The sequence below is a fragment of the Sphingomonas aquatilis genome (assembly GCF_014196115.1).
GTDB classification, from domain to species: domain Bacteria; phylum Pseudomonadota; class Alphaproteobacteria; order Sphingomonadales; family Sphingomonadaceae; genus Sphingomonas; species Sphingomonas aquatilis.
The window spans coordinates 1-196,763 of the sequence record NZ_JACIDB010000005.1; the positions used below are offsets into that span (position 1 = coordinate 1).

The following is a 196,763-nucleotide window of genomic DNA, read 5'->3' on the forward strand; positions in this document are numbered from 1 at the left end:
CCAGAAGCTGGTCCAAAACGTCCTTGTCGATTGCCATATCGATGGTCCCTTCCATTCCATCCTATGGCCTCCCGCACAAAATTCCTGACAGTCCCGACGGGCGGCCGTGGCGACCCGCTCGCCCGGGTCGCGCGGCATCGCCGCACCGCGTGCAGCCGGCGCGACGGGGGCGGTCGCTTCCTTCAGATCGACCAGCGCATAAGACCAATTGCCCTTGCGCGTCCTGAGCGCGACGATCGCCGCATAGCGCAACAGGCCCAGCGAACTGCACCCCTTCATCCAATAGGCGGCATCGACCAGCCGGACCTCGCGATCCTTCGGCTTGCCCTTCAGCGACAGGATCATCGCCGCGACGCGCTCGTCGGCGAACAGCGTGGTCAGCGCCTCGCGTTCCTCAGGCGCCAGCTCCCAGAACTTCTTGCCGAGCGGGATGCGCGGCTCCACCGCATCCAGCCGTTCCTTCGCCAGATGCCGCCAGCGCCGGCCCAGCGCCTCACGTTCGACGCTGCGGACGGTATCGGATTCGACGCCGGGGTCGCCGCTGGTCGGATCGTGGATCGCCGCGGCATAGCCATCGACCATCGCTTCCATCATCCGCATCGTGACGACGCCCGGCAGGTCGGAGCCGCGGGCGGCCGTGGCCAGCGACAGTCCGAGCCGGATGAGGTCGTGCGCGGGGTTGCCGATGACCGCCTGGTCGAGATCGCGGATCTGGATGGCGACGGACCCGTCGCCGCTGGCGATCGGCCCCAGATTGCCGAGGTGGCAGTCGCCGCAAATCCACACCGCGGGCCCCACCGGCACACGTCGCGCCGCGTCGGACGCCGCCAGCCATTCGTAGAATTTCGCCGTATTGCCCCGCACATAGGCATGGGCCGATCGCGCCATCTTCAACGTCCGTCGGGATTCGAGAACGGCAAGACGATCAGAGGGATGCGGCATGGACGGACAGGACCTCGACAGGAAAGACCCCATCACAACGCCGGGCGCGCCCGAAAGTGACGAAAGATTGCTGGCCCGATATGGTACTTTTAGTAGGTTCTGAGGCGAATGCCGCGCTGATGGCGACGTTCCGGCGCATCCGATCTGGTTTCGCTAGATACACAAAGGACGCCGGTCCTGTGGCGGCCGCGGCGTCCCTGTCGTTCCATGCTCCCGTCGCCGGGGAGGCGCGGCTTATTTGAACGCCGTCACCTTGCCCGACTGGCCGACCGTGTACAGCGTGCCGTTCGCCACCACCGGCGGCAGCGCGAAGCTGTCCTTCGTATCGATCGTGTTCACGATGCTGCCGTCGGTCGGCGAGGTAAAGACGATCTGGCCCAGCGAATTGGTCAGGATCAGGCGGTTGCCGGCCAGGACTGGACCGAACCAGATGACCTGCGGGCCCTTCTGTTTCTTGGTGTTCTTGAACCGCTGCAATTGCGCGATCCAGCGCGCCTTGCCGTTCGAGCGGGCGAGGCAGACGAGGCGGCCGTTGTCGGTGACGACGAACAGCCAGTCGCCCGCGATCCACGGCGTCGAGATGCCGGCGAAATTCTGTTCCCACAACCGCTGGCCGGTCGCGAGATCGAGGCTGACCATACGGCCGCCCTGGCCGACCGCGAAGATGCGACCGTTGTCGATCACCGGATCGGCGTCGATGTCCGACAGGCTCGACACCGACGTCGTGATCGAGGTGCGCGACAGCGCATCGCCCCACAGGACACGGCCGTTTTCGTAGCGATAGGCGTTGAGCTCACCGCTCGAGAAGCCGGCGACGATCGTGCCCTGGCTGGCGGCCGGTGCCGCGACGCCGAACACGCCCTGCGTCTCCAGCGTGCCGGACTGCGCCCACTGCACCTTGCCGTCGTTCTGGTCGATCGCGAAAATCTGATTGTCCTGGCTCAGCACATAGACAGAACCATTGGCCAGCGTCGGCGCGCCGCGCAGCGGGCCGCCGGGTTTGGCACGCCAGATTTCCTTGCCGTCCGCAGCGTTGAACGCGACCACGTCGCCCAGGCCGTCGGTGGCGAAGACGCGCCCACCCTCGACGCTGGCACCGCCGCCGAAGCGCGCGGGGCGATTGGCATCGCCGCTCGCGACGCTGGCGCTCCACAGCTTTGCACCGGTATCGGCGGCAAAGGCATGCAGCTGCGCCTGCACGTCGACGATATACAGTTTGTTATCGACGATCACCGGCGCGGCGGCGAGCCGTTCGCGCACCGAGCCGCCGTCGATCCGGCTTTCCCAAACGCGCGACGGCGTTTCGGCGAGCGCGAGCTGGCCCATCGACTTGGCGGCATTGCCGCCCGGCTGCGACCAGCTGGCGTTGGCAGCGGGGGCGGGCAGCGTCACCTGGATGTCGGCGATCGACGGATCGGCCTCGATGCCGTTTTCCGACGTCAGGATCGGAACGCGCTGGCCGACGGTCGGCGTCTTCTTGGGTGCGCCCTTGAACACGCCGCAGGCGGACAAGGCCATCAGGGCCGCAATGCCAACCGAGGCACGAATGGTGGTCTTCATCTACGCGAGGCCTTCTCTATCGTGCGGCGGGTTATTGCGCGGTCGCGGCGCTGGCGGGGGTAACGACGCGAACCTTGGCGGCGGATGTATCCACCCCCATCGATCCGGCCATCTGAACCGCGCGTTGACGGATCGTCTCGGGCACGCTCTCGGTGCTGCCGAGCTGGCTGAACATCTGGCCGGCAAGGTCGCGGCGCCCACTGTCAAGATAGGCCATCGCGACCAGTTCGCCCGCGCTGCCGAAATAGGCGTTGGCGGGGACGGCGATCGGACGCAGCCGCTCGATCACCACCTGCGGCTTCAGCGTGTCATATTCGGCGACGGTCTGGCGGATCAGCGCCAGGTCGCGGAACGGCTGCGCGACGCTGGTGTCGGCGGCGATCGCGGCGAACTTGGCGGCGGCGGCCTTGTCCTGCTTCTTCGACAGCAGGATGTCCGCCTCGGTCATCTGGGCCAGCGCGCGATAGCCGGGGCGGCCGCTCTGCGCGATGGGAGCCAGCGCCTTGGCGGCGGCATCGGGCTGGCCGTTGCCGAGCTGGTCGTAGGCGGCCTGCAATTGTTCGCCCTGCACGCCCGCCGCTTCGGTCTGGCGGTGTTGCCAGTACAGGAATCCGCCGAATGCCGCGAGCGCGGCGACGATTCCCACGATGGTCCAGCGGCCATAGCGTTCCCAGAAGGTCAGCAGTTGATCGCGGCGCAGTTCGTCGTCGACTTCGCGAAGGAACGCATCGTTGTTTTGCGGCGTAAGGGCCAAGGAGGGCTCCGGACGATAAAGGGCGGACGATAAAAGACTGGCGCGCACTCTTAGCGACGCCCGCCGGGAAACAAAAGGTCATGCAGGCTGTCGGCCTGCGCGTCGATCATCCCTTGGCGGGATAGATCTGCTCAGGGCCGGGGAAGCTGCGCGCCCGTACCTCGTCGGCATAGGCTTCGGCTGCGGCGGAAATGCGGCCGGCCATGTCGTCGTAGCGCTTCACGAAGCGTGCAGTGCGTTCGAACAGGCCCAGCATGTCCTCGGCGACCAGCACCTGCCCGTCGCACTGCGCCGATGCACCGATGCCGATCGTCGGGCAGGCGATCTCTTGCGTGATGCGAATCGCGATCGGCTCCATCACGCCCTCGATCACCACGGCGAAGGCGCCCGCTTCGGCGACGGCGGCGGCATCGCCGACGATCTTCTCCGCCTCCGCCTCGGTCCGCCCGCGCGCGCCATAACCGCCCAGCACGTTCACCGCCTGTGGCGTCAGCCCGACATGGCCCATGACGGGAATGCCGCGTTCGGACAGGAAGCGGACGGTGGACGCCATCGCCGCGCCGCCTTCCAGCTTCACGGCCGCCGCGCCGGTCTGCTTCAGCAGCCACGCGGCGCTTTCGAACGCCTTTTCGGGTGAGGCTTCGTAGCTGCCGAAGGGCATGTCGATGACCACCACCGCATGCGCACTGCCGCGCACCACCGCCGCGCCGTGCGCCGCCATCATCTCGAGCGTGACGGGCACGGTGGACGGCAGGCCGTAGATCACCTGGCCCAGGCTGTCGCCGACCAGCAGCATGTCGCAATGCGCGTCGAGCAACTGCGCGGTGCGCACCGTATAGGCGGTCAGCATCACCAGCGGCTCAGCCCCCTTGCGCTGGCGGATCGCGGGGACGGTCAGGCGCTTGCGCAGCGCCGGCGTCGGATTCGCACGGCTGGTCGCGGTGTCGATCGTATAGGTCGTGGACATGGCAGCAGGCCTTACGCGCCTTGTCTCAACCGATCCATCCCCGCCGACGCGCATGGCCCGACAGCCAGACGCCCAGCAGCGCCACCGCGGCGATGAAGACGGGGAAGGGGACGACCTGCGCCGCGCCGCGCACCGCGATGATGTCGGTCGCGACGAACAACCAGCCGAACTGCGCGATCACGGCGATTAGCGAAACGAGGAACAGTGGCCGGGCCAGCGCCGACCGCAGCACCAGCGCGAGTGCGGCAGCAAGGCCGCTGCCGGTCGCGAGGGCATAGACGCCGTTGTACCAGATCGGGAAGCTCGCATAGAGCCGTCGGTAATAAGCGTCCGCCGGCCCCATCGCCTCCGCGCCCAGGCGGATCTGCTGGACGCAGGCGAACACGCCCACCGCGCCCCAGATGACCAGAACCATCGCAACGATGGTGAACCACATAGGTGTCGCCGGTCTGCCGCGCGTCATCGCATCCCCCTCTTTTGGAAACAGGATGCCGCGGCACGCCCCGCGACGCAACGTCAGCCCAGCGCGGCAGCCCAGGCATCGGGTTTGAAGCCGACCAGCAGCACGCCGTCGCCCTCCAGCACCGGGCGTTTGATCATGGAAGGCTGCGCGATCATCAGCGCGATCGCCTTGTCCGCATCCAGGTCGGCGCGGTCGGCGTCGGGCAGCTTACGGAACGTCGTGCCCGCGCGATTGAGCAGGACCTCCCAGCCGAGCGTGTCGACCCAGCGCCGCAGTCGCCCCTCATCGACTCCATCGCTTTTGTAATTGTGGAATCGATACGACACGCCCGCCTGATCCAGCCAGACGCGCGCCTTCTTCACCGTGTCGCAATTGGGGATGCCGTAGAGGATGAGGGGCACCGTCGTCTCCATCATGGTCGGCCCGGCCTTTGCCAGCGTCGGGGGCGAAGCGGAAGCGGTCAGCGGGACGACAGCCGTACCTCCATCGATGGCACGTCGCCGCCCTCGACGAGGCACGGGCGCATGGCCGGGCCCGTCTCGACGAACCCCAGCTTGTCCAGAACCCGGCCGGAGGCGGGGTTCGACAGGAAATATCCCGATGTGATCGTCCGCAGCGCCAGCGTGTCGAACCCGAACGCCAGCACCGCCCGCGCGGCCTCGGTCGCCAGACCTGACCCCCAGTGCGGCCGGCCGAGCCAATAGCCCAATTCGGCGACATCCGGCGCCGGGGACGGCGTCAGGCCGATGGCGCCGATCAGCGTGTCATTGTGCCTGCGCGTGATCGCCCACACCCATTCGTGCGGGACGATCCGGTCCAGGAAAAAGGCGGCATCCTCAGGCCCATAAGGATGCGGCACGCGCGCCAGTCGTCGCGCGACGTCCCGATCGCCAATCGCCGCGACGATCGCATCCGCGTCGCAGTGCTGCGGGTGGCGCAGGACCAGGCGTTCAGTGACGAGCCGGGGGCGATGGGGAAGGGGGCGTGCGTCCATCGTCCGGGCGTACGATCCTTTGAACGGTGCGGCCAGCTTGGCCGTCAGGCGACGCGTCCGCTCGCCAGATAGCGATTGAGCCACGCGCCGATCGCGGCATTGTCGCTGGGGCCGTCCAGCGAGCGTGTCGCCTGATCGCGCAAGGTCGCATCGATGTCGGGCGCGGTGTGGGCGGCGATCAGCGCGCGGGCGTAGGCCGCGTCGAACTCGGGGTGGAACTGCAGCGTCAGCGCATAGCCGTCGGCATAGGATAGCGCGGCGCACGGCGTAAACGGCGTGCGGGCGAGCACCTCGGCACCCTCCGGTGGTGTCACGACCTGATCCTGATGCGAGGCCATCGCGGTCACGCTGGCTCCTAGGCCCGCGATCGGGGTTAGGATGTCGTAGCGGGTCAGGCCCAGGCCCCAGCCTTGCGGCGCCTTCACCACCCGGCCGCCAAAGGCATGCGCGATCGCTTGATGCCCGAAACAGATACCGATCAGCCGCGCCGTGCCGCGCGCGGTGCGCAGGAAGTGGGTAAGCGATTCGAACCAGCCATGGCCGTCGTTCACCCCCGCCGCCGATCCGGTGACGACATAGGCGTCGCACGCGTCCGGCGAGCCGGGTAACTCGCCGCCGCGAACGTCGTAGCGGGTGTAGCAGTGGCTCGGCCCCAGGAGTGCGGCCATCATCCCGGCGTAGGTGCCGTGCTTTTCAGCAAGATCGCCCGGCGGTGCGCCGGTTTCGAGGATGCCGATATGCATGACAGGCGCTCCCGCAACAGGGCGCATCGCTCGCTGGGAAAAGGAAGGGCGGGGGAGAGTCCGGATACGCCGGTTGGACTCGATCCCCCGCACCCCGACCACACCGGTGCCGGTTTTACCGGCAGGCTCCGCTCCGTATATCTCATTGACGGCGCGGTTGAGGCGCAGCACCCGTACGCCGGATCGCGGCCAAAAAAAAGGCCGGTCAGAGACCGGCCGGAAAGTTTTTAGGAGAGGATGCCTGAAAGGCACGGTCTTTGTGCATCGCAGCACGGATTGTCGCAAGTGCAAAACGTGCAATCGCGCTTTTGTATCGCGCAATCGTTATCGGTATCACATAGGCGATGGTGGCTGATCCCGCCTCGGCCGACCATTGCAAACCAGGGTTTATCATGCGCTTTTTCCATGCTCTTCTCGCAGTCGCAGCGTTTGCGTCGGCTGGCTCCGCTGCACCGCCGCGCGAACCGGCGATCGTGCGCGTCCGGCTGGACACGGCCTATGGCCCGGTCGTGCTGGCGCTCGACGCCCGACACGCACCCCGCACGGTCGCCAATTTCATGGGCTATGTCGACGACGGGCGATTCGACGGCATGACCTTCTATCGGTCGGCACGGAACCGGCAGGCGCCGACCTATGGCTTCGTCCAGGGCGGGATCCGGACCGACGCACGCCGCATTCTGCCGCCGTTTCCGCTCGAGACGACGGCGATGACGGGGATCAAGCACACCGACGGCACGATCTCGATGGCGCGGCGCGCCGATGCCGGGTCGGCGGGGGGCAATTTCTTCATCACGATCGGTGCGATGCCCAGCATGGACGCCAAGGGCAGCTATCAGGGCTATGCCGCCTTCGGCCATGTCGTGTCGGGGATGCCCGTGCTGAAGCGGATCCTGGCGCAGCCCACCGGCGGCGGCATGGGCGGGCAGTTGCTGTTGCGCCCGGTCAAGCTGGTCCGCGCGGTGCGCCTGACCGGCACGCCGCATCCGACCGGTATCGTCAAGCCATGGCTGGTGAAAACGCAGGCTGATCCCGCCCGCCGCAAATAGCCGCGCACGCAACCATCCGTCGTCCCGAGCGCTTGGTCCGCCTTGTCTTGCAGGAGGTTGACGATGAAGACGGCATGGCTTGCGGCGCTGGCCGCGGTGACGATGGTGGCGCCAGTCACGATGGGCGCGGCGATCGCGCAGCGCGGCGACTATCGCTGGAACGGCGATCGTGACGGCCGGTGGGAGCCCGCCGATCATTATCGCGAAGGCCGCTACCGCGAGCGGCGCCTGGGCCGCAACGACCGCATCTATCGCGGGCGTGACGGTCGCGCCTATTGCCGGCGTAGCGACGGCACGACCGGTCTGGTGGTCGGCGCCGTCGGTGGCGGCGTGCTCGGCAATCTGGTCGGCGGCGGCACGCTCGGCACGCTGCTCGGCGCCGGTGGCGGCGCGGTGCTCGGCCGCTCGATCGACCGCGGCAATGTGAAGTGTCGCTGAGGTAACGATCCGGGGCGGGCGCGATGCCCGCCCCGAACGCGGTCAGGCGAGGTGCGGCGCGGCGCCCGATTTGGGCGAATCATGCTCGCTGATCGAGTTGAGCTGCACGTAATTGTGAATGCCCATCCGCTCGATCATGTCGAACTGCCGCTCCAGCGTATCGACATGCTCTTCTTCGCTGGCAAGAATACGCGTGAAGAGATCGCGGCTGACGTAATCCTTGACCTGCTCGCAATAGGCGATCGCGCCTTTGAGCTGCTCGACCGCTTCCATTTCCATGGCGAGGTCGGACTTCAGAACCTCTTCCACGGTCTCGCCGATACGTAGCCGACCCAGCAGCTGGAAGTTCGGCAGGCCATCGAGGAACAGGATGCGCTCCGACAACCAGTCGGCATGCTTCATCTCATCGATCGACTCCATCCGCTCATACTGGGCGAGCTTATAGACGCCCCAATGGTCGAGCATCCGATAGTGGAGCCAATATTGGTTGATCGCGGTCAGCTCGTTCTTGAGCGCCTCGTTCAGAAATTCGATGACCTTTGGGTCGCCCTTCACTGCCATATCCTTCGCCTTCCGCTAATGTCGTGGGCGGGGGTGTAGGCGCCGTATGGCGGCTACGGCAAGGCAAAAAATGGCGGAAATCTGCGGTTTTCTGCCGCTGCGAACGTCAGGCAGCAGCGCGTTCGGTGTCGATAATGGCTCTCGCTACCATCACGCATTGCCCGCATTTCGCCTGGCAGCCGAGCGATCGATAGGCCTGGCACGCGGTACGGCACCCATTGCGGGCCGCGTCGCGGACCTGGGATTCCCGTATGGCATTGCAAACACAGACGACCATGGACGCTCCTTCGCTTCGCCCCTTGGATAGGGCTAATGCGAAACGGTCGCAAGTCCGTCTGCGAGTGATTCGCAGTCGCTGGGCCTCCATTCGTCGCAATTGCAGGACGGGAGGGTGCGCTGCGTGGCGAGGATGATCGGCGGGGCCCGCCTGATCGTCATTGGGAGCGGAGCGAAGCAATCCAGGGCGTCCTGATCCGGCTCTGGATTGCTTCGCTGCGCTCCCAATGACGGTGTGAAGAGGAGCTACGCCAAAGCGGCGTCGACGCCCATAAGCTTGGGGAAGAACCCTTCATGTGCGCGGCGCAGATCGTCGATCGCCACCACGTCGTCGCGATCCGGTCGTTCGAAGATCAGGCGCTTGCCGCCGGTTCGGCCCAGCGGCTCCGCCTCGACGCCGGCGGCGTGCGCCGCGCCCAGGAAGTCGAGCAGCGCATGATCATGGACGGTGACGACATAGACGCCCTGGTCTTCGGCGAAGAAGGACGCCGCGCAGCCGAACGGCTGCTTACGGTCGATCATCGCGCCGATGTTGCCGGCCAGCGCCATTTCGGCGAGCGTCACGGCAATGCCGCCGTCGGACACGTCGTGAACGGCGCTGAGCTGGCCATTGGCGATGCCGTCGCGGATCAGGTCGCCGGTCTTGCGCTCGGCGGCGAGATCGACGGGCGGGGGCGGGCCCTCTTCGCGGCCATGGCATTCGCGCAGCCACACCGACTGGCCGAGATGTCCGCCGCGGGTGCCGATGACGAGGATGACGTCGCCGATGCCCTTGAAGGCGATCGTCGCGTTCTTCGTCCAGTCCTTCAGCAGGCCGACGCCGCCAATCGCTGGGGTCGGCAGGATGGCCGAGCCGCCGCCGGTCGCCTTCGATTCGTTGTAGAGCGAGACGTTGCCCGACACGATCGGGAAATCGAGCGCACGGCAGGCATCGCCCATGCCCTCGAGGCAGCCGACGATCTGACCCATGATCTCGGGCCGCTGCGGGTTGGCGAAGTTCAGGCAGTTGGTGATCGCGAGCGGTGTCGCGCCCACCGCGGTCAGGTTGCGCCACGCTTCGGCCACCGCCTGCTTGCCGCCCTCGACCGGGTCGGCGAAGCAATAGCGCGGCGTGCAATCGGTGGTGATCGCCAACGCCTTGTCGGTGCCATGCACGCGGACGACCGCCGAATCGCCGCCCGGCGCCTGCACCGTATCGGCGCCGACCATGTGGTCGTACTGCTCCCAGATCCAGCGGCGGCTGGCGATGTCGGGCGAGGCCATCAGCGTCAGCAGGTCGCGCGCGATATCGTCGCTTTCGGGGGCATCGGCGAGCGGCGCCGGCTTGGGCGTCGGTACGTGCGGGCGATCGTACAGCGGCGCTTCGTCGGCGAGCGGACCCAGCGGGATATCGCAGACCGTCTCGCCCTTGAACTTCAGCACCATGCGCTCGGTATCGGTGACGTGACCGATGACCGCGAAGTCCAGCTCCCACTTGCGGAAGATTGCCTCCGCCTCGGCCTCGCGGCCGGGCTTCAGCACCATCAGCATGCGCTCCTGCGATTCGGAGAGCATCATCTCGTACGGGGTCATCCCCGTCTCGCGCTGCGGCACGTCGTCCATGACGAGTTCGATGCCGACGCCGCCCTTCGACGCCATTTCGACCGACGACGAGGTGAGGCCGGCGGCGCCCATGTCCTGGATCGCGACGATCACGTCGGTCGCCATCAGCTCCAGGCACGCCTCGATCAGCAGCTTTTCGGTGAAGGGATCGCCGACCTGCACGGTCGGGCGCTTGGCGTCGGCATCCTCGCCGAAGTCCGCGCTCGCCATGGTCGCGCCATGGATACCGTCGCGGCCGGTCTTCGACCCGACATAGACGATCGGGTTGCCGACACCGCTGGCGGCCGAATAGAAGATCTTGTCCTGATCGGCGATGCCGATGGTCATCGCGTTGACCAGGATGTTGCCGTCATAGGCGGGGTGGAAGTTCACCTCGCCACCGACCGTGGGCACGCCGACGCAATTGCCGTAGCCGCCGATGCCATGGACGACGCCGCTGATCAGGTGGCGCATCTTGGGGTGGTCGGGCCGGCCGAAGCGCAGCGCGTTCATGTTGGCGACGGGGCGCGCGCCCATCGTGAACACGTCGCGCAGAATGCCGCCGACGCCCGTCGCCGCGCCCTGATACGGCTCGATGTATGACGGGTGGTTGTGCGATTCCATCTTGAAGATCGCGGCCTGACCGTCGCCGATATCGATCACGCCGGCATTCTCGCCCGGACCACAGATCACCTGCGGGCCTTCGGTCGGCAGCTTTTTCAGGTGGATGCGGCTCGATTTGTAGCTGCAATGCTCAGACCACATGACCGAAAAGATGCCGAGCTCGACCAGATTGGGCTCGCGGCCCAGCGCGTGCAGGACCCGCGCATATTCTTCCTCGGACAAGCCATGGTCGGCGACGATCTGGGGCGTGATCTCGGTCATGGCCCGCGCCCTTAGCGGGATGGTGCGCTTTCGTCACCTCCCGCGGTGGGGAAGCCTCCAAATCCTACGTCACCCCGGACTTGTTCCGGGGTCCACAGGGCCGCAGGGGTGATGAAAGAGGCTCAAGGCACCCCCCTCGCCGCAGAGTGGACCCCGGAACAAGTCCGGGGTGACGGGGAAGGGGTGCATACGTATGCCTTCCCCTCGACGGTTGACCTTGTTGCGGCCGCCCGCGCACAGCCTGTCGCATAACACCGGGAGAGACCTGAACGATGCGCGCCACGATGCTGCTGGCCCTGACCGCCCTTGCGACCGCGACGGTGCCGTCTCTCGCCTCCGCGCAGGCGGCGCCTGCCGTAACCGCGCGCGCAGACGGCGCCGACGTCGCCACCGCCGGCGCAACGATCCGCGTCGTCGCTCTGACCGATTCGATCCTGCGCATCCGCGTCGGCCGGGGCGGCGCGATGCCCGAGGATGCGAGCTGGGCCGTCGATGCGAAGACGCGCGCGCAGCATGTCGCCGTCACACCCGCCACGGACGGCTTCGCCACCAAGGCGCTGCGCGTCCGTTTCCGTGCCGACGGCCGCCTGCGCATCGAGGATCTCGCCGGCAACCTCATCTCCGAAGACGCCGCACCCGTCGCCTTCGACGGCAAGGGCTTTGCGCTCGCCAAGACGATGCCGCAGGCCGAGCATTATTTCGGCATGGGCGACAAGACCGGCGGGCTCGATCGCCGCGGCAAGAGCTTCGTCGACTGGAATACGGATGCGTTCGGTTTCGGGAGCGGCGACGATCCCATCTATAAATCGATCCCGTTCTTTATCGGCGTCGGCGGAGCGGGGGGCAGCTATGGCCTGTTCCTTGACAACACGACGCGTGCCTGGTTCGATTTCGGCCATCGCGACGACACGCGGCTGGCCTTTGGCGCGCCGGATGGCCCCATCGACTATTATCTGATCGCCGGCCCGACCACGGCAGAGGTGGTGCGCCGCTACACCGACCTGACCGGCAAGGCGCCGCTCGTGCCGCAATGGGCGCTGGGCTATCAGCAGTCCCGCTACAGCTACATGACGGCGGACGAGCTGCGCGGCGTCGCTGCCCGGCTGCGGCAGGAGCGCGTACCCACCGACGTGCTGTGGCTTGATATCGACTGGCAGGATCGCAACCGACCCTTCACCGTCGATACCAAAGCGTTCCCGGACATGACGGGGCTGCTGTCCGACCTAAAGCGCGACGGGTTCAAAGTGGTGACGATCACCGACTTGCACGTCGCGCAGGCGCCCGACCAAGGCTACCGTCCCTATGACGAGGGCATCAAGCGCGACGCCTTCGTCCACCGTGCCGACGGCTCGGTCTATGTCGGGCCGGTGTGGCCGGGTCCGTCGGTGTTCCCGGATTTCACCGAAACGAAGGTGCGCGACTGGTACGGCACGCTCTTCGCCGATCAGGTGAAGATGGGCGTCGCGGGCGCGTGGAACGACATGAACGAACCGGCGATCTTCAACACGCCGACCAAGACGATGCCGGCGGACGTCATGCATCGCATCGACAGCGACGGCTTCATGCCCCGCACCGCGACGCATGCCGAGATCCACAACGTCTACGGCATGCAGAACACGCGCGCGACCTATGACGGCCTGCGCAGGCTGCTGCCCGACGAGCGCGCCTTCGTAATGACGCGGGCGAGCTATGCCGGGGGGCAGCGCTATGCGGTGACATGGACGGGCGACAATCTCGCGACCTGGGACCACCTCAAGCTGTCGATCCAGCAGATCATCAACCTAGGCCTGTCGGGCTTTTCCTATGGCGCCGCCGACGTCGGCGGCTTCGCGGGCGGCCCTAGCCCCGAGCTGCTGACCCGCTGGTTCCAGATCGGTGCCTTCTACCCTGTCTTCCGCGACCATGCCGCCAAGGGCACGCCGCGTGCTGAGCCGTGGGTCGACGGACCCGATCACCTCGCGATCCGGCGCCGCTTCGTCGAGGAGCGCTATCGGCTGATGCCCTATCTGTACGCGCTTGCCGAACAGAATGCGCGCGCGGGCGATCCCATCCTGCGCCCGGTGTTCTACGATTACCCGTCCGCCATGCGCATGTCGTGCGACCAGTCGTGGACGTTCACCGTGGGCCGTTCGTTGCTCGTCGCGCCCGCGCCGCATCCCGACCAGCCGCTGGCCTATGACGTCTGCCTGCCCGCGGGCGGCTGGTACGATTATTGGACGGGACAGCGGGCTGGCACGCCCGAAGCCGCGGACAATGGCCCGATCCAGTCGGCCACACAGGCGACGGGGCAGGCGACCGAACACGGCGACAAGGTGCGCGTCACGCCGCGGATCGAGTCGCTACCCGTCTTCGTGCGCGCCGGCACCATCCTGCCGCGCCAGCCCCTCGTGCAGAGCACGGCGGAAACGCCATCGGGTCCGCTGCAACTCGACGTCTATCCCGGCGAGGATTGCCGCGGTGACCTGTACGCCGACGACGGCCATTCGATGGCCTTCACCCGCGGCGTCTTCCTGCGGCAGGGTATGACCTGCACCATGACGCCCAATGGCCTGACGCTCGGCTTCGGCGCGCGGCAGGGCCGCTATACGCCGTGGTGGAAGCAGCTGCGCGTCGTCGTTCATGGCTGGCAGGGCGACGGCGCGGTTTCGCTTGCGCGCAAGGCCGTGGCAGCGCAGTCGGACGCGACGGCGGGTACGCTCAGCTTCGTCCTGCCCGATCAGCGTCGGGCGGCCGAGGTGACGATCGCCCGCCGCTGACGATCACGAGAGACTATCCATGGCCACCATCCCCTTCGACGTTCCCCACAGCCTCGGCCGCGACGAGGCGCGCGCGCGCATCCAGGCGGGCCTGCCCAAGCTCGCGCAGCATATCCCGGGCGGCGGCACCGTGTCCGATCACTGGACCGGCACCGACGCGCTGACGCTGACGATCATTGCGATGGGCCAGAGCGTGGAGGCGAAGATGGATATCGAGGACGCGCGCATCGCCGGCACGGTGAAGGTGCCGATGATGCTCAGCATGATGTCCGGCCCGATCGCGGAGTTCGTGAAGACCAGCGCGGAAAAGATGCTGGCGAAGCCTGCGGCGTAACGTCGCGGGCCATCGCCCCCAGAACCACGTCACCCCGGATCAAGTCCGGGGTGACGGAATGGGGATCGAAGCGGCCTACAGCCGCGCGGCGTGCCAGGCGAGATGATCGGCCATGAAGGTCGAGATAAAATAATAACTGTGGTCGTACCCCGGCTGCATCCGCAGCGTCAGGTCGATCCCCGCCTTCGCGCAGGCCTCCGCCAGCAGCTCCGGCTTCAGCTGCTCGGCAAGAAACTGGTCCGCATCGCCCTGATCGACCAGCAGCGCGGGCACCCGCGCACCATCCTCGATCAACGCGACCGCGTCATGCGCGCGCCAGCGCGACCGGTCCGCGCCCAGATAGCCACCCAGCGCTTTCTCGCCCCACGGCACCTGCGACGGCGCGACGATCGGCGCGAAGGCCGATACCGCCTTGAAGCGATCGGCAAAGGTCAGCCCGATCGTCAGCGCGCCATGGCCGCCCATCGAATGGCCCATGATCGACTGGCGCGCCATGTCGGCGGGGAAATGCGCGCCGATCAGCGCCGGCAGTTCTTCGGTGACATAGGACCACATGCGGAAATGCGGGGCCCAAGGCGCTTCGGTCGCATCGACGTAAAAGCCTGCGCCCTTGCCGAAATCATAGGCCTCGTCGTCCGCGACATCGTCGCCGCGTGGGCTGGTGTCGGGGGCGACGAAGATCAGGCCCAGTTCAGCACAGGCGCGGCGATACTCGCCCTTGTCGGTGACGTTCGCATGGGTGCAGGTCAGGCCTGACAGATACCAGACGACGGGCAGGGTCGCGCCATCGTCATGCGGGGGCACGTACACCGAAAAGGTCATCGGCGTGCCCGTCGCGGTGGACGCATGGGTATAGACGCCCTGCGTGCCGCCGAACGCCTTGGCGGTCGACACCGTCTGTAAAGTCATCGGAAGATCACCGTCCTGTTGCCGTTGAGGAAGACGCGCCGCTCGCCCACCCAGGCGACCGCGCGGGCGAGCACCTGCGCCTCGATATCGCGGCCGATGCGGATCAGTTCATCGACGCTGGCGCGATGGTCGACGCGCTCGACCGCCTGTTCGATGATCGGCCCTTCGTCGAGATCGGCCGTCACGAAATGCGCGGTCGCGCCGATCAGCTTGACGCCGCGGGCATGCGCGCGGTGATAGGGCTGCGCGCCCTTGAAGCCGGGCAGGAAACTGTGATGGATGTTGATGCAGCGTCCCGCCAGTCCCTCGACGAGGCGGGGGCCGAGCACCTGCATATAGCGGGCGAGGATCAGATAATCCGCCCGCGCCTCCGCCATCAGCGCCAGGATCGCGGCCTCCTGCGCGTCGCGGTTCGTGTCGTCGACGGGCAGATGGTGCCACGGCAGGCCATGCCATTCGACCAACGGGCGCAAACTGTCGTGGTTCGAGACGACGCCTGCGATATCCACCGGCAGCGTCTTCGTCCGCCAGCGATGCAGCAGGTCGTTCAGGCAGTGCGAGCCCTTCGACACCGCGATCAGCACGCGCGGCCGCGCATCGGCGGCATCCAGGCTCCAGTCGAAGCCGAACGTCTCCGCCACAGGCGCAATCGCCGCCCGCAGCGCCTCGGCCTTCGCCGGGTAGCGGTCGCCGCCGCGGACGAAGGCGACGCGCATGAAGAACCGGCCCGTTTCCAGATCGGCATATTGCTGACTGTCGAGGATGAAGCCGTCGATCCCGGCGAGCGCCCCCGACACCGCCGCGACGATGCCGACGCGGTCCTGACACACCAAGGTGAGGATCTGGACCGCGCGGCGCTCCGTCATGCCGCGACGCGGTGCAGCGCGCACACCTTGTTGCCGGCGGGATCGCGCAGATAGGCGAGGTAGAGCTTGCCGAACGGCGCCTCGCGTACGCCCGGCGCATCCTCGATCGCGGTGCCGCCATTGGCGACGCCCGCGGCGTGCCATGCATCGGCCTGTTCGGGGCTGCTCGCGGCAAAACCGATCGTGCCGCCATTGGCGTGGCAGGCGGGCTGGCCGTCGATCGGCTTGGTCAGCAGGAACATGCCGCCCGGGTGCATGTAGAGCACGCGACCCTTGGGATCGACCCGGCCGGGCGCGATACCGAGCGCGCCGAGCGTCGCGTCGTAGAAGGCCTTCGAGGCGTCGATATCGTTGGCGCCGAGCATGACGTGGCTGAACATGATGGTATTCCTCTCTCTTTTTGATTGGTGGGGGTTGGTGCCGCGGCCTTCATCCTCCCCGTCATCCCGGACTTGTTCCGGGATCCACTCCGCGGCGAGGGGGGCGGCCTGCGCCTCCTGCCTACCCCCCGCGGATGAGTGGACCCCGGAACAAGTCCGGGGTGACGGGCGGTGGGGCTTAGTAAATCACCACGCTGCGGATGCTTTCGCCGGCGTGCATCAGGTCGAATCCCTTGTTGATCTCGTCGAGCGTCAGGCGGTGGGTGATCATCGGATCGATCTGGATCATCCCGTCCATGTACCAGTCGACGATCTTCGGCGTGTCCGTCCGCCCACGCGCGCCGCCGAAGGCGGTGCCGCGCCAGTTGCGGCCCGTGACCAGCTGGAACGGGCGCGTGCTGATTTCCTTGCCCGCTTCGGCGACGCCGATGACGATGCTGGTGCCCCAGCCGCGGTGGCAGCATTCCAGCGCGGTCCGCATCACCTCGGTATTGCCGGTCGCGTCGAAGCTATAGTCGGCGCCGCCATCGGTCAGCTCCGCCACCTTGGCGACGATCGCCTCGCGGTTCATGCCTTTGGTGTTGAGGAAGTGGGTCATGCCGAACCGGCGGCCCCACTCTTCGCGATCCGGGTTGATGTCGACGCCGACGATCATCTTGGCGCCGGCCAGCTTCGCGCCTTGGATGACGTTGAGGCCAATACCGCCCAGGCCGAAGACGACGACATTGTCGCCGACCTGCACCTTGGCGGTGTTGACCACCGCGCCCACGCCCGTCGTCACGCCGCAGCCGACGTAGCAGCTGGTGTCGAACGGCGCGTCCTTGCGGATCTTGGCGACCGCGATCTCGGGCAGCACGGTGAAGTTCGAGAAGGTGGAACAGCCCATGTAATGGAAGATCGGCTGCCCCTTGTAGCTGAAGCGCGTCGTGCCGTCGGGCATCAGCCCCTTGCCCTGCGTCGCGCGGATAGCGGTACACAGATTGGTCTTCTGGCTGAGGCACGACTTACACTGGCGGCATTCGGGCGTGTAGAGCGGGATGACATGGTCGCCGACCTCGACGCTGGTCACGCCCGCGCCCAGTTCGCGGACGATGCCGGCGCCTTCATGGCCCAGCACGCTGGGGAACAGCCCCTCGCTGTCGAGGCCGTCGAGCGTATAGGCATCGGTGTGGCAGATGCCGGTCGCCATGATCTCGACCAGGACTTCGCCCGCCTTCGGGCCTTCGAGGTCGAGCTCGACGATCTCGAGGGGTTTCTTCGCTTCGAAGGCGACGGCGGCGCGGGTCTTCATGGGGCTATTGCTCCGGAGGGAATGATCGCGGCGGGGTTATCGCGGGACGGGCGGCGGGAGCAAGCGAAAGGGCAGGGCTCAGGCCATCGGGTCCGCCGGCACCGCGACGATGCCCGCGGCGGCCAGCGCGGCCAGGGTCTCGGCGTCGACGCCGGCCAGCCGCTCCAGAACCGCGGCGGTGTGCTCGCCCAGCACCGGTGGCGGCGTATCGTAGGTCACTGGCGTGTCGGATAATTTGATCGGGCTGCCGATCGTTTCGAAGTCGGGGTTGCGCGGGTGCGGGATGGTGACGCGCATGGCGCGCGCCGCGACCTGCGGTTCGTCGAGGGCCTGCGCGATGCTGTTGATCGCGCCGACCGGCACACCGCGGGGATGGATGCGCGCGATCCACGCATCGGCCGTATCGGTCAAGAAATGAGCGGCCAGCCGTTCGATGACCGCTTCCCGATTCGCGACTCGATCGGGGTTGCGGGCGAAGCGCGGATCGCGGGGCAGATCGGGCAGGCCGATCGCCTCGCACAGCGCGACGAATTGCGAATCATTGCCGCAGGCGATCACGAAATCGCGATCGGCGGCGCGGAAGACCTGATAGGGCACGATATTGGCGTGAGCGTTGCCGTATCGGCCGGGCGCCTTGCCGGTGGTCAGGTAATTCTGGCTCTGGTTGCACAGCATCGCGACCTGCACGTCCAGCAGCGCCATATCGATATGCTGGCCGAGGCCTGTCGTCGCTCGGTGCAGCAGTGCGGCCTGGATCGCGATGACCGAATAGAGGCCGGTCATCAGGTCCGATACCGCGACGCCGACCTTCTGCGGGCCGCCGCCGGGCAGATCGTCGCGCTCGCCGGTGATGCTCATCAGCCCGCCGAGCGCCTGAATGATGAAGTCATAGCCCGGCTCGGCGGCACGCGGCCCGGTCTGGCCGAAGCCGGTAACCGAACAATAGATCAGGCCGGGGTGCAGCGCGCGCAGGCTGGCATGGTCGAGGCCGTATTTCGCCAGCGACCCCGCCTTGTAATTCTCGATCAGCACGTCGCACTGGGGCACCATCGCGCGGATCAGCGCCTGTCCTTCTGCGGAGGCGATGTCGATCGCGACCGATTGTTTGCCGCGGTTGGCCGACTGGAAATACGAGGCTTCGCGCGTCGGCGCGCCATCGGCGTCCGCCATCCACGGCGGCCCCCATTCGCGCGTATCGTCACCGCGCCGGGGGTGTTCGATCTTGATGACCTCCGCGCCGAGATCCGCCAGCGTCTGCGCGCACCACGGCCCCGCCAGCACGCGGCTCATGTCGAGCACCCTCAATCCCCTCAGCGCACCCATGTGGCGGTCCTCTCGCGTCCGTCCGTCGGATCGATGCCGGCGGTGTATCGGGGAAGCGCTAGCGACCGCGCGCCGTGCTGCAAAGGGTTACAGCGCACCCACGGGGAGCAGATGCCCCAGCAACGCCGTCGCGGCCATCGCCAGCGCGCCGAGCGCGGTGACGCGCACCACCGCGCGAACCTGCGGGGCGCCCCCGGCCTTGGCACCGATCGCCCCCAGAATGGCGAGCAGCACGATCGCCACCACTGGCACGACCATGACGGCCAGGTGGCGCGGTGCCAGCGCGGCGATCACTACCGGCAGGATCGCGCCAGAGGTAAAGGCGGCGGCGGAGAAAACCGCGGCCTGCACGGGGCGCGATCCGCCGTCGTCGGCAAGGCCCAGTTCGTCACGGCGATGCGCGCCCAGCGCGTCATGCGCCATCATCTGTTCGGCGACCGTCTGTGCCAGCGCGGGCGCGACGCCGCGGCCGACGTAGATGGCGGCGAGTTCCCGTGTTTCGGCCTCGGGATTGCGGTGCAGCTCGGCAGCCTCGCGCGTCAGGTCGGCATGTTCGGTATCGGCTTGCGAGCTGACCGAGACATATTCGCCCGCCGCCATCGACAACGCGCCGCCGACCAGCGCCGCCGCGCCGGCGAGCAGGATGGTCGCTGCGCTGGCGCCCGGCGCGGCGGCGACGCCGACGACCAGGCTCGATACCGAGATGATGCCGTCATTGGCACCCAGCACCGCCGCGCGCAGCCAGCCGGTGCGGTGGACCAGGTGATGTTCGCCGGGGGCGTGCGGCATGTCGGTCATCGGGCAGGCACCTGTGTTGAACGACGATGGCGATACGGACCGCGCCGTCGCAGCGTCGAGCCAATCTGTTGAGACATCAGCCGATAGCAGAGGCGGGGGCGCACAAATCTAAATTAAATTTCAGGCAACGGCGCGGCGACTTCCTCGTTTCGGCTTGATGTGGATCAGGCTCGCCCTGTCGCACGCCGGGTCTCTCGCATCGCCCGGCTGCGCTCCTGTTTCACCCAATGGCGGATGCTGGAGCGCGTGTGCATGGAAGACTATAAGGACGTCCTGGCCGGGAAGTGCCCGTTCGGTGGTGATCGGATTGGCGGAGCGCAGACCAGCAAGCCGACGCTGCAGGACTGGTATCCCAATCGCCTTCGCGTCGAGCAGTTGCACCGCAACGGCCCGCGCGCCAATCCGCTGGGCGAGGATTTCGATTATAAGGCGGCGTTCGAGGCGATCGACCTTCAGGCGCTGAAGGCGGAGATCAAGGCGTTCCTGACCAGCTCAGTTGCTTGGTGGCCCTCCGACTATGGCAATTACGGGCCGCAGATGATCCGCATGGCCTGGCACTCGGCCGGCACCTATCGCATCGCCGACGGGCGCGGCGGCGCGGGCGAGGCGATGCAGCGCTTCGCTCCGATCGACAGCTGGTGGGACAATGGCAACACCGACAAGTCGCGCCGGCTGATCTGGCCGATCAAGCAGAAGTACGGGGCCGCGCTGTCCTGGGCGGACCTGATGGTGCTGACCGGCAATTGCGCGCTCGAGATCATGGGCTTCCCCACTTATGGCTTCGCCGGCGGCCGGCATGACGCGTGGGAGGCGGATGACGCGACCTATTGGGGGCCGGAACATGTCGACATGACGACGGTGAAGTCGTTCGACGAGATGGTGAATCGCGACAAGCGCTGGCGCGGGCAGAACGGCGATGCCGATTATGATCTGGAGCAGCCGCTGGCCGCGTCGCACCAGTCGCTGATCTACGTCAATCCCGAAGGCCCCTATGCCAGCGGCGATCCGATGGCGTCTGCGCACGACATTCGCGTCACCTTCACCCGCATGGCGATGAACGACGAAGAGACGGTGGCGCTGATCGCGGGCGGCCATGCGTTCGGCAAGAGCCACGGCATGGTGAAGGCCGACCGGATCGGCGCGCCGCCCGAAATGGCGCCGATCGAGCAGATGGGCCTCGGCTGGCACAATCCCGAAGGCACCGGCGCGGGCGCGTTCACGATGACCAACGGCATCGAGGGCAGCTGGACGCCCGATCCGACCCAATGGGACAACAGCTACCTCGAAAACCTGTTCAAGTTCGAATGGGAACAGACACGCAGCCCCGCGGGCGCGCTGCAATGGACGCCGGTCGACAAGACCGCGCCGCACACCCCCGACGCGCATATCGCGGGTAAGACGCATCCGCTGATGATGATGACCAGCGATATCGCGCTGAAGGTCGACCCCGTCTATCGTCCGATCTGCGAGCGGTTCCTGACCGACTTCGCCTATTTCACCGAGCAATTCTCCAAGGCCTGGTACAAACTTACCCATCGCGACATGGGGCCGAAGGAGCGTTATCTGGGCGAGGAACGGACGATCGAGGACGATCTGCTGTGGCAGGATCCGATCCCGCCGGTCGACCATCCGCTGATCGAGGCCGGGGATATCGCGGCGCTGAAGCAGACGATCCTGGCGACGGGACATTCGGTGTCGGACTTGGCCTTTACCGCCTTTTCCGCAGCCTCGACCTTCCGGCACAGCGATAAGCGCGGCGGCGCCAATGGCGCGCGCATTGCGCTTGCGCCGCAAAAGGATTGGGCGATCAACGCGCGCACCCGTCCGGTGATCGACAGCCTGAAGCGCGTCGCGGCTGATTTCGCCGACCGTGCCTCGGGCGGCAAAGCGGTCTCGCTCGCCGACCTGATCGTGCTCGCCGGATGCGTCGCTGTCGAGCAGGCGGCGGCGGCGGCCGGCGCGGCGACCGAGGTTCCGTTCACCCCGGGCCGGATGGACACGACGGACGCGCTGACCGACGCGGACAGCTTCGAATGGCTGCGCCCGGTGGTTGATGGCTTCCGAAACTATGTCGATCCGAACTTCGACGCTGTGAACGTCGCCGACCTGTCGCCCGAACAGCTGTTCCTCGACCGTGCCGACCTGCTCGCGCTGTCCGCGCCCGAATGGGCGGTGCTGACCGGCGGCCTGCGCGCGCTGGGCGCCAATTGGGACGGATCGTCCGACGGCATCTTCACCGATCGCGTCGGCGCGCTGACCAACGACTTCTTCACCGTGCTGACCAGCATGGATTACGAATGGAAGAAGGCGGATGAGCAGGGATCGCGCTTCACCTTGGTCGCTCGCGACGGCGGCGACGCCCGGTTCGAGGCGACGCGCTGCGACCTCATCTTCGGCGCCAATTCGCAGTTGCGCGCGATCGCCGAAGTCTATGCTGCGGCCGATGGCCAGGCGCGGTTCGTGCGCGATTTCGTGAAGGTGTGGGACAAGGTGATGATGCTCGATCGCTACGACGTTCATCAATAAACGCTACCACTATCGGGGGAAGCTTAGCTTCCCCCGATAGTCGCCTCAAAACAGGGGAAAATCCGCCCCATAACGGGTGCTTTACGCTGACGTCATCTTAACGCTTTATGGCCCACATGCGCCGGGACCGATGACTCACCGAGCCCCTGTAATCCGATGCTGACAAACCTTTTTCGCGAGCGCCTGCGTTCGCGGGCCGTGCGCGGCCTGACCGGCGGGGATGAGGCGAGCGCCTCTGCGCTCGATCGCCATGTCGAAGCGGCGCAGCAGGGCTTCGCTGCCCCGATCGCGGCGCTGTCGCTGATCTACGACGACATCCAGGCGATCCACGCGGCTCGCGGCGTCGACGTCGGCTGCCTGCCGCGACGGGATGGATTCTGCACCCTGACGCTGGATGTCTCGGACGTGCTGGAATGCTGCGACGCGACTGTCGATCCGCGCTTCGCAAACTTGCCTTCGGTGACCGGCGAACCGTTCATCCGCTATTATATCGGTACGCCGCTGCGCCTGATCGACGGGATCGAGATCGGCGCGCTCTGCGTCGCCGATATCAAGCCGCGTCTGCCCGCATCGGTGGATCAGAAGGCCTATCTCGTCGGCCTGGCCCGACAGGTGTCGCTGGTGATGGAAGGGCGCCGCGGCGCCCGGGGGGTGAGGGCCGCATGACCGACATCGCCCTGTGTTTCGCGCAGCATGATGTGCATCTCGTCCTGCTGGCGGCGCTGGTCTGCCTCGTCGGTTCGGCGGCCAGCGTTCAACTGTTCCACTGTATCCGGTCGGCGGATGGCTACAGCCGGCTGGGCTGGGTGATGCTGACCGCGGTGGCCACCGGCACGATGGTCTGGGCGACCCATTTCGTCGCGATGATGGCCTATCGCACGTCGGCGCCGGTCGTCCTCGATCCGATACAGACGCTCGGTTCGCTTCTGGTTGCCATCAGTATAGCGGCGCCCGGCCTGGCGCTGGCCGCCTCGGCCCGTCGGGGCGCGGGGGTATTGGGTGGCGGCGTCATCGGCGCAGCTATCGCGCTGATGCACTATCTCGGCATGTCGGCCTATCACGTCGACGGCATCGTCACCTGGACCTGGCCGGTCGTCGCCGTATCGATACTGCTGTCGGTCGGGCTCAGCGCCGCCGCTTTCGCACGCGCGCGGCAGGCGGGGCGTGCGGGTGCGTTGCGGACGATGGGCCTGCTCGCGCTGGGTGTCGTGACGCTCCATTTCAGCGGCATGGCGGCGATGCATATCACCGTCATCCGCCTGGGCGACGGCTTGTCGCCCTCGACCATGAACGCGCTGGCCGTGGCGACGGCCGTCGCATCGCTGATTATCGTCGGCTGCGCCGCGATCAGCGCGCTGATCGACGGGCATACGAAGGGCGAATCCTACCGCCGGCTGCGTCGCATGGCGATGTACGACGGGCTGACCGATCTGCCCAATCGCATGAGCTTCAACGAAGAATTGGAGCGCCGTTTCAACCGCAAGGGTGGGCATCTGTGCATGGCCGTCGTCATGATGGACCTGTCGCGGTTCAAGGTGGTCAACGACACCTATGGCCATCTGGCGGGCGACCAGCTGTTGATGGCGCTGGCGGCGCGGATGACGGCGACGCTGGGTCCCAACGAATGCATTAGCCGTCTAGGCGGCGACGAATTCGCGGCGGTCATTTCCTACGATCTGGCCGAGGAGTTGACCGACTTCCTCGATAGGCTGCGCGCGGTCTTCGACGCGCCCTTCGTCTTCGATCGCTTCACCGCGTCGATCGGGACCAATATCGGCGTCGCACTCGCGGTTCATGACGGCTGGGATGCGGACGCGCTGCTGGCGAAGGCGGACCTCGCCATGTACCGCGCCAAGTCGATCCATTCGAGCGAACCGTGTTTCTACGACGCGCAGATGGACGATGCGGTGCGCGCCCGGCGCGAGCTGGTCGTCGATCTGCGGCGTGCGCTCGACCGGGGGGCGTTCGAACTGCATTTCCAGGTGCAGGCGTCGACCGAGACGGGCGAGATCAAGGGGTATGAGGCGCTGGTGCGCTGGAACCATCCCGTCCGCGGCATGGTGCCGCCCGCGGAATTCATCCCGCTGGCGGAGGAAAGCGGCGAGGTGGTGCCGCTGAGCATCTGGATCCTGCGCCAGGCGTGTTTCGAGGCGGCGCTGTGGCCCAATCGCTATCCGGTGTCCGTCAACCTGTCCCCCAAGCATCTGTCCGATCCGCGTCTGGTGATGACGGTACGGTCGGCGCTGGAGGACAGCGGCCTCGCGCCGAACCGGCTGGTGCTGGAACTGACCGAAAGCGCGATCATCCACGATCGCCGCTTCGCACTTGAACAGCTGCACGCATTGAAGGCGATGGGCGTATCGATCGTCCTCGACGATTTCGGCGTCGGCTATTCTTCGATCGACGTCCTGCGATCCTTTCCGTTCGACTGCATCAAGCTGGATGCGTCCTTCGTCGCCGAACTGGAATATGACGATCAGGCGATTTCGATCCTGCGATCGGTGACGGCGCTCGGCGGCCTGCTGCGCATGCCGGTGCTGGCAGAGGGGATCGAGCGCCCGGCGCAGCTCGCCATCGTGGCGCGCGAAGGCTGCGCCAGCGTGCAGGGCTTCCTGGTCGGCCGGCCCTCGCGCACTTTGTCGGACCCGCACGAGGTACGACGGACGATGGCGATCGGGGCCGGTCCGGTGGTCGTCGATTTCCGGCAGCAAGCCGCAACGCCCACCGCGGCTTAACGGGACGGTTGACAGGTCCGGTGCGGTTCAACATTGGGACGTTACAACATCACTGGAATATGTTTTGCTTCTTCGATCCCGCGTTGCCGCCTGCCTGTCGCCGCTGATTGCCTGCCTCCCGATCACCCCCGCCGCTGCGCAGGATACCGATGACGTCGCCGTCGGCAGCGGCGATATCGTCGTGCTCGGCACGCGTCGCGCGCGCAGTGACGGGACGCTGTCATCGGATATCGCCACCCGCACGCTCTCGCAGTCGAGCCGATCGATCGAGCGCGACCTGCTGACTGCCGCCGGGACCTATCGCCTGTCGGACGCGCTCGAACTGGTCAGCGGCGTCAGCAATCAGAACAACCGTGGCGGCGTCATGGACAATTTCGCCATCCGCGGCTTCCTGGGCACACCGGATGGCGGCGGGGAATATTATGTCGATGGCTTCCTCGCCAATCGCGGCATGGGGCCGCCCCGCGATCCTGCCACCACCGAACGGATCGAACTGCTGAAGGGGCCGGCGGGCGCGCTGTTCGGCGACATCGATCCGGCGGGCCGCGTCAATATCGTCAGCAAGACGCCGGATTTCGTCCCGGCCGCCTATGCGGTGTTCACGCTGGGATCGTTCGGAACGCGCCGGGTGGAGCTGGATGCGACCGGGCCCGTGGCGCGGACGCTGGCCGCGCGGATCGTCGTCGCGGCGGAAACGTCGGACGGCTGGCGCAACTTCGTCGGGCTGGATCGGCAGGTGGTGATGCCGTCGCTCACCTGGCGGCCCAGCGATCGGCTGCGCGTCACCTATATCGGCGAGATCACGCGCTTCGATACGCTGTTCGATCGCGGCATTCCGGCGCTGAACGGCGATGCGAACGCCGTGCCGCGCGATGCCTATTATGGCGAGCCGAACGACGGCAAGACCCGCTTCCGCAACCAGCGTCACCAGCTGACGGCGCTCGCCGACCTCGGCAACGACTGGACGGTGAACGGGGGCGTCGCGTGGCGGACGGGGACGCTGAAGGGCTTCTCCTCCGATCAGTCGCGGCTGGTCGGCGGCCGGACGCTGTGGCGGCAGCGGCGATCGCGCGATTTCAAGGTGGACGATCTGTCCGCGCGGATCGAACTCGCCGGACATGTCGGTGCGCATCGGCCCAGCATCGGGCTGAAGGGCTATACGCTGGATTATGCCGAACGCTGGATGCGGCGCAATCCGGGCGATCCGGCGCGCGGCGGCAATCCCTATGCGATCGACGTCTTCGCCCCCGTCTATGGCCAGACGCCGCCGACGCTGCTGCCCTTCACGAACAATCGCGAAAAGCGCTGGTCGGGCACGGTCTATGTGCAGGACATGTGGGATGTGACCGACCGGCTGACGCTGTCGGGCGGGGCCAGGTTCGATGCCTATCGCCAGCGCATCCGCAACAACAACACGGGGCAGGTGGGGCGTACGGTAGGCTCGCCGATGCATTACCGGCTCGGCGCGCGCTACCAGGCCACCGATGCGATCGCGGTCCATGCCAGCTGGGGCGAAAGCTTCGTGCTCAACTCGGGCACGGGTCGCGACGGCAACGGCTTCGCGCCCGAAAGCGGCGTCGGATATGAGGTCGGCGTTGCCGGACGCTGGGCGGGTGTGGACGTCGCCGCAACGTGGTTCGATATCCGAAAGCGCGGCATCCTCGCCAACGACCCCGTCGACCCCGCTTTCAACGCGCCGGTCGGCAGCCTGCGCAGCCGCGGGATCGAATGGGACGCATCGGTACGGATCGCGCCCCATTGGCAGATCGTCGGCAATTACGCCTGGACGCACGCACGGGTGGACGACGGCGCCTTTCCGACCGATCGTGCGCTGAACGTACCCTATCACAGCGGCACGGTCTTTGCGCTGGGGCGGTTCACCGACGCTGACGGACGTGGGTTCTCGGTGAGCGCCGGCGCCAGCTACATGGGCGACCGCGCCGGGTCGATCGAGCGCGACTATGTGGTGCTGCCGGCCTATCTGAAGGCGAAGGCTGCCGTCGAATATGCCGTATCGCGGCGGCTGACGCTGCGGGCGGAGGCGGACAATCTGTTCGACGCCCGCTACGCGCAGAGCTCGTACAGCCGGGTGTGGATCTATCCGGGGCAGCCGCGCAACGTCCGGCTTTCGCTACGGGTCAGCGACTGACGTTGGGTCAGAATGCCGGGTCTTCACCGGGCGGGGTGGAGACGTGGATGCCGCACTCCACCTTGTCCCAGCCACGCCAGCGGCCGGCGCGCGGGTCTTCGCCGGGGCGGACCTTGCTGGTGCAGGGCGCGCATCCGATCGACAGATAGCCCTGCGCCTCCAGCGGGTGACGCGGGAGGTCGTGCTCGGCGAAATAGGCGTCGAGCTGATCCTTCGACCAGTCGGCGAGCGGATTGATCTTCAGGCGCCCGTCGTCCTCCTCGAAGCGGGGGAGTGCGGTACGGGTGCCGGCCTGGAAGCCCTTGCGGCCCGAAATCCACGCGTCGAACGGGCCGAGCGCGCGGCGGAGCGGTTCGACCTTGCGGATCTCACAGCAGCCGTCCGGGTCGTATGACCAGCGCATGCCGGTCGCGTCGCGTAAGGCGAGCAACCGCGGATCGGGGCGGAAGACGCGCAGGTCGGTGAGGCCCAGTCGCTCAGACAATTCGTCGCGATAGGCGAGGGTCTCGCCGAACATCTTCTGCGTGTTGGTGAAGATGACCGGCACGTCCTTGTCGATCTGCGCCACCATGTGGAGCAGGACCGCCGATTCGGCGCCATAGGACGACACGGAGGCGATACGGCCCGCCAGTTCGCCGGTCAGCAGCTCGCGCAGCATCTCGGGCGCGGGCATACCGGCGAAGCGGATCTGCATCGCGGCGGCGTCCGCGGTGGTAAAGGCGGGCGCGACATCGATCGTGTCGAGCTGACGTGCTGCCTCAGCCATGGCGCAGCTTCCACACCGGGGCGACGGCGTCCGCCGCAGCCTGATAGCGATAGTCGTAGCGGTCGAGCGCACGGGTCAGTGCCTCGCCATCGATCGGGGCTTCGGGCGCGAAGCTGTCGAAGCCGCAGCGGCGCATCAGGGGCAGCTGATCGACCAGCACATCGCCCGCCGCGCGCAGCTCGCCGGTGTAGCCTGCCTCGCGTAAGACGCGGGCGGCGCTGTAGCCGCGGCCGTCGCGGAAGGTGGGGAAGCTGACCTCGACGAGCGCGAGCTGCCCCAGTTGCGGGATCAGCGCGCGCGCGTCCTCACCCGCCTCCAGCCGGACCGCAGTGGCATTGGTCTGGCCGAGGAAGGCGTCGAGCGTGACGGCGGGTTCGTCGTGCGGCTCGTCGTCGCGGAAGCGCAGCAGCGTGTCGGCATCAGCCATAGATCGCCTCCTTGAACGGTTCGAAGCCGACGCGGCGATAGGTGTCGAGGAAGCGTTCGCCCTCGTCGCGCAACGCCACATAGCGGTCGGTCACGCGCTCGATCGCGTCGACCACGCCGTCCTCCGAGAAGCCGGGACCGGTGATCTTGGCGAGGCTGACGTCCTCCGCCCCCGAGCCGCCGAGCGAGAGCTGGTAGTTTTCGGTGCCTTTCTTGTCGACGCCGAGGATGCCGATGTGGCCGGCGTGATGGTGGCCGCAGGCGTTGATGCAGCCGCTGATCTTGAGCTTCAGTTCGCCCAGGTCCCGCTGGCGTTCGCGGTCGGCGAAGCGGTTCGCGATCTTTTGCGCGAGTGGGATCGAGCGCGCATTGGCGAGGCTGCAGTAATCGAGGCCGGGGCAGGCGATGATGTCGGTGATGAGGTCGAGGTTCGGCTCGGCGAGGCCGGCGTCGCGCAGCGCTGTCCAAAGGTCACAAAGGTCACGCCCGTGCACATGCGGCAACACGATGTTCTGCGCATGCGTGACGCGTAACTCATTAAAAGAAAAGCGTTCTGCCAGATCGGCCAGCAGGTCGATCTGATCGGCTGTCGCATCGCCAGGAATACCGCCGGCGGGCTTCAGGCTGACGTTGACGATGTGGTAGCCGGGTTGCTTGTGCGCAACCACGTTCTGGTCGAGCCAGACGGCGAAATCGGGATCGCTGCGATCGACCGCAGCGGCAGGGCCGGTGTCGAACGCGGGGGGCGCGAACATCGCGGTGATGCGGTCGAGTTCGGCGCGCGGCGGGTCGATGCCGAGCTGTTTGACGAGGGCGAATTCCTCCTCGACCTGACGGCGATATTCGTCCGCGCCGATCTCGTGGAGCAGGATCTTGATTCGCGCCTTGTAGATGTTGTCGCGGCGGCCGTAGCGATTGTAGACCCGCAGGCACGCCTCCAGATAGCTCATCAGGTCGTCGGCGGTGACGAAGTCGCGGATCAGGTGGCTGACCATCGGCGTACGGCCCATGCCGCCACCGACGTAGATCGCGGCGCCCAATTCCCCGTTCTGTTCGAGCAGCTGGATGCCGATGTCGTGCAGGCGCATCGCCGCGCGATCCTCGGCCGCGGCGATGACCGCAATCTTGAACTTGCGCGGCAGATAGCTGAATTCGGGGTGGAAGGTGCTCCACTGGCGGATCAGCTCGGCCCAGGGGCGCGGGTCGGTCACCTCGTCCGCCGCGGCGCCGGCATATTGGTCGGCGCTGATGTTGCGGATGCAATTGCCGCTGGTCTGGATGGCGTGCATCTGCACCGTCGCGAGCTTCGCCAGAATGTCCGGCGTATCGGCGAGCTTGATCCAGTTGAACTGCAGGTTCTGGCGCGTGGTGAAATGGCCGTAGCCGCGGTCGTAATCGCGGGCGATCGACCCCAGCATGCGCATCTGGCGCGCGTCGAGCGTGCCATAGGGAATGGCGACGCGCAGCATGTAGGCGTGCAGCTGGAGATACAGGCCGTTCATCAGCCGCAGCGGCTTGAACTGGTCCTCGGTCAGCTGGCCCGACAGGCGGCGCTCGACCTGATCGCGGAATTCGTCGACGCGGGCATCGACGATCGCCTGGTCGTATTGGTCGTATTTATACATGGATGGCTTTCCGGCCTTCGGAGTTTTGGTTCGCGCGAAGACGCGAAGACGCGAAGAGGGTTTGGTTCACGCGGAGACGCGGAGACGCGGAGAAGACGGGGCGCTGCGGCTCGCTTACCTTCGTCATCCCGGCGAAGGCCGGGATCCATGGTTGCGGCGTGGTCAGCGGTTGCGCGATGCCCTCGGCGACATCGTGTCCATGGATCCCGGCGTTCGCCGGGATGACGAGGGGGAAGGTTGGGATGACGAAGGGTGGGGTGGGGCCGGGCATCAGATCACCCAGCTCCCGGCCGCGGGGTCTGCTGGCTTGAGCGTCAGGTCCGGCCGCACGGTCGGTCCAAGCGCACGGATACGATCCTTGATATGCGCGGGGCGGGGGCCTTCGGGCGTGGCGATCGCGTCGATCAGATAGGGGACGTTGACGCGGCGCGCGCCCTCCTCGGCCCGCAGGATGCCTTCGCCCTCGTGGCCGACGTCGACGGCATCCTCGACGTGGCGCGACCAGCCGGTGCCGGTCCACCACACGACGTCGCCGGTGGGGAGGTCGTTTCCGGTCAGGAGCCTCATGCCGACATATCCTCCGCAACGCGCGCCCAGCGAGCGAGCTTGTCCTCGGCGTCGGACAGTTCGACGACCTCGCCGACGACGATGATCGCCGGGCTTTGCACGCGCTCGCGCTCAACCATCGGGCCGAGGTCGGCGAGCAGGGTGCGGATCGCGCGGCTGCCGACGAGCGTGCCGCGCTCGAGCACCGCGACGGGCATGTCGGGCGCGACGCCGTCCGCCATCAGTTTGTCGGCGATGTCGTTCGCCGTCGCGACGCCCATGTAGATGACCAGCGTCCGGCCCTGACCGGCGAGGCCGGACCAGTCCTGATCCGCCAGCCCCTTGCACTGGCCTGCGACGAAGCTGACCGCGCTGCTGTGATCGCGGTGGGTGAGCGGCAGCATCGCCTCCGCCGCGCAGCCGAGCGCCGCCGAGACGCCGGGAATGACCTCGACGGGCAGGCCGGCGGCGCGCACCGCTTCGACTTCCTCGCCGCCGCGTCCGAAGATGAAGGGGTCGCCGCCCTTCAGCCGCACGACGATCGCACCGGTCTTCACGTGGGCGACGATCAGCGCATTGATCGCCTCTTGCGGCAGCGTGTGCCGGGCGCGGCGCTTGGCGACGGAAATACGCTGTGCCGCCGGCGGTGCGAGATCGAGTACGCGCGAGTCGATCAGCCCGTCGTGGACGAGGATGTCGGCGGTCCGCAACGCCTCTACCGCGCGCACGGTCAGCAGCCCGGGATCGCCCGGCCCGGCGCCAACGAGGATGACGCGCCCACGGGCGCCCGGATCGAGAATCGTAGCCATGATCGCCGACATGGCCTCTGGGCCCTCGTGCGGCAACGCAGCGATGCTTGTGGCGACGGTAGGGAAGCTTGTGGCTGATTTACATTAATGTCATTTCGGGTGCGTGGTTCATGTCGCGTTAGGGTTTGTCACCTAGCCCTTATGTATGACAAGCATTGCTCCCGTCGGGTGTCAGGGCTGCCGCTCTCCAGCCCATGTCTTCGACATAGCGATGGCGTTCCAGCCCATCGTCGATACGGTCACCGGCCTGCCCTTCGCCTATGAGGCGCTCGTGCGCGGGGGAGGTGGCGAGGGTGCGGCCGAGGTGCTGTCGCGCGTGACACCCGACAATCGCTATGCTTTCGATCAGCAATGCCGGGTCGCGGCGATCGAGGGGGCGGTGGCGGCTGGTATTCTCGACACGGGTGCGAAACTGTCGATCAATTTCCTGCCCAATGCGGTCTATTCGCCGCTCGCCTGTATCCAGTTGACGCTGAAAACCGCGCGGGCGACGGGGCTGCCGACCGATCGGCTGATCTTCGAATTTACCGAGAATGAGGAGATGGCGGACACTGCGCATGTCCAGACGATCGTCGAATCATACCGCGCGATGGGGTTCGGCACGGCGATCGACGATTTCGGCGCGGGGCATGCCGGGTTGGGGCTGCTCGCCAAATTCCAGACCGACTATATCAAGCTCGACATGGAGCTGATCCGCGACATCGACGCCAGCCTGCCGCGTCGGATGATCGTCGAGGGGGTGGTGCGGATCGCCGCGTCGCTCGACATCACGCTCATCGCCGAGGGGATCGAGACGGTCGCCGAATATGAGACGCTGCGCAGCCTCGGCGTGCGCTACATCCAGGGCTATCTGCTGGCGCGGCCGGGGTTTCGGACGCTGCCGGTGGCCGTGCTGCCGGACGCGCGCGCGGCGGCGGTGGCGGGTTTGTAGACCTGCGCTTCTATCTTGACCCGTCATTGCGAGCGTAGCGAAGCAATCCAGGGCGTCATGATCCGGCTCTGGATTGCTTCGCTACGCTCGCAATGACGGAAGGAGGGTCGCGATTTACGCGTCCCTGAGGCCGATTCCGATATTCGCCCGCGCGCTTTCGGCTTCGTTGCTGACGACCGGATAGGCGCAGTAATCGGCGGCGTAATAGGCGCTGGGGCGATGGTTGCCGCTCCAGCCGATGCCACCGAACGGGGCCGCGGAAGACGCGCCGTTGGTCGGACGGTTCCAGTTGACGATGCCGGCGCGAATGCCCGCCCAGAACCGGTCGTAGAGCGACGGCGTGTGGCTGACGAGGCTCGCCGACAGGCCATAGCGCGTGTCGTTCGCGATGCCGATCGCCTCATCGAAATCGCCGGCGCGATAGACCTGCAGGATCGGGCCGAACAGCTCGATATCGGGCCGTTCGGTCGCGTGGGTCATGTCGATGATTGCGGGGCTGAGGAACGGCTTGTCGTCGATCGGCCGTTCCATGTGCCGGATCGGCCGACCGCCGCGCATCGACAGCGCGAGGAAGCTTTCGGTCAGCATGTCGGCGGTATGGTTGTCGATCACCGGCCCCATGAACGGCTGCGGATCGTCATGCGGCGCGCCGACGATCAGCCGCCCGGCAAGCGCGTTCACCTGCTCGATCAGCGGATCGTACAGCCGATCCTCGACAATCAGGCGACGCGCGGCGGTGCAGCGCTGGCCGGCGGAGGTGAAGGCGGACTGGATCACCAGCACGGCGGCCGAATGCAGGTCGGGCGTGTCCCAGACGATGATCGGGTTGTTGCCGCCCATCTCCAGCGCCAGGATCTTTTCGGGCTTGCTGGCGAAGGCACGGTTGAGCGCGAGGCCGGTGCGCGCCGATCCGGTGAACAGCAGGCCGTCGATATCGGCATGCTCGGCGAGCGCCTTTCCCTCCGCCGGGCCGCCGAGCAGCAAGCGGACGCACGCCTCGGGCACGCCAGCGGCCCGGTAGCAGTCGATCAGGAAGGCGCCGGTCGCGGGCGTCTTTTCGGAGGGCTTGAACACCACTGCATTGCCGGCGAGCAGTGCGGGGACGATGTGGCCGTTGGGCAGGTGCGCCGGGAAGTTATAGGGTCCGAGCACCGCCAGCACGCCGTGCGGCTTGTGGCGCAGCGCCATGCGGCTGCCCATGGGTGCGTCGAGCCGGCGCTGCGCCGTGCGTTCGGCATAAGCGGTGACGGAGATGTCGACCTTGGCGATGACCGTGTCGATCTCGGTCCGCGCTTCCCACAGCGGCTTGCCGGTTTCGCGGGCGAGCAGGTCTGCGAACTGTTCGTGGCGTTGGCGCACGACGTTGCCGAAGCGGCGCATCGTCTCGATCCGCACGGTCAGCGGCAGCGCGGCCCAGGCGGCCCAGCCGCCGCGCGCGGCCTCCACCTCGGCATCGGCATTGCCGATCGGGCCGCGCCAGAGCTCTGCCCCGGTCGCGGGTTCGTGGGAGATGATCTCGTCAACCATGCGTGTGCGCTTCGGCCCTCCTGCGGGCGGGGTTAGGCGAATGGCGGCGGGGCGGCAAGGTGGCGCTCAGGCGAGCGCGTCGCCCATGGCGCGGATCGCGGCGACCTTGGCGTGGACGCGGGACCAGTCGTCGGCTTCCGCGATGGGCGTCCAGATCGCCTCGACCTCGTCGATCAGCAGGCTGCACGGGCCGCCCTGCCAATAGGCGTGGTCGCGGGACTTGCGCGGTGCGTAGGGGGCGAGGGCGGCGCGCAGATCATTCCATTCGCTGCCGTAGCTGTCCGGCAGAGCGCCGCCGAACACGTCGAAGAACAGGCGATCGATGGCCACCTCGCTCGCGCGCATCGTGCGTTCGAGGGTGCGGACGAGCGCGCGGTCCTCGTCGTCGCCGCGCGGGGTGACGCCGATCCGCCAGAGCAGCGCGTCGGCGATCTCGCGCTGATAGTGCGTCGGGAACGTCTCGAGCGCGGCGATCAGCGGGTCGCTTTCGGCGATCAGGCGCAGCGAGGCCGCGAGCTGCATCACGTCCCAATGGATCGCCTCGGGCTGGCGGCCGAAGGCATAGAGGCCGGCGTGATCGAAATAGGCGGCGGTGAAGGCGGGGTCCCACGTCGGGGCGAAGCGCCATGGGCCATAATCGAAGCTTTCGCCCGTCACGTTGATGTTGTCGCTGTTGAGCACACCATGGACGAAGCCTGCCGCCATATAGCGTGCGGCGAGACGCGCGGTGCGCTCGACGACATACGTCAGCAGGCGGATGGGATCGTCGGATTCCTTTCCGTACAGGTTGTGCAGCACATAGCGGACGAGCGCGCGCATGCCCGCTTCGTCGCGTTCGTAGGCGAGGCGCTGGAAGCTGCCGATGCGGATATGGCTGTGGCTGAGGCGCACCAGCACCGCGGAGCGCGTGGGGGAGGGTTCATCGCCGCGAACCAGCTCTTCGCCCGTCTCGATCAGCGACAGCGTGCGGCTGGTGGGGACGTTGAGCGCCTCCAGCATTTCGGTCGCGAGGATTTCGCGCACGCCGCCTTTCAGCGTCAGCCGGCCGTCGCCGAAACGGCTATAGGGTGTCTGCCCCGAGCCCTTGGTGCCGAGATCCATCAGCCGGCCGGCATCGTCATACATTTGCGCGAAGGTGAAACCGCGGCCATCGCCGATGTCGGGGTTGTACTGGCGGAATTGATGGCCGTGATAGCGCAGCGCAAGCGGTTGCGGCAGCGTGCCGGGCAGTGGTTGGAAGCGGCCAAATGCCTGAATCCATTCGCTATCGTCCAGCGTCGCCAGCCCGACCTGCGCAGCGGCGCGATCGTTGCGGAAGCGCAGCCGGGTCTCCGGGAAATCGGCGGCCTCCACCGGGGTCGCTATCGTGTCGCCGAGATCGAGCAAGGCGGTGGCGGGGCGGTATGCTTGCGGGGTGGTGGGCATGTGTGGATATGGAGGGCGCTGCCCCCCGGCCGCAACCCCGAGGATTTCCGCATGGCTGCGTACGAAGACGGTTACTGGATGTCGGCCGACGGGCTGAAGCTGCACTATCGCCTGTATCCGTGCGATGAGAGCCTGCTGCCCGTGCTGTGCTTCCCCGGCCTGACCCGCAACGCGCGCGATTACGACGCGCTCGCCGCAAGGCTTGCCGGACGGCGGCAGGTGATCGCGGTCGAGTTCCGGGGACGCGGGCGTAGCGACTATGCCAAGGACCCGATGACCTATGTGCCGGCGACCTATGTCGCGGACGTCCAGGCGCTGCTGGCCGAGCGGGGGATCGGGCGGTTCGTCGCCATCGGCACGTCACTGGGCGGGATCGTGACGATGCTTCTCGCGCAGGCCGGTGCGCCGATCGCCGCAGCGCTGCTCAACGACGTCGGACCGGAGATCGAGGCGGCGGGGTTGAGCCGGATCCGCGGCTATGTGGGCAAGGGCAGCAGCTGCCCGACGTGGATGCATGCGGCACGCACGCTTGCCGAGGGCAATGGCGACGTCTATCCCGATTGGGAGATCGAGGATTGGCTGGCAATGGCCAAGCGGCTGTACCGCCTGACCAGCAGCGGCCGCATCGTGCTGGATTACGATCTGAAGATCGCCGAACCTTTCCGTACGCCGGGTAACGAGGCGGGGGCGGATATGTGGGCGGCGCTGTCGGCGCTGCGGGACACGCCGACGCTGATCGTTCGAGGTGGCCGATCCGACGTGCTGTCGCAGCCGGTCGCGGAGCGGATGCTGGCGGCGCTCGACCAGGCGGAACTGGTGACGCTGCCCGGTGTCGGTCATGCCCCGACGCTCGCCGAAGAGCCGCTGCGCGATGCCATCGACCGGCTGCTGGATCAGGCGCGCGCGTGAGCGAAGCGGGAATGCCGGCGGCGGTTCCGCCGGCCAAGGAACTGGCCAATCAACCGGCCAATGAACCAGACGGCGCGCCGCGTATCGCGACGCTGGATATCCTGCGCGGGATCGCGATCCTCGCCATCCTGTTCATGAACATCAGCGAGATGGGCGCGTCGATGACCGCCAATTGGTCGGACCTGCACCATCTCGGCTGGAGCGCGAGCGACCAGATCGTCTGGTGGCTGCGCACGATCCTGATCGAGGGCACGCCGCGCGCGATGCTGCAGATGCTGTTCGGCGCGGGCATGCTGATCCTGACCGACCGCATCGATGCGCGGTCGAGCGATCCGCTCAGCGTTCCGCTGCGCTATGGCTGGCGCAATCTGGTGCTGTGGGCGTTCGGCATGGCGCACATGCTGTTGCTGCTGTGGCCCGGCGATATCCTGCACAGCTATGCGGTGGCGGCGATGGTCGCGTGCCTGTTCCGCGGGCTGCCGCCGCGGGCGCTGCTGGTGCTGGGCCTGTCCTATGCCACGTTCACGATGGCGCTGGGGCTGAGCACCGTCTCGCACCGGCTCGCCGATCCCACCGCCACGTCCGCAAGCGCGACCCGCACCGCAGCGGCGGATGACGCCGCGGTCGCGCGCGAAGATGCGTTCGGCCACGGCACGATGGCGCAATGGACCGCCGGGCAGCGCGCGGTGTCGATGGATCGGCTGCGCAACGAGGAAGTGGTGATCGTCTGGGAAGCCGCAGCGACGATGCTGATCGGCGCGGCGCTGTTCCGCTGGGGCGTGTTGCAGGGGGCCTGGTCGCGGCGGCGGTATGGGTGGCTGCTCGCGGTGGGATACGGCATCGGTGTGCCGCTGCGCCTGTACGGCGGGTGGGAAGCGACCCGGCTGGAGGGCGGGTTCGACGTCGCCTGGTTGTGGGAGGATTTCGCCCGGCTCGCGATGACGATGGGGCATCTCGCCGCGGTGATGCTGGCGGTACAGGAGGCGCCGGGGCGGCGGCTGTTGCAGCCGTTCGTCGCGGCGGGACGGACCGCGCTGACGCTCTATGTCGCGCAGACTCTGATCGTGTCGTGGTTGATCTTCTCGCCGATCGGGCTCGGGCTGTACGGTCGGCTCGACTGGACGGCGATGATGGCGGTGGCGCTGGCTGTGAACGCGCTGCTGCTGTGGGGCGCGAACGTCTATGTCCGTCACTTCCGCATCGCGCCGGTGGAATGGGCGTGGCGGTCGATCGTCGAACGGCGGATGCTGCCGATGCGCTGATCGCGATTCGCCGGGGCAAAGCGGTTTCGTCGGCGATGCGAACGGGGTACAGCCCGGCGCGATGCACCAGCCGGTCCATATCCTCCACCTGCATTCCAGCTTCAGCCTAGGCGGCAAGGAAGCGCGCGCGGTGCGCCTGATGAACGCCTTCGGCGACGCGGCGCGGCACACGATCGTCAGTGGCATGCCCGATCAACTCGGCGCGCGCGCCCAGATCGCCAAGGGCATCCGCTACGAGATCGCGCAGGACCCGCCGTCGCTGACCGGGCGGCCATCGGTCGCGCGCTATGAGGCGCTGGCGCGCTACATGCGGCGCTTCGATCTGGTGCTGACCTATAATTGGGGCGCAATCGACGGGGTGATGGCGCGCCGCGTCTTCCCCAAGGGCACGCCGCCGCTGGTCCACCACGAAGATGGGTTCAACGCCGACGAGGCTGGCGGGCTGAAGATCGAACGCAACGTCTATCGCCGCATGGCGCTGGGCGCGGCGCATGCCTTGGTCGTTCCGTCCGAAGTGCTGGAAGGCATTGCGCGCACGACGTGGAAGCAACCGGCCGGCCGCGTCCACCGCATCGCCAACGGCATCGATACGGCGCGCTACACGCAAAAGCCGGAGCTGCGGGCGATCCCCGGCTTCCTGCGCGATCCCCGCGACGTGGTGATCGGCAGCCTGGCGGGGCTGCGCGAGGTCAAGAACCTGCCGCTTCTGGTACGCGCCTGCGGCGGTCTGAGCGGTCGGTTCAAGCTGGTGATCGTCGGCGAAGGGCCCGAGCGAGACGCGATCCTTGCCGCCGCCAAGGCGATGGGGATCGCCGAGCGGCTGGTGCTGCCCGGCTTCCTCGACCGGCCGTATCGCTTCGTCGGGCAGTTCGACATCATGGCGCTGTCGTCGAAAAGCGAGCAACTGCCGATCAGCGTCGTCGAGGGGATGGCGGCGGGGCTGCCGATCGTCAGCACGCCGGTGGGCGACGTGCCGCGCATGGTCGCGGCGGAGAATGCGCCCTTCGTCACCGGCGGCGACGAGGTACTGCTGCGCGATGCGTTGCAGGCCCTTGTGTCGGATGCCGCATTGCGCCAGCGGGTCGGCGCGGCCAATCAGGCCAAGGCGCGTGCCGATTACGATGCGGCCACGATGATCGCGCGCTACCGGACGCTGTACGCGGACGCATTGGGGCGTCCGGGCGCGCTGGGGTAGCGCGTACCAAAAATTTCGAAGCGGCGCCCTAATTCCTCCCCCGCCAGGGCGCATCGGGATGAACGGCCCCCGGCCGTTCAAGATCATGCCGGGGGCATGATCGACCCGATGCGGTGGCGCCGCCGAAGGCGGTGACGGAGGGGGCGGAATTAGGGCGTCGAATAGCGATCCGTCTTCGGCGATCAAATTTCCGTCAGGTCCACCGCGTTGCGCGTCACGAAGGCGAGCGTTGCCGGATCGGCCTCGCCATGGGCGAGCAGGGCGAGATCGCTCGCGCCTTGAAGCAGGCCGTCTTCGACCTCCGGTTCCTGGGCTTCGGCCGCCTCGACCGTGCCGGCGAGAATGTCGCGCGCCTGATCCTTGCCATAGGCGCTGGCAAAGGCGGCGAGCGCGGTAGCGAAGCATTCGCGATCGGTGACCGGGGCGGCCGGGCGATGCTGGAGCGAGGCGCAGGCGGCACCCAGCACATAGCCGCGTGACCAGGCCGATCCGGTGGCGCCGCCATGCGGCACCGCGCCCGCCGCATAGCCCAAAGCGGCGAACTGGCCCGACAGCAAGGCGTCGAGCGGACCGCTGGGCAGCGGCATGGGGGCTGGCTTGCGGGAACGGGGCGTGCGCTTGGGCGCGATCAGAGTGTCGAGAACCCCCATGGGTCGATGATTCCTCGGCAGAAGAAGATGTGTCGTGTCGCACCTCTCTGCCGCAATCGGGTTAACCGCCGCCTAAGCCTGCCGCAGGTCCGGTGGTGCATGCGGTTAGTACACGTTGCATTTTCTTCGCTTCGCCGCGTTCATCTTGTATAGCCGGCGGGATTTGTTCCCAGCGAGGTTGGATTTTCCGTGTTCAAGGGCCTGAAGCCGATCGTGTACAATGGCCGTGAGGTCTGGCCGCTGGTTGAGGGCGGCAAGGGTGTCGCCGCGACCAACCATGCCTCCGCGGGTGCCTGGGCGGCGGCGGGCGGGATCGGCACCGTCTCGGCGGTCAACGCCGACAGCTACGATCCCGAAGGCAAGATCATCCCGCAGGTCTATCGTGCGCTGACGCGGCGTGCCCGGCATGAAGAGCTGATTGAATATGCCATCGAAGGCGCCGTCCAGCAGGTGAAGCGTGCGTTCGAGATCGCGGGCGGCAAGGGCGCGATCAATATCAACGTCTTGTGGGAAATGGGCGGCGCGCAGCGCGTGCTGCACGGCGTGCTGGAGCGGACGCGCGGCATGGTCGCGGGCGTCACCTGCGGCGCGGGCATGCCCTACAAGCTCAGCGAGATCGCGGCGTCGTACGAAGTGTCGTACCTGCCGATCGTCTCGTCGGGCCGTGCCTTCCGCGCGCTGTGGAAGCGCGCCTATTCGAAGGCGGCGAACTGGCTGGCGGCGGTGGTGTACGAGGACCCGTGGCTTGCTGGCGGGCACAACGGCCTTTCCAACGCCGAAGACCCGCTGAAGCCGCAGGACCCGTATCCGCGCGTCGCCGAGCTGCGCAGCGTGATGCGCGAGGGCGGTATCCCCGACAGCACGCCGATCGTGATGGCCGGCGGCGTCTGGTATCTGCGCGACTGGAACGACTGGATCGATAATCCCGAACTTGGCACCATCGCCTTCCAGTACGGCACGCGCCCGCTGTTGACGCAGGAAAGCCCGATTCCCGAAGAGTGGAAGGCCCGCCTGACGCAGATCGAGGAAGGCGATGTCCTGCTGCATCGCTTCTCGCCGACGGGCTTCTATTCGTCGGCGGTACGCAACCCGTTCCTGCGGAACCTGGAGGCGCGATCCGAACGCCAGATCGCTTTCTCGACCCAGGAAGCCGGCGACCACGTCTTCCAGCTCGACGTGGGCGTGAAGGGCAAGAATTTCTGGGTGACGCGCAACGATCTGCTGCGCGCGCGCCAGTGGTTCGGCGAGGGCTATACCGATGCGCTGAAGACGCCGGACAACACGCTGGTCTTTGTGACGCCCACCGAAAAGGGCATCATCCGCAAGGATCAGGCGGACTGCATGGGCTGCCTGTCGCAATGCGCCTTCTCGAGCTGGGCGGATACCGAGACGAATTCGACCGGTCGCCTCGCCGACCCGCGCAGCTTCTGCATCCAGAAGACGCTGCAGGACATCGCGCACGGTGGTGACGTCGACCAGAACCTGATGTTCGCCGGTCACGCCGCTTATAACTTCAAGCGCGATCCCTTCTATTCGAACGGCTTCGTGCCGTCCGTGAAGCAACTGGTCGACCGCATCCTGACCGGCGACTGATCGTGCTGCTGATCGCCGGGACGATCCGCCTGCCCGCCGACCGGCTGGGGGCGGCGCGTCCGGCGATGCGCGCGATGGTGGAGGCGAGCCGGGCCGAGGATGGATGCCTTGGCTATAGCTACGCCGAGGATGTGCTCGAGCCGGGGCTGATCCACGTCGCGGAGCGCTGGCGGGATCGCGCCGCGCTGGAGCGCCATTTCTCGACGCCGCACCTGGCTGCGTGGCGTGCGTGCTGGCCGGAATTCGGCATCGGCGAGCGTGCGTTGACGCTGTTCGAGACGGACGACGGCACGCCCACATGACGCCAAGGGTGGCCGCGGCGCTGGCTGATGTGGCGCAACTGATGCGGCCGGCGCGCCATCCCTGGTGGATCATCGGCAGCGGGGCGGTCGTGTTGCATGGAGCGGAGGCCGGCGACGTTCACGACATCGATGTCCTGATTGATCGCGCGGATGCTGCCGCAGTGCTGGCGGCGGCCGAGGTTACGCCGCTGACGATGCCACCGGACCCGCTCTTCCGATCGGATATCTTTGCCATGTGGCAGGGCGCGGACGTGCCGGTGGAGATCATGGCATGCTTCGCCATCGCCGGTCCGCAGGGATGGTGGCCGGTGCAGCCTGAAACGCGGGAGGCTATCGCTGTGCGCGATACGACCCTCTTCGTGCCGGCACGATCGGAGCTGATCGCGCTGCTGCGCCATATGGGGCGGCCTAAGGACCTGCGGCGGGCTGCGGCGTTGGAGGAGCGGGAGCCGGGTTGAGGCTCGACCCCCGCTCCATAAGGTTAGTTGGCGACGGTGCCGACCACTGCGCCGGCCGTGCCACCGACCGCGGCCCCCTTTTCGACGCTGCCGCCCGTTGCCGCGGCGACACCCGCACCACCCGCCGCGCCGATACCTGCACCCTTGAGCGTCGAGCAGGCCGACAGGCCGGCAGCGGTGCCGAGGAGAAGGAGCGTGGCGGCGATCGGCTTGAGCGTCATGGGTTAGGCATCCTGTCAAATGGGGTGCCGCGTTCAATGTTGCCGCGCAGCAAAGGTTGCGCGACCCCATGAAATATCACGATTTGTTACATTCGCGCCGGAGGCGTCACACCCAGCCGTCGAGCACCTGATCGGGCGGGCGGTGGCCGTCCGCCCACATGCGGATGTTCTGAATGACCCGCTCGCCCGACGCCTGCCGCCCTTCGAGGGTCGCCGAGCCCATGTGCGGCGTCATTACCACATTGGGCAGCGCGAGCAGGCGCGGGTCGATCCGCGGTTCGTGCTCCCAGACGTCGAGGCCCGCTCCGGCAAGTCGACCCGCCTCTAGCGCATCGACGAGCGCGACTTCGTCGACGATGCCGCCGCGCGAAGTGTTGATCAGATAGACGTGCGGCCGCATCAGTCCGATACGCCGCGCATCGATCAGGTCGCGGCTGTCGGTGTTGAGCGGTGTGTGGATCGTCACGATGTCGGCCAGCCCGAGCAGGTCGTTTAGATCGGCGTGGAAGGTCGCGCCCAGGTCCGCCTCGACCACCGCGGGCAGGCGGCGGCGGTTGTGATAATGGATCGACAGGCCAAAGGCGCGGGCACGGCGCGCGACCGCTTGGCCGATGCGGCCCATGCCCACGATGCCCAGCGCCTTGCCACCGATGCGCCGGCCCAGCATGCCGCCGGGGCTCCAGCCATGCCATTCGCCCGACCGGACGAGCTTCTCGCCCTCCGCCAGCCGGCGGGGGACGGACACGATCAAGGCCATCGCCATGTCCGCCGTGTCTTCGGTCAGCACGCCCGGCGTATTGGTGACGATGATGCCGCGGGCGCGCGCCGCTTTCAGGGCGATATGGTTCACGCCGGCGCCGTAATTGGCGATCAAGCGCAGCCGCTCGCCCGCGCCTTCGATCAATGCCGCGTCGATCTCGTCGGTGACGGTGGGGACCAGCACGTCGCAGTCGGCCATCGCCGCAGCGAGTTGATCGCGCGTCATCGGCGTATCGCCGCGGTTGTTCGTCGTGTCGAACAGATCCTCCAGCCGCGTCATGATCGAGTCGGTCAACTCGCGCGTGACGATCACGCGGGGCGCGCGCGGCGCCGGCGGACGGGGGCTGGTATCTGGCATCGCGCGTCCGGCTTGGCGAAGGTGCGGGCGAACGTCAACGCATCGTTGCCACCGCGCGCGGTGGCGCTAGAGAGAGGATATACGAGAAAAAGGGACAGTGACGATGCGCCATCGGATCTGGGCGGCAGCGGTGCTGGCGGCGGTCGCTATCGAGGGCGGCGCGCTGGCGGCCGACGCCAAGAAGACATTGCCATATTACGCCTCGATCAACGCAGGCCGGGCGCGGATGCGGACCGGGCCGGACAAGACCTATCCGGCGAGTTGGCTGTATCAGCGCGCCGATCTGCCCGTGCGGGTGGTCGCCGTGTTCAAACAGTGGCGCAAGGTGGAAGACCCGGACGGCACGCAGGGCTGGATGCTGGCGGCGCTGCTCAGCGAACGCCGCACCGGCATCGTGCGTGGCCAGCAACCCGCTGATATGCGGGCGCAGCCGTCCGCCGGCGCCGGCCTGTCGTGGCGCGCGGCCCCGGGCGTTGTCGGGCGGCTGAGCGAATGCGGCAATGGCTGGTGCCGTTTCGACGTGAAGGGGCAGGCGGGCTATGTCGAGGTGTCGCACCTGTGGGGCGTCGAACCCACGGAACGGCTTCCGTAAAAGGTGGTAACCAGCCGTTAGTGCAATTCGGGTAAGCGCGCAGAGGTATAGGAGCCGCCGCGCGTGATCCCGACCGAGCCTTTACCGCTTCATCACAGCTGGCCCCTTTGGATGGCCGATCGCTTCGATCTGGGGCGTGTGATCGAACGGGACAGCGCGCCATCCGACCCGGTTCGTGCTCCGCTCGACACGTCCGCGAACGCATGGAGCTGCGAACTGGCCGGGCAGCTGCTCGACTGGGGCACGGACGTGCGCCGCCTGTTCGGTTATCCGGCCGATCATCGTCCGCAGCGCGACGAGGTCGTGACGCTGTACGAAGAATCGTCGCGGGCGGCGATGGAGCGGCTGCGCGCCCATGCGATCCGCCATCGGCGCGGCTTCACGCTCGATATCGCGATTCAACCGGTCGATGGCGGGCGCCGTTGGGTGCGGCTGGTCACGATGCCGGTCTGCGAGGGCAAGGCCGTCACTCGCCTGAAGGGTTGGAAGGCTGACGTATCGCACCTCTACGGCGACGCGGCGCCGACGCCGGTGCCCGCACCGACGCTCAGTCGCGGATAGGCTTGGGGCGCTGGCGACTGGCGAGCCACAGTCCGGCGGCGATCTGCGCGGCAGCGTAGATGCGACGGCGGGCGGGGTGGCCGACGAACGGTCGAACCACGCGCTCCGCGCCCAGCGCCGCGTCCTTCCATAGATCGACATGGCGGTCCGGTTGGGCAAGGCCGATCAGGCCGTCACCGACCATGAAGATCGCCGCCATCTCCGCCGCGCGAGCGGGCCAGGGGCTGCCCATCAGCGCGCGCCGTGCGTCGGTCGCCATGCCCTCATCTCCTCTACCGCGACGCTGCGCCGCCGGACTTTTGCGTCGGGATCGACGATGTAGTGCGTGCCGACCGGAATAGTAAGCGTGCCGCGGCCGTCGGTCATCGGCAGGCGCGTGGTGGTGGTGCCGATTTGTACGTCGACCGGCATGGGGAAGGCGCCGCCGCCGGGCACGGTCCACGCGAAGGTCACGCGATCGCCGGCCCGCGTTTCGACGAGGTCGGGTAGGGCGGCCTGGCGCAGATAGACGTCGAAGAACCAGCGATAGTCCTTGCCCGTCACCTGCCGGACGAGCGCCTCATATTCCGCGGTCGAGCCGAAGCGGGGGCGGAAATTGCCGGGGCGCGGATCGGGGCGACCGTACACCGCAAGGCGCGTGACCGTCCAGAACGCATCGTCGCCGATCAGGCCGCGCAGGGTGTGGAGCATCCACGATCCCTTGTAATAAATGTCCTGGCCCGCGCCGCCCTTGTCGGGCTCGTACACCTCTTCTTCGGTCAGGACCTTGCCCTTCACGATCGGCTGGGCGTTCACGATCTTGTCGCGTTCGGCCTGCATCATCGCGTCGTAACGCGCGCGGCCTTCGCGCCACTGACCATAGGCAGGCTGCATGTAGGTGCCATAGCCCTCGTGCAGCCAGTAATCGTCCCAATTGGCGGCGGTAAGCTGGTTGGCGAACCATTCGTGGGAGAATTCGTGCTGGAACAGCCAGTCGAAGCCCTCCAGCGTCTTGGCGTAATCATTGCCGTAGGCGTTGATCGTCTGGTGCTCCATCCCCTTGTGCGGGGTTTCGACGACGCCGACCTTTTCGTCGCCGAAAGGATAGGGGCCGACCATGGTTTCGAAGAAATCGAGCGTCGGCGCGAACTCGGCAAAGAGGCGCTCGGCCTGCGCCTTCTCGCCGGGCAGATACCAGTAGGACACGGGGATCGTGTTGCCGAAACGGCTTTTGTAGGTGCCGCTGATCTCTTCATACGGCCCGACGTTGAGCGCGATGGCGTAGGTGTTGGGGTTGCGCGTTCGCCAGTTCCAACGGGTGCGCCCGTCGGGCAAGGTGTCGACCCCGATCAGGCGACCGTTGGAGGGCGCCTTCAGCCCCTTGGGTACGATGATGTGGATGTCGACCAGCGTGGGCTCGCCGGTTGGAAAGTCGAGGCACGGCCAGAACAGGTCGCAGCCATAGCCTTCGGATGTGGTCGCGAACCAAGTGCGACCGTCGGGCGTCTTCGACCAGACCATCCCGTCGTCCCAAGGCGCGCGCACCGCGACGTGCGGCTGGCCGCCGTAGACGATGCGCGCGGTGACGCTGTCACCCGCTTTCAGCGCGCGCGGCAGGCGGATGGCGAGGCGTCCTTCGGGATAGGACCAGCTTGTCGGCGCGAGGGGCGTGCCGTCGATGGCGATCGCGGTGACGGGCAGGTTGCGGTCGAGATCGATCGGCAGCGTGGCGACGGGCGCGGTGGCGGTGAAGCGCAGCGTCGCGATGCCGTTCAGCGTTTCGGTGTCGGGCAGCACTTCGAACGTCAGGTCGGCATGGTCGAAGCGGAGCGCGAGCTGTTCGGCCGGGCGGACGCCGCCCGAGGTTTGGGTAAGGGGCGTGATCGCGGGCTCGCCCTTCTTGGGGAGCGGTGTGGCGGCGGCGGCGAGCAGGGCGAGGAGGAGCATGGGTCTTTCTTACGCGCCCGATCCGCCGTGCGGGAGAGGGGCAAAGTGCGTGCTTTTCACAGGCTGCCGGCCACACACTCAACGTCACCCCGGACTTGTTCCGGGGTCCACTCTGCGGCGCGGGGGCGGCTGGAGGCTCAAAGCATCCCCCCGCGGCCCGGTGGACCCCGGAACAAGTCCGGGGTGACGGGGGGGAGTGCGGCTGCCTGCCGCCCTCTAAAACGTTATTTCTTCGCCTGGTCTTTCTTCCACGCCTGATAAGCATCCACCGCGTCGTCCTGCTTCAGCACGCGGGACATCGGGTCGACGACGATGTGCGCGCCGGCCGGGACCGTGATCGTCGCAAGGCCCCCCGTCATCGGCACCTTTCGCACGACGTCGTCCACAGCGACCTCGACGGGGAGTGGGAAGGGCTTGCCGGTCGGGGCGACCCATTTCAGCGTCAGCTGCGTCGCGTTACGGTTGACCACCAGCTTCGGCAGCGCGGCCTGATAGAGGTAGGTGTCGAAGAACCACTGCCAGTCCTGCCCGGTCACCTGGTTGACGATCGCGATGAATTCGGGCGTCGTCCGGAACTGCGGCGTGAAATTGCCGGGCGCCGGATCGGGGCGGCCGTAGACCTCGCGGCGCAGGATTTCGCCGAAGGCTGCGTCGCCGACGGCGTTGCGCAGCGTGTGGAGGACCCACGATCCCTTATTGTAGATGTCGCTGCCGCGACCGGGCGCCTTTTCATACACCTCTTCGGCGGCCTGCGGCTTGCCGGTGACGAGCGGCGATTCGTTGAGGATCGCCGGGCGGCTCGCCAGCATCATCGCGGTGTAGCGCCCATCGCCCTCGCGCCAGCGGCCGTAGAGCGGCTGCATGTAGGCGGTGAAGCCTTCGTGCAGCCAGAAGTCGTCCCAGTTGCTCGCGGTGAGCTGGTTGGCGAACCATTCGTGACCGAATTCATGCTGGAACAGCCAGTCGAACCCCTCGGGCGCCTTGGCGTAATTGTTGCCATAAGCGTTGATGGTCTGGTGCTCCATGCCCTTGTGCGGCGTCTCGACTACGCCGACCTTCTCGTCCGCCCAAGGGTAGGGGCCGACGGTCGATTCGTAGAAGTCCAGCGTCGGGGAGAATTCGGCGAAGAGTTTCTCGGCTTTTTCCTTTTCGCCGGACAGATACCAATAGAACATCGGGATCTCGTTGCCGAAGCGGCTCTTGTAGGTGCCGGCGATCTGTTCGTACGGCCCGACGTTCAGCGCGATGCCGTAGAGGTTCGGGTGCTTGGCCTCCCAGTTCCACGTCGAGCGGCCGTCGTCGAGGCGATCGACGCCGAGCAGCTTGCCGTTCGATGGCGCCGACAGCCCCTTGGGCACGGTGATGTGCAGCGTCACCTTCTGCGGTTCGTAGGTCGGGTAATCGATGCACGGCCAGATGAGGTCGCAGCCCTCCATCTGCACCGCGGTCGCGATCCACGGCTGTCCGTCGGGCGTCTTCGCCCAGACGAAGCCGCCATCCCAGGGTGCGCGCACCGCGGTGTGCGGGCGGCCGCCATAGACGATCTTGACGGTGAGCTTGGCGTCCTTCGCCGCCTTTTTGGCGAGCGTGATCGTCATCCGGCCTTCGGGGTTGCTGAACCCCGCGTCGACGCCGTCGACCTGCACGGCCGTGACGGTGAAGTTCTTGTCGAGATCGACGACCAGCTTGTTGATCCGGTCGCGCGCGGTGAAGGTGAGTGTCGCGGTGCCGTTGATCACTTCGCGGACCGGATCGACCTCGATCGCGAGATCGGCGGTGTCGAGCGTCACCTTCTTCTGCGCCGGATCGAGCGGGCCACCAGACAAAGCGGTCTGCGCGGTGATCGGCGGCATGCCCTTTTCCGCAGCGTGGCCCCCCGTCGACAGGAGCAGCAGGGCAGCGAAGGGCAGGCGTGGCGACATCGGTTTCTCCCTGGGGACAGGCGAGCGCCGGTTTCCACGCTGGGCCGGGCGATGACAAGTCCGAAGCGAGGGGGCCGAAGCGATTGCCACAAAAGCGATTGGCCCGAAGCCGATCGACCCCGCAGGCTTGCATACCGACCCGTAACGATTGATGCCTATCGCAAGCCACCCCATATAGGCGACAAGGCCGCCCCGGTATCGGGCGGCGTCGGAGTATCCATGACCCTATTTCCCGTACTTCCCCTGCGCGATATCGTCGTTTTCCCGCACATGATCGTGCCGCTGTTCGTCGGCCGCGACAAATCGGTCGCGGCGCTGGAAGCGGCGATGAACGCCGACAAGGAAATCTTCCTCGTCGCGCAGCTCGACCCCGCGCAGGACGATCCGGCGCGCGAGGACCTGTATGAGGTCGGCGTCACCGCGACCGTGCTGCAGCTGCTGAAGCTGCCCGACGGTACCGTGCGCGTGCTGGTCGAGGGCAAGGCGCGCGGGCGGCTGGTCGAGCTGTCCGAGGCGGACGGCTATCTGCAGTCGACGATCGAGATTCTGGAAGAGCGTGTGGCCGAGGGCATCGAGGTCGAGGCGCTGATGCGCTCGGCGGTCGAGCAGTTCGAAACCTACGCCAAGCTCAACAAGAAACTGCCGGCGGAAACCGCGCAGCAGTTGGGCGAGCTGGTCGAGGCGGCGAAGCTGTCCGACGCGCTGATGGCCAACGTCCAGGTCAAGGTCGCCGACAAGCAGGCGCTGCTGGTCGAGCTCGATCCGGTCAAGCGGCTCGAGATGGCGTATGCGCTGATGGAAGGCGAGCTCGGCGTCCTGCACGTCGAGAAGAAGATCAAGAGCCGCGTCAAGCGCCAGATGGAGAAGACGCAGCGCGAATATTACCTCAACGAGCAGTTGAAGGCGATTCAGCGCGAGCTGGGGAACAGCGACGACGAGGGCGACGGCGACGAGATCGCCGAGCTGACCCAGAAGATCGCGACGCTGAAGCTCAGCAAAGAAGCGCGCGCTAAGGCGACGAGCGAGCTCAAGAAGCTGAAGACCATGGCGCCGATGAGTGCCGAGGCGACCGTCGTGCGCAATTACCTCGACGTGCTGCTCGGCCTGCCGTGGGGCAAGAAGAGCAAGATCAAGAAGGACATCGCCGCAGCGCAGGCGGTGCTGGACGAGGATCACTATGCACTGGAAAAGGTGAAGGACCGGATCGTCGAATATCTCGGCGTGCAGGCGCGCACAAACAAGCTGAAGGGGCCGATCCTGTGCCTCGTCGGCCCGCCGGGCGTCGGCAAGACCTCGCTGGGCAAGAGCATCGCCAAGGCGACGGGGCGCGAGTTCATCCGCCAATCGCTGGGCGGCGTGCGCGACGAGGCCGAGATCCGCGGCCATCGCCGCACGTACATCGGCTCGCTGCCGGGCAAGATCGTGACCAACCTGAAGAAGGCCGGCACGTCGAACCCGCTGTTCCTGCTCGACGAGATCGACAAGCTGGGCCAGGACTTCCGTGGCGATCCGGCGTCGGCACTGCTCGAGGTGCTCGACCCCGAACAGAACGGCAAGTTCAACGATCATTATCTCGAGATCGACATCGACCTCAGTGACGTGATGTTCGTGTGTACCGCGAACACGCTCAACCTGCCGCAGCCGCTGCTCGACCGCATGGAGATCATCCGGCTTGAGGGCTATGCCGAGGACGAGAAGGTCGAGATCGCCGAACGCCATCTGGTCGAAAAGCAGATCGAGGCGCATGGCCTGAAGGCGGGCGAGTTCACGCTGACGCAAGCGGGTCTGCGGGCGCTCATCCAGCGCTACACCCGTGAGGCGGGCGTACGCACGCTGGAACGCGAGATCGCCAAGCTGGCGCGCAAGGCGCTGCGCCAGATCCTGGAGGGCAAGGCGAGCAGCGTCACGATCACGCCGGACAACCTCCACGAATTCGCCGGGGTGCAGAAGTATCGCCACGGCCTCAGCGAAACCGAGCATCAGATCGGCGCGGTGACGGGCCTTGCCTGGACCGAGGTCGGCGGCGAGTTGCTGACGATCGAGAGCGTGACGGTGCCGGGCAAGGGCGCGGTGAAGACCACCGGCAAGCTGGGCGACGTGATGAAGGAATCGGTGCAGGCCGCCTTCAGCTTCGTCCAGGCGCGAAGCCCGAGCTATGGCATCAAGCCCTCGCTGTTCCATCGCAAGGACATCCACATCCACTTGCCTGAAGGCGCGGTGCCGAAGGATGGCCCGTCGGCGGGTATCGGCCTCGTCACGTCGATCGTGTCGACGCTGACCGGCGTGCCGGTGAAGAAAGACGTCGCGATGACCGGCGAGGTGACGTTGCGCGGTCGCGTGCTGCCGATCGGGGGGCTGAAGGAGAAACTGCTCGCGGCGCTGCGCGGCGGCATCACCACGGTGCTGATCCCGCAGGAGAATGAGAAGGATCTCGCCGACATCCCGCAGAACGTGAAGGATGGCCTGACCATCGTTCCGGTGAGCCATGTCGACGAGGTGCTGACGCTCGCGCTGACCGAGCCGCTGGAGGCGATCGATTGGACCGACGCCGACGAACTTGCGGCGCTGCCCCCGACAGGGGTTGCGCCCGCGGGCGGCGAGCTGCATCACTGAGCACTTGGCGACCCTTAGGGTCCGTGTATTAACGCTATCGAACGGCCGCGTCGGAGAGGGCGCGGCCATAATCATTTGACATGCCCGGCCGCGACAGCGTTATTCGTTGTTCCGGCGGGGCAATGATTCTGACGCTCATGCCAAAGGGGGCAGTAACTCGATGAACAAGCAGGAATTGATCGCGACTGTCGCGGACATGTCGGGCCTCGCCAAGGGCGATGCGGTCAAGGCGGTCGAAGCGGTGTTCGACGCGATCTCCGCAAGCCTCAAGAAGGGCGACGAAGTGCGCCTGGTCGGGTTCGGCACCTTTTCGGTGTCGAAGCGCAAGGCGTCGACGGGCCGCAACCCGCGCACCGGCGAGCCGATGACGATCAAGGCATCCAGCCAGCCCAAGTTCAAGGCCGGCAAGGGCCTGAAGGATTCGGTCAACTGATCCGAGCGGGCGGGGCGATATTCGGGCGCAAATTTTCTCGCGCGCGGATTTTGCACTGGACAGGGGGCCACGCCGCCCCCTAAAGGCCCGCCTCCGAACTGTTTCGGGCGCGTAGCTCAGCGGTAGAGCACACCCTTCACACGGGTGGGGTCACAGGTTCAATCCCTGTCGCGCCCACCATATCAGCCCGCCAGGTCGCATCGACCGGCGGGCTTTTTGGTGCGTTGCGTCCGTCGGACGGCGAGCCGATCACGCGCCGGCCATATTGCCCGTTCGTGTCATATCCCCGTCATTTTGTCGTTGCGGCCCGGGAACAATGCGTGCCCCGTGAGCTTTAACGCCTTCACATTTCAGGGAGAGTGGTGATGGTGGACTATACGACCGATCGGACCGGACAGCGCGTCGTGGTGGAGCGTCGCGGCGGTGCAGGCCGCGTGCTGGCGATCGTCGCGGTCGTCGCGCTCGTGATCGTCGGCCTGCTGTTCGCGACCGGCTTCTGGAGCGCCAAGGTGACGAAGGACGGCTCGCTGCCGTCGGTCGACGTCAGCGCCAAGGGCGGTTCGCTGCCGAAGGTCGACCTCGATTCGAAGGAAGTCGTCGTCGGCACCACCGAAAAGACGGTTGAGGTGCCCAAGGTGAAGACCGAGAAGGAAACGATCTCGGTTCCCGCCGTCGGCGTGAAGGACAACGGCGAGAAGTAAGCGCAGGCTTCTCGCGTGATGCGACGGGCGTCCTCCGTGGGGAGGGCGCCCGTTTCGTTTGTGGGGCGTTTGTGGTGTTTGGGGTGTCGTGGATCGGCGAGCCTGTCGTGTCCGCCCCCTCCGTCAGCGCTGCGCGCTGCCACCTCCCCCTGGCGGGGGAGGACTGACATGCGTCAAAATTCCTCCCTCGCTTCAGCGGGGGAGGGGGACCGCGGCCGCAGGGCGTGGTGGAGGGGGCGTTTCCGCAGGAGAGCGGCTTACCGAGATACTCAGCGGCTCCCCGCGTATGAGTGATCAACTGTAGGCATATCTGTAGCTTAGCCCGCGCCCCGTTCCCGCGGCAGTGTCACGAAACCGTCGCATCATCGTAACGGAACCGTCTCGAAATCCTCACGATGGCGTCATTCAACGCGCCTAACCGCCGCTCCAGGGATCGGCGAACGGGGGAACCTTGGTCGATCGCGGGCACGCAGCCCGACTTCGCGACAACGCATATCGACCGGGAGCATTTCGATCATGGCGACCACCACGCGCTACGGCAAATTCCTCATGACGTCCGCCGCCTGCCTCGCGCTTGCCGGCTGCGGCGGCGCGGACAACGTCGCCTCGCCCGGCGCGGGCAGCGTGACCATCGTGCAGCCGGCCCCGACGCCGACACCGACCGCCCCCACGCCGACGCCCAGCGCGATCACCGCGGCGCAGTTCGCCGCCGTCACCACGGTGAACGGCATTTCGATCAGCGCCGACGAACAGCTGGCGATCGTGAATGCGGGCAGCAACAACAATATCAACGGCACCGGCGCGCAGATGAACGGCGTCTACCCCGTCTCGTCGACGTCGCTGACCACCGCGACCGACCCGTCGTCGATCAACAGCTTCTTCACCAGCACCAATTACGTCGGCGCCCTGAACGGCCCGAGCGACACCAGCTTCCAGGGCTGGACCTGCAACTCGACCGCGGCGGAATTCGGCGGATCGGGCGCGCGCTGCACCGCGGTCCCGGCGATCGGCACGCTGGCAAGCGGCACCGCCTGCCCGACGGGCACGATCACTGCGACCGGCGGCAGCGGTACCGCGACTGCAGCGACGGTCGGCGGCTTCAAGGTGTGCGACATCCCGCAGGCGATCACCACCAGCCTGACGCTGCCGCGTATCCCCGGCATCGCCTATCGCCTGACCGGCCAGACCGAAGTCGGCACCGATCTGGGCTCGACCGGCGGCACCGGCGCGACGCTGACGATCGAGGCGGGCGTGACCGTCTTCTCCAACGCCAATGAGGCGACCAACGACCTGCTGCTGGTCAACCGCGGTTCGAAGCTGGTGGCGATCGGCACGCGCGACGCGCCGATCATCTTCACCTCGCAGCAGAACGTGACCTCGGCGACCGGCGAATCGGAAACCAGCCAGGGCCATTGGGGCGGCATCATCCTGCTCGGCCGCGCACCGACCGGCGTGTGCGCCAGCGGCACCGGCCCGAACAATGCGGCGGGCAGCTCGACCACCTGCCAGCAGGCGATCGAGGGCGTCACCGGCCGCTTCTACGGCGGGCCGACCACGGCCGACTCGTCGGGCCAGATGTCCTACGTCCAGATCCGCTATTCGGGCATCGCGATCAGCGACGGCAACGAACTGCAGGGCCTGACACTGGGCGGCACCGGCTCGGGCACGATCATCGATCATATCCAGAGCCACAATTCGGCGGATGACGGCATCGAGATCTTCGGCGGCAACACCAGCATCAAGTACATCGCGGTCACCGGCGCCGACGACGACGGCTTCGACATCGACAACGGCTATCGCGGCTTCATGCAGTTCATGATTGCGGCGCAGCGCGTCGGCGGCGCGACGGTCGACAGCTTCTCGACCGAGATCGACTCGAACAACGCCGAGGATCTGCTGCCGCGCACCTTCTCGACCTACGCCAACTTCACCTTCATCCAGACCGCGCTGGCGCCGGCTGCGATCCGTCAGCGTGGCGGTTCGGACATGCGCTACGTCAACGGCATCGTGAAGACGGTGAGCAACGTCGCCTGCATCAACCTGGTGGCCGGCGAACAGACCAGCGGCGGCCGCACGACGATCCGGCCGAAGGACGACACGCTGCAGGACTTCGGCCCGCCGACGTTCAACTCGATCTACTTCGCCTGCCAGGGCCGCTGATGCGGCGGGGACGCACCCGTCCCCAGCCAGCATCGGTTCCGGGGTGGCGGCAACGCCGCCCCGGACACCTGTATCTACAGCCTCCTGTCCGGGATTGACGGTCATGTCGCAGCGGCACGCTTTCGCCACCCTTCTTCTTCTTTCCACCACGTTGGTGGCGCCGGCCGCGCTGGCGCAGACCAATGGCGCCGGCGCCCCGGCGCAGACCTCGACGCCCGCGACCGCCAGCCCGAGCGGCGCGGCCGACCCGCAGAGCGCGGCGCCGACCTCGACCGATCAGCAGGAGGCGCCCGTCGAGGTGTCCACGCCCGGCATGAACGGCGATGGCGCGGATATCGTCGTCGTCGGCCGCAACATCCCCAACGTGGTCCGCGCGACACCGCAGATCGTCTCGGTCCTGTCGACCGCCGACATCGCCCGCACGGGCGAAGGCGACATCGCCGGCGCGCTGACCCGCGTCACCGGCCTGTCGGTCGTCGGCGGCGGTTTCGTCTACGTGCGCGGCCTGGGCGATCGTTATTCGTCGTCGCTGCTCAACGGATCGCCGCTGCCCAGCCCCGAGCCGTTGCGCCGGTCCGTGCCGCTCGACATCTTCCCGACGACGATCGTCGGATCGGCGCTGGTCCAGAAGACCTATTCGGTGAACTATCCGGGCGAATTCGGCGGCGGCGTCATCAATCTGACGACCAAGGCGATTCCGGACAAGAACTTCGTCCAGGTCGGCGGATCAATCGCGGCCGACGATTCGACGACCAGCGAGCTCGGCTACACCTATTACGGCGGTGGCGCGGACTGGATCGGCTATGATGACGGCACGCGGAAAGTGCCCGCGTTCATCCGCAACGCCCCGAACGGCAGCGGCATCATCCCGGCCGCGCAGGTCGCGCAACTGTCCAACGCCTCGACGACGCTGCTCCAGCGCAACAATCAGCTGCCGGCGAACTGGTCGGGCGAGATCAGCGGCGGGTCGGTCTACGACATCGGGTCGTCGCGCCTCGGCGTGATCGCGTCGCTCAGCGCCAGCAACACCTTCCGCACGCGATCGGCGGTGCAGCAGGACAGCGTGTCGGCCGACGGCACGCTGCGCAACGACTTCCGTACCCTGCTGACCGACAATCGCATCGTCGCCAACGCGCTGATCGGCCTGGGCCTCGAGTTCGGCGAGAACACGCTGCGCTGGACCAACGTCTACATCCACGACACGCTGAAGCAGGCGCGCGGGTCCGCGGCGGAGCTCTACAACAACGCCAGCGGCCTGCGCTTCCAACAGAACACCAACTGGTTCGAACGCCAGCTGATCGAGACGCAGCTGGTCGGGGAGTTCAAGATCACCGACGCGTTGAAGGTCGACGCGCGCGGCGCCTACGCCAATTCGAAGCGCAACGCGCCCTATGAGCGGCAGTTCGACTATCTGTGCTCGGCGACGACGACCAACGGCTATCCGATCACCAGCGACGGCATCCAGCAGGCCGGCGGGTTCCAGTGCAACGGCGCCTATCAGGTGACGCAGCGCTTCACGCCCTTCGCCTCGATCATCTTCAGCGAGCTGAACGAGGATCTGTGGACCGGTCAGGCGGACGCGTCGTACAAGATCGATGCCGATCGGCCGATCACGCTGTCGGCGGGCTATTTCTATCAGGACACCAAGCGTCGGTCGTCACGACTCGTCTTCAACTATCAGACGTCGCGGGGCGGCGGCACCGCGCCGGGCTATCCCTATAATCTGCTGCGGCCGGATTATCTGCTCAGCCCCGACGTGCTCAACAATGCCTGCCCGCTGACCGCAAACACCGATCCCTGCACGATCCAGCTGCAATTCAACACGCAGGCGGGCGCCTATCGCTACGATGCGAAGCTCAACGTGCACGCGGGCTATGTCCAGGCCGAGGCGGAGGCGTTCGACGGCCTGCGCGCGGTGATCGGCGTGCGCTACGAAAAGGGCGACGAGCGGGTCACGCCGTTCGGTGTCACGACGGGCGGTACGCGGCTGCGCAACGATTACTTCCTGCCGGCATCGACGCTGACGTGGAATTTCGCGCCCGACATGCAGTTGCGTGCGAGCGCCGCCAAGACGATCTCACGTCCGCAGTTCCGCGAACTCGCACCGCAGCAGTTCCGCGACCCCGATTCGGACCGGCTGTTCTTCGGCAACCCGCTGTTGCGCGACAGCGAGCTGTACAACCTCGAAGCGCGCTACGAATGGTTCTTCAAGCGCGACCAGCGCTTCACGCTGGCGGGTTTCTACAAGCGGATCGATCGCCCGATCGAACAGGTCGGCTTCTACACCGGCGCCGACGACCGGTTGCAGACGGGCTTCACCTATCTGCCCAAGGCCGTGCTGTATGGCGGCGAAATCGAGCTGCAGAAGTATTTTCCGCTTGGTGACCTGTTCGCCGGCAGCGATTTCTTCGCAACGCGGCGCGCCTTGCTGATCGCCAACTACACCTACACCAAGTCGAAGATCACTGCGGACGGCACCTGCGTGCCCAATCCGGCGGTCGACTTCCGCTCGACGGGGACGGGCCTGGCGGGCTGCGGCTCGAAGCTGGGGCCGGCGGGGCTGCTGTTCCGCGACGGCGCGCCGCTGACCGGCCAGTCGGACCATCTGGTCAACGTGCAGGTCGGGATCGAGGACAAGGAATCGCTGTCGCAGATCACCTTGCTGTTCAACTATGCGAGCGATCGCGTGACGAACCGCGGGCCGTCGAACCTGGGCGGCAACACCTTCCAGCCCGATATCGTCGAGCATCCCGGCATCCGCCTGGATCTGGTCGCGCGACAGGGCGTCAAGCTGCTTGGCGGCGAGTTCGAGATCAAGGCCGAGGCACGCAACCTGACGCGTACGCGCTATAACGAAAGCCAGACCTTCGCGAGCGGCAAGGAAGTGTACATCAACCGGTACAATCTCGGCCGGGTGTTCAGCCTGGGGGTGAGCGCGACGTTCTGATTTGGCGGTGGGACGAGACGCTTCTATCTGCACCCGTCACCCCGGACTCGTTCCGGGGTCCACTCTGCGGCGAGGGGGAAGGCTAGAGGCTCTTACCGTCCCCTTGCGGCCCGGTGGACCCCGGACCAAGTCCGGGGTGACGGGAGGGGGCGGGGAAAGCGCTACCCCCAAACCCGCTCCCGATACCATTTCGTGATGACGTATTTCGTGCCGGCGCGTACCTTCATCCCCTGATGCAGTGTTGCAGGGTTGAGCGTCCCGTCGGGGCGGCGGTTGTTCCAGGCGACGAGCTTGCCGGTTTCGGGCTGGACGATCTTGTCGACTGCTTTGAACCGGGTCGCGCCGCCGGCTTCGGGCGCGTTGAGATAGACCATCAGCGTCCACGTCCGGTTGCCCGCGACCGAGCAATAGCGGTCATAGTCCGCGCCATCGGGTTCGAAATAGTCGGTATGTCCCTTGAATTCCTGCCCCACCGCATAGCGTTGCCCCTGCAACGGTTCGCCATGCGCGGGGTGAAGACCGGTGAAGGCGGTAAAGCGCGCCTCGACCGCCTGCACCAGCGGATCGCCCGCGAACAGGTCGCCCGTCTCGCTGGTGCGGAACGCGGCGTCGCCATTGGGATCGGCGATCGTCGACGGGCGGCGGACCGCGTCGATCTGGTCGATCAACGCCGCACAGGTATCGGCGTCGAGGAAGTCGCGAACCAGGAACAGGTCGAGCTTCGGGCTGGGCACTTTCTGCACGCCGGGCTGCGACAGGATGCGGCGGGCGATCGCCTGGCCTTCCAGCCCATTGCCGAGCAGGGTCATATCGGTCATGGCGGGGGTCATATCACCGGCCACGACATGCCGGAAAGGGGGCGCCGAAAAGAGGGTAAGGCGCATAGCACCCCTTTGACGCACAAGCGTAACATGGCATGCGTAGGCCGAGGCACGCGGGACGGGACGACATCATGCGCTTGAGATTCGACGCGCGCACGCGGCGCATCCTGCGCCGGCTGCCCGTCGTGAACGTCTACTCGCTCGCCGAGCTGGTGCTGATCGGCGGTCTCGCCATCCAGTCGGCGCGGCTGTTCTGGACGATCGTGACGCCGATCGCGCCGCTGGGCGACTGGCGACCGGCGGAGGTCGCGGTGCCGGGGCGGCCGTATGACGTGCTGGCGGGCTTCGATCCGTTCTTTCGTCTGGGCACGCGCGCGCCGGCCCAGGCCGCCGTCACCTCGCTGCAGCTCAACCTGTTCGGTATTCGCGTCGACGAGGCGTCGGGCCGCGGTTCGGCGATCGTCGCGGGGCCGGACAATGTGCAGAAGAGCGTCGCGGTCGGCGAAGAAATTCTGCCCGGCGTCCGGCTGAAGTCGGTGTCGTTCGATCATATCACGATCGATCGCGGTGGCACGGCGGAGGACCTGTATCTGGTCCAGTCGGATGCGCCGGGCGCGGGCGCGCCTGCGGCGATCCCTGCTACGCCAGCCAATGCCCAGATCGCCCCGCCCGTGACGGACGCCGCGCCGGCGATCAAGGCGAGCCAAATCCGCAACGAGATCGGCTTTATCCCGCGCATCGATGGCGGTCGCATCTCCGGCCTGGTCGTTCGGCCGCAAGGGTCGGGCATGCTGTTCCGCTCCGCGGGCCTGCGCGAGGGCGATGTCGTCACCGCGATCGGCGGGCGGCCGGTGAGCGGCCCGCAGGACCTCGATCGCATCGCCGCCGATTTCGCCGGCGGCGGATCGCTTCCCATCACCGTCGAACGCGGCCAGCAGACGCTCGCGCTCGCCCTTACGATCGCTCCGCAATGACCATGAAGACGTTCTACTCCGCGCTGTTGCTGTCGACCGCGGCGCTCGGTCTGCCGATCCAGGCGATGGCGCAGACGACGCTGAACGTGCGCGACGCCGATATCCGCGCGTTCATCGCCGATGCCGCACGGGTGACCGGGCGCACGTTCATCATTGATTCGCGCGTCAACGGCAAGGTGACCGTCGTCACCGACCGGCCGCTGTCGAAATCCGAATATTTTGAGACGTTCCTGTCGACGCTGCGGGCGAACGGGCTGGTCGCGGTGCCCACCGGCAATGGCGCGTTCCGTATCCAGCCGATCGACAATGCCGCGTCCCAGCCAAGCCGCATCGGCCTGGGCGGCGCGGCGCGCAACAGCTTCGTGACCGAGATCGTGCGGCTGCGATCGGTCGATGCGCAGCAGGCGATCGATACCGTACGCCCGCTGGTGAGTGCGCAAGGCTCGGTCAGCGCCAACCGCGGGTCGAACAGCCTCGTCATTGTCGACTTCGCCGACAACATCCGGCGTATCCGCGAAGTGCTGCGCCGGGTGGACAGCGACAATGCCTCGACCCGCGTCGTTGCGCTGAAGAACGCGAGCGCCAAGGAGATTGCGGCGGCGTTGCAGGGCCTCAGCGGCGGGGCGCAAGGCGGGCAGGGCGTGCCGGGCGGCGTCGGCACCAGCGTGACCGCGGTCGACAGCAGCAATTCGGTCATCATTCGCGGCGATCCCTCCAGCGTCGCGCGGCTGGTGTCGGTGGCGCAGGATCTCGACCAGAAGGCGAAGAACGGCACCGAAATCCGCGTCGTGTTCCTGGAGAATGCCGATGCGGCGCAGCTGCTGCCGGTGCTCCAGCAACTGGTGGGGCAGGCCCCCGATGCGGTGCAGGAAACGCCGCTGTCGCGCACGCAGACGGGGTTCGGCACCAACACCGGCAGCGCGGCGGCGGTGCAGCGTCCTCCGGCCGCCAGTGCCCCGGTGCAGCAGAGCAGCGGCGGCGGCGCCACCGGCCAGCCGGCGATCACCACGCAGGGCGGCCGCACTGCCGCGGTCGTCACGCGCTTTCAGGGCGCGAACGCGATCGTCATCGCCGCGCCCGCGGACATCCAGCGCCAGCTGTCGGACGTGGTGCGCCAGCTCGATACGCGGCGCGAGCAGGTGCTGATCGAGGGGATCGTCGCCGAAGTCTCCGACGCGACGGTCAACCGCCTCGGCGCGCAGTTCATCCTCGCCAATCCGTCGGGCGGGGCGTTCGCCGCCTCGACCTTCTCGAACAGTGCACCCAACATCCTGCAGATCGCCGGCGCGATCGGCGCGCGCGAGCTGGGGCGCAACACGACGACGACGATCGCCAATGGCGTGACGACCACGGTGACGACGAACAATGCGTCGGATCAGCTGACGCAGAGCGCGATCAGCTCGATCATCGGATCGTCGGGCGGCTTCGGCGGGTTCGGCGGCAAGGTCGGCGACTTCATCTTCGGCGCGATCATCAACGCCGTGAAGAGCGACACGACGTCGAACCTGTTGCAGGTCCCCCACCTCGTCACGCTCGACAATCAGGAAGCGCACAGCCTGGTCGGACAGGAAATTCCGATCACCACCGGGCAGGCGCTGTCGAATAATTTCGACAACACCTTCCGCACCACGCAGCGCGAGAATGTCGGCATCGAGCTGACCGCGCGGCCGCAGGTCAATTCCAGCGGCACGGTGAAGCTGAACCTGCGGCTCGAGGTCAGCTCGATCGCCGGGCCCGTCTCGAACGACAATAGCGACCTGATCCTCAACAAGCGCGAGATCGAGACGGTGCTGACCGTCGACGAGGGGCAGATCGCGGTGATGGGCGGGCTGCTGAGCGACGAGGAACGGCGGACGATCGAGAAGATTCCGCTGCTCGGCGATATCCCCGTGCTGGGCAATCTGTTCAAGTCGAAGGCGAAATCGCGCAACAAGACGAACCTGATGATCTTCATCCGGCCGACGATCCTGCGATCGGCGGCGGATGCGCGGAGGGTCGCCGAGCAGCGCTACGGCTACCTGCGCTTGCAGCAGGGGTTGCAGTCGCCGGGCGAGGAGCCGTCGATCGACCAGCTGGTGCGCGACTATATGGGCGCCGCGCCGCCGATCCCGTCCGCGCCGGTGCCGGGGAATATCGAGGACCCGCGCGTCGCGGTGCCGGTGCAGCACAATACGACCAGGGTCATCCGGCCGAGGGACCGGTGAGGCTTGCCGTGCCCTCGTCATCCCGGCGCACGCCGGGATCCATGGTTACGGTAGTGGCTGTTGGAGCGCGCGCCATGAGCGTCGCGCGTCCATGGATCCCGGCTTGCGCCGGGATGACGAAGGAGGGGGCTGGGGGCTTTCCACACCCGTCATTCCCGCGGAGGCGGGAATCCAGACTGGCTACCCTTTCGGCTCCTTCGCCAGACCTGCGCGTCTGGATTCCCGCCTTCGCGGGAATGACGGTTAGGGGGATCGTATGACGATGATCATCCGCCCCGGCTCCGAAATCGACGAGCCCGCCGCGCTGGCCGACCCCGATGTCGCGCCCATGGTCGAGCCGACGCCGCCGTTGCCGCTCGATCCGCTGCCGATGCTCGCCATCCCCTATGCCTTCGCGAGGCGGTTCGGCGTCGTTGTCCAGCATACCGAGGCGGACGCGCACCTGACCGTGGCCCTGCGCACCGGCGCGGACCCGCGTGCGCTGCTGGAGGTCCGTCGCTACCTCGCCCGGCCATTCGATGTCGTTATAGTCGAGGCGCCCGCGTTCGATCGTTTGCTGTCCGACAGCTACGCCATGGACGGGCAGGCGAATGCGCTTGCCGCAGTCGGCATGGGCGATGAACTCGACAGCCTCGCCGAAGGGCTGCCGACGGCGGAGGACTTGCTCGACACCGCCGACGACGCGCCGGCGATCCGCCTGATCAACGGCATTATCGCCGATGCCGCGCGCAACGGCGTCAGCGATATCCACATCGAGCCGTACGAGACGGGGCTGATCGTCCGCATGCGCATCGACGGCGTATTGCGCGAGACGCTGCGCATGCCGCCGCATGTCGCCCCCGTCGTCGTCAGCCGCGTCAAGGTGATGGCGCGCCTCGATATCGCCGAGCGCCGCGTGCCGCAGGACGGGCGCATGGGGCTGACCTTGGGCGGCAAGCTGCTCGACGTCCGCGTCTCGACATTGCCGAGCCGCGCGGGCGAGCGGGTGGTGTTGCGTATCCTCGACAAGGACAATGCGGGCATCGACCTCGATGCGCTGGGCATGGACGAGCGGATGTACGCGCTGCTGCGCGGCGCCTTAGCCGAGCCCAACGGAATCATCCTCGTCACCGGGCCGACCGGCTCCGGCAAGACGACCTCGCTGTACGGCGCGCTGCGGCTGCTCAACGACGGCAGCCGCAACATCCTGACTGTCGAAGACCCGGTCGAATATGCCGTCGAGGGCGTCGGGCAGACGCAGGTCAATCCGAAGGTCGGGCTGACCTTCGCGGCCGGGCTGCGCGCGATCCTGCGTCAGGATCCGGACGTGGTGATGGTCGGCGAAATCCGCGATCGCGAAACCGCGGAGATTGCGGTGCAAGCCTCGCTGACCGGGCACCTCGTGCTGTCGACGGTCCATACTAATGACGCGATCGGCGCGATCACCCGCATGCGCGACATGAAGGTGGAGCCGTTCCTGCTGGCCTCGACCCTGCGCGCAGTCATCGCGCAGCGGCTGGTGCGGCGGCTGTGTCCCGCCTGCCGCCGACCCGTGACCGGCAGCGGCGTCGCGGGCCTGCTCGGCATCGAGCCGGAGGCGACGGTGTACGAGGCGGTGGGCTGCGCGGAGTGCAACCACAGCGGCTTCAAGGGGCGGATCGGCGTGTTCGAGGCGGTGCGCGTCGACGATACGATCCGCCGCTTCATCAACGACGGCGCGGATGAGACCGCGATCGCCGCGCATGCCTTTGCACGCAGCCCGACGCTGGCGCAGGCGGCCGAGGCGCTGGTGCGCCGCGGGCTGACGACGCCCGAGGAGGCGATCCGCGTGAGCCGGCGCGATGCGACGGATGTGGTGGATGAGGTGGAGGCGTGACGACCCTCACCCGTCTGCGGCTGCGCCGATCCCTCCCTCTCCCGCTGGGAGAGGGAAGAGCCGCCGAAGGCGGCGAAGGGTGAGGGCGGCGCGCCATGGCTGACTTCGACTATCTCGCCATCGACACGCGCGGGCAGGAGCAGCGCGGGCATGTCGCGGCGGCGGATGCGGACGCGGCGCGGGCGCAGCTCGATCGGCGCAAGCTGTTCGTCGTGCGGCTCGATCCGGGCGCGCCGCCGGTCGCGCAGAGCCGGCCGCTATTCGGCATCCGGCTGGGCGCCAAGAAGATGAGCAACAAGCAGCTGACGCTCTTCACGCGCCAGCTCGCGACCCTGAACCGCGTCTCCCCGCTCGAGGAATCGCTGCGCACCATCACGCGCCAGACCGAGCAGGAGAGCGTGCGCGGGATCGTATCGCAGGTCCATGCCGGCGTGGTCGAGGGGCGACGGCTGGCCGATTCGATGGCGCGCGCGCCCAAGAGCTTTCCTCCGCTGTACCGCGCGATGGTGGCAGCGGGCGAAAGTTCGGGCAGCCTGCCGACGATCCTCGATCGGCTCGCGGCGCTGCTCGAACGGCAGGCGGAAATTCGCGGCAAGCTGATCACCGCGCTCGCCTATCCGACGATCCTGGCGGTGGTGGCGCTGGGCGTCGTCACCGCGCTGATGATGTTCGTGGTGCCGCAGGTCGTCGAACAATTCGATACCGTGGGGCAGGAGTTGCCGTTGCTGACGCGCGTCGTCATCGCCCTGTCCGACATACTGGTCGGCTATTGGTGGGTGCTGGCGCTGGTGCTCGGCCTGATCGGGGTCGGCGGCGCTTATGCGTTACGGGATCCCGCGATCCGGCTGTCGTTCGATACGGGGCTGCTGCGCCTGCCGCTGCTCGGCCGCCTGCTTCGCGACCTGCACGCCGCGCGCATGGCGCGGACGCTGTCGACGATGGTCGCGAGCCGACTGCCGTTGCTGGAGGGGCTGACGCTGACGGCGAGCACGATCCACAACCGTCGCCTGCGCGTCGCGTCGGATGAGATCGTCGAGGCGATCCGTTCGGGCGGCAGCCTGTCGGCGGCGATGCGGCGCGCGAACGTCTTCCCGCCGCTGCTCACCTATCTCGCGGCCAGCGGCGAGGCGGCGGGGCGGCTCGACGAGATGCTCGAACGCGCCGCCGACTATCTCGAGCGTGAGTTCGACCGCTTCACCGCGACCGCGCTGTCGCTGCTCGAACCTGCGATCATCGTGCTGATGGGCGGCATCGTCGCGACGATCGTGCTATCCATCCTGCTCCCCATCCTCCAGCTCAACACGCTGGCAGGCCAGTAAGGATCATCATGCGTAAACAGCCTCATAAGCGTCACCGTCGGGAGGAGGGCTTCACCCTCGTCGAACTGATGGTCGTGATCGTCATCATCGGCCTGCTCGCCGCGATCGTCACGTTCAACGTCCTGCCTGCGGGCGACAAGGGCAAGATCACCAAGGCGAAGGCCGACATCAGCACGATCGAAGGCGCGCTGGAAATGTATCGCCTGCAGATGAACGGCTATCCGACGACGTCGCAGGGCCTGCAGGCGCTCGTCACCGCGCCGAGCGGCGTGAATGCCGCCGAATATCAGAAGGGCGGCTATATCAAGAAGCTGCCCAACGATCCTTGGGGCCGGCCGTATCTCTACGCCTCGCCCGGCCAGCATGGCGAGGCCGATGTCTGGAGCTTAGGTGCGGACGGCAAGGAAGGCGGCGAGGGCGCCAACGCCGACATCACCAGCTGGCAATAACGTGCCGCGCCGCCGCCCCTCGGCCACGGGATTGCGCCGTGTTCGGCGTGGCGCCCAACAGGGCTTCACGCTGATCGAGCTGATGGTGGTCGTGACCATCATCGGGCTGGCGGCGGCCGTGGCGGTGTGGAACATGCCCGATCCGCGCGGCCGGGTGGCGGACGAGGCGGCGCGCTTCGCAGTGCGGGCGCGGGCGGCGCATGACGCGGCAATCGTCGAGGCGCGGCCCGTCAGCCTGTGGGTCACGGCGGGCGGCTATGGCTTCGACCGGCGGATCGCGGGGCAATGGGTCGCGGTGGCGGACACGCCGCTGCGGGTCGAGCGCTGGAGCGCGGGCACGGACGCCGCGATCGGCGACGCCAACGGGCGGCTGCGGATCGTCTATGATCCCACCGGCCTTGCAGACCGGCCCGCACAGGTGACGCTGACCCGCAGCGGCGCGCGTGCGGTGATCGATATGGACGCGGACGGCAGCGTGCGGGTGGCGAGCTGATGCTCGGCCGTGTCGATCACGGAGAGGGGGGCTTCACCCTCATCGAGATCATGGTCGCGCTGGCGGTGTTCAGTCTGGCCGTGCTCGCACTGCTGCGGCTGGAGACGGCGACGATCCGCGGCGCGCGCGTGCTGGACGACAGTATGGTGGCGGGGATCGTCGCGCGCAACGTCGCCAACGAAGCGGTCAGCGAGGCGCGACCGCCGGTGGTGGGGCGGACGAGCGGCAGCGAGGTGAACGCCGGCCGCACTTGGACCTGGGTGCGCCAGGTGGTGCCGACGGGCAATGCCAGCATCGTGCGGATCGACGTCGCGGTGAGCAATCGCGCGGGGCAGGTGGTCGGGCGGACGACGGCGATCCGGCCGCCGGATGCAGGGTGATGGCCACGCGGTCGCCCCTTTCCTGTCGTCACCCCGGACTTGGTCCGGGGTCCACTCCGCGGCGAGGGGGATGGCTGGAGGCACTTGCCGTCCCCGTGCGGCCCGGTGGACCCCGGACCAAGTCCGGGGTGACGGTGGTGGTGGGGCGATGTCACCGTCATCAGCAGGCGGGCTTTACTCTTGTCGAAGTCCTTGTGGCCCTGCTCATCTTCGGCCTGATTGCGGCGGCAGGCGTCGCGATCCTGACGTTCAGTGTCCGCGCGCAGACCGCCACCGGCGCGCGGTTCGACGATATCGCGGCGCTCAACCGCACCGCCGCGCTCATCGCGGGCGATCTGGGGCAGGCGATCGACCGGCCCGCGCGCGACGAGGCGGGCACGCCGCGCCCGGCCTTCACCGGCGAAAGCGACGGCCGGCTGGCGTTCGTGCGTGCAGGCTGGACCAATGTCGACGATGCGCCGCGCGCCAGCGCGCAGAAGGTCGCCTATCGCGTCGTCGATGGCACCCTGGAGCGCGTCGCCTATCCGATGATCGATGGCGCCGCGCCGTTGCCCGCGGTTGCGCTGCTCGGCAAGGTCGTCGGGGTCGGCGCGCGCTATCGCTACAAGGGCGCGTGGAGCGATCGTTGGGACGGCACGCAGGGCGCGCCGTTGCCGCAGGCAGCGGAGCTGACGATCCGGCGCACCGACGGCAGCGCGCTGCGGCTGATGCTGCTGGTCGGGTCGGGCTATGCCCCGGCCCAAGCGGGTGCGCAGCCCGGGCCCCAGCCAAGCCCGACGGGAACGCCCGGTGCCATCTGAGCGCGAGCGCGGCGCCGCGCTGCTCACCGTCCTGCTGCTCGTCGCGATCATCGCGGTGCTGGCGGGGGCTGCGCTGGAACGGTTGCGACTAACGACCCGGCTCGCCGGCAATGCGCTGGCGGGCGAGCAGGCGCGCGGCTTTGCGCGCGCGGCGGAGGCGCTGGCGACGTCGCGGATCACGACGATGCTGGGCGATGCGCCCGATCGCGTGACTCTGGCGGGCGGTTGGAGCGGGCGGCCGTTCGGCCTGCCATTGCCCGGCGGCGGGCTTGCCGTCGCGCGGGTTCGCGATGGCGGCAATTGCTTCAACCTCAACGGTCTGGTCAGCCGGCTTGCGCCCAACCTGTACACCTCATCGCAGAATTTCGCCCAGCGGCTGCAGTTCGTCCGGCTGATGCAGGCGATCGGCGTACCCAGCCAGGCCGCCGACCATATCGCCGCCGCCACGGCCGACTGGATCGACAGCGATGGCGACCAGCAGGGCAATGGCGCCGAGGACCCCGTCTATCTCGCTCGCAGTGTGCCCTATCGCACCGCGGGCACGCTGATGGCCGATCCCAGCGAGCTGCGCGCGGTGGATGGCGTGACGCCCGACATCTACGCGAAGCTGCGGCCCTGGATCTGTACCTTGCCCAAGGCGGAGCCGGCGACGATCAACATCAACACGCTGACGCCCGAACAGGCCCCGCTGGTCGCGATGCTGTTTCCCGGCACGCTCTCCGTCGAGGCTGCTCGCGGCATGATCCTGCGCCGGCCGCCCGACGGCTTCCGCGACGCCAGCACGTTCCTGAACCTCGCCGGCAACGGTGCCGCGCCGGAGGGCGGGGGCGGGCTGGGGGTCAAAACGACGTGGTTCGCGCTGGCGATCGACGTCAGCACCGGGTCCGCCCGATTGCAGGAAAGGGCGCTGATCGATGCAAGCCGTCTTCCCGCGCGGCTCGTGGCACGGCAATGGGGCGACGAATCATGACGACGCTGCTCTTCCTGCCCGCGGGCGACGCCCCCTATCGCTGGCTGCGCCTGGCCGAAGACGGTGGAATCGCCGAAGGCGAGGGGCTGCCTGCTGTCCCTGAGGAGCGCATCGTCGCGGTCGCACCCGCGCAGGACGTGACGCTGCACTGGGCGGACCTGCCCGCCCGCTCGCCCGCGCAAAGCATCGCTGCCGCGCGCCTGCTGGTCGCCGAGGCGAGTGCGACCCCGATCCACGAACTGCACGTGGCGGTCGGCGACGTGGAAGAAGGGAATGGCGAGCGGCCGATCGCCGTGGTGGGCAGCGCGGTGATGGCGGCCTGGCTGGCGGACCTTGCGGCCCTCGGAATCGACCCGGTCGCGATGGTGCCGGCGCCGCTGCTGTTGCCGCGCCCGGAGGAAGGCTATCTTCGCGCCACGGTCGGCGGGGCGGCGCTGGTGCGTGGCCGCACCTCCGGTTTTGCCGACGAAGCGCGGCTGACCGACCTCGTCGTGGGGGATGCCCCGATCGAGACGCTGCCGCGCAGCGCGCTCGATCCGGTGATCGCCACCGCCGCGGCGACGCCGCCGCTCGACCTGCGGCAGGGGCCGTTCGCGCGCCGGCGCCGCATCGGGATCGACTGGCCGCTGGTGCGGCGCCTCGCGGTGATGGGAGCCGGCATCCTCGCGCTGACGCTGGCGATCGATCTGGTGCGAATCGGCAAATACAGTTTCGGCGCGGATGCGATCGACGCGCGGACGGAAGCGCTAGCGCGAACCGGTCTGCCGCGCGGCGAGACGGTGACCGACGTCGACCGCCAGCTCGCCGAGCGGCTGTCGGCGGTGCGCGGTCCCGGCCTGGGCTTCAGCCGGACGGTGGCCGCAGTCTATGCCGCGGTCCGCGCTACGCCGGGCACGGAGCTGACCAGCCTCGATTTCCAGTCGAACGGCGCCTTGCGCATCGGCGTGGGTGCGGCGCGCGAATCGCTGCCCACTGACCTCAAGCGCGCGCTGGAGGCGGCGGGCTTCACCGTCACCGCCGGCACGTTCCAGTCGGCCAACGGAAGGGTGACGGGCGAGATGACGGTGACGCGGCCATGAGCGGCATCCGCAGCTGGTTCGCCGGCCGATCCCTACGCGAACGCCGGCTGATCCTGGTCATGCTCGCGCTCCTGGTCGTCACCATCCTGTGGGGCGGCATCATCCTGCCCGTCCGTGACGGCCTGTCGAGCGCGCGCGAGCGGTACGCCGATGCGGTCGTCCGGCTGGGCAGCACGCAGAATGCGGTCGACCTGATCCGCAGCGCCGGGCGACGCACGCCGATCGAGGGCAGCCTCGCCGACACGGTGCGGCGGCGTGCCGAGGCGGCGGGCTTCGCGCTCGCCACCGTCGACGAATCGGGTGCGGGCCGGGTGCATGCCACGATCACCGCGGCACGGCCGGCGGCGCTGGCCCGCTGGTTCGCCGGGCTGGAGGCGAGTGGCATCCTGATCGAATCGGCGGCGTGGCGCGACAATGCGGACGGCAGCGTCGGCGTCGATTTCGTCGCACGGGCGCGCGCGTCATGAGGCGGCTGAGACTCACCACCGGGCCGGCGGCGCTGTTCGGTGCGATGATGCTGGTAGCGTTGCTCGTCGTCCTCCCGATGCGGCTGGTGCTGGGCGCGGCCGGCGTCGGGGAGCAGGGTTTCAGCGCACGCAGCGTCACCGGCAGCGTGTGGGACGGTCGGCTGGTCGATGCACGGTTCGGCGATCTCGCGCTGGGCACGCTGGATGCCAGCCTGTCGCCGTTCGCGCTGCTGATCGGGCGCGCGCGCGTATCGGTCGAGGATCAGGCGGGGACGGTGCATGGCGCCTTCGTGCTCGGCCGCCATCTGCGCGGGATCGAGGGGATGACCGCAACCTTCCCGACCGGCAACGCCTTCGCGCCGCTGCCCGTCACCGCGCTGACGCTGGAAGACGTCAGCATCCGCTTTGCCGACGATGTGTGCGAACAGGCCGAGGGTCGGGTGCGAGCACGGCTGGTGGGCGAGGCGGCGGGAATCGCTTTGCCGACTGAGCTGACGGGCGTCGCGCGCTGCGACGGCAACGCCTTGCTGTTGCCGCTCGCCAGCCAGGCCGGGACCGAGGCGATCGAATTGCGACTAACCGGCGATGGCCGCTACTCCGCCGCGCTGCGCCTTGCGCCCGGCGACGACGGCGCAGCACAGCGGCTGGCGGCGACGGGCTTCGTCGCCGGGCCCGGCGGTTACCGACTTTCGGTCGAAGGACGCTTCTGACGGCCTTGACCGCCGCTACAGTGCCCGCTAGGGGCACCCGTCTTCGCGGCGACCGTAGTTCAATTGGTTAGAGCGCCGGCTTGTGATGCCGGAAGTTGCGGGTTCAAGTCCCGTCGGTCGCCCCATTTTCCCGCTCCTTTTCAGGGCCGCAGGGACTAGCCAAAACCGCTGGGAAACAATATTGCGGACATTCGCAATATTCGATCCATGGAGCAGGCGATGACCTCGGTGTGGGACCTTCCCGACTTTGACCATCATGAGGGCGTCCACGCCTTCACCGATCGCGAATCGGGCCTGCGCGCGATTATCGCGGTCCATTCGACCCACCTCGGCCCGGCAGCGGGTGGCGCGCGCTTCTGGCATTACGCTTCGGGCGACCTTGCCGTCACCGATGCGCTGCGCCTGTCGCGCGGCATGAGCTTCAAGAACGCCATGGCGGGCCTCGCGCTCGGCGGCGGCAAGGGCGTGATCCTGGCCGACAAGCCCGGTGCGATCATCCCCGAGGCGCAGCTCAAGGCGTTCGGCCACGCGGTCGAATCGCTCGGTGGCCGCTACGTCACCGCCGAGGACGTCGGCATGTCCGAAGCGCGCATGAAGGTAATCGCGGGCGAGACGAAGTACGTCAGCGGCCTGCCGGTCGAAAGCGGCGCGGCGGGCGGCGACCCCGGCCCGTACACCGCGCACGGCGTCTATCTGGGCGTCAAGGCGGCGGCGAAGCGCGGCCTCGGCACCGACGACATGAAGGGCGTGCATGTCGCGATCCAGGGCGTTGGCTCGGTCGGTGGCGGCCTTGCCAAGCTGCTGGCGAAGGACGGCGCGCGCCTGACGCTTGCCGACGTCGATGCGGCCCGTGCGGCGGCGCTGGCGGCGGAACTGGGCGGCGAGACGGTCGCAGCCGGTGCGATCCTCGGCGTTGAGGCGGATATCTTCAGCCCGAACGCGCTGGGCGCGATCCTGACCGAAGCGACCATCCCGACGCTGACCGCCAAGGTCGTCGCAGGCGGCGCGAACAATCAGCTCGCCACGCGCGAGGATTACGATCGCCTGCACGATCGCGGCATCCTGTATGCCCCTGATTACGTCATCAACGCCGGCGGCATCATCAACGTCGGCCTCGAATATCTGGGGCAGGGCGACGAAGCCGAAGTGATGGCGCGCATCGCCAAGATCCCGGCACGCCTGAACGAGGTGTGGGACGAAAGCGAACGCACCGGACGCCCCGCTGCCGAGGTCGCCGACACGATCGCGCAGCGCCTGATCGGCCGCGGCTGATAGGCCTCGGTTAATCGGCTTGGACGTTTTTGCCGACACCGGCGATGCGCTGCCGCCGGTGTTGGTCCAAAGACCGACGGCGCCGCTACAACCGACGGGATGACGGCGGCTGCAAAGCTGCTATGACACTGGGCGACTGTGCCGACCCTTCATGCCCTTGCCAATCCCGCCCGCTTCCTGAAGCTCGCCCGCGTGCTGACGCCGGCGCTGCTGTGGGCGGGCGTCGCGCTGATCGCGGTCGGCTGCTGGGCCGGCCTGACGCAAAGCCCGCGGGACTATCTGCAGGGGGACAGCGTCCGCATCCTCTACATCCATGTGCCTGCCGCCTGGCTCGGCATGGGCGGCTGGAGCGGCCTTGCGATCAGCAGCATCGCCTTTCTCGTCTGGCGGCATCCGCTGGCCGACGTGGCGGCGCGCGCGATCGCCTTGCCGGGGGCGATGTTCGCCGCCGTCTGCCTCGTCACCGGATCGATATGGGGGCGGCCGACCTGGGGGACGTGGTGGCAGTGGGACGGGCGGCTGACGTCGATGTTACTGCTGTTCTTCGTCTATTGCGGCTATATGGCGCTCGCCCGCGCCGATGCGGAACGCGGCGGCGATGGGCGTATTCCCGCTCTGTACGGCATTGCCGGCACCGTGTTGCTGCCGATCATCCGCTATTCGGTGATCTGGTGGAACACGCTGCACCAGGGGCCGTCGATCGGCCTCACCGGTTCGAGCATCGCGGGCAGCATCCTGTGGCCGCTGGGCTTTACGATGGCAGGCTTCACCGCGCTGTTCGCCGCGATCGTCCTGATGCGCATGCGGACGACGCTTGCGCGGACCAAGGCCGAAGCACGGATGCGGCGGATGGCGCGGGCATGAACCACTGGCCGTTCATCGTCGCGGCGTATGCCGTCACGCTCGGCGCGGCGGGTGCGCTGACGCTCGTCAGCTATATCGCGATGAAGCGCGCCGAGAAATGAAGGCGAAGCATCAACGGCTGACGCTCGTGCTGCTGGGCCTCGCCGCGGTGATCGCGGCGGCGCTGCTCGCCATGTCCGCGCTGAAGGATCAGGCGTCGTTCTTCTACGCGCCGTCCGACGTCGCCAAACAGGGCCTGCCGCTCGGTCGCGCGGTGCGCCTCGGTGGCATGGTGCAGGCCGGGTCGATCAAGCGGGCGCCCGACGGGGTGACCATCCACTTCGTCGTCGGCGACGGCATCGCGACCACCCCCGTCACCTTCGCCGGCATCGCGCCCGACCTGTTCCGCGAGCGCTCCGGCGTCGTCGCCGAGGGGCATTTCAACCCCGACGGCAGCTTCACCGCGACCAACCTGCTCGCCAAGCACGACGAAAAGTACATGCCGCCCGAACTCGCCGCAAAGGGCGGCAAGGCGATGCACGAGACGCGGACGCTGGAACCATGATCGCCGAGGTCGGCCTTGCCGCCTTATGGCTCGCGGCGGCGCTGGCGGCGTTGCAGCTGGCCCTGGGCGCGATCGGCCTGTCGCGTGGCGGTGCCGAGACGATCGCCGCGGTCCGGCTCGTCGCGATCGTGCAGGGCGCGCTGGCGCTGCTGGCGATGGCGGTGCTGATCGCGCTGTTCCTCGCGTCCGACATGTCGGTCAAGCTGGTGGTCGAGAACAGCCATTCGGCCAAGCCGTGGATCTACAAATTCGCCGGCGCCTGGGGCAATCATGAAGGGTCGATGCTGCTCTGGGTGACGATCCTGGGCCTTGCCGGCGGCGCGGTTGCGGTGCTGGAGCGGCGGCTGCCCGAACGCACATTGATCGCGACGCTTGCTGCGCAGGCGGGGATCGCGCTCGGCTTCTACGCCTTCCTGCTGTTCGCCTCCAATCCGTTCGCGCGGCTGCCGATGCCCGCGCGCGACGGCATGGGGCTGAACCCGCTGTTGCAGGACCCCGGTCTCGCCTTCCATCCGCCGACGTTGTACGTCGGCTATGTCGGCATTTCGGTCGCTTTCTCCTTCGCGGTGGGCGCGCTGATCACGCGGGACGTCGGTCCGGCGTTCGCGCGGGCGATGCGGCCCTGGGTGCTGGGGGCGTGGGTGTTCCTGACGCTCGGCATTACCGCGGGATCCTATTGGGCCTATTACGAACTCGGCTGGGGTGGCTGGTGGTTCTGGGACCCGGTCGAGAATGCCTCGCTGATGCCGTGGCTGGCCGCGACCGCCTTGCTCCATTCGGTGACGGTGCTGGCGACGCGCGATGGCTTGCGGGCGTGGACGGTGATGCTCGCCGTCGTCGCCTTTTCGATGTCGATGATCGGCACCTTCCTGGTCCGCTCCGGCATCCTGACCAGCGTCCACGCCTTTGCCGTCGATCCGGAGCGCGGCGCCTTCATCCTGGCGCTGCTCGCCATCTATATCGGCGGGGCGCTGGCACTGTTCGCGGCGCGGATCGGCACGGTGCGCGCGGGCACGACGTTCGAACTGGTCAGCCGCGAAGGGGGATTGGTTCTCAACAATCTGTTGCTGTCGGTCATCCTCGGCATCGTATTGATCGGCACGCTCTACCCGCTCGTCGCCGCCGGCTTCGAAGTCCAGCTGTCTGTGGGGCCGCCCTTCTTCAACAAGGCGGCGGGCCCGGTCGCGTTGGCGCTCGTCGTCGTCATGGCGGCCGGGCCACTGCTGCGCTGGCGGCGGGACAGCGCGAACGCGCTGCTCGAGCGGATGATGTGGCCGGTCGCGGCGGCGGGTTTCACCGGCGCCGGGCTGGTCGTGCTGGCACCGCCGGGCGTGCTGCCGCTGTTCGGCCTGTCGCTCGCCGCGGGATTGGCGGTGGCGAGCGTGCTGCCGCTGCTCGGCCGCAATCCGTGGCGCACGCCGCTGTTCACCTGGGGCATGGTCGTCGCGCATCTCGGCATCGCGGTGAGCCTTGCCGGCATGGCGTGCGATGCCGCCTATACGTCGGAGACGTTGGTCGCGGCGCGGGTCGGCCAGCCCGTCCATGTCGGTCCCTTCACCGTGCGGCTTCAGGGCGTCCGCCCCGTGATCGGCCAGAATTGGTCGGCGCTCGAGGCGCGGCTGAGCGCGATCCGCGACGAGGACACGGTGATCCTGCGCCCGCAATCGCGCTTCTTTTCCGACCCGGTCACCACCACCAGCGAAAGCGCGATCCTGACGCTGTGGGACGGCCAGCTCTATACCGTGCTCGGCCAGCCCGACACGCAGGGGCGCTGGCAGCTCAGGCTATGGTGGAAGCCGTTCGTGACGCTGATCTGGCTGGGCGGCGCACTGGTCGCCCTGGGCGGTGCCTTGTCGCTGATCGGTCGCTGGCGGCGCGAGCGGCGTAGCGCGCTGCGCGAGGGCGTGGCGTGAAGCGCTGGCTGCTCTGGGCGCCGCTCGCCGCGTTCGTCGCGATCGCGGTCGTGGTGGCGTTCGGCCTGTTCCGCCCCGCAGACCGCACCGTCCGCTCGGCGATGATCGGCAAGCCGCTGCCCGACGTCACCTTGCCCGCCATCGTTCCCGGCAAGCCCGGCAGCGGCGCGCTGACGGGCAAGCCGCGCCTGATCAACATTTTCGCGAGCTGGTGCATCCCCTGTATCGCCGAGGCGCCGCAGCTGATGCGTCTAAAGACCCTGGGCGTGCCGATCGAAGGCATCGCGATCCGCGACACCACGCCCGCGCTCACAGCTTTCCTGCGGCAGAACGGCGACCCCTATGCCAGTATCGGCGATGACCGGCAGAGCGCGGTGCAGCTGGCGCTCGGCTCGTCCGGCGTGCCGGAAAGCTTCGTGGTCGACGGGCAGGGGCGTATCGTCCTGCAACATGTGGGCGATATCCGTGCGAGCGACGTGGCGGGGATTACCGCCGCGGTGAAGGCGGCACGATGAGGGGCTGGGCAATCCTGCTCGCGGCTACGCTCGCCACGCCCGCGCTTGCCGATCCGACGACTCCGCCAGCGGCGCTCGCCGACACCCAACTGCGCGATCCGGCGCAGGAGGCGAAGGCGCGCGCGTTGATGGAGACGCTGCGCTGTGTCGTCTGTCAGGGCCAGTCGATCGCCGACAGCGACGCCAGCATGGCGGGCGACATGCGCGCGCTGGTGCGTAGCCGTATCGCCGCGGGGGAGACGCCGCAGGCGATCCGCGCGTGGCTGATCGAACGCTATGGCGATTACATCAGTTACGACCCGCCGCTGGGTGCAGCGACGGGCCCGTTATGGGCGGCGCCGTTGGTCTTGCTCGCCATCGGCATCGGGATCGCGCGGTCGAGCTTCCGGCGGCGGAGGCGCGACTGATGGGCTGGATCGCGCTTCTGCTGATCGCTGGGGCGAGCTTCGCGGCGCTCGTCGCGCTGCGCGTCGACCGACGGCTATGGTCGATGGTCGGCGCCGCGTTGATGCTCGGCGCGGCAGGCTATGCGTGGCAGGGCAGTCCGATGCGGCCCGGCGCCGCGCCGCGGAGCAATGCGGCGCTGCAAGCCGATGATCCCGAACTCGTCACGCTGCGCGATGCGATGTTCGGCCGCTTCACCGCCGATGGCACCTATCTGATCGCGGCCGACGCGCTCGCTCGGTCCGGCGACCGACGGTCTGCGGTGATCGCGCTTTTGGGCGGGATCAACCGCTATCGCAGCAGCGCGATGCTGTGGACCGCGCTGGGTACGACCATGGCCGCGCATGACCGCGACGTGGTGTCGCCGCCCGCCCTCTTTGCGTTCCAGCAGGCGATGCGCCTCGCACCCGATCATCCGGGGCCGCGATTCTTCCTGGGGCTCGCCTATATCCGCGCGGGCGAGTTTCAGCTGGCACGGCGCTATTGGGCGCAGGCGCTCGCGCTGACGCCGGAGCGAGCATCCTATCGCAAGGATATTGCCGTCCGGCTCGCCTTGCTCGACCGCCTGCTCGCCCGGCAGGCGCCCGCGCGCTAGCGTCGTTTCAGCCGCCCGCGGAACAGCCCGCGGTGGGTGGTCGCTTCGAACATCTCGCCCGGTCCTTCGGGGTCCAGAATCTCATTGTCGGCCAGCCATTCCTGCACGCCGTCCAGGTCTGGCACCTCATAGGGCCGCAGCGATCGGCCGGGGCCCCGCAGCCGCTCGATCGTTGCGATCAGTGAGCCCGTCTCGGCGATCGTCGCTGCCACCGTGGCGGGGGATGCGCCTAGATGCTCGGCCATCAGGTCGGCACGGGCATCCGCGATGGTTGCCTCCAGTCCGCGGCCGGGATGCCGGGCCGCATCCACGACGACGTCGCATTCGGTATCGAGCCGCAGCGAGCGATTGTTGATGTTCGCCGATCCGATCCGCAACTGCGTGTCGTCGATGATCGTGATCTTGGCATGGCAATAGATCGCCGTGCCGCCTTGCGTGAAGGGATGGTACAGCCGCAGCCGCCCGTGCCGGTCGCGCCGCCGCAGCGTTTCGACCAGCCGGGCGCGCGCCGTGTCCATCGCGATCGGCTCCAGCCAGCCTTGCGCGGTCAGCGGATTGACGATGACGATCTCCAGGCCGTCCTCCTCATCCAGCCGCGCCGCGATCGCCTCCGCAATGCGGCGCGAGGCGAAATACTGGCTTTCGCAATAGATGTGTCGGCGTGCGGCCCGGATCTGGTCGAGGAACAGCGCTTCCACCTCGGTCACCGGCGCCTCTCCCGGCATCTCGGGCTGGCTGCGCGCGATGCCGACGTCGACGTTCTCGAACGTCGGCGCGAGCGAGCCCGGCCAGCAGGACACCTCGCCTTCGACCGGCGCCAGCCGATGCGTCGTCGCAAGTCGCCAGCGGTTGCGGCACAATTCGGCGAGCGCCGCCGCGGCCGGGCCGGTGATCGCGGTCGTCGCATCGTGCCACGGCTTGTAGAGCCCGCCGCCCGGCAGGCGCCGTCCGGGATCGTCGTCGCGATGCGCACGCGTGTCCCAGCGTTCCGCGGTCATGTCGATCCCGCCGCAAAAGGCAAGGCAGTCGTCGATCGAGACGATCTTCTGGTGATGCGACGATCCGGTCGGGTGATGGGCGTCGAGCTTCACGTGGATGCGCGGATGCCGTGCCCACTTCCACACGGTAAACAGCGTCTTGCCGCGAAAGATCGACTTCAGCGCGCCGATGTCCCAGCGCAGCAGATACAGCTCCAGCTCCGGATTGCGCTCGACGAGCCAATAGAGGATATCGCCGACCGTCTCCGGCCCGTCGACCTCCACGCCGTCGCCCACCAGCGGGATGCGCGCGTCGAAATCCCAGCCGACCAGCATGATGCGCTTCTTCGCCGCGGCGAAGGCTTCGCGGGCGACGCCGAAATAACGGTCGGCATCGACGATCACCGACAGGCGGTTCGCCCGCTCGATCCGCCAGACATTGCGATCCGGTTCGAGCATTTGGCCATATCCCCCTGTTTTATATGTCACGCACCCCATGCGGCATACGGGCATCGCGGATCAACTGTTCCGCCCTCGCATCGAAACGGGGGGAGGGGGCAAGTGTTCCGAAAACAGCTGCGGTCGATCTGGGAACGTTACGCCCCCGATCCGTGTTTGACAGGGTCATGATCGATGATGCTGTTCGCGCCTTGCCCCGATCTGACGCGCTCGGGCGCTTTCCCCTCACCGGCCGCTTCCTGATGGGGCGGGGGCGCGAGCGCCTTTCGATCGAGGAGCAGCGCATCCTGGAAGATGCCGTCCAGACGGTGAAGGACTTCCCCGCGCGCCAGCATCTGGTGCGCCGGGGCGAGCGGCTCAAACAAAGCATGTTGCTCGTCGACGGCTATATCACCCGCTACATGGACGATCGCGAAGGGTATCGGCAGCTGGTGTCGGTTCACGTGCCCGGTGACTTCGTCGATCTGCACGGTTTCCCGACCGGGCGGCTCGATCACGATATTGGCACGCTGGGGCCGGTAAAGGTGGCGCTCTACGATCACCAGACGCTCACGGCGATCACCGACCGGCATCCGCATCTTACGCGGGTGCTATGGTTCTCGACGCTGCTCGACGCGGCGATGCACCGGGAATGGATTTTCCGGCTCGGGCGACTGGGGGCCGACGGGCGGCTGGCGCATTTCTTCTGCGAACTGAATGCCCGTCTGACCATGGTGGGGCTGGCGCAGGCCGGGCGGTTCGAGCTGCCGCTGACCCAGCCCGATCTGGCGGAGGCGTGCGGCCTGACCGGCGTCCACGTCAATCGCGTGTTGCGTGATCTGCGTGAGCGCAACCTGCTGGTTTTCCGCAACGGTCACGTCGAAATTCTCGATCTGAGCGGTCTTGCCGCCGTCGCCGAATTCGAAAGCGATTATCTGTATTCCGACATGGGGAATTGGGCGACCGCCGTACCGCAGGTCTGACGGCGGATCAGCGCGGCAGCTCGATCGTCGCGCACAGGCCGCCGCCTGCGCGGTTCGTAAGCCGTATCTCGCCGCCGGCTTCTCGCACGATCGTCTGGGCGAGCGCGAGGCCCAGCCCGATGCCGCCGGTATCGCGGTTGCGCGAGCTTTCCAGACGGGTGAAGGGCGCGAAGACGTCGCCCAGCCGCGTTTCGGGGATGCCCGGCCCGCGGTCGCCCACCTCGATCGCGACGCGCTGCGGCTCGGCGATCAGCCGTACCTCGGCACCGCCACCATATTTCACGGCGTTCTCGATGAGGTTGCGGATCGCGCGGCGGATCAGCGAGGGGCGCAGCCGCATGCGCAGCCGCTCGGCCTCGTCGAACGATACGTCCTGACCCAGATCGCGAAAATCCTCGACCACGGCATCGACCAATGCGGCAAGATCGACCTCGGTGACGGGTTCGCTGGGCCGGCCCATGCGTGCCAGCGACAGGATATCGTCGAGCGTCCGGTTCATTTCGGCGATCGTCTCGCTCATCCGGGCGCGATCGGTGTCGTCCTCGACCGATTCGACCCGGACGCGCAGCGCGGCGAGGGGGGTGCGAAGGTCATGGCCGATCGCGCCCAGCATCCGGTCCTTTTCGTCGAGCATCGCGGTGACGCGCGTCTGCAACTGGTTGAACGACTGGACCAGGCCGGTGATGTCGGCCGGCCCGCGCACGGGCACCGGCACCACGCCTTCGCCACTGCGCCCGAATCGCTCGGCCGCAGCGGTCAGTTCGCGCAACGGCCGCGAGATCCGTCGCGCGATCCACAGCACCGGCAACAGCACGACCGCGTACAGGATCAACGTCTGCGCGAACAAACGCCAGAACAGCCGGATGCCGCCATTGTCACCCCAGGCGACCGTCAGCGCCAGCCACCCGTGGCCCGGCTGCTCGATCGCGACCAGCAGCGCGGCTTCCGGCCGCTCGACGTGGCGGCGATAGCGGCCCGGCCGCATCGGATTGCGCGCCTGCCATGCGTCGTCGATCGCGGCCCAGGGACGCACGCCGGTATCGATCCGCCCAACTTCCATCCCTTGTTCGCGCAGCTGGTCGCGCAACTCGTCGGCAAAGGCGGGCAGGCGCGGCAGGTCGGCCGGGATCGCGTCGCCATCGGCACGCCGTACGCGGCCGCGGTCGCGCAGGATCGGCCGCAGCCCCTGCGCCTCGCGTTCGACCGCATCGGCGATGCGGATCGCGACGGGCCGTGCCGCCTGCGCGAGCCGGAACTGCGCGCGGTCCCGCAGCGCCAGTCCGAAATTCACCGCCTGCGCCACGAACAGCGCCAGCGCGATCAGCACGGCCATCTGCCCGGCAAGACTGCGCGGCCACAGCCGCCGTCTGGCGCGCGGCGCCGCCGCCGCAGCGGGCTGCGTCACAGCCGCGTCACTTCCGCGGCCAGCGTATAGCCACCGCCCCAGACGGTCTTGATGATATCGGGAGTCTTGGCGTCCGCTTCGATCTTGCGGCGCAGGCGGCTGACCTGGTTGTCGATGGCGCGATCGAACGCCGCGGCCTCGCGGCCCTGCGTCAGGTCGAGCAGCTGGTCGCGCGTCAGCACCTGCCGCGGCCGCGTCACCAGCGCCAACAGCAGATTATATTCCCCGGTCGACAGCGGCACGCTGACGCCCTCGCGATCGACCAGCGAACGCTCGCCCGTCTTCAGCACCCAGCCGGCGAAGGCATAGGAGCCGCTTTCGGGTGCATGCTGCCGCGCGCCGCCCGCGGTCAGCCGGCGCAGCACCACCTTCACCCGCGTTGCGAGCTCACGGGGCGAGAAGGGCTTGGTGACATAATCGTCCGCGCCCATTTCCAGCCCGACGATCCGGTCGGTCTCCTCGGCCTTGGCGGTCAGCAGGATGACGGGCGTGTCGCTGGTCGCGGCGATATGCCGGCACAGCGACAGGCCATCCTCGCCCGGCATCATCACGTCGAGGATGACCAGATCGATCGCATAGGCCGCCAGCCGCATCCGCGCACTTTCCGCATCGGCGGCCTGGGTCACGCGAAAGCCCTGTTTGGTAAGATATTGCGCCAGCGGCTCGCGGATCGAACGCTCGTCATCGACGAGCAGCAGGTGCTGCATGTCTCCCATAAGCTCCGGCTCTGCCACGCGAATCGTCTCCTGCAAAGCCGGACGGTCCGATCGGGACCGCCCGGCGCTTGCCGTCAGAATACGCTTATTGCGCGTCCGGCGTGCCGGCGGGCTGGCTCGCGTCGGGCGCAGCGCCGCCACGGCGACCGTGATGCATCGCGGAGCGCGCCGCCGCCATTTCGGTCGCGTCGAGCTTGCCGTCGTGGTTCGTGTCCATCCGGTCGAAGCGCGCACCCGCGCGGGCCGTGGCGTCGGCGCGGGTCAGGGTGCGACCACCATTGTTGCCACCGCGGTTCATCGCCGAAGCGTCGCCGGTGCCGCCACCGCGCTTGGCCCACATCGCAGCGCGCGCCGCGGCGCGTTCGTCGGGCGTGACGGTGCCATCATGATTGGTATCCATCGCGTCGAAACGCGCCTGCGCCTGCGCGATCACTTCCGCGCGCGTGACGGTGCCGTCGCCATTGGCGTCGGCGCGCATCATGCCGCCATGCGGACGCGCGACGGCATTGGGGGCAGGAGCGGGGGCCTGTGGCGCGGTCTGCGCCGTCGCAGCCGTTGCCAGCAGGCCGCCCACCGCCATCATCGAAATCAGAGCTGTACGCATCGTCCTGGTCTCCAGGGGGCGGGGCCAACCCCCGCCCGACGATGCGCCTTGTCGATCAGCTCTGTCGCGCGGTCATGTCGGCCGCGCGGATTTGTGTCGCAAACTGTCGCAGCGGCTCAGTGCTGCGCGGCCGCCTTGGCCTGCGCCTTTTGCGCGCGTGCCTGCTTGGCATAATGGTGGTGCATGGCGGCACAGCCCGCCGCGGCACCGAGCATGGCGTGACCCTTGCCGACGAAATGACCGGCTGCCGCGCCGGCGGCGGCACCGCGCAGACACCCCTTGGCCAGAGCGGGCTGGGCAGAGGCCATCATCAGCGGAATGGCGATAAAGGCAAGCTTACGCATCGTGCATTCTCCACATCGAAGAGCTGCAATATAGGGGAGCCGCCGAGTCCTGTCCCGTGAACAATAGTTCACCTTTCCGTCAGATAACCGGCGCTTAAGACAAGGGGCGTCACCTGTGTCGAACGCTGGGATGCGGCAGGTTTAGTATCAATAGTGGAAACCTACCGGGTGCAGGGCAGGATTGCTTCATCGGCGCAGAGGGCGATCAGGCAAAGACCGCCACGCTCTGCATCTGATCCGCGATCGCCGTGCCGTCGGCGGACCAGATCCCCATCCGCTGGCTGGAACTGCCGTCGCGCGCATGCCCTGCCACCGCCTGCAGCAGCCACCAGCCATCCTGTGTCACTGGCGCATCGGACAGCAGATTCAGCTGCCACGTCATCGAGCTGACCGGCGCCGGCCCGCCGAGCAGCTTCATCGCGGCGGGCGGCAGGCAGTCGGCGACCGCCATCAGCTCGACCATCGGATGCAGCCCCTCGCGGTCCTTCAGCCGGACCCAGCGCAGCCACTCCGCAGGGCCGGCGCCGGGCGCATCGACCAGCTCGAAATTGCCGGTGAAGGGCACGGCGGGATGGCCGCGCAGGATCCGGTCGTCGGGTCCGGGCGGCGATACCGCCGGGCCGGCCGGGGCGCGCTGATCGAGCCGCGACGGCACCGGCCCCATGAAGACGAAGGTCGCGCGCAAGCCCAGGCCCGCCTCGCTCGTCACGTCTGCCTGGACGAAGGCGGCGTTGCGTCCGCGCCGCAGACGCTCGGCACGGATCGTGATCGCGCCGCTCAGCGGGCCGATGAACGCGACCAGCGCCGAGCGCAGCGGGGGCAGATCGCTGTCCGATGCCATGGCGGCATGCAAGGCGAGCGCCGACGACAGGCCGCCATACGCCGTGCGGCCCTGCAACCAGTTATCCGGCACGACGCCCGTCCAGCCGCCCGCGTCCGGCTGCAAACCGGCGATAATGTCGCGTAAAGGGACGAGGGCGGGGTCGGTGGTCGGGCTCATCGGCGTAGGCTAGGGCAAGGTCCGCGCCGACGCCATACGCAATGTTCGAAATCGCCCGGCATCATCACCCGGCCGCCCGCACCCGCGTCATCACGATGGCACCCGCCGCCAGCGCCAGCACGCCCGCGATGACGAAGGATGCGCCGGGAAACCCGTGGGCGAGGCCCCAGGCGAGCACCTGCGTCAGCAGCAGCGGCGCGACGATCGCCGACACGCTGCCCATCGCGCCCAGTCCGCCCTGCAACTGCCCCTGCCGCGATGCGTCGACCATGCGTGACACCATGGCCTGCATCGCCGGCATGGCGAATCCATCGAAGGCGCTGACGGCGAACAGCACATAGACCTGCCACCCCTGGGTCACGCCGCCGAACGCCAGGAACGACAGGCCGGCCGCGGTCAGCCCGATCAGCAGCGCGCGCCGCTCCCCCAGCCGCGCGATGGCCGGCCCGGTCAGTCCACCCTGCACGATCGTCGCCACCACGCCGACAAAGGCGAGGCTCCAGCCGATCGCCTTGGCATCCCAGCCGAGCTGCGCGGTGGCCCAAAAGCTCCAGGTCGCCGGATAGACCATGTGCGCCAATTGCCACAGAAACATCGCGATCAGCAGCGGCGCGGCATTGCCAGCGTGGAACAGCGGCCGGAACGCCCCGATGACATGCGCGTCGCGCAGGCGGAACGGCCGCCGGTTCTCGGGCGCCAGCGTCTCCGGCATCGCCACCAGCATCACGACCGCATTGACCAGCGCCAGCAGCGCCGCTGCGACGAACGGCGCCCTGGGCCCCCATAGCGAGAACAGTCCGCCCAGCGCCGGGCCGATGATGAAGCCCAGGCCGAACGCCGCGCCGATCAGTGCAAAGGTGCCGCCGCGCTTGTCGGGCGGCGTCACGTCGGCGATCACCGATCCGGCAGGGCCATAGACCGCGCCCGCAATCCCGGCGATCGCGCGTCCGGCAAACAGCCAGCCGACGCTCGGCGCGACCGCCATCACCGCATAATCCAAGCCGAAACTCACCATCGAGGCGATCAGCACCGGCCGCCGCCCGAACCGATCGGACAGATTGCCGAGCACCGGCCCCGCAAAGAATTGTGCGCCAGCATAGACGACGAGCATCCACCCGGCGATCCGCGTCGCCTGTTCGATGTCCGTCTCGCCCAGGCTGCGCAGCAGCGCGGGGAAGACGGGCGCGACGATGCCGAAGCCGATCGTGTCGATCAGGACCGCTGCCAGCGCGATCGGCTCCGCCTTATGCTCGAACCGCATGCCCCACTCCCCACACGTGTCGGCGCTCTTGTGCCGCAAGCCGCGCGCCAAGCCAATGCGGGGCTTTGCACGCCCGATCATTCATGGCATGGCTATCCGCAGCATACCCGATCTTCAGATTCGGGATCAGGAGAGACATGATGGCGACTGCCCTCACCGCCGACGCCCCCACCGATCCGCTCGACGCCTTCCGCACGGAGGCCCGCGATTGGCTGGCTGCGCATTTCCCCAAGGCCCTGGCGCATAAGGATGGCGGCATGTCTGCCGTCGAAGGCCCGCACGATCCCACGCCCGACGAAGCCGCCTGGACGAAGGCGATGGGCGAGAAGGGGTGGGGCGTCCCCACCTGGCCCGCGCAATATGGCGGCGGTGGCCTCAGCCGGGCCGAGGCGCGCGTGCTGCAAGAGGAAATGGCGCGGATCGGCGCGTGGAATCCGATCGGCGGCATGGGCGTGATGATGTTCGGCCCGACGCTGCTCGAATATGGCACAGAGGCGCAGAAGCAGGAGCATATCCCCGCCATCGCGCGCGGCGAGGTGCGCTGGTGCCAGGGCTATTCCGAACCCGGCGCCGGCTCCGATCTCGCGTCCTTGCAGACCTTCGCCGAGGACAAGGGCGACCATTATCTCGTCAACGGGCAGAAGACCTGGACGTCCGGCGGCCAATGGGCCGACAAATGCTTCGCGCTCGTCCGCACCGACAAGACGAAGAAGCATGAAGGCATCAGCTTCCTGCTGATCGACATGGATGCCCCCGGCGTCGAAGTGAAGCCGATCCGCCTGATTTCCGGCTCGTCGCCCTTCTGCGAAACCTTCTTCACCGACGTGAAGGTGCCGAAGGAAAACCTCGTCGGGCATGAAGGCGAAGGCTGGACGATCGGCAAGCGCCTGCTCCAGCACGAACGCTCCAGCCTGTCGGGTGGCGGCGGCTCGGCCGGGCGGCTGCTCGCCGGCAAGCCGCTCAGCGAGATCGCCAAGGCCTATCGCGGCACCGACGAACAGGGCCGCATCGCCGATCCCGACCTGCGCACCCGCATCATCCGCCACGAAATGGACGTGCGCGCCTTCGTCCTGACGCTGCGCCGCGCTGCGGCCGAGGCGAAGTCGAACCAGGGACCGTCCGCCGCGACCTCGATCATGAAGAACGTCGGCGCGCGCATCACGCAGGACCGCGCCGAACTCGCGATCGAAATCATGGGGATGAATGGCCTCGGCTGGGAAGGCGAGGGGTTCACCGACGACGAACTGGCGCAGACCCGCACGTGGCTGTGGGGCAAGGCGGTGTCGATCTACGGCGGCAGCTCCGAAATCCAGAACAACATCGTCGCCAAGCGCATCCTCGGGATGCTGGACCACCAGTAACCGGCACCAATAACCGCCACCAACACCCGCGCACCCAAACTCAGGAGCTCACGGCATGGCCGTCCTCACCGAAGAACAGACGATGCTGCGCGACATGGCGCACGAATGGGGTGACAACGAATCCCCGGTCACCGCCTTCCGCCGCCTGCGCAATGCCGCGCCCGCGGAAGGGTTCGACGTCAACGCCTGGGGCGACATGGGCCAGATGGGCTGGGGCGGGATCGTCGTGCCCGAAGCGCATGGCGGCTCGGAACTCGGCTATCTGTCGCTCGGCATGGTGATCGAACAGCTCGGCCGCACGCTCGTCGCGCATCCGCTTGGCTCCACAGGCCCGGCGGCAACGGCGATCGTGCTCGGCGACAGCGACGCCGCCAAATCCGAATGGCTGCCGCGCATCGCGAGTGGCGAGGCGGTGGCGACGCTCGCCATCGACGAAGGCCCGCTCCACGGCGGCCCCATCGATACCCGCGTCGAGGACGGCCGCCTCACCGGCACCAAGGCGTTCGTTGCGGAGGGGGACAGCGCCGCGGCCTTCGTCGTCGCCGCCGCCGATGGTCTGTATCTCGTGGCGGGCGACGAGGGCGTCACCCGCTCCACCCGCCGCATGGCCGATGCACGCAGCCATGCCGAAGTCCGTTTCGACAAGGCTCCGGCGACCCGGCTCGGCGGCACGGACCTTACGGCCAACATCGTCGACCACGCCACCGCGCTGGTCACCGCCGAAATGCTCGGCCTCGCCGAACAGGCGTTCGCCACCACCAACGATTATCTCAAGACGCGCGTCCAGTTCGGCCAGCAGCTCAGCACCTTCCAGGCGCTGCAGCACCGCATGGCCAAGATGCTGACCGAGCTCGAACTCATGCGATCGGTGGTGGAGGGGGCGCTGGAGGCGATCGATGCGCGCCGCAGCGACCTTTCGCAGAGCGTCAGCCTCGCCAAGGCGGTGGCGGGCGATACATTGCGCCTCGTCAGCCGCGAAATGATCCAGCTGCATGGCGGCATCGGCATGACCGACGAACATGACGCCGGCTTCTACATGAAGCGCGCGGCGGTGCTGGAGGCGATGTGGGGCAATGCCGCCTTCCATCGCGAACGCTTCGCACAGCTCGCCGGCTATTGACGGATACGGGGCGGCCGATGCGCCGCCCCGCCCAATATTTGCGCCCCGGTCTTCCGCGCGTCCGTGCTTGCGTCGCGTAGGTCGCTGCGGGGCTAACGCTCACGCGTCGTGAAGGGCGCGGTCGTCGAACAGGCCAAAGAACAAGGTCGAGGCATACATCGCCACCGCGCGTTCGCGTGGCATCGTTCCCGCCCATTTCCGCATATCGAATGCCGCGTTCTGCAGGGCCATCAGCGCCTGCGCCGCCACCAGCGCATCGACCGGGCGGATCGATCCTTCGGCGATGCCATCCATCATCGTGCCCGCGAAGCGCCGCGCGATCCGGTTGGATCGGTCGACCATCGCGGTCCGCACGATCGCCGGCAGGCCCGACAGCGCCGTCGTCCGCAGCAGCGGTGCGCGCTCGGCGAACTGCACGTCCAGCAGCGTCGCGATCGTGCTCGACAGCCGCTGCCAGTGGCTGCCGCCGGTCTCATCCGCCAGTCGCTGCGCATCGCTGATCGTGTCGAAGCTGCGCCGATAGCAGGCGATGACCAGATCGTCCTTGGCGTCGAGGTGATGGTAGAAGCTGCCCTTGGTGACGTTCAGCTCCGCCGCGATCCGCTGCACCGATGCGCCCCGATAGCCCAGTTCGTTGATCAGCCGCGTCGCCGCCAGCAGGAAGGCCGCGCGCCCCGGCTCGGTCTCTTCATGGCTCAGATCGATCGGCTGGGGCGCCCAACGCGCGTGCGGCGCGGCGATGCCATGTTCGAACACGTCCATCAGCCGCGCTTCGATCCGATCGTATTGATCCGGTTCGTAGCGCAACACCCAGATCGGCAGCCAGAAGGTGTTTTCCAGCAGCACGTGCGCCCGCGCACCGAACAGGTCCGTCTCCGCGCGGCTGGCGGCAGGGCCCCATAGGGAGCGCGTGCGCCGGAACACCTCGCGCCAGCGATTCAGCAATCGGGTACGGTTTGGCTCCTCGCTGGCGCGCAGGTCGGACAGGACCGCCATCGCGCGATCCTCGCCGCGCTGCACGCGCGCCAGCCTGTCCATGATGAGGCCAAGGTAGCGGCGCACGCGTGCCTGCGGCGTCGGTTGGGCGAGTGCATCGTCCAGCATGGCGAGCAGCTGGTCGAGCGTATGTTCGAACGCCGCCGCCGCCAGGTCTTCCTTGCGCTTGAAATAATAGGTGACGCTGGTCGTGTTCAGCCCTACGCGGCGCGCCACGTCGGCGAAGGTCATGCCCTTCGCGCTCTGTTCGTTGATCGCCTCCGCTGCGGCGGACAGGATCGCATCGCGCTTCGCCCGGAAGCGCTTGGTGCCCTGTTCCTCCGCCCCGACGGTTTCGTCGGCATCCGCCCCCGTTTGTTCCATCCGGCCAGTCTATCAATGCCGCTTTCGAAGAAACAGTGTTTTCTTGGGGTGTCCGGCGTCAGGCGTGAAAAAGCCATCGGAAGCGGGCGGATGGGACTTTACCGAATGTACGGTACGGCCTAGACCTCTGCCAAACATACGTTGGAGAGACGCCCCATGGACTTCACCCTGAGCGAGCGGGAAACCTATTTCCGCGACCGCGTCCGCCAGTTCATCGATTCGGAAATCCGCCCCCGCCAGGCCGAACATGACGCGCAGGAGCATGAGGGCGAGCGCTGGAAGGTGATCCCGGTCATCGAAGAGTGCAAGGCGAAGGCGAAGGCCGCCGGCCTGTGGAATTTCTTCATGCCGCCCAACTCGGGCCAGACCCATGTCGACGACACGTTCGCGTTCGAAGGCACGCAGCTCACCAACCTCGAATACGCCCTGTGCGCCGAGGAAATGGGCAGGATCGGCTGGGCGTCGGAAGTGTTCAACTGCTCTGCGCCCGACACCGGCAACATGGAGGTCTTCCACCGCTACGGCACGCGCGAGCAGAAGGAGCAATGGCTGCGGCCGCTGATGAACGGCGACATCCGCTCCGCCTTCCTGATGACCGAGCCCGCCGTTGCCTCGTCCGACGCAACCAACATCGAAACGTCGATGGTCCGTGACGGCGATCATTACGTCATCAACGGCCGCAAATGGTGGTCGTCGGGCGTCGGCGATCCGCGCTGCAAGGTCGCGATCGTGATGGGCAAGACCGACACCTCGGCCAAGCGCCACCAGCAGCAGAGCATGATCCTGATGCCGATGGACGCGCCCGGCGTCACCATCGAACGCATGCTGACCGTCTATGGCTATGACCATGCGCCGCACGGCCATGGCGAGGTGGTGATGAAGGACGTGCGCGTGCCGGTCGAGAACGTGCTGCTCGGCGAAGGCCGCGGCTTCGAGATCGCGCAGGGGCGGCTTGGGCCGGGCCGCATCCACCATTGCATGCGCACCATCGGCGTCGCCGAAACGGGGATCGAGGCGATGGCCAAGCGCCTGCTCAGCCGCGTCGCGTTCGGCAAGCGCATCGCCGATCATTCCGTGTGGGAACAGCGGATCGCCAAGGCGCGCATCGACATCGAAATGACGCGCCTTCTGTGCCTCAAGGCCGCGGACATGATGGACAAGGCCGGCAACAAGGCCGCGCAGCTCGAGATCGCGATGATCAAGGTTGCCGCGCCGACGATGGCGCTGCAGATCCTCGACGACGCGATCCAGGCGCATGGCGGCGGCGGCGTCAGCCAGGACTTCCACCTCGCGCATGCCTGGGCGGCCCTGCGCACGCTCCGCTTCGCCGACGGGCCGGACGAGGTTCACAACCGCGCCATCGCCCGCGCCGAATTCGGCAAATATGGCGACTATGCCGCGGAGCGCCCCGCGCGCGCCTGATCGACACGACCCTCACCCTTCCGGCGCTGCGCGCCTCCCTCCCTCTCCCAGCGGGAGAGGGAAGAGACGGCGAAGCCGGCGATAGGGTGAGGGCCGGTGCGAACGGCCTCTTGTTATAGGACCATTCCCATGAAAGCCGCCGTCCTCTTCGAACCCAAGACCCCGCTCCGTATCGAGGACGTCGCCGTCGCCGATCCGGCCCCGCACGAAGTCCTGATCCGCACCGTCGCAGTGGGCGTCTGCCGATCCGACCTGCATTTCGTCGACGGCATCTACCCGCACGCACTCCCCACCATCCCGGGGCACGAGGCCGCCGGCGTGGTGGAGGCGGTGGGCAGCGAAGTGCGTACCGTGAAGGTCGGCGATCATGTCGTCACCTGCCTCAGCGCCTTCTGCGGCCATTGCGAATTCTGCGTCACGGGGCGCATGTTCCTGTGCGTCGACGCGGGCGTCCGCCGGCCCAAAGGCGCCGCGCCGCGCCTCACCCTCGACGGCCAGCCGGTCGCCCAGATGCTCAACCTGTCGGCTTATGCCGAGATGATGCTCGTCCACGAACATGCCTGCGTCGCGATCGACCCGGAAATGCCGATGGACCGGGCCGCGCTGATCGGCTGCGCGGTGACGACGGGGGCCGGGGCGGTGTTCAACACGACCGATGTCACGCCGGGCGAAACGGTGTGCGTCGTCGGCTGCGGCGGCATCGGCCTCGCCGCGGTGAACGCCGCCAAGATCGCGGGCGCGGGCAAGATCATCGCGCTCGATCCCGTGCCGGAAAAGCGCGCGCTCGCCGAAAAGCTCGGTGCGACGCACAGTATCGACGCGTTGTCGGACACGGCGGCGGACGAGGTGGTCGAGATCACGCGTGGCGGCGTCCATCATGCGATCGAGGCGGTCGGCCGTCCGCAGAGCGCCGCCACCGCAGTAAAGGTCCTGCGCCGCGGCGGCACCGCGACGATCCTCGGCATGCTGCCGCCGTCGGAGAAGGTTGGCCTGTCCGCGATCGACCTTCTCTCGGGCAAGAAATTGCAGGGTGGCCTGATGGGCAGCAACCGCTTCCCCGTCGATATCCCGCGCCTGGTGGATTTCTACATGCGCGGGAGCCTGGACCTCGACACGATCATCGCCGAACGCATGCCGCTGGATCGGATCAACGACGCGTTCGACGAACTCCGCAAGGGTGACGCCACCCGCAGCGTGATTACCTTCGCATGAGGAGTGCCCACAGTACCTCGTCACCCCGGACTTGGTCCGGGGGCCACCGGGCCGCACGGGCACGGCACGAGGCTCGAACCGCCCCCTTCGCCGCGGAGTGGACCCCGGAACGAGTCCGGGGTGACGGAGGAGGCGGGGCAGTCCATCGCGCATTCCAAAAGGCAGTCGCATGACCACACCCCCCGGCACCATCGCCGTCGCTGACAAGGACCGGCTCGACGAGGCGAACCTCACCCGCTGGATGGAGGCGAACGTCGCCGGCTTCACCGGCCCGCTCACCTACGCCAAATTCGCGGGCGGCCAGTCCAACCCGACCTATCGCATCGACAGCCCGTCGGGCGCCTATGTCCTGCGCCGCAAGCCGTTCGGGCCGTTGCTCCCCTCCGCCCATGCGGTGGATCGCGAATATCGGCTGATCGCCGGCCTGTACCCTACCGGCTTTCCGGTCGCGAAGCCCTATGGCCTGTGTACCGACGACAGCGTCATCGGCGCGATGTTCTACGTCATGGGCCTCGCCGACGGGCGCAACCTGTGGGACGGCACGTTGCCGGACTATACGCCCGACCAGCGCACCGGCATTTACAATGCGATGGTCGACACGCTCGCCGACCTCCACAACACCGATCACGTCGCCGCGGGCCTTGGCGATTACGGCAAGCCCGGCAATTACTTCGCCCGCCAGGTCGAACGCTGGACCAAGCAATATCGCGCCAGCGAAACCGAACACATGCCAGAGGTGGAGAAGCTCATCGACTTCCTGCCACGCACAGTGCCGGACCAGACGCGCACGTCGATCGTCCACGGCGACTATCGCATCGACAACATGATCTTCCACGCGACTGAGCCCCGCGTCATCGCGGTGCTCGACTGGGAGCTGTCGACGCTCGGCGATCCGCTCGCCGACTTCAGCTATTTCCTCATGAGCTGGGTCACGGAGCCGGAAGGCCGATCGGGCGTGAAGGGACAGACTGGCCCCGCCACCGGCATCCCGACGATCGAGCAGATGGTGGACCGCTATTGCGCGCGCACAGGCCGCGACGGCGTGCCCGATCTCAACTGGTATTTCGCCTACAACCTGTTCCGCCTGACCGGCATCGTTCAGGGCATCAAGAAGCGGATCGTCGATGGCACCGCGTCGAGCGCGCAGGCCGAACGGTCGGCAGCGCAGGTCCACCGCCTCGCCGCGGCGAGCTGGCACTTCGCACAAGCGGCTGGCGCTTAATCAACGGCTTGGGCGGTATAGCTCGCATGCAGTGCGAGGCGAAAAAGATGGTTTCGTGTGACTTTTAGTGACTTTTGAAAGGGCCTCCATGTCGCTGTTCGACCTTACCGGCAAAGTCGCCATCGTCACCGGCTCCAGCCGCGGCATCGGCAAGGCGAGCGCGATCGAGCTCGCCCGCGCCGGTGGCCGCGTCGTCATCTCCAGCCGCAAGCAGGATGCCTGCGACGCGGTCGCTGGCGAGATCAACGCCGCGTTCGGGGAGGGCCGGGCGCTGGCCATCGCCGCCAGCATCTCCGACAAGGCCGCTTTGCAGGCGCTGGTGGACCAGACGCGCGCGACCTGGGGCCAGATCGACGTGCTGGTCTGCAACGCCGCGTCGAACCCCTATTACGGCCCGCTCGCCGGCATCGCCGACGACCAGTTCCGCAAGATCCTCGACAATAACATCCTGTCGAACCACTGGCTGATCCAGATGGTCGCACCCGAGATGCGCGAACGGCGCGAGGGATCGATCGTCATCGTCTCGTCGATCGGCGGCTTGAAGGGCTCGGACGTCATCGGCGCCTATAACGTGTCTAAGGCCGCGGACTTCCAGCTCGCCCGCAATTATGCGGTCGAATACGGCCCCGACAATGTCCGCGTGAACTGCATCGCGCCCGGCCTGATCAAGACCGACTTCGCCCGCGCCTTGTGGGATACGCCGGAGGCGGAGACACGATCCAGCCGGCACACGCCGTTGCGACGGCTGGGCGATCCCATCGATATCGCCGGTGCGGTCGTCTATCTCGCGTCCGACGCCAGCCGCTACATGACCGGCCAGGCGATGGTCGTCGATGGCGGGGTGACGATCTGATGGCCCGCTTCACCGACAAATCGATCATCGTGACCGGCGCCGGCAGCGGCATCGGCCGTGCCGCCGCCATGGCCTTCGCCGCAGAGGGTGGCCGCGTGCTGGTCGCCGACCTCACCGACGGGGCCGACGCCACGGCAGACGCGATCCGTCAGGCCGGCGGCACGGCCGAAGCGCTGCGCATCGATGCCGGCAGCGAAGCCGATGTCGTCCGCGCGATCGACCTCGCCTGCGAACGCTTCGGCGGCCTCGACATCATGTTCGCCAACGCCGGCATTTCGGGCGGCATGGCCAACATCTTCGACACCGACGTCGCGCTGATCACCGACGTGTTGCGCGTGAACCTGATCGGCCCGTTCCTCGCGATCAAGCACGCCGCGCCGCGGATTGCCGAGCGGGGAGGCGGCGCGATCGTGCTGACCGCCAGCGTCGCCGGTATCCGCTCCGGCGCGGGCTCGCCCGCCTATTCGGCGTCGAAGGCGGGCGTCATCAACCTCGCCGCGGTCGCCGCGCAGCAGCTGTCGGGCAGCAACGTCCGCGTCAACGCCATCTGCCCCGGCCTTACCGAAACCGGCATGACCAAGCCGACGTTCGATTATGCGCGAGAGGCGGGCAAGATGGACCGCGTCGGCCGCCTCAACCCCCTGCGGCGCGGCGCCCAGCCGGAAGAGCTCGCCAAGGTCGCCCTGTTTCTCGCCTCCGACGACGCCAGCTACGTCAACGGGCAGGCGCTGGCGGTCGACGGGGGGCTGTCGTCGAGCCACCCGGTCACGCGCCAGGAATATGGCAAGACCGCCGTCTGACTTGATGCCGTCACGCGGCGCGCGCAGGATGCGGCCATGCTGCTGATCCTCGCCGCCGCTCTCGCCGCCCCGCAGGCTGCTCCCCTGCCGATCATTTCGGTGCCCTCCGTCCCGCGCGCGCCGGAGTCGGGGCAATGGCTGCTCCACTGGACGATGAGCCCGGTGCTGTGCCGCGACGGGGGCAGCCAGCCGCCGGTGATGGCCGCCGAACCGCGCCGCGCGGTCCTCTATTGGACCGGCAACGGTCGCGCCTCCGTGACCTTCGACTTCCGGATCGATGCCAGCGGTCGGCCGCTGACCATTGTGCGCCGCGGCAGTGCCTATCTGCAGGACGGCGAGGATATCGCCCCGGCGCTCGCCGCGACCCGCTTCGCCCCAGGTGCTGCGCGAAAGGGGTGCGTCGTCACCTTCACACCCGATATCAGCTCGGTCGCTGGCGCCCCGCTGCACGATGTCATCGCGACCTTCATGACGCCGCGGACCACGCCGCCGCGCAGCATCTGGGATCGCATCCATGCCGGCGGCGATTGCGGCGATCCTGCCCCGCAGGCGCTGCTGCGTGCCTTTCCGGATTTCAAGGCGTTGCCCGATCAGCCGGGCTATGTCAGCTGGACGCTGATCGGCTTCGATGTGTCGGGCGATGGCAAGCCCAAGGCGATCCGCACGCTCGACAGTAGCGGCACGGCGCCGCTCGACCGGGCGGGGCGCGAGGCGGTGGCGCGCTCGCGCTTCGAGAAGGGCGCCCACAAGGCCTGCACCTTTGGCTATTTTAAAGCGCCGACCCTGCTGCCCGCACCGCCTGCGCCCGAAGAAGATGCCTGGCGCCCTGCCGCGACAACCTGCCCGCGCGAGCATGTCTGGGACCGGCAGCCGCAGCTCGTCTATCCGACGAACTACAATGCGCGCAGCATCGAAGGCTGGGCGATGGTGACGTTCGACGTCGCGCCCTGGGGCGCGATCGGCAACGTCCATGCGCAGGCTGCCGAACCGACCGCCGATTTCGGCGCGGCCGCCGAAAACATGCTGCGCAGCGCGACGTTCAAGCCCGGCCCGGGCTATGTCGGCTGCATCGAACGCGTACGCTACGTCATCCGCAAGCCAGGCGAAAAGCCGGCATACGTGCCGCCGCCCGTCGTCACGCTGACGCCGATCAGCCGCGCGGAGCCCGCTTCCGGATCAGACCTTCCTGCGCGACGCTCGCCACCAGCCGACCGTCCTGCGTGAAGATGCTGCCGCGGTTCATACCGCGCGCATGGCCCGCCCAGGGACTGTCGGTGACGTAGAGCAGCCAGTCGTCCGCGCGGAACGGCTCGTGGATCCACAGGGCATGGTCCAGGCTCGCGGTCTGCATTTCGGGCATCAGCCAGTTGACGCCGTGCGGCATCATGCTCGTCGCCATCAACGCCATGTCGGAGGCATAGGCGAGGGCCGCGCGATGCAGTGCCGGATCGTCGCCGATCGGCGCGGCGGTGCGGAACCAGGCGGCATTGTTCGGCGCGCGCTTCTCCGGCAGGAACCAGCTGCGCGGGTACAGCGGCCGCATCTCGATCGCATTCTGCCGCCGCGTGAAGAAATCCCGGAACTTCTCCGGCACCTTATCCGCGACGGCGAGGCGCAGCTCGCGCTCCGACTTCAACGTTTCGGGTGCCGGCACCTCGGGCATCGTGTCCTGGTGACGCAGGCCGTCCTCGGGCGCCTGGAACGAGGCGGTCATCGTCAGGATCGGCTGGCCCTGCTGCATCGCCACGACACGGCGCGTCGCGAAGCTCTTGCCGTCGAAGTCGCGCGTCACCTGATACACGATCGGGAAATTCTCGTCGCCCGGCCGCATGAAATAGGCGTGTAGAGAATGCGCATCCTTGCCCTCGACCGACCGCTGCGCCGCCTGCAACGCCTGCGCGATCACCTGTCCGCCGAACACCCGACCGCGGCCACCCGGTTGGCGGGGGCCGCGATACAGATCGGTATCGAGCGTCTCGACGTCGAGCAGGGTGACGAGCATCGCCGCCAGTTCTTCGGGCGTGCGCTCGCGATGCTCGATTACGACCTCGTCGCTCATCAATAGCCCGCCGCGCGCGCCAGCCGGTCGGCGTGGAAGCCGGTGTCGCCGAACATTTCGGCAAGCACCCGGGCGCGCTTCATGAAGAAGCCGATGTCATATTCGTCGGTCATGCCGATGCCGCCATGCATCTGAACGCCTTCCTGAACGCTGAGCAACGTCGCCATGCCGGTCATCGCCTTGGCGACCGACACCGCCTCGTCCGCCTCATCCGATCCGGCGTCAAGCAGTTGCTGCGCCTTCAGCACCGCGGCGCGTGCGACCTCCAGTTCGCTGTACAGGTGCGCGGCGCGATGCTGCAGCGCCTGGAAGCTGCCGATCACCGTGCCGAACTGCTTGCGTTCCTTCAGATAACCGACGGTCATGTCCATCGCTCCACCGGCGACGCCGAGCATTTCGGCCGACGCACCCGCCCGGCCGGCGCGCAGCAACCGGTCGAGCCCGCCGCGTCCGCCATCGACCTCGCCGATCACCGCGTCGGCATCGACCGTCACGCCGTCGAAGGTCATCCGCGCGGCGAGGCTCGAATCGGCCAGCCGCTCCGGCGACGCCTCGAGACCCGCAGCATCGCGCGGCACTGCGAACAGCGTCACGCCGTCCGAATCTTCGGCCGACCCGGCGGTGCGCGCCGCGACGATCAGCAGGTCGGCGACATGGCCATGCGTGACGAACTGCTTGGCACCGTTCAGGCGGAAGCCGTTGCCGGCGCGTTCGGCGGTCATCGCGATCCGGTCGCGATGCTTAGGGCCTTCGTCGATCGCCAGCGCGGCGATCGTGTCGCCCGAGACGATGCCGGGAAACCAGCGGTCCGCCTGCGCGCTGCCCTTCAGCGCCTCGACCGCCGCGACTGCGGTGGCGAGGAACGGGGAGGGGGACAGGTTGCGGCCGATCTCTTCCAGCACCACGCCCGCCTCGACATGGCCCAGGCCCAGACCGCCCTGCGCCTCGGGCACCAGCACGCCGTTCAGGCCCATCTCGGCAAATTGCTTCCACAGGTCGCGCGAAAAGCCGGTGGGGTCGTTCGCGTCGCGAAGCGCGCGCAAGTGGCTGACGGGCGCATGTTCGGCGACGAAGTCCTTCGCCGTGTCGCGCAGCATCGTCTGTTCGTCGTTGAGGTAGAGGGGCATTTCGATCTCTCCAAAGCCCTCTCCCTGTGGGAGAGGGTCGGGTGAGGGTGGGGGAGCGGTTACGCTTGCTTCCGACCCTCACCCTTCCGCCGTGCTGCGCACGGCTCCCTCCCTCTCCCGATGGGAGAGGGACATGTTGCTTAAGCCCCTGGCAGTTCCAGGATACGCTTGGCGATGATGTTGAGCTGGATTTCGCTGGTCCCGCCCTCGATCGAATTGGCCTTGGTTCGCAGCCAGGCGCGGGGCGCCGCGCCGGTGTTGGATCGCTCGCTCTCCCATTCCAGCGCATCGGAGCCCCCCGCCGCCATCATCAGTTCGTGGCGGTCCTTGTTCAGCTCGGTGCCGACGTACTTCATCATGCTCGGCTGGGCGGGGTGGGCGCGCCCCGCTTTGAGTTCGTCGATGAAGCGCTCGCTCATCGCCGCGAACGCCTTGGCCCGCACCTCGAACAGCGCGATCTGCGTGCGCAGCACCGGGTCGGCGAGGCGGCCGTCATGATCCAGTCCGATCGTCGCGATCGCGCCCGCCACCAGCGGGCTTTCGCCCTGACCGCCCAGGCCCATGCCGGAGATCATCTCCCGCTCGTGGCCGAGCAGATATTTGGCGACGTCCCAGCCCTTATTCTCCTCGTGGATGCGGTTCGCCTTGGGTACCTTCACATTGTCCATGAAGGTTTCGCAGAAGGGCGAATAGCCGCTGATGAGCAGGATCGGCTTGGTCGAGACGCCCGGGCTCTCCATGTCGAACAGCACGAAGCTGATGCCACCCTGCTTGGATGCCTTGCTGGTGCGGACGAGACAGAAAATCCAGTCGGCCTTGTCGGCGTAGCTGGTCCACACCTTTTGCCCGTTGACGATATAATGATCACCCGCGTCCTCGGCGCTGGTCGCGAGGCCGGCGAGGTCGGACCCGGCATTGGGTTCCGAATAGCCCTGGCACCAGCGGATTTCGCCGCGGGCGATTTTGGGCAGATGTTCGCGCTTCTGTTCTTCGCTGCCGTATTTCAGCAGCGCCGGCCCGAGCATCGAAATGCCGAAGCTGTTGAGCGGATTGCGCGCCCGGATCGCGCGCATCTCTTCACGCAGCACCTTGGTTTCCGCGGGCGACAGCCCGCCACCGCCATATTCCTTCGGCCAATCGGGGACGGTCCAGCCCCGTTCGCCCATCACCTTCAGCCATTGGGCCTGCGCCGGGTTGGCGGCGGGATCATAGTGGCGTCCACCCCAGCAGACGTCCTGATCCCCACGGATCGGCTCGCGCATGTCTGGCGGGCAGTTCGCCTCCAGCCACGCGCGGGTGTCGGCTCTGAATTGATCGAGATCGGTCATCATTGGCTCCAGGCAAGCGCATGCGCCGCGCGGGCGGCGGCAAGCGCGGTGCGGTCTTGATACACATCGGCGATCACCTGCACGCCGATCGGCAGGCCGCCGCCATCGCGGCCGATCGGCACGCTGGTCGCGGGCAGCATCGGCAGCGTGGCGAGGCCGGGGAAGGCGAACTGGTGCAGGAACGGCGTATCCTCGCCGTCGATGTCCAGCCGTCGGTGGGGCAGGGGGGTATCGTCGTGTGGAAAGGCGGTCATGCCGACGGTCGGCGCGACCACCACATCGTAAGTTTCGAACAAGCGGCGCCACTGGCGCTGCATGCGCGCCTGTTCGTCATGCAGGTGCAACCATGTCGCCAGCGTCGGCGGCTCATGCCCGGGCGGTTGCGGCCCGCGCACCGACATCGCGATGTTGAGCATCTGTTCGTAGGCGGCGTTCTGCCGCTCGAGGTCGGGCAGCAGGTCGCTCGCCGTATCGACCGTCGCACCTTGCGCGCGGAAGCGCTCGGCAAGATCGTCGATCGCATCCCGGATCGCGCGCTGCACCTTCGCCTTGGGCGCATCGACCAGCAGCAGGATGCGCCACTCCTCGCCATGGCGCTTGGCGGGTGCAAGCGGGTGGTCGGCAACGATTTCCAGCGCCGCCTCCAGATCGTCCGCGTCGCGCGCCAGCGGCCCGATCACCGACAGGACCGACTTGGCGAAGTCGGTGCCGGGAAAGAAATGTCCGTCGGTCGGCAGCACGCCATAGGTCGGCTTGTGCCCCCAGACGCCGTTGAACGCCGCGGGCACGCGGATCGAGCCGCCGATGTCGGAGCCGAATTCCAGCGGCACCATGCCGCTCGCCAGCGCGACGGCTGAGCCGCCCGACGACCCACCCGCCACGCGCGCCGGATCGAACGCATTGCGGGTGCGGCCATAGATCGGGTTGTTCGATTGGATATCGGCTAGCCGCGGCGGCACGTTGGTTTTGCCGAGCACGATCGCGCCCGCGGCCTTCAGCCGCCGCACCGCGACCGCATCCTCCGCAGCGACGAAATCGCGGAACTGCTCGACGCCGAACGTCGTCGGAAGGCCCGCGACGTTGAAGCTTTCCTTGATCGTCATCGGCACGCCGAGCAGCGGTGCGTCGAACCCCTCCGCGATCCGTGCATCGAGCGCGCGGGCCGCATCGCGGGCACGGTCATAGTCTTTCACCACCACCGCGTTGAGGTCGGGATTCGCCGCCTCGATCCGCGCGATCGCGGCTTCGGTTTCGGCGAGTGCGGTGGTGTCACCGGCACGGACGGCCGCGGCGGTGGCGAGGGCGGAGGGCGGGGTCATACGCCCGTCGCTTCGGCAAAAGGCTCGTACCCCCACACTCCGTCATTCCCGCGAAGGCGGGAATCCATAACCGCTACCGTATCGATAGAGCCGTGACGTCTGCGCGTCTGGATCCCCGCCTGCGGGGGGATGACGAAGAGGGGGAGGGCCCTCACTTCAACCGCCCACCGCTGGCCGCGGCGTCCTTCAGGCTCTTTGCCGCGGTGAAGCCATGCTTCTCCAGCCCCGCCACGATCTTCCCCAGTCCCTCGCTCTGCGCCCAGAACATCGGGCCGCCGCGATAGACCGGCCAGCCATAGCCGTAGATCCACACGACATCGACGTCGCTCGCCCGTTGCGCCTTGCCTTCTTCCAGGATCAACGCGCCTTCGTTGACCATCGTGTACAGCGTCCGCTCGACGATCTCCTCGTCGGTCACCTCATGCTGCGGCGTGCCGGTCTTGTCGCGCCATTCCTGGATGATCTCGGCGACGCGGGGGCTGGGGGTGGGGTTCCGCTTCTCGTCGTAATCGTAGAAGCCCGCCTGCTTCTTCTGCCCCCACCGCCCTTCGGCGGCGAGCGCGTCGCGGACGTTCTCGATGCGGTTCGGGTCGCGATGCCAGCCGATATCGACGCCGGCGAGGTCGGCCATCTGGAACGGCCCCATCGGCATGCCGAAGGCGACATGGACGCGGTCGATCTGTTCCGGCGTCGCGCCTTCCAGCAGCAGCTTGTTCGCCTCCACCTGCCGCGGCATCAGCATGCGGTTGCCGATGAAACCATAGGTGACGCCCGCGACGACCGCGACCTTCTTGATCTTCTTGGCGAGGTCCATGACCGTCGCCAGCACGTCCGGCGCCGTCTTGGCGCCGCGCACCACTTCCAGCAGCTTCATGACGTTGGCCGGCGAGAAGAAGTGCATGCCGACGACGTCCTGCGGCCGCTTGGTGACGGCGGCGATTTCATCGATGTCCAGGTAGGAGGTGTTGCTGGCGAGGATCGCGCCGGGCTTGGCCAGCCCGTCGAGCCGCGTGAAGATATCCTTCTTCACGTCCATATTCTCATACACCGCCTCGATGATGAGGTCGCAATCGCCCAGCGCGTCGAAGTCGAGCGTGGGGTTGAGGGCGCCCATCGCCGCTTCGACCTGTTCGGGCTTCATCCGGCCCTTGGCGGCGGTCGCCTCGTAATTCTTGCGGATCACGCCGGTGCCGCGATCCAGCGCCTCCTGCGCCATCTCGACGATCGTCACCGGGATGCCCGCCGACAGGAAGTTCATCGCGATGCCGCCACCCATCGTGCCGGCGCCGATCACGCCGACGCGTTTGATCGGTCGCTTGACGGTGTCGGCGGGGACGTCGTCGATCTTGGCCGCCTGACGTTCGGCGAAGAAGATGTGGCGCTGCGCGGCGGACTGGTTGCCCGTCATCAGCTTCATGAATTCCTGCCGTTCGAAGGCGATGCCGTCCGCGAACGACGTCTCGGTCGCCTTCACGACGCAGGCGATGTTGGCGGCGGGAGCGTCGAAGCCGCGGAAGCGGCGTCCGTTGGCCTTTTCGAACGCAGCAACCGCATCCGGGTCGGGCTGCACCGTCCGCTCGGATGCGCGGGGAATCGGGCGCTTCGCCTTCACCTCATTCGCAAAGGCGATCGCATCCGCCTCCAGGCTATCCTCTCCGACGATCTTGTCGATCAGGCCGGCCTCCTGCGCTTTCTTGGCGCTGATCGGATCACCCTTGGCGGTCATCTCGAGCGCCAGCGCGACCCCGGCGATGCGCGGCAGCCGCTGCGTGCCGCCCGCACCGGGCAGCAGGCCGAGCTTCACTTCGGGCGTGCCGAGCTTCGCCGAGGGCACCGCGACGCGGTAATGGCAGCCCAACGCCACCTCGCACCCGCCACCTAGCGCCGTGCCGTGGATCGCTGCGACGATCGGCTTGGTCGATGCCTCGATCATGTCGACGACAGTGGGTAGGCCTGGCTCGACCATCGGTTTGCCGAACTCGGTGATGTCGGCGCCGGCGAAGAAGGTACGGCCATCGCAGCGGATCACCATCGCCGCGATCGAGGCATCGGCGACGCCTTCCTTGATCGCGGCCTCCAGCCCCTGCCGCACGGCTGCGCCCAGCGCATTGACCGGCGGGTTGTCGGAAATGATGACGAGTACGTCGTCGTGGCGTTCGGTGCGGATCGGCGAAGTCATCGGGTCAGTCCTTCCTAAGGCGTCCCCCGGTCGGCGCCGGGGTCGTGAAATGATCAATTGAGCGCGGCGTAGATCATCGTCTTCAGCTCGCGCCGGATCGGGTAGAGGCCCGACGGGCTCAGCTGCGTCATGAACACCATGTGCAGCCGCTCGACGGGGTCGATGAAGAAGGCGGTCGAGAACATCCCGCCCCAATAATATTCGCCCTTCGATCCGGGAATCATCGTGCGGGCAACATCCTGCGTCACGGCAAAGCCCAGGCCGAAGCCCGTGCCGGCATTCTGCGTCTCGCTGAACAGCGACCGTGACAGGCTGCTCAGGTCCTTGCCGCCGGGCAGGTGGTTCATCGTCATCAGCTCGAGCGTCTTGCGCCCGACGATCCGCGCACCGTCCAGCGTCCCGCCATTCTCGCACATCCGGCAGAAGCGATGATAATCGAGCGCGGTCGACACGAGGCCACCGCCGCCGGACAGCAACTTCGGCTGTCGGCTCCACGCGCTCGCCTCGCCGCGATCGTAGATCACGCGGCCCTTGCCCTCGACCAATGTGTAGCAATCGGTCAGCCGGTCGGTCTTGTCCTCGGGCACCGCAAAGAACGTGTCGTGCATGCCCAGTGGGCTGAAGATGCGCGTGGCGAAGAACCGGTCGAGCGGCATCCCCGACACGCGCTGCACCACTGCGCCGAGCACATCGGTTGCGACGGAATAATTCCACGCCGTTCCCGGCGAGAATTCCAGCGGCAGTTTGCCCAGCGCCGCGACGAAGCCGTCGAGGTCGTGGTTGCCGTGCCAGCTCTCCAGCTTCGATTCGCGATGCGCGGCGTCGATGTTCGACCGGTTCTGGAAACCATAGGTCAGCCCGGCGGTATGGCGCAGCAGGTCGAGCATGCGCATCGGTTCGGTCGTCGCTTTGGTCACGAACGGAACGCCGCCACCGCCGCCGTCATAAACGCCGACGCCTTTGAACTCCGGCAAGACGTGGTGAACGGGCGTATCGACCGCGACCTTACCCTCCTCGACCAGCATCATGAAGGCGAGGCTGGTGATCGGCTTCGTCATCGACGCGATGCGGAAGAGCGAACGTTCGTCGATAGTTGGCCCGCCTTCACGCGCCGCCCCCTGATGCGAGAAATGGGCGATCTCGCCATCGCGCGCGATCAGCAGCTGTGCATGCGGCAGGCGTCCGGTGTCGAGGTAGCGCGCCTTCAGAAACGCGTCGATCGCCGCCAGCCGATCGGGGTCGAAGCCCAGCGCGCGTGCATCGGTGTCGGCCATGCGGTGACATACCCCAGTTTCGAACTTATCTGCTCTATTGCCTTGAGCGGCGGCGGAATCAACAGTAACCTTTCATCGAAACACCGTAACCGCAAGCGCGGGCGGGACGATATGGAGAGGATGCCGACATGGCCAGCGCGCCCGCTAGCGAGCCGATCGTACCCCTGCCGCCGACATGGCCTGCGATGCCGCTGGCCCAGGTGGATGCGCTGCTGACCGCGCCCGGCGCGAAGTTCGAGATGGACGAGGTCGTGATCCGCGGCGTGCCGACTCGGGTGTGGAAGAACGCGCCGCCGTCGATGCGATTCCTGATCGAGGCGAGTCGCGGCCACGGCGACCGGTTGTTCGTCATCTACGAGGACGAGCGCGTGTCATACGAGGCGCATTACCGCGCCGTCGCCGCGCTTGCGGCGCATCTGGTTTCCCTGGGCGTGGGGAAGGGGGATCGCGTCGCGCTCGCGATGCGCAACCTGCCGGAATGGCCGGTCGCCTTCTTTGCAGCCGTATCGATCGGCGCGATCATGGTGCCGCTCAACGCCTGGTGGACGGGCGCCGAGCTGGATTACGGGCTGCGCGATTCGGGCTCGCGCGTGCTGATCGTCGATGACGAACGTCACGCGCGGTTGCACGACGTCTATGGCAGCCTGCCGCAGTTGGAGCGGGTGATCGTCGCGCGCGCTTCGACGCCGCTGGCGGAGGGCGTGGAGCGGCTCGAAGATATCATCGGTACGCCGCACGACTGGCCGAACCTGGCGGCCATGGCGCTTCCGCCCGCCGAGATCGCCCCCGACGACGAGGCGACGATCTTCTACACCAGCGGCACAACCGGCGCCCCCAAGGGTGCGCTGGGCACGCATCGCAATTTTATGACCAACATCCTGTCGAGCGGGTTCACCGCGGCGCGCAGCTATCTGCGCCGGGGCGAAACGCCGCCTGATCCCACGCCGCGCGTCAGCCTCACCGTCATCCCGATGTTTCACGTCACCGCCTGTTCGGCGGGGATGATGGGGACGATCGCGACGGGATCGACGACGATCTACATGCGCCGCTGGGACACGGCGCGCGCGCTGGAGATCATCGAGCGCGAGCGCGTCAATATGACCGGCGGCGTGCCGACGATCGCCTGGCAACTGCTCGAGCACCCGGATCGTGCGAAATACGATCTCTCGTCGCTGGAAACGATCGCCTATGGCGGCGCACCCTCGGCGCCCGAGCTGGTGCGGCGCATCTACCAGGAATTCGGCGCGCTGCCAGGCAATGGCTGGGGCATGACGGAAACGACCGCGACCGTCACGCAGCATGGCGCCGAGGATTATCTCAACCGCCCGGCGAGCGCGGGCGCGCCCGTCGCCGCGGCGGATATCGAAATCCGCTCCGACGACGGCGTCTCCGTGTTGCCCCGCGGGGAGATCGGCGAGCTTTGGGCGCGCGGGCCGATGATCGTGAAGGGCTATTGGAACAAGCCGGAGGCGACCGCCGCGACCTTCGTCGACGGCTGGGTGCGCACCGGCGACCTCGCGCGGATCGACGACGACGGCTTCCTGTTCATCGCCGATCGCGCCAAGGACATCGTGATCCGCGGTGGCGAGAACATCTATTCGATCGAGGTGGAAAACGTGCTCTACGCCCACCCTTCGGTCACCGACGCTGCGCTGGTCGGCATTCCGCACCGGACGCTGGGCGAGGAGCCGGCGGCGATCGTCCACCTGTGCCCCGGTTGCACCGCGACCGAGGCGGAATTGCAGGGGTTCGTGCGCGAGCGGCTGGCGGCGTTCAAGGTGCCCGTCGCGATCCGCTTCCTGCCCGAGCCGCTGCCGCGCAACGCCAATGGCAAGATCCTGAAACGCGAGCTGAAAGCGCTGTTCGAGGATCATTCCGCCGCCGCCGCTTAGGCGGGTGCAAACAGAAGGGTGGCGGCGCGCGAAAATGCGCTAGAGCAGGGGGATGGCCGACGATCCCGATCCTGCTCCCCCGTCACCCTCCATCACGCCAGAGGAGCAGATCGCGCTCGGCGCGCCGCTGATGCCCGGCACCCGCAGCGAGATCGGCCGCATCGCGCAGCGCCGCGATCGCCTGCTCGCCGCCTTCACGCTCATCGCCGGTATCGGCCTTGCGCTCGGCACACCCTTCGCGCTGAAATCGGGCGCGGAATTCTTCCTGCCGCTAACGACGGCGCTGGTGATCGCCATCGCGCTGGTGCCGGTGCTCGAATGGCTCGAACGGCGCGGCATCCCCTCCGCGATCGCTGCGCTGTTCTGCATCCTGGTGTTCCTGATCATCGCCAATATCGCGATCGCGGCGATCGTCGTGCCGGCAACGGACTTCTTCCAGCTGCTGCCCACCCGGATCACGCGAATCCAGCACAATCTGTCGCCGTTGCTCGACCTGTATTCGACGCTCGAAAAATCCGTGAACAAGATGTTCCGGCAGATCGCGTCGACGCCGGTGCGTCAGCCGCAGACCGCCGCGGTCGCACCGCCCAGCTCGATCCTGGAACTCGCCGCGACGTCGGCCCCGACGGTCATCGTCCAGTTCTTCTTCGGTATCCTGATCGTCTTCTTCTTCCTGTCGGGCTGGACGGGCCTGCGCAAGAAGACGATCACCGGGCGCACCAGCTTCGACGGGGCGATGGCGACCGCCCGGGTGATCCAGGACGTCGTGGATGACGTGTCTGCCTATCTGGGCACGATCACGCTCATCAACCTCACTCTGGGCGGCATCGTCGCGGGCGCGCTGTATTTCCTCGGCATGCCGTCGCCGCTGATGTGGGGCGGTATCGTCGCGCTGCTCAACTATATCCCCTATTTCGGGCCGATCCTTGCGGCATTCCTGCTCGCGATCGGGGGGCTGATGACCTTCACCGACATTTGGCTGGCGCTGATCCCGCCGGGCGTGATGATCGGCTGTCACCTCGTCGAGGCGAACGCGATCACGCCGCTGATCGTCGGCCATCGGTTGACGATCAGTCCGCTGATGATCCTTGTGTCGATCAGCTTTTGGGGCTGGGTGTGGGGCACGACGGGCGCCGTGCTGGCGGTCCCGCTGCTGATCATCATCCAGACCGTGCTGGGCGCGGCGGGCAAGCCGGATATCGCCGGATTTTTGTTCGAACACGGCACATTGGTGCATCAGGAACGCGCCCGACGACGCCGGAGCGAGGGGGAGGGCGAAGAAGGTCGTTGACACCCCCCGCGCCCTCGCTTAGTGGGCGCGCCTCAACGCTTTCAGCGGGTGTAGCTCAGTTGGTTAGAGCGCCGGCCTGTCACGCCGGAGGTCGCGGGTTCGAGCCCCGTCACTCGCGCCATTCCTTCCCGGAATGGTATGATTTGCCGAGACAAGCATAGCGCATTGCGCCGCGTGCCGAACACGCGGGTGTAGCTCAGTTGGTTAGAGCGCCGGCCTGTCACGCCGGAGGTCGCGGGTTCGAGCCCCGTCACTCGCGCCACCGGTCAGGGCCGGTGGCATCCGCCCCAAGGGCGTCGATCCTTTCCCCATATGTCATGGCTCGCGTCAGTCGATTGAGCGGCGTCCATCCGCTATCCGAGCACGTGCGTACCGTGCCTGTCGACACGCGCAGGGCGCGCAGACTGCGTTACCGCCAGCGCCCGGTCTCCATCCACAGCAGCAGCGGCTTGAGCGGCAGGATCCAGACGATCCCGGCGACGAGATAGAAGAGCGCCTGCAGCCACCACGGCCATGTGCCGACGACAGCCGACAGGCTGACGATCCCGACGCACCAGATCGCGATCAGGCTCAGGATGATGAGCATGCCGGCGGGTTTGCGCCACGTGGGGGTCATAAGGCGATCCAGTCTGATTCGGTAGCGATGGCGTGGAGCGGCATATCCCACGGATCGGCCGGTAGCGCAGCGACTCGCTGCACCGACCATGCAATCCCCACCCGCCATGCATCAGGATGGGCGGCAAAGGCGCGATCGTAATGGCCGGCCCCTTGCCCCAGGCGGTTTCCAGCGTCGTCGAAGCCCACGAGTGGCGTCAGGATGATGTCGGGCGACACCTCGGGCGCATCGGCCACGGGTTGCAGCAGACCGAAGGCGCCGCGTTCCAGAGGTTGCGATGGGTCCCACGACAAAAAGCGAAGCGGCGCGGCCCGCGTCGTGACGTGCGGCAGCGCGAGCATGCATCCCGCGGCACGCGCCGCATCGGCCAGCGGCGCCGGATCGGCCTCGCTGCCCAGCGGCCTATAGCTTGCGACGATCAATCCCGGCCGCAAACGTTCAACGAACGCTGCTGACAATCCGATCGGTGCCTGCGGCACGAAGCCGTCACGAACAGCGCGCAGGTGGGCGCGGAGGGCGAGCTTGTCGGTCATCGCTCCACGCGGTCACGAGAGGAGAGGGGCGGGTGGCGGGACCGCCATGGCCGTGTGCCAAAATATCCACTGACGCCCTGTAACGTCAGGTGGGGACCATGTGCGTCGGACCAGGATCCGGGCAGGGACAGCCCCCATGGATGATGAATAGCCTCAGGGATAAAGTAAGGCTCGTACCGGGCAGAACCCGCCGCCGACCAATTTAGGATGGGCGGAGCGCACTGGCAATGGGGCAGGGGCCTTATCCTGCCGCCGGATCGTGCTCCAGTGCGTCGGCCAGCGCCTCCAGCCGATCGGCGATGCGCTGCAATGCCGGTTCGCTCACCGCCGCGCCCTCGGGCGGGCGCTGGCGGACATCCTCCAGGGCATCGGCGAGCATCAGGGCGACGAACAGCATCGCCCGCTCGCCCGGTACGCCGCCCGCGGCGCGCAGGGCCGCCGGCCAGCGCTCGTCGAGCATCTTGCCCAGCTCTACCAGATGCGCTTCCTCACCATCGCGGCAGGCGACGCTGTGCGGACGACCGCCGATCGGCAGCGAGACATTCGCCATCAGGCCGGCGTCCCACGGGCGATCACGTCGTCCAGCGCGCTCACCGCTTCGGCCATGCGCGCCTTCAGCGCCGCATGGCGGCGCGCCAGCGCGTCGCCTGCCGCGGCACGGGCCGCGATCGCGGTTTCGATTCGGGCGATCGCCGCGTCGATGCGATCGACGGCGCTCGGCGTATCGGGGGGCGTGTCGGGAAGCGGTTCGGCCATACCTCCTGACCTAGGCGCGCACCGGGGCAGCGGCAAGTCGTCAAACCGCTTCGCGCAAACACGATCCGCGCATCGCCCGCGGTTGACAGACGGGCGTTCCCCCTCGCAAAGGCGGGGCCGCTTTAACACGTTTAACGCGGCCCCGAATCCGATGCGCCGCGACCCATTGCGAGGAGTGAAGCAGATGACGGTGAAGGTTGCGATCAACGGCTTCGGCCGCATCGGCCGACTGGTGGCGCGCGCGATCATCGAACGCGGCGCCGGCGACCTCGAACTGGTCGCGATCAACGACCTCGCCGACGCCAAGTCGAACGCCTGGCTGTTCAGCCGTGACAGCGTTCACGGGAAATACCCCGGCACCGTCACCGCCGAAGGCAACGACCTCGTCATCGACGGCAAGCGTATCCGCGTCACCGCCGAGCGCGATCCCGCCAACCTCCCGCACAAGGAACTGGGCGTCGATCTGGTGCTCGAATGCACCGGTTTCTTCACCGACAACGTCTCGTGCCAGAAGCATATCGATGCGGGCGCGAAGAAGGTGCTGATCTCGGCCCCGGGCAAGGGCGTCGACCTCACCGTCGTCTACGGCGTCAACCACGACAAGCTGACCGCCGAGCACACGATCGTGTCGAACGCGTCCTGCACCACCAACTGCCTGGCGCCGGTCGCCAAGGTCTTGAACGACACGGTCGGCATCGAGCGCGGCCTGATGACCACCGTCCACGCCTACACCAACGACCAGAAGATCCTCGACCAGATCCACCCGGACCTGCGTCGTGCGCGCGCCGCGGCGATGAGCATGATCCCGACCACCACCGGCGCGGCCCGTGCGGTGGGCGAGGTGCTGCCCGAACTAAAGGGCAAGCTGGACGGTTCGGCGATCCGAGTGCCGGTGCCCGACGTCAGCCTGATCGACCTGACCTTCACGCCGAAGCGCGACACGACGAAGGACGAGGTCAACGCGATCCTGAAGGCCGCGTCGGAAGACGGCCCGCTGAAGGGCGTGCTCGTCTATTCGGATGAACCGCTCGTATCGATCGATCTGATGCATTCGCCGCAGTCGTCGACCGTCGACAGCCTGGAAACGGCGGTGCTCGACGGCAAGCTCGTCCGCGTCGTCAGCTGGTACGACAACGAATGGGGCTTCTCGAACCGCATGGTCGACACCGCGACCGCCATGGCGAAGTTCCTCTAAGGCGTCGCCAATGACCCATTCCGTCATTGCGAGCGGAGCGAAGCAATCCGGAGCGCCACGCGCTACGCTCTGGATCGCCGCGTCGCCGCGCTCCTCGCGATGACGGGGCGGGTATGACGACTGCCGGCACGCTCGTCGGGATCGCCCGGCACGCCTTTTCGAAGGCGCCGATGGAACTGATCGAAGCGGTCGACGTGACGGTCGAAGGGGGCCTGCACGGCGACTTCCGTGGCGCGGTGAAGCCTGGCGGGCGTGGCAAGCGGCAGGTGACGCTGATGGAGCGCGGCGACTGGGATGCCGCCATGGCGGACCTCGGTCATACGATCCCGTGGCAGGAACGGCGCGTCAACCTGCTGGTCGACGGCTTCGATATCCCGCAGGTGCCCGGCACGCGTCTGCGCATCGGCGCGGTCGAGCTGGAGATTACGGTCGAATGCGATCCGTGCAGTCGCATGGAGACGATCGCGACCGGACTGAAGGCGGCGCTGACCCCAGACTGGCGGGGCGGGGCCTGTACGCGCGTGAAGGTGCCCGGCCGGATCGCGATCGGCGATCCCGTGTCGGTCGTCTCTTTCTCTTAAGATCTGAAGGACGATATCATGGCTAAGGCCTTCAAGACGCTCGACGATATGGGCGAAGTTCGTGGCAAGCGCGTGCTGGTACGCGAGGATCTGAACGTCCCCATGGCGGACGGCGCGGTGACCGACGACACGCGACTGCGCGCCACGTTGCCGACCGTCACCGAACTCGCCGATCGTGGTGCGATCGTGCTGATCCTGGCCCATTTCGGCCGGCCGAAGGGCACGCCAAACCCTGAGATGTCGCTCAGCCGCATCGTCCGCCCGTATTCCGCCGTGCTGGGACGCGAGGTCCGCTATATCGACTGGGAGGGCGACGAGGCCGCCGTCGCAACGCTGCAGCCCGGCGATATCGCGGTTCTGGAGAACACCCGCTTCTTCGGTGGGGAAGAGAAGAACGATCCGCAAGTCGTTGCACGCTTTGCCAAATTGGGCGACCTCTACGTCAACGATGCCTTTTCCGCGGCACACCGCGCCCATGCCTCGACCGAGGGGCTGGCCAAGGTTCTGCCCGCCTTCGCCGGTCGTGCGATGGAGGCCGAACTCGACGCGCTCGAAAAGGCACTGGGTAACCCCGACCACCCCGTCGCCGCCGTGGTTGGTGGCGCCAAGGTGTCGACCAAGCTCGACGTGCTCAAGCACCTCGTCACTCGCGTCGATCACCTGATCATCGGCGGTGGCATGGCCAATACCTTCCTCGCGGCGCGCGGCGTCAATGTCGGCAAGTCGCTGTGCGAACACGATCTGACCGGCACCGCGGAGGAGATCCTCGACGCCGCGGATCGCGCCAATTGCACCGTTCACCTGCCGTACGACGTCGTGGTGGCGAAGGAATTCCGCGCCAACCCGCCGGTCCGCACCGTCAACGTCCACGAAGTCGCGGCGGACGAGATGATCCTGGACGTCGGCCCTAGCGCGGTCGAGGCGTTGGGCGATGTGCTGAAGAACTGCCGCACGCTCGTGTGGAACGGCCCGATGGGCGCATTCGAGACGCCGCCCTTCGATGTCGCCACCGTCAGCCTGGCGCGCACCGCCGCGGCGCTGACCCAGGACGGCAGCCTCGTCTCGGTTGCGGGCGGTGGCGATACCGTCGCCGCACTCAACCAGGCCGGCGTGGCGGATCGCTTCACCTTCGTGTCCACTGCCGGTGGCGCCTTCCTCGAATGGATGGAAGGCAAGGCACTGCCCGGCGTCGCGGCGCTGACCGCCTGACCCGAATGCGATACGCCGCTCAAGTCGGCGGCGTCTCCTTCAACAGCGGCACGACGATCGTGTTGAGATCGTCGAGGTCGAGCGATGCCGCCTTGGCGTAGCGGACGACCCCCGCACGATCGATGACGTAATTGGTCGGCACCGCATTGCCGATCAGCGGATATTTGCCCTTCACCCGCCGTGTCGGCGTGATCGCCATCGCCGCGAACAGCGGTTTCATCCGAAAGACCGGCACCGAGTCCTCGGTCGCCACCGCGAACACGCGCAGGCCGTGCTTCTGCTGCGTCCGATAATAGGCATCCAGCAGCGGCAGCTCCGCGCGGCAGGGCACGCACCACGTCGCCCAGAAATTCAGGATCACCACCTGTCCGCGCAGATCGGCGAGCCGCACCTTGCTGCCATCGATCAGCGTCAACTCCGCGTCCGGCGCAGGCTTGCCGACCAGTGACGACGCATAACGGTCCGCCGCCGCGCCCGCGCCGCTCGCGGTCAACAGTGCAGCGACGATTGCCAGCCGGATTGGTGTCATGATCGTTCCCCCTTGACCCGCATCAAGCGTCCTTTGGCGCGTGGCGTCAAGGCTGCACTCGCCCCTTGCGCAAGGTCCTGCCACACCGTAGGTTAAACGCGTTAAACAGGCAGGGAGCCGGCATGCTCGGAGTGCGACTCGACACCGAATTGGAAGAGCGGCTCGCCGCGGTCGCGCGCACCCAGGGTCGCAGCAAAAGCGACATCGCGCGCGAGGCGGTGCGACGCTACGTCGACCTGCACGATGACGCCTATCGCCGCGAGGCCCGCCGCCAATCGACCCGCGCATCGCAACGCGTATCGAGCGATGATGTGATCTTCTGGCAGGATGCGCGCGCGTGGAAATAAGGCATGGCGGCATCGTGTTGGTCGATGGACCCGACGGTGCGCCGGCGCGGCCGTGCGTCGTCGTCCAGTCCGACCTGTTCAACGCGACGCATGCGACGATCACCGTCTGCCCGCTCACCTCGGTGATCGGTGGCGAGGCGCTGTTCCGCGTCGTCATGTCGCCGCGCGAACACAATGGCCTGACCGCCGAATGCGAGGTGGAGGTCGACCGGATCACCAGCGTCGCACGCGACCGCATCACCGCGGTGATCGGCGATGCCAGCCCCACCCGCATGGAGCAGATCGACCAGGCGCTGCGGCGCTGGCTGATGCTCTGACGACCCCATTTCACGACGTGCCCCCAAGGAGCTACTCATGACCACGACCGTCACGCCCGCCGTCAAGGCGATTCTCGACAAGTATGAAGCCACCAGCCCCGCGGTGAAAGCGAACCTCGCCCGCATCCTGATGCAGGGCAAGCTGGGCGGCACCGGCAAGCTCATCATTCTGCCCGTCGATCAGGGCTTCGAACATGGCCCGGCGCGCTCGTTCGCCGTGAACCCGCCGGCCTACGACCCGCATTATCACTATCAGATGGCGGTGGACGCCGGCCTCAGCGCCTATGCTGCGCCGCTCGGCCCGCTCGAAGCGGGTGCCGACACCTTCGCCGGCCAGATTCCGACGATCCTGAAGGTCAACAGCTCGAACAGCTGGGCGACCAGCATCGACCAGGCGGTGACGGCGAGCGTCGGCGATGCGGTGCGCCTCGGCTGCGCGGCGATCGGCTTCACCATCTACCCTGGCTCGGACCAGATTTTCGAGCAGATGGAAGAGATTCGCGAACTGTCCGAAGAGGCGAAGGCCGTCGGCATCGCGACCGTCATCTGGAGCTATCCGCGCGGCGGCAAGCTCAGCAAGGACGGCGAGCTGGCGCTCGACGTCGGCGCCTATGCCGCGCACATGGCGGCGCTGCTCGGCGCGCACATCATCAAGGTGAAGCTGCCGTCGGCGCATATCGAACAGGACGAAGCCAAGAAGGCGTATGAAGGCACCGACTGGTCGAACCAGGCGGACCGCGTCCGCCACGTCGTCCAGTCGAGCTTCGCCGGTCGCCGTATCGTCGTCTTCTCTGGCGGCGCGGCCAAAGGCGCCGATGCGGTCTATCAGGACGCGCGCGACATCCTGGCGGGTGGCGGCAATGGCTCGATCATCGGCCGCAACACCTTCCAGCGCAGCCGCGAAGATGCGCTCGAGATGCTGGCCAAGCTCGTCGCGATCTACAAGGGCGAGGCATAAGCCGATCCTGCCGCTGCGGCTTTCGTCGCGGCGGCAATCGGGGTAGGGGCCGGGCATGACCGAAGACGATCCGCTTGGCCCCCTCGATCCTGAATTCGCGGCACAGTTCCGCCGTGACGACCGTCGGCCGCCGTGCCAACTCTATCTGATCTCGCCGCTCGACGTAGCGGGTGGCTTCGCCGACCGATTGGCCCGCGCGCTCGACGCGGGCCCCGTCGCGGCCTTCCAGTTCCGCGTGAAGGATATCGACCGGCACGCCGCAGCGAAGCTGGCGGAACCGCTTCAGCGTCTGTGCGCGGACCGCGAGGTCGCGTTCATCGTCAACGACAGCATCTCGCTCGCCAAGCGGCTGGGCGCCGACGGCGTGCATCTGGGTCAGGACGATGGCGATCCGCGGGAAGCGCGTGATGTGCTGGGGCCCAATGTGCAGATCGGCGTGACCTGCCACGACAGCCGACACCTTGCCATGGAAGCGGGCGAGGGCGGCGCGGACTATGTCGCCTTCGGCGCCTTCTATCCGACGACGACCAAGGCGGTTAAGCACATGCCGGAGCCGTCGATCCTGTCCTGGTGGGCGTCGATGTTCGAACTGCCCAGCGTCGCGATCGGCGGCATTACGCCGGACAACGCCGCGCCGCTGGTGGCCGCCGGCGCGGACTTCCTCGCTGTGTCCGGCGCGGTGTGGAACGGCGACGAGGCCGCCGCCGTGGCCGCATTCGCGAAGGTGCTGAACGGCTGAGCCGTTGACTCCCGTCGCCCCGGGGCCCGTCCGGGGCGACGAAGGCGGGCGGCGAAGCGCCCCGCACAAAACCACTGTTCCACGAAACCCTTAGCCCCTCCGCCCGTTGATCCGCCTGCGTAACGGTCAGGGAGCGGATTGATGAAGGCGGCACTCACCACGGCACTCTTGGCGGGCGCCGCGCTCGCCGCGTCGGCGACGGCACAGGCGCCCCAAGCCGCCCCGGCGGCCAAGCCCGTCGACCGCAACCTGCTCCATGTCCAGGTCATCCTCGATTCGCTCGGCTTCGGTCCCGGCCTGCTCGACGGGAAGGGCGGCCAGTCGCTCACCGCCGCGCTGAAGGGGTTCCAGGAGGCCAAGGGCCTGCCCAAGACCGGCAAGCCCGACGCCGCGACGCTCGCGGCGCTTTATCCCTATCGTGCCAAGCGCCCGACCGCGCGCTTCATGCTGACGCGCGAGGCGCTCGCCGGGCCGTATATCAACCCGCTGCCCAAGGATTACGGCGAGCAGGCGAAGCTGCCGACGATCGGCTATGCGACGCCGATGGAAAAGCTGGCGGAGATGTTCCACACCAGCCCCGAGACGCTGATCGCGCTCAATTCCCCCTCGACGCGGCTGAAGGTCGGCAACACGATCGTCGTCCCCAATGCGCTGCCCGCGTCGCGCAATTACGACGCCAAGCTGCCCGATCACTGGCGCCAGACGCTCAATATGCTCAACGTCGACGCCAACCAGCCCGTTGCCGACCACATCGTCGTCGACAAATCGGACAAGGTGCTCCGCGTCCTCGATAAGGACGATAAGTTGATCGCGCAGTTCAGCGCGACGATGGGGTCCGAGCACGATCCGCTGCCGCTGGGGACGTGGAAGATCTACGGCGCCGATTACAACCCCAAGTTCCACTACAACCCCGCGCTATTCTGGGATGCGAAGAAGGGCGATGAGAAGGAGTTGCTGCCGCCGGGGCCGAATGGTCCGGTCGGGGTGGTGTGGCTCGACCTGTCGAAGGAGCATTACGGCATCCACGGCACACCGCACCCCGAACTCATCGGCCGGACGGAAAGCCATGGCTGCATCCGCCTGACCAATTGGGATGTCGCGCGCCTGGCGCAGATGGTGAAGCCGGGCACCAAGGCGGTTTTCCAGGCTTGAGTGGGATGGTAACGCTCGCACCAAAGTTCGCGTCACTCCTTACTCGTTCCGGGGTCCACTCCGCGGCGAGGGGGGCGGCTAGAGCCTCCGGCCATGCCCTTGCTGACCGGTGGACCCCGGAACACGTCCGGGGTGACGAAGGGGAGGGTGCATGACTCGCCTCGGCTGGGGCATTCTTGTCGGCTTGGTGCTGCTCGGAGCGGCGTTCGTCGCCATGACCCGCTTCGGCACCGCCGACCCCTCGGCGCGCCGCGTGACCGCAACGGCGAGCACCCCCGAACCGGCCGCCGAGGCCACGGCACCGACCGGCCAACTCACCGTGCCTGTCGCCGGCATTGCCCGATCGACCATCATGGACAGCTGGAACGACCCACGCGAAGGCGGCAGTCGAGGGCATCACGGCACCGACATTCCCGCCCCCGCCGGCACCCCCGTTCTCGCCGCCGCGGCCGGCCGCGTCGAAAAGCTGTTCCAGTCCGGCCGCGGCGGTACGACGCTCTACATCCGCTCGCCCGACCGCCGCTGGGTCTATTATTACGCACATCTGTCGGGCTATGCGCCGGGTATGGCCGTCGGCCAGCCCGTGCGGGCCGGGCAAACGATCGCCTATGTCGGCGACACCGGCGATGCGGGTGCGGGCAATTATCACCTCCATTTCGGCATGCAGCGCATGGGGGCGAGTGATCGCTGGTATCAGGGCCAGGACGTCAATCCGTTCCCGATGCTTGCCGGGTCGGCGCCCGCACGGTAAAGCGCCGCCACCCGGCGTGGCTCATCGCCCGCCAAACTCGCTCTTTCCAGTAGGTTCAATCCCATGAAGATCAGCGGCGTGGACATCCGTCCCGGCAACATCATCGAATATGAAGGCGGCATCTGGCGCGCGGTCAAGATCCAGCACACGCAGCCCGGCAAGGGCGGTGCGTACATGCAGGTCGAGATGAAGAACCTGATCGACGGCCGCAAGAACAACGTCCGCTTCCGCTCGGCGGAGACGGTCGAGCGCGTCCGCCTCGACACCAAGGATTTCCAGTATCTGTTCCGCGACGGCGACCAGCTGACCTTCATGGACAAGGAAAGCTACGAACAGATCACGCTCGACGCGGGCATCCTGGGCGACGCTGCGGCCTTCCTGCAGGATGGTATGGACGTCGTGCTCGAACTGTATGACGAAAAGCCGATTTCGGTCGAACTGCCGAGCACGATCGAAGCGACGATCGTCGAGGCGGATGCCGTGGTGAAGGGGCAGACCGCCTCGTCCAGCTACAAGCCCGCCATCCTCGACAATGGCGTCCGCGTGATGGTGCCGCCGCACATCGGTGCCGGCACGCGCATCGTCGTCGACGTGTACGAGCAGACGTACGTCCGCCGCGCGGATTGATTGATGATCCCTCTCCCATCGGGAGAGGGTGGCCGAGCGTAGCGAGGTTGGGTGAGGGCAGGGCCTTCATCCGACCCTCACCCTCCCACCGCCTGACGGCGGCGGGCCCCTCCCTCTCCCGCCGGGACAGGGGTACAGAGATTATCCCATGCCCTCCCATTCCGGCCTCTTCACCGTCATCGAGCGCGCCGCCCGCAAGGCCGGCACCGCGCTGCGTCGCGACTTCAACGAGGTCCAGCACCTCCAGGTTAGCCGCAAGGGGCCTGCCGACTTCGTGTCGATCGCCGACAAGCGTGCCGAGCAGACCCTCTTCGAGGAATTGCGCAAGGCGCGTCCCGACTGGGGCTTCCTGATGGAAGAGGGCGGCGAGGTGAAGGGTGATCCCGACAAGCCGCGCTTCATCATCGATCCGCTGGATGGCACGTCGAACTTCCTCCACGGCATCCCGCATTTCGCGATCTCGATCGCGGTCGAGGAGCTGACGCCGGCCGGCAAGCGCGAGATCACGACCGCGCTCGTCTATCAGCCGCTGACCGACGAGAGCTTCTGGGCCGAAAAGGGCCGTGGCGCTTGGCTAACCGACCAGCGCCTGCGCGTCTCGGCGCGCCGCGATCTGTCGGAAGCGCTGATCGCCACGGGTATCCCGTTCCTGGGGCATGGTGATTTCGTCCAGTGGAGCCGCATCTTCGGTGCGGTCGCCCCCGAAGTCGCCGGCATCCGTCGTTTCGGCTCGGCCGCGCTCGACCTCGCCTGGGTCGCCGCGGGTCGCCTCGACGGCTATTGGGAATCGGGCCTGAAGCCATGGGATACGGCGGCGGGGCTGCTGCTCGTCAAGGAAGCCGGCGGCTATGTCACCGACTTCCGCGGGGCCGACCGGGCGATGGAAAAGAACGAATTCCTCGCCGCCAACGACGGCCTGCACGTCAAGCTGCACAAGCTGGTCGCCGGCGCGCTGCGTTAAGCGAGCCGTCCCGCACTCACCCTCGCCCATCGGTGCTGCCCGCCTCTTCCCTCCCCCATCGGGAGAGGGAGGGAGCGGCGTAGCCGCGGAAGGGTGACGGCCTGCGCCTGAACCGCGCCTTTCTGCGATTCATTCTCACGCCCCACGGCCTTGCCCGACCCGGCGTGGAGGCCTAAAGCCACCCCATTCCTATCGCATGTGCGAGATGCCCTTTGGTTGACCTGTCGCAATATCTGCCGATCCTGCTTTTCCTGGGCGTCGCTATCGCGCTGTCGAGCACCTTCGTGTTCCTGCCGATGGCGGTGTCGCGGCTGACCGGCAGCAACAAGCCGAACGAGCAGAAGCTGTCGGAATATGAGTGCGGCTTCCCCGCGTTCGAGGATCCGCGCAGCCAGTTCGACGTGCGTTTTTATCTGGTCGCGATCCTGTTCATCATCTTCGATCTTGAAGCCGCGTTCCTATATCCTTGGGCAGTCTCGGTTTTCAGCATCGGCTGGACCGCATGGATCTCCATGATGATCTTCATCGGCGAACTGGCCCTCGGCCTCGTCTACGCCTGGAAAAAGGGAGCGTTGGATTGGGAATGACCCCCATGTCCGGACCCGTTGAACTCGATCGCTCGGCTGCTGGCACCGCTTTGGTGCAGCCGGACCAGGGCTTTTTCGACAGCCTGAACGGCGAGCTGACCGACAAGGGCTTCCTCGTCACTTCGACCGAGGAGCTGTTCCAGTGGGCGCGTACCGGCTCGCTGTGGTGGATGACGTTCGGCCTCGCCTGCTGCGCGGTCGAGATGATCCACGTCAACATGCCGCGCTACGACCTCGAACGCTTCGGTGCCGCGCCGCGCGCCAGCCCGCGTCAGTCGGACGTGATGATCGTCGCGGGCACGCTGTGCAACAAAATGGCGCCGGCGCTCCGCAAGGTCTACGACCAGATGTCGGAGCCGAAGTACGTCATCTCGATGGGCAGCTGCGCCAACGGTGGCGGCTACTACCATTATAGCTACAGCGTCGTGCGCGGTTGCGATCGCGTGGTGCCGGTGGACATCTATGTCCCCGGCTGCCCGCCGACCGCGGAAGCGCTGCTCTACGGCATCATGCAGTTGCAGCGGAAGATCCGCCGCAGCGGGAGCATCGAACGGTGAGGGCGCCCGCTCCCGCCTTCGCGGCGAACCTCAACGGTGAAACGATCGAAGCGGTCCGCGCGACGCTCGGCGCGGCGCTGATCGACGCGGTCGACCAGGTCGGCGAGGTTGCGCTTTACGTGGAGCGTGAAGCGATCGCCGACGCGCTGACCAAGCTGCGCGATACGCCCGGCCTCGAATATCAGCAGCTGATGGAAATCGCCGGCGTCGACTATCCCGATCGCGTCGAGCGGTTCGAGGTCGTCTATTGCCTCCTGTCGCTGACGCGGAACCACCGCCTGCACGTCCACGTCGCCACCGACGAGGATAAGCCGGTGCCGTCGGTCACGGGCATCTGGCCGGTCGCCGGTTGGCTGGAGCGCGAGGTGTACGACATGTACGGCGTGCTGTTCGCCGGGAATGCCGACCTGCGCCGTATCCTGACCGACTATGGTTTCCGCGGCCATCCGCAGCGCAAGGACTTCCCGCTCTCCGGGTTCGTCGAGATGCGTTATTCGGAAGAGGCGAAGCGCGTCGTCTATCAGCCGGTTCAGCTGGCGCAGGACTTCCGCAACTTCGACTTCCAAAGCCCGTGGGAAGGCGCGCAATATGTGCTACCGGGCGACGAGAAGGGCATGGTCCCCGAAGCCAAGGGCGCGCCGACGCCGCTGAAGGCGGATACGATCGTCAAGGCGGATGCGCCGACGCAGCCGAAGGCGGCGCCTGTCACGAACGAGCCGAAGACCACGGAGGCGCCGTCGCAAACGGGCGCGGGCGAACCGCATGCGGGCAACAAGGGCGGCGACAAGCCGGCCGCGTCCGACGTGATCCCGACCAAGGGCCAAGGACAGAACCAGTGAGCGACTATGTCGACGAACTGATGCACGTCACCGATGCCGCCGATCCGACGACCGGCGACGTGACGATTCAGAACTACACGATCAACTTCGGCCCGCAGCATCCTGCGGCGCACGGCGTGTTGCGCCTCGTCATGGAGCTCGACGGCGAGATCATCGAGCGTGTCGATCCGCACGTCGGCCTGCTGCATCGCGGCACCGAAAAGCTGATCGAATACAAGACCTACGCCCAGGCGCTGCCGTATTTTGACCGGCTCGACTACTGCTCGCCGATGTGCATGGAGCACAGCTTCGTGCTCGCGGTCGAGAAGCTGCTCGATATCGAGGTGCCGCTGCGCGCCCAATATCTGCGCGTCTTCTTCGCCGAACTGACCCGCATCTCGAACCACATGCTCAACCTCGGAAGCCACGTCATGGACGTCGGCGCGATGACGCCGAACCTGTGGCTGTTCGAGATCCGCGAGGACTGCCTCAACTTCTTCGAGCGTGCCTCGGGCGCGCGCATGCACCACAATTACATGCGTCCGGGCGGCGTCCATCAGGACGTGCCGCTCAAGCTGCTGACCGATATCGCCGACTGGCTCGACACGCGCCTGCCGCGCCTGTTCGAGGACGCGATCTCGCTGGTCGCCGACAATCGCATCTTCAAGCAGCGCAACGTCGATATCGCGACGGTCAGCCGCGAAGATGCGATCGCCTGGGGCTTCTCCGGCCCGATGATCCGCGCCGCGGGCATTCCCTGGGATCTGCGCAAGTCGCAGCCCTATGACGCCTATGCGCGCATGGACTTCGACATTCCGGTCGGTACGCGTGGCGACTGCTACGACCGCTTCATGGTGCGCGTCGAAGAGGTCCGCCAGTCGGCGCGGATCATGAAACAGTGCCTCGCCGAAATGCCGGAAGGGCCGATCGCGTCGACCGACCGCAAGGTCGTTCCGCCCAAGCGCGCCGAGATGAAGAGTTCGATGGAAGCGCTGATCCATCACTTCAAACTCTACACCGAGGGCTATCACGTCCCGGCCGGCGAAGTGTATGTCGCGACCGAAAGCCCCAAGGGCGAGTTCGGCGTGTTCTTGGTCGCCGACGGATCGAACAAGCCCTATCGCTGCAAGATCCGTCCGACCGCGTTCAGCCACTTGCAGGCCATGGACTTCATGTCGAAGGGCCACATGCTGGCGGATACGACCGCGATCCTGGGCGCGATGGACATCGTGTTCGGCGAGTGCGACCGGTGAGCATCGACCGGTCCGGCATCGCGCACGCCATGATCGCGCGCTACAATGCGCAGGACGTCGACGCCTATGTCGCGTTCATGACCGACGATGCCTGCGAGGCGGGCTATCGCGGCGCCGTGCTGCGCGAGGGCCGGGAAGGCGTGCGGTCGGGCCTCAAGGCGATGTTCGCGCAATATCCGCAAAATCGTGCGGACATTCTCGCGACGTTCGAGCTGGGGGAAACGGTCGTCCTGCATGAGGCGGTCGAGCGTGCGCCCGGTGGCGAGACGTTCGAAGTCATGTCCGTCTATTCGTTTGAAGGCGACAAGGTGTCGCGCGTGGAGTTCATCCGCTGATGGCTGAAGCAGCCCAGATCCCCGACGAAGCCGAAACCCGCGCACGCTGGGGCGGTTTCGCGTGGACCGAAGAGAACCAGAAGAAGGCGAACGAGATCCTCGCGCGCTATCCCGCCGGTCGTGAGCAGTCGGCCTCGATCCCGTTCCTCGACCTGGCGCAGCGTCAGGTCGGTGCGGAAACGCAGACGCAAGGCTGGCTGCCGGTTCCGGTGATCGAGTTCGTCGCGCGCCAGATCGGCGTGCCGTACATGCGCGTGTTCGAGGTCGCGACCTTTTACACGATGTTCAACCTCGCGCCGGTCGGCCGCTATCACGTCCAGGTCTGCGGCACGACGCCGTGCATGCTGCGCGGGTCGGACGACGTGCTGGCGGCGTGCAAGAACAAGGGGCTGATCAAGGGCAAGACGACGCCCGATGGTCTGTTCACGCTGACCGAGGTCGAGTGCCTCGGCACCTGCGCCAACGCGCCGATGGTCCAGATCAACGACGACAATTACGAGGACCTCGACTACGATCGCACCATCGCGGTGCTGGAGGCGTTGGCCAAGGGTGAACAGCCGAAGACCGGCTCCACCATCGGCCGCCAGACGAGCTGCCCCGAAGGCGGCCCGACGACGCTGACCGCGATGACGCAAGAGAACCATGATTACCGGAGCGAGTGGGCCTGATGCTTGCCGACAAGGATCGCATCTTCACCAACGTCTACGGGTTCCAGCCTTGGAACCTGCAGGCGGCGTTGAAGCGTGGCGACTGGGACAATACCAAGGCGCTGATGGCGCTCGGCCAGGACGCGATCATTGACGTCATCAAGGCGTCGGGTCTTCGCGGTCGTGGCGGCGCGGGCTTCCCCACGGGCACCAAATGGTCGTTCATGCCGAAGGAGCCGAAGCCCGATCGGCCGAACTTCCTCGTCATCAACGCCGATGAATCCGAACCCGGTTCGTGCAAGGACCGCGAGATCATCCGCCACGATCCGCATAAGCTGATCGAGGGCGCGCTGATCGCCGGCTTCGCGATGCGCGCGCGCGCCGCCTACATCTACATTCGCGGCGAATATATCCGCGAGGCGGAGACGCTGTTTGCGGCCGTCGCCGAGGCGTATGACGCCGGGCTGATCGGCAAGAATGCCTGCGGTTCGGGCTACGACTTCGACGTCTTCGTCCATCGTGGCGCCGGCGCATACATCTGCGGCGAAGAGACCGCGATGCTCGAAAGCCTCGAAGGCAAGAAGGGGCAGCCGCGCCTCAAGCCGCCGTTCCCGGCGGGTGCGGGTCTGTATGGCTGCCCGACGACGGTCAACAACGTCGAATCGATCGCGGTCGGCCCGACGATCCTGCGGCGCGGCGCCGAATGGTTCTCCAGCTTCGGCCGTGAGAACAACAAGGGCACCAAGCTCTTCCAGATCAGCGGCCATGTGAACAAGCCCTGCGTCGTCGAAGACGCGATGGGCCTCACCTTCCGCGAGCTGATCGAGACGCATTGCGGTGGTATCCGTGGAGGCTGGGACAATCTGCTGGCGGTCATCCCCGGCGGTTCGTCGGTGCCGCTGGTGCCCGCCAAGGACATCATCGATGCGCCGATGGACTTCGATGGCCTGAAGGCGGTCGGTTCCGCCCTCGGCACCGCGGCGGTGATCGTCATGGACAAGTCGACCGACATCGTCCGCGCGATCAGCCGGATCAGCTACTTCTACAAGCACGAGAGCTGCGGCCAGTGTACGCCGTGCCGCGAAGGCACCGGCTGGATGTGGCGCGTGATGGAGCGGCTGCGCACCGGCGATGCCGACATCGCCGAGATCGACACGCTGCAGCAGGTGACGAAGCAGGTGGAAGGCCACACGATCTGTGCGCTGGGCGATGCCGCCGCCTGGCCGATCCAGGGCCTCATCCGCCACTTCCGCCCGGAACTGGAACGTCGCATCAACTCGCGCAACGGTGGCGATCTCGCCCCGATGCAGGAAGCTGCCGAATAATGCCGAAGCTTAAAGTAGACGGGATCGAGGTCGAGGTGCCGCAGGGAGCCACCGTGCTCCAGGCTTGCGAGGCGGCGGGCAAGGAAATCCCGCGCTTCTGCTACCACGAACGGCTGTCGATCGCTGGCAATTGCCGCATGTGCCTCGTCGAGGTGAAGCCGGGGCCCCCCAAGCCCCAGGCGTCGTGCGCGCTGCCCGCCGCGGACAATCAGGAAGTGTTCACCACCACGCCGATGGTGAAGAACGCGCGCGAAGGCGTGATGGAATTCCTGCTGATCAACCATCCGCTCGACTGCCCGATCTGCGATCAGGGCGGCGAGTGCGACCTGCAGGACCAGTCCGTCGCCTACGGCAAGGGCCACAGCCGCTACACCGAGAACAAGCGGGCTGTGACCGAGAAGTATATGGGGCCGATCGTCAAGACGATCATGACCCGCTGCATCCAATGCACCCGCTGCGTCCGCTTCGCGGAAGAGGTTGCGGGCGTGGAGGAAATCGGCGCGATCTATCGCGGCGAGGACATGCAGATCACCAGCTACCTCGAACAGGCAGTGACGAGTGAGCTGAGCGGCAACGTCGTCGACCTGTGCCCGGTCGGTGCGCTGACATCGAAGCCCTACGCCTATGAAGCGCGGCCGTGGGAGCTCAAGAAGACGCTGACGATCGACGTCCAGGACGCGGTAGGCACCAACATCCGCCTCGACAGCCGCGGCCGTCAGGTGCTGCGCTGCGTCCCGCGCATCAACGAAGACGTCAACGAGGAATGGGCGCACGACAAGACGCGCCACCACGTCGATGGCCTGGTGCGTCGCCGCCTCGATCGTCCCTATGTGCGCCGTGACGGCAAGCTCGTCGCGGTCAGCTGGGACGAGGCGTTCGGCGTGATCAAGGATCGCGTCGCCGCAGCCGGATCGAACGTCGCTGCGGTGGCAGGCGATCTCGTCGATTGCGAGACGATGTATGCCGCCAAGGCGTTGCTCGCGACGCTCGGTTCGACCAAGCTTGAAGGCCGCCAGACCGGCATGGACTATGATACGTCCAGCCTCGCCGCGGTGAACTTCAACACCACGATCGCGGGCGTCGAACAGGCGGACGCGATCCTGCTGGTCGGCACCAATCTGCGCTGGGAAGCGCCGCTGATCAACACGCGCATCCGCAAGGCAATCAAAAAGGGCGCGAAGGTTTTCGCGATCGGGTCGGAGACGGAGCTGACCTACAAGGTCGAATGGCTCGGCGCCGATCTGTCGCTGCTCGGCAATCTGCCGGAGGCTGCGGCCAAGATTTTCACCGACGCCAAGGCGCCGATGGTGATCGTCGGCGGTGGTGCGCTGAAGGGTGGCCATGGCGCCGCACTCGCCTTCGCCAAGCAGTTCAACCTGGTGCGTGACGGCTGGAACGGCTTCAACGTCGTTCACATGGCGGCGAGCCGCATGGGCGGGTTGATGCTCGGCTATGCGCAGAAGGGCGGCATTGCCGATCTGCGCGACGCGGGTGTCACCTTCTTCCTGGGCGCGGACGAGGTGGATTTCACCGCGTTCGGCGGCTTCAAGGTCTATATCGGCCATCACGGTGATCAGGGCGCGCATCATGCCGATGTGATCCTGCCGGGTGCGACCTATGCCGAAAAGTCGGGCACCTGGGTCAACACCGAAGGCCGCGTCCAGCGTGGCGAGCGCGCGGTGTTCGCACCGGGCGACGCGCGCGAAGACTGGACGATCTTCCGCGCCTTGTCGGAAGTGCTCGGCCACACGCTGCCGTTCGACACACTCGCCGGCCTGCGCGAAGCGATGGCGACCGAGGTGCCGGCGCTGCGCCATGTCGGTCAGCTGGCCGGTTACGCATGGAACCCGCCGGCGCTGGATGGCGCAGGGCAGGGGAGCCTTTCCGGCTATCCGATCAAGGACTTTTATCTGACCAACGCCATCTGCCGCGCGTCCCCGACGATGCAGCGCTGCTCGGCCGAACTGGTCCATGGCGAGACGTTCGCGGAGGCGGCGGAGTGACCGATTTCTTCAACACCACGGTCGGGCTGCCCTATGGCTGGGCGTGGTTCGTCTCGACCATCATCGGCATCTTGGTCATCGCGCTGCCGCTGATGCTCGCGGTCGCGATGATCATTTACGCCGATCGCAAGATTTGGGCGGCGATGGCGCTGCGACGCGGTCCGAACGTCGTCGGCCCGCTCGGCCTGCTTCAGTCGTTCGCCGACGGCCTCAAGGTCTTCCTGCAGGAAACGATCGTGCCGGCCGCGGCCAATCGCACGCTGTTCCTGCTGGCGCCGATCATCACCTTTACGGTGGCGTTGATCGTGTGGGCGGTGGTGCCGTTTGGGGCGGGCGTGGTGCTGTCCGACATCAACGTCGGCCTGCTCTACGTGCTCGCAGCCTCTTCGCTCGGCGTCTACGGCATCATCCTGTCGGGCTGGGCGTCTAACTCGAAATACCCCTTCTATTCGGCGCTCCGTGCCGCCGCGCAGATGGTGAGCTACGAAGTCGCGATCGGCTTCGTCCTCGTCACGGTCGTGCTGTGGGCGGGCAGCTTCAACCTGTCCGCGATCGTGCTGGCGCAGCAGAACCTCTACGGCCTGCCGATCAACGGCTTCGTGCTCAACCCGCTGCTCTTCCCGATGTCAGTGGTGTTCCTCATCTCGTCGATGGCGGAAACGCAGCGCGCGCCGTTCGACCTGACCGAGGCGGAGAGCGAGCTCGTCGCCGGGTATCAGACCGAATATAGCTCGATGAGCTTCGCGCTCTTCTGGCTCGGCGAATATGCCAACGTGCTCTTGATGTGTGCGCTCAACGCGACGCTATTCTGGGGTGGCTGGCTGCCGTTCTTCAACTTCGCGCCGTTCACCTGGGTGCCGGGGATCATCAATCTCTTCATCAAGATGCTGATCTTCTTCTTCATCTTCAGCTGGGTGAAGGCGACCGTCCCGCGCTACCGCTACGATCAGCTGATGCGTTTGGGGTGGAAGGTGTTCCTGCCGCTGTCGCTGCTCTGGGTGTTCCTGGTGTCGGGCGTGCTGATGTGGATGCGGGTGCCGCTATGAGCGCCATGCTCGCCAGCAACCTGTGGCGCCGTGCCTTGGGCGGCGTGATTATCGGATTGACGGTCGTCGCCATCGACCGGGTTATGGGGTTCGGATCGTGACCGTAGGTCAACTCGTCAAATCGTTCACGCTCTGGGAGTTCGTGAAGGCGCACGCCCTCACGCTGAAGTATTTCTTCAAGCCCAAGGCGACGATCAACTATCCCTACGAGCGCAATCCGATCTCGCCGCGCTTCCGCGGTGAGCATGCGCTACGCCGCTATCCCAATGGCGAGGAACGCTGCATCGCGTGTAAGCTGTGCGAAGCGGTGTGCCCGGCGCAGGCGATCACGATCGAGGCCGAACCGCGCGATGACGGCAGCCGCCGCACGACGCGCTACGACATCGACATGACCAAATGCATCTATTGCGGCCTGTGTCAGGAAGCGTGCCCGGTCGACGCGATCGTCGAAGGGCCGAACTACGAATTTTCGACCGAAACGCGCGAAGAGCTGATCTACGACAAGGCCAAGCTCCTCGACAACGGTGACCGCTGGGAGCGGGCGATCGCGGCGAACCTTGCCGCCGATGCGCCGTACCGTTAATGCGCGCCGCACTTGATTCCGGGCTGAGGGGGCCGACCAACTCGTGATCCAGGCCATAGCCTTTTATCTCTTCGCGATCGTCGTGATCGGGTCGGGTGCGATGACGATCTCGTCGCGCAACCCGGTGCATTCGGTCATGTGGCTGATCCTCGCCTTCTTCAACGCGGCGGGGCTGATGGTGCTCGTCGGCGCTGAATTCATCGCGATGCTGCTCGTCATCGTCTACGTCGGCGCGGTCGCGGTGCTGTTCCTGTTCGTCGTCATGATGCTCGACATCGAGGTCGCGCAGCTGCGCGCCGGGTTCGCCCGCTATGCGGCGCTGGGCCTGGCGCTGGCGGTGGCGCTTGCCGCCGAGATCCTGATCGGTATCGGTGCGTGGAGCGCCGGCGGCCTGAAGATCAGCCAGCGCATCGCGCCGATCGACGGCACCGTGCCGAACATCCAGGCGATGGGGCAGCTGCTCTACACGCGCTATCTGTTCGTGTTCGAGGCGGCGGGCTTCGTGCTGCTGGTCGCCATGATCGGCGCCATCGTGCTGACGCATCGCCAGCGTGGCGGCGTGCGCGGGCAGAATATCGCCCGCCAGAATGCGCGCCGTCCCCAGGATGCGACGCGCAACACGCAGCCGACGGTCGGCCAGGGGGTCCAGCTGTGATTGGTCTGACGCATTATCTGGTCGTCGCGGCGATCCTGTTCACCATGGGGGTGCTCGGCATCTTCATGAACCGCAAGAATCTGATCGTCATCCTGATGGCGATCGAGCTGATCCTGCTCGCCGTGAACATCAATCTCGTCGCCTTCTCGGCCTTCCTCCACGATCTGGTCGGCCAGATCTTCGCGATGTTCGTGCTGACCGTCGCGGCGGGTGAGGCGGCGATCGGGCTGGCGATCCTGGTGATCTATTTCCGTGGCCGCGGCACGATCGCGGTCGATGACGTCAACCGGATGAAGGGCTGATTTCGGTGCACGCCATCTTATTCATCGTATTCCTGCCGCTGCTCGCGGCCGCGGTCGCGGGGCTGGGCAACAAGGCGATCGGCTTCGTGCCGGCTAAGGTCATCACGACCGGCGCGCTGTTCGTGTCGTGCCTGCTGTCGTGGCCGATCTTCCTCGGCTTCCTCGCGGGCACCAGCACGGCGCAGGTCGTGCCGGTCCTCACCTGGATCGTCAGCGGCGACATGGCGGTCGACTGGTCGCTGCGCGTCGACCAGCTGACCGCGATCATGCTGGTGGTCATCACCAGCGTGTCGGCGCTCGTCCACCTCTATAGCTGGGGCTATATGAGCGAGGATCCGGACCAGCCGCGCTTCTTCGCCTATCTGTCGCTGTTCACGTTCGCGATGCTGATGCTGGTGACCGCGGACACGCTGGTCCAGATGTTCTTCGGTTGGGAAGGCGTGGGCCTTGCCTCGTACCTCCTGATCGGTTTCTGGTTCCGCAAGCCGTCGGCCAATGCGGCCGCGATCAAGGCGTTCGTCGTCAACCGCGTCGGCGATCTGGGCTTCATGCTCGGCATCTTCGGCACCTTCCTGGTGTTCGGCACCGTCTCGATCCCGGCGATCCTCGCCGCGGCACCGAACATGGCGGGCTCGACGATCGGCTTCCTGTGGTTCCGTGCCGACACGATGACCGTGCTCTGCCTGCTGCTGTTCGTCGGCGCGATGGGCAAGTCGGCTCAGCTCGGCCTGCACACCTGGTTGCCGGACGCGATGGAGGGCCCGACCCCGGTGTCGGCGCTGATCCACGCGGCGACGATGGTCACCGCGGGCGTCTTCATGGTGTGCCGCCTGTCGCCGATGTTCGAAATGTCGCCGACCGCGCTGCATTTCGTCACCTTCATTGGTGCCGCGACCTGCCTCTTCGCCGCGACCGTCGGCATGGTGCAGACCGACATCAAGCGCGTCATCGCCTATTCGACCTGTTCGCAGCTCGGCTACATGTTCTTCGCCGCTGGCGTCGGCGCTTATGGTGCGGCGATGTTCCACCTGTTCACGCACGCCTTCTTTAAGGCGCTGCTGTTCCTGGGGGCCGGCTCGGTCATCCACGCGATGCACCACGAGCAGGACATGCGCTATTACGGCGGCCTTCGGAAAAGCATCCCGCTGACCTTTTGGGGCATGATGATGGGCACGCTGGCGATCACCGGCGTCGGCCTGCCCGCGGTGTTCGGCAATCCGCTCGGGATCGGTTTCGCAGGCTTCCATTCGAAGGATGCGATCATCGAGGCGAGCTGGGCCGCCGGCGAGCCGGGTGTCTGGTTCGTCGGTGTGCTCGTCGCGCTGATCACCAGCTTCTACTCGTGGCGCCTGATGTTCCTGACCTTCTGGGGCAAGCCGCGTTGGGCCGCATCGGAGCATATCCAGCACGCGCTCCACGATGCACATGGCCACGGCCATGACGATCACGCTCACGGTCATGACGCCCATGCACACGACGCGCATCACGCCGATGAGGCGCACGGCAACCCGGCGCAGGCCGAGGACGCGGGCGACCATCCCTCGACGCACGGGCCGGCGCAGCACGATCTGCCGGCGGGGACCGGCGGCTATCATCCGCACGAAAGCCCGCTGCCCATGCTGATCCCGCTGATCGTGCTGTCGATCGGTGCGATCGCGGCTGGCTTCGTCTTCCACGGCTATTTCATCGAGCCGAGTGCGGGGGAGAGCTTCTGGAAGGGCGACATCGCCTTCCGCGAGCATCTGATGCACGCGATGCATGAGGTGCCGACCTGGGTGAAGCTGTCGGCGACGGTGGCGATGCTGACCGGGCTGTTCACCGCATGGTACGCCTATATCAAGGCGCCGACCTTCCCCGCCGCGGTGGCGGAGCAGTTCCGCGTCCTGTACCGCTTCCTCACCCACAAATATTATTTCGACGAGCTGTATAACCTGCTCTTCGTCCGCCCCGCCTTCGCGATCGGCCGCTTCCTGTGGCATCGCGGTGACGAAAAGACGATCGATCGCTTCGGGCCGAACGGTTCGGCGTGGATCGTCGAGCGGTCCAGCCGCATCGCCGGCCGGCTCCAGAACGGATATGTCTATACCTATGCCTTCGTCATGCTGATCGGTCTGACCGCCGTCGTCACCTGGGCGATCGCACAATGAGCGGCTTCCCCATCCTGACGATCATGCTGTTGATCCCCGCGCTCGCGGCGATCGCCTGCCTGTTCGTCCCCGCCGCGACCGCGCGGATGGTCGCATTGGGCGCGACTTTTGCCGACTTTGCACTGGGCATCCTGCTCTGGGCGAACTTCGACATCGGCGGAGCGCAGTGGCAGTTCGTCGAGCACGGCCCGCGCCTCGGCTTCTTCGCCTGGGACCTCGGTATCGACGGCTTCGCGCTGATGCTGATCATGCTCAGCGTCTTCCTGATGCCGATTTGCATCGGGGCGAGCTGGCGGTCGGTGACGAACCGCGTGCCGGAATATATGGCCGCGTTCCTGCTCACCGAAACGCTGATGATCGGCACGTTCGCGGCGCAGGACCTGTTCCTGTTCTACCTGTTCTTCGAAGCCGGCCTGATCCCGATGTATCTGATCATCGGCATCTGGGGCGGCGTGAACCGCATCTACGCGTCGTACAAGTTCTTCCTCTACACGCTGCTCGGCTCGCTGCTGATGCTGATCGCGATGCTGTACATGGTGCAGACCGCGGGCACGTCCAGCATCCCGGCGCTGCAGAGCTTCGACTTCCCGGCGCATGTGCAGACGTGGCTGTGGCTCGCGTTCTTCGCCTCGTTCGCGGTGAAGATGCCGATGTGGCCGGTTCACACCTGGCTGCCCGATGCGCACGTGCAGGCGCCGACCGCGGGGTCGGTGATCCTGGCGGGCGTGCTGCTGAAGCTCGGCGGTTACGGTTTCCTGCGCTTCAGCCTGCCGATGTTCCCCGAGGCGTCGGGCCAGCTCACCTGGCTGATCTTCGGCCTGTCGGCGGTCGCGGTGATCTACACCAGCCTCGTCGCGCTGGTGCAGTCCGACATGAAGAAGCTGATCGCCTATTCGTCGGTCGCGCACATGGCGATCGTGACCATCGGCCTCTTCGCCTTCAACCGGCAGGGCATCGAAGGCGCGATGATCATGATGCTCAGCCACGGTCTGGTGTCGGGCGCGCTGTTCCTGTGCGTCGGCGTCATCTACGATCGCCTGCACACGCGTGAAATCAGCCGCTACGGCGGTCTGGCGATCAACATGCCGCGCTACGCCCTGTTCTTCCTGTTCTTCACCATGGCTTCGATCGGTCTGCCGGGAACGAGCGGCTTCGTGGCCGAATTCCTGTCGCTGATGGGCACGTATCAGGTGTCGACGTGGATCGCGCTGCTCTGCACGACCAGCATCATCCTCGGCGCCGCGTACATGCTCTATCTCTACCGTCGTATCGCCTTTGGCGAGATCAAGTCGGACGAGGTTCGCGCGATGGAAGACCTGTCGCATCGTGAGCTTTGGCTGCTGGCCCCGATCGCCGCGGTCGCGCTGTGGATGGGTGTCTATCCGGAAAGCTTCATGGCGCCGATGCGCAAGGACGTCGCCGTCCTGCTGACCCGCGTCGATCGGGCAGCGCCGCCGTCCGATTCCAAGCCGACCGCCGGCAAGCCAGCCGCGACCACTCCTGCCGCGGCGCATGCCGCCGCTGCCCACGGAACCACGCACTGATGGATTACGCCGCCAATCTCGCCATGACGCTGCCCGAGGTGATCCTCGGCGTCGGCGCCATCGTCCTGATGCTGGTCGCCGCCTGGGGTGGGCCTTCGTCGACCCGCGCGGTGTCCTGGGCTGCCGTCGCGATCCTGGCGGGCGCGTGCGTCGCGCTGATGGGGCCTGCGGGCTCCGGCGGCAGCGCGTTCGAAGGCCTGTACCGCGCGGATGCCTTCGCGGCGTTTGCCAAGGTGCTGATCTTCGTCGCCGCCGCCGTCGGTATCCTGATGGCGCCGGACTTCTTCCAGCGCACCAGCGGTGACGACCTGCGTCCCGAATATCCGGTGCTGATCCTGCTCTCTGCGGCGGGTATGGGCATGATGGTGTCGGCGAGCGATCTGCTGACGCTGTACGTCGGTCTCGAACTGCAGAGCCTGTCGGCCTATGTGCTGGCGAGCTTCATGCGCCGCGACACGCGGTCCGCGGAAGCGGGCCTCAAATATTTCATCCTCGGCGCGCTGGCGAGCGGCATCCTGCTCTACGGCATCAGCCTGGTCTATGGCTTCTCGGGCACGACGCTGTTCGGCGGGATCGCCGCGGCTTATGCCGGCACGAAGTCGCTGGGCCTGCTGTTCGGGCTGGTTTTCGTCTTCGCCGGCATCGCCTTCAAGATTTCGGCCGTGCCGTTCCACATGTGGACGCCGGACGTGTACGAAGGCGCGCCGACGCCGGTCACCGCCTTCTTCGCCTCGGCGCCGAAGGTCGCGGCGATGGGGCTCGCCGTCCGTGTCGCGGTCGAGGCGATGGGTCCGGCGACCGACCAGTGGCGCCAGATCGTCATCTTCGCCGCGCTCGCCTCGATCATCCTCGGCGCGGTCGCCGCGATCGGCCAGAGCAACATCAAGCGCCTGCTCGCCTATTCGTCGATCAACAACGTCGGGTTCGCGCTGGTCGGCCTTGCGGCGGGTACGCCGGAGGGCGTGGCGGGCGTGCTGACCTACATGACGATCTACATCGCCATGACGCTGGGCTCGTTCCTCATCGTCCTGCAGATGCGTGACGAGGCGGGCCAGCCGGTGGAGAGCATCGCCTCGCTGTCGGGGATGTCGCGGACCCGTCCGGGCCTCGCCGCGGCGCTTGCGATCTTCATGTTCAGCCTCGCCGGCATTCCGCCGCTGTTCGGCTTCTACGCGAAGTTTGCGGTGTTCGACGCGGCGGTGAAGGCCGGGCTGTTCCCGCTCGCGGTGATCGGTATCGCGGCGTCGACGATCGGTGCCTATTATTACCTGCGCGTCGTCAAGACGATGTACTTCGACGAACCGGCACCGGCGTTCGTGAAGGGTAACAGCCCCGTCGAGGGCGGCCTGATCGTGCTGACGGCCGCCTTCGTGTCGCCGCTCGGCTATCTCGCCATTCCGCTGCTCGGTGGCTGGACGATGGCCGCAGCTCGCGCATTGTTCCCCGGCGTTTGACCATCCGCTTCATCTCGGAAACGGGATCCACAAACGCCGATATGCTCCTCCTCGCCACGCAGGGCGCGGAGGAGGGGCTGTGGCTCCGTGCCGAGCGGCAGACGGCGGGGCGCGGCCGGCTGGGACGGACGTGGAGCGCGCCGCCGGGTAATTTTTCGGGATCGACGCTAGTCCGTCTCCGGGCCAGCGATCCACCGTCCGCGACGCTGGCGCTCACGGCTGCCGTTGCTCTCCACGATGCTCTGGGCGTTTTTCTGACGCCATCCGGAATGGCTCGGCTCAAATGGCCGAACGACGTGGTCGTCGATGGCGCGAAACTGTCGGGCATTCTGCTGGAGCGGAGTGGCGATGCGGTGGTCGTCGGCATCGGCGTCAATCTGGCGCATCATCCCGACCTTTCCGATCGCCCGACAACGAGCCTTGCCGCGCAAGGCGTCAGCGTCGATCCGGCGACCTTTGCCGAAGTGCTCTCCGAAGCGTTCGCGCGATGGCTGGCGCGCTGGCGCGGCGAGGGGATCGCAGCCATTCGCTCGGCCTGGCTTGCGGCTGCGCATCCGCTCGGCACGCCGCTCACCGCCCGTCTGCCCGATGGAAGCGCGGTCGACGGCCTGTTCGATGGGCTGGACCCCGACGGCGCGCTGATCCTGCGCTTGGCGTCGGGTGCCCGGCATGTCATTCATGCTGGCGACGTTTTTCTGCTGTGAAGGAGTGAGGATGCTGCTCGCCGTCGATGCCGGCAACACCAATGTCGTGTTTGCGCTGGTGGACATGAGCGAGGCCGGTGCCCGCACGATCAAGGCGCGCTGGCGCATCGCGACCGATCCGCGGCGGACCGCGGACGAATATGCCGTATGGCTAAGCCAGCTGCTTGCGCTGGAAGGCTATGACCGGTCGCAGATCGACGCCGTCATCATCGCGACCGTCGTACCCCGCGCCCTCCACAATTTGCAGGTGCTCAGCAGCAAGTATTTCGGGTCGGAGGCGCTGATCGCCGGCCGCGCGCCGGTGGAATGGGGGATCGCGCTGGATGTCGACGAGCCGCAGAACCTGGGCGCGGACCGCGCGATCAACACCATTGCGGCGCATGCGCTGCACCCGGGGGACCTGATCGTCATCGATTTCGGCACCGCGACGACCTTCGACGTCAGCGACTACAGCGGCGCCTATAAGGGCGGCATCATCGCGCCGGGTATCAACCTGTCGTTGGATGCGCTGGTCAGCGCCGCCGCCAAACTGCCGCGCATCGCGATCGAAGCGCCGGCGAACGGCAGCGTCATCGGCCGCAACACGGTCGATCAGATGACGATCGGCGTGTATTTCGGGTATATCGCGTTGATTGAGGGACTGGTCGCACGCATGAAGGCGGAGATCGGCCGACCCGCCAAGGTGATCGCGACCGGCGGCCTGGCGACGTTGTTCGAACAACATACCGACGTCTTCGACGTCATCGAGCCGGACCTGACCATCCAGGGGCTGGCGATCATGTACCAAAACGCCCATATCGGCTGAGACGCGCTCGCGCCATTCACCGGCCTGCGGGCGCTACGCAATTCACGAAAGACATCAATGACTCCCAAAACCAACGAACTTCTCTTCTGCGCCCTCGGCGGCTCGGGCGAGATCGGCATGAACGTCAATCTCTATGGCCACGCCGGCAAGTGGCTGATGGTCGATCTGGGCGTGACCTTCGCCGACGCCGCATATCCCGGCATCGATATCGTCCTGCCCGACCTGTCCTTCATCGAGGATCGCCTGAACGATCTCGTCGGGATCGTCCTGACGCACGGGCATGAAGACCACATCGGCGCACTGCCCTATCTTGCCGAAGATTTGGGCGTGCCGCTGTATGCGACACCGTTCACGGCCGGCCTGATCCGCGGCAAGCTGGAGGAAGAGGGCAACGCCCATCGTGTCAAGCTGCGCGTGATCCAGCCGGGCAAGAGCGGCGTCGCGGGCGCGCAGATCGGCCCCTTCGGTGTCAGCTTCATCGAACTGTCGCACTCGATCCCCGAACCCAATGCGCTGGTGATCGAAACCAAGGCGGGCCGCGTGTTCCACACCGGCGATTGGAAGCTCGATCCCACGCCGGTGATCGGCAAGCCGACCAGCCCCGAACGGCTGACCCAGATCGGCGATGCCGGCGTCGACGTGCTGGTCTGCGATTCGACCAACGTCTTCAATGCGGAAGCATCCGGCTCCGAAGCATCGGTGCGTCGCGGCCTGGCGGAGCAGATCGCGCGCGCGAAGGGGCGGGTGCTTGTCACCACCTTCGCGTCCAATGCGGCACGCCTCCATACGTTGGGGCAGGTCGCGCGGGAGACGGGGCGTAAGCTGTGCGTCACCGGCCGCTCGCTCGACCGGATCCTGAAGGTCGCGCAGGCGACGGGCTATCTGACCGATTTCCCCGAAACGGTCGACCCCGACACCGCGATGCGGCTGCCGAAGAACAAGGTGCTGATCGTCGCCACGGGCGGTCAGGGCGAGCCGCGTGCAGCGCTGGCACGGGTCGCCGATGGCTCGCACACGATCAAGCTCGACCTGGGCGACACGGTGATCTTCTCGTCGAAGCAGATTCCCGGCAACGAAGTCGCGATCGGCAAGATCCAGAACACGCTGGCGTCCAAAGGCGTGGTGATGATTACCGAGCGCCAGGCGCACGTCCACGTCTCGGGCCACCCCGGTCGGCCGGAACTGGCACAGATGTACAAGTGGATCCGTCCGCAGACGTTGGTGCCGGTTCATGGCGAGATGCGTCACATGATGGAGCATGCCCGCTTCGCGCTGAGCGAGGGCGTGCCGCAGTCGATCGTGCAGAGCGATGGCGACGTCATCCGGCTGCTGCCCGGCAAGCCTGAGAAGATCGGCAATGCCGGTGTCGGCCGCCTGGTGCTCGACGGTGACGTGATCCTGCCTGCGGACGGATCGACGATCAACGAACGTCGCAAGCTGGCGATCAACGGCCAGATTTCGGTTGCGGTCGCGATCGGTAAGGATGGGCGGCTCCTCGGCCGGCCGCAGGTGCGCGTTCAGGGCGTGCCGGTCGAAGAGGATCGTGCGGCCTTTATCGAAGATGCCGCCGAGGCCGCTGCCGAAGCGCTCAAGGGTCAGCGGCGCGAACTCGACCGCCGCCGCGAGGACGTCCGGCTTGCGGTGCGACGCATCGCGACCCGCTGGACGGGCAAGAAGCCGATCGTCGATGTGCTGATCATTGAGGCCTGATCCCATGCGCTGGACGTCGATGCTTGCGATCTACGTCCTGTTCTGGGCGTTCTCGGTGTTCCTCGTATTGCCCTGGGGCGTGCGCACGACCCATGAAGTGGGGGGTGAGCACGTCGCGGGTCAGGCGGACAGTGCGCCGCACGAATTTCGCCTCGGCCGTCTCGCGGTCCGCGTGACCATCGTCGCGACGATCCTGTTCGGTCTGTTCATCGCCAATTATGAATTCGGCTGGGTCACGCCGCAGATGCTCGACCTGTTCGATCGCGAGGCCGTCTACAATCGCAGCTAGTCCCGATCGGCCTGACTTGATTGTCATGTTCGTGTCAGGTTCGCGCAAGTCGTTGCCTGATAGGCTTTTGCCGCCGCCACAGAGGGTGGTGACTGACGAAAGGCCCGATCGGTGTACGACAGGCACGGCCAAGCGCTCGACTTGCTCGAACGCGCGCTCCACCTGATGGATGAAGAAGGGCGGCCGCTGGTCGCAGCGCGCATCGCCGCCGCGATCGACGATCTGCTACGCGACCCGAAGGTCCGCGAGCAGCACCCGAATTGACGCCCTAGCGCAGCCGTTCGATCGCCTGCGCGAGTGCCACGTACAGTTTGCCCATGTCCGACGACAGCAAGGTCACGCTGAGCGGCGAGCCGTCGCGCTGTGCCAGGATCGTCCGGAGCATCCCTTCGAAATCGTGGATGTAGCGATTGACCGACTCCCGGAACCGGGCGTCGTCGTCGTACAGCCGTGCGATATCGCGGGCGTCACCCGGTTCCAGCACGCGCACCGCACGGCGGGTGAAGACCCCGCGATCGCCCTTCAGATAGGCGGCCCAGGCGCTGTCGGACACTTCGGGCGCAAATGCCTTCGTGATGTCGATCGCGGCCGAATTGAGCGATTCGATCAGCAGCGAGGCGCGGCGGGCGAATGTGTCGCGCTCCGCCTCTTCGCGCTCGGTGCGGGCATCCTCCAGCCGCGTCTCGACCAGCGCCGTCTGATCGAGGATCTGCTGGACCTGCGCCGATAGCCGTTCGGTCGCGCGGGTCGCGGCGTCGACGGCATGCCCCGTCGCATCGGCAATCGCCCGCACCTGCCGCTCGACCGTGTCGCCGGTGGCGCGGCGCATCGCCTCGGCGCTCGCTTCCTCCATCTGGCTGGCCGCATCGGGAATGACGCTCGCCAGCGTCTCGCGCGCCTTGTCCGCCGCGACGGATGCGGTGTCGCGGACGCGGAGCAGCGCGTCGACGAGCCGCGGGGCCGCCTCTTCGGCGAAGCGATGCGTGCGATCGATCGTTTCGTCGACCATCATGCCGAGCGCGTCGGCCTTGGCACGGCCGTCGTTGAGCGTCTGGAGCAGGGTGCCCGACAGGCGATCGAGCGTCGTCGTCTGTTCCGCGATGACGCCTGCAATCGCCTCGATCGCATCGTGCGTGCTTTCCGCAGCGGTCACGAGCGCGAGCAGCTCCGGCTTCGCGGCGACGACGACCTGCTTGCTGGAGGCGATACGCGTGTCGAGTCGGGCGAGCGCTTCGGGCAGCGTCTCGTCGATCTCGCGGGCCGCGGCGTCGAGCGCGATGAGCAGCGATTCGGTGGTGCCGATGGTCCGCGTCGCCATCGCTTCGCCGGTGCGCAACGCTTCGGTCATCGCATCCGCCGAGCCGCCCAGCGCGCTGATCGACGCGGCGAGCAGCTGCGACCGGTCGACGCCCTGTGCGTGCAACGTATCCAGCCGCGTCTCGACCCGCTCGATCCCGGCATCGAGCCCGGCGAGCAGCGATTCGCTGGCCCCGCGCTGGTCGTGCAGGCGCAGCGTCACGCGGTCGATGACGTCTTCGACGGCGGCGATCCGTTCGCCCAAGGCATCCGCGCTCTGACGGGCAGCGGTGTCGAGCGCAGCCTGGTTGGCGCGCAGCATCGCCAGCATTGCCTCGCCCTGCGCGGCAATGCCCTTGCGCGCCTCGTCCACGGCGTCGGCCGTGCGGCCGAGCAGCGCGTCGACCGCGTCGGACATGTCGCCCGTAACTGATTCGAGCCGCGCGCCCGCTGTTTCGCTGGTCGCCTCCATCCGCGCGATATGCGCGGCGAGTTTCTGTGCGGCGCCGCCGGCGACGAGGTCCGCCTCCCGGCCGCGCTCCGCGAGCGCGGCGAGCTTTGCCTCCAACGCCGCAGCGTGCTCGCCGGCGGCCAAGCCGGTATCGTCGAGCAGCCGGCCGGCCTCTGCCACCTCGGCCTGCGCACGCGGCAGCGAGGCGAGGAGGACGCCGAGGTGCGTTTGCGCCTCGGCGACGGCTTCGGACAGGGCGCGGGCGTGAGCGTCAGCCTGGCCGATCTCCAGTGCCATGCCTCGTCCGACGGCAGCCAGCCGTTCGTTGGCGCCATCGCCCATCGCCATCAGCGTGGTGATCTGGTCGGCGAGCTGGCGGCGGTTGGCGTCGAGCGATCGGGAGACTGCGGCGACCGTCCGTTCCAGACTGGCGGCCTCGGCACGCATCGCCTGGGCGGTGCTGCGAAAACGGGTTGCCTCGCGCCGGCTGGTCCGCATGGCGAGCAGATAGACGATGCCGATGAGGGCGGGGATCACCGCCAGCGCGGCGATATATTGGGCGAGGGGGACGGGCAGCAGGAACGGAAGCTGGTCGCGGGCGAGCCAGAGCATGCCGCCGATCCACGCGACGGAGGCGACGATCGCCAGCGTCGGCGCCAGCCACGTTGCGCGGCGCGGCTCGACCTCGACCGCCTCGGTCCAGGCGAGCGGTTCGCCGCCGTGATAGTCGCCGTGGCCACCCATCGATTCGGGCGTGGTCGGTTCCAGCTCGTACCGGCCCAGGGCATCGTCGGTGGCTGCGGCTTCCGCCCGCATGTCGATAATCATGGAACCCCCGTTCGTGTCCGCCGGGCTTAACCATGTTCGGCACCGTCATAAAGCGAAAGTGCAACACTTGATTAAGTGGTGGTGCGCTAAGCGGCCTCTCATGGCGTATGATCCCGGAGCGATCGACGCGGCGCTGGCCGCCGCAGTGGGTGACGAACCCGGGTTGATCGCCGAATTGCGGCTGGCCTTCACCGAAAGCGCCGAACGGGCGCTGGCGGCGATGGACGCGGCGACGACCCGCGACCAATGGCGTGACGCGGCCTCGCGATTGAAGGGGCTGGCGGCGAGCTTCGGGGCGGTCCGGCTGATGGCCCTGGCGGCACAGGCGGCCGACGGTGCGCGCGATACGGCTATCCTCAGCAAGCTGCGTCGATCGGTGATGCGCCTTTAGCCGCAATCCGCCCTAGGCAGGGGGAAGATGACCCCTTAACAGCGCCAGATGCTCGCCGGCCTTATCTTCGCCATGCACGACGCGGACGATCGGCCCAATATGCTGACCGCGACGCTGCCGTTCGGTGGCGTGACGCTGATCGAGTATCAGGCGCGGCTGCTGATCGCTGCTGGCGCATCGCAGATCATCATCGTCGTTGCCCGGCTGACGCCTGAATTGCTGGGTGCGATCAATCGGATAGGCAAGCGTGGCATCGCGGTCGATACGGTGCGGACCGCCGCCGAGGCGGCCGAGACCTTGCACCCGCTGGCCCGCGTGCTGATGCTGGCGGATGGGTTGACCACGACCGGCGATACGCTCGCCGTACTGGCGCGCGAGGGCGGCGATGCGCTGCTGGTCGTGCCCGAGGATCAGGTGGGGCCGGGGTACGAACGGCTGGGCGGTGGCATGGTCTGGGCAGGCGTTGCCCGACTGGAACCGCGTCGTCTGGCGGAGCTGGCGGCGATGCCACGCGACTATGACGTGCCTTCGACCCTTGTCCGCCTCGCGTCGCAGGCCCGGGCGACGCATATACTGCTGCCGCAAGAGGCGGTCCGCGCAAGCCATGGCGTCGGTCATTCCGCGCAGGCGCTTGACGCGCGAAGCCGGCGCGCGATGGCGGCGATGGTGTCGTCGCGTAGTGGGTGGTTCGAACGCTATATCACCGCACCGCTCGCCCGGTCGGTCATTCCCTTGCTGGTGCCGCGGACGGTGCCCGTCGTCGCCGTCGCGGGAGTCGGAGGCGTATTTGGTCTGCTCGGTACGACGCTGACCGCGTTCGGGCACGATGTGTCGGGGTTGCTGTTGGCCTTGGTCGGCACGCTGGGCCTGTCGCTCGGTGCGATCCTCGCCGATCTGCGAGACGAATCGGGCAGCGCGACATGGCTGGCTAGGGCAGCCGCGATCCTGCCGGCCCTGGCGGTGTTGGCCTATGGCCATGATGCGACCCAATTATCGGTCGACGGCAGCGAGCAGATGCTGGCGATCGCCGGTGTCGTGCTTGCGGGCCTTGGCGAGCGCGCGCTGGGGCCGGCGCCGCGGCGGATGTGGTGGGGCAGTCCACCGGCCTATCTTCTGCTCGTCTGGCTGGGCGCGCTCCTGTCGTCGCCCATGCTGGGACTGGGGCTTGCGGCGACCTATGCCGCCGCAACATTGGCCGCGGGAATCGAGCGATTGCGGACCCTTGCATAACGCTGTCTTAATGATGGAAGCGTAGGCAACCACATCATGGCGGTCGGAACGGATCAGGCGGAGCGGGATGCGCTCGCCACGCGCATCGGCGCTGCGACCCGTCTCGCGGCGCGCGCCGACGCGCGCCTGACCGGTGCGATCGACGATTTCTTCGTGGCCGAGGATTCGCGGCTGGATGAACGAACGCGCGTGGCGCTGGGGCGCATGCTTGCTGCCGTCGTGCAGGGCGTCGAGACGGACATCCGCCGTCACGCGGCCCGCGTGCTCGCAGGGCAAGGCGCCGATACGCAGGCCGAACAGCTGCTAAAAGGGCACGAGGACGTGGTGCGACGCCTGTCGCGTGCGGGCCTGCTGCGCGATCGTGGTCTGATGGACGAACTGATCGCGCAGGTGCGATGCGACCGAATCGCTGCCGCGCTGCCGTCGCAGGCGGGTGCGCCCGATCAGCCGAGCCTGCTCGTTCGCCTGGCGGAGGTCGATGACGGCGTCGTCGCCGCCGCGGCGCGGGCGTTGATGACCGCGGAGGCTCGCCGCCGCGCCTCGGTGGAGCAAGGCGGCGCAATGCCCGGCCTGCTGCCGGCTGAGCGGCATCATCAGCTGGTCTGGTGGGTCGCCGCTTCGATTCGCGAAGGTCGCATCGCCGTCTCGGGTGAGGATGCCGCCGTCGATCGTGCGATCGTCGAGGCAGCGCAGCGCAGCCTTGCCGCGCATGACGAGGGCCAGCGGATCGAAGCATTGGCGGTCCGCCTGGCGAGTGCGATCGATGCACGAGCGCACGAACTCGGCGACCTGCTGGTCGAAGCCCTCGGCGATCGCCGCCTGATCCTGTTTATCGCAATCCTCGGCCGCGCGGTCGATCTCGACTTCGCCGGCGCGCGCGCGATCGTGCTGGAGCCTGAGGGCGACCGGCTGTGGCTGGCGCTGCGGGCGGCGGCGCTTGATCGCCCGACGATTGCGCGGATCGCGCTGGCACTCGCCGATGCCGACCCGCGGCGCGACATCGATACCTTTGCCGAGGAACTCGACGCCATTGCCACCGTTCCGGTTGAGGCTGCGCGATCGGCGCTGGCCCCGCTGACGCTGCACCATGATCTGCGTCTCGCGATCGATGCTTTGGCGCGAGAGGCTGGACGATGAGACTGGACGGTATTCCCGACGTTCCCGTCAGCCATGCGATGATCGATGGCGACGGACGGCTGGTCGCGGCGGATCCGGCATTGCTCGCGCTCAACGAAGCAGCCGGCGGCACGATGGGCGCCGCACTCGCGGTGCCGCAACTGGCGACGGTGGCGCGTCTGGCGCGGCGGCTCGGCATTCTCGTGTCGCGGGGCGTTGTGGTCGCCGACGGCGATACCGACCTCGACCTGTGGATACGGGCCCAACCGGATGGGGATGGCGTGCGCATGGCCGTCAGCGGCTGGCGTGAGATGCGGGCGCGGCCGGTCGTCGCATCGCCCGCGACCCGGTTGGTCGAATCGGACGATCTCGCTTGGGATACGGATGGCGGGCTTCGCCTGACATTCGTGTCGATCGATGCGGCGCGACGGCTGGGGCTCGACGCCCTGTCGCTGCTCGGTCAGCCGCTCACCGCCTTGTTCACGCTCGATTCGGATGGCGACGGTGCGCTCCCGATTCTCGAGGCGGTGGCGCGTCAGCGGCCGCTCGAGCGCCAGCGTGCGCGTGTGCGCGGCGGCGACGTACGCGTCCTGTTGACGGCGCATGTGCGCCGGGACCCCTCGGGTCAATTTGCCGGTCTGTCCGGCGTCGCGCGGGTTGAGGACGAGGCGCCTGCACCGGCCGCTCCCTCGACGATTGCGCCGGCCTTTACCGAAGGGCTCGACAAGGCGCTGCGCACGCCGCTTGCCCGGATCATCGCCCACGCCGACACGATCCACGCTGAGGCGGAGGGGCCGGTGCAGCGCGACTATGCCGATTATGCGTCGGACATCGCCAATGCCGGCCGGCATCTGCTCGGACTGGTCGACGATCTGGTGGATCTGCAGGCGATCGAGCGGCCCGATTTCGCGCTGGACACCGATTCGATCGATCTCGCCGACGTTGCGCGCCGCGCGGCGGGGCTGCTCTCCGTCCGCGCAAGCAATGCGGGCGTCGCGATCGCGCGGCCGCTCCCTGAACTGCGCATGCCGGCGCAGGGCGATTTTCGCCGTGCGTTGCAGATCATGGTCAATCTCGTCGGCAATGCCGTGCGCTACTCGCCGGAGGGTGGCGTAGTGAGCGTCACCGCGCTGCGCACCGGCGGCATGGCAGAGGCGGTGGTCGCCGATCAGGGCAAGGGCATCGCGATTGAGGATCAGGCGCGCATTTTCGAGAAGTTCGAACGCGTCGATCCGACTGAGGCGGGCGGCAATGGGCTGGGCCTCTATATCGCGCGGCGTCTGGCGCGGGCGATGGGCGGCGATCTGACGGTAGAAAGTGCGCCCGGTGAGGGCGCGCGGTTCACGCTCAGCCTGCCGGTCTAAGCGGGGCCCGTAAGCGTTCTTCGAGGCGTCAGCGTCGGATGCGGCGCGCGACCAGGATCAAGAGCAATCCACCAACGGCGAGCGCGGCACCACGGTCCGCCCATGGCCGCTGGTCGAGCATGAAGCTCTCCTGCGGCCAATGGACGTAGCCGAGGCCCTGGCCGATCCACAGTAACCCGACCAGCGTCAGCATGACGCCGATCGAGATAAGGACCGGCCGGGCGCGGCGCATCAGCGCTGCTCGACCGGAACGTACGACCGCTGCGTCGGGCCGGTGTACAGCTGACGCGGACGGCCGATCTTCTGGTCGGGATCGGTGATCATCTCGTTCCACTGCGCGACCCAGCCGACGGTGCGGGCGAGCGCGAACAGCACGGTGAACATCTCGGTCGGGAAGCCGATCGCCGACAGGATGACGCCCGAATAGAAGTCGACGTTCGGGAACAGCTTCTTCTCGATGAAGTAATCGTCCGACAGCGCGAGCTCTTCCAGCCGCAGCGCGGTGTCGAACAGCGGATCGTTGACCTTCAGTGCGTCGAAGACCTCACGCACGGTCTTCTGCATCACCGTCGCGCGCGGATCGTAATTCTTGTACACGCGGTGACCGAAGCCCATCAGGCGGAACGGATCGTTCTTGTCCTTGGCGCGCGCGATAAACTCGGGGATACGCTCGGGCGTGCCGATCTCGCGCAGCATGTTGAGCGCGGCTTCGTTCGCGCCGCCATGCGCCGGACCCCAGAGGCAGGCGATGCCCGCCGCGATGCACGCGAACGGATTGGCGCCCGACGAACCCGCCAGACGGACGGTCGAAGTCGAGGCGTTCTGTTCGTGATCGGCGTGCAGGATGAAGATTCGGTCCATCGCCTTTTCGACCGCCGGGTTCACTTCATACGGCTCGGCGGGAACGCCGAAGGTCATGCGCAGGAAGTTGCCGGTGTAGGACAGCGAGTTGTCCGGGTACAGGAAGGGCTGGCCGACGCTGTACTTGTACGCCATCGCCGCGATCGTCGGGATCTTGGCGATCAGGCGGTGCGAGGCGATGGTGCGCTGGACCGGATCGTGGATGTCGGTCGAGTCGTGATAGAAGGCCGACAGCGCGCCGACGACGCCGCACATGATTGCCATCGGGTGCGCATCGCGGCGGAAGCCACGGAAGAACGCCGCCAGCTGTTCATGCACCATGGTGTGGCGCGTGATCGTGTTGGTGAAGCCCGTCAGCTCGTCCGCCGAGGGCAGCTCGCCGTTCAGCAGCAGATAGGCGACTTCCATAAAGCTCGACTGTTCGGCGAGTTCGCCGATCGGATAGCCGCGATGCAGCAGAACGCCTTCGTCACCGTCGATATAGGTCAGCTTCGACTGGCACGACGCCGTCGAGGTGAACCCCGGATCGTAGGTGAAGTCCCCGGTCTGCGCGTAGAACTTGCGGATGTCGACGACGTCCGGTCCGACAGTGCCGGACATGACCGGGTAGTCGAAATCCTTGCCGTTCACGGATACCTTTGCGGCTTCGGTCATCTGGTTGTCCTTCCTATCAGACTTGCATCTGGTCCGCGATGCGGCCGAGGCTTTCCTCTTTGCCGAGCAACGCGAGCACGTCGAAAATGCCGGGCGAGGTCTTGCGCCCGGTGAGAGCGGCGCGGAGCGGCTGGGCGACCTGTCCGAGCTTTACGCCCGTGCTGTCCGCCACCTGCCGTACCGCTGCTTCGATTGTCTCCTGATCCCACTGCTGCACCGCGTCAAGCGCGGCGTGCAGCGCAGCGAGGAGCGCACGGGCGTCGGCGGTCAGCAGGTCCGAAGCTGCCTGATCCATCGCGAGCGGCCGGACCGCAAACAGGAAAGCGGCGCCGTCGCTCAGTTCGTTGAGATTGGCGGCGCGCGCCTTCAGCACCGGCATCGCGCGCGTGAGCAGATCGACGTCGGTATAGCCGCCGATCCCGGCGACCAACCCTGCCAGCCGTGCGTCGTCGGCAGCACGGATGTAATGGCCGTTGAGGTTTTCGAGCTTCTTCAGATCGAAGCGCGACGGGCTCTTGCCGACCGCATCGAGGTCGAACCATTCGGTCGCCTGTTCGCGGCTGATGATCTCGTCGTCGCCATGGCCCCAGCCCAGGCGGAGCAGGTAATTGTCGAAGGCTTCGGGCAGGATGCCGAGTTCGTCACGATACGCTTCGATCCCCACCGCGCCGTGGCGTTTCGACAGCTTGGCGCCGTCGGTGCCGTGGATCAGCGGGATATGCGCATAGACCGGCTCCGGCCAGCCATTCGCCTTGTAGATCGGCAGCTGGCGGAAGGCGTTGTTGAGGTGATCGTCGCCGCGGATCACATGCGTCACGCCCATGTCGTGATCGTCGACCACCACCGCCAGCATATAGGTCGGCGTGCCGTCCGAGCGCAGGAGGATGAGGTCGTCGAGTTCGCTGTTCTGGACCGTCACCGACCCCTGCACTTGGTCGTCGATCGTCGTCGCGCCCTCACGCGGCGCCTTCAGGCGCACGACGAAAGGCTGGCCGTCCGGCGCGGTCGCGGGATCGGCGTCGCGCCAGGGCGAGCGGATGCGCAGCGGCTGCTTCGCCGCCTGCGCCGCTTCGCGCTGCGCGGCGATCTCGTCCTGCGTCATGTAGCAGCGATAGGCATGGCCGTTCGCCACCATCTGATGCGCGACCTCGGCATGGCGATCGGCGCGCGCGAACTGGAAGACGGCGTCGCCGTCCCAGTCGATGCCCAGCCATTGCAGGCCGGCAAGGATCGCGTCGATCGCCGGCTGCGTCGAGCGGGCACGATCGGTATCCTCGATCCGCAGCAGGAACGTGCCGCCATGGTGACGCGCGTACAGCCAATTGAACAGCGCGGTGCGCGCGCCGCCGAGGTGCAGATAGCCGGTGGGCGAGGGGGCGAATCGCGTGACTATTCCCGCGCCGTCGCCCGAACGATTTTCAACTGTTGCGCCCAACCGCGCTTGCTCCCAAAGTTTGAAACCTGATGGCCAGTCCAGCCGCCGCGGCCTCTAGCACGCGCTCCGTGTGCCTTCAAATGCCCCAGGGGTGGCATCGGTTGCGCGATCGTGTGGAAGCGTGGCTGCACGCGGAGCGCGATCGGATTGCTTTATGGGTGCCGGTGGCGTTCGGGGCGGGCGCCGGCGGCTGGTTCCTGTTGCCCGACCCCAACCAGTGGATCGCGGCGATGCTGGCGGCACTCGCCATCGCCTGCGCTGCGGCGGCGATCGGCCGGGGCGGGCGGGCGGCGCATAGCGTCGCTGTCGGCGCTGTTCTGATAGCGGCGGGCGTGGCGACAGCGTGGTGGCGCGCGGAGCAGGTCGCGGCCCCGGTGCTGGCGCGGCCGGTCGTCGCCGTCGTGACCGGCCGAGTGGTCGGAATGGAGGCCCTCGTCGCGCGCGATCTGGTGCGGCTGACGATCGAGAGCGATCCGGGGTTGGGATTGCCACCGCGGGTGCGGGTCAACCTGGCGACCGACGATGTGCCGAAGGGGCTGGGCGAGGGCGCGCGGATCCGGCTGCGCGCGCGGTTGATGCCGCCGGCGGCGGCTTCGGTGCCGGGCGCATATGACTTTGCGCGGGCCGCGTGGTTCGCCGGGATCGGCGCGACCGGTCGAGGGTTCGCGCCGGTGGAGCTGGTGTCGCCCGGCATGCCGGAGGGCAGCCTGCGGCGACGCCTGACCGCGCATATCACTGGTCGGCTGGAGGGGAGCGGGGGCGGCATCGCGGCAGCGCTGGCGACCGGGGACGAGGGGGCGATCAGCGAGCGCGATGCGGAGGCGATGCGGCGTGCGGGCCTGGCGCATCTGCTGTCGGTCAGCGGGCTGCACATCACCGCGGCGGTGGCGGCGACGATGGTCGTGACGTTGCGGCTGCTCGCGCTGTGGCCATGGCTTGCCATTCGCGTCCGGTTGCCGTTGGTCGCGGCGGGGATGGGGGCGTTGGCCGCCATCGGCTATACGTTGCTCACCGGATCCCAGGTTCCCACGATCCGATCGTGCGTCGCCGCGCTGCTGGTGCTGGCGGCGCTGGCGATGGGGCGGGAGGCGATGACGCTGCGGCTGGTGGCGGCCGGCGCGATGGTCGTGCTGGCGGTGCGGCCGGAAGCGCTGGTGGGGCCGAGCTTCCAGCTGTCGTTCGCTGCGATCGTGGCGATCGTCGCGCTGCATGAGCATCCAAGGGTGCGCGGGTGGTTCGAGCCGCGTGAGGAGGCTCGCGCGCGGCGTCTGTTACGCGGGCTTGGGTCGCTGCTGTTGACGGGCGTGGTGGTGGAGGCGGCGCTGATGCCGATCGCGGTCTATCACTTCCACAAGGCGGGCCTGTACGGGGCGGCCGCCAATATCGTCGCCATCCCGCTGACGACGTTCGTCGTCATGCCGCTGGAGGCGGGGGCGTTGTTGCTGGACACGGTTGGGTTGGGCGGGCCCGTGTGGTGGCTGACCGATGGAGCACTGCGCGGGCTGCTGTGGCTGGCGCATCTCGTCGCGGATGCGCCGGGCGCGTCGCTGGCGGTGCCGTCGATGCCGCTGGGGGCGTTTCTGTCGATGATCGCCGGTGGGCTGTGGCTGGCGCTGTGGAGTACGCAAGTTCGCTGGATCGGCGTGCTGCCGATCGTCGCCGGTGCCGTCTGGGCGGCGCTGACCCCGCCACCCGATCTGCTGGTGACGGGGGACGGGCGGCATATGGCGATCCGGCTGGGTGGCCGGCTGGCGCTGCTACGCGACCGCGCCGGGGACTATACGCGGGCGATGCTCGCCGAGAACGGCGGGACCGATGGCGAGCCGTGGCTGCTCGACGATCTGCCGGAGGCACGGTGCAGCCGCGATGCGTGCGTGGCGGTCCTGCGGGACGGGGGAGGGCAGGCGTTCCGCGTCCTGGCGACCCGCAGCGGCTACCAACTGGCATGGCGGGATGTGGTCGCGGCCTGCGGGAGGGCGGACGTCGTGGTGAGCGACCGGCGGCTGCCGCGGGCGTGCCGGCCGCGCTGGCTGCGGCTAGACGCGCCCGTGCTGCGGCGCACCGGCGGCGTCATGCTGACCCTGGCGAGCGGACGTGTGCGGACCGTGACGCAGCCGGGCGATCGGCACCCGTGGTTGGTGGGAGCCAAGGTCGCCCCGCCCCGGACGGACGATATCCCGACGGCCATGCCTCCACGATGACCCCAGCCTGCGCGCTGGTCTCGGTCTGAGCCTTTGCGACGGGGCGCTGCTTCCCGTAGCGGTATGAGTTCGGGTCAATCCGTCATTGCCTCGCTGCGCTCGCAATGATGCCCCTGTCTAAACATCCCATATTAAAGGACTTTCAACCACGCAATCAGCGGGAAGCCGGGATGCCTTGCCCTCGACGGGAGGCTGAAGGCGCCGTTTGGAAAGTCACAAAAGTCTCACGGACGATCGTATGTTGCGGCGCGCCACCACGGCGGAATCGTGTCAGTCGTAGCGGCGCAGGATACCCGACAACTTGCCCTGCACGCGGACGTGCGAGGGAACGTAGCGCTGCGGTTCGTAGGCGCGATTGGCGGGATCGAGGCGGATCATGGCACCTTCGCGACGGAAATATTTGAGCGTCGCCTCGCTATCCTCGATCAACGCAACGACGATCTCGCCATCGCGGGCGATGTCGGTACGGCGGATCAGCGCATAATCGCCGTCGAGAATACCAGCCTCGACCATCGAGTCGCCGGAGACTTCCAGCGCATAATGTTCGCCGGTGCCGAGCAAGGCCGCGGGGACGGCGAGCATCGAACTGCCTTCGAACGCCTCGATCGGCACGCCGGCGGCGATCCGGCCGTGCAGCGGGATCTCGACGACGTCGTTCGCGGGCGAGGGGGCGGGACGCACGTTGCCTGCGGCCGGCGGGCTCGGCGGCGCAGCGGGAGCGGGCGTTTCGGACGCCTTGCGTTCGGAGCGTTCCGGCATGCGCAGCACTTCCAGCGCGCGCGCACGGTTGGGCAGGCGACGGATGAAGTTGCGTTCCTCGAGCGCGCTGATCAGGCGGTGGACGCCCGACTTGGACTTGAGGTCGAGCGCGTCCTTCATCTCCTCGAACGACGGCGAGATGCCCGTCTCCTCGAGCCGGTCGTTGATGAAGCATACAAGCTCGTGCTGCTTGCGCGTGAGCATAAGCGGTCCTTCCCCGTCAGAACAGACGCGGAACTTCTAGGGAACAATTCGTGGGGCGTCAAGCGATGACGAGGATTTCCGCCGAGTCGCCCGCGTGCGCGACGGGGGCACCGACCGGCCGGACGATCAGGCAATGCGAGCGCGCCAGCGTCAGCAGCATCGAACTGTCCTGAATGGTCGAGGCATAGGCGCGGCCGTCGCGCAGCTCGGCGCGCAGATAATCGGTGCGCGGGCCGTTGGCGGGCAGGTCTTCCCCCAGGATCGCCATCGTGCTGCGCGGCAGCGGGTTCGCAGCGCCGGACAGGTGCGCGATCAATGGTTTGACGAAGAGCAGGGCGGTGACGAAGGCGGAAACCGGGTTGCCCGGCAGGCCCAGCACCTGCATCGCGCCGCGCCGTCCCGCCATCATCGGCTTGCCCGGCCGCAGTGCGATCCGCCAGAAATCGATGACGCCGCCCGCCGCCTTCAGCGCCGGGCGCACGAGATCGTGGTCGCCGACCGACGCGCCCCCGGTGGTGATGAGCAGGTCGGCGTCGACGCGCGCGAACGCATCGCGCAGGCGATCGAGATCATCGGGCAGGATGCCGAGGTCGATCAGCTCGATCGGCAGGTCGGCGAGCATCGCGGCCAGCATCGCGCGGTTCGATTCGGGCAGCGCGCTCGGGTCGCCGCCGGCGCCCGGATCGACCAGCTCGTCGCCCGTCGCGCAGATGGCGACGCGCACTCGGCGGTGGACCGCGATCGTGCCGATCCCGCCGGTCGCGGCAACGGCGATGCGCGCGGGCGTCAGCCGCTCGCCGCGCGCGATCAGGCGATCACCGGCGTGAAAGTCGAGGCCGCGGCGGCGGGTGTTGCGGCCGAGCGTTGCCGGGCCTTCGCCGGTGAGGCGGATCGTGGTGCCGGACGCTGCGACCTCTTCCTGCACCATCACCGTGTCGGCGCCGTCGGGCATGGCCGCGCCGGTGAAGATGCGCGCGGTCTCGCCGGGCCCGACGGTGCCGGCAAAGGGGCGACCGGCGGCGCTTTCGCCGATCAGCGTCCACGGTCCGGGCAGGTCGGCGAAGCGGATCGCATAGCCGTCCATCGCCGACAGGTCGGTGGCGGGCTGGGTGCGGCGGGCGGCGATGTCGTCTGCCGCCCAGCGGCCGGCGGCGGCGGCCAGCGGGACGGTTTCGGTCCCGACCGGCGGGGCGTGCGCGAAGAGCCGCGCCTGGGCTTCGTCGATCGGGAGCAGCGCCATGGCGTCAGGCGCGCCAGTCGCCCGACGCGCCGCCGGCCTTTTCGAGCAGGCGGATGTCCGAGATCGTCATCGCGCGGTCCATCGCCTTCGCCATATCGTAGATGGTGAGCAGCGCGACCGACACGGCGGTCAGCGCCTCCATCTCGACGCCGGTCTTGCCGTCGGTGGCGGTCAGCGCGGTTGCGGTGATGCCGGCATCGTCCAGCGTCAGGTCAAGCGTGACGCGGGTGAGGGGCAAGGGGTGGCAGAGCGGGATAAGGTCCGCGGTCTTCTTCGCCGCCATGATCCCGGCGATACGGGCTACGGCGAGCACGTCGCCCTTCTTCGCGGCGCCGTCGCGGATCGCGGCCAGGGCATCGGGGGCGATCGCGATGCGGCCGGTGGCGACCGCGCGACGCTGTGTCACCGCTTTGTCGCCGACATCGACCATATGCGCGGCGCCGTCGGCGTCGAGATGGGTGAGGCGGCTCACCCGACCAATGCTCGCGTCGCGGCCTCGACATCGTCGGCGCGCATCAGCGCCTCGCCGATCAGGAAGCAGCGCACGCCGTGCGCCGCCATCGCATCGAGGTCGGCGCGGGTTTCGAGGCCGCTTTCCGCAACGAAGGTGCAGCCCTTTGGCGCCTTGCCGACCAGCTCGTAGGTGCGGGCGAAGTCGACGGAGAAGTCGTGCAGATTGCGGTTATTGACGCCGATTAGCCGCGACTTGAGGCGGAGCGCGCGCTCCAGTTCGGATTCGTCATGCACCTCGACCAGCACGTCCATGCCGCAATCGAGCGCCGACGCCTCGATTTCCGCCATCTGATTGTCGTCCAGCGCGGCAACGATGATGAGGATGGCATCGGCGCCGATCGAGCGGCTTTCGGTCGCCTGCCAGGGATCGACCATGAAATCCTTGCGGATTACGGGCAGGTCGCAGGCGGCACGCGCGGCGATCAGATAGTCGTCGCTACCCTGAAACCATTGCTCGTCGGTAAGCACCGACAGGCAGGCTGCGCCACCCGCATGATAGGCGCGCGCATGGGCGGGCGGATCGAAATCGGCGCGGATCAGCCCCTTGGACGGGCTGGCCTTCTTGATTTCGGCAATGAGCGCATGGCCGGATGTGGCGTCAAGCGCGGCGCGGAAGCCGCGCGGCTTCGTTACCGCGGCGATGCGCGCGTCGAGATCGGCGAGGCTGATCGTCGCCTTGCGCGCGGCAACCTCTGCGCGCTTGGTTTCGATAATGCGGGACAAAATGGTCATCGGTAGGCGATCCAGCGGTCGAGGAGCGCGGCAGCGCGGCCGGCGTCGAGCGCTTCGGCGGCGGCCTGTGCGCCCGCAGTGAGATTGGGTGCGTGGCCGGCGACGACAAGTGCCGCCGCCGCATTGAGCAGCACGGCGTCGCGATACGCGCCCGCCTCTCCATCGAGCAGGCGGCGCAGTGCGGCGGCGTTATAGGCCGGATCGCCGCCGCGGATGGCGGCGAGCGGGTGGCGGGGCAGGCCGGCGTCTTCCGGCGTGATGCGCGATGGCAGCGCCGCGCTGCCGACGTTCACCGCGAGGCTGGGGCCGGCAGTGGACAGTTCGTCCAGGCCCTCTTCGCCCGAAATCACCGCGGCGCGTGCGGTGCCGAGCTGTTCCAGCGCCTCGGCATAGAGGCCGGCGTAATCCGGGCGGGCGATGCCGATCAGCTGGTGCGACACGCGCGCCGGATTGGCGAGCGGCCCCATCAGATTGAAGATCGTGCGCTTGCCGATGCGGCGGCGGATCGGCGTGATCCGCGCCATCGCCGGGTGATGGTTGGCGGCGAAGAGGAAGGCGATGCCGATATCGGCGAGGCTGGCCTCCGCCGTCGCGCCGGCGATTTCCATATCGAGGCCGAGTGCCTCTAGCGTATCCGCAGCGCCGGCTTTCGAGGAGGCGGCACGGTTGCCGTGCTTGGCGACCGGTACGCCGCAGGCCGCGACGACCAGCGCGACGGCGGTCGAGACGTTGAGCGTATGATGGCCGTCGCCGCCCGTGCCGCAGACGTCGATCGCGCCATCGGGAGCGGCGATCGGGATCAGGCGGGCACGCAGCGCGCGCGCGGCCTCGGCGATTTCGATGCTGGTTTCGCCGCGATCGGACAGAGCCAGCAGGAAGTCGCCGATCGCCTCTGCCGAGACGCGCGCGTCGAGAATATCGGCAAACGCCTGCGCCGCGCTTTCGCGCGACAGCGGCGTCGATGGATCGGGAAGCAGGACGATGCTGGTCACGGGCGCCCGCGCACCGGAATGCCGGCGATCGTCAGGAAGTTGGCGAGCATGGCATGGCCGTGTTCGGTCGCGATGCTTTCCGGGTGGAATTGCACGCCGTGGATCGGCAGGTTTTCGTGGCGGAAGCCCATGACGATGCCATCCTGGGTGCGCGCGTTGACGACCAGGGGCGACGCCACGTCGTTGACGATCAGGCTGTGATAGCGCGTCGCCATGAAGGGCGAGGGCAGCCCTTCGAACAGGCCGGTGCCGTCATGGTCGACCGGGGATGTCTTGCCGTGCATCAGGCCGCCGCGTTCGACCTTACCACCGAAATGCTGACCGATCGCCTGATGGCCCAGGCACACGCCGAGCAGCGGACGCCCTGCGTCCGCGGCCGCGGCGACGAGATCGAGGCTGACGCCCGCCTCGGTCGGGGTGCAGGGGCCGGGCGAGATGAGGAAGGCGCTGGCACCCGACGACAGCGCCTGCCCCGCCGAAATGGCGTCGTTGCGCACCACCTCGACCTCGCTGCCCAGCTCCATGAGGTAGTGGACGAGGTTCCAGGTGAAGCTGTCGTAATTGTCGACGACGAGGATCATGCCGCCGCCATAGCCGAAGAGCGCGGGCGTGCAACCTGTCGCACCCTCTTGCGTCGCGGCAATCCTGTAGCAATGTCGGTTCGGTTAGACCCGAAAAACCATGCCACGCCGGCGGGAGCCATGGCGGCGGCTGCACGTTGAACGACCTGAAGGAGTGCCCGTCATGATCCGCCCGTTGCTGCTCGCCGCCCTCATCGCCCTGCCGGCGGTCGCCTCCGCGCAGACCACCCCCGCCACCGGGACGGACGGGACGGCGGAGGCGGGCTCGCCGCCGCAGCGGGTGCGCAGCGTGACGCTGGGCGTGGGACAGAAGTGCCCGCAGAGCACCTCGACCGAAATCGTCGTGTGCTCGACGCTCGACCAGCCCTATCGCATCCCGAAGCAGTTCCGCGACAGCGGGCCGATCCCCGCGCAGAACCAGGCATGGTCGAACAAGGTCGCGGTGCAGGACCAGATCGGTCGCGCCGCGGCCGGGTTGCCGGATACGTGCTCGCCTGTCGGCACCGGTGGGCAGAGCGGCTGTGCGCTGATGCAGAACCGGCAGTGGGCGGCGGAACGGCGTGCGCAGCGCGATGCGCAGGCGCAGATTCCCTGAGGCTGGGACTACGATCCTAGGACCGATCGACATTCAATCACGCCAAGATACGAAGAGGTGACGATAAGACGGTTCGCGCGGAGGCGCGGAGGACGCAGAGGTGTCGCGTTTGCCGCGCGAGCGGCCTGTCTATCTCGGTCGAGGTCAAGGCGAAGCGCTGCCACGCGCGTGACATCTCTGCGTCCTCCGCGCCTCCGCGCGAACAAAACTCTTTTTCTTCGGGTCTCTCCGCTCGTCGAAAAATCCATCACGACGGCGAATGTCGATCGGCCCTAGTTTAGGTCGTCACCCCAGCGGAGGCTGGGGTCTCTTGCGGCTTTCGGCGCGCTGTAACCGGGAGATCCCGGCCTTCGCTGGGATGACGGAGTGGCTGACGTTTCGTCGGGGCGCCGTGCCTGGGGCCTACTGCCCGAACCGCCCATCCGCCGCGCGCGCCACGGCGTCGCGTGCGGCCGCCAGGATCGCTCCAGCCTTCGCTTCGCACTCGCGCTGTTCATACGCCGGCACGCTGTCGGCGACGATGCCGGCGCCGGCCTGCGCGTGGATGGTGCCGTCCTTTACGATTGCGGTGCGGAGGACGATGCACGAATCCATCGATCCGTCCGGCGAGAAATAGCCGACGCCGCCGGCATAGGCGCCGCGCCGTTCGGGCTCGAGTTCGGCGATGATCTGGCAGGCGCGCACTTTCGGGGCGCCGCTGACCGTGCCGGCGGGAAAGCCGGCGAACAGGGCGTCGATCGCGTCGGCGGCGGGGGACAGGTCGCCCACCACGTTCGAGACGATGTGCATGACGTGGCTGTACAATTCGATACCGTAGCTCGACGTGACGCGCACCGTGCCCGGCGCCGCCGCCCGGCCGACGTCGTTGCGGCCGAGATCGAGCAGCATCAGATGCTCGGCGCGTTCCTTCGGATCGGCGAGCAGGCTTTCGCGATTCGCCTCGTCCTCCGCCGCGGTCTTGCCGCGCGGGCGGGTGCCGGCGATCGGACGGATCGTCACCTGACCGTCGCGGACCCGAACAAGGATTTCGGGGCTCGACCCGATCAGCGCAAAGCCGGGCAGATCGAGGTGGTAGAGGAAGGGCGAGGGGTTGATGCGGCGCAGGCTGCGGTACAGTTCGAACGGCGGCAGTGCGAAGGGCGCGGAGAAGCGCTGCGCCAGCACCACCTGAAAAATGTCGCCCGCAGCAATATAATCCTGCGCGCGGGTGACCATCGTCGCATAGTCCTGCGGCGCGATGGCGGGCGTATAGGCGGGCTCTTCGGGATCCGCGGTGACGGGCGCCGGCAGCGGAGTATGCGCGAGGCGGGCGGCGACGTCGTCCAGCCGGTCCTCCGCCGCGGCGACCAGCTTCTCCGGCGTGCGCGTGGGATCGGGCCATACCGGTGCGACCAGATAGAGCGCGTCGGGGAGGCGATCGAAGACGCAGATCACCGTCGGTCGGACGAACAGCATGTCGGGCAGGCCGAGGGGATCGGCGGCCGGGGCGTCGAGCCGCTCGACGAGGCCGATCGTCTCATAGCCGAAATAGCCGACGAGGCAGGCGAGCGCGCGCGGCAAGTCCGCAGGGACCTCACCCTGGCATTCCGCGACCAGCGCGCGCAGCGCGGCGAGCGTCGGCGTGCCGGTCGGCTGAAAGGCAGCGCGATCGGTGGCCCAGTGGCGGTTGATCTCGGCGGTGTCGCCATGCGCACGGAAGACGAGATCGGGCGCGAGGCCGACCAGGCTGTGCCGCCCGCGCGTCGCGCCGCCTTCGACCGATTCGAGCAGGAAGTCGCCGCGGCCCGGCTCGATCAGCTTGAGCGCGGCGGCGACCGGCGTTTCGGTGTCGGCGACCTGCCGCCGCCAGACGAACGCCGGGCGCCCGGCGGCGAGGGTCGCGATCGCCGCGGCGCTGGTGCTCATCTCAGTTGCCGGCGCCGGTCAGATCGGCGCGCACCTTGGCGAGCGCGGCCGCATCGGTCTTCACGCCGACGGCGTTGCGGACGGCGCGGGCGAACTGTTCGGCATGTTCGCGGCCGACGAGCTGCGCGATGCTGGCGCGGGCGCCGGCCACCGCCTGCGGCACGCCCTTGGCGTCGCCGGGCACGATCTGGTCGAGCTTGACGATCAGCCAGCCGGCGTTGTTCGGCGCTTCGAGCAGCTTGGCATTGCCCTTGGCCATCGCGAACATCAGCGCGAGCGGCGCCTGCACCTGGCCCTGCGCGGACGCGAGCTGCGCGCGCGTCGCCACGGCGGGCTGGACCGGCGGCAACGGACGGCCCGCGGTCGCCATCGCCTGCGCCAGCGGCGTACCCTTGTTCACCTTGGCGAGGATGTCGGTGGCGAGCTTGCGCGCGGCGGCGCGGGCACGATCGGCGGCATAGTCCGCCGCGACCTGCGCGCGCACCTGATCCAGCGGGCGCGGCGCGGCGGGGACGACACGGCCGAGCGCGACCACGGCGAAGCTGCCATCCTGGCCCGTCGGCACCAGCTGCGCGGGGTCGCCCTCCGCCATCTGGAAGGCGGCACCGACGATCGGGGCGATCGCCGGATCGGCGGCGGTGCCGGGCGAATCGGGGTTGGTGCCGTTGGCGAGCAGCGCGGGCGTGGTGGTGGCGCTGAGCTTCTGGTCGGCGGTCACCTCGTCGAACGTCGCGCTCTTGCCGAGCGCATCGTCCAGCTTGTCATGCAGGTCCGACAGCGCGCGGGCGAGCTTGTCCTTCGACAGCGCCGCGACCAGTTCCGGCTTCGCCTGTTCCAGCGTCTTGCCGGGCGATTGTTCGATCGATTCGACCTTGGCGACGACCCAGCCGAGCGGCCCGCGCACCGGACCGATCACGCCGCCGCGCGGCGCGGCGAAGGCGGCGTCGGCGATCGCGGTGCTGGTCGTGCCGGCGTAGGCCGACTTGGTGACGGCGGTCTGCGTCGCGGCTTCCAGGCCGGCGGCGCGGGCGGCGTCGGTCAGCGACGTGCCGCCCTTCACCTTGGCAGCAATGGCGTTGGCGCCGGCCTGATCGGCGACAACCACCTGTGCGATCGTGCGCTTTTCGGCAGCGGCGAAGCGCGACGCCTGGCTCTTGTAGGCGGCGGCGATCTCAGCGTCGGTCGGCGTGGCGGCGGCCTTCACCATCTCGGGCGTGACGCGGGCGTAGCGGATTACCCGGCGTTCCGGCACGGTGAAGCGCGCGACGTTGCGGCGATAGAAAGCCTGCAGTTCGGCGTCGGTCGGCGCGGGGCCGCCAGCGAGCGCGGAGGCGGGGACGAACGCGATCTGGCCGGACCGCTTTTCGAGCATCAGCGAGGCATAGGGCAGCGCGACCTTCTGCGGCACCTGCGTCGCCCCCTGCGTGGGCAGCATCAGCTGCTGCGCGATGATGTCGCGCGCGATGTCGGTGCGGACCTGCGCGTCGGTCAGCTTCTGGTCGGCGAGCAGCTGCTGGTAGCGGACCGGATCGAACTGGCCGTTGGGACCGCGCAGGCCGGGGATGCCGGCGATGACGCCGTCGATCGACCGTTTGCTGACGACCATGCCCTGGTTCTGGCCGAAGCGTTCCAGCGCGACGCCGTTGATCGCGCGGTCCAGCGTGGATTGCAGGCCGCCCTGTTCGAGCAGCTGTTCCATGGTCAGCGTCGGGATGCGCTGGCGGGCGCCGGCCAGCTCGGTCTGGACGCGCTGGCGCAGCTCGGCGGGCGAGATCTTCGTGCCGCCGACGGTGGCGACGCTGCCGCCCGACAGGCTGGGGCCGTTGCCCGCGAGACCGGTGATGTCGCCCGCGGCGAAGGCGAGCGCGATGACGCCCAGCACGATGAAGGTGACGACGACGCCGGCCTTGGAATTGATGATCCGGCGGAAGAAGCTGAGCATGGAGTGGCCGATCGTCCCTGAAAGATTTGGTCCACGCTTTAGGGGGGCAGTGCCTTGCCATCAAGCGCGCGGGCAGGCATGACGCGTTTAACGTGTAAAACGACTGATAAGGCAGGACGGGAGGTCGGATGACTCGGCGCAAGTTCGTGGCGGGAAACTGGAAAATGAACGGATCGCGCGCGGCGCTCGCCGAACTGGACGCGATTGCCGCCGCGGCCGAGGCGGCGCCGGGGGTGGACGTGGCGGTCGCCGTGCCGTTCACGCTGATCGCGGGCGCGGCGGACCGCGTGCCCAACCTGTCGATCGGTGCCGAGGACGTGCATGAGGCGGACAGCGGCGCGCACACCGGCTGCGTCTCGGCGGGCATGGTCGCGGAAGCCGGCGCGCGCTTCACCATCGTCGGCCATAGCGAGCGCCGGGCGGACCAGGGCGAAACCAGCCATGACGCCTGGGCGAAAGCGGCGGCGGCGCGGCGCGCGGGGCTGCACGTCATCTCCTGCTGCGGCGAGACCGAGGCCGAGCGCGACGCCGACCGCGCCGAGCGCGTGGTGCAGGCGCAGATCGAGAAATCGGTGCCCGATAACGCCGATGGCAGCTGGTTCACGCTCGCCTACGAACCGCGTTGGGCGATCGGCACCGGCCGCACGCCGACGCTGGACCAGATCGCCGCGATCCATTCGATCGCCCGCGCCAAACTGCGCCAGCTGGTTGGCGACGCGGCGGACGGAATCCGCATCCTGTACGGCGGATCGGTGACAGGCGATAATGCCGCGACGATCCTCGCCTGCGAGAATGTCGATGGCGCCCTGGTGGGCGGCGCGAGTCTGACCGCCGCGAAGTTCGTGCCGATCATCGAGGCGGCGGCGACGCTGTAACGCCCGATCCACGCTGCCAGTCAGCGTTGCGAAAGGCGCGATGCGACATCATCTGTCGCATGGTGACGACCTATGGCCCTTCGCAATACGGCGCTTCGCGACGCGAGCGGATCGGTGCGGCGCTCCTGACCGGGGGCGTCGTGGCGACGCTGGGCCATGCCTTGGTGATGGGGCTGGCCTTTCACGGCGCGCCGCAGGCGGTGCAGCAGGCGTTGGCGACCTTCACGGTCATGCCCGATCCACCGCCACCCGAACGCGTGGTGCCGCCGCCCAAGAAGATCAACCGGCCGAGCGGCAAGGCCTCTCCGCCCAACCTGCGCTCCAAGGCGACCGAGGTGACCGCGCCGGTGCCGATCATCCAGGTCGCGCCGCCGCCGCCGGTGATCGTCGCGCCGCTGCCCAATATCGGCGTACAGGCGACCTCCGGCGCGTCGGACAAGCCGGGGCCGGGCACGGGCGCCGGCGGGATCGGCAACGGCAATGGCGCGGGTGGCGACGGCGATGGTGACGGCAGCGGCTGGGAACGCGTGCCGCGACTGATCAACGGGCGGATCAAGGGATCGGACATTCCCGATTCGATCCTCGATACCGGCTTTCGCGGCGTGGTGAGCGTCCGCTATCGGGTCGAGACCAATGGCCACGTCACCAATTGCCGGATCGCGCAATCGAGCGGCAATACGCTGATGGATCAGGCGACGTGCCGGGCGATCGAGAAGCGCTTCCGCTACGATCCGTGGCGCGATGCGGCGGGCAAGCCCGTGGCGTCGACCGTGTTGCGCGACCAGCAATGGGATATCGACCCGCCAGCGACCGACCGCTGATGCGTTGACAGTTCGGGCGGCGCGGCGCAGCTAGGCGACGGACACCGCTCCATCACCCGGCATGCGCACCGCCGCCGCTGCCCGACAGGATGAATTCCGATGGATGAGCCGGTTACGTTCGGGCGTGCGGCGCCGACGATCTGCGTGCGCGATATGCAGGCGGCCTTGCGCTTTTATGGCGGCGTGCTGGGTTTCGCGACCGTCTTCGAAAACGGCGATCCGCTGGGCTTTGCGGTGCTGAAAAAGGATGCCGCGGAGATACACCTGTCCCGCAAAGCCGATCACGTCGCCTCGACGGCGAACGTCATGCACCTGTTCGTCGACGATGCCGATGCGCTCTATCGCAGGCTGGAGGCCGCGGGCACGCGGATCATCAAGCGGCTGGCCGACAAGGACTATGGCCAGCGCGCCTTCGTCTTCGCAGACCCCGACGGGAACCGCATCGATGTCGGTGCGCGACCTCAGCCGCGCGGATAGCGCGCCTTCAGCACCGCATAACACGCCCGCAACGCATAGGCCTCGCCGCCCTTGGGCCGGCCGGGCTTGGCGCTGGGGCGCCAGGCGAAGACGTCCATATGCGCCCAGGCGACGTCCTGCGGCACGAAGCGGCGGAGGAACAGCGCGGCGGTGACGGCACCGGCGAAGCCGCCGTCGGGCGCGTTGACCATGTCGGCGATGTCCGACTTCAGCATGTCGTCGTATGCGCTCCACAGCGGCATGCGCCACAGCGGATCGCTCAGCGCATCGCCGGCGGCCAGGATATCGCGCGCCAGATCCTCGTCGTCGGCGAACAGCGGCGGCAAATCGGGGCCGAGAGCGACGCGGGCCGCGCCGGTCAGCGTCGCGAAGTCAAGGATGAGTTCGGGCTTTCCTTCGCCCGCCTTGGTCAGCGCATCGCCCAGGATCAGGCGTCCTTCGGCGTCGGTATTGGTATTCTCGACCGTCAGCCCCGCGCGGCTGCGCAGCACGTCGCCGGGGCGGAAGGCGTTGCCGGCGATCGCATTTTCCACCGCCGGGATCAGCAGGTGGAGCCGCACCGGCAGCCGTGCCGCCATCACGAGGCTCGCCAGCGCCAGCGCATGCGCCGCGCCGCCCATATCCTTCTTCATCAGCCGCATGCCGGCGGACGGCTTGATATCGAGACCGCCGGTGTCGAACACCACGCCCTTGCCAACGAGTGCGATGCGCGGATGCGCGGGGTCGCCCCATTCCAGCTCGATCAGGCGCGGATGGCGTTCCTTCACGGCGGCCTGCCCGACCGCGTGGATCATCGGATAGTCGGCGGCGAGCGTGTCGCCGCGCGTGACGGTGAGCGCCGCATGATGCTCGCGCGCCAGCTTCTCGGCGGCCATTTCCAGCTCGGCCGGCCCGAGGTCGCCGGCGCCGGTGTTGACGAGGTCGCGGACCAGCGCGGTCGCGGCGGCGACGCGCAGCACCTCCTCGATCCCCGCCGCATCGCGGGTCAGCAGGATGCGGGGCCCGGTATCGTCGGGGCGGCGATAGCGGTCGAAGCGATATTGGCCGAGCACCCAGCCGAGCGCCGCCGGGCCGATCTCGCCCGCGACGCGATAGGTGCCGGCCGGCAGCGTCTCGGCAAGCTTGGCGAGCGACCACGGGTCGGCGGGACCGGCGATGGCGATGCCGTGGACGTCCTCATCGACGAACACCGCTGCGCTGCCCGCCTTGCCGGTGAAGCGCTGTGCGGCGAGCGCGGTGCGCACCCGCTGCGGCTGGCCACCCAGCCACGCGTCATAGGCATCGGGGGCGATCAGGTCGACCGTGCGGGCGGCCTGGCCACGGTCGGGCTGGAGCAGGGTATCGGGCATGTCAGTTGGCCGGGAACACGAGGAATTGTTCGTAGCGCTGCGCGCCATCCGGTTCCGCGAAGGTCGCGATCGACAGCTTCCGGTCGGGATAGGTCACGACGTAGCGGCGCTGCACGAAGCCACCGCGCAGCCGCTTGGGTCCGGCGAGTTCGAAGCTGGTCGGCGCGCCCAGCGGGGCGAGGCTGCTCTTATAGTCGGCGAGCACCTGCGGCGTGAAATAATAGGACGCATTGGGCGTCAGCTTCGACCGGTCGAGCGTGCCCGACCGCAGCGAATCGAACAGCGCGCGGGCCTGCGCGGTCTTCTGGACTTCTGCCGCATCCGCGGTCGCCGGCAGCACGACCTTAGCAATGCCATTGGCGATGGTGACGAAGGCATCGCCGAAATCGGCATTGGTCAGCACGACCACCGCCGCTTTCTGTTCGGGGAAGACGATGTTTTCGGACAGGAAGCCGACCGCCTCGCCGCTATGCTCGACATAGGGCACGCCGGCGCGCTTGCCGAGGCTGACGCCCAGGCCGTAATTGGTCGTGCTGCCGTCGTTGAGCAGCACCGGCTTTTCCTGCGCGGCCCAGTCGGCGGCGGGCAGCAGGCTGCGATCCATGCGCGCGACGTCCCATTTCGCGAGATCGGCGGCGCTCATCGACAGCTCGCCGGCGGCGAACAGCCAGCCCTCCGCGGGTGGCGGCGCGGCGCGGACCGGGCCCAAAGCATTGCGGTGATAGCCGACGGGGAAACCGTTGCCGACCGCCTTGTCCTGGTCGATTGCCTTGATCCCTAGGGGCGCGAAGATGCGCCGTTGCAGGAAAGTCATCAGCGGTTCGCCCGCCGCCTTTTCGGCGATCATGCCGGCGACGACATAGCCGGTGTTCGAATATTGCCACTGCGTGCCCGGCGCGAAATCGAGCGGCTTCTTCGCCCAGCGATCGACGATCGCCTGCGGCGTCGTCGGCTTTTCCATCGCGGCGAAGCTATAGTCCTGCGGCCAGTAATCCTGCAGGCCCGAGGTGTGGCTCAGTAACTGGCGGATGGTGATTGTATCGCCGCCGCTGATGCCGGGTAGCCATTTGGCGACCGTATCGTCCATCGATAATTTGCCGTCGTCAGCAAGCAGCAGCAGCGCGGCGGCGGTGAACTGCTTGGAAATCGACGCGATCTGATACGGCGCGTCGGTGCGCGCGGGCACGCCCTTCGCCTGCTCGCCATAGGCCTTCACCAGCACGATCTTGCCACCACGCACGATCGCGACCTGCGCAGACGGCGTGGCCGTGGCGGCGAGGCCATCGGCAACGACCTTGTCGACCGCAGCGAGTTCGGTGGGGGAGAGCGCCTGCGCCTGCACCGCTGCGGGAGCGATGGCGAGCGCACAGGCTGCGGCGAATGTCGGGAGCTTCATCGCGCCTAGCTGCCACATCGGCCGCGATGGGCGAAAGTGAAATCGACGTCAGCGTTTCGGCCACGCCCATTGCGGGCCGAAGCGATCCTGAGTGCGCGTTTCGCCCAATTCCTTTTCCAGGGCGATGTCGCCGACGTCGCCGCTGGCGCGCAATGCATCGAGCAAAGCGCTGCTGTGGGAGACAACGATAATCTGGCAGGAGCGGGCGGTGGCGGTGAGGAGTCGGGCGAGCGGTAGCAGCAAAGACGGGTGGAGGTTCGCCTCAGGCTCGTTCAGCACCATCAGCTCGGGCGGACGAGGCGACAATAACGCTGCGACCAGCAGGACGTACCGCAGGGTGCCGTCGGATAATTCGCGTGCGTCGAGCGCCCGAAGCATACCGGGTTGGCGCAGGCCAAACGACGGACGAGCGCCCTCGCCACCGATAAGCGTGATCGTCGACCCGGGAAAGGCGTCGTCAATCGCCGCTGCCAATGCCTCCCCATCGCCAAAGAATTGGATGGTCGCGATCGCGGCAACGAGGTCCGATCCATCGCCCGCCATGACCGGCGTATAGGTGACGATCTGCGGCCGCCGGACCGGTGCGTCCAGATCCGTCCGCAGGCTGTCGTAGAAGCGCCAGTTGCGCATGCGCTCACGCATCAGCAGCAACTCCAGGCCATCGACGGGATCGGCCGCGTGCGTGACCATCGATTCGAAGCCCGACAGGTCGATGGGGCTTCGCCGCCATTCGCCGGTGTCGGCCGTGCGCAGGTTGACGACGCGCCCTCGACGCTCGGCGAAGGCATTGGCGCGGCCGAGCCTTTCGCCCGTCCACATCGCCTCTACCTTGATCTCAGGATCGCCCGCGAAGCCGGTGCCGGGGATCGGCGGCCCGATATCGATCGCATAACCGAAGTCGGGACCGGAGAAACCTAGCCTGAGGCTGACCGGTCCGGTCCGCACCGTTCCCTGCACCGGCACGCGCCCGGCGCGCATGTCGCGGCTGATCGTCTCAGGACCAGCCCATAACACTGACGCCAATCCGCCGTCCTGGGCGAGCGAGGCGAGGAGCCGGCCCTGCGCTACGTCGGCCAGCAGACGCAACGCGCGATACAGGCTGGATTTGCCGGAGCCATTCGGTCCGGTGACGATCGTTAGCGGCGACAGCTCCAGCGTAAGGTCGCGGATCGAACGATAGCCGCCGATCGCCAGCCGCGTCATCATCGCCGTCGTCTCCCGCCGCAGACCGATGATCCTTGCAGGGGAGCGCTGCGGCGTCCAGCGCGGACCGCTAAGTGCTTACGCCGGCACGCCGTACAGGTCGTGTTCGTCGGCGTCCTCGATCGTGACCGGTACGATATCGCCGACGGACAGATGGGCGGCGTCGCGCAGGAAGACCTGACCGTCGATTTCGGGGGCATCGGCCTGGCTGCGGCCCGTTGCGCCTTCCTCGCCGACCTCGTCGATGATGACGGGCAGGGTGCGGCCGACCTTGGCGGCGAGCTTTGCGGCGCTGATCGCGGCAGTCTTTTCCATGATCCGCTGATAGCGCTCTTCCTTGACCTCCTCCGGCACCGGATCGGGCAATGCATTGGCGGCGGCGCCCTCGACCGGCTCGAAGCGGAACGCGCCGACGCGGTCGAGCTGCGCCTCGTCCAGCCAGTCGAGCAGATACTGGAAATCGGCCTCGGTCTCGCCGGGGAAGCCTACGACGAAGGTCGATCGGATCGCGATATCCGGGCAGATCTCGCGCCACTGGTGGATACGCTGCAACACCTTGGCGTCGTTGCCCGGGCGCTTCATCGCCTTCAGCACCGACGGCGCGGCGTGCTGGAACGGGATGTCGAGATAGGGGAGCACGAGCCCTTCCGCCATCAGCGGAATGACCTGATCGACATGCGGATAAGGGTAGACGTAGTGCAGCCGCACCCAAGGCGCGATCTGGCCGAGTTCGCGGGTGAGATCGGTCATGTGCGGCACGACCTCGCGCCCCTTCCACACCCGCGGTTCCTTGCGGATGTCGATGCCGTAGGCGCTGGTGTCCTGGCTGATGACGAGAAGCTCGCGCGTGCCGGCGGCGACCAGTTTCTCTGCCTCGCGCAGGATGGCGTCGGGGCGGCGGCTGACGAGGTCGCCGCGTAAGCTGGGGATGATGCAGAAGGAGCAGCGGTGGTTGCAGCCTTCCGAAATCTTCAGATAGCTGTAGTGGCGCGGCGTCAGCTTCAGCCCGGCGTCGGGGATGAGGTCGATATAGGGCGACAGGTTCGCGGGCGCCGCCTCATGCACCGCCTCGACCACCTGTTCGTATTGATGCGCGCCGGTGACGGCGAGAACCTGCGGGAAGCGGGCGCGAATGACCTCCGCCTCTTTCCCCATGCAGCCCGTCACGATGACGCGGCCGTTTTCCGCGATCGCTTCGCCGATCGCCTCAAGGCTTTCTTCCTTGGCGGAATCGAGGAAGCCGCAGGTGTTGACCAGTACGACGTCGGCGCCGGCGTAATCGGCGGACATCTGATAGCCGTCGGCGCGCAGCTGGGTGAGGATGCGTTCGCTGTCGACCAGATTCTTGGGACAGCCGAGCGACACCATGCCGACGCGCGGCGGAGAAGGAAGACGAGTTGCCATGAGAGCGCGCGACATAGTCGATTTCGCGCGCTTTTGCCAGATGGCGCGGCATGGGCGGCCATTCGTCGCATCCGGGGGCGATGCCGCTCGACAGCCTGCCGCGCAGCCGCCACATCGAACCGACGGGAGTGATCGTGCATGCTGGCAATAGGATTGATGTCCGGGACGTCGCTCGACGGGATCGACGCGGCGCTGATCGAGACGGATGGCGAAGGAGAGGTGCGGCCGCTGGCCTTTCGCGGCGAGCCCTATTCGGATGCGGCGCGCGAGCAGCTGGCCGCGGCGACCGCGCTGGCGCTGACCTTCGATCGGCCGCGCGCTTCGCCCGATATCGTCGCGGCGGGCGAGCTGATCGACCGGACGCATGCCTTTGCCGTCCACAAGCTGCTGCGCGATGCGGGCGTGGCGGCGGCGGACGTGGCGGTGATCGGCTATCACGGGCAGACCGTAGCGCACCGGCCCGACCGCGGCTGGACGTGGCAGATCGGCGATGGCGCGGTGCTGGCGCGCGCCACCGGCATTGCGGTGGTCAGCGACCTGCGCAGCGCCGACGTGGCGGCGGGCGGACAGGGGGCGCCGCTGCTCCCCATCTATCATGCCGCACTGACGGCCGGGCTGGAGCGGCCGGTCGCGGTGCTCAATCTCGGCGGCGTCGGCAATGTCACCTTCATCGGCGCGGATGGTGATCTGGTCGCCTTTGACACCGGGCCGGCGAACGGCCTGATCGACAGCTGGGTCGAGGCGGAAACCGGCGCGCGCTACGATGCCGATGGTGCGCTTGCCGCGTCGGGGCATGTGGACGAGGCGGTGCTGACCGCGATGCTCGACCATCCCTATTTCGCCGCGCCGTCGCCGAAGAGCCTCGACCGCAACGATTTCACCATTCAGCCGGCGCGCGGCCTGTCGGCGGCGGACGGCGCGGCGACGCTGACCGCCTTTACCGCGGCGACCGTGGCCGAGGCGCTGGACCAGCTGCCCGCGCGGCCGAAGCGCCTGATCGTCGCGGGCGGGGGCCGTCACAACCCGACGCTGCTGCGCATGATCGGCGCGCGCACCGGCATCGCACCGGAAGCCAGCGATATGCTCGGCTGGGATGGCGATGCGATGGAGGCGGAGGGCTTCGCCTATATGGCGGTGCGGACGCTGAAGGGGCTGCCGATCAGCTTTCCCGGTACGACCGGCGTGTCGCATCCGCTGCCGGGTGGCCGCGTCGATCGGCCCTGACGCTTATGCCCGGCCGTACTCATCGGTAAGGCGCCAGCCGCTCCTGGCACTTTCCGTCAGGAAGGCGGCCATGCCGATCAGCTTGTGGCGCAGGCAGAACGTGTAGAATGCCCGAATGCTCTTATGGGCGCGGATGGGGCGTAGCAGGTCGAGGCGCAGCGATCCAACGTCCTGCATGAGGTAGCGCAGCACCCGCCGGTCCTTGAACAGGAATTTGGCGTAGAGCGCGCCATCGCCGACGCTGTACCCCGCCAGCAGCGCGCGTTCCTCGGCGGCGAGGCGGCGTCCGTGGTGATGGTCGACGACGAAATGGGGTTCGTAGCGCAGCGCGATCCCCGCCGCCTGTGCACGCAGCAGATAGTCGGTGTCCTCGGCGGCGCGGAACGGCGCGCCCGCGCCGAACCGCTCGTCGAAGGCGCCGACCCGGTGCAGCACGTCGCGTGTCATCGCCAGATTGGCGCCCATCACGAACCCGCCCGGAAACCGATCGGGCGTCGCGATCATCGGATGGTCTTCCAGCTTGATCGTGATCGGCAAGTCATTCGGATCGCCGGGCAGAATGCGGCCGCCGACGATCGCCGGTCCGCCCAGCGCCGCGAAACAGCGGGCGAGCGCGATGAAATAATCGGGGTGGAGGCGGCAGTCGTCGTCGGTCATCGCAACGATCGCGCCGCGCACGGCGGCGAGACCGGCGTTCCGCGCGCGCGCCAGGCCGGGCCGATCGCTGTGAAGCAGGTGGACGGGGAAGGACTGTTGCGCCTGCCACGTTGCCAGCCGATCGGCCGTGGCGTCGGTCGAGCCATTGTCGACGATGATGACCTCGATACCAGGTGCCCCTTCCTGCGCGGCGGCGTGCGTGATCGAGCCGAGCAGGCGCGGCAAAGCGGCGGCGCGGTTGCGCGTGCAGACGAGCAGGCTGATCGCCGGGATGGCGATCATGCCGCGATGGATCGCGGCGACGATGGCAGTGCGTGGAGCAGGCGCGGGCTGTCCTGGGTCCATGTCGCGACGTAGCGGCCGATCTTGCCGTAATCGTTGTCGAAGACGACGTGGGGGATGTCGAGCAGCAGCGCGAGGATATGGCCGTGCAGGCGATCGGTGGCGATCGTCTGTCCTCGCGACAGCAGGCGCAGGCCGCGCGCGACACGCGCCGTGGCGAGGGCGGCGTGGTCGCCGGACAGGTCGTCGTCGTCTTCCAGCCAGTCGCAGACGATCGCGTCCACCGGCAGCGGCGACGCGGTGTCGACGCGCTCCTTGTCGGTGCGCATCAGCGCCAGCACCGGCACGTCCGGCTCCCGGCGTGCCTGGCTCCCGAGCGCGAAGGCGGAATCGGGGGCGAGCGAAGCGACCGTCCCGACCATCTGCTGCGCGATGGCGAGGCTGGCGGTGTCGCGCGCGTAGAGCGTCAGCTGCGGGTGCCGTGCTGCGATGCCTGCGAACCGCGCTGCTGCCGACGCATCGCGGAAGTGGATCGACTGCGGCAGCTGCACCAGGATGCGGTCGCGCAGCCGATCGAGCACGGTTTCGCGCAGCTGCTGGTGGTGCGGCCAGATATCGCCCAGATTGCCGCCCCCGTGCAGAAAGACGATGCCGTCCGGGCAGGCAGCGCGCAGCGCGTGCTCGTCGAAATCGTGCCACGTGCAGACATAGTCCGGATCGCGTCCGGTGATGCCGCGCAGCATCACCAGTTCGCCCAGCCAGATCGCGCTGTCGCCGACATTGGCGTGATCGGGAAAGTCGAGCAGCGCATAGCGACTTCCCAGCGTCAGGTGCCGGCGGAAGAGGGTATCGAGCGCGGCCCGCTGCGCCGCGACGACGTCGCTCATGCCGCCAGCCTGACGTCGCCGGCGATCACGGTGCGGTAGAGCGCCTCGCAGCGGTCCAGCCAGCGATCGTGCGTGAACAGCCGCTGCACGCGATCACGCGGGACGTCGGGGAGAATCGCCATCGCCTCGCGCATCGCCGTGGCCAGCGCGGCGACATCGCCTGGGGGCGCGAACCGGCCGGCGTCGCCGACGACCTCGCGCGCCGCGCCCATGTCGAATGCGGCGACGGGCAGGCCGCACGCCATCGCCTCTGCCGCGACCAGTCCGAACGGCTCGTCCCAACAGGGGGTGAAGACGAACAGCGAGGCGCGACCCAGCTCCACCGCCAGTTCCTCGGCATTGCGATGCCCGGCATAGACGACGCCATCACCGAGCAGCGGCGCGACCTCTGCGCCGTAATAATCGGGATCCTCGATCCCCCCGAACAGCGTCAGGCGGATGCCGGCGGCGCGTGCGGCCTGCGCGGCGAGATGCGGCCCCTTGTTGGGCGTGATGCGCCCGCACCACACCGCCTCGCCATTGCCGTGCGGGCGATAGGGCCAGCGATCGATATCGATGCCGTTGTGCAGCACCGATACCTCCGCCGGTGCGCCGTTCGGCCACCAGGCCTCGCGCTGCCGCGCCGACGTGACGGTCAGATGATGGCGCGGCGACGGGCTCTGCTGCACGAACCAGTGCAGCGCGTCATAGGGAGGCACGTGCAGCGAGGTGACGGTCGGCACCGCCTCCGTCCGGCGTCGCTCCAGAGGGAAGCGGTGCAGGCTGTTGTTGTGGACGACATCGAACCCGCCCGCCGCGATCCGGTCGCACGCCGCGGCATAGCCGGCGTCGAGGTGCGCGATCAGCGGCGCCGAGCCGCGATGCTCCGCCCAGGGGAAGGTGCGCTCGTAATGCTCGGCGAGCACGGGATCGATCGCGAAGCGCGGATCGCTGTCGCCCGAGGCGAACAGGACGACGTCATGCCCGCGATCCTGTAGCCCGGCGGCGAGGTGCCAGCAATGCGCCTCCATGCCGCCGGCGAACGGCTGCGCGATACGCTGGCGGACATGCGCGAGGATGGCGATCCTCACGCGGCGACCGCCTCCGGTGCGCGGGCGGCGGCGGCTTCCAGTTCGCGCAGAACGCGCGCGGTATTGGCATAGGGCTGATGGCTCTGCTGGCCGGTCAGCGCGCGGTCGCCGTCATGGGCTTCGCGCAGGATGCGGATCGGCCGGCCGGGCGTGTCGTCGATCAGCCCCATCAGACGAAACGCATGGAGCCAGTGTCCCATCGTCCGATAGCCCCATTTAGCCTCGAACAGCTGCGCGTTGCGGACGACGCTGTCGATATGGTGAACCGGCGGCATGTGGTGCGGGTGATATTGGTGATAGGCGAGCCCGCCCTTGATCCAGGCGATCGTGACGTTCGCCTGATCCAGCGTCTTGCCGAAATCGGTATCCTCGCCGCCATAGCCGACATAGCGTTCGTCAAAGCCGCCGACGCGCAGGAAGGTCTCGCGGCGCATCGCGAAATTGAGCGACCAGAAGCAGCGATAGTCGGCACACACCTCCAGCCCCTCCGCGGGCGGCCCGCGGCGGTCGGAGTGCCGCTCGGCAACGGCGGCGAAACCGGAATAGGACCAGTCGCCCGCCGTCGCGCCGCCCGGCAGATACATCACCTCGCCCATCAGCAGGCCGTCGAACGTGGCGGCGAAGCCGGCATAATCGGCGACCAGCTCCGGCGTCGGGATACAGTCCATGTCGAGGAAGACGAGCACCTCGCCCTGCGCCGCGCCCGCCGCGACGTTGCGTGCCATCGCGAGCGGCAGCGCATCGGCGTCGATCCGGATCTGGCGGATAGGAAAGGGGGCGTCGGGCAGGTCGTAGAGCGTGTCTTGCATCACCGCGACGATCAGCTCGGTCGGCCGCATCGTCTGCTGCGATAGGCCGCGCACGACGTTGACGAGGTGATCGGGGCGGCCCTTCGCCAGGGTCACGACGGAGACGGAGGTCATAGGATGCGGGGCTCCAGGGAGAGGGAAGGGGTAGCGGCAAGCGGCGTCCACAGTCGGTCGGCGAGCGCTTCGAGCCAGAGGGCGGCGCGGTCGGCCGGCGTGTCGTCAATCATTGCGCGTTGGCGGTCGGGGCGGTGGTCGCGCAGCGTGTCGGCCAGCGCCGCGCTCCAGCCATGCGCCGACGAGGGTAAGTGCGGACGCACGGTCGCGACGCCGGCGGCGGCGAGGGCATCGGCCTTGCGATGCTGTTCGTCGAAATAGCGCCATTCGGGCACTGCCAGCCATGGCCGTCCCGAAGCGAGGATTTGCTGGCAGGTGGTGTTGCCGGTCGAGGCGATGACGAGGTCCGCCGCGGCGATATGGTCGGCGGCATCGTCCACCCAGCCGCGATGGTCGACATTGGCGGGCTCGGTGGCGTGCCAGTCGCGCTGGACCTTGCCGATCGTGATCCAGCGCGCAGCCGGGCGCGTGCGTGCGCCGACGCCGATCGGCGCCTGCGCGAAGCCATCGCCGCCGCCCCCCGACAGGACGAGGATCATTTCTTCGTCCGCGCCGATGCCGATCCGCTGCCGCGCGACCTCGCGCTCGGGCACGCGGACATCGACGCCGAGGCCGCCGGCGAAACAGGTCCGCGCGCGCAACGCTGCGTCCCAGTCGGGCTGTGCGAGGTCGGCGTGGAACGGCGCCAGCAGTCCCGCCGCGCCGTCATAGGCGGCACGGTGGCCCGCATCGCCGCGGTCGCCGTGTTGCAGCACCTTGACGTGCGGCACCGAACAGATGCGCGACAGCTGCGCGATCTCGGCCGAGACGTCGCAGATCATCAGCGCGGGGTCGGCGCTGTCGAACCACCCCGCCAGCATCGCCATCGCGCGGCGGATGCCGGGCCAGCCCAGCGGCGCGCAGTGCAACGTCTGCGGCGTCGGCACCCAGTCCATCGTGGTCGCCTCGTCGCCCGTGGCTTCGAACAGCGAGGGCAAGCGGACGATATCGACCTGCGGGGGCAGCGCGGGAAAGATGTCGTCGCGCGCGCAGAAAATCGTCATTGGCCGCGTCGGCGGCAGCGCGTTGGCGATCGCGGCGCAGCGTTCGGCATGGCCGCGACCCTGATGATGGACGAAATAGCCGAAGGGGCGCATCATGCCGCCACCGAGACGGGCAGGTCGATCGGAGACGCATCCGCCAGCCCCAAGGTCGCGAGCCCCTCCAGCACGCCACCGGCATGATGGCGCCGCACGCGCAGCAGGCCGGAGCGTGGCGACAGATGGGCCAGCTCGCCCCCCGCATTGCCGACGACGATGGCATGGCCGCACGCCGCCAGCATATCGGCGTCGTTGCCGCTGTCCCCCGCCGCGATGCAATCCGCCAGCGTCAGGCCGCGCCGGGCGGCATAGGCCGCGATCGCCTGCGCCTTGCCGCCGGTGGGCGCGAGCACATCGATCAGGCGCCCGTGCGAGAAGATCACGCGTGCCGCCAGCCCCGCTGCCGAGAGTGCTTCGCGGATGCGGCCGGCGTCCGCTGCGCCGCCGTAGAAGCTGATCTTGTGCGGCCCCGCCGTCGCGGCCGGTTGGGCCGTCACGCCCAGCGGTGCGAGCGTCGCGGCGACGGCGTCGCGATCCCAGTCTGCATCCAGCGTGTGCGCATAGTCCGCGCAGGCGCGCCAGCCGCCGGTTCCGTCGGGCAGCATCAGCCGGGTGCCGACATCGACGATGAACGCATCGGGCTGCGGCAGGCGCCAGCGCTTCAGGATCATCCGCGCGGCGTCGAAACCGCGGCCGGTGGCGATGATGAAGGGCAGGGGGCTCGCCGCCCGCCACGCCGCGAAGGCACGCGCGCCCTCGACGCAGCCGGTCAACGTATTGTCGATGTCGCAGGCGAGCAGGCGGGGTGCCGCCAGGTCGCCGTACAGCGCGCAGGTCGCGGCCGCATAGCGATGCCAGCAATACAGATCGGCACGGGTGCGGGCTGCGGTGGCAAAGGCGAGATGCCGGGTGGGATCGCCGACGATCGCGCGGATCGCCGCACCGATCGCGGCCGTATCCTCCGGATCGATCAGCACGCCATGGCCGATCGTGGCGACGATATCGGCGGGACCGCCGTTGCGCGTCGCGACGACCGGCACGCCCGCCGCCGCCGCCTCGACCAGCGTCAGGCCGAAGGGCTCGTGCAGCGCCGGGTTGACGAAGACGCCGCCGCGCGCCGCCCGCGCATACAGCGCCGCCACGTCATCGGCATCGTGCTGCGGCGGCAAGGCGATGCGGCCGCGCATGCCCGGCCGGTCGGCGATCGCCTGCAACTCAGCCAGCGATGCCCGCTCGTCGGCCGAGGCATAGGCATGCTGCCCGGCCAGAATGACGAGGTTCGCCTGCGCCTGGAGGGCGGGATCGTCGGCATAGGCGCGGGCGAGCGCCGCGAGGTTCTTTTTCGCGACGGGCCGCGCGATGGCGAGGATGATCGGCAGGTCAGGGCACTCGAACCAGTCGTCCAGCCGGTCGGCCAGCGTATCCGGCCCCGGCACGCAGTCGCGGCGCGGCACGCCGGGCGCGACGACGGTCACCCGGTCGCCGAGCGCGACGCCGTAACCACCGACCTGACGCCCCGCCTCTTCCGCGGTCGAGACCACGATCGCCGACGCCCCTTCGATCGCGGCGCGTTCGGCGGCGATCCGGGCGTCGAGGCCGGGGCATTCCAGGCGCTGCATCCGCTTGTCGATGCCGAGTGCGTGCGGCGTGTAGACGAAGGGGATGCCGAACCGGCGCTGTGCCGCCATGGCCACGGCCGCGGCATCAGCGAAGTGGGCGTGAATGACGTCGGGGCGCCGCTCTTCCCGCTCGAGCATCGCGCAGAACGCTTCGGTAAAGGCAGAGAGGTCGGCACCCAGCGCCTCCTTCTCGAGGTAGCGATGATCTGCGGTCGCGATCCGGCGGATCGTCACCTTCAGCGCGACGACCTCTTCGACCTGTGCGTGGACGGGATCGAGCCGTTCGTCGGCGAAGCAGCGTGTGACGATCGTCACCGCATCGACATCGGAGCGCAACGCCTGATGGCATGCCGCATCGAGCACATAGGCGATATGGCCACCGGTATCTGCCGTCACGCCGAAATTGACGGGCGGCGCCTTCAGACAACCGCCGAGCGCCAGATGTACGATGATCACGAGCGCCCCTTCTTGCTTTATCGGGGCTCAACGACAGTTTGGTCGATTTGTATCCAGCGAGAAACACGAGAAATAGTATTTAGCGCAACGACTTAATGGTTCCGCGGCAACCTCTGTTTTTCGTATAGACGCAGATCAAGCCGCTTCTTGCCTCATCACGACCGAGAGCGGTGAGCGAATATTGATCCATTATTGTCTTATCGTGGCAATCGTCCTTCGGTACTATCCATGGTCGGGCCAAAACCGCGGCAGAATGGCAAGCGACACGCCCGGTCAGCGCGCCGACAGACGGTCTTGGACGAACCGCGTCATATGATGCGCCGCCTCCCGATCCTCGGGCGCTCCGCCGAAGCCGCCATGGGGCATGGCTTCGAAGACATGGAGGTCCGCAGGGACTCTGGCCGACACGAGCCGGCGGTGCATGCGCACGGTGTTGGACAGGAACAGGTCGCGCGTGCCCGTCAGAAGGAAGGTCGGGGGGAAGTTGGCGACATCACCGAACAGCGGTGACACAAGAGGGTCGCTGAGATCGGCCCCGCCCGCATAGAGCCGATTGCTCGACATCAGCGACGTCGGCAGCATCCCGTCCACGCCGGCGTTGACCACGAAACTGTCGCCGCTTTCCGTCAAATCGACCTGCGGCGACAGCAGGACCAACCCGGCCGGCATCGGCAGGCCCTCCGCCTTCGCGCGCAGCAGCATCGCGGCGGCGAGATTGCCGCCGGCGGAGCGGCCGCCAACGACGATCCGCTCGGCCGGGTGCAGTCGAAGCGCAGCACGATAGGCCGCCAGGCCATCGTCGAGTCCCGCCGGGAAGGGGTGTTCGGGCGGCAGGCGATAGTCGACGCTCCAGACGCGCACGCTCAATTGATCGGCCAGCGTCCGCGCGCCATGCCGACACGCCTCGCCACCACCGAAGACCAGCGCACCGCCGTGCAGGTCGATGTACACAGCGTCCTCGGCGATCGGCGCAGCGGGCGTGGCGACATGGACGACCGCATCGTCGCACCGGATCGTCTCGACCGCGGCGGTGGGCGCGTCCGAGGCCGCGGCCAGCATGCGCGCATAATGGGCATCGACCGATGCCTTGACTGCCTGCCACCCCGCCACGTCGTCATGGTCCGGCATGGTGAAGTGTGCGTTGACCGGCACGCCGTCCGCGTCGATCAGCCGCTCCAGCGCCGCCTGCGCCTCGGGGCTGATCGAACTGGGGGACGGAATGTCTCGCGGCGTCAGCCGGATCGAACGTGGGCGTGCGGTCATGGGGCGGTCCAGCGGCTTCGGCCCCTGCCGGTCGGTCCGGCGGCGGGCGGGCAGGGGCGCGTGTGGACGTCCGTCCGGCGTATGTCGAGGGCTGGGCTCGAACGCCGTGCACGCTCACCTCATGCCTGCCGGTCGCGGATCAGCGTTGCGACCGCCGATGGATCGGCGAGCGTCGAGGTGTCGCCGATCGTATCGACCGCGCCTTCCGCGATCTTGCGCAGGATACGGCGCATGATCTTGCCGGAGCGGGTCTTGGGCAAAGCGGGGGCGAACTGGATCGCGTCGGGCGTCGCGACCGGGCCGATCTGTCGCCGGACCCAGGCGCGCAAGGTGCCGCGCAACGCCTCGTCCTCCGTCGCGTCCGCGTGGAGCGTGACGAAGGCGTAGATGCCCTGGCCCTTCACGTCGTGCGGCATGCCGACGACGGCAGCCTCCGCGACGCTGGGATGGGCCACGAGCGCGCTCTCGATCTCCGCCGTGCCGAGGCGGTGGCCGCTGACGTTGATGACGTCGTCGACGCGGCCCGTGATCCAATAGTCGCCGTCCCCATCGCGGCGGCAGCCGTCGCCGGTGAAATATTTGCCCGGATAGGTGGTGAAATAGGTCTGGATGAAGCGGTCGTGATCGCCCCACACCGATCGCATCTGGCCGGGCCAGCTATCGGTAAGGACCAGATTGCCTTCCGCTGCGCCGTGCAGCACGCCGCCCTCTGCATCGACCAGCTCCACCTGCACGCCGGGCAGTGGCTTGGTCGCGGCGCCGGGCTTGGGGTCGGGCGTGTGGGGTAGGGGGCAGATCAGCACGCCGCCCGTTTCGGTCTGCCACCAGGTGTCGACGATCGGGCAGCGGCCGTCGCCGACGACGCGGTGATACCAGGCCCAGGCTTCCGGATTGATCGGTTCGCCGACACTGCCGAGCAGGCGCAGGCTGGTGCGGCGGTGGCGGGTGACGTGATCGTCGCCTTCGCGCATCAGCGCCCGGATCGCGGTCGGCGCAGTGTAGAGTACGCTCACCCCCAGCCGGTCGACCGTATCCCAAAGCCGTCCGTGGTCGGGATAATTGGGCACGCCGTCGAACATCACCGTCGTCGCACCGTTGGCGAGCGGGCCATAGACGACATAGCTATGCCCGGTGACCCAGCCGATGTCGGCGGTACACCAGAAGACGTCACCGTCGCGGTGGTCGAAGACGTCGCGAAACGTCTTGGCGACCCACAGCAGATAGCCGGCGGTCGTGTGGAGCACGCCCTTGGGCTTGCCCGTCGATCCGCTGGTGTAGAGGATGAACAACGGGTCTTCGGCCTCCATCGCCACGGGCGGGCAGTCGGGCGAGGCGTCGGCGATCGCATCGTCCAGCCACAGGTCGCGGCCGGGCGTCATGGCGATATCGCCACCGGTACGGCGCAGGACCAGCACATGCTCGACCGAGGGGCAGGCGCTTAGCGCGGCATCGACATTGGCCTTGAGCGGAATGCGACGGCCGCCGCGGCAGCCTTCGTCGGCGGTGATGACCAGTTTCGATCCGCAATCGCGGATGCGGTCGGCGAGCGCATCGGGGGAAAAGCCGCCGAACACGATCGAATGGATCGCGCCGATCCGCGTACAAGCCAGCATCGCCGCCGCCGCATCGGGCACCATCGGCAGGTAGAGCGTCACGCGGTCACAGCGTCCGACGCCAAGCGACGTCAGCACGTTCGCCATCCGGCAGACTCGGTCGTGCAAGGCGCGATAGGTGATGCGCGCGCCCTCGCCGGGTTCGTCGCCTTCCCACAGGATCGCGACCTGGTCGCCCCGCGCCGCCAGGTGCCGGTCGAGGCAATTGGCCGATACGTTGATCTGACCGCCATCGAACCAGCGGATGCGGAAATCGTCGGCCGCGAAGGACACGTCCTTCACCGTATCGAATGGCCGCATCCAATCGAGCTGTGCGGCCTGATCGCGCCAATAGGCATCGGGCGTCTCGATCGCGGCGCGACACTGATGCTCATATTCGGCAGGGCCGATGCCGCCGGAACGCGCAGGGGTCGCTGGAACGATATCGAGCATGAGGCGGCCTTTCGTGACGTGGGCTGCGCATCCGGCGGGGATGCACAGCCCGTCGATGCGGTGGGATCAGAAGAACAGGATCGCGCCGAGCGCCAGCGCGTCGGAGCTCGCGTCATTGCCGTTGTGCGCGCGCGACATGGTGTGGGTGTATTCGCCGATCAGCGTCACCCAGCTGTTCAGGCCATAGCGCGTCTGGCCGACCCAGCTCGCGTTGCGGCGGACGAGCGCGGAGATCGCTTCACCCTGCGCGCGCGACAGGTAGCTCGCGCCATAGCTCGCCCCCAGCGTCAGCTTGCCGATGCCGTAGGTGCCCTGGACGTAATAGCCGTTGCTGTCGCGCTTGCGGCCGAGCGCATCGGTCGACAGCAGGAACAGGCCGATCGTGCCGACACCGGTGCCGGTGTAATAATAGCCGGTCAGGCTCGCCGGGCCGTAGGACAGTTTGGCGCCGGCATCGATCGCGCGGCCGGTATAGGCCGGCAAGCCGCCGATCGCGTCATGGCCCTGGATCAGCCCGCTCACCCACAGATGCGCGCCGAGGCCCCCGTCGGTCGGCACGAGGTCGTAGGTCGCCTTGGCCTGGAAGCCGATCGTCTCGTTCGTTTCGGTGCGGCCGATCGTGCTCAGCGGCTGGAAGACGCCTGCCGCGAATTGAAAGCCGCCGAACTTGGGCGAGGCATAGGTGATCTGTGGCTGGAAGTCGGTGTAGATATACCCCAGCCCGATCCGGCCGAGCGACGTATTGGACGGCGCGGCATTGCCCGCGGCGGTGCCGACCGCCAGCAATGTGATGTCGTTCAGGATTGCATCCGACCCGAACAGGCCGATATCGCGGCCGATCTTGATCTCGCCGAAGCCACTGCGACCGAACGTCAGATAGGTCTGGCGGAAATCGATGCCGGAGGTTTGCAGCGCCTGGGGGGCGCCCGCGCCGTTCGCGCCGGAATTGCCCAGGCTGGAATTGATACCGGGGTACATGCCGAAATGGGCGCCGACGTCCCAGCCGCCCTGGGTCGTCGAGACGTCGACCTTCAGGAAGCCGGGCAGCAGTCCGTTGCGGATCGCCGACGTGTCGTTGCCGACGCTGGCGAGCCCGCCCGCGACGGTGTTCGCCGGCGTCGCCGCATCGGCGCTGTCATGGACGTAGAAGCCGTTGACGGAGCCGGAGAATTTCAGCGCGACATCGCCGATCATCAGCCCGACGCCGCTGTCCGCCATGCGCACCAGCTTCTTGTCGTCGAGCCGTTCGGCGGCGGCCTGCTGCGGCGCCTCTGCGGTGTTGGCGGCGGGGACGGGGCTGGGTTGCGCCGTCTTGCGGGCCAGCAGCGCCTGATATTCGTCCTCGGTCAGGATCCCCTTTTCCTTCAGCTTCAGCAGCAGCCCGTCGGTCGCATCCTGCGCCGCGGCGGGCGTGGCGATGGCGATGGATGCGAGGGCGACGGCGCCCAGCAGGCGGGCAACGGCTTTCATGCTAATCCTCCCCTGTTCGGCCCGTGGTCTCGGGCTCGTGTCGGCAAGGCTGATGGAGACGGGCGCGGCGCGGTATTGGACTTTCGATCCCGGACCAAAGTGGGATGGTGCGGCGATGGCGCCGCCTTCCCTACCGCACGACCCCTACCGCACGACGACGCCCCAGGGCGCGCGGCCGACCGGGACCGTGGCGACGGCCTTGGCGCTGGCGAGATCGACGACGGTGACCGTGTCGGACAGGCCGTCGCTGGAGATGACGCGGCGTCCATCCGGCGTGATCGCAACGCCCCACACGCGCGGGCCGACGGGGACGATGGCGCGCGTCTTGCGCGTCGCGGTGTCGACGATCGCGATCGCATTGCCGCGACCCAGAGCGATCACCGCCTGTCGCGCATCGGGGGTGAAGCGAATCTGCACCGGCATGACCTTCTCGGGAGCGATGCCCGGCACGGCGAAGTGCAACGTGTCGATCACTTTGCGGCTGGCGACGTCGATGACCGCCACGCTGTTGCCGAGCTCCGCCGACACCCATAGCTGCTTGCCGTCCGCGGTGAATTCGGCGTGGCGCGGCCGATCGCCGGTCGGCGTGGTCGCCACCACCTCGCGCCGCGCGATGTCGATCCAGTGGACCGCATTGTCCGTTTCGGAGGTGGAGACCGCGAACCGGCCGTCGGGGCTGACCGCCATCCCCTCGGGCTCGACGCCGACGACGACCTGGAATGCGACTTTGCGGCCCGGCACGTCGATCGCGGTCACCGTCGCATCGCGCTCGTTCGAGGCGAACAGCAAGGTGCCGTCCGGCGACAGCGCGAAGGTTTCGGGATCCTCCCCTGACGGCAGGTTGGCGACGACCTTGCCCGATGCCAGATCGACCACCTGCACCGCGTTTTCGTCGCTGGCGCAGACGTACAAGTACCTGCCGTCACGCGACAGGACGATGCCGCGCGGGCGTCGGCCGACGGGCCAGGTCGCGGTGACCTTAAGCGTGGCGGCGTCGATGACGCTGATCGTGTTGGCGCGTTCATTCGAGACATAGATCGTCTCGGCGGTCGCAGGGGTAAGAGGGGCGGCGAGGGGGGCGGCGAGGGCCGCGATGAGGAGCAGGGATCGCATGACCGCATCCTAGCCCATCCCGGCGCGCCGCCCCTTCGTACCAAAGTCCAATAAGTCCCGATGCTTCGCCGCGGTTAGGGTCTCTGCCGAGCCGCCGTCAGGGCGGCGGGAGAGGATGATGCCGGTGAAGGGTTCGCGTATCGCATTCGTCTGTTCGGCGCTGATCGCGGCGTCGTCGATCGGCTATAACGTCTTCGCGCATGGTAACGTCACGCCGCAGGCGGTCGACACCAGCAAGCTGCCCGACATCAAGCCCGACAACACGACATGGGTGACGAAGAACCCGTATCGCGACGACCCCCAGGTCTATGCGATGGCCAAGAAGATCGGCGAGAGCGCCTATGGCGGCAATTGCGCGCGCTGCCACGGGCTCGATGCGATCTCGGGCGGCATCGCCCCCGATCTGCGCTACCTCGACAAGGGCGAGGCCGGCGACGAATGGTTCATCCAGCGGTTCCAGCACGGCTCGTCGCGCGACGGCAAGGTCTATATGCCGCCGATGGGCGATGCGCTGGGGCAGAAGGCCGGCTGGGCGATCCGCTCCTGGCTCGACACGAAGCACGAGGAATGAGCGGGGCGCTCTCCCGCGCACCCACCCGCCGCGCAATGATCGCGGGCGCACTCGCGGCGGCCTTTGCCCCCGTCGGAGCGATGGCGCGGGGGCTCGATAGGATCACCGCGGCGGGTGTCGCGCGCATCGCGGTCTATCGCGATTTCGAACCCTGGTCGTGGAAGGGTGCCGACGGCACCGTCATGGGCATCGACGTCGACCTCGGCCGTGCGATCGCCAAGGCCTTGGGGGTGCGCGCGGAGATCGTCGACTTTCTGGCCGACGAGGATGTCGGCGACGATCTGCGCAACATGGTGTGGCGGGGATCTTTGGTCGGCGGACAGACGTGCGACATCATGATGCACGTGCCGGTGGACCGGCAGCTGGCCCGCGCCAACGACCGCGCGGTGATCGGCGCGCCTTATTATCGCGAGGGCTTCCTGATGGCCTGCGGGGTCGAGACCGATTGCGAGGTCGCCCCCGCCGCCTTCAAGGGCAAGCGGCTGGTGGCCGAGCTGGACAGCGTGCCCGACTTCTACTTTTCGGGCAGCTTCGGCGGCGTGTTGCGCACCGACACGCGCCACCTGATGAGCGGCGCGGCGGCGGTCGATGCGGTCAAGACGGGCGACGCGGACGTCGTACTCGCGACACGCGCGCAGATCGAGCATGCGCTCGCGGCTGGCGCGCCGCGGGTGAAGACGCGCAAGGGGCCGCTGCCGGCGCTGCCCAGCGCAGGCTGGGACGTGGGCCTGGCGGTGAAGGACGACAGCCGCGACCTCGCCGACCGGCTCGACCGGATCGTCGCCGGCCTGCGTAGCGACGGCACCGTCGCGGCGATCCTCGCCCGCCACGGCGTCAGCGACCGCGCGCCTCTGGCGACTTGATCCAAGGTCCAATGCCACCGACGCGGATCCCGGATTAGGCTCGGCGTCATCAACCAAGGTCGCACGGACGGCCGAATGGAGGGGAGACGAGAGCGATGAAGACCATGGCGACCCGGTGCGCAATGCTGCTGGCCGGCACGATGTTGGCGACGGCAGGGACCGCAACCGAACCGCGCGCGGCCGCCACGACCCCGCCCGCCGCCGCGCCGGCTGCCGCTGCTGCCGCTGCTGCGGGTGCAGGGCCGACCGATGCGGACCTGATGAACGATGCGGCGACGCCGGGCGATGTCCTGACCTATGGCATGGGTCCGCGTGCGCAGCGGTTCAGCCCGCTGACGCAGGTCAACGCCGCCAACGTCGCGCGCCTCGTCCCCGCCTTCTCCGCCAGCCTGGGCGGCGAGAAGCAGCGCGGGCAGGAAGCGCAGCCGATCGTCTATGACGGCGTCATCTACGTCACCGGCAGCTACAGCCGTCTGTTCGCGTTCGATGCGCGTTCGGGCGAAGAACTCTGGCAGTATGACGCGCGCCTGCCCGACGGGATCATGCCATGCTGCGACGTCGTCAATCGCGGCGCTGCCATCTACGGCGACAAGATCATCTTCGGCACGCTCGATGCGCACATGGTCGCGCTGAACCGCAAGACGGGCAAGGTCATCTGGAACAAGACTTTGGCCCCCTATGACGCGGGCTACAGCTTCACCGCCGCGCCGATGATCGTGAAGGGCAAGGTGATCTACGGCAATTCCGGCGGCGAATTCGGCATCGTCGGCAAGGTGGAGGCGCGCGACGTCAATACCGGCGAGCTGATCTGGTCGCGCCCGACGATCGAGGGGCATATGGGCCAGCTGAACGGCAAGGATTCGACCATGACCGGCAAGCTCAATGCGAGCTGGCAGGGCGATCAGTGGAAGAACGGCGGCGGCGCGACCTGGCTGGGCGGCACCTACGATCCCGATACCAACCTGATCTACATGGGCACCGGCAATCCCGCGCCGTGGAACAGCCATTTGCGCCCCGGCAACAACCTCTACACCTCGTCGACGCTGGCGATCGATCCCGACACGGGCGAGATCAAATGGCATTACCAGACGACCCCGCATGACGGCTGGGACTTCGACGGCGTCAACGAATTCATCCCGTTCGACATGGACGGGCGGAAGCTGGGGGCGAAGGCCGATCGCAACGGCTATTTCTTCGTGCTCGACCGGACGAACGGCAAGTTCGTCTCCGCCAACCGCTTCGTCTCGCGCACCGACTGGGCGACCGGCTTCACCAAGGACGGCAAGCCGATCTACGATCCCGCCAAGCGCCCGCCCGCGCCCAGCGCAGAAAAGGGCGCCAGCGTGTTCGCCGCGCCGAGCTTCCTCGGCGGCAAGAACTGGATGCCGATGGCCTACAGCCAGCAGACCGGCATGTTCTACATCCCCTCCAACGAATGGGGCATGGACATCTGGAACGAGCCGATCGCCTACAAGAAGGGCGCGGCCTATCTGGGCGCGGGCTTCACGATCAAGCCGCTGAACCCCGACTATATCGGCGTGCTGCGCGCGATGGACCCCAAGACGGGCAAGATCGCGTGGGAATATAAGAACAAGGCGCCGTTGTGGGGCGGCGTGCTGACCACCGCGGGCAATCTCGTCTTCACCGGCACGCCTGAGGGCTATCTGAAGGCGTTCGACGCCAAGACGGGGCAGGAGCTGTGGAAGTTCAACACCGGCTCCGGCGTCGTCGGCAGCCCGGTGACGTGGGAGCAGGATGGCGAGCAATATGTCGCGGTCATGAGCGGCTGGGGCGGCGCAGTGCCGCTGTGGGGTGGCGAGGTCGCCAAGGCGGTGCAGCACATCAACCAGGGCGGCGCGCTCTGGGTCTTCAAGCTGCCCAAGGCATGATCAGGTCGCAGGGGGCGTCGCCGGTCGCGGCGCCCTCTTCGCATCCGATCGCACTTATATTACAATCGTCTGCGGGGAGAGGGGGCGTGGAACGAGTCCTGATCGCGGACGATCATCCGCTGGTGCGTGACGGCTTGCGTACCGTCATTTCGGTCGCCTTCGACCAGGCCGACCTGTTCGAGGCATCATCGGTCGCTGAAGCGGTCGAGATCGTCGATCGCGAGGGTGATTTCGACCTCGTCCTGCTCGATCTCAACATGCCCGATGCGCGCGGCTTTTCCGGGCTGACGATGCTGCGCCACCGGTTTCCGTCGCTGCCCATCGTGCTCGTGTCCGCAGCGGCGGATAGCCAGGTCGTCAACGGCGCGATCGCCAACGGTGCCGCCGGGTTCATCCCCAAATCGCTGAAGCGCAGCCAGATCGTCGCGGCGATCCAATCGATCCTGTCGGGCAACGTCTATATCCCCGACGATTTCGCCGCCCCGTCGGATGCCGAGGCGGAGATCGAGGGCATCCGCCGCCGTATCGGCACGCTGACGCCGCAGCAGCGCGTGGTGCTGGGGCTGGTCGTCGCAGGCAAGCTGAACAAGCAGATCGCCTATGAGCTCGACGTGTCGATGACGACGGTGAAGGCGCATGTGTCCGCCATCCTGTCGAAACTGAACGTCTACAGCCGCACGCAGGCGGTGATCCTGGCGAACAAGGTCGGGCTGGGGCGCTAGCGGACGCTGGCGAGCAGCGCGCGCAGCTGCGCGGGCTTCACCGGTTTCTGGAGGACGTGCAGCCCAGCGGCGAGCAGCTGTTCGCGCAGGTCGGGCATGCGGTCCGCGGTGATGATCGCCGCGGGCACCTTCGCGCCGATATCCTCGCGCAGCGTCGCGACCGCGGCATCACCCAGCGTGTCCGACCCCAGATGATAGTCCGCGAGGATGACGTCCGGCCGCAGCCGCGACCGGCGGACGATCGCGCGCGCATCCTCCAGCGTCGCCGCGGTCCGCACCCGCACACCCCAGCCGCCCAGCATCGCCTGCATGCCGGCGAGGATCGATTCCTCATTGTCGAGCACGAGCACGGTCGACACGCCGAGCCCGCGTGCCGGCGCCGCGCTGGCCGTCGCGCCCGCCACACCCGCTGCGGCGAGGGGGGCTTCGATCGAGAAGGTCGCGCCTGCGCCGAGCGCGCTATCCACACGCACCGGATGGCCCAGCATGCGGCTGGCGCGCTGCACGATGGCGAGGCCCAATCCGATGCCCTGGGACGCGCCCGTGTTGAGCCGGCGGAATTCGTCGAAGATCTCGGCATGATGCGACGGATCGATGCCGGGGCCGGTATCGGCGACGGTGATCGCGACCGATCGCCCCTCGGCTCGCGCGGTCATGGTGATGCTGCCCCGCTCGGTATAGCGCACGGCGTTGGACAGGAAGTTCTGCAACACGCGCCGCAGCAGCCGCCGGTCGGAATGCACCCACAGCCGCGTCGGCACGACGTTCAGCGTCAGCCCCCGTTCGGCCGCCACGACGGCAAATTCGGCACGCAACGCGGTGAACATCTCATCGAGCGGGACATCGCCGAGGTCCGGGGTGATGGCGCCGGCATCGAGCTTCGAGATTTCGAGCAACGCCTCCAGCAGACCTTCGATCGAATCGAGTGCCGATGCCGCCTGATCGACGATCTTGCGATTGCCCTCGGCGAGGCGACGGCCGGCCAGCGCGGAGACGAACAGGCGCGCGGCGTTCAGCGGTTGCAGCAGATCGTGGCTGGCGGCGGCGAGGAATCGCGTCTTCGACAGATTGGCCTGTTCCGCCGCCATCTTGGCCGCGCGCATCGCCAGCTCGGCCGCCTGCCGTTCGCGCACCTCCTGTTCCAGCTCACGCGTCCGTGCGGCGACCCGCTGTTCGAGGGCGTCGGCGGTTTTGAGCCGTTCGGTGACGTCGTCGAAGCTCATCACCATGCCGCCGTCGGCCATCGGCTGGCGACGGATTTCGATCGATCGGCCATCCGCCAGGCGCCGGACGGCGACGATCTCCTGCGTCGCCTCGGCGGGATCGCTGCCCTGCGTGTCGACCCAGCCCAACGTGTCGGCGGCATCGGCGCGCGGCAGCTTCGTCTTGCACCATTTGACGAGCGCGGCGTGATCGGAGATGCGCTGCCGCATCCGCTGCGGCGCCAAATCGAGCAGGGTCAGCAGCGGATCGTTCCAGGCGAGCAGCGAGCGGTCGGGGGCGAACAGGCACACGCCCTGCGGCATGGCGTCGAGCGTTCCCTGCAACACCACCGCGCGCTCGGCCAGCTCGCGCGCCCGTTGCCGCGCGTCCTCCGCCTTGATGTCGGTGATGTCGGTATAGACGCCGACGATCCCGCCTTCGCTGGTGCGCTGTTCGTTGACCTGGATCCAGCGGCCGTCGGCGAGCAGGATGACCTGCCCGCCATCGGCGACCTGATGGCGGCCCACGCGCTCGGACACCCAGCGCGCCGGTGACACGAGGGGGCCGAGCGTCGATCCCACCTCGCAGATCGCACCGGCGATCTCGTCGAAGGCGACGCCGGGCTGGATGCGATCGGCGATCGTCGGCCACAGCGACAGATAGGTTCGGTTGCACAGCACCAGCCGATCGTCGGTGTCGAAGATGGCGAAGCCCTCGTCGAGCGCCTCGATCGCATCGCCCAGGCGCCGCCGCGCGGCATCGGCGGCATCGCGGGCGTGGGCGAGCGCGGCATTGCTCGCCGCCAGGTCGTCAAGCGCGCGTTCCAGATCGGCGGTGCGTTCACGCACCTTGCTTTCCAGCGCGATCGCGGTTTCGAACACCGAAAAGGCGTTGCCCTGCAGGTCGGTCGAGCGTTCGACCCGGTCCATCAGCGACCGATTGATCCGCTCCAGCTTCGCGATCCGCGCCTCCAGCGCGGTAACGTGCGCGGCGTCGTCTCGCTCGCCGGTCATGGCCGCCCGATCGCCAGACCGGCGAAGGTTTGGTTGACGTGCAGCGCGCGGAATTGCTCGCCATAGGTGTTGAAGCCGATGACGCCGCGTCGTGCGTAGAGCTCGGACACCGGCGTGCGCAGCTGACGCTGCGCGATCTCGACCGAGTTGAGCACGCAGTCGAAGCCGAGGATGCGATCGATGCCGCCGATGTCGCTGTCGAGCCGGTCGAACAACGCCTCCAGCCGGCCGACGATATCGTCGGCCTCGCCCAGCGTCAGCACGATCCCCTCGTCGATCGCGCAATAGAAGGTGAGGCTGCCGTCCGGATTGGCGGACTGGATCGAGCGGACGTAATATTCGCCGCCCGCCCGCACCATCAGCGGGTGCGCCGCGAATACCGGCAGCCCAAGCTGATCGACCTGCGTTCCGACCAGCCGGGCATATTCCTCCGCGGCAGGCTCGGCGTTGATTTCATGGACGATGCGCCGTGTCGTGTCCGCGGCGGTGATCACCATCTTCACCTCGCCCGGCCGATAATGTTGCGCGCGGAACACCGTCATCGGCCGCGCGGTCGACAGGATCGCAATCACCGCGGCGTCGCGGCGAAACGCGCCATCGTACAGGACGAAGGTCTCGCGGAAATCGAGGCCGTCGCCCGACGACCCACCGATCAGCGGCACGTCGCCCAGCGCGTCCTGCAACGTCAGCGTCAGCATTTCTTCGCGGTGCGACAGGCCGTCGACCAGGAAGATCGCCGCATGGTTGACGCGTCCGCCGAAATGCCGCGTCTCCTCGGTCGCCTGGGCCACCATCGATCGGACGCGCCGCTGCGCATCGCCGCCGTCGAAATGATCGAGGTCGGTGAAGCAGGTCGCGGTCAGGCGAAAGTCGCTGGCGGGGAAACCGATCGCGGTCAGCGTGCCTTCGCCCATGCCATCGGGGGTCAGTTCGCCCGACGACGTGCAGCCCACGATCGTCAGCCCCTCGCTGCGGCTGGCGATCGACTGCGCCAGCGCGTCCAGCGGATACCGGCTCGAACAGAATAGCAGGATGCCCGACAGTTCCGGCACGTCGAGCTGCCGGAACAGCGCACGGATCGCCAGTTCGGGATCGTGTTCGCGTGTCGCGGCGACGCGAAGAAGGGGCGAGGTGGGCATTGCGGCGATGATGGCAGCGGAGCGGGCAGCCGTCACGCATCATCTCCGCGTGGCGGTGGGCCGGCGGCGTCGAGCGCATCGACCTCGGCGTCGGTGAACACGCGGCTGCGCACGATGAAGCGCAGGCCGTCGGGGCCTTCCAGCGAAAAGCCGGCGCCGCGACCGGGGACGACGTCGATCGTGATCTGGGTGTGGCGCCAATAGTCGAACTGCGCCGCGCCGATCCACACGGGGATGGCGGCGTCCGGGCCAACGGTGCCGAGCAGGATGTCCTGCCCGCCGACGCGGAACTCGCCCGCCGGATAGCACATCGGCGCGGAGCCATCGCAGCAGCCGCCCGACTGGTGGAACATCAGCGCCCCGTGCCGGCGGGTCAGATCCGCCATGACCGCATCGGCGGCGGCGGTGGACAGGACGCGCGGCGGAACGGTCATCGGCGGTGCCTTCGCAGACAAGGACGGCGACCCTCGCGAAGAGGGCCGCCGCTGGAGGATGCGGGGGTGGGTGGAAGAGTGGGCAGACAGTCCCCCGCGGTGGCAAGGATCAGAAGAAACCCAGCGCCTTGGGGCTGTAGCTGACCAGCAGGTTCTTGGTCTGCTGATAATGGTCCAGCATCATCTTGTGCGTTTCGCGGCCGATGCCCGACTGTTTGTAGCCGCCGAACGCGGCATGGGCGGGATAGGCGTGGTAGCAATTGGTCCAGACGCGCCCCGCCTGGATCGTGCGGCCGGCGCGATAGGCGGTCGTCCCGTCGCGCGACCATACCCCGGCGCCCAGCCCGTAGAGCGTGTCGTTGGCGATCGCCATCGCGTCGTCGAAGTCCTTGAACGTGGTCACCGCGACGACGGGGCCGAAGATCTCCTCCTGGAAGACACGCATCTTGTTGTGCCCTTCCAGGATCGTCGGCGTGACGTAATAGCCTGCGTCCAGTTCGCCGCCGAGCTGCGCGCGGGTGCCGCCGGTCAGCACCTTCGCCCCCTCCGCCTTGCCGATGTCGATGTACGACAGGATCTTTTCGAGCTGGTCGTTCGAGGCCTGCGCGCCGATCATCGTCGATGCATCCAGCGGGCTGCCCTGCTTGATCGCCTGCACCCGCGCGATCGCCTTTTCCATGAAGCGGTCGTAGATCGATTCGTGGATCAGCGCGCGGCTGGGGCAGGTACACACCTCACCCTGGTTGAGCGCGAACAAGGCGAACCCTTCCAGCGCCTTGTCCAGATACTCGTCGTCCGCGGCCATCACGTCGGCGAAGAAGATGTTGGGGCTCTTGCCGCCCAGCTCCAGCGTGACGGGGATCAGGTTTTCGGTCGCATATTGCATGATCAGGCGGCCGGTCGTCGTTTCGCCGGTGAAGGCGATCTTGGCGATCCGCTTGTTCTGCGCCAGCGGCTTGCCTGCCTCGACACCGAATCCGTTGACGACGTTGAGCACGCCCGGCGGCAGCAGGTCGCCGATCACGTCCATCAGCACCATGATCGACATCGGCGTCTGTTCGGCCGGTTTCAGCACCACGCAATTGCCGGCTGCGAGCGCCGGCGCGAGCTTCCACACCGCCATCAGCAGCGGGAAATTCCACGGAATGATCTGGCCGACGACGCCCAGCGGCTCGTGGAAGTGATAGGCGACGGTGTCGTGATCGATCTCGGCGATCGATCCTTCCTGCGCGCGCAGGCAGCCAGCGAAATAGCGGAAATGATCGATCGCCAGCGGCAGGTCGGCGGCGGTGGTCTCGCGGATCGGCTTGCCGTTGTCGATCGTCTCGACCAGCGCGAGCAGCGACAGCCGTTCCTCCATCCGGTCGGCAATCTTGAGCAGGATGCGCGAGCGCTCGGTGGCACTCATCCGGCCCCAAGCGTCTTTCGCCTTGTGCGCGGCGTCCAGCGCCAGTTCGATGTCCTCGGCGGTGCCGCGCGCGACCGAGCAGACGGTCTTTCCGGTGACGGGCGAGGGGTTGTCGAAATACTGGCCACGCACCGGCGCCACCCAGTCGCCGCCGATGAAATTGTCGTAGCGCGGGCGGATCGCGATCTGCCCTTTCAGCTCGTCAAGCGCCTGTTGCAGCATGGGTCGTCTCCTAGGGGGCGCGCGCCGGCGGTTCTGCCGGTTCGCGCTCGTTGCCATGCCCCACTATCTGCCTGCGGGGCGCCCCGCGCCATTGCACCAAAGGGCAATTGCCGCTGGCGGCGCGATCCGGGCACCCCGGCCGCATTCGGCGTCGGTCCCTGACGGCGCGTACGGGAGAGGAATGTCACCATGTTGAAGCTCGCTATCGTCGGCGCCGCCGCCGTCGCCACCCTCGCTGCTGCCGCGCCGGCCGCCGCGCGCGACATCGTCGTGCAGATGAAGAACGTCGGTACGGGCGGATCGATGGTGTTCGAACCCGCCTTCATCAAGGCGCAGCCCGGCGACACCATCCACTTCAAGCCGACCGACCCCAGCCACAATGCGGAGACGATCCCGACGATGCTGCCCGCCGGCGTCGCGCCGTCGAAGGGTCAGATGAACAAGGAATTCGTCCTGCCGGTCACCGCGCCGGGCCTGTACGGCATCAAGTGCATGCCGCATTTTTCGATGGGCATGGTCGCGCTGGTGCAAGTAGGTAACGGCCCGTCCCCCAATCTCGCCGCTGCGCGGGCCGTGAAGCTGCCGCCGTTCGCCGCCAAGCGGATGACGCCGATGCTGGCCCAGGCCAAGTGAGCGCGCGGGAGGAAACGCCGATGTCTGCCGCGCTGATGGTCGCCTATCCCGCCGACGGGGGCGCCGCCTTCGATCGCGAATATTATGTCGCGACGCACCTGCCGCTCGTCCGGCACGCGCTGACGCCGCATGGGCTGACAGGTGTTGCGGGCTATTTTCCCGATCACGTGGGCGACATGCTCGCGGTCGCCATCCTGACCTTCACCGATGCTGCGTCGCGTGACGCGGCGCTGGCGTCGCCCGAGGCGGCGCCGGTGTTCGCCGACATCGCCAATTTCACGACCGCGACGCCGATCCCGATGCCGATGACGGTCGCCTGACGTCGGGGGCGGGCCGGGGTTACCCGGTCCGCAGCGTCAGCCCCACCCACACGGTCCGCGGCGTCGCCCGCTCGACGATCGCATTGCCGCTGATCCCCGTTTCGACCCGCGCATCGAAGACGTTCTCCGCGCGCAGCTCGACCCCCAGCGTGCGTGTGAGCGGCAAGGCGGCATAGCCGTCCAGCGTCGTCGCCGGCGCGAGCGAGCGGCTGTTCTGGTCGTCCTCGAACTGGCGGGCGGCGTGCCGCAGCGTCGTCGAGATCGCCGCGCCGCCCTTGCGCCAGCCGAGCGTGGCGGACGTCAGGTCGCGCGGCGTCTGCGCGGGCCGCAACCCGTCGAGCGCCGCCGCAGCACCGCTGGCGACGACGCGGGGATCGACATGCGACCAAGACGCCTGGGCGAACACCGGCTCGCTCTGCCAGCGGGCGTCCAGCTCCAGACCGGTCGAGCGGATCGCATCCAGATTGCGGCGAACGCGGTAGATGCCGTTCGCGGCGACGAAGCCGACGCCGGGGAAGGTGCCGGGCCCACGCCCCGCCGTGACATTGGCGATCGCGCCGTCCAGCCGGTTCCAGAACACCGTGGCGGCGAACGAGATGCCGGCACCGGGCGCCAGCGTGACGCCGCCGTCGACCCCGCTCAGCCGTTCGGGCTCCAGCGCGGCATTGGCGGCGACCGCATCGGCGCCGACCCGGAACGGTCGGTACAGCTCGTTGAGCGTCGGCAGGCGCCAGCCGCGATAGGCGGACGCGCGCAGCGTCACCGGCGCGACCGGCGTGACGGCAATACCGGCCCGCCCGGTCCATTCCGTCCCCCGCCGCTCCGGAAAGATGGCGTTCGTAAGCGGCGCGCCGGTGACAATCACCGCTTCACGCAGCGCGCCGTCCGTCAGCCGCCAGCGATCCACCCGCCCGCCCAGTGTCAGTGTCGCGGGTCCGGCGGTCAGGCTCGCGTCGGTGAACAGGCCATAGGTCAGCGCGGTGCCGCCCGCCACGCGCCGCCGCGTGGGCAGCGCGTTGACGTAGGTGTACAGCTCCTGCGTCTGCCCGGAGACGCGTCGCACGTCGGCGCCGAGCCGCAGATCGCGGCCTTCGCCGACCGGGGGCTTCACTTCGATGCGGCCGCCGGTGCCGGTGGCGGGCGTGTTATATTGGTCGAGTGTCTGCGTTGCGGTCGTCCGGGCGGCATCGACGCTGGCGAATTGCGACGCGAAGGCGCGCGTCTGGAGATAGGCGAGCGCGGACCAGCCCCAATCGCCGCGCCCGATCAGGCGGATGCTGGCGTCGGCGCCCTGGCTGCGGTTGCGGGTGAAGGCCGTGCCGCGTTCGCGCGTGTCGGCGAAGCCCGACAGGTTGGTCTGCAATTCGGTCTGTCCGCCGAGCGCGACCACGCTGCGTGCCGCGGCGGAGAACTGCTCGAACGGCGCCGCGCGATCGGCGGGGCCGCGGCTCTCGGCGACGGTCGGCACGAAGCCGTCTCCGCGATCATAGGCGGCGGACAGCGTGGCGAAGCCGCCGTCACGGCGCAGCAGACCCGATGCGGCAGCGGATAGCGACCGGCGGCTGCCGTACGCGAGGTCTGCGGCAAGCGTAGGCTGATCGGCGGGATCGGCGCTGTCGATCTCGATCGTGCCGGCGAGCGCGCCGGGTCCGAAATAGCCGCTGCCGCCGCCGCGCGTTATGCGGATCAGGCCGATGCGATCGGTGGCATAGGCGGGGAAGGGCACCCAGCCACCGAACGGGTCCGCCTGCGGCACGCCATCCAGAACAAGGAGCGCGCGGCTGGACGCATTGCCGCCGATCCCGCGCAGCGACAGCCCTTGGCTGGTCGGATTGGCCGAGCGCGAATCGCTCCGGCGGAACTGCTGCAGCCCCGCGACATCGCCGAGCACCGTTTCCAGCCGACCGCTGGCGCTTTCGCGGATGCGCGCCGCATCGATCGCGACGACGTCTGCCGTGCGATCACCCGGTCGGGTGGGCAGGCCGCGACCGATCACGACGATGTCCTGCGTGGCAGAAGGGTCCGCGGCGGCGCGGTCCTGCGCGGCGGCGGGAAGCGCGGAGGCGCCGCACAGCAACAGGGCGATGGCTCGAACGATCATAACGGCTCCGGATAGGGGGTGATCGGCACCAGCGGGCGGCCCAGGTCGCGCCAGCCATCGACGCCTTCGGCGAACCAGCGCACCCGCCTATAGCCCGCCCGGCGCAAACGCCACGCCGCATTCCAGCTCATCCAGCAATCCGCCAGACAGAAGACGATCAGCGTGGCGCGCGGCGCGGCGGCATGCAGACGGGCGACGCCGCGGAGGAACCAGCGTTCGACGGCAGGGTCGATCGCCCCGCGCCCCGCTTCGGGAAACCAGGCCGCGCCTGCGATACCGCGCTGTTCGCGGGCGAGCCGCCAGTGCCCGTCGGCCGTCCGCACCGCGCCCTCGGCGGGCACCACGTCGATCAGCGTCGCGCGGCCGGCATCGACCAGTGCGGCGACCGCGGCGGCATCGATACGCGCGACCCCGGGCGGCGGCGCCGGCACGACGCCGCGATAGTCGGCGTTGCGATAGCCGCTCCGGGCATCGAAGCGCGCATCGGGCGCCGCTGCGGCGAGGGCGATCAGGGCCATGAGGTAGAGGGGCAGGTGGCGTCGCATCGTACCAAGGTGTCATGGTCGCGGACGGGCGACCTGCCTACCAGACTTAGGGATGAGGATCGCATCACGCTCTCTCGTCGCGGCACTGCTTGCCGCCGTTTCGGCCCCGGCTTCCGCCACGTTGCCGGCCGATCCGCTGGCATCGCCGATGTGGGATTTCGTCGCCGATCAGGCGTTTGGAGCCGGCGCCCGCGTCGCCTTCGATCCGCGCGTAAAGGTCCGCTTCCCGGACATCGCCGAAAACCAGCGCGTCTTCCCGGTCGAGGTCGACGCGCGGGGCATCGCCGACGTCAAGCGCATCGTCATCCTGGTCGATCTCAACCCGATCCAGCTGCCGATCGACTATCGGCTGGACGATGCCGAGCCGTTCATCGCGACGCGGATCAAGCTCGACCAGCGCACGCCGGTGCGCGGGGCGGTGCAGCTCGCCGACGGGTCGTGGCTGGTGTCGGGCGGCTGGATCGATGCGGCGGGCGGCGGTTGTTCGGCGCCGCCGGCCAGTCGGGTCAGCGGCGACTGGGCGCAGCATCTGGGCGAGGTGCGCGGTGGCCTGTGGCGGACCGCATCGGGCCCACGCGCGCAGATCGCCTTCCGCCATCCGATGGACACCGGCTTCGTCGCCAATATCGCGAGCTATTATATCGATCAGTTGGCGCTCACCGGCGCGGACGGCCGGTCGCTCGGCATGGTCGCGATGCAGGCCGCGGTGGCCGAGGACCCGGTGCTGACGCTCTTGCCACATGCGCGAACGGGCGAGATGGTGCGCTTCCACGCGCGCGACACCAACGGCATCGACTATCGCGGCACGCTGGCGGATCGCGGCGGTCCCGCCGCATGATCGATCGGCGGACGTTGATCGCCGCGGCGAGCGCCGCCCTCGCCGCACCGGTGCTGGGGCAGGCGCTGGCCTATCGCCTGACGCCGCACACGGTCGGGGACGGCATTTGGCTGATCCGCGGGGCCGATGCGCCGATCGCGCGCGACAATGGCGGCGCGATCGCCAACATCACGCTGATCGCCACCGATGCCGGTCCGGTACTGATCGATGCGGGACCGTCGCTACGCTATGGCGAGGCGTTGCAGGCACTGGCGAAGACGCTGACGGGCAAGCCGGTGGAGCGCGTCTACCTCACGCATCTCCATCCCGACCACAGCTATGGCGACGCGGCGTTCGCGCCGGCGATCGTCGCCGCGACACCGGGACTGATCGCGACGCTGACGCGCGACGGGCCGGGCTTTGCCGATGGCATGTACCGCCTGCTGGGCGACTGGATGCGCGGCACCGAGCTGCGCATCCCGGGTCATGTCGTGTCGAGCCCGCAGGAAGTTGTGGGGGGGCGGACGTTCCGCATGCTGCCGCTGTCGGGGCATAGCGCCGACGATCTCGCCATCCTCGACGAGGCGACGGGGACGCTGGTGGCGGGCGATCTCGTCTTCCACGATCGCGCGCCCTCGACGCCGCATGCCGATCTGCCGACGTGGCGGCGGTCGCTCGATACGCTGAAGGGGCTGGGGCATCGCACGCTGATCCCCGGCCATGGCCCGTTCGACCCGACGCCCAATGCCGCCATCGACCAGACCCGCGACTGGATCGACTGGCTCGACGCCGCGCTGCGCCGCGCGGTGACAGACGGGCTCGACATGGTGGAGGCGGGCGATCTGCCGATCCCGCCCCGGTTCGCGACGCTGGCCGCGGCGCGATACGAATTGCAGCGCTCGGTCGCGCATTTCTATCCGACGCTGGAGCGCACGCTGCTACCGCGGGTCGATGCGCGATGACGGGGGTGCGTCCGCTGCGCTATGGTCTACTGGCTGCGACCGCGTTGATCGCGACACCTGCCGTGGCGCAGACGCTCGACCCCGCAGCGCAGGACGGGGGCGAGGCGCTGGTGATCGTCGGCACGCCGCTGGTCGATCCGGGCGAGGATATCGTCGGCTATCCCGCGCAGCACGTGTCCGACGAACAGATCGCGCGCAGCCATGCGCTGGACCTGTCCGACTATCTGCGCCGACTGGCCGGGGGCGTCTTCGTCAACGAGGTGCAGGGCAACCCGCTGCAACCCGACATCAATTATCGCGGCTTCACCGCCTCGCCGCTGCTCGGCACGCCGCAGGGCCTGTCCGTCTACCTCGACGGCATCCGCATGAACCAGCCGTTCGGCGATGTGGTCAGCTGGGACCTGATCCCCACCTCCGCGATCCGATCGACGACGCTGGTGCCGGGCGCGAACCCGCTGTTCGGGCGCAATTCGCTGGGCGGCGCGCTGGCGATCCGCACCAAAGACGGCCGATCCGATCCGGGCATGACCGCCGACATCGGCTATGGCAGTTTCGGCCGCTCGGTGACGCGCGCGACCGTCGGCGGGACGCACAAGAGGTGGCACTGGTTCGCCTCTGCCGATTATTTCCGGGAACGGGGCTGGCGTGACGATTCGCCCTCGCGCGCCGGCCAGCTGTTCGGCAAGGTCGGCTGGGCCGATGGCGGCACCGATATCGCGCTGTCGGGCAGTGTCGCCGACAGCGACCTCAACGGCAACGGCCTGCAGGAGATGCGGCTGCTCGCGCAGGAGCCGGCGAGCGTTTACACGCACCCCGACACGACGCGGAATCGCGGCTGGTACGGCAATGCGACGCTGTCGCAGCAGCTGTCGGACAGTCTGACGCTGTCCGCCAACGCCTTCTACCGTGGCATCCGCACCCGCACGGTCAACGGCGACGTCAACGAAGGCGCGTTGGGCGAAAACCTGTACCAACCCAATGCCGCAGAGCGCGCCGCTCTGGCGACGGCGGGTTATTCGGGCGTCCCCACGGCTGGCGAAACGCAGGCGAACACGCCGTTTCCGCGCTGGCGCTGCATCGCCAACGTGCTGCTGAACACCGAGCCGAACGAGAAGTGCGATGGCCTGGTCAACCGCACCGCGACCCGCCAGCGCGAATGGGGCGCGACGGCGGAGCTGACGTGGACCGCCGGCGCCAACCGGCTGACGCTGGGCGTGGCCTATGTCGATGGGCATGCCGACTTCGCCCAGTCGTCACAATTCGGCTATCTGACGTCGGATCGTGGCGTGGTCGCGGTGGCGGGACCGGGCGCCTTCGCCGACGGGTCGCAGGCGTCGGAAAATGCGTTCGATGCGCGCGTCGATCTGTCTGCGGGCACCCGTGTCGTCAGTCTCTACGCGCTCGACGGGCTGGACGTCACGCCGACGCTCCATGTCGATCTGTCGGGGCGGTTCGACCGGACGATCGTGCGTAACCGCGACCGGATCAGCCCAGGCGGTGGTACGGGATCGCTGGATGGCGATCACCGCTTCCAGCGCTTCAATCCCGCCATCGCGCTGCGCTGGACTCCGCTGGCGCCGGTGGCAATCGACCTGGCGGTCGCCCGCACCAGCCGGGCGCCGTCGGCGATCGAGATGGGCTGTGCCGATCCGGGCAGCCCGTGCCGTCTGCCGAATGCGCTCGCCGGCGACCCGCCGCTCGCGCAGGTCGTCGCGCAGACGGTGGAGGGCGGGGTGACGCTGACCCACGGCACTGTCCGGCTAAGGGCGGGCGCGTTCCGCACCGTCAGCCGCGACGACATCCTGTTCGTGGCGAGCGACCAGACCGGCTTCGGCTATTTCCGCAACTTCGGCCGCACGCGACGGCAGGGCGCGGATATCGATCTGTCGGCACGGCGGGGTGCGATCGGGCTGTCGGCGCATTACACTTTGCTCGACGCCACCTATCGCAGTGCCGAGACGGTCGGCGGCGCCGGCAATAGCAGCAACGACGGCCCCGCACCGGGCTTCGACGGCACGATCGCCATCGCGCGCGGCGACCGAATCCCGTTGATCCCGCGTCATCTGCTCAAGGGCGCCGTGACGGTCGATGCCACAGGTTGGCTGACGCTCTCTGCGGACGTCGTCGCCAGCGCGGGCGTCATCGCGCGCGGCAATGAAAATGGCGCGCATCGGCCCGACGGCGTCTATTATTTGGGGCAGGGGCGCACCCGCTCCTATGCGGTGGCCAATGCCGCGGCAGAGGTGCGACCGGGCAGGGGCATCACGCTCTACGTCCAGGTGAACAATGTGTTCGACAAGCGCTACACGACCGCGGCGCAGCTCGGCGCGACCGCCTTCGATGCGTCCGGCCGGTTCGTCGCACGGCCGTTTGCCGCGCCGGTGATCGACGGCGAACGGCCGTTGCTGCACGCGTCGTTTCAGGCACCCGGCGCGCCGCGCTCGGCGCAGTTCGGCATACGGCTGGGCTTCTGAACGGGCAACGCCGCGCGGATGCGATCCCATCACGTCACACGCGGCGGCGCCGGTCGTCAGCCGCCGAAATGCACCGTCCCGGTCAGCCCCCACGTGCGGGGCTTGGCGTAGACACCAGCAACCGTCCCGTCGAACAGCGTGTTGTCATAGCCGTAGACGCGATAACGCTCGGAAAACAGGTTGTTGACGAACAGAGCGATGTCCCAGCGGTCTGCCGGGCCGGCAAAGCCAATGCGCGCATTGGCGACCGTGTACGCCCGCTCCCGCTCGACCGGCGCGCACAGCACCGTGAAGCAGAAGCTGCTCGAATGCTGCGCATCCGCCTGCAACGAGGCGGTGCCGCCCGCGACCGCGAATTCGTATCGCGCCAGCAGGTTGCCCGAAAAGCTCGGCGCCTGCGGCAGGCGATGGTCTTCCACGGTGACCAGATCGGGCAGTTCGACGTTGCGGACCTTCGTGTCGAGGAACGACGCATTGGCCTGTAGCGTCAGGCCCCGGATCGGGCGCGTCGCGAATTCGACCTCAAGCCCCGCCGATTTTGCGGGCAGGTTCACGACCGTCTGCACCGTCGAATATTGGGCGAAGGCCTGATAATTCTGATAATCGTAGTAGAAGGCCGACAGGTTCAGCGTCGTGCCCGGTGCAAGCCGCGTCTTGGCGCCCACTTCCCAGGCGTTGAGCGTTTCGGGCCGATAGTTGATGCCGTTCAGCGCTGCCGCCTCCGATCCGGGGAAGGGCGTGCCCGTCGAGAAGGTGAAGCCGCCGCTCTTCGACCCGCGGTTATAGCTCGCATACAGCAGCACGTGGTCGGTCGGCTTGTAGTTGATCAGCGCACGCGCGGTGACCCCGTCGAACACGGGGGTGGCATCGGCCGGCGTCGCGGTGATGCCGGTCCGCGGTTGGATCACGCCGAACGAGCCATAGGCGACCTGGCGCGGGTTGAAGATGATCGACACGCCGGTGCTAGGTTCCGACCCGAAATAGCGGCCGGTCTTGCGATCGTTCCAATAGCGCAGGCCACCGACCAGCGTCACGCGATCGGCAACCTTCCATTCGTTCTGCACGAAGAAGGCGTAGGACCGCGTGTTCTGCGAGAAGGCGACGGTGGGGTCGTAGCCGTAGAAGAGCGAGGCGTATTTGCCGGTATAATTGCCGTCGATCGACATGGCAAAGGCGCCGGCGGTCAGCTGATTGGCGCCCAGATCGGCCTGCAGGCGGACTTCCTGCGACCATTGGTCGATCCGCGATCCTTGCGTGAAATACACGCCGCTGGCGGGCGAGGAATCGCCGTCTTCGGTGTAGAATTTTGTGGATCGGCGTGGAAAAAGGACCCCGGTAGCGGGGTGATCGGCGTCGAAAAGGGACCCCTCATCCCGGTGGTCTAGGCTGTTCGCTTGGCGG

General features: G+C 67.7%; 185 protein-coding genes and 4 tRNA genes. 106 read left to right on the forward strand and 83 right to left on the reverse strand.

Annotated features, from left to right (window positions below; genetic code table 11):
* The 8 genes from GGR47_RS12285 to GGR47_RS12320 form a co-directional block, all read right to left on the reverse strand.
* Window positions 1–942, reverse strand: a 942-nt coding sequence (locus GGR47_RS12285; protein WP_276509921.1) for a DUF2252 family protein, incomplete at its 3' end; no start/stop codon positions are given.
* Between the two features lie 234 nt (window positions 943–1,176).
* Window positions 1,177–2,502 (reverse strand): outer membrane protein assembly factor BamB family protein, encoded by a 1,326-nt coding sequence (locus GGR47_RS12290; RefSeq protein WP_017979296.1) that lies wholly within the window; start codon window positions 2,500–2,502, stop codon window positions 1,177–1,179.
* A 31-nt stretch (window positions 2,503–2,533) separates the two neighbouring features.
* A complete protein-coding gene (locus tag GGR47_RS12295) occupies window positions 2,534–3,256 on the reverse strand; it encodes a tetratricopeptide repeat protein (RefSeq protein WP_147036972.1) in 723 nt (240 codons plus the stop codon).
* A 106-nt stretch (window positions 3,257–3,362) separates the two neighbouring features.
* A complete protein-coding gene (gene panB, locus GGR47_RS12300; protein WP_147036973.1) occupies window positions 3,363–4,223 on the reverse strand; it encodes a 3-methyl-2-oxobutanoate hydroxymethyltransferase in 861 nt (286 codons plus the stop codon).
* A 25-nt stretch (window positions 4,224–4,248) separates the two neighbouring features.
* On the reverse strand, window positions 4,249–4,686 hold the full coding sequence (locus GGR47_RS12305; RefSeq protein WP_244305228.1) for a hypothetical protein: 438 nt from the start codon (window positions 4,684–4,686) through the stop codon (window positions 4,249–4,251).
* Window positions 4,687–4,739: 53 nt separating this feature from the next.
* Window positions 4,740–5,102: an ArsC family reductase gene (locus GGR47_RS12310; protein ID WP_221204776.1), complete on the reverse strand. Its 363-nt coding sequence runs from the start codon at window positions 5,100–5,102 to the stop codon at window positions 4,740–4,742.
* A gap of 44 nt (window positions 5,103–5,146) precedes the next feature.
* Window positions 5,147–5,680 (reverse strand): GNAT family N-acetyltransferase, encoded by a 534-nt coding sequence (locus tag GGR47_RS12315; RefSeq protein WP_147036974.1) that lies wholly within the window; start codon window positions 5,678–5,680, stop codon window positions 5,147–5,149.
* A gap of 44 nt (window positions 5,681–5,724) precedes the next feature.
* Entirely contained in the window at window positions 5,725–6,423 is a 699-nt protein-coding gene (locus GGR47_RS12320; protein ID WP_147036975.1) for a type 1 glutamine amidotransferase, read from the reverse strand.
* 392 nt (window positions 6,424–6,815) lie between these two features.
* Here GGR47_RS12320 and GGR47_RS12325 point away from each other — a divergent pair, with 392 nt between their 5' ends.
* Complete coding sequence (locus GGR47_RS12325; protein ID WP_147036976.1) at window positions 6,816–7,469, forward strand: peptidylprolyl isomerase; 654 nt, start codon at window positions 6,816–6,818, stop codon at window positions 7,467–7,469.
* 63 nt (window positions 7,470–7,532) lie between these two features.
* Entirely contained in the window at window positions 7,533–7,907 is a 375-nt protein-coding gene (locus GGR47_RS12330) for a glycine zipper 2TM domain-containing protein (RefSeq protein WP_147036977.1), read from the forward strand.
* 42 nt (window positions 7,908–7,949) lie between these two features.
* Here GGR47_RS12330 and bfr read toward each other — a convergent pair whose 3' ends face one another.
* From bfr to purL, 3 genes are all read right to left on the reverse strand, one after another.
* Entirely contained in the window at window positions 7,950–8,462 is a 513-nt protein-coding gene (bfr, locus tag GGR47_RS12335; RefSeq protein ID WP_024310291.1) for a bacterioferritin, read from the reverse strand.
* A gap of 112 nt (window positions 8,463–8,574) precedes the next feature.
* Window positions 8,575–8,745 carry a (2Fe-2S)-binding protein gene (locus tag GGR47_RS19160; protein ID WP_081609139.1) on the reverse strand — a complete coding sequence of 57 codons (171 nt, stop codon included), beginning with the start codon at window positions 8,743–8,745 and terminating at the stop codon, window positions 8,575–8,577.
* 245 nt (window positions 8,746–8,990) lie between these two features.
* A complete protein-coding gene (gene purL / locus GGR47_RS12340; RefSeq protein ID WP_147036978.1) occupies window positions 8,991–11,210 on the reverse strand; it encodes a phosphoribosylformylglycinamidine synthase subunit PurL in 2,220 nt (739 codons plus the stop codon).
* A gap of 272 nt (window positions 11,211–11,482) precedes the next feature.
* On the opposite strand from purL, the gene GGR47_RS12345 reads away from it, so the two are divergent.
* Together GGR47_RS12345 and GGR47_RS12350 are read left to right on the forward strand one after the other, a co-directional pair.
* The gene (locus GGR47_RS12345) at window positions 11,483–13,966 is read left to right on the forward strand and encodes a glycoside hydrolase family 31 protein (protein ID WP_183949551.1); all 2,484 of its coding nucleotides are present in this window, start codon (window positions 11,483–11,485) and stop codon (window positions 13,964–13,966) included.
* 19 nt (window positions 13,967–13,985) lie between these two features.
* The gene (locus GGR47_RS12350) at window positions 13,986–14,300 is read left to right on the forward strand and encodes a polyhydroxyalkanoic acid system family protein (RefSeq protein WP_147037317.1); all 315 of its coding nucleotides are present in this window, start codon (window positions 13,986–13,988) and stop codon (window positions 14,298–14,300) included.
* 75 nt (window positions 14,301–14,375) lie between these two features.
* Here the strand turns inward: GGR47_RS12350 and fghA are convergent, their stop codons facing one another.
* The 6 genes from fghA to GGR47_RS12380 form a co-directional block, all read right to left on the reverse strand.
* Entirely contained in the window at window positions 14,376–15,209 is an 834-nt protein-coding gene (fghA, locus tag GGR47_RS12355) for an S-formylglutathione hydrolase (protein WP_147037318.1), read from the reverse strand.
* Window positions 15,206–16,075: a formyltetrahydrofolate deformylase gene (gene purU / locus GGR47_RS12360; RefSeq protein WP_147037319.1), complete on the reverse strand. Its 870-nt coding sequence runs from the start codon at window positions 16,073–16,075 to the stop codon at window positions 15,206–15,208. Before purU ends, fghA begins: the two co-directional genes overlap by 4 nt.
* Entirely contained in the window at window positions 16,072–16,455 is a 384-nt protein-coding gene (locus GGR47_RS12365; protein WP_017979281.1) for a VOC family protein, read from the reverse strand. The genes purU and GGR47_RS12365 overlap by 4 nt, the downstream gene beginning before the upstream one ends.
* A 178-nt stretch (window positions 16,456–16,633) precedes the next feature.
* On the reverse strand, window positions 16,634–17,746 hold the full coding sequence (locus GGR47_RS12370) for an S-(hydroxymethyl)glutathione dehydrogenase/class III alcohol dehydrogenase (protein WP_017979280.1): 1,113 nt from the start codon (window positions 17,744–17,746) through the stop codon (window positions 16,634–16,636).
* Between the two features lie 78 nt (window positions 17,747–17,824).
* Window positions 17,825–19,069 carry a CaiB/BaiF CoA transferase family protein gene (locus tag GGR47_RS12375; protein ID WP_147037320.1) on the reverse strand — a complete coding sequence of 415 codons (1,245 nt, stop codon included), beginning with the start codon at window positions 19,067–19,069 and terminating at the stop codon, window positions 17,825–17,827.
* Window positions 19,070–19,156: 87 nt separating this feature from the next.
* Window positions 19,157–19,867: a VIT1/CCC1 transporter family protein gene (locus GGR47_RS12380; RefSeq protein ID WP_183949552.1), complete on the reverse strand. Its 711-nt coding sequence runs from the start codon at window positions 19,865–19,867 to the stop codon at window positions 19,157–19,159.
* Between the two features lie 252 nt (window positions 19,868–20,119).
* Here GGR47_RS12380 and katG point away from each other — a divergent pair, with 252 nt between their 5' ends.
* The 4 genes from katG to GGR47_RS12400 all read left to right on the forward strand — a co-directional run bounded on the left by katG (window position 20,120) and on the right by GGR47_RS12400 (window position 27,277).
* Window positions 20,120–22,393, forward strand: coding sequence for a catalase/peroxidase HPI (gene katG, locus GGR47_RS12385; RefSeq protein ID WP_244305147.1), 2,274 nt, complete (start codon window positions 20,120–20,122; stop codon window positions 22,391–22,393).
* Window positions 22,394–22,549: 156 nt separating this feature from the next.
* A complete protein-coding gene (locus tag GGR47_RS12390; protein WP_147036694.1) occupies window positions 22,550–23,059 on the forward strand; it encodes a GAF domain-containing protein in 510 nt (169 codons plus the stop codon).
* A complete protein-coding gene (locus GGR47_RS12395) occupies window positions 23,056–25,128 on the forward strand; it encodes a putative bifunctional diguanylate cyclase/phosphodiesterase (RefSeq protein WP_147036695.1) in 2,073 nt (690 codons plus the stop codon). Before GGR47_RS12390 ends, GGR47_RS12395 begins: the two co-directional genes overlap by 4 nt.
* Before the next feature lie 64 nt (window positions 25,129–25,192).
* Entirely contained in the window at window positions 25,193–27,277 is a 2,085-nt protein-coding gene (locus GGR47_RS12400) for a TonB-dependent siderophore receptor (RefSeq protein ID WP_147036696.1), read from the forward strand.
* A gap of 7 nt (window positions 27,278–27,284) precedes the next feature.
* On the opposite strand, the gene GGR47_RS12405 is transcribed toward GGR47_RS12400, so the two are convergent.
* From GGR47_RS12405 to cobA, 5 genes are all read right to left on the reverse strand, one after another.
* Window positions 27,285–28,043 (reverse strand): phosphoadenylyl-sulfate reductase, encoded by a 759-nt coding sequence (locus GGR47_RS12405; RefSeq protein WP_147036697.1) that lies wholly within the window; start codon window positions 28,041–28,043, stop codon window positions 27,285–27,287.
* Window positions 28,036–28,470, reverse strand: a complete 435-nt coding sequence (locus tag GGR47_RS12410) for a DUF934 domain-containing protein (RefSeq protein WP_017979272.1) — start codon at window positions 28,468–28,470, stop codon at window positions 28,036–28,038. The genes GGR47_RS12405 and GGR47_RS12410 overlap by 8 nt, the downstream gene beginning before the upstream one ends.
* A complete protein-coding gene (locus tag GGR47_RS12415) occupies window positions 28,463–30,094 on the reverse strand; it encodes a nitrite/sulfite reductase (RefSeq protein WP_147036698.1) in 1,632 nt (543 codons plus the stop codon). The genes GGR47_RS12410 and GGR47_RS12415 overlap by 8 nt, the downstream gene beginning before the upstream one ends.
* Before the next feature lie 270 nt (window positions 30,095–30,364).
* Window positions 30,365–30,661: a DUF2849 domain-containing protein gene (locus tag GGR47_RS12420; RefSeq protein WP_147036699.1), complete on the reverse strand. Its 297-nt coding sequence runs from the start codon at window positions 30,659–30,661 to the stop codon at window positions 30,365–30,367.
* Entirely contained in the window at window positions 30,658–31,449 is a 792-nt protein-coding gene (gene cobA, locus GGR47_RS12425; protein WP_147036700.1) for a uroporphyrinogen-III C-methyltransferase, read from the reverse strand. Before cobA ends, GGR47_RS12420 begins: the two co-directional genes overlap by 4 nt.
* A 211-nt stretch (window positions 31,450–31,660) precedes the next feature.
* On the opposite strand from cobA, the gene GGR47_RS12430 reads away from it, so the two are divergent.
* Window positions 31,661–32,380: an EAL domain-containing protein gene (locus GGR47_RS12430; RefSeq protein WP_147036701.1), complete on the forward strand. Its 720-nt coding sequence runs from the start codon at window positions 31,661–31,663 to the stop codon at window positions 32,378–32,380.
* Window positions 32,381–32,494: 114 nt separating this feature from the next.
* Here the strand turns inward: GGR47_RS12430 and astD are convergent, their stop codons facing one another.
* Together astD and GGR47_RS12440 are read right to left on the reverse strand one after the other, a co-directional pair.
* Window positions 32,495–33,907 carry a succinylglutamate-semialdehyde dehydrogenase gene (gene astD / locus GGR47_RS12435; protein ID WP_147036702.1) on the reverse strand — a complete coding sequence of 471 codons (1,413 nt, stop codon included), beginning with the start codon at window positions 33,905–33,907 and terminating at the stop codon, window positions 32,495–32,497.
* Window positions 33,908–33,973: 66 nt separating this feature from the next.
* Entirely contained in the window at window positions 33,974–35,332 is a 1,359-nt protein-coding gene (locus GGR47_RS12440) for a protein adenylyltransferase SelO family protein (protein WP_147036703.1), read from the reverse strand.
* Between the two features lie 51 nt (window positions 35,333–35,383).
* Between GGR47_RS12440 and GGR47_RS12445 the strand changes: the two genes are divergently transcribed.
* The 3 genes from GGR47_RS12445 to GGR47_RS12455 all read left to right on the forward strand — a co-directional run bounded on the left by GGR47_RS12445 (window position 35,384) and on the right by GGR47_RS12455 (window position 38,698).
* Window positions 35,384–36,241 carry an alpha/beta fold hydrolase gene (locus GGR47_RS12445; protein ID WP_147036704.1) on the forward strand — a complete coding sequence of 286 codons (858 nt, stop codon included), beginning with the start codon at window positions 35,384–35,386 and terminating at the stop codon, window positions 36,239–36,241.
* Window positions 36,238–37,503 (forward strand): DUF418 domain-containing protein, encoded by a 1,266-nt coding sequence (locus GGR47_RS12450; protein ID WP_277286536.1) that lies wholly within the window; start codon window positions 36,238–36,240, stop codon window positions 37,501–37,503. The genes GGR47_RS12445 and GGR47_RS12450 overlap by 4 nt, the downstream gene beginning before the upstream one ends.
* A 61-nt stretch (window positions 37,504–37,564) precedes the next feature.
* Window positions 37,565–38,698, forward strand: a complete 1,134-nt coding sequence (locus GGR47_RS12455) for a glycosyltransferase (protein ID WP_147036706.1) — start codon at window positions 37,565–37,567, stop codon at window positions 38,696–38,698.
* A 182-nt stretch (window positions 38,699–38,880) separates the two neighbouring features.
* Here GGR47_RS12455 and GGR47_RS12460 read toward each other — a convergent pair whose 3' ends face one another.
* A complete protein-coding gene (locus GGR47_RS12460; RefSeq protein WP_017979262.1) occupies window positions 38,881–39,285 on the reverse strand; it encodes a hypothetical protein in 405 nt (134 codons plus the stop codon).
* 252 nt (window positions 39,286–39,537) lie between these two features.
* Here GGR47_RS12460 and GGR47_RS12465 point away from each other — a divergent pair, with 252 nt between their 5' ends.
* The 3 genes from GGR47_RS12465 to GGR47_RS12475 are packed head-to-tail and all read left to right on the forward strand — an operon-like array spanning window position 39,538 to window position 41,701.
* Window positions 39,538–40,941, forward strand: coding sequence for an NAD(P)H-dependent flavin oxidoreductase (locus GGR47_RS12465; RefSeq protein ID WP_043060112.1), 1,404 nt, complete (start codon window positions 39,538–39,540; stop codon window positions 40,939–40,941).
* 2 nt (window positions 40,942–40,943) lie between these two features.
* Entirely contained in the window at window positions 40,944–41,243 is a 300-nt protein-coding gene (locus tag GGR47_RS12470; RefSeq protein WP_147037249.1) for a putative quinol monooxygenase, read from the forward strand.
* An 8-nt stretch (window positions 41,244–41,251) separates the two neighbouring features.
* Entirely contained in the window at window positions 41,252–41,701 is a 450-nt protein-coding gene (locus tag GGR47_RS12475; RefSeq protein WP_244305277.1) for a nucleotidyltransferase domain-containing protein, read from the forward strand.
* A 23-nt stretch (window positions 41,702–41,724) separates the two neighbouring features.
* On the opposite strand, the gene GGR47_RS12480 is transcribed toward GGR47_RS12475, so the two are convergent.
* The gene (locus GGR47_RS12480; protein WP_017979258.1) at window positions 41,725–41,922 is read right to left on the reverse strand and encodes a hypothetical protein; all 198 of its coding nucleotides are present in this window, start codon (window positions 41,920–41,922) and stop codon (window positions 41,725–41,727) included.
* A gap of 106 nt (window positions 41,923–42,028) precedes the next feature.
* Window positions 42,029–43,039 carry a 2-hydroxyacid dehydrogenase gene (locus tag GGR47_RS12485; protein ID WP_147037248.1) on the reverse strand — a complete coding sequence of 337 codons (1,011 nt, stop codon included), beginning with the start codon at window positions 43,037–43,039 and terminating at the stop codon, window positions 42,029–42,031.
* A 103-nt stretch (window positions 43,040–43,142) separates the two neighbouring features.
* On the opposite strand from GGR47_RS12485, the gene GGR47_RS12490 reads away from it, so the two are divergent.
* Window positions 43,143–43,631 (forward strand): SH3 domain-containing protein, encoded by a 489-nt coding sequence (locus GGR47_RS12490; RefSeq protein WP_017979256.1) that lies wholly within the window; start codon window positions 43,143–43,145, stop codon window positions 43,629–43,631.
* Between the two features lie 111 nt (window positions 43,632–43,742).
* Window positions 43,743–44,192 carry a hypothetical protein gene (locus tag GGR47_RS12495; RefSeq protein WP_147037247.1) on the forward strand — a complete coding sequence of 150 codons (450 nt, stop codon included), beginning with the start codon at window positions 43,743–43,745 and terminating at the stop codon, window positions 44,190–44,192.
* Here GGR47_RS12495 and GGR47_RS12500 read toward each other — a convergent pair.
* The 3 genes from GGR47_RS12500 to GGR47_RS12510 form a co-directional block, all read right to left on the reverse strand.
* Window positions 44,179–44,451: a hypothetical protein gene (locus GGR47_RS12500; protein WP_147037246.1), complete on the reverse strand. Its 273-nt coding sequence runs from the start codon at window positions 44,449–44,451 to the stop codon at window positions 44,179–44,181. The two genes, GGR47_RS12495 and GGR47_RS12500, sit on opposite strands and share 14 nt — an antisense overlap.
* Window positions 44,424–46,118 carry a M1 family metallopeptidase gene (locus GGR47_RS12505; RefSeq protein ID WP_147037245.1) on the reverse strand — a complete coding sequence of 565 codons (1,695 nt, stop codon included), beginning with the start codon at window positions 46,116–46,118 and terminating at the stop codon, window positions 44,424–44,426. Before GGR47_RS12505 ends, GGR47_RS12500 begins: the two co-directional genes overlap by 28 nt.
* 224 nt (window positions 46,119–46,342) lie before the next feature.
* Window positions 46,343–48,040: a M1 family metallopeptidase gene (locus GGR47_RS12510; protein ID WP_147034723.1), complete on the reverse strand. Its 1,698-nt coding sequence runs from the start codon at window positions 48,038–48,040 to the stop codon at window positions 46,343–46,345.
* Between the two features lie 219 nt (window positions 48,041–48,259).
* Here GGR47_RS12510 and lon point away from each other — a divergent pair, with 219 nt between their 5' ends.
* The 6 genes from lon to GGR47_RS12540 all read left to right on the forward strand — a co-directional run bounded on the left by lon (window position 48,260) and on the right by GGR47_RS12540 (window position 56,894).
* Window positions 48,260–50,653: an endopeptidase La gene (gene lon, locus GGR47_RS12515; protein ID WP_147034724.1), complete on the forward strand. Its 2,394-nt coding sequence runs from the start codon at window positions 48,260–48,262 to the stop codon at window positions 50,651–50,653.
* A 160-nt stretch (window positions 50,654–50,813) separates the two neighbouring features.
* Window positions 50,814–51,086 carry an HU family DNA-binding protein gene (locus GGR47_RS12520; protein ID WP_017979250.1) on the forward strand — a complete coding sequence of 91 codons (273 nt, stop codon included), beginning with the start codon at window positions 50,814–50,816 and terminating at the stop codon, window positions 51,084–51,086.
* 105 nt (window positions 51,087–51,191) lie between these two features.
* Window positions 51,192–51,266: transfer RNA gene (locus GGR47_RS12525), tRNA-Val, on the forward strand.
* A 185-nt stretch (window positions 51,267–51,451) separates the two neighbouring features.
* The gene (locus GGR47_RS12530) at window positions 51,452–51,787 is read left to right on the forward strand and encodes a hypothetical protein (RefSeq protein WP_063685408.1); all 336 of its coding nucleotides are present in this window, start codon (window positions 51,452–51,454) and stop codon (window positions 51,785–51,787) included.
* Between the two features lie 516 nt (window positions 51,788–52,303).
* Complete coding sequence (locus GGR47_RS12535) at window positions 52,304–53,947, forward strand: hypothetical protein (protein ID WP_147034725.1); 1,644 nt, start codon at window positions 52,304–52,306, stop codon at window positions 53,945–53,947.
* Between the two features lie 103 nt (window positions 53,948–54,050).
* The gene (locus GGR47_RS12540) at window positions 54,051–56,894 is read left to right on the forward strand and encodes a TonB-dependent receptor domain-containing protein (RefSeq protein WP_147034726.1); all 2,844 of its coding nucleotides are present in this window, start codon (window positions 54,051–54,053) and stop codon (window positions 56,892–56,894) included.
* Window positions 56,895–57,055: 161 nt separating this feature from the next.
* Here GGR47_RS12540 and GGR47_RS12545 read toward each other — a convergent pair whose 3' ends face one another.
* Entirely contained in the window at window positions 57,056–57,712 is a 657-nt protein-coding gene (locus tag GGR47_RS12545) for a prolyl hydroxylase family protein (RefSeq protein WP_147034727.1), read from the reverse strand.
* 134 nt (window positions 57,713–57,846) lie between these two features.
* Here GGR47_RS12545 and GGR47_RS12550 point away from each other — a divergent pair, with 134 nt between their 5' ends.
* From GGR47_RS12550 to GGR47_RS12645, 20 genes are all read left to right on the forward strand, one after another.
* Entirely contained in the window at window positions 57,847–58,689 is an 843-nt protein-coding gene (locus GGR47_RS12550; RefSeq protein WP_147034728.1) for a type II secretion system protein N, read from the forward strand.
* Entirely contained in the window at window positions 58,686–60,893 is a 2,208-nt protein-coding gene (gene gspD / locus GGR47_RS12555) for a type II secretion system secretin GspD (RefSeq protein ID WP_147034729.1), read from the forward strand. Before GGR47_RS12550 ends, gspD begins: the two co-directional genes overlap by 4 nt.
* A 328-nt stretch (window positions 60,894–61,221) precedes the next feature.
* Complete coding sequence (locus tag GGR47_RS12560; protein ID WP_167509675.1) at window positions 61,222–62,748, forward strand: GspE/PulE family protein; 1,527 nt, start codon at window positions 61,222–61,224, stop codon at window positions 62,746–62,748.
* 95 nt (window positions 62,749–62,843) lie between these two features.
* Window positions 62,844–64,067 (forward strand): type II secretion system inner membrane protein GspF, encoded by a 1,224-nt coding sequence (gene gspF / locus GGR47_RS12565; RefSeq protein ID WP_043059798.1) that lies wholly within the window; start codon window positions 62,844–62,846, stop codon window positions 64,065–64,067.
* A gap of 8 nt (window positions 64,068–64,075) precedes the next feature.
* Window positions 64,076–64,516 carry a type II secretion system major pseudopilin GspG gene (gene gspG / locus GGR47_RS12570; RefSeq protein ID WP_043059797.1) on the forward strand — a complete coding sequence of 147 codons (441 nt, stop codon included), beginning with the start codon at window positions 64,076–64,078 and terminating at the stop codon, window positions 64,514–64,516.
* Window position 64,517: 1 nt separating this feature from the next.
* Window positions 64,518–65,009: a GspH/FimT family pseudopilin gene (locus GGR47_RS12575; protein WP_147034731.1), complete on the forward strand. Its 492-nt coding sequence runs from the start codon at window positions 64,518–64,520 to the stop codon at window positions 65,007–65,009.
* Window positions 65,009–65,389, forward strand: coding sequence for a type II secretion system minor pseudopilin GspI (gene gspI / locus GGR47_RS12580; RefSeq protein WP_147034732.1), 381 nt, complete (start codon window positions 65,009–65,011; stop codon window positions 65,387–65,389). The genes GGR47_RS12575 and gspI overlap by 1 nt, the downstream gene beginning before the upstream one ends.
* A gap of 140 nt (window positions 65,390–65,529) precedes the next feature.
* Window positions 65,530–66,189: a type II secretion system minor pseudopilin GspJ gene (gene gspJ, locus GGR47_RS12585; RefSeq protein ID WP_147034786.1), complete on the forward strand. Its 660-nt coding sequence runs from the start codon at window positions 65,530–65,532 to the stop codon at window positions 66,187–66,189.
* A complete protein-coding gene (gene gspK / locus GGR47_RS12590; RefSeq protein ID WP_017979237.1) occupies window positions 66,179–67,159 on the forward strand; it encodes a type II secretion system minor pseudopilin GspK in 981 nt (326 codons plus the stop codon). Before gspJ ends, gspK begins: the two co-directional genes overlap by 11 nt.
* Entirely contained in the window at window positions 67,156–68,238 is a 1,083-nt protein-coding gene (gene gspL, locus GGR47_RS12595; protein ID WP_147034733.1) for a type II secretion system protein GspL, read from the forward strand. The genes gspK and gspL overlap by 4 nt, the downstream gene beginning before the upstream one ends.
* A complete protein-coding gene (gene gspM / locus GGR47_RS12600) occupies window positions 68,235–68,705 on the forward strand; it encodes a type II secretion system protein GspM (protein ID WP_043059792.1) in 471 nt (156 codons plus the stop codon). Before gspL ends, gspM begins: the two co-directional genes overlap by 4 nt.
* Window positions 68,702–69,415, forward strand: a complete 714-nt coding sequence (gene gspN / locus GGR47_RS12605; RefSeq protein WP_147034734.1) for a type II secretion system protein N — start codon at window positions 68,702–68,704, stop codon at window positions 69,413–69,415. Before gspM ends, gspN begins: the two co-directional genes overlap by 4 nt.
* A gap of 48 nt (window positions 69,416–69,463) precedes the next feature.
* Window positions 69,464–69,540, forward strand: a tRNA-His gene (locus tag GGR47_RS12610).
* A 94-nt stretch (window positions 69,541–69,634) separates the two neighbouring features.
* On the forward strand, window positions 69,635–70,687 hold the full coding sequence (locus GGR47_RS12615; protein WP_147034735.1) for a Glu/Leu/Phe/Val dehydrogenase family protein: 1,053 nt from the start codon (window positions 69,635–69,637) through the stop codon (window positions 70,685–70,687).
* Between the two features lie 138 nt (window positions 70,688–70,825).
* Window positions 70,826–71,551, forward strand: coding sequence for a heme ABC transporter permease CcmC (ccmC, locus tag GGR47_RS12620; RefSeq protein WP_147034736.1), 726 nt, complete (start codon window positions 70,826–70,828; stop codon window positions 71,549–71,551).
* Window positions 71,552–71,648: 97 nt separating this feature from the next.
* Window positions 71,649–72,095: a cytochrome c maturation protein CcmE gene (gene ccmE / locus GGR47_RS12625; RefSeq protein WP_017979230.1), complete on the forward strand. Its 447-nt coding sequence runs from the start codon at window positions 71,649–71,651 to the stop codon at window positions 72,093–72,095.
* Window positions 72,092–74,008, forward strand: coding sequence for a heme lyase CcmF/NrfE family subunit (locus GGR47_RS12630; protein WP_147034737.1), 1,917 nt, complete (start codon window positions 72,092–72,094; stop codon window positions 74,006–74,008). Before ccmE ends, GGR47_RS12630 begins: the two co-directional genes overlap by 4 nt.
* Complete coding sequence (locus GGR47_RS12635) at window positions 74,005–74,523, forward strand: redoxin family protein (protein ID WP_147034738.1); 519 nt, start codon at window positions 74,005–74,007, stop codon at window positions 74,521–74,523. Before GGR47_RS12630 ends, GGR47_RS12635 begins: the two co-directional genes overlap by 4 nt.
* Window positions 74,520–74,930, forward strand: a complete 411-nt coding sequence (locus GGR47_RS12640; protein ID WP_017979227.1) for a cytochrome c-type biogenesis protein — start codon at window positions 74,520–74,522, stop codon at window positions 74,928–74,930. The genes GGR47_RS12635 and GGR47_RS12640 overlap by 4 nt, the downstream gene beginning before the upstream one ends.
* Window positions 74,930–75,562, forward strand: coding sequence for a tetratricopeptide repeat protein (locus GGR47_RS12645; RefSeq protein ID WP_147034739.1), 633 nt, complete (start codon window positions 74,930–74,932; stop codon window positions 75,560–75,562). Before GGR47_RS12640 ends, GGR47_RS12645 begins: the two co-directional genes overlap by 1 nt.
* Here GGR47_RS12645 and GGR47_RS12650 read toward each other — a convergent pair.
* Window positions 75,559–76,998, reverse strand: coding sequence for a phospholipase D-like domain-containing protein (locus tag GGR47_RS12650; RefSeq protein ID WP_147034740.1), 1,440 nt, complete (start codon window positions 76,996–76,998; stop codon window positions 75,559–75,561). The genes GGR47_RS12645 and GGR47_RS12650 overlap by 4 nt on opposite strands.
* Before the next feature lie 167 nt (window positions 76,999–77,165).
* Between GGR47_RS12650 and GGR47_RS12655 the strand changes: the two genes are divergently transcribed.
* The gene (locus GGR47_RS12655; RefSeq protein WP_147034741.1) at window positions 77,166–77,960 is read left to right on the forward strand and encodes a Crp/Fnr family transcriptional regulator; all 795 of its coding nucleotides are present in this window, start codon (window positions 77,166–77,168) and stop codon (window positions 77,958–77,960) included.
* Between the two features lie 7 nt (window positions 77,961–77,967).
* On the opposite strand, the gene GGR47_RS12660 is transcribed toward GGR47_RS12655, so the two are convergent.
* The 6 genes from GGR47_RS12660 to GGR47_RS12685 form a co-directional block, all read right to left on the reverse strand.
* Window positions 77,968–79,365, reverse strand: coding sequence for a sensor histidine kinase (locus GGR47_RS12660; RefSeq protein WP_147034742.1), 1,398 nt, complete (start codon window positions 79,363–79,365; stop codon window positions 77,968–77,970).
* Window positions 79,362–80,081, reverse strand: coding sequence for a response regulator (locus GGR47_RS12665; RefSeq protein WP_020486532.1), 720 nt, complete (start codon window positions 80,079–80,081; stop codon window positions 79,362–79,364). Before GGR47_RS12665 ends, GGR47_RS12660 begins: the two co-directional genes overlap by 4 nt.
* Before the next feature lie 85 nt (window positions 80,082–80,166).
* Window positions 80,167–80,685, reverse strand: coding sequence for an EF-hand domain-containing protein (locus GGR47_RS12670; protein ID WP_244304915.1), 519 nt, complete (start codon window positions 80,683–80,685; stop codon window positions 80,167–80,169).
* A 116-nt stretch (window positions 80,686–80,801) separates the two neighbouring features.
* On the reverse strand, window positions 80,802–81,029 hold the full coding sequence (locus GGR47_RS12675) for a hypothetical protein (protein ID WP_017979220.1): 228 nt from the start codon (window positions 81,027–81,029) through the stop codon (window positions 80,802–80,804).
* Between the two features lie 205 nt (window positions 81,030–81,234).
* A complete protein-coding gene (locus GGR47_RS12680; RefSeq protein ID WP_147034743.1) occupies window positions 81,235–82,029 on the reverse strand; it encodes a thioesterase family protein in 795 nt (264 codons plus the stop codon).
* 64 nt (window positions 82,030–82,093) lie between these two features.
* Entirely contained in the window at window positions 82,094–83,290 is a 1,197-nt protein-coding gene (locus GGR47_RS12685; RefSeq protein ID WP_147034744.1) for an MFS transporter, read from the reverse strand.
* A 140-nt stretch (window positions 83,291–83,430) separates the two neighbouring features.
* Between GGR47_RS12685 and GGR47_RS12690 the strand changes: the two genes are divergently transcribed.
* Complete coding sequence (locus GGR47_RS12690) at window positions 83,431–84,651, forward strand: acyl-CoA dehydrogenase family protein (protein ID WP_147034788.1); 1,221 nt, start codon at window positions 83,431–83,433, stop codon at window positions 84,649–84,651.
* Between the two features lie 55 nt (window positions 84,652–84,706).
* A complete protein-coding gene (locus tag GGR47_RS12695; RefSeq protein ID WP_147034745.1) occupies window positions 84,707–85,771 on the forward strand; it encodes an acyl-CoA dehydrogenase family protein in 1,065 nt (354 codons plus the stop codon).
* Window positions 85,772–85,870: 99 nt separating this feature from the next.
* Here GGR47_RS12695 and GGR47_RS12700 read toward each other — a convergent pair whose 3' ends face one another.
* A complete protein-coding gene (locus GGR47_RS12700; protein ID WP_147034746.1) occupies window positions 85,871–87,130 on the reverse strand; it encodes a TetR/AcrR family transcriptional regulator in 1,260 nt (419 codons plus the stop codon).
* A gap of 156 nt (window positions 87,131–87,286) precedes the next feature.
* Here GGR47_RS12700 and GGR47_RS12705 point away from each other — a divergent pair, with 156 nt between their 5' ends.
* The 6 genes from GGR47_RS12705 to GGR47_RS12730 all read left to right on the forward strand — a co-directional run bounded on the left by GGR47_RS12705 (window position 87,287) and on the right by GGR47_RS12730 (window position 93,863).
* The gene (locus GGR47_RS12705; RefSeq protein WP_147034747.1) at window positions 87,287–88,552 is read left to right on the forward strand and encodes an acyl-CoA dehydrogenase family protein; all 1,266 of its coding nucleotides are present in this window, start codon (window positions 87,287–87,289) and stop codon (window positions 88,550–88,552) included.
* Between the two features lie 129 nt (window positions 88,553–88,681).
* Entirely contained in the window at window positions 88,682–89,764 is a 1,083-nt protein-coding gene (locus GGR47_RS12710; protein ID WP_147034748.1) for a Zn-dependent alcohol dehydrogenase, read from the forward strand.
* Window positions 89,765–89,933: 169 nt separating this feature from the next.
* Window positions 89,934–90,986, forward strand: coding sequence for a phosphotransferase family protein (locus GGR47_RS12715; RefSeq protein WP_147034749.1), 1,053 nt, complete (start codon window positions 89,934–89,936; stop codon window positions 90,984–90,986).
* Between the two features lie 88 nt (window positions 90,987–91,074).
* On the forward strand, window positions 91,075–91,839 hold the full coding sequence (locus GGR47_RS12720) for an SDR family oxidoreductase (protein WP_147034750.1): 765 nt from the start codon (window positions 91,075–91,077) through the stop codon (window positions 91,837–91,839).
* Window positions 91,839–92,639, forward strand: coding sequence for an SDR family NAD(P)-dependent oxidoreductase (locus tag GGR47_RS12725; protein ID WP_043059775.1), 801 nt, complete (start codon window positions 91,839–91,841; stop codon window positions 92,637–92,639). Before GGR47_RS12720 ends, GGR47_RS12725 begins: the two co-directional genes overlap by 1 nt.
* A gap of 36 nt (window positions 92,640–92,675) precedes the next feature.
* Window positions 92,676–93,863, forward strand: coding sequence for an energy transducer TonB (locus tag GGR47_RS12730; protein WP_147034751.1), 1,188 nt, complete (start codon window positions 92,676–92,678; stop codon window positions 93,861–93,863).
* Here the strand turns inward: GGR47_RS12730 and GGR47_RS12735 are convergent.
* From GGR47_RS12735 to GGR47_RS12760, 6 genes are all read right to left on the reverse strand, one after another.
* Window positions 93,790–94,698 carry an acyl-CoA thioesterase gene (locus tag GGR47_RS12735; RefSeq protein WP_147034752.1) on the reverse strand — a complete coding sequence of 303 codons (909 nt, stop codon included), beginning with the start codon at window positions 94,696–94,698 and terminating at the stop codon, window positions 93,790–93,792. The genes GGR47_RS12730 and GGR47_RS12735 overlap by 74 nt on opposite strands.
* Window positions 94,698–95,825 carry an acyl-CoA dehydrogenase family protein gene (locus GGR47_RS12740; RefSeq protein WP_147034753.1) on the reverse strand — a complete coding sequence of 376 codons (1,128 nt, stop codon included), beginning with the start codon at window positions 95,823–95,825 and terminating at the stop codon, window positions 94,698–94,700. Before GGR47_RS12740 ends, GGR47_RS12735 begins: the two co-directional genes overlap by 1 nt.
* 140 nt (window positions 95,826–95,965) lie before the next feature.
* Entirely contained in the window at window positions 95,966–97,156 is a 1,191-nt protein-coding gene (locus GGR47_RS12745; protein WP_147034754.1) for an acyl-CoA dehydrogenase family protein, read from the reverse strand.
* Entirely contained in the window at window positions 97,153–98,472 is a 1,320-nt protein-coding gene (locus GGR47_RS12750) for an amidase family protein (RefSeq protein ID WP_147034755.1), read from the reverse strand. The genes GGR47_RS12745 and GGR47_RS12750 overlap by 4 nt, the downstream gene beginning before the upstream one ends.
* Window positions 98,473–98,623: 151 nt before the next feature.
* Window positions 98,624–100,651 (reverse strand): 3-hydroxyacyl-CoA dehydrogenase NAD-binding domain-containing protein, encoded by a 2,028-nt coding sequence (locus GGR47_RS12755; RefSeq protein ID WP_147034756.1) that lies wholly within the window; start codon window positions 100,649–100,651, stop codon window positions 98,624–98,626.
* A gap of 53 nt (window positions 100,652–100,704) precedes the next feature.
* Window positions 100,705–101,925 carry a serine hydrolase domain-containing protein gene (locus GGR47_RS12760; protein ID WP_147034757.1) on the reverse strand — a complete coding sequence of 407 codons (1,221 nt, stop codon included), beginning with the start codon at window positions 101,923–101,925 and terminating at the stop codon, window positions 100,705–100,707.
* Window positions 101,926–102,053: 128 nt separating this feature from the next.
* Here GGR47_RS12760 and GGR47_RS12765 point away from each other — a divergent pair, with 128 nt between their 5' ends.
* The 4 genes from GGR47_RS12765 to GGR47_RS12780 all read left to right on the forward strand — a co-directional run bounded on the left by GGR47_RS12765 (window position 102,054) and on the right by GGR47_RS12780 (window position 105,370).
* A complete protein-coding gene (locus GGR47_RS12765; protein WP_147034758.1) occupies window positions 102,054–103,817 on the forward strand; it encodes a class I adenylate-forming enzyme family protein in 1,764 nt (587 codons plus the stop codon).
* Between the two features lie 52 nt (window positions 103,818–103,869).
* Window positions 103,870–105,108 carry an AI-2E family transporter gene (locus GGR47_RS12770; RefSeq protein WP_147034759.1) on the forward strand — a complete coding sequence of 413 codons (1,239 nt, stop codon included), beginning with the start codon at window positions 103,870–103,872 and terminating at the stop codon, window positions 105,106–105,108.
* Window positions 105,109–105,152: 44 nt separating this feature from the next.
* Window positions 105,153–105,229 (forward strand) — tRNA-Asp (locus GGR47_RS12775).
* Between the two features lie 64 nt (window positions 105,230–105,293).
* Window positions 105,294–105,370: transfer RNA gene (locus GGR47_RS12780), tRNA-Asp, on the forward strand.
* Window positions 105,371–105,517: 147 nt separating this feature from the next.
* Here GGR47_RS12780 and GGR47_RS12785 read toward each other — a convergent pair.
* The 4 genes from GGR47_RS12785 to GGR47_RS12800 all read right to left on the reverse strand — a co-directional run bounded on the left by GGR47_RS12785 (window position 105,518) and on the right by GGR47_RS12800 (window position 107,013).
* Window positions 105,518–105,724 (reverse strand): DUF2842 domain-containing protein, encoded by a 207-nt coding sequence (locus tag GGR47_RS12785; RefSeq protein ID WP_147034760.1) that lies wholly within the window; start codon window positions 105,722–105,724, stop codon window positions 105,518–105,520.
* Window positions 105,721–106,257, reverse strand: coding sequence for a 5-formyltetrahydrofolate cyclo-ligase (locus GGR47_RS12790; protein WP_147034761.1), 537 nt, complete (start codon window positions 106,255–106,257; stop codon window positions 105,721–105,723). Before GGR47_RS12790 ends, GGR47_RS12785 begins: the two co-directional genes overlap by 4 nt.
* 241 nt (window positions 106,258–106,498) lie before the next feature.
* Window positions 106,499–106,807, reverse strand: coding sequence for a cell division protein ZapA (locus GGR47_RS12795; RefSeq protein WP_147034762.1), 309 nt, complete (start codon window positions 106,805–106,807; stop codon window positions 106,499–106,501).
* A complete protein-coding gene (locus GGR47_RS12800) occupies window positions 106,807–107,013 on the reverse strand; it encodes a hypothetical protein (RefSeq protein WP_017979197.1) in 207 nt (68 codons plus the stop codon). The genes GGR47_RS12795 and GGR47_RS12800 overlap by 1 nt, the downstream gene beginning before the upstream one ends.
* A gap of 184 nt (window positions 107,014–107,197) precedes the next feature.
* On the opposite strand from GGR47_RS12800, the gene gap reads away from it, so the two are divergent.
* From gap to GGR47_RS12815, 3 genes are all read left to right on the forward strand, one after another.
* Window positions 107,198–108,208 carry a type I glyceraldehyde-3-phosphate dehydrogenase gene (gene gap, locus GGR47_RS12805; protein WP_020486529.1) on the forward strand — a complete coding sequence of 337 codons (1,011 nt, stop codon included), beginning with the start codon at window positions 107,198–107,200 and terminating at the stop codon, window positions 108,206–108,208.
* Window positions 108,209–108,321: 113 nt separating this feature from the next.
* Window positions 108,322–108,789: an MOSC domain-containing protein gene (locus GGR47_RS12810; RefSeq protein ID WP_147034763.1), complete on the forward strand. Its 468-nt coding sequence runs from the start codon at window positions 108,322–108,324 to the stop codon at window positions 108,787–108,789.
* An 18-nt stretch (window positions 108,790–108,807) separates the two neighbouring features.
* Complete coding sequence (locus GGR47_RS12815; RefSeq protein WP_147034764.1) at window positions 108,808–109,998, forward strand: phosphoglycerate kinase; 1,191 nt, start codon at window positions 108,808–108,810, stop codon at window positions 109,996–109,998.
* A 19-nt stretch (window positions 109,999–110,017) separates the two neighbouring features.
* On the opposite strand, the gene GGR47_RS12820 is transcribed toward GGR47_RS12815, so the two are convergent.
* On the reverse strand, window positions 110,018–110,527 hold the full coding sequence (locus GGR47_RS12820; RefSeq protein WP_147034765.1) for a TlpA family protein disulfide reductase: 510 nt from the start codon (window positions 110,525–110,527) through the stop codon (window positions 110,018–110,020).
* Window positions 110,528–110,649: 122 nt separating this feature from the next.
* Here GGR47_RS12820 and relB point away from each other — a divergent pair, with 122 nt between their 5' ends.
* The 28 genes from relB (at window position 110,650) to GGR47_RS12960 (ending at window position 135,407) form a co-directional block, all read left to right on the forward strand.
* Window positions 110,650–110,874, forward strand: a complete 225-nt coding sequence (gene relB, locus GGR47_RS12825) for a type II toxin-antitoxin system RelB family antitoxin (protein WP_183949553.1) — start codon at window positions 110,650–110,652, stop codon at window positions 110,872–110,874.
* Complete coding sequence (locus GGR47_RS12830; RefSeq protein WP_226341799.1) at window positions 110,865–111,191, forward strand: type II toxin-antitoxin system PemK/MazF family toxin; 327 nt, start codon at window positions 110,865–110,867, stop codon at window positions 111,189–111,191. Before relB ends, GGR47_RS12830 begins: the two co-directional genes overlap by 10 nt.
* A gap of 37 nt (window positions 111,192–111,228) precedes the next feature.
* Window positions 111,229–112,149: a class I fructose-bisphosphate aldolase gene (locus tag GGR47_RS12835; RefSeq protein ID WP_116462251.1), complete on the forward strand. Its 921-nt coding sequence runs from the start codon at window positions 111,229–111,231 to the stop codon at window positions 112,147–112,149.
* A 55-nt stretch (window positions 112,150–112,204) separates the two neighbouring features.
* The gene (gene thiE / locus GGR47_RS12840; RefSeq protein WP_147034766.1) at window positions 112,205–112,888 is read left to right on the forward strand and encodes a thiamine phosphate synthase; all 684 of its coding nucleotides are present in this window, start codon (window positions 112,205–112,207) and stop codon (window positions 112,886–112,888) included.
* A gap of 141 nt (window positions 112,889–113,029) precedes the next feature.
* The gene (locus GGR47_RS12845; RefSeq protein WP_147034767.1) at window positions 113,030–114,040 is read left to right on the forward strand and encodes a L,D-transpeptidase family protein; all 1,011 of its coding nucleotides are present in this window, start codon (window positions 113,030–113,032) and stop codon (window positions 114,038–114,040) included.
* Window positions 114,041–114,191: 151 nt separating this feature from the next.
* Window positions 114,192–114,791, forward strand: a complete 600-nt coding sequence (locus tag GGR47_RS12850) for a M23 family metallopeptidase (RefSeq protein ID WP_147034768.1) — start codon at window positions 114,192–114,194, stop codon at window positions 114,789–114,791.
* Between the two features lie 63 nt (window positions 114,792–114,854).
* The gene (efp, locus tag GGR47_RS12855; protein ID WP_017979186.1) at window positions 114,855–115,418 is read left to right on the forward strand and encodes an elongation factor P; all 564 of its coding nucleotides are present in this window, start codon (window positions 114,855–114,857) and stop codon (window positions 115,416–115,418) included.
* A 148-nt stretch (window positions 115,419–115,566) separates the two neighbouring features.
* A complete protein-coding gene (locus GGR47_RS12860) occupies window positions 115,567–116,379 on the forward strand; it encodes an inositol monophosphatase family protein (RefSeq protein WP_147034769.1) in 813 nt (270 codons plus the stop codon).
* 212 nt (window positions 116,380–116,591) lie between these two features.
* Entirely contained in the window at window positions 116,592–116,966 is a 375-nt protein-coding gene (locus GGR47_RS12865; RefSeq protein WP_017979184.1) for an NADH-quinone oxidoreductase subunit A, read from the forward strand.
* Between the two features lie 5 nt (window positions 116,967–116,971).
* Window positions 116,972–117,523 carry a NuoB/complex I 20 kDa subunit family protein gene (locus GGR47_RS12870; protein WP_017979183.1) on the forward strand — a complete coding sequence of 184 codons (552 nt, stop codon included), beginning with the start codon at window positions 116,972–116,974 and terminating at the stop codon, window positions 117,521–117,523.
* Window positions 117,520–118,362: an NADH-quinone oxidoreductase subunit C gene (locus GGR47_RS12875; RefSeq protein WP_147034770.1), complete on the forward strand. Its 843-nt coding sequence runs from the start codon at window positions 117,520–117,522 to the stop codon at window positions 118,360–118,362. The genes GGR47_RS12870 and GGR47_RS12875 overlap by 4 nt, the downstream gene beginning before the upstream one ends.
* A gap of 20 nt (window positions 118,363–118,382) precedes the next feature.
* The gene (locus GGR47_RS12880) at window positions 118,383–119,594 is read left to right on the forward strand and encodes an NADH-quinone oxidoreductase subunit D (protein WP_172436197.1); all 1,212 of its coding nucleotides are present in this window, start codon (window positions 118,383–118,385) and stop codon (window positions 119,592–119,594) included.
* Window positions 119,591–119,929, forward strand: a complete 339-nt coding sequence (locus GGR47_RS12885) for a nuclear transport factor 2 family protein (RefSeq protein ID WP_147034771.1) — start codon at window positions 119,591–119,593, stop codon at window positions 119,927–119,929. The genes GGR47_RS12880 and GGR47_RS12885 overlap by 4 nt, the downstream gene beginning before the upstream one ends.
* The gene (locus GGR47_RS12890; protein WP_043059727.1) at window positions 119,929–120,597 is read left to right on the forward strand and encodes a complex I 24 kDa subunit family protein; all 669 of its coding nucleotides are present in this window, start codon (window positions 119,929–119,931) and stop codon (window positions 120,595–120,597) included. Before GGR47_RS12885 ends, GGR47_RS12890 begins: the two co-directional genes overlap by 1 nt.
* Window positions 120,597–121,901: an NADH-quinone oxidoreductase subunit NuoF gene (gene nuoF / locus GGR47_RS12895; RefSeq protein ID WP_147034772.1), complete on the forward strand. Its 1,305-nt coding sequence runs from the start codon at window positions 120,597–120,599 to the stop codon at window positions 121,899–121,901. Before GGR47_RS12890 ends, nuoF begins: the two co-directional genes overlap by 1 nt.
* Window positions 121,901–123,904, forward strand: coding sequence for an NADH-quinone oxidoreductase subunit NuoG (gene nuoG / locus GGR47_RS12900; RefSeq protein ID WP_147034773.1), 2,004 nt, complete (start codon window positions 121,901–121,903; stop codon window positions 123,902–123,904). Before nuoF ends, nuoG begins: the two co-directional genes overlap by 1 nt.
* Complete coding sequence (nuoH, locus tag GGR47_RS12905; RefSeq protein ID WP_017979176.1) at window positions 123,901–124,950, forward strand: NADH-quinone oxidoreductase subunit NuoH; 1,050 nt, start codon at window positions 123,901–123,903, stop codon at window positions 124,948–124,950. Before nuoG ends, nuoH begins: the two co-directional genes overlap by 4 nt.
* Window positions 124,951–125,044: 94 nt before the next feature.
* A complete protein-coding gene (gene nuoI / locus GGR47_RS12910; RefSeq protein ID WP_172436196.1) occupies window positions 125,045–125,533 on the forward strand; it encodes an NADH-quinone oxidoreductase subunit NuoI in 489 nt (162 codons plus the stop codon).
* Between the two features lie 43 nt (window positions 125,534–125,576).
* Window positions 125,577–126,188, forward strand: coding sequence for an NADH-quinone oxidoreductase subunit J (locus GGR47_RS12915; protein WP_017979173.1), 612 nt, complete (start codon window positions 125,577–125,579; stop codon window positions 126,186–126,188).
* Window positions 126,185–126,490: an NADH-quinone oxidoreductase subunit NuoK gene (gene nuoK / locus GGR47_RS12920; RefSeq protein ID WP_017979172.1), complete on the forward strand. Its 306-nt coding sequence runs from the start codon at window positions 126,185–126,187 to the stop codon at window positions 126,488–126,490. The genes GGR47_RS12915 and nuoK overlap by 4 nt, the downstream gene beginning before the upstream one ends.
* A 5-nt stretch (window positions 126,491–126,495) precedes the next feature.
* On the forward strand, window positions 126,496–128,637 hold the full coding sequence (gene nuoL / locus GGR47_RS12925; protein WP_147034774.1) for an NADH-quinone oxidoreductase subunit L: 2,142 nt from the start codon (window positions 126,496–126,498) through the stop codon (window positions 128,635–128,637).
* On the forward strand, window positions 128,634–130,181 hold the full coding sequence (locus tag GGR47_RS12930) for an NADH-quinone oxidoreductase subunit M (RefSeq protein WP_147034775.1): 1,548 nt from the start codon (window positions 128,634–128,636) through the stop codon (window positions 130,179–130,181). The genes nuoL and GGR47_RS12930 overlap by 4 nt, the downstream gene beginning before the upstream one ends.
* Window positions 130,181–131,635, forward strand: a complete 1,455-nt coding sequence (nuoN, locus tag GGR47_RS12935) for an NADH-quinone oxidoreductase subunit NuoN (protein ID WP_147034776.1) — start codon at window positions 130,181–130,183, stop codon at window positions 131,633–131,635. Before GGR47_RS12930 ends, nuoN begins: the two co-directional genes overlap by 1 nt.
* Window positions 131,632–132,339 carry a biotin--[acetyl-CoA-carboxylase] ligase gene (locus GGR47_RS12940; protein ID WP_147034777.1) on the forward strand — a complete coding sequence of 236 codons (708 nt, stop codon included), beginning with the start codon at window positions 131,632–131,634 and terminating at the stop codon, window positions 132,337–132,339. The genes nuoN and GGR47_RS12940 overlap by 4 nt, the downstream gene beginning before the upstream one ends.
* Window positions 132,340–132,349: 10 nt before the next feature.
* The gene (locus GGR47_RS12945) at window positions 132,350–133,144 is read left to right on the forward strand and encodes a type III pantothenate kinase (RefSeq protein WP_147034778.1); all 795 of its coding nucleotides are present in this window, start codon (window positions 132,350–132,352) and stop codon (window positions 133,142–133,144) included.
* A 57-nt stretch (window positions 133,145–133,201) separates the two neighbouring features.
* Window positions 133,202–134,854, forward strand: coding sequence for a ribonuclease J (locus tag GGR47_RS12950; protein WP_063685296.1), 1,653 nt, complete (start codon window positions 133,202–133,204; stop codon window positions 134,852–134,854).
* 4 nt (window positions 134,855–134,858) lie between these two features.
* Complete coding sequence (locus GGR47_RS12955; protein ID WP_147034779.1) at window positions 134,859–135,143, forward strand: DUF1467 family protein; 285 nt, start codon at window positions 134,859–134,861, stop codon at window positions 135,141–135,143.
* A gap of 111 nt (window positions 135,144–135,254) precedes the next feature.
* Window positions 135,255–135,407, forward strand: a complete 153-nt coding sequence (locus GGR47_RS12960) for a hypothetical protein (protein WP_017979164.1) — start codon at window positions 135,255–135,257, stop codon at window positions 135,405–135,407.
* 4 nt (window positions 135,408–135,411) lie between these two features.
* On the opposite strand, the gene GGR47_RS12965 is transcribed toward GGR47_RS12960, so the two are convergent.
* Window positions 135,412–137,718: a coiled-coil domain-containing protein gene (locus tag GGR47_RS12965; RefSeq protein WP_147034780.1), complete on the reverse strand. Its 2,307-nt coding sequence runs from the start codon at window positions 137,716–137,718 to the stop codon at window positions 135,412–135,414.
* A 100-nt stretch (window positions 137,719–137,818) separates the two neighbouring features.
* Between GGR47_RS12965 and GGR47_RS12970 the strand changes: the two genes are divergently transcribed.
* The 4 genes from GGR47_RS12970 to GGR47_RS12985 are packed head-to-tail and all read left to right on the forward strand — an operon-like array spanning window position 137,819 to window position 141,819.
* Window positions 137,819–138,109: an Hpt domain-containing protein gene (locus tag GGR47_RS12970; RefSeq protein WP_147034781.1), complete on the forward strand. Its 291-nt coding sequence runs from the start codon at window positions 137,819–137,821 to the stop codon at window positions 138,107–138,109.
* Window positions 138,110–138,157: 48 nt separating this feature from the next.
* A complete protein-coding gene (locus GGR47_RS12975; protein ID WP_147034782.1) occupies window positions 138,158–139,339 on the forward strand; it encodes a glycosyltransferase family protein in 1,182 nt (393 codons plus the stop codon).
* 36 nt (window positions 139,340–139,375) lie between these two features.
* Window positions 139,376–140,476: a DUF2336 domain-containing protein gene (locus GGR47_RS12980; protein ID WP_147034783.1), complete on the forward strand. Its 1,101-nt coding sequence runs from the start codon at window positions 139,376–139,378 to the stop codon at window positions 140,474–140,476.
* A complete protein-coding gene (locus tag GGR47_RS12985) occupies window positions 140,473–141,819 on the forward strand; it encodes a sensor histidine kinase (protein ID WP_147034784.1) in 1,347 nt (448 codons plus the stop codon). The genes GGR47_RS12980 and GGR47_RS12985 overlap by 4 nt, the downstream gene beginning before the upstream one ends.
* A 28-nt stretch (window positions 141,820–141,847) precedes the next feature.
* Here GGR47_RS12985 and GGR47_RS12990 read toward each other — a convergent pair whose 3' ends face one another.
* From GGR47_RS12990 to gltX, 3 genes are read right to left on the reverse strand one after another with little or no spacing between them, the layout of a single operon-like run.
* Window positions 141,848–142,051, reverse strand: a complete 204-nt coding sequence (locus GGR47_RS12990; protein WP_147034785.1) for a hypothetical protein — start codon at window positions 142,049–142,051, stop codon at window positions 141,848–141,850.
* Window positions 142,051–143,334: a citrate synthase gene (locus tag GGR47_RS12995; protein WP_017979157.1), complete on the reverse strand. Its 1,284-nt coding sequence runs from the start codon at window positions 143,332–143,334 to the stop codon at window positions 142,051–142,053. Before GGR47_RS12995 ends, GGR47_RS12990 begins: the two co-directional genes overlap by 1 nt.
* Window positions 143,335–143,350: 16 nt before the next feature.
* Window positions 143,351–144,769 (reverse strand): glutamate--tRNA ligase, encoded by a 1,419-nt coding sequence (gltX, locus tag GGR47_RS13000; RefSeq protein WP_043059715.1) that lies wholly within the window; start codon window positions 144,767–144,769, stop codon window positions 143,351–143,353.
* 80 nt (window positions 144,770–144,849) lie between these two features.
* Here gltX and GGR47_RS13005 point away from each other — a divergent pair, with 80 nt between their 5' ends.
* The gene (locus GGR47_RS13005; RefSeq protein WP_221204778.1) at window positions 144,850–146,970 is read left to right on the forward strand and encodes a ComEC/Rec2 family competence protein; all 2,121 of its coding nucleotides are present in this window, start codon (window positions 144,850–144,852) and stop codon (window positions 146,968–146,970) included.
* A 270-nt stretch (window positions 146,971–147,240) separates the two neighbouring features.
* Here the strand turns inward: GGR47_RS13005 and lexA are convergent, their stop codons facing one another.
* Genes lexA through GGR47_RS13035 form a run of 6 tightly spaced genes read right to left on the reverse strand, consistent with a single transcriptional unit; the run spans window position 147,241 to window position 151,991 of the window.
* Window positions 147,241–147,933: a transcriptional repressor LexA gene (gene lexA, locus GGR47_RS13010; protein ID WP_147037239.1), complete on the reverse strand. Its 693-nt coding sequence runs from the start codon at window positions 147,931–147,933 to the stop codon at window positions 147,241–147,243.
* Window positions 147,934–147,991: 58 nt separating this feature from the next.
* Window positions 147,992–149,173 carry a molybdopterin molybdotransferase MoeA gene (locus GGR47_RS13015; RefSeq protein ID WP_147037238.1) on the reverse strand — a complete coding sequence of 394 codons (1,182 nt, stop codon included), beginning with the start codon at window positions 149,171–149,173 and terminating at the stop codon, window positions 147,992–147,994.
* 4 nt (window positions 149,174–149,177) lie between these two features.
* A complete protein-coding gene (gene moaC, locus GGR47_RS13020) occupies window positions 149,178–149,645 on the reverse strand; it encodes a cyclic pyranopterin monophosphate synthase MoaC (RefSeq protein ID WP_147037237.1) in 468 nt (155 codons plus the stop codon).
* A complete protein-coding gene (trpC, locus tag GGR47_RS13025) occupies window positions 149,642–150,418 on the reverse strand; it encodes an indole-3-glycerol phosphate synthase TrpC (RefSeq protein ID WP_147037236.1) in 777 nt (258 codons plus the stop codon). Before trpC ends, moaC begins: the two co-directional genes overlap by 4 nt.
* Window positions 150,415–151,410 carry an anthranilate phosphoribosyltransferase gene (gene trpD / locus GGR47_RS13030; RefSeq protein ID WP_147037235.1) on the reverse strand — a complete coding sequence of 332 codons (996 nt, stop codon included), beginning with the start codon at window positions 151,408–151,410 and terminating at the stop codon, window positions 150,415–150,417. Before trpD ends, trpC begins: the two co-directional genes overlap by 4 nt.
* Window positions 151,407–151,991 (reverse strand): anthranilate synthase component II, encoded by a 585-nt coding sequence (locus GGR47_RS13035; RefSeq protein ID WP_147037234.1) that lies wholly within the window; start codon window positions 151,989–151,991, stop codon window positions 151,407–151,409. Before GGR47_RS13035 ends, trpD begins: the two co-directional genes overlap by 4 nt.
* A 163-nt stretch (window positions 151,992–152,154) precedes the next feature.
* On the opposite strand from GGR47_RS13035, the gene GGR47_RS13040 reads away from it, so the two are divergent.
* Window positions 152,155–152,586, forward strand: a complete 432-nt coding sequence (locus GGR47_RS13040) for a hypothetical protein (protein ID WP_017979148.1) — start codon at window positions 152,155–152,157, stop codon at window positions 152,584–152,586.
* 402 nt (window positions 152,587–152,988) lie between these two features.
* On the opposite strand, the gene GGR47_RS13045 is transcribed toward GGR47_RS13040, so the two are convergent.
* Both GGR47_RS13045 and GGR47_RS13050 read right to left on the reverse strand, forming a co-directional pair.
* A complete protein-coding gene (locus GGR47_RS13045; RefSeq protein ID WP_147035596.1) occupies window positions 152,989–154,491 on the reverse strand; it encodes an anthranilate synthase component I family protein in 1,503 nt (500 codons plus the stop codon).
* 1 nt (window position 154,492) lies between these two features.
* Window positions 154,493–156,433 carry a peptidylprolyl isomerase gene (locus tag GGR47_RS13050; RefSeq protein ID WP_147035595.1) on the reverse strand — a complete coding sequence of 647 codons (1,941 nt, stop codon included), beginning with the start codon at window positions 156,431–156,433 and terminating at the stop codon, window positions 154,493–154,495.
* A 128-nt stretch (window positions 156,434–156,561) separates the two neighbouring features.
* Between GGR47_RS13050 and tpiA the strand changes: the two genes are divergently transcribed.
* From tpiA to GGR47_RS13065, 3 genes are all read left to right on the forward strand, one after another.
* The gene (gene tpiA / locus GGR47_RS13055) at window positions 156,562–157,308 is read left to right on the forward strand and encodes a triose-phosphate isomerase (RefSeq protein WP_063685267.1); all 747 of its coding nucleotides are present in this window, start codon (window positions 156,562–156,564) and stop codon (window positions 157,306–157,308) included.
* Between the two features lie 59 nt (window positions 157,309–157,367).
* Complete coding sequence (locus GGR47_RS19295; RefSeq protein ID WP_147035594.1) at window positions 157,368–158,129, forward strand: energy transducer TonB; 762 nt, start codon at window positions 157,368–157,370, stop codon at window positions 158,127–158,129.
* 99 nt (window positions 158,130–158,228) lie between these two features.
* Window positions 158,229–158,606, forward strand: coding sequence for a VOC family protein (locus GGR47_RS13065; protein ID WP_147035593.1), 378 nt, complete (start codon window positions 158,229–158,231; stop codon window positions 158,604–158,606).
* Here the strand turns inward: GGR47_RS13065 and GGR47_RS13070 are convergent.
* The 4 genes from GGR47_RS13070 to rimO all read right to left on the reverse strand — a co-directional run bounded on the left by GGR47_RS13070 (window position 158,591) and on the right by rimO (window position 163,958).
* Window positions 158,591–159,955, reverse strand: a complete 1,365-nt coding sequence (locus GGR47_RS13070; protein ID WP_147035592.1) for a leucyl aminopeptidase family protein — start codon at window positions 159,953–159,955, stop codon at window positions 158,591–158,593. The genes GGR47_RS13065 and GGR47_RS13070 overlap by 16 nt on opposite strands.
* 1 nt (window position 159,956) lies before the next feature.
* A complete protein-coding gene (locus GGR47_RS13075) occupies window positions 159,957–161,369 on the reverse strand; it encodes a serine hydrolase domain-containing protein (RefSeq protein ID WP_147035591.1) in 1,413 nt (470 codons plus the stop codon).
* A gap of 30 nt (window positions 161,370–161,399) precedes the next feature.
* Complete coding sequence (locus GGR47_RS13080) at window positions 161,400–162,557, reverse strand: AAA family ATPase (protein WP_147035590.1); 1,158 nt, start codon at window positions 162,555–162,557, stop codon at window positions 161,400–161,402.
* A 75-nt stretch (window positions 162,558–162,632) separates the two neighbouring features.
* Window positions 162,633–163,958 carry a 30S ribosomal protein S12 methylthiotransferase RimO gene (rimO, locus tag GGR47_RS13085; RefSeq protein ID WP_147035589.1) on the reverse strand — a complete coding sequence of 442 codons (1,326 nt, stop codon included), beginning with the start codon at window positions 163,956–163,958 and terminating at the stop codon, window positions 162,633–162,635.
* A 138-nt stretch (window positions 163,959–164,096) separates the two neighbouring features.
* Here rimO and GGR47_RS13090 point away from each other — a divergent pair, with 138 nt between their 5' ends.
* Window positions 164,097–165,182 (forward strand): anhydro-N-acetylmuramic acid kinase, encoded by a 1,086-nt coding sequence (locus GGR47_RS13090; RefSeq protein ID WP_147035588.1) that lies wholly within the window; start codon window positions 164,097–164,099, stop codon window positions 165,180–165,182.
* A 3-nt stretch (window positions 165,183–165,185) separates the two neighbouring features.
* Here the strand turns inward: GGR47_RS13090 and GGR47_RS13095 are convergent, their stop codons facing one another.
* The 10 genes from GGR47_RS13095 to GGR47_RS13140 form a co-directional block, all read right to left on the reverse strand.
* Window positions 165,186–166,121, reverse strand: a complete 936-nt coding sequence (locus GGR47_RS13095) for a glycosyltransferase family 2 protein (RefSeq protein ID WP_147035587.1) — start codon at window positions 166,119–166,121, stop codon at window positions 165,186–165,188.
* Entirely contained in the window at window positions 166,118–167,008 is an 891-nt protein-coding gene (locus GGR47_RS13100; protein ID WP_147035586.1) for a polysaccharide pyruvyl transferase family protein, read from the reverse strand. Before GGR47_RS13100 ends, GGR47_RS13095 begins: the two co-directional genes overlap by 4 nt.
* Complete coding sequence (locus GGR47_RS13105; protein ID WP_147035585.1) at window positions 167,005–168,078, reverse strand: glycosyltransferase; 1,074 nt, start codon at window positions 168,076–168,078, stop codon at window positions 167,005–167,007. Before GGR47_RS13105 ends, GGR47_RS13100 begins: the two co-directional genes overlap by 4 nt.
* Window positions 168,075–169,001: a galactosyltransferase-related protein gene (locus GGR47_RS13110; RefSeq protein WP_147035584.1), complete on the reverse strand. Its 927-nt coding sequence runs from the start codon at window positions 168,999–169,001 to the stop codon at window positions 168,075–168,077. Before GGR47_RS13110 ends, GGR47_RS13105 begins: the two co-directional genes overlap by 4 nt.
* On the reverse strand, window positions 168,998–170,140 hold the full coding sequence (locus GGR47_RS13115; protein WP_147035583.1) for a glycosyltransferase: 1,143 nt from the start codon (window positions 170,138–170,140) through the stop codon (window positions 168,998–169,000). The genes GGR47_RS13110 and GGR47_RS13115 overlap by 4 nt, the downstream gene beginning before the upstream one ends.
* Entirely contained in the window at window positions 170,137–172,155 is a 2,019-nt protein-coding gene (locus tag GGR47_RS13120; RefSeq protein ID WP_147035582.1) for an HAD family hydrolase, read from the reverse strand. Before GGR47_RS13120 ends, GGR47_RS13115 begins: the two co-directional genes overlap by 4 nt.
* Before the next feature lie 273 nt (window positions 172,156–172,428).
* Window positions 172,429–173,418, reverse strand: coding sequence for an alpha/beta hydrolase (locus GGR47_RS13125; protein WP_147035581.1), 990 nt, complete (start codon window positions 173,416–173,418; stop codon window positions 172,429–172,431).
* 119 nt (window positions 173,419–173,537) lie between these two features.
* Window positions 173,538–175,463 carry an acetate--CoA ligase gene (gene acs / locus GGR47_RS13130; protein ID WP_147035580.1) on the reverse strand — a complete coding sequence of 642 codons (1,926 nt, stop codon included), beginning with the start codon at window positions 175,461–175,463 and terminating at the stop codon, window positions 173,538–173,540.
* Between the two features lie 66 nt (window positions 175,464–175,529).
* The gene (locus GGR47_RS13135; RefSeq protein WP_147035579.1) at window positions 175,530–176,933 is read right to left on the reverse strand and encodes a porin family protein; all 1,404 of its coding nucleotides are present in this window, start codon (window positions 176,931–176,933) and stop codon (window positions 175,530–175,532) included.
* A gap of 144 nt (window positions 176,934–177,077) precedes the next feature.
* Window positions 177,078–178,046, reverse strand: coding sequence for a PQQ-dependent catabolism-associated beta-propeller protein (locus GGR47_RS13140; protein ID WP_147035578.1), 969 nt, complete (start codon window positions 178,044–178,046; stop codon window positions 177,078–177,080).
* Window positions 178,047–178,164: 118 nt separating this feature from the next.
* Here GGR47_RS13140 and pedF point away from each other — a divergent pair, with 118 nt between their 5' ends.
* From pedF to GGR47_RS13160, 4 genes are all read left to right on the forward strand, one after another.
* Window positions 178,165–178,617, forward strand: coding sequence for a cytochrome c-550 PedF (pedF, locus tag GGR47_RS13145; RefSeq protein WP_017979127.1), 453 nt, complete (start codon window positions 178,165–178,167; stop codon window positions 178,615–178,617).
* Complete coding sequence (locus tag GGR47_RS13150; protein WP_147035577.1) at window positions 178,614–179,480, forward strand: substrate-binding periplasmic protein; 867 nt, start codon at window positions 178,614–178,616, stop codon at window positions 179,478–179,480. Before pedF ends, GGR47_RS13150 begins: the two co-directional genes overlap by 4 nt.
* A gap of 95 nt (window positions 179,481–179,575) precedes the next feature.
* Window positions 179,576–181,369 carry a methanol/ethanol family PQQ-dependent dehydrogenase gene (locus GGR47_RS13155; RefSeq protein WP_147035576.1) on the forward strand — a complete coding sequence of 598 codons (1,794 nt, stop codon included), beginning with the start codon at window positions 179,576–179,578 and terminating at the stop codon, window positions 181,367–181,369.
* 86 nt (window positions 181,370–181,455) lie between these two features.
* Entirely contained in the window at window positions 181,456–182,091 is a 636-nt protein-coding gene (locus GGR47_RS13160; protein ID WP_147035575.1) for a response regulator, read from the forward strand.
* On the opposite strand, the gene GGR47_RS13165 is transcribed toward GGR47_RS13160, so the two are convergent.
* The 4 genes from GGR47_RS13165 to adh all read right to left on the reverse strand — a co-directional run bounded on the left by GGR47_RS13165 (window position 182,088) and on the right by adh (window position 187,510).
* Window positions 182,088–184,307 (reverse strand): hybrid sensor histidine kinase/response regulator, encoded by a 2,220-nt coding sequence (locus GGR47_RS13165; RefSeq protein WP_147035574.1) that lies wholly within the window; start codon window positions 184,305–184,307, stop codon window positions 182,088–182,090. The genes GGR47_RS13160 and GGR47_RS13165 overlap by 4 nt on opposite strands.
* Window positions 184,304–185,482, reverse strand: a complete 1,179-nt coding sequence (locus tag GGR47_RS13170; protein ID WP_147035573.1) for an FIST N-terminal domain-containing protein — start codon at window positions 185,480–185,482, stop codon at window positions 184,304–184,306. The genes GGR47_RS13165 and GGR47_RS13170 overlap by 4 nt, the downstream gene beginning before the upstream one ends.
* The gene (locus GGR47_RS13175; protein WP_063685227.1) at window positions 185,479–185,880 is read right to left on the reverse strand and encodes a DUF779 domain-containing protein; all 402 of its coding nucleotides are present in this window, start codon (window positions 185,878–185,880) and stop codon (window positions 185,479–185,481) included. The genes GGR47_RS13170 and GGR47_RS13175 overlap by 4 nt, the downstream gene beginning before the upstream one ends.
* Before the next feature lie 109 nt (window positions 185,881–185,989).
* Window positions 185,990–187,510 (reverse strand): aldehyde dehydrogenase, encoded by a 1,521-nt coding sequence (gene adh, locus GGR47_RS13180; RefSeq protein WP_147035572.1) that lies wholly within the window; start codon window positions 187,508–187,510, stop codon window positions 185,990–185,992.
* Window positions 187,511–187,699: 189 nt separating this feature from the next.
* Here adh and GGR47_RS13185 point away from each other — a divergent pair, with 189 nt between their 5' ends.
* Window positions 187,700–188,143 carry a pseudoazurin gene (locus tag GGR47_RS13185; protein ID WP_063685225.1) on the forward strand — a complete coding sequence of 148 codons (444 nt, stop codon included), beginning with the start codon at window positions 187,700–187,702 and terminating at the stop codon, window positions 188,141–188,143.
* 20 nt (window positions 188,144–188,163) lie between these two features.
* Entirely contained in the window at window positions 188,164–188,463 is a 300-nt protein-coding gene (locus GGR47_RS13190) for an EthD family reductase (protein WP_063689602.1), read from the forward strand.
* A 19-nt stretch (window positions 188,464–188,482) separates the two neighbouring features.
* Here the strand turns inward: GGR47_RS13190 and GGR47_RS13195 are convergent, their stop codons facing one another.
* Window positions 188,483–190,564 carry a TonB-dependent receptor gene (locus GGR47_RS13195; protein WP_147035571.1) on the reverse strand — a complete coding sequence of 694 codons (2,082 nt, stop codon included), beginning with the start codon at window positions 190,562–190,564 and terminating at the stop codon, window positions 188,483–188,485.
* The gene (locus tag GGR47_RS13200) at window positions 190,561–191,109 is read right to left on the reverse strand and encodes a rhodanese-like domain-containing protein (RefSeq protein ID WP_147035570.1); all 549 of its coding nucleotides are present in this window, start codon (window positions 191,107–191,109) and stop codon (window positions 190,561–190,563) included. Before GGR47_RS13200 ends, GGR47_RS13195 begins: the two co-directional genes overlap by 4 nt.
* A 52-nt stretch (window positions 191,110–191,161) precedes the next feature.
* On the opposite strand from GGR47_RS13200, the gene GGR47_RS13205 reads away from it, so the two are divergent.
* From GGR47_RS13205 to GGR47_RS13215, 3 genes are read left to right on the forward strand one after another with little or no spacing between them, the layout of a single operon-like run.
* Window positions 191,162–191,947 carry a quinoprotein dehydrogenase-associated SoxYZ-like carrier gene (locus GGR47_RS13205; RefSeq protein WP_147035569.1) on the forward strand — a complete coding sequence of 262 codons (786 nt, stop codon included), beginning with the start codon at window positions 191,162–191,164 and terminating at the stop codon, window positions 191,945–191,947.
* The gene (locus GGR47_RS13210) at window positions 191,944–192,888 is read left to right on the forward strand and encodes a quinoprotein relay system zinc metallohydrolase 1 (RefSeq protein WP_147035568.1); all 945 of its coding nucleotides are present in this window, start codon (window positions 191,944–191,946) and stop codon (window positions 192,886–192,888) included. The genes GGR47_RS13205 and GGR47_RS13210 overlap by 4 nt, the downstream gene beginning before the upstream one ends.
* A complete protein-coding gene (locus GGR47_RS13215) occupies window positions 192,885–195,362 on the forward strand; it encodes a TonB-dependent receptor (RefSeq protein ID WP_147035567.1) in 2,478 nt (825 codons plus the stop codon). Before GGR47_RS13210 ends, GGR47_RS13215 begins: the two co-directional genes overlap by 4 nt.
* A 56-nt stretch (window positions 195,363–195,418) precedes the next feature.
* On the opposite strand, the gene GGR47_RS13220 is transcribed toward GGR47_RS13215, so the two are convergent.
* On the reverse strand, window positions 195,419–196,763 hold a 1,345-nt coding region (locus GGR47_RS13220; protein WP_246343050.1), incomplete at its 5' end, for a TonB-dependent receptor.

What these genes read in the sequence shown, in the direction of transcription:
- GGR47_RS13075 (WP_147035591.1), bottom strand. Translation starts at nt 161,369, where the DNA reads ATGTGGCAGCTAGGCGCGATGAAGCTCCCGACATTCGCCGCAGCCTGT.
- GGR47_RS12835 (WP_116462251.1), top strand. Translation starts at nt 111,229, where the DNA reads ATGACCACGACCGTCACGCCCGCCGTCAAGGCGATTCTCGACAAGTAT.
- GGR47_RS12530 (WP_063685408.1), top strand. Translation starts at nt 51,452, where the DNA reads ATGGTGGACTATACGACCGATCGGACCGGACAGCGCGTCGTGGTGGAG.
- GGR47_RS13110 (WP_147035584.1), bottom strand. Translation starts at nt 169,001, where the DNA reads ATGACCTCCGTCTCCGTCGTGACCCTGGCGAAGGGCCGCCCCGATCAC.
- lexA (WP_147037239.1), bottom strand. Translation starts at nt 147,933, where the DNA reads ATGCTCACGCGCAAGCAGCACGAGCTTGTATGCTTCATCAACGACCGG.
- GGR47_RS12665 (WP_020486532.1), bottom strand. Translation starts at nt 80,081, where the DNA reads ATGGGAGACATGCAGCACCTGCTGCTCGTCGATGACGAGCGTTCGATC.
- GGR47_RS12995 (WP_017979157.1), bottom strand. Translation starts at nt 143,334, where the DNA reads ATGACCGAAGCCGCAAAGGTATCCGTGAACGGCAAGGATTTCGACTAC.
- purU (WP_147037319.1), bottom strand. Translation starts at nt 16,075, where the DNA reads ATGACGGAGCGCCGCGCGGTCCAGATCCTCACCTTGGTGTGTCAGGAC.
- GGR47_RS12700 (WP_147034746.1), bottom strand. Translation starts at nt 87,130, where the DNA reads ATGGAACAAACGGGGGCGGATGCCGACGAAACCGTCGGGGCGGAGGAA.
- GGR47_RS12375 (WP_147037320.1), bottom strand. Translation starts at nt 19,069, where the DNA reads ATGGGTGCGCTGAGGGGATTGAGGGTGCTCGACATGAGCCGCGTGCTG.
- GGR47_RS12315 (WP_147036974.1), bottom strand. Translation starts at nt 5,680, where the DNA reads ATGGACGCACGCCCCCTTCCCCATCGCCCCCGGCTCGTCACTGAACGC.
- GGR47_RS13140 (WP_147035578.1), bottom strand. Translation starts at nt 178,046, where the DNA reads ATGCGATCCCTGCTCCTCATCGCGGCCCTCGCCGCCCCCCTCGCCGCC.
- GGR47_RS12320 (WP_147036975.1), bottom strand. Translation starts at nt 6,423, where the DNA reads ATGCATATCGGCATCCTCGAAACCGGCGCACCGCCGGGCGATCTTGCT.
- gspG (WP_043059797.1), top strand. Translation starts at nt 64,076, where the DNA reads ATGCGTAAACAGCCTCATAAGCGTCACCGTCGGGAGGAGGGCTTCACC.
- GGR47_RS12790 (WP_147034761.1), bottom strand. Translation starts at nt 106,257, where the DNA reads ATGACCGACAAGCTCGCCCTCCGCGCCCACCTGCGCGCTGTTCGTGAC.
- GGR47_RS19295 (WP_147035594.1), top strand. Translation starts at nt 157,368, where the DNA reads ATGGTGACGACCTATGGCCCTTCGCAATACGGCGCTTCGCGACGCGAG.
- GGR47_RS12770 (WP_147034759.1), top strand. Translation starts at nt 103,870, where the DNA reads ATGGCCGACGATCCCGATCCTGCTCCCCCGTCACCCTCCATCACGCCA.
- GGR47_RS13185 (WP_063685225.1), top strand. Translation starts at nt 187,700, where the DNA reads ATGTTGAAGCTCGCTATCGTCGGCGCCGCCGCCGTCGCCACCCTCGCT.
- GGR47_RS12890 (WP_043059727.1), top strand. Translation starts at nt 119,929, where the DNA reads ATGGCTGAAGCAGCCCAGATCCCCGACGAAGCCGAAACCCGCGCACGC.
- GGR47_RS13200 (WP_147035570.1), bottom strand. Translation starts at nt 191,109, where the DNA reads ATGCGACGCCACCTGCCCCTCTACCTCATGGCCCTGATCGCCCTCGCC.
- GGR47_RS12810 (WP_147034763.1), top strand. Translation starts at nt 108,322, where the DNA reads ATGACGACTGCCGGCACGCTCGTCGGGATCGCCCGGCACGCCTTTTCG.
- GGR47_RS12640 (WP_017979227.1), top strand. Translation starts at nt 74,520, where the DNA reads ATGAGGGGCTGGGCAATCCTGCTCGCGGCTACGCTCGCCACGCCCGCG.
- gspI (WP_147034732.1), top strand. Translation starts at nt 65,009, where the DNA reads ATGCTCGGCCGTGTCGATCACGGAGAGGGGGGCTTCACCCTCATCGAG.
- GGR47_RS12510 (WP_147034723.1), bottom strand. Translation starts at nt 48,040, where the DNA reads ATGTCGCCACGCCTGCCCTTCGCTGCCCTGCTGCTCCTGTCGACGGGG.
- GGR47_RS12680 (WP_147034743.1), bottom strand. Translation starts at nt 82,029, where the DNA reads ATGAGCCCGACCACCGACCCCGCCCTCGTCCCTTTACGCGACATTATC.
- GGR47_RS12455 (WP_147036706.1), top strand. Translation starts at nt 37,565, where the DNA reads ATGCACCAGCCGGTCCATATCCTCCACCTGCATTCCAGCTTCAGCCTA.
- GGR47_RS13100 (WP_147035586.1), bottom strand. Translation starts at nt 167,008, where the DNA reads ATGAGCGACGTCGTCGCGGCGCAGCGGGCCGCGCTCGATACCCTCTTC.
- GGR47_RS13210 (WP_147035568.1), top strand. Translation starts at nt 191,944, where the DNA reads ATGATCGATCGGCGGACGTTGATCGCCGCGGCGAGCGCCGCCCTCGCC.
- GGR47_RS13050 (WP_147035595.1), bottom strand. Translation starts at nt 156,433, where the DNA reads ATGCTCAGCTTCTTCCGCCGGATCATCAATTCCAAGGCCGGCGTCGTC.
- GGR47_RS12655 (WP_147034741.1), top strand. Translation starts at nt 77,166, where the DNA reads ATGATCGATGATGCTGTTCGCGCCTTGCCCCGATCTGACGCGCTCGGG.
- GGR47_RS12560 (WP_167509675.1), top strand. Translation starts at nt 61,222, where the DNA reads ATGGTCGAGCCGACGCCGCCGTTGCCGCTCGATCCGCTGCCGATGCTC.
- GGR47_RS12330 (WP_147036977.1), top strand. Translation starts at nt 7,533, where the DNA reads ATGAAGACGGCATGGCTTGCGGCGCTGGCCGCGGTGACGATGGTGGCG.
- GGR47_RS12675 (WP_017979220.1), bottom strand. Translation starts at nt 81,029, where the DNA reads ATGCGTAAGCTTGCCTTTATCGCCATTCCGCTGATGATGGCCTCTGCC.
- GGR47_RS12430 (WP_147036701.1), top strand. Translation starts at nt 31,661, where the DNA reads ATGGCGTTCCAGCCCATCGTCGATACGGTCACCGGCCTGCCCTTCGCC.
- GGR47_RS13215 (WP_147035567.1), top strand. Translation starts at nt 192,885, where the DNA reads ATGACGGGGGTGCGTCCGCTGCGCTATGGTCTACTGGCTGCGACCGCG.
- GGR47_RS12380 (WP_183949552.1), bottom strand. Translation starts at nt 19,867, where the DNA reads ATGACCGACATGCCGCACGCCCCCGGCGAACATCACCTGGTCCACCGC.
- tpiA (WP_063685267.1), top strand. Translation starts at nt 156,562, where the DNA reads ATGACTCGGCGCAAGTTCGTGGCGGGAAACTGGAAAATGAACGGATCG.
- GGR47_RS12860 (WP_147034769.1), top strand. Translation starts at nt 115,567, where the DNA reads ATGCCCTCCCATTCCGGCCTCTTCACCGTCATCGAGCGCGCCGCCCGC.
- GGR47_RS12850 (WP_147034768.1), top strand. Translation starts at nt 114,192, where the DNA reads ATGACTCGCCTCGGCTGGGGCATTCTTGTCGGCTTGGTGCTGCTCGGA.
- GGR47_RS13155 (WP_147035576.1), top strand. Translation starts at nt 179,576, where the DNA reads ATGAAGACCATGGCGACCCGGTGCGCAATGCTGCTGGCCGGCACGATG.
- katG (WP_244305147.1), top strand. Translation starts at nt 20,120, where the DNA reads ATGGAAGACTATAAGGACGTCCTGGCCGGGAAGTGCCCGTTCGGTGGT.
- GGR47_RS13065 (WP_147035593.1), top strand. Translation starts at nt 158,229, where the DNA reads ATGGATGAGCCGGTTACGTTCGGGCGTGCGGCGCCGACGATCTGCGTG.
- acs (WP_147035580.1), bottom strand. Translation starts at nt 175,463, where the DNA reads ATGCTCGATATCGTTCCAGCGACCCCTGCGCGTTCCGGCGGCATCGGC.
- purL (WP_147036978.1), bottom strand. Translation starts at nt 11,210, where the DNA reads ATGACCGAGATCACGCCCCAGATCGTCGCCGACCATGGCTTGTCCGAG.
- GGR47_RS13165 (WP_147035574.1), bottom strand. Translation starts at nt 184,307, where the DNA reads ATGACCGGCGAGCGAGACGACGCCGCGCACGTTACCGCGCTGGAGGCG.
- GGR47_RS12985 (WP_147034784.1), top strand. Translation starts at nt 140,473, where the DNA reads ATGAGACTGGACGGTATTCCCGACGTTCCCGTCAGCCATGCGATGATC.
- GGR47_RS12965 (WP_147034780.1), bottom strand. Translation starts at nt 137,718, where the DNA reads ATGATTATCGACATGCGGGCGGAAGCCGCAGCCACCGACGATGCCCTG.
- GGR47_RS13035 (WP_147037234.1), bottom strand. Translation starts at nt 151,991, where the DNA reads ATGATCCTCGTCGTCGACAATTACGACAGCTTCACCTGGAACCTCGTC.
- GGR47_RS13190 (WP_063689602.1), top strand. Translation starts at nt 188,164, where the DNA reads ATGTCTGCCGCGCTGATGGTCGCCTATCCCGCCGACGGGGGCGCCGCC.
- GGR47_RS13195 (WP_147035571.1), bottom strand. Translation starts at nt 190,564, where the DNA reads ATGATCGTTCGAGCCATCGCCCTGTTGCTGTGCGGCGCCTCCGCGCTT.
- GGR47_RS12505 (WP_147037245.1), bottom strand. Translation starts at nt 46,118, where the DNA reads ATGCTCCTCCTCGCCCTGCTCGCCGCCGCCGCCACACCGCTCCCCAAG.
- GGR47_RS19160 (WP_081609139.1), bottom strand. Translation starts at nt 8,745, where the DNA reads ATGGTCGTCTGTGTTTGCAATGCCATACGGGAATCCCAGGTCCGCGAC.
- GGR47_RS12695 (WP_147034745.1), top strand. Translation starts at nt 84,707, where the DNA reads ATGGCCGTCCTCACCGAAGAACAGACGATGCTGCGCGACATGGCGCAC.
- GGR47_RS12345 (WP_183949551.1), top strand. Translation starts at nt 11,483, where the DNA reads ATGCGCGCCACGATGCTGCTGGCCCTGACCGCCCTTGCGACCGCGACG.
- GGR47_RS12710 (WP_147034748.1), top strand. Translation starts at nt 88,682, where the DNA reads ATGAAAGCCGCCGTCCTCTTCGAACCCAAGACCCCGCTCCGTATCGAG.
- GGR47_RS12395 (WP_147036695.1), top strand. Translation starts at nt 23,056, where the DNA reads ATGACCGACATCGCCCTGTGTTTCGCGCAGCATGATGTGCATCTCGTC.
- GGR47_RS12410 (WP_017979272.1), bottom strand. Translation starts at nt 28,470, where the DNA reads ATGGCTGATGCCGACACGCTGCTGCGCTTCCGCGACGACGAGCCGCAC.
- GGR47_RS13080 (WP_147035590.1), bottom strand. Translation starts at nt 162,557, where the DNA reads ATGATGACGCGGCTGGCGATCGGCGGCTATCGTTCGATCCGCGACCTT.
- rimO (WP_147035589.1), bottom strand. Translation starts at nt 163,958, where the DNA reads ATGGCAACTCGTCTTCCTTCTCCGCCGCGCGTCGGCATGGTGTCGCTC.
- GGR47_RS12760 (WP_147034757.1), bottom strand. Translation starts at nt 101,925, where the DNA reads ATGGCCGACACCGATGCACGCGCGCTGGGCTTCGACCCCGATCGGCTG.
- GGR47_RS12880 (WP_172436197.1), top strand. Translation starts at nt 118,383, where the DNA reads ATGCACGTCACCGATGCCGCCGATCCGACGACCGGCGACGTGACGATT.
- GGR47_RS12725 (WP_043059775.1), top strand. Translation starts at nt 91,839, where the DNA reads ATGGCCCGCTTCACCGACAAATCGATCATCGTGACCGGCGCCGGCAGC.
- GGR47_RS12545 (WP_147034727.1), bottom strand. Translation starts at nt 57,712, where the DNA reads ATGACCGATATGACCCTGCTCGGCAATGGGCTGGAAGGCCAGGCGATC.
- GGR47_RS12955 (WP_147034779.1), top strand. Translation starts at nt 134,859, where the DNA reads ATGCGCTGGACGTCGATGCTTGCGATCTACGTCCTGTTCTGGGCGTTC.
- lon (WP_147034724.1), top strand. Translation starts at nt 48,260, where the DNA reads ATGACCCTATTTCCCGTACTTCCCCTGCGCGATATCGTCGTTTTCCCG.
- gap (WP_020486529.1), top strand. Translation starts at nt 107,198, where the DNA reads ATGACGGTGAAGGTTGCGATCAACGGCTTCGGCCGCATCGGCCGACTG.
- GGR47_RS12730 (WP_147034751.1), top strand. Translation starts at nt 92,676, where the DNA reads ATGCTGCTGATCCTCGCCGCCGCTCTCGCCGCCCCGCAGGCTGCTCCC.
- GGR47_RS12420 (WP_147036699.1), bottom strand. Translation starts at nt 30,661, where the DNA reads ATGAGGCTCCTGACCGGAAACGACCTCCCCACCGGCGACGTCGTGTGG.
- GGR47_RS12715 (WP_147034749.1), top strand. Translation starts at nt 89,934, where the DNA reads ATGACCACACCCCCCGGCACCATCGCCGTCGCTGACAAGGACCGGCTC.
- GGR47_RS13125 (WP_147035581.1), bottom strand. Translation starts at nt 173,418, where the DNA reads ATGACCGCACGCCCACGTTCGATCCGGCTGACGCCGCGAGACATTCCG.
- GGR47_RS12490 (WP_017979256.1), top strand. Translation starts at nt 43,143, where the DNA reads ATGCGCCATCGGATCTGGGCGGCAGCGGTGCTGGCGGCGGTCGCTATC.
- efp (WP_017979186.1), top strand. Translation starts at nt 114,855, where the DNA reads ATGAAGATCAGCGGCGTGGACATCCGTCCCGGCAACATCATCGAATAT.
- GGR47_RS12735 (WP_147034752.1), bottom strand. Translation starts at nt 94,698, where the DNA reads ATGAGCGACGAGGTCGTAATCGAGCATCGCGAGCGCACGCCCGAAGAA.
- gspN (WP_147034734.1), top strand. Translation starts at nt 68,702, where the DNA reads ATGAGGCGGCTGAGACTCACCACCGGGCCGGCGGCGCTGTTCGGTGCG.
- GGR47_RS12785 (WP_147034760.1), bottom strand. Translation starts at nt 105,724, where the DNA reads ATGACCCCCACGTGGCGCAAACCCGCCGGCATGCTCATCATCCTGAGC.
- GGR47_RS13045 (WP_147035596.1), bottom strand. Translation starts at nt 154,491, where the DNA reads ATGAGCACCAGCGCCGCGGCGATCGCGACCCTCGCCGCCGGGCGCCCG.
- GGR47_RS12765 (WP_147034758.1), top strand. Translation starts at nt 102,054, where the DNA reads ATGGCCAGCGCGCCCGCTAGCGAGCCGATCGTACCCCTGCCGCCGACA.
- nuoN (WP_147034776.1), top strand. Translation starts at nt 130,181, where the DNA reads ATGGATTACGCCGCCAATCTCGCCATGACGCTGCCCGAGGTGATCCTC.
- GGR47_RS12415 (WP_147036698.1), bottom strand. Translation starts at nt 30,094, where the DNA reads ATGTATAAATACGACCAATACGACCAGGCGATCGTCGATGCCCGCGTC.
- GGR47_RS12705 (WP_147034747.1), top strand. Translation starts at nt 87,287, where the DNA reads ATGGACTTCACCCTGAGCGAGCGGGAAACCTATTTCCGCGACCGCGTC.
- GGR47_RS12325 (WP_147036976.1), top strand. Translation starts at nt 6,816, where the DNA reads ATGCGCTTTTTCCATGCTCTTCTCGCAGTCGCAGCGTTTGCGTCGGCT.
- GGR47_RS12800 (WP_017979197.1), bottom strand. Translation starts at nt 107,013, where the DNA reads ATGGCCGAACCGCTTCCCGACACGCCCCCCGATACGCCGAGCGCCGTC.
- GGR47_RS12365 (WP_017979281.1), bottom strand. Translation starts at nt 16,455, where the DNA reads ATGTTCAGCCACGTCATGCTCGGCGCCAACGATATCGACGCCTCGAAG.
- GGR47_RS12305 (WP_244305228.1), bottom strand. Translation starts at nt 4,686, where the DNA reads ATGACGCGCGGCAGACCGGCGACACCTATGTGGTTCACCATCGTTGCG.
- GGR47_RS12845 (WP_147034767.1), top strand. Translation starts at nt 113,030, where the DNA reads ATGAAGGCGGCACTCACCACGGCACTCTTGGCGGGCGCCGCGCTCGCC.
- GGR47_RS13175 (WP_063685227.1), bottom strand. Translation starts at nt 185,880, where the DNA reads ATGACCGTTCCGCCGCGCGTCCTGTCCACCGCCGCCGCCGATGCGGTC.
- GGR47_RS12980 (WP_147034783.1), top strand. Translation starts at nt 139,376, where the DNA reads ATGGCGGTCGGAACGGATCAGGCGGAGCGGGATGCGCTCGCCACGCGC.
- gspF (WP_043059798.1), top strand. Translation starts at nt 62,844, where the DNA reads ATGGCTGACTTCGACTATCTCGCCATCGACACGCGCGGGCAGGAGCAG.
- GGR47_RS13135 (WP_147035579.1), bottom strand. Translation starts at nt 176,933, where the DNA reads ATGAAAGCCGTTGCCCGCCTGCTGGGCGCCGTCGCCCTCGCATCCATC.
- astD (WP_147036702.1), bottom strand. Translation starts at nt 33,907, where the DNA reads ATGGTTGACGAGATCATCTCCCACGAACCCGCGACCGGGGCAGAGCTC.
- GGR47_RS12445 (WP_147036704.1), top strand. Translation starts at nt 35,384, where the DNA reads ATGGCTGCGTACGAAGACGGTTACTGGATGTCGGCCGACGGGCTGAAG.
- GGR47_RS12795 (WP_147034762.1), bottom strand. Translation starts at nt 106,807, where the DNA reads ATGGCGAATGTCTCGCTGCCGATCGGCGGTCGTCCGCACAGCGTCGCC.
- GGR47_RS13115 (WP_147035583.1), bottom strand. Translation starts at nt 170,140, where the DNA reads ATGATGCGCCCCTTCGGCTATTTCGTCCATCATCAGGGTCGCGGCCAT.
- GGR47_RS12495 (WP_147037247.1), top strand. Translation starts at nt 43,743, where the DNA reads ATGGCCGATCGCTTCGATCTGGGGCGTGTGATCGAACGGGACAGCGCG.
- GGR47_RS13090 (WP_147035588.1), top strand. Translation starts at nt 164,097, where the DNA reads ATGCTGGCAATAGGATTGATGTCCGGGACGTCGCTCGACGGGATCGAC.
- GGR47_RS12500 (WP_147037246.1), bottom strand. Translation starts at nt 44,451, where the DNA reads ATGGCGACCGACGCACGGCGCGCGCTGATGGGCAGCCCCTGGCCCGCT.
- GGR47_RS12310 (WP_221204776.1), bottom strand. Translation starts at nt 5,102, where the DNA reads ATGATGGAGACGACGGTGCCCCTCATCCTCTACGGCATCCCCAATTGC.
- GGR47_RS12485 (WP_147037248.1), bottom strand. Translation starts at nt 43,039, where the DNA reads ATGCCAGATACCAGCCCCCGTCCGCCGGCGCCGCGCGCGCCCCGCGTG.
- gspL (WP_147034733.1), top strand. Translation starts at nt 67,156, where the DNA reads ATGACGACGCTGCTCTTCCTGCCCGCGGGCGACGCCCCCTATCGCTGG.
- GGR47_RS12685 (WP_147034744.1), bottom strand. Translation starts at nt 83,290, where the DNA reads ATGCGGTTCGAGCATAAGGCGGAGCCGATCGCGCTGGCAGCGGTCCTG.
- nuoF (WP_147034772.1), top strand. Translation starts at nt 120,597, where the DNA reads ATGCTTGCCGACAAGGATCGCATCTTCACCAACGTCTACGGGTTCCAG.
- trpC (WP_147037236.1), bottom strand. Translation starts at nt 150,418, where the DNA reads ATGACCATTTTGTCCCGCATTATCGAAACCAAGCGCGCAGAGGTTGCC.
- adh (WP_147035572.1), bottom strand. Translation starts at nt 187,510, where the DNA reads ATGCTGCAACAGGCGCTTGACGAGCTGAAAGGGCAGATCGCGATCCGC.
- panB (WP_147036973.1), bottom strand. Translation starts at nt 4,223, where the DNA reads ATGTCCACGACCTATACGATCGACACCGCGACCAGCCGTGCGAATCCG.
- GGR47_RS13150 (WP_147035577.1), top strand. Translation starts at nt 178,614, where the DNA reads ATGAGCGGGGCGCTCTCCCGCGCACCCACCCGCCGCGCAATGATCGCG.
- GGR47_RS12520 (WP_017979250.1), top strand. Translation starts at nt 50,814, where the DNA reads ATGAACAAGCAGGAATTGATCGCGACTGTCGCGGACATGTCGGGCCTC.
- GGR47_RS13070 (WP_147035592.1), bottom strand. Translation starts at nt 159,955, where the DNA reads ATGCCCGATACCCTGCTCCAGCCCGACCGTGGCCAGGCCGCCCGCACG.
- GGR47_RS12815 (WP_147034764.1), top strand. Translation starts at nt 108,808, where the DNA reads ATGGCTAAGGCCTTCAAGACGCTCGACGATATGGGCGAAGTTCGTGGC.
- thiE (WP_147034766.1), top strand. Translation starts at nt 112,205, where the DNA reads ATGACCGAAGACGATCCGCTTGGCCCCCTCGATCCTGAATTCGCGGCA.
- GGR47_RS12945 (WP_147034778.1), top strand. Translation starts at nt 132,350, where the DNA reads ATGCTGCTCGCCGTCGATGCCGGCAACACCAATGTCGTGTTTGCGCTG.
- GGR47_RS12755 (WP_147034756.1), bottom strand. Translation starts at nt 100,651, where the DNA reads ATGACTTCGCCGATCCGCACCGAACGCCACGACGACGTACTCGTCATC.
- GGR47_RS12550 (WP_147034728.1), top strand. Translation starts at nt 57,847, where the DNA reads ATGCGCTTGAGATTCGACGCGCGCACGCGGCGCATCCTGCGCCGGCTG.
- gspM (WP_043059792.1), top strand. Translation starts at nt 68,235, where the DNA reads ATGAGCGGCATCCGCAGCTGGTTCGCCGGCCGATCCCTACGCGAACGC.
- GGR47_RS12950 (WP_063685296.1), top strand. Translation starts at nt 133,202, where the DNA reads ATGACTCCCAAAACCAACGAACTTCTCTTCTGCGCCCTCGGCGGCTCG.
- GGR47_RS12720 (WP_147034750.1), top strand. Translation starts at nt 91,075, where the DNA reads ATGTCGCTGTTCGACCTTACCGGCAAAGTCGCCATCGTCACCGGCTCC.
- GGR47_RS13005 (WP_221204778.1), top strand. Translation starts at nt 144,850, where the DNA reads ATGCCCCAGGGGTGGCATCGGTTGCGCGATCGTGTGGAAGCGTGGCTG.
- GGR47_RS12645 (WP_147034739.1), top strand. Translation starts at nt 74,930, where the DNA reads ATGGGCTGGATCGCGCTTCTGCTGATCGCTGGGGCGAGCTTCGCGGCG.
- ccmE (WP_017979230.1), top strand. Translation starts at nt 71,649, where the DNA reads ATGAAGGCGAAGCATCAACGGCTGACGCTCGTGCTGCTGGGCCTCGCC.
- fghA (WP_147037318.1), bottom strand. Translation starts at nt 15,209, where the DNA reads ATGACTTTACAGACGGTGTCGACCGCCAAGGCGTTCGGCGGCACGCAG.
- GGR47_RS12290 (WP_017979296.1), bottom strand. Translation starts at nt 2,502, where the DNA reads ATGAAGACCACCATTCGTGCCTCGGTTGGCATTGCGGCCCTGATGGCC.
- GGR47_RS12750 (WP_147034755.1), bottom strand. Translation starts at nt 98,472, where the DNA reads ATGACCCCGCCCTCCGCCCTCGCCACCGCCGCGGCCGTCCGTGCCGGT.
- GGR47_RS12690 (WP_147034788.1), top strand. Translation starts at nt 83,431, where the DNA reads ATGGCGACTGCCCTCACCGCCGACGCCCCCACCGATCCGCTCGACGCC.
- GGR47_RS13040 (WP_017979148.1), top strand. Translation starts at nt 152,155, where the DNA reads ATGATCCGCCCGTTGCTGCTCGCCGCCCTCATCGCCCTGCCGGCGGTC.
- GGR47_RS12535 (WP_147034725.1), top strand. Translation starts at nt 52,304, where the DNA reads ATGGCGACCACCACGCGCTACGGCAAATTCCTCATGACGTCCGCCGCC.
- GGR47_RS12630 (WP_147034737.1), top strand. Translation starts at nt 72,092, where the DNA reads ATGATCGCCGAGGTCGGCCTTGCCGCCTTATGGCTCGCGGCGGCGCTG.
- pedF (WP_017979127.1), top strand. Translation starts at nt 178,165, where the DNA reads ATGCCGGTGAAGGGTTCGCGTATCGCATTCGTCTGTTCGGCGCTGATC.
- GGR47_RS12440 (WP_147036703.1), bottom strand. Translation starts at nt 35,332, where the DNA reads ATGCCCACCACCCCGCAAGCATACCGCCCCGCCACCGCCTTGCTCGAT.
- GGR47_RS12390 (WP_147036694.1), top strand. Translation starts at nt 22,550, where the DNA reads ATGCTGACAAACCTTTTTCGCGAGCGCCTGCGTTCGCGGGCCGTGCGC.
- cobA (WP_147036700.1), bottom strand. Translation starts at nt 31,449, where the DNA reads ATGGCTACGATTCTCGATCCGGGCGCCCGTGGGCGCGTCATCCTCGTT.
- GGR47_RS12480 (WP_017979258.1), bottom strand. Translation starts at nt 41,922, where the DNA reads ATGACGCTCAAGCCGATCGCCGCCACGCTCCTTCTCCTCGGCACCGCT.
- GGR47_RS12930 (WP_147034775.1), top strand. Translation starts at nt 128,634, where the DNA reads ATGAGCGGCTTCCCCATCCTGACGATCATGCTGTTGATCCCCGCGCTC.
- GGR47_RS12670 (WP_244304915.1), bottom strand. Translation starts at nt 80,685, where the DNA reads ATGCGTACAGCTCTGATTTCGATGATGGCGGTGGGCGGCCTGCTGGCA.
- GGR47_RS12405 (WP_147036697.1), bottom strand. Translation starts at nt 28,043, where the DNA reads ATGGCTGAGGCAGCACGTCAGCTCGACACGATCGATGTCGCGCCCGCC.
- GGR47_RS12820 (WP_147034765.1), bottom strand. Translation starts at nt 110,527, where the DNA reads ATGACACCAATCCGGCTGGCAATCGTCGCTGCACTGTTGACCGCGAGC.
- GGR47_RS12460 (WP_017979262.1), bottom strand. Translation starts at nt 39,285, where the DNA reads ATGCCGCTGCCCAGCGGTCCGCTCGACGCCTTGCTGTCGGGCCAGTTC.
- GGR47_RS12615 (WP_147034735.1), top strand. Translation starts at nt 69,635, where the DNA reads ATGACCTCGGTGTGGGACCTTCCCGACTTTGACCATCATGAGGGCGTC.
- GGR47_RS12970 (WP_147034781.1), top strand. Translation starts at nt 137,819, where the DNA reads ATGGCGTATGATCCCGGAGCGATCGACGCGGCGCTGGCCGCCGCAGTG.
- GGR47_RS12745 (WP_147034754.1), bottom strand. Translation starts at nt 97,156, where the DNA reads ATGATGACCGATCTCGATCAATTCAGAGCCGACACCCGCGCGTGGCTG.
- GGR47_RS12650 (WP_147034740.1), bottom strand. Translation starts at nt 76,998, where the DNA reads ATGCTCGAACCGGATCGCAATGTCTGGCGGATCGAGCGGGCGAACCGC.
- GGR47_RS12370 (WP_017979280.1), bottom strand. Translation starts at nt 17,746, where the DNA reads ATGAAGACCCGCGCCGCCGTCGCCTTCGAAGCGAAGAAACCCCTCGAG.
- GGR47_RS12990 (WP_147034785.1), bottom strand. Translation starts at nt 142,051, where the DNA reads ATGCGCCGCGCCCGGCCGGTCCTTATCTCGATCGGCGTCATGCTGACG.
- GGR47_RS12350 (WP_147037317.1), top strand. Translation starts at nt 13,986, where the DNA reads ATGGCCACCATCCCCTTCGACGTTCCCCACAGCCTCGGCCGCGACGAG.
- GGR47_RS12740 (WP_147034753.1), bottom strand. Translation starts at nt 95,825, where the DNA reads ATGCCCCTCTACCTCAACGACGAACAGACGATGCTGCGCGACACGGCG.
- GGR47_RS12540 (WP_147034726.1), top strand. Translation starts at nt 54,051, where the DNA reads ATGTCGCAGCGGCACGCTTTCGCCACCCTTCTTCTTCTTTCCACCACG.
- GGR47_RS13015 (WP_147037238.1), bottom strand. Translation starts at nt 149,173, where the DNA reads ATGGCGCTGCTCCCGATCGACGAAGCCCAGGCGCGGCTCTTCGCGCAC.
- GGR47_RS12870 (WP_017979183.1), top strand. Translation starts at nt 116,972, where the DNA reads ATGTCCGGACCCGTTGAACTCGATCGCTCGGCTGCTGGCACCGCTTTG.
- relB (WP_183949553.1), top strand. Translation starts at nt 110,650, where the DNA reads ATGCTCGGAGTGCGACTCGACACCGAATTGGAAGAGCGGCTCGCCGCG.
- GGR47_RS13205 (WP_147035569.1), top strand. Translation starts at nt 191,162, where the DNA reads ATGAGGATCGCATCACGCTCTCTCGTCGCGGCACTGCTTGCCGCCGTT.
- gspD (WP_147034729.1), top strand. Translation starts at nt 58,686, where the DNA reads ATGACCATGAAGACGTTCTACTCCGCGCTGTTGCTGTCGACCGCGGCG.
- GGR47_RS12975 (WP_147034782.1), top strand. Translation starts at nt 138,158, where the DNA reads ATGCTCGCCGGCCTTATCTTCGCCATGCACGACGCGGACGATCGGCCC.
- nuoG (WP_147034773.1), top strand. Translation starts at nt 121,901, where the DNA reads ATGCCGAAGCTTAAAGTAGACGGGATCGAGGTCGAGGTGCCGCAGGGA.
- GGR47_RS13095 (WP_147035587.1), bottom strand. Translation starts at nt 166,121, where the DNA reads ATGATCGCCATCCCGGCGATCAGCCTGCTCGTCTGCACGCGCAACCGC.